Source organism: Pseudomonas sp. Irchel s3f19 (assembly GCF_900187555.1).
GTDB classification, from domain to species: domain Bacteria; phylum Pseudomonadota; class Gammaproteobacteria; order Pseudomonadales; family Pseudomonadaceae; genus Aquipseudomonas; species Aquipseudomonas capeferrum.
Genome location: NZ_FYDW01000003.1, coordinates 342,067 through 568,169 on the forward strand (window position 1 = coordinate 342,067; position 226,103 = coordinate 568,169).

Annotated in this window: 212 protein-coding genes (2 of these 212 only partly in view); 125 read left to right on the forward strand and 87 right to left on the reverse strand. The window is 63.4% G+C overall.

Annotated elements, in window-relative coordinates; genetic code table 11:
• Positions 1-292 carry the 5' portion of a ribosome biogenesis factor YjgA gene (gene yjgA / locus CKW22_RS09460; protein ID WP_033701114.1) on the reverse strand. The gene continues 230 nt to the left of window position 1, outside the view, so the window shows 292 of its 522 coding nt (coding positions 1-292); it begins with the start codon at positions 290-292; the stop codon falls past the left edge of the window.
• A 108-nt stretch (positions 293-400) separates the two neighbouring features.
• Between yjgA and pmbA the strand changes: the two genes are divergently transcribed.
• The 6 genes from pmbA to CKW22_RS09490 all read left to right on the forward strand — a co-directional run bounded on the left by pmbA (position 401) and on the right by CKW22_RS09490 (position 5,656).
• Positions 401-1,747 carry a metalloprotease PmbA gene (pmbA, locus tag CKW22_RS09465; protein WP_033701112.1) on the forward strand — a complete coding sequence of 449 codons (1,347 nt, stop codon included), beginning with the start codon at positions 401-403 and terminating at the stop codon, positions 1,745-1,747.
• A 137-nt stretch (positions 1,748-1,884) separates the two neighbouring features.
• On the forward strand, positions 1,885-2,286 hold the full coding sequence (locus CKW22_RS09470; protein ID WP_033701111.1) for a hypothetical protein: 402 nt from the start codon (positions 1,885-1,887) through the stop codon (positions 2,284-2,286).
• Positions 2,279-3,655: a lyase family protein gene (locus tag CKW22_RS09475; RefSeq protein ID WP_033701110.1), complete on the forward strand. Its 1,377-nt coding sequence runs from the start codon at positions 2,279-2,281 to the stop codon at positions 3,653-3,655. The genes CKW22_RS09470 and CKW22_RS09475 overlap by 8 nt, the downstream gene beginning before the upstream one ends.
• A 21-nt stretch (positions 3,656-3,676) precedes the next feature.
• Positions 3,677-4,138 (forward strand): hypothetical protein, encoded by a 462-nt coding sequence (locus CKW22_RS09480; protein WP_033701108.1) that lies wholly within the window; start codon positions 3,677-3,679, stop codon positions 4,136-4,138.
• Position 4,139: 1 nt separating this feature from the next.
• A complete protein-coding gene (locus tag CKW22_RS09485; protein ID WP_033701107.1) occupies positions 4,140-4,751 on the forward strand; it encodes a superoxide dismutase in 612 nt (203 codons plus the stop codon).
• Between the two features lie 11 nt (positions 4,752-4,762).
• Positions 4,763-5,656 (forward strand): ZIP family metal transporter, encoded by an 894-nt coding sequence (locus CKW22_RS09490; protein WP_047581410.1) that lies wholly within the window; start codon positions 4,763-4,765, stop codon positions 5,654-5,656.
• Positions 5,657-5,661: 5 nt separating this feature from the next.
• On the opposite strand, the gene CKW22_RS09495 is transcribed toward CKW22_RS09490, so the two are convergent.
• The 10 genes from CKW22_RS09495 to CKW22_RS09540 all read right to left on the reverse strand — a co-directional run bounded on the left by CKW22_RS09495 (position 5,662) and on the right by CKW22_RS09540 (position 12,666).
• A complete protein-coding gene (locus tag CKW22_RS09495) occupies positions 5,662-5,934 on the reverse strand; it encodes an HPr family phosphocarrier protein (RefSeq protein ID WP_033701105.1) in 273 nt (90 codons plus the stop codon).
• A gap of 20 nt (positions 5,935-5,954) precedes the next feature.
• Positions 5,955-6,809, reverse strand: coding sequence for an RNase adapter RapZ (rapZ, locus tag CKW22_RS09500; RefSeq protein ID WP_033701103.1), 855 nt, complete (start codon positions 6,807-6,809; stop codon positions 5,955-5,957).
• Positions 6,810-6,811: 2 nt separating this feature from the next.
• Positions 6,812-7,276, reverse strand: coding sequence for a PTS IIA-like nitrogen regulatory protein PtsN (gene ptsN, locus CKW22_RS09505; protein WP_033701102.1), 465 nt, complete (start codon positions 7,274-7,276; stop codon positions 6,812-6,814).
• A 12-nt stretch (positions 7,277-7,288) separates the two neighbouring features.
• Positions 7,289-7,597, reverse strand: a complete 309-nt coding sequence (hpf, locus tag CKW22_RS09510; protein ID WP_033701100.1) for a ribosome hibernation-promoting factor, HPF/YfiA family — start codon at positions 7,595-7,597, stop codon at positions 7,289-7,291.
• Positions 7,598-7,679: 82 nt separating this feature from the next.
• Entirely contained in the window at positions 7,680-9,173 is a 1,494-nt protein-coding gene (locus CKW22_RS09515; protein WP_033701099.1) for an RNA polymerase factor sigma-54, read from the reverse strand.
• Positions 9,174-9,348: 175 nt separating this feature from the next.
• Complete coding sequence (gene lptB / locus CKW22_RS09520; RefSeq protein ID WP_033701098.1) at positions 9,349-10,074, reverse strand: LPS export ABC transporter ATP-binding protein; 726 nt, start codon at positions 10,072-10,074, stop codon at positions 9,349-9,351.
• Positions 10,075-10,599, reverse strand: a complete 525-nt coding sequence (gene lptA, locus CKW22_RS09525; protein ID WP_033701097.1) for a lipopolysaccharide transport periplasmic protein LptA — start codon at positions 10,597-10,599, stop codon at positions 10,075-10,077. It abuts the gene before it with no gap.
• The gene (gene lptC / locus CKW22_RS09530; RefSeq protein WP_033701095.1) at positions 10,586-11,158 is read right to left on the reverse strand and encodes an LPS export ABC transporter periplasmic protein LptC; all 573 of its coding nucleotides are present in this window, start codon (positions 11,156-11,158) and stop codon (positions 10,586-10,588) included. Before lptC ends, lptA begins: the two co-directional genes overlap by 14 nt.
• 8 nt (positions 11,159-11,166) lie before the next feature.
• Positions 11,167-11,691, reverse strand: a complete 525-nt coding sequence (locus tag CKW22_RS09535; protein WP_033701094.1) for an HAD family hydrolase — start codon at positions 11,689-11,691, stop codon at positions 11,167-11,169.
• Positions 11,692-12,666: a KpsF/GutQ family sugar-phosphate isomerase gene (locus CKW22_RS09540; protein WP_033701093.1), complete on the reverse strand. Its 975-nt coding sequence runs from the start codon at positions 12,664-12,666 to the stop codon at positions 11,692-11,694.
• A 248-nt stretch (positions 12,667-12,914) separates the two neighbouring features.
• On the opposite strand from CKW22_RS09540, the gene CKW22_RS09545 reads away from it, so the two are divergent.
• The 10 genes from CKW22_RS09545 to hisC all read left to right on the forward strand — a co-directional run bounded on the left by CKW22_RS09545 (position 12,915) and on the right by hisC (position 20,927).
• Positions 12,915-13,724 (forward strand): ATP-binding cassette domain-containing protein, encoded by an 810-nt coding sequence (locus CKW22_RS09545; protein ID WP_033701092.1) that lies wholly within the window; start codon positions 12,915-12,917, stop codon positions 13,722-13,724.
• Positions 13,724-14,521, forward strand: coding sequence for a lipid asymmetry maintenance ABC transporter permease subunit MlaE (mlaE, locus tag CKW22_RS09550; RefSeq protein ID WP_033701089.1), 798 nt, complete (start codon positions 13,724-13,726; stop codon positions 14,519-14,521). Before CKW22_RS09545 ends, mlaE begins: the two co-directional genes overlap by 1 nt.
• On the forward strand, positions 14,521-15,006 hold the full coding sequence (gene mlaD, locus CKW22_RS09555; RefSeq protein WP_016501327.1) for an outer membrane lipid asymmetry maintenance protein MlaD: 486 nt from the start codon (positions 14,521-14,523) through the stop codon (positions 15,004-15,006). The genes mlaE and mlaD overlap by 1 nt, the downstream gene beginning before the upstream one ends.
• Before the next feature lie 9 nt (positions 15,007-15,015).
• Positions 15,016-15,663 (forward strand): phospholipid-binding protein MlaC, encoded by a 648-nt coding sequence (locus CKW22_RS09560; protein WP_033701088.1) that lies wholly within the window; start codon positions 15,016-15,018, stop codon positions 15,661-15,663.
• The gene (locus CKW22_RS09565) at positions 15,660-15,962 is read left to right on the forward strand and encodes a lipid asymmetry maintenance protein MlaB (protein WP_033701086.1); all 303 of its coding nucleotides are present in this window, start codon (positions 15,660-15,662) and stop codon (positions 15,960-15,962) included. Before CKW22_RS09560 ends, CKW22_RS09565 begins: the two co-directional genes overlap by 4 nt.
• A gap of 119 nt (positions 15,963-16,081) precedes the next feature.
• Positions 16,082-16,321 (forward strand): BolA family protein, encoded by a 240-nt coding sequence (locus CKW22_RS09570; RefSeq protein WP_003255121.1) that lies wholly within the window; start codon positions 16,082-16,084, stop codon positions 16,319-16,321.
• A 23-nt stretch (positions 16,322-16,344) separates the two neighbouring features.
• The gene (gene murA / locus CKW22_RS09575) at positions 16,345-17,610 is read left to right on the forward strand and encodes a UDP-N-acetylglucosamine 1-carboxyvinyltransferase (RefSeq protein ID WP_033701085.1); all 1,266 of its coding nucleotides are present in this window, start codon (positions 16,345-16,347) and stop codon (positions 17,608-17,610) included.
• Between the two features lie 170 nt (positions 17,611-17,780).
• Positions 17,781-18,416, forward strand: a complete 636-nt coding sequence (hisG, locus tag CKW22_RS09580) for an ATP phosphoribosyltransferase (protein WP_033701084.1) — start codon at positions 17,781-17,783, stop codon at positions 18,414-18,416.
• Between the two features lie 136 nt (positions 18,417-18,552).
• A complete protein-coding gene (gene hisD / locus CKW22_RS09585) occupies positions 18,553-19,878 on the forward strand; it encodes a histidinol dehydrogenase (RefSeq protein ID WP_033701083.1) in 1,326 nt (441 codons plus the stop codon).
• A gap of 2 nt (positions 19,879-19,880) precedes the next feature.
• Positions 19,881-20,927, forward strand: a complete 1,047-nt coding sequence (gene hisC, locus CKW22_RS09590) for a histidinol-phosphate transaminase (RefSeq protein WP_095064050.1) — start codon at positions 19,881-19,883, stop codon at positions 20,925-20,927.
• A gap of 87 nt (positions 20,928-21,014) precedes the next feature.
• Here hisC and CKW22_RS09595 read toward each other — a convergent pair whose 3' ends face one another.
• Positions 21,015-22,196, reverse strand: a complete 1,182-nt coding sequence (locus tag CKW22_RS09595) for an alkaline phosphatase family protein (RefSeq protein ID WP_033701081.1) — start codon at positions 22,194-22,196, stop codon at positions 21,015-21,017.
• A gap of 138 nt (positions 22,197-22,334) precedes the next feature.
• On the opposite strand from CKW22_RS09595, the gene CKW22_RS09600 reads away from it, so the two are divergent.
• From CKW22_RS09600 to CKW22_RS09615, 4 genes are all read left to right on the forward strand, one after another.
• Positions 22,335-22,985 (forward strand): FadR/GntR family transcriptional regulator, encoded by a 651-nt coding sequence (locus CKW22_RS09600; protein ID WP_033701080.1) that lies wholly within the window; start codon positions 22,335-22,337, stop codon positions 22,983-22,985.
• Positions 22,986-22,998: 13 nt separating this feature from the next.
• Entirely contained in the window at positions 22,999-24,279 is a 1,281-nt protein-coding gene (locus CKW22_RS09605; protein ID WP_033701078.1) for an MFS transporter, read from the forward strand.
• 168 nt (positions 24,280-24,447) lie between these two features.
• Entirely contained in the window at positions 24,448-24,936 is a 489-nt protein-coding gene (locus CKW22_RS09610) for a nuclear transport factor 2 family protein (RefSeq protein ID WP_095064051.1), read from the forward strand.
• Positions 24,937-24,953: 17 nt separating this feature from the next.
• Positions 24,954-25,235 carry a GIY-YIG nuclease family protein gene (locus tag CKW22_RS09615; RefSeq protein ID WP_095064052.1) on the forward strand — a complete coding sequence of 94 codons (282 nt, stop codon included), beginning with the start codon at positions 24,954-24,956 and terminating at the stop codon, positions 25,233-25,235.
• An 18-nt stretch (positions 25,236-25,253) separates the two neighbouring features.
• Here CKW22_RS09615 and yejK read toward each other — a convergent pair whose 3' ends face one another.
• Positions 25,254-26,261 (reverse strand): nucleoid-associated protein YejK, encoded by a 1,008-nt coding sequence (yejK, locus tag CKW22_RS09620; protein WP_033701074.1) that lies wholly within the window; start codon positions 26,259-26,261, stop codon positions 25,254-25,256.
• 394 nt (positions 26,262-26,655) lie between these two features.
• Between yejK and CKW22_RS09625 the strand changes: the two genes are divergently transcribed.
• On the forward strand, positions 26,656-26,937 hold the full coding sequence (locus CKW22_RS09625; RefSeq protein WP_003255106.1) for an HU family DNA-binding protein: 282 nt from the start codon (positions 26,656-26,658) through the stop codon (positions 26,935-26,937).
• A gap of 52 nt (positions 26,938-26,989) precedes the next feature.
• Here the strand turns inward: CKW22_RS09625 and rlmF are convergent, their stop codons facing one another.
• From rlmF to CKW22_RS09650, 5 genes are all read right to left on the reverse strand, one after another.
• Positions 26,990-27,940: a 23S rRNA (adenine(1618)-N(6))-methyltransferase RlmF gene (gene rlmF, locus CKW22_RS09630; RefSeq protein WP_033701072.1), complete on the reverse strand. Its 951-nt coding sequence runs from the start codon at positions 27,938-27,940 to the stop codon at positions 26,990-26,992.
• Between the two features lie 163 nt (positions 27,941-28,103).
• Entirely contained in the window at positions 28,104-30,950 is a 2,847-nt protein-coding gene (locus CKW22_RS09635; RefSeq protein WP_047581425.1) for a valine--tRNA ligase, read from the reverse strand.
• 146 nt (positions 30,951-31,096) lie between these two features.
• Complete coding sequence (locus CKW22_RS09640) at positions 31,097-31,462, reverse strand: hypothetical protein (RefSeq protein WP_033701069.1); 366 nt, start codon at positions 31,460-31,462, stop codon at positions 31,097-31,099.
• Between the two features lie 5 nt (positions 31,463-31,467).
• Complete coding sequence (locus tag CKW22_RS09645; RefSeq protein WP_047581428.1) at positions 31,468-31,896, reverse strand: DNA polymerase III subunit chi; 429 nt, start codon at positions 31,894-31,896, stop codon at positions 31,468-31,470.
• Between the two features lie 50 nt (positions 31,897-31,946).
• Positions 31,947-33,440, reverse strand: coding sequence for a leucyl aminopeptidase (locus CKW22_RS09650; protein ID WP_047581429.1), 1,494 nt, complete (start codon positions 33,438-33,440; stop codon positions 31,947-31,949).
• 301 nt (positions 33,441-33,741) lie between these two features.
• On the opposite strand from CKW22_RS09650, the gene lptF reads away from it, so the two are divergent.
• Entirely contained in the window at positions 33,742-34,857 is a 1,116-nt protein-coding gene (gene lptF / locus CKW22_RS09660; protein WP_095064053.1) for an LPS export ABC transporter permease LptF, read from the forward strand.
• Positions 34,850-35,911 (forward strand): LPS export ABC transporter permease LptG, encoded by a 1,062-nt coding sequence (lptG, locus tag CKW22_RS09665; RefSeq protein ID WP_033701064.1) that lies wholly within the window; start codon positions 34,850-34,852, stop codon positions 35,909-35,911. Before lptF ends, lptG begins: the two co-directional genes overlap by 8 nt.
• Positions 35,912-35,954: 43 nt before the next feature.
• Here lptG and CKW22_RS09670 read toward each other — a convergent pair whose 3' ends face one another.
• The 12 genes from CKW22_RS09670 to CKW22_RS09725 form a co-directional block, all read right to left on the reverse strand.
• Entirely contained in the window at positions 35,955-36,443 is a 489-nt protein-coding gene (locus tag CKW22_RS09670; RefSeq protein WP_047581435.1) for an RDD family protein, read from the reverse strand.
• A gap of 96 nt (positions 36,444-36,539) precedes the next feature.
• Positions 36,540-36,752, reverse strand: a complete 213-nt coding sequence (locus CKW22_RS09675) for a cold-shock protein (RefSeq protein WP_033701061.1) — start codon at positions 36,750-36,752, stop codon at positions 36,540-36,542.
• 357 nt (positions 36,753-37,109) lie between these two features.
• Entirely contained in the window at positions 37,110-38,231 is a 1,122-nt protein-coding gene (gcvT, locus tag CKW22_RS09680; RefSeq protein ID WP_047581437.1) for a glycine cleavage system aminomethyltransferase GcvT, read from the reverse strand.
• A gap of 27 nt (positions 38,232-38,258) precedes the next feature.
• Positions 38,259-39,635, reverse strand: a complete 1,377-nt coding sequence (locus tag CKW22_RS09685) for an L-serine ammonia-lyase (RefSeq protein ID WP_033701059.1) — start codon at positions 39,633-39,635, stop codon at positions 38,259-38,261.
• Positions 39,636-39,697: 62 nt separating this feature from the next.
• Positions 39,698-42,553: an aminomethyl-transferring glycine dehydrogenase gene (gcvP, locus tag CKW22_RS09690; RefSeq protein ID WP_095064054.1), complete on the reverse strand. Its 2,856-nt coding sequence runs from the start codon at positions 42,551-42,553 to the stop codon at positions 39,698-39,700.
• An 11-nt stretch (positions 42,554-42,564) separates the two neighbouring features.
• Positions 42,565-42,948: a glycine cleavage system protein GcvH gene (gcvH, locus tag CKW22_RS09695; RefSeq protein WP_033701056.1), complete on the reverse strand. Its 384-nt coding sequence runs from the start codon at positions 42,946-42,948 to the stop codon at positions 42,565-42,567.
• A 294-nt stretch (positions 42,949-43,242) separates the two neighbouring features.
• Positions 43,243-44,436 (reverse strand): multidrug effflux MFS transporter, encoded by a 1,194-nt coding sequence (locus CKW22_RS09700; protein WP_033701055.1) that lies wholly within the window; start codon positions 44,434-44,436, stop codon positions 43,243-43,245.
• A 48-nt stretch (positions 44,437-44,484) separates the two neighbouring features.
• Positions 44,485-45,084, reverse strand: a complete 600-nt coding sequence (locus CKW22_RS09705; protein WP_050506133.1) for a thermostable hemolysin — start codon at positions 45,082-45,084, stop codon at positions 44,485-44,487.
• Between the two features lie 10 nt (positions 45,085-45,094).
• Positions 45,095-46,576 carry an AMP-binding protein gene (locus CKW22_RS09710; protein ID WP_095064055.1) on the reverse strand — a complete coding sequence of 494 codons (1,482 nt, stop codon included), beginning with the start codon at positions 46,574-46,576 and terminating at the stop codon, positions 45,095-45,097.
• Complete coding sequence (locus CKW22_RS09715) at positions 46,573-47,505, reverse strand: TauD/TfdA family dioxygenase (protein WP_095064056.1); 933 nt, start codon at positions 47,503-47,505, stop codon at positions 46,573-46,575. Before CKW22_RS09715 ends, CKW22_RS09710 begins: the two co-directional genes overlap by 4 nt.
• A gap of 127 nt (positions 47,506-47,632) precedes the next feature.
• Positions 47,633-48,571, reverse strand: coding sequence for a LysR family transcriptional regulator (locus CKW22_RS09720; RefSeq protein WP_033701053.1), 939 nt, complete (start codon positions 48,569-48,571; stop codon positions 47,633-47,635).
• A 25-nt stretch (positions 48,572-48,596) separates the two neighbouring features.
• Positions 48,597-49,103, reverse strand: coding sequence for a MarR family winged helix-turn-helix transcriptional regulator (locus tag CKW22_RS09725; protein ID WP_033701052.1), 507 nt, complete (start codon positions 49,101-49,103; stop codon positions 48,597-48,599).
• A 122-nt stretch (positions 49,104-49,225) separates the two neighbouring features.
• Here CKW22_RS09725 and CKW22_RS09730 point away from each other — a divergent pair, with 122 nt between their 5' ends.
• Together CKW22_RS09730 and CKW22_RS09735 are read left to right on the forward strand one after the other, a co-directional pair.
• Positions 49,226-50,038 carry an alpha/beta fold hydrolase gene (locus tag CKW22_RS09730; protein ID WP_047581442.1) on the forward strand — a complete coding sequence of 271 codons (813 nt, stop codon included), beginning with the start codon at positions 49,226-49,228 and terminating at the stop codon, positions 50,036-50,038.
• A complete protein-coding gene (locus CKW22_RS09735; RefSeq protein WP_047581444.1) occupies positions 50,031-51,203 on the forward strand; it encodes an MFS transporter in 1,173 nt (390 codons plus the stop codon). Before CKW22_RS09730 ends, CKW22_RS09735 begins: the two co-directional genes overlap by 8 nt.
• Positions 51,204-51,288: 85 nt before the next feature.
• Here the strand turns inward: CKW22_RS09735 and CKW22_RS09740 are convergent, their stop codons facing one another.
• The 6 genes from CKW22_RS09740 to arcD (CKW22_RS09765) form a co-directional block, all read right to left on the reverse strand.
• Entirely contained in the window at positions 51,289-52,797 is a 1,509-nt protein-coding gene (locus CKW22_RS09740; RefSeq protein ID WP_047581584.1) for a sigma-54-dependent transcriptional regulator, read from the reverse strand.
• 99 nt (positions 52,798-52,896) lie between these two features.
• Positions 52,897-53,265 carry a DUF5064 family protein gene (locus CKW22_RS09745; protein WP_033701048.1) on the reverse strand — a complete coding sequence of 123 codons (369 nt, stop codon included), beginning with the start codon at positions 53,263-53,265 and terminating at the stop codon, positions 52,897-52,899.
• A gap of 56 nt (positions 53,266-53,321) precedes the next feature.
• Positions 53,322-54,251 (reverse strand): carbamate kinase, encoded by a 930-nt coding sequence (gene arcC, locus CKW22_RS09750; RefSeq protein ID WP_033701047.1) that lies wholly within the window; start codon positions 54,249-54,251, stop codon positions 53,322-53,324.
• A 90-nt stretch (positions 54,252-54,341) separates the two neighbouring features.
• Positions 54,342-55,352, reverse strand: a complete 1,011-nt coding sequence (locus CKW22_RS09755) for an ornithine carbamoyltransferase (RefSeq protein ID WP_016485079.1) — start codon at positions 55,350-55,352, stop codon at positions 54,342-54,344.
• Between the two features lie 70 nt (positions 55,353-55,422).
• Positions 55,423-56,676, reverse strand: a complete 1,254-nt coding sequence (gene arcA, locus CKW22_RS09760; RefSeq protein WP_033701046.1) for an arginine deiminase — start codon at positions 56,674-56,676, stop codon at positions 55,423-55,425.
• Positions 56,677-56,708: 32 nt separating this feature from the next.
• The gene (gene arcD / locus CKW22_RS09765) at positions 56,709-58,136 is read right to left on the reverse strand and encodes an arginine-ornithine antiporter (RefSeq protein ID WP_033701045.1); all 1,428 of its coding nucleotides are present in this window, start codon (positions 58,134-58,136) and stop codon (positions 56,709-56,711) included.
• Between the two features lie 434 nt (positions 58,137-58,570).
• Here arcD (CKW22_RS09765) and arcD (CKW22_RS09770) point away from each other — a divergent pair, with 434 nt between their 5' ends.
• Positions 58,571-59,998 carry an arginine-ornithine antiporter gene (arcD, locus tag CKW22_RS09770; protein WP_033701042.1) on the forward strand — a complete coding sequence of 476 codons (1,428 nt, stop codon included), beginning with the start codon at positions 58,571-58,573 and terminating at the stop codon, positions 59,996-59,998.
• Here the strand turns inward: arcD (CKW22_RS09770) and CKW22_RS09775 are convergent.
• From CKW22_RS09775 to gap, 6 genes are all read right to left on the reverse strand, one after another.
• Positions 59,978-60,391, reverse strand: a complete 414-nt coding sequence (locus CKW22_RS09775; RefSeq protein WP_033701041.1) for a YbaN family protein — start codon at positions 60,389-60,391, stop codon at positions 59,978-59,980. The genes arcD (CKW22_RS09770) and CKW22_RS09775 overlap by 21 nt on opposite strands.
• Positions 60,392-60,445: 54 nt before the next feature.
• Positions 60,446-61,039, reverse strand: coding sequence for a biliverdin-producing heme oxygenase (locus CKW22_RS09780; RefSeq protein ID WP_033701040.1), 594 nt, complete (start codon positions 61,037-61,039; stop codon positions 60,446-60,448).
• A 150-nt stretch (positions 61,040-61,189) separates the two neighbouring features.
• A complete protein-coding gene (locus tag CKW22_RS09785) occupies positions 61,190-63,778 on the reverse strand; it encodes a TonB-dependent receptor (RefSeq protein ID WP_095064057.1) in 2,589 nt (862 codons plus the stop codon).
• Between the two features lie 150 nt (positions 63,779-63,928).
• A complete protein-coding gene (locus CKW22_RS09790; protein ID WP_033701038.1) occupies positions 63,929-64,891 on the reverse strand; it encodes a FecR domain-containing protein in 963 nt (320 codons plus the stop codon).
• 91 nt (positions 64,892-64,982) lie between these two features.
• Positions 64,983-65,495: an RNA polymerase sigma factor gene (locus tag CKW22_RS09795; protein WP_033701037.1), complete on the reverse strand. Its 513-nt coding sequence runs from the start codon at positions 65,493-65,495 to the stop codon at positions 64,983-64,985.
• Positions 65,496-65,877: 382 nt separating this feature from the next.
• A complete protein-coding gene (gap, locus tag CKW22_RS09800) occupies positions 65,878-66,879 on the reverse strand; it encodes a type I glyceraldehyde-3-phosphate dehydrogenase (RefSeq protein ID WP_095064058.1) in 1,002 nt (333 codons plus the stop codon).
• 263 nt (positions 66,880-67,142) lie between these two features.
• Here gap and edd point away from each other — a divergent pair, with 263 nt between their 5' ends.
• The 11 genes from edd to CKW22_RS09855 all read left to right on the forward strand — a co-directional run bounded on the left by edd (position 67,143) and on the right by CKW22_RS09855 (position 80,204).
• A complete protein-coding gene (gene edd / locus CKW22_RS09805) occupies positions 67,143-68,969 on the forward strand; it encodes a phosphogluconate dehydratase (RefSeq protein ID WP_095064059.1) in 1,827 nt (608 codons plus the stop codon).
• The gene (locus tag CKW22_RS09810) at positions 68,966-69,925 is read left to right on the forward strand and encodes a glucokinase (protein WP_033701032.1); all 960 of its coding nucleotides are present in this window, start codon (positions 68,966-68,968) and stop codon (positions 69,923-69,925) included. The genes edd and CKW22_RS09810 overlap by 4 nt, the downstream gene beginning before the upstream one ends.
• Before the next feature lie 64 nt (positions 69,926-69,989).
• Complete coding sequence (gene gltR, locus CKW22_RS09815; protein ID WP_033701031.1) at positions 69,990-70,715, forward strand: two-component system response regulator GltR; 726 nt, start codon at positions 69,990-69,992, stop codon at positions 70,713-70,715.
• Entirely contained in the window at positions 70,696-72,150 is a 1,455-nt protein-coding gene (locus CKW22_RS09820) for an ATP-binding protein (protein ID WP_033701030.1), read from the forward strand. The genes gltR and CKW22_RS09820 overlap by 20 nt, the downstream gene beginning before the upstream one ends.
• Before the next feature lie 103 nt (positions 72,151-72,253).
• Entirely contained in the window at positions 72,254-73,480 is a 1,227-nt protein-coding gene (locus CKW22_RS09825; RefSeq protein WP_095064060.1) for an AGE family epimerase/isomerase, read from the forward strand.
• A 104-nt stretch (positions 73,481-73,584) separates the two neighbouring features.
• Complete coding sequence (locus CKW22_RS09830; RefSeq protein ID WP_033701028.1) at positions 73,585-74,871, forward strand: ABC transporter substrate-binding protein; 1,287 nt, start codon at positions 73,585-73,587, stop codon at positions 74,869-74,871.
• Positions 74,872-74,942: 71 nt separating this feature from the next.
• Entirely contained in the window at positions 74,943-75,851 is a 909-nt protein-coding gene (locus CKW22_RS09835; RefSeq protein ID WP_033701027.1) for a carbohydrate ABC transporter permease, read from the forward strand.
• Positions 75,844-76,689 carry a carbohydrate ABC transporter permease gene (locus CKW22_RS09840; protein ID WP_033701025.1) on the forward strand — a complete coding sequence of 282 codons (846 nt, stop codon included), beginning with the start codon at positions 75,844-75,846 and terminating at the stop codon, positions 76,687-76,689. Before CKW22_RS09835 ends, CKW22_RS09840 begins: the two co-directional genes overlap by 8 nt.
• A 3-nt stretch (positions 76,690-76,692) precedes the next feature.
• Positions 76,693-77,847, forward strand: a complete 1,155-nt coding sequence (locus tag CKW22_RS09845; RefSeq protein WP_033701023.1) for an ABC transporter ATP-binding protein — start codon at positions 76,693-76,695, stop codon at positions 77,845-77,847.
• 92 nt (positions 77,848-77,939) lie between these two features.
• Positions 77,940-79,232 (forward strand): carbohydrate porin, encoded by a 1,293-nt coding sequence (locus CKW22_RS09850; RefSeq protein ID WP_256577292.1) that lies wholly within the window; start codon positions 77,940-77,942, stop codon positions 79,230-79,232.
• 117 nt (positions 79,233-79,349) lie between these two features.
• Entirely contained in the window at positions 79,350-80,204 is an 855-nt protein-coding gene (locus tag CKW22_RS09855; RefSeq protein WP_047581462.1) for a D-hexose-6-phosphate mutarotase, read from the forward strand.
• Here the strand turns inward: CKW22_RS09855 and hexR are convergent.
• Positions 80,197-81,060, reverse strand: coding sequence for a DNA-binding transcriptional regulator HexR (gene hexR / locus CKW22_RS09860; RefSeq protein WP_172960401.1), 864 nt, complete (start codon positions 81,058-81,060; stop codon positions 80,197-80,199). The two genes, CKW22_RS09855 and hexR, sit on opposite strands and share 8 nt — an antisense overlap.
• Positions 81,061-81,271: 211 nt before the next feature.
• On the opposite strand from hexR, the gene zwf reads away from it, so the two are divergent.
• Genes zwf through CKW22_RS09875 form a run of 3 tightly spaced genes read left to right on the forward strand, consistent with a single transcriptional unit; the run spans position 81,272 to position 84,133 of the window.
• Complete coding sequence (gene zwf / locus CKW22_RS09865; protein WP_033701019.1) at positions 81,272-82,741, forward strand: glucose-6-phosphate dehydrogenase; 1,470 nt, start codon at positions 81,272-81,274, stop codon at positions 82,739-82,741.
• On the forward strand, positions 82,728-83,441 hold the full coding sequence (gene pgl, locus CKW22_RS09870) for a 6-phosphogluconolactonase (protein ID WP_095064062.1): 714 nt from the start codon (positions 82,728-82,730) through the stop codon (positions 83,439-83,441). The genes zwf and pgl overlap by 14 nt, the downstream gene beginning before the upstream one ends.
• 17 nt (positions 83,442-83,458) lie before the next feature.
• Entirely contained in the window at positions 83,459-84,133 is a 675-nt protein-coding gene (locus tag CKW22_RS09875; protein WP_033701015.1) for a bifunctional 4-hydroxy-2-oxoglutarate aldolase/2-dehydro-3-deoxy-phosphogluconate aldolase, read from the forward strand.
• A gap of 253 nt (positions 84,134-84,386) precedes the next feature.
• Here the strand turns inward: CKW22_RS09875 and leuA are convergent, their stop codons facing one another.
• The 4 genes from leuA to CKW22_RS09895 form a co-directional block, all read right to left on the reverse strand.
• Positions 84,387-86,060: a 2-isopropylmalate synthase gene (leuA, locus tag CKW22_RS09880; protein WP_033701014.1), complete on the reverse strand. Its 1,674-nt coding sequence runs from the start codon at positions 86,058-86,060 to the stop codon at positions 84,387-84,389.
• Positions 86,061-86,426: 366 nt separating this feature from the next.
• Positions 86,427-87,254: a M23 family metallopeptidase gene (locus CKW22_RS09885; protein ID WP_033701012.1), complete on the reverse strand. Its 828-nt coding sequence runs from the start codon at positions 87,252-87,254 to the stop codon at positions 86,427-86,429.
• Positions 87,255-87,257: 3 nt separating this feature from the next.
• Positions 87,258-88,637, reverse strand: coding sequence for an exodeoxyribonuclease VII large subunit (gene xseA / locus CKW22_RS09890; protein WP_033701011.1), 1,380 nt, complete (start codon positions 88,635-88,637; stop codon positions 87,258-87,260).
• Between the two features lie 187 nt (positions 88,638-88,824).
• The gene (locus CKW22_RS09895; RefSeq protein WP_047581467.1) at positions 88,825-89,706 is read right to left on the reverse strand and encodes a LysR family transcriptional regulator; all 882 of its coding nucleotides are present in this window, start codon (positions 89,704-89,706) and stop codon (positions 88,825-88,827) included.
• Between the two features lie 97 nt (positions 89,707-89,803).
• On the opposite strand from CKW22_RS09895, the gene CKW22_RS09900 reads away from it, so the two are divergent.
• From CKW22_RS09900 to tadA, 8 genes are all read left to right on the forward strand, one after another.
• Entirely contained in the window at positions 89,804-90,559 is a 756-nt protein-coding gene (locus tag CKW22_RS09900) for a sulfite exporter TauE/SafE family protein (RefSeq protein WP_047581470.1), read from the forward strand.
• A gap of 46 nt (positions 90,560-90,605) precedes the next feature.
• Positions 90,606-91,163: a hypothetical protein gene (locus CKW22_RS09905; protein WP_047581473.1), complete on the forward strand. Its 558-nt coding sequence runs from the start codon at positions 90,606-90,608 to the stop codon at positions 91,161-91,163.
• An 86-nt stretch (positions 91,164-91,249) separates the two neighbouring features.
• Positions 91,250-92,719, forward strand: coding sequence for an IMP dehydrogenase (gene guaB, locus CKW22_RS09910; RefSeq protein WP_027595680.1), 1,470 nt, complete (start codon positions 91,250-91,252; stop codon positions 92,717-92,719).
• A gap of 119 nt (positions 92,720-92,838) precedes the next feature.
• The gene (gene guaA / locus CKW22_RS09915) at positions 92,839-94,416 is read left to right on the forward strand and encodes a glutamine-hydrolyzing GMP synthase (protein ID WP_027595681.1); all 1,578 of its coding nucleotides are present in this window, start codon (positions 92,839-92,841) and stop codon (positions 94,414-94,416) included.
• A gap of 138 nt (positions 94,417-94,554) precedes the next feature.
• A complete protein-coding gene (locus tag CKW22_RS09920) occupies positions 94,555-95,142 on the forward strand; it encodes a TetR/AcrR family transcriptional regulator (RefSeq protein ID WP_095064063.1) in 588 nt (195 codons plus the stop codon).
• An 85-nt stretch (positions 95,143-95,227) separates the two neighbouring features.
• A complete protein-coding gene (locus tag CKW22_RS09925) occupies positions 95,228-96,289 on the forward strand; it encodes an FAD-binding oxidoreductase (protein ID WP_050506131.1) in 1,062 nt (353 codons plus the stop codon).
• Between the two features lie 117 nt (positions 96,290-96,406).
• On the forward strand, positions 96,407-97,789 hold the full coding sequence (locus tag CKW22_RS09930; RefSeq protein ID WP_033701003.1) for a multicopper oxidase family protein: 1,383 nt from the start codon (positions 96,407-96,409) through the stop codon (positions 97,787-97,789).
• On the forward strand, positions 97,789-98,268 hold the full coding sequence (gene tadA / locus CKW22_RS09935; protein WP_033701001.1) for a tRNA adenosine(34) deaminase TadA: 480 nt from the start codon (positions 97,789-97,791) through the stop codon (positions 98,266-98,268). The genes CKW22_RS09930 and tadA overlap by 1 nt, the downstream gene beginning before the upstream one ends.
• Before the next feature lie 139 nt (positions 98,269-98,407).
• Here the strand turns inward: tadA and mltF are convergent, their stop codons facing one another.
• The gene (gene mltF / locus CKW22_RS09940) at positions 98,408-99,865 is read right to left on the reverse strand and encodes a membrane-bound lytic murein transglycosylase MltF (protein WP_033701000.1); all 1,458 of its coding nucleotides are present in this window, start codon (positions 99,863-99,865) and stop codon (positions 98,408-98,410) included.
• A gap of 255 nt (positions 99,866-100,120) precedes the next feature.
• Here mltF and purL point away from each other — a divergent pair, with 255 nt between their 5' ends.
• Both purL and CKW22_RS09950 read left to right on the forward strand, forming a co-directional pair.
• Positions 100,121-104,020 (forward strand): phosphoribosylformylglycinamidine synthase, encoded by a 3,900-nt coding sequence (purL, locus tag CKW22_RS09945; RefSeq protein ID WP_033700999.1) that lies wholly within the window; start codon positions 100,121-100,123, stop codon positions 104,018-104,020.
• A gap of 3 nt (positions 104,021-104,023) precedes the next feature.
• Positions 104,024-104,335 (forward strand): NGG1p interacting factor 3 protein, NIF3, encoded by a 312-nt coding sequence (locus CKW22_RS09950; protein ID WP_033700996.1) that lies wholly within the window; start codon positions 104,024-104,026, stop codon positions 104,333-104,335.
• A gap of 74 nt (positions 104,336-104,409) precedes the next feature.
• Here the strand turns inward: CKW22_RS09950 and CKW22_RS09955 are convergent, their stop codons facing one another.
• From CKW22_RS09955 to tatA, 4 genes are all read right to left on the reverse strand, one after another.
• Complete coding sequence (locus CKW22_RS09955) at positions 104,410-106,467, reverse strand: HET-C-related protein (RefSeq protein ID WP_052040620.1); 2,058 nt, start codon at positions 106,465-106,467, stop codon at positions 104,410-104,412.
• A 99-nt stretch (positions 106,468-106,566) separates the two neighbouring features.
• Positions 106,567-107,310, reverse strand: coding sequence for a twin-arginine translocase subunit TatC (tatC, locus tag CKW22_RS09960; RefSeq protein ID WP_033700995.1), 744 nt, complete (start codon positions 107,308-107,310; stop codon positions 106,567-106,569).
• Positions 107,307-107,597 carry a Sec-independent protein translocase protein TatB gene (tatB, locus tag CKW22_RS09965; RefSeq protein ID WP_033700994.1) on the reverse strand — a complete coding sequence of 97 codons (291 nt, stop codon included), beginning with the start codon at positions 107,595-107,597 and terminating at the stop codon, positions 107,307-107,309. Before tatB ends, tatC begins: the two co-directional genes overlap by 4 nt.
• Complete coding sequence (gene tatA / locus CKW22_RS09970; protein WP_033700993.1) at positions 107,597-107,830, reverse strand: twin-arginine translocase TatA/TatE family subunit; 234 nt, start codon at positions 107,828-107,830, stop codon at positions 107,597-107,599. The genes tatB and tatA overlap by 1 nt, the downstream gene beginning before the upstream one ends.
• Before the next feature lie 146 nt (positions 107,831-107,976).
• On the opposite strand from tatA, the gene gspK reads away from it, so the two are divergent.
• Entirely contained in the window at positions 107,977-108,942 is a 966-nt protein-coding gene (gene gspK, locus CKW22_RS09975) for a type II secretion system minor pseudopilin GspK (RefSeq protein ID WP_095064064.1), read from the forward strand.
• Positions 108,943-109,081: 139 nt separating this feature from the next.
• On the opposite strand, the gene CKW22_RS09980 is transcribed toward gspK, so the two are convergent.
• Positions 109,082-111,157, reverse strand: a complete 2,076-nt coding sequence (locus tag CKW22_RS09980) for a PhoX family phosphatase (protein WP_095064065.1) — start codon at positions 111,155-111,157, stop codon at positions 109,082-109,084.
• Between the two features lie 224 nt (positions 111,158-111,381).
• Between CKW22_RS09980 and CKW22_RS09985 the strand changes: the two genes are divergently transcribed.
• Genes CKW22_RS09985 through CKW22_RS10040 form a run of 12 tightly spaced genes read left to right on the forward strand, consistent with a single transcriptional unit; the run spans position 111,382 to position 121,842 of the window.
• Entirely contained in the window at positions 111,382-113,022 is a 1,641-nt protein-coding gene (locus CKW22_RS09985) for a lipoprotein UxpA (protein ID WP_033700990.1), read from the forward strand.
• Positions 113,019-113,444 (forward strand): pilus assembly protein PilZ, encoded by a 426-nt coding sequence (locus CKW22_RS09990; protein WP_095064066.1) that lies wholly within the window; start codon positions 113,019-113,021, stop codon positions 113,442-113,444. The genes CKW22_RS09985 and CKW22_RS09990 overlap by 4 nt, the downstream gene beginning before the upstream one ends.
• A 21-nt stretch (positions 113,445-113,465) precedes the next feature.
• Positions 113,466-115,223 (forward strand): type II secretion system secretin GspD, encoded by a 1,758-nt coding sequence (gene gspD / locus CKW22_RS09995; RefSeq protein WP_095064067.1) that lies wholly within the window; start codon positions 113,466-113,468, stop codon positions 115,221-115,223.
• Positions 115,223-116,671: a GspE/PulE family protein gene (locus CKW22_RS10000; protein WP_033700986.1), complete on the forward strand. Its 1,449-nt coding sequence runs from the start codon at positions 115,223-115,225 to the stop codon at positions 116,669-116,671. The genes gspD and CKW22_RS10000 overlap by 1 nt, the downstream gene beginning before the upstream one ends.
• A gap of 3 nt (positions 116,672-116,674) precedes the next feature.
• Positions 116,675-117,877: a type II secretion system inner membrane protein GspF gene (gene gspF / locus CKW22_RS10005; RefSeq protein ID WP_033700984.1), complete on the forward strand. Its 1,203-nt coding sequence runs from the start codon at positions 116,675-116,677 to the stop codon at positions 117,875-117,877.
• A gap of 17 nt (positions 117,878-117,894) precedes the next feature.
• Complete coding sequence (gspG, locus tag CKW22_RS10010) at positions 117,895-118,329, forward strand: type II secretion system major pseudopilin GspG (RefSeq protein WP_095064068.1); 435 nt, start codon at positions 117,895-117,897, stop codon at positions 118,327-118,329.
• A 2-nt stretch (positions 118,330-118,331) separates the two neighbouring features.
• Positions 118,332-118,769, forward strand: coding sequence for a type II secretion system minor pseudopilin GspH (gene gspH / locus CKW22_RS10015; protein WP_095064069.1), 438 nt, complete (start codon positions 118,332-118,334; stop codon positions 118,767-118,769).
• On the forward strand, positions 118,766-119,134 hold the full coding sequence (locus tag CKW22_RS10020) for a type II secretion system protein GspI (protein WP_095064070.1): 369 nt from the start codon (positions 118,766-118,768) through the stop codon (positions 119,132-119,134). The genes gspH and CKW22_RS10020 overlap by 4 nt, the downstream gene beginning before the upstream one ends.
• Entirely contained in the window at positions 119,131-119,721 is a 591-nt protein-coding gene (locus CKW22_RS10025) for a type II secretion system protein (RefSeq protein WP_033700980.1), read from the forward strand. The genes CKW22_RS10020 and CKW22_RS10025 overlap by 4 nt, the downstream gene beginning before the upstream one ends.
• Positions 119,718-120,803, forward strand: a complete 1,086-nt coding sequence (locus CKW22_RS10030; protein ID WP_033700977.1) for a GspL/Epsl periplasmic domain-containing protein — start codon at positions 119,718-119,720, stop codon at positions 120,801-120,803. The genes CKW22_RS10025 and CKW22_RS10030 overlap by 4 nt, the downstream gene beginning before the upstream one ends.
• Positions 120,800-121,186: a type II secretion system protein GspM gene (gspM, locus tag CKW22_RS10035; RefSeq protein WP_095064071.1), complete on the forward strand. Its 387-nt coding sequence runs from the start codon at positions 120,800-120,802 to the stop codon at positions 121,184-121,186. Before CKW22_RS10030 ends, gspM begins: the two co-directional genes overlap by 4 nt.
• Positions 121,183-121,842 carry a general secretion pathway protein GspN gene (locus CKW22_RS10040; protein ID WP_033700974.1) on the forward strand — a complete coding sequence of 220 codons (660 nt, stop codon included), beginning with the start codon at positions 121,183-121,185 and terminating at the stop codon, positions 121,840-121,842. The genes gspM and CKW22_RS10040 overlap by 4 nt, the downstream gene beginning before the upstream one ends.
• Positions 121,843-121,964: 122 nt before the next feature.
• On the opposite strand, the gene CKW22_RS10045 is transcribed toward CKW22_RS10040, so the two are convergent.
• From CKW22_RS10045 to CKW22_RS10060, 4 genes are all read right to left on the reverse strand, one after another.
• A complete protein-coding gene (locus CKW22_RS10045) occupies positions 121,965-126,491 on the reverse strand; it encodes a hemagglutinin repeat-containing protein (protein ID WP_095064072.1) in 4,527 nt (1,508 codons plus the stop codon).
• A 27-nt stretch (positions 126,492-126,518) separates the two neighbouring features.
• The gene (locus CKW22_RS10050; protein ID WP_095064073.1) at positions 126,519-128,198 is read right to left on the reverse strand and encodes a ShlB/FhaC/HecB family hemolysin secretion/activation protein; all 1,680 of its coding nucleotides are present in this window, start codon (positions 128,196-128,198) and stop codon (positions 126,519-126,521) included.
• A 161-nt stretch (positions 128,199-128,359) separates the two neighbouring features.
• On the reverse strand, positions 128,360-128,914 hold the full coding sequence (locus CKW22_RS10055; RefSeq protein WP_033700971.1) for a murein L,D-transpeptidase family protein: 555 nt from the start codon (positions 128,912-128,914) through the stop codon (positions 128,360-128,362).
• 21 nt (positions 128,915-128,935) lie between these two features.
• The gene (locus CKW22_RS10060) at positions 128,936-129,487 is read right to left on the reverse strand and encodes an NUDIX hydrolase (RefSeq protein WP_033700970.1); all 552 of its coding nucleotides are present in this window, start codon (positions 129,485-129,487) and stop codon (positions 128,936-128,938) included.
• A gap of 125 nt (positions 129,488-129,612) precedes the next feature.
• On the opposite strand from CKW22_RS10060, the gene CKW22_RS10065 reads away from it, so the two are divergent.
• The 5 genes from CKW22_RS10065 (at position 129,613) to purT (ending at position 132,798) form a co-directional block, all read left to right on the forward strand.
• Positions 129,613-130,212 carry a CoA pyrophosphatase gene (locus CKW22_RS10065; protein ID WP_033700969.1) on the forward strand — a complete coding sequence of 200 codons (600 nt, stop codon included), beginning with the start codon at positions 129,613-129,615 and terminating at the stop codon, positions 130,210-130,212.
• A gap of 57 nt (positions 130,213-130,269) precedes the next feature.
• The gene (locus CKW22_RS10070) at positions 130,270-130,794 is read left to right on the forward strand and encodes a gamma carbonic anhydrase family protein (protein WP_033700968.1); all 525 of its coding nucleotides are present in this window, start codon (positions 130,270-130,272) and stop codon (positions 130,792-130,794) included.
• Positions 130,787-130,993 (forward strand): DUF1289 domain-containing protein, encoded by a 207-nt coding sequence (locus tag CKW22_RS10075; RefSeq protein WP_033700967.1) that lies wholly within the window; start codon positions 130,787-130,789, stop codon positions 130,991-130,993. Before CKW22_RS10070 ends, CKW22_RS10075 begins: the two co-directional genes overlap by 8 nt.
• Before the next feature lie 79 nt (positions 130,994-131,072).
• Positions 131,073-131,540 (forward strand): VUT family protein, encoded by a 468-nt coding sequence (locus tag CKW22_RS10080; RefSeq protein WP_033700966.1) that lies wholly within the window; start codon positions 131,073-131,075, stop codon positions 131,538-131,540.
• 76 nt (positions 131,541-131,616) lie between these two features.
• Complete coding sequence (gene purT / locus CKW22_RS10085; RefSeq protein ID WP_047581517.1) at positions 131,617-132,798, forward strand: formate-dependent phosphoribosylglycinamide formyltransferase; 1,182 nt, start codon at positions 131,617-131,619, stop codon at positions 132,796-132,798.
• 38 nt (positions 132,799-132,836) lie between these two features.
• On the opposite strand, the gene CKW22_RS10090 is transcribed toward purT, so the two are convergent.
• From CKW22_RS10090 to CKW22_RS10100, 3 genes are all read right to left on the reverse strand, one after another.
• Positions 132,837-134,138 carry an MFS transporter gene (locus CKW22_RS10090; protein WP_033700964.1) on the reverse strand — a complete coding sequence of 434 codons (1,302 nt, stop codon included), beginning with the start codon at positions 134,136-134,138 and terminating at the stop codon, positions 132,837-132,839.
• Between the two features lie 278 nt (positions 134,139-134,416).
• Positions 134,417-135,622, reverse strand: a complete 1,206-nt coding sequence (locus tag CKW22_RS10095) for a transporter associated domain-containing protein (protein ID WP_033700963.1) — start codon at positions 135,620-135,622, stop codon at positions 134,417-134,419.
• 9 nt (positions 135,623-135,631) lie between these two features.
• On the reverse strand, positions 135,632-136,441 hold the full coding sequence (locus CKW22_RS10100; protein WP_033700961.1) for an inner membrane protein YpjD: 810 nt from the start codon (positions 136,439-136,441) through the stop codon (positions 135,632-135,634).
• Between the two features lie 262 nt (positions 136,442-136,703).
• Between CKW22_RS10100 and ffh the strand changes: the two genes are divergently transcribed.
• From ffh to CKW22_RS10130, 6 genes are all read left to right on the forward strand, one after another.
• Entirely contained in the window at positions 136,704-138,080 is a 1,377-nt protein-coding gene (gene ffh / locus CKW22_RS10105; RefSeq protein WP_033700960.1) for a signal recognition particle protein, read from the forward strand.
• Between the two features lie 235 nt (positions 138,081-138,315).
• Positions 138,316-138,567: a 30S ribosomal protein S16 gene (rpsP, locus tag CKW22_RS10110; protein WP_016501232.1), complete on the forward strand. Its 252-nt coding sequence runs from the start codon at positions 138,316-138,318 to the stop codon at positions 138,565-138,567.
• A gap of 5 nt (positions 138,568-138,572) precedes the next feature.
• Entirely contained in the window at positions 138,573-139,109 is a 537-nt protein-coding gene (gene rimM / locus CKW22_RS10115) for a ribosome maturation factor RimM (RefSeq protein ID WP_033700959.1), read from the forward strand.
• A gap of 3 nt (positions 139,110-139,112) precedes the next feature.
• Positions 139,113-139,865, forward strand: a complete 753-nt coding sequence (gene trmD, locus CKW22_RS10120; RefSeq protein WP_033700958.1) for a tRNA (guanosine(37)-N1)-methyltransferase TrmD — start codon at positions 139,113-139,115, stop codon at positions 139,863-139,865.
• A gap of 43 nt (positions 139,866-139,908) precedes the next feature.
• Positions 139,909-140,259: a 50S ribosomal protein L19 gene (rplS, locus tag CKW22_RS10125; RefSeq protein ID WP_008094487.1), complete on the forward strand. Its 351-nt coding sequence runs from the start codon at positions 139,909-139,911 to the stop codon at positions 140,257-140,259.
• Between the two features lie 100 nt (positions 140,260-140,359).
• A complete protein-coding gene (locus CKW22_RS10130) occupies positions 140,360-140,767 on the forward strand; it encodes an acyl-CoA thioesterase (RefSeq protein WP_009683444.1) in 408 nt (135 codons plus the stop codon).
• Between the two features lie 3 nt (positions 140,768-140,770).
• Here CKW22_RS10130 and CKW22_RS10135 read toward each other — a convergent pair whose 3' ends face one another.
• Positions 140,771-142,597 carry a sodium:proton antiporter gene (locus CKW22_RS10135; RefSeq protein ID WP_047581520.1) on the reverse strand — a complete coding sequence of 609 codons (1,827 nt, stop codon included), beginning with the start codon at positions 142,595-142,597 and terminating at the stop codon, positions 140,771-140,773.
• A 68-nt stretch (positions 142,598-142,665) separates the two neighbouring features.
• Here CKW22_RS10135 and xerD point away from each other — a divergent pair, with 68 nt between their 5' ends.
• The 6 genes from xerD to CKW22_RS10165 all read left to right on the forward strand — a co-directional run bounded on the left by xerD (position 142,666) and on the right by CKW22_RS10165 (position 148,269).
• Positions 142,666-143,562: a site-specific tyrosine recombinase XerD gene (xerD, locus tag CKW22_RS10140; RefSeq protein ID WP_095064074.1), complete on the forward strand. Its 897-nt coding sequence runs from the start codon at positions 142,666-142,668 to the stop codon at positions 143,560-143,562.
• A 152-nt stretch (positions 143,563-143,714) separates the two neighbouring features.
• The gene (locus CKW22_RS10145; RefSeq protein WP_033700954.1) at positions 143,715-144,476 is read left to right on the forward strand and encodes a thioredoxin fold domain-containing protein; all 762 of its coding nucleotides are present in this window, start codon (positions 143,715-143,717) and stop codon (positions 144,474-144,476) included.
• A gap of 82 nt (positions 144,477-144,558) precedes the next feature.
• Entirely contained in the window at positions 144,559-145,863 is a 1,305-nt protein-coding gene (locus CKW22_RS10150) for a homoserine dehydrogenase (protein WP_033700953.1), read from the forward strand.
• Between the two features lie 58 nt (positions 145,864-145,921).
• On the forward strand, positions 145,922-147,331 hold the full coding sequence (gene thrC, locus CKW22_RS10155; protein WP_033700952.1) for a threonine synthase: 1,410 nt from the start codon (positions 145,922-145,924) through the stop codon (positions 147,329-147,331).
• A gap of 160 nt (positions 147,332-147,491) precedes the next feature.
• Entirely contained in the window at positions 147,492-147,908 is a 417-nt protein-coding gene (locus tag CKW22_RS10160; RefSeq protein WP_033700951.1) for a response regulator, read from the forward strand.
• Positions 147,909-147,987: 79 nt separating this feature from the next.
• Positions 147,988-148,269 carry a DUF3509 domain-containing protein gene (locus tag CKW22_RS10165; protein ID WP_033700949.1) on the forward strand — a complete coding sequence of 94 codons (282 nt, stop codon included), beginning with the start codon at positions 147,988-147,990 and terminating at the stop codon, positions 148,267-148,269.
• Positions 148,270-148,430: 161 nt separating this feature from the next.
• On the opposite strand, the gene CKW22_RS10170 is transcribed toward CKW22_RS10165, so the two are convergent.
• The gene (locus CKW22_RS10170; protein WP_033700948.1) at positions 148,431-149,306 is read right to left on the reverse strand and encodes a TIGR02285 family protein; all 876 of its coding nucleotides are present in this window, start codon (positions 149,304-149,306) and stop codon (positions 148,431-148,433) included.
• A 15-nt stretch (positions 149,307-149,321) separates the two neighbouring features.
• Complete coding sequence (locus tag CKW22_RS10175; protein ID WP_033700947.1) at positions 149,322-150,521, reverse strand: CaiB/BaiF CoA-transferase family protein; 1,200 nt, start codon at positions 150,519-150,521, stop codon at positions 149,322-149,324.
• A gap of 132 nt (positions 150,522-150,653) precedes the next feature.
• Between CKW22_RS10175 and CKW22_RS10180 the strand changes: the two genes are divergently transcribed.
• From CKW22_RS10180 to CKW22_RS10190, 3 genes are all read left to right on the forward strand, one after another.
• Positions 150,654-151,196 carry a YaeQ family protein gene (locus CKW22_RS10180; RefSeq protein ID WP_033700946.1) on the forward strand — a complete coding sequence of 181 codons (543 nt, stop codon included), beginning with the start codon at positions 150,654-150,656 and terminating at the stop codon, positions 151,194-151,196.
• A gap of 12 nt (positions 151,197-151,208) precedes the next feature.
• Positions 151,209-152,918, forward strand: a complete 1,710-nt coding sequence (recJ, locus tag CKW22_RS10185) for a single-stranded-DNA-specific exonuclease RecJ (protein ID WP_033700945.1) — start codon at positions 151,209-151,211, stop codon at positions 152,916-152,918.
• 272 nt (positions 152,919-153,190) lie between these two features.
• The gene (locus CKW22_RS10190) at positions 153,191-154,297 is read left to right on the forward strand and encodes an NADH:flavin oxidoreductase/NADH oxidase (protein ID WP_047581537.1); all 1,107 of its coding nucleotides are present in this window, start codon (positions 153,191-153,193) and stop codon (positions 154,295-154,297) included.
• A 122-nt stretch (positions 154,298-154,419) separates the two neighbouring features.
• Here CKW22_RS10190 and CKW22_RS10195 read toward each other — a convergent pair whose 3' ends face one another.
• The 5 genes from CKW22_RS10195 to ydcS all read right to left on the reverse strand — a co-directional run bounded on the left by CKW22_RS10195 (position 154,420) and on the right by ydcS (position 159,871).
• Positions 154,420-155,844, reverse strand: a complete 1,425-nt coding sequence (locus CKW22_RS10195) for a gamma-aminobutyraldehyde dehydrogenase (RefSeq protein ID WP_047581539.1) — start codon at positions 155,842-155,844, stop codon at positions 154,420-154,422.
• Positions 155,845-155,861: 17 nt separating this feature from the next.
• The gene (locus CKW22_RS10200) at positions 155,862-156,668 is read right to left on the reverse strand and encodes an ABC transporter permease (RefSeq protein ID WP_033700942.1); all 807 of its coding nucleotides are present in this window, start codon (positions 156,666-156,668) and stop codon (positions 155,862-155,864) included.
• A complete protein-coding gene (locus CKW22_RS10205) occupies positions 156,658-157,590 on the reverse strand; it encodes an ABC transporter permease (RefSeq protein WP_095064075.1) in 933 nt (310 codons plus the stop codon). Before CKW22_RS10205 ends, CKW22_RS10200 begins: the two co-directional genes overlap by 11 nt.
• Position 157,591: 1 nt before the next feature.
• Positions 157,592-158,632, reverse strand: coding sequence for an ABC transporter ATP-binding protein (locus CKW22_RS10210; RefSeq protein ID WP_033700938.1), 1,041 nt, complete (start codon positions 158,630-158,632; stop codon positions 157,592-157,594).
• 87 nt (positions 158,633-158,719) lie between these two features.
• A complete protein-coding gene (gene ydcS, locus CKW22_RS10215) occupies positions 158,720-159,871 on the reverse strand; it encodes a putative ABC transporter substrate-binding protein YdcS (RefSeq protein WP_095064076.1) in 1,152 nt (383 codons plus the stop codon).
• 217 nt (positions 159,872-160,088) lie between these two features.
• Between ydcS and CKW22_RS10220 the strand changes: the two genes are divergently transcribed.
• The 15 genes from CKW22_RS10220 to CKW22_RS10290 all read left to right on the forward strand — a co-directional run bounded on the left by CKW22_RS10220 (position 160,089) and on the right by CKW22_RS10290 (position 176,137).
• Positions 160,089-160,787, forward strand: coding sequence for a tellurite resistance TerB family protein (locus CKW22_RS10220; protein WP_095064077.1), 699 nt, complete (start codon positions 160,089-160,091; stop codon positions 160,785-160,787).
• A 128-nt stretch (positions 160,788-160,915) separates the two neighbouring features.
• On the forward strand, positions 160,916-162,538 hold the full coding sequence (locus CKW22_RS10225) for a methyl-accepting chemotaxis protein (RefSeq protein ID WP_033700935.1): 1,623 nt from the start codon (positions 160,916-160,918) through the stop codon (positions 162,536-162,538).
• 5 nt (positions 162,539-162,543) lie between these two features.
• Positions 162,544-163,062 (forward strand): chemotaxis protein CheW, encoded by a 519-nt coding sequence (locus tag CKW22_RS10230; RefSeq protein WP_047581546.1) that lies wholly within the window; start codon positions 162,544-162,546, stop codon positions 163,060-163,062.
• Entirely contained in the window at positions 163,059-164,333 is a 1,275-nt protein-coding gene (locus CKW22_RS10235; protein ID WP_095064078.1) for a CheR family methyltransferase, read from the forward strand. Before CKW22_RS10230 ends, CKW22_RS10235 begins: the two co-directional genes overlap by 4 nt.
• Positions 164,330-164,995 (forward strand): chemotaxis protein CheW, encoded by a 666-nt coding sequence (locus CKW22_RS10240; RefSeq protein WP_095064079.1) that lies wholly within the window; start codon positions 164,330-164,332, stop codon positions 164,993-164,995. Before CKW22_RS10235 ends, CKW22_RS10240 begins: the two co-directional genes overlap by 4 nt.
• Complete coding sequence (locus CKW22_RS10245) at positions 164,992-167,274, forward strand: hybrid sensor histidine kinase/response regulator (RefSeq protein ID WP_047581551.1); 2,283 nt, start codon at positions 164,992-164,994, stop codon at positions 167,272-167,274. The genes CKW22_RS10240 and CKW22_RS10245 overlap by 4 nt, the downstream gene beginning before the upstream one ends.
• On the forward strand, positions 167,271-168,284 hold the full coding sequence (wspF, locus tag CKW22_RS10250) for a Wsp signal transduction system protein-glutamate methylesterase WspF (protein ID WP_047581556.1): 1,014 nt from the start codon (positions 167,271-167,273) through the stop codon (positions 168,282-168,284). Before CKW22_RS10245 ends, wspF begins: the two co-directional genes overlap by 4 nt.
• Before the next feature lie 51 nt (positions 168,285-168,335).
• Positions 168,336-169,340 (forward strand): Wsp signal transduction system regulator diguanylate cyclase WspR, encoded by a 1,005-nt coding sequence (gene wspR, locus CKW22_RS10255; RefSeq protein WP_033700928.1) that lies wholly within the window; start codon positions 168,336-168,338, stop codon positions 169,338-169,340.
• A 170-nt stretch (positions 169,341-169,510) separates the two neighbouring features.
• A protein-coding gene (gene prfB / locus CKW22_RS10260; RefSeq protein WP_143500723.1) for a peptide chain release factor 2 occupies positions 169,511-170,606 on the forward strand; the annotation gives its coding sequence in 2 pieces (ribosomal slippage) (positions 169,511-169,582 and positions 169,584-170,606; 1,095 coding nt in all).
• A 72-nt stretch (positions 170,607-170,678) separates the two neighbouring features.
• A complete protein-coding gene (gene lysS / locus CKW22_RS10265) occupies positions 170,679-172,181 on the forward strand; it encodes a lysine--tRNA ligase (RefSeq protein WP_033700926.1) in 1,503 nt (500 codons plus the stop codon).
• A gap of 143 nt (positions 172,182-172,324) precedes the next feature.
• Complete coding sequence (locus tag CKW22_RS10270; protein ID WP_095064155.1) at positions 172,325-173,029, forward strand: TetR/AcrR family transcriptional regulator; 705 nt, start codon at positions 172,325-172,327, stop codon at positions 173,027-173,029.
• Positions 173,030-173,059: 30 nt separating this feature from the next.
• Positions 173,060-173,608 carry a lipoprotein gene (locus tag CKW22_RS10275; protein ID WP_033700924.1) on the forward strand — a complete coding sequence of 183 codons (549 nt, stop codon included), beginning with the start codon at positions 173,060-173,062 and terminating at the stop codon, positions 173,606-173,608.
• Between the two features lie 33 nt (positions 173,609-173,641).
• Positions 173,642-174,919 (forward strand): flavohemoglobin expression-modulating QEGLA motif protein, encoded by a 1,278-nt coding sequence (locus tag CKW22_RS10280; RefSeq protein ID WP_033700922.1) that lies wholly within the window; start codon positions 173,642-173,644, stop codon positions 174,917-174,919.
• Positions 174,891-175,814 carry an alpha/beta hydrolase gene (locus CKW22_RS10285; RefSeq protein WP_095064080.1) on the forward strand — a complete coding sequence of 308 codons (924 nt, stop codon included), beginning with the start codon at positions 174,891-174,893 and terminating at the stop codon, positions 175,812-175,814. The genes CKW22_RS10280 and CKW22_RS10285 overlap by 29 nt, the downstream gene beginning before the upstream one ends.
• Positions 175,811-176,137: a hypothetical protein gene (locus CKW22_RS10290; protein WP_033700920.1), complete on the forward strand. Its 327-nt coding sequence runs from the start codon at positions 175,811-175,813 to the stop codon at positions 176,135-176,137. The genes CKW22_RS10285 and CKW22_RS10290 overlap by 4 nt, the downstream gene beginning before the upstream one ends.
• Before the next feature lie 94 nt (positions 176,138-176,231).
• On the opposite strand, the gene CKW22_RS10295 is transcribed toward CKW22_RS10290, so the two are convergent.
• The 3 genes from CKW22_RS10295 to CKW22_RS10305 all read right to left on the reverse strand — a co-directional run bounded on the left by CKW22_RS10295 (position 176,232) and on the right by CKW22_RS10305 (position 178,102).
• Positions 176,232-177,020, reverse strand: a complete 789-nt coding sequence (locus CKW22_RS10295) for an OmpA family protein (protein WP_033700919.1) — start codon at positions 177,018-177,020, stop codon at positions 176,232-176,234.
• 50 nt (positions 177,021-177,070) lie between these two features.
• Complete coding sequence (locus CKW22_RS10300; protein ID WP_027595759.1) at positions 177,071-177,484, reverse strand: DUF4398 domain-containing protein; 414 nt, start codon at positions 177,482-177,484, stop codon at positions 177,071-177,073.
• A gap of 273 nt (positions 177,485-177,757) precedes the next feature.
• A complete protein-coding gene (locus tag CKW22_RS10305) occupies positions 177,758-178,102 on the reverse strand; it encodes a pilin assembly protein (RefSeq protein ID WP_033701512.1) in 345 nt (114 codons plus the stop codon).
• Positions 178,103-178,283: 181 nt separating this feature from the next.
• Between CKW22_RS10305 and ppc the strand changes: the two genes are divergently transcribed.
• The 7 genes from ppc to CKW22_RS10340 all read left to right on the forward strand — a co-directional run bounded on the left by ppc (position 178,284) and on the right by CKW22_RS10340 (position 185,436).
• The gene (gene ppc, locus CKW22_RS10310) at positions 178,284-180,911 is read left to right on the forward strand and encodes a phosphoenolpyruvate carboxylase (RefSeq protein WP_095064081.1); all 2,628 of its coding nucleotides are present in this window, start codon (positions 178,284-178,286) and stop codon (positions 180,909-180,911) included.
• 257 nt (positions 180,912-181,168) lie between these two features.
• Complete coding sequence (gene adk, locus CKW22_RS10315; protein WP_033700916.1) at positions 181,169-181,819, forward strand: adenylate kinase; 651 nt, start codon at positions 181,169-181,171, stop codon at positions 181,817-181,819.
• Between the two features lie 86 nt (positions 181,820-181,905).
• Positions 181,906-182,580: a tRNA (adenosine(37)-N6)-threonylcarbamoyltransferase complex dimerization subunit type 1 TsaB gene (tsaB, locus tag CKW22_RS10320; protein ID WP_033700915.1), complete on the forward strand. Its 675-nt coding sequence runs from the start codon at positions 181,906-181,908 to the stop codon at positions 182,578-182,580.
• A 131-nt stretch (positions 182,581-182,711) separates the two neighbouring features.
• Positions 182,712-183,008 (forward strand): hypothetical protein, encoded by a 297-nt coding sequence (locus CKW22_RS10325; RefSeq protein ID WP_033700914.1) that lies wholly within the window; start codon positions 182,712-182,714, stop codon positions 183,006-183,008.
• A 3-nt stretch (positions 183,009-183,011) separates the two neighbouring features.
• Positions 183,012-183,881 (forward strand): DUF72 domain-containing protein, encoded by an 870-nt coding sequence (locus CKW22_RS10330; protein ID WP_033700913.1) that lies wholly within the window; start codon positions 183,012-183,014, stop codon positions 183,879-183,881.
• A gap of 28 nt (positions 183,882-183,909) precedes the next feature.
• Entirely contained in the window at positions 183,910-184,740 is an 831-nt protein-coding gene (locus CKW22_RS10335; protein ID WP_033700911.1) for an oxaloacetate decarboxylase, read from the forward strand.
• A gap of 6 nt (positions 184,741-184,746) precedes the next feature.
• Positions 184,747-185,436 carry an extensin family protein gene (locus CKW22_RS10340; protein WP_033700910.1) on the forward strand — a complete coding sequence of 230 codons (690 nt, stop codon included), beginning with the start codon at positions 184,747-184,749 and terminating at the stop codon, positions 185,434-185,436.
• A gap of 12 nt (positions 185,437-185,448) precedes the next feature.
• Here the strand turns inward: CKW22_RS10340 and CKW22_RS10345 are convergent, their stop codons facing one another.
• Entirely contained in the window at positions 185,449-186,069 is a 621-nt protein-coding gene (locus CKW22_RS10345) for an energy transducer TonB (RefSeq protein ID WP_095064082.1), read from the reverse strand.
• 103 nt (positions 186,070-186,172) lie between these two features.
• On the opposite strand from CKW22_RS10345, the gene CKW22_RS10350 reads away from it, so the two are divergent.
• Positions 186,173-186,949, forward strand: coding sequence for a class I SAM-dependent methyltransferase (locus tag CKW22_RS10350; RefSeq protein ID WP_033700908.1), 777 nt, complete (start codon positions 186,173-186,175; stop codon positions 186,947-186,949).
• A gap of 35 nt (positions 186,950-186,984) precedes the next feature.
• Here the strand turns inward: CKW22_RS10350 and CKW22_RS10355 are convergent, their stop codons facing one another.
• Positions 186,985-187,626, reverse strand: a complete 642-nt coding sequence (locus tag CKW22_RS10355) for a TetR/AcrR family transcriptional regulator (protein WP_095064083.1) — start codon at positions 187,624-187,626, stop codon at positions 186,985-186,987.
• A gap of 483 nt (positions 187,627-188,109) precedes the next feature.
• Here CKW22_RS10355 and CKW22_RS10360 point away from each other — a divergent pair, with 483 nt between their 5' ends.
• The gene (locus CKW22_RS10360) at positions 188,110-189,210 is read left to right on the forward strand and encodes an efflux RND transporter periplasmic adaptor subunit (protein WP_047581590.1); all 1,101 of its coding nucleotides are present in this window, start codon (positions 188,110-188,112) and stop codon (positions 189,208-189,210) included.
• 6 nt (positions 189,211-189,216) lie between these two features.
• On the forward strand, positions 189,217-192,282 hold the full coding sequence (locus CKW22_RS10365) for an efflux RND transporter permease subunit (RefSeq protein WP_095064084.1): 3,066 nt from the start codon (positions 189,217-189,219) through the stop codon (positions 192,280-192,282).
• A gap of 76 nt (positions 192,283-192,358) precedes the next feature.
• Here CKW22_RS10365 and CKW22_RS10370 read toward each other — a convergent pair whose 3' ends face one another.
• The 3 genes from CKW22_RS10370 to plsB form a co-directional block, all read right to left on the reverse strand.
• Positions 192,359-193,048 (reverse strand): DUF4197 domain-containing protein, encoded by a 690-nt coding sequence (locus tag CKW22_RS10370; protein WP_033700903.1) that lies wholly within the window; start codon positions 193,046-193,048, stop codon positions 192,359-192,361.
• A gap of 33 nt (positions 193,049-193,081) precedes the next feature.
• The gene (locus tag CKW22_RS10375; RefSeq protein WP_033700902.1) at positions 193,082-193,480 is read right to left on the reverse strand and encodes a YbaY family lipoprotein; all 399 of its coding nucleotides are present in this window, start codon (positions 193,478-193,480) and stop codon (positions 193,082-193,084) included.
• A gap of 76 nt (positions 193,481-193,556) precedes the next feature.
• A complete protein-coding gene (gene plsB, locus CKW22_RS10380) occupies positions 193,557-196,043 on the reverse strand; it encodes a glycerol-3-phosphate 1-O-acyltransferase PlsB (protein ID WP_033700901.1) in 2,487 nt (828 codons plus the stop codon).
• A 232-nt stretch (positions 196,044-196,275) separates the two neighbouring features.
• On the opposite strand from plsB, the gene CKW22_RS10385 reads away from it, so the two are divergent.
• On the forward strand, positions 196,276-196,485 hold the full coding sequence (locus tag CKW22_RS10385) for a cold-shock protein (protein ID WP_027595776.1): 210 nt from the start codon (positions 196,276-196,278) through the stop codon (positions 196,483-196,485).
• A gap of 90 nt (positions 196,486-196,575) precedes the next feature.
• On the opposite strand, the gene CKW22_RS10390 is transcribed toward CKW22_RS10385, so the two are convergent.
• The 4 genes from CKW22_RS10390 to CKW22_RS10405 form a co-directional block, all read right to left on the reverse strand.
• A complete protein-coding gene (locus tag CKW22_RS10390) occupies positions 196,576-196,953 on the reverse strand; it encodes a hypothetical protein (protein WP_033700900.1) in 378 nt (125 codons plus the stop codon).
• 17 nt (positions 196,954-196,970) lie between these two features.
• The gene (locus CKW22_RS10395; protein ID WP_033700899.1) at positions 196,971-197,783 is read right to left on the reverse strand and encodes a putative RNA methyltransferase; all 813 of its coding nucleotides are present in this window, start codon (positions 197,781-197,783) and stop codon (positions 196,971-196,973) included.
• Positions 197,783-198,934 carry a succinyl-diaminopimelate desuccinylase gene (gene dapE / locus CKW22_RS10400; protein WP_033700897.1) on the reverse strand — a complete coding sequence of 384 codons (1,152 nt, stop codon included), beginning with the start codon at positions 198,932-198,934 and terminating at the stop codon, positions 197,783-197,785. The genes CKW22_RS10395 and dapE overlap by 1 nt, the downstream gene beginning before the upstream one ends.
• Positions 198,935-199,027: 93 nt before the next feature.
• On the reverse strand, positions 199,028-201,619 hold the full coding sequence (locus CKW22_RS10405) for a glycosyltransferase (protein WP_033700895.1): 2,592 nt from the start codon (positions 201,617-201,619) through the stop codon (positions 199,028-199,030).
• A gap of 133 nt (positions 201,620-201,752) precedes the next feature.
• Between CKW22_RS10405 and tcdA the strand changes: the two genes are divergently transcribed.
• Positions 201,753-202,562 carry a tRNA cyclic N6-threonylcarbamoyladenosine(37) synthase TcdA gene (gene tcdA / locus CKW22_RS10410; RefSeq protein ID WP_095064085.1) on the forward strand — a complete coding sequence of 270 codons (810 nt, stop codon included), beginning with the start codon at positions 201,753-201,755 and terminating at the stop codon, positions 202,560-202,562.
• Between the two features lie 120 nt (positions 202,563-202,682).
• Here the strand turns inward: tcdA and CKW22_RS10415 are convergent, their stop codons facing one another.
• From CKW22_RS10415 to CKW22_RS10430, 4 genes are all read right to left on the reverse strand, one after another.
• Entirely contained in the window at positions 202,683-203,093 is a 411-nt protein-coding gene (locus CKW22_RS10415) for a SufE family protein (RefSeq protein ID WP_033700893.1), read from the reverse strand.
• Positions 203,090-204,295, reverse strand: a complete 1,206-nt coding sequence (locus tag CKW22_RS10420; RefSeq protein WP_033700892.1) for a cysteine desulfurase — start codon at positions 204,293-204,295, stop codon at positions 203,090-203,092. The genes CKW22_RS10415 and CKW22_RS10420 overlap by 4 nt, the downstream gene beginning before the upstream one ends.
• Before the next feature lie 78 nt (positions 204,296-204,373).
• Positions 204,374-205,408 (reverse strand): 2,3,4,5-tetrahydropyridine-2,6-dicarboxylate N-succinyltransferase, encoded by a 1,035-nt coding sequence (gene dapD / locus CKW22_RS10425; protein WP_033700891.1) that lies wholly within the window; start codon positions 205,406-205,408, stop codon positions 204,374-204,376.
• A 42-nt stretch (positions 205,409-205,450) separates the two neighbouring features.
• Positions 205,451-205,798 (reverse strand): ArsC family reductase, encoded by a 348-nt coding sequence (locus CKW22_RS10430; RefSeq protein WP_077068598.1) that lies wholly within the window; start codon positions 205,796-205,798, stop codon positions 205,451-205,453.
• Positions 205,799-206,161: 363 nt separating this feature from the next.
• Between CKW22_RS10430 and CKW22_RS10435 the strand changes: the two genes are divergently transcribed.
• On the forward strand, positions 206,162-207,808 hold the full coding sequence (locus tag CKW22_RS10435) for a Na+/H+ antiporter (RefSeq protein ID WP_047581606.1): 1,647 nt from the start codon (positions 206,162-206,164) through the stop codon (positions 207,806-207,808).
• Positions 207,809-207,845: 37 nt separating this feature from the next.
• Here CKW22_RS10435 and dapC read toward each other — a convergent pair whose 3' ends face one another.
• The 3 genes from dapC to map are packed head-to-tail and all read right to left on the reverse strand — an operon-like array spanning position 207,846 to position 212,587.
• A complete protein-coding gene (dapC, locus tag CKW22_RS10440; RefSeq protein WP_033700888.1) occupies positions 207,846-209,042 on the reverse strand; it encodes a succinyldiaminopimelate transaminase in 1,197 nt (398 codons plus the stop codon).
• 22 nt (positions 209,043-209,064) lie between these two features.
• Positions 209,065-211,767: a [protein-PII] uridylyltransferase gene (locus tag CKW22_RS10445; protein WP_033700887.1), complete on the reverse strand. Its 2,703-nt coding sequence runs from the start codon at positions 211,765-211,767 to the stop codon at positions 209,065-209,067.
• Between the two features lie 37 nt (positions 211,768-211,804).
• Positions 211,805-212,587, reverse strand: a complete 783-nt coding sequence (map, locus tag CKW22_RS10450; RefSeq protein WP_033700886.1) for a type I methionyl aminopeptidase — start codon at positions 212,585-212,587, stop codon at positions 211,805-211,807.
• 346 nt (positions 212,588-212,933) lie between these two features.
• Here map and rpsB point away from each other — a divergent pair, with 346 nt between their 5' ends.
• From rpsB to lpxB, 14 genes are all read left to right on the forward strand, one after another.
• Positions 212,934-213,671 (forward strand): 30S ribosomal protein S2, encoded by a 738-nt coding sequence (rpsB, locus tag CKW22_RS10455; RefSeq protein ID WP_027595792.1) that lies wholly within the window; start codon positions 212,934-212,936, stop codon positions 213,669-213,671.
• Between the two features lie 186 nt (positions 213,672-213,857).
• A complete protein-coding gene (gene tsf, locus CKW22_RS10460; RefSeq protein ID WP_033700885.1) occupies positions 213,858-214,721 on the forward strand; it encodes a translation elongation factor Ts in 864 nt (287 codons plus the stop codon).
• Positions 214,722-214,897: 176 nt separating this feature from the next.
• Positions 214,898-215,641, forward strand: a complete 744-nt coding sequence (pyrH, locus tag CKW22_RS10465) for a UMP kinase (protein ID WP_016392310.1) — start codon at positions 214,898-214,900, stop codon at positions 215,639-215,641.
• Positions 215,638-216,195, forward strand: a complete 558-nt coding sequence (gene frr / locus CKW22_RS10470) for a ribosome recycling factor (RefSeq protein WP_033700883.1) — start codon at positions 215,638-215,640, stop codon at positions 216,193-216,195. Before pyrH ends, frr begins: the two co-directional genes overlap by 4 nt.
• Positions 216,196-216,210: 15 nt before the next feature.
• Complete coding sequence (gene uppS / locus CKW22_RS10475; RefSeq protein ID WP_033700882.1) at positions 216,211-216,966, forward strand: polyprenyl diphosphate synthase; 756 nt, start codon at positions 216,211-216,213, stop codon at positions 216,964-216,966.
• The gene (locus CKW22_RS10480; RefSeq protein ID WP_033700881.1) at positions 216,966-217,781 is read left to right on the forward strand and encodes a phosphatidate cytidylyltransferase; all 816 of its coding nucleotides are present in this window, start codon (positions 216,966-216,968) and stop codon (positions 217,779-217,781) included. Before uppS ends, CKW22_RS10480 begins: the two co-directional genes overlap by 1 nt.
• Positions 217,778-218,968, forward strand: a complete 1,191-nt coding sequence (ispC, locus tag CKW22_RS10485; RefSeq protein WP_033700880.1) for a 1-deoxy-D-xylulose-5-phosphate reductoisomerase — start codon at positions 217,778-217,780, stop codon at positions 218,966-218,968. Before CKW22_RS10480 ends, ispC begins: the two co-directional genes overlap by 4 nt.
• Positions 218,969-219,028: 60 nt before the next feature.
• Positions 219,029-220,381, forward strand: a complete 1,353-nt coding sequence (rseP, locus tag CKW22_RS10490; RefSeq protein ID WP_095064086.1) for an RIP metalloprotease RseP — start codon at positions 219,029-219,031, stop codon at positions 220,379-220,381.
• A 74-nt stretch (positions 220,382-220,455) separates the two neighbouring features.
• Complete coding sequence (gene bamA / locus CKW22_RS10495) at positions 220,456-222,804, forward strand: outer membrane protein assembly factor BamA (RefSeq protein ID WP_033700878.1); 2,349 nt, start codon at positions 220,456-220,458, stop codon at positions 222,802-222,804.
• Between the two features lie 44 nt (positions 222,805-222,848).
• Complete coding sequence (locus CKW22_RS10500; protein ID WP_027595800.1) at positions 222,849-223,352, forward strand: OmpH family outer membrane protein; 504 nt, start codon at positions 222,849-222,851, stop codon at positions 223,350-223,352.
• A gap of 1 nt (position 223,353) precedes the next feature.
• Positions 223,354-224,409: a UDP-3-O-(3-hydroxymyristoyl)glucosamine N-acyltransferase gene (gene lpxD / locus CKW22_RS10505; protein WP_033700876.1), complete on the forward strand. Its 1,056-nt coding sequence runs from the start codon at positions 223,354-223,356 to the stop codon at positions 224,407-224,409.
• 113 nt (positions 224,410-224,522) lie between these two features.
• Positions 224,523-224,963, forward strand: a complete 441-nt coding sequence (gene fabZ, locus CKW22_RS10510) for a 3-hydroxyacyl-ACP dehydratase FabZ (RefSeq protein WP_008094893.1) — start codon at positions 224,523-224,525, stop codon at positions 224,961-224,963.
• On the forward strand, positions 224,960-225,736 hold the full coding sequence (lpxA, locus tag CKW22_RS10515) for an acyl-ACP--UDP-N-acetylglucosamine O-acyltransferase (RefSeq protein ID WP_033700874.1): 777 nt from the start codon (positions 224,960-224,962) through the stop codon (positions 225,734-225,736). Before fabZ ends, lpxA begins: the two co-directional genes overlap by 4 nt.
• A gap of 1 nt (position 225,737) precedes the next feature.
• Positions 225,738-226,103 carry the 5' end (the start) of a lipid-A-disaccharide synthase gene (lpxB, locus tag CKW22_RS10520; RefSeq protein WP_095064087.1) on the forward strand. Its footprint extends 762 nt past the window's final position, so 366 of the gene's 1,128 nt are visible here — the first part of the coding sequence; the start codon lies at positions 225,738-225,740; its stop codon lies beyond the right edge, outside the window.

The window sequence follows — 226,103 nt, forward strand, 5'->3', positions numbered from 1 at the left end:
ACTGGCGGGTCGAGCTGTCCATCTGTTCGAGCAAGGCATGGATGGCATCCAGGTCCTGCACACGCATCAGCTTGCCGACAAACGACATGTGGCGTTTGCGGGCACCGTGAGCGGTGTGCTTGCTGGCCTCGGCCAGCGCCTTGCGCAGCTCGTCGGTCAACGGCAGGCGTGCCAGGGTGTCGGCCTTGAGCGTAGTGAGGCGCTCGCCGAGTTCGACCAGTGCATGCAGTTCGCGCTTGATCTGGGTTTTGCTTTTTTCGCCGTCGAAGGCGTCGTCGTTTGAATCAACCATGGTGGCAGTCCGCTAGAAATCGCCGCCATGATAACCAGTCGGGGGCCGCTTGTCCGGCCCGGTCGTAGAATGACCCTCGCCGAACGCAGAATTTGAGTGGAGAGAACCATGAGTGCAGTCCAGAGCGTAGGTCCGAAAGACCTGCCAGCCTTGCAGGAGCAGGTCGAAGCGATCATCGCCGAAGCGCGTCGCCAGGGCGCCAGTGCCTGCGAAGTGGCGGTCTCGCTGGAGCAAGGCCTGTCCACCACGGTGCGTCAGCGCGAGGTCGAAACGGTCGAGTTCAACCGTGACCAGGGCTTTGGCATCACCCTCTATGTCGGCCAGCGCAAAGGCTCCGCCAGTACCTCGGCAAGTGGCCCCGAGGCGATCCGCGAAACCGTAGCCGCCGCGCTGGCGATCGCCAAGCATACGTCCGAAGACGAATGCTCCGGCTTGGCCGACGCCGCCCTGATGGCCCGCGATATCCCGGACCTGGACCTTTACCACGACTGGGACATCGAACCCGAGAAGGCGATCGAGATGGCCCTGGCTTGCGAGGCCGCGGCGTTCGACGCCGATTCACGCATTCTCAATGCCGATGGCACCACGCTCAACACTCACCAAGGGTGCCGAGTGTATGGCAACAGCCACGGCTTCATCGGCAGCTACGCCTCGACCCGACACAGCCTGAGCTGCGTGATGATCGCCGAGGGTGATGGCCAGATGCAGCGTGACTACTGGTATGACGTAAACCGCCAGGGCAATTTGTTGGCCGACCCGCGCAGCATCGGCCAGCGTGCGGCCCAGCGTGCGGCCAGCCGCCTCGGCGCGCGCCCGGTGCCGACGTGCGAAGTGCCGGTGCTGTTCTCGGCAGAGCTCGCCGGCGGCCTGTTTGGCAGCTTCCTGTCGGCCATTTCCGGCGGCAACCTGTACCGCAAGTCGTCGTTCCTTGAAGGCACTATCGGGCAGCGGCTGTTCCCAAGCTGGCTGACCCTCGATGAGCGCCCGCATATTCCCCGGGCCTTGGGCAGTGCTGCGTTCGACGGTGACGGCCTGGCGACCTACGCCAAACCGTTCGTCGACAAGGGTGAGCTGGTGTCGTACCTGCTGGGGACCTATTCCGGGCGCAAGCTCGGCCTGCCCAGCACGGCCAACTCCGGTGGTGTGCACAACCTGTATGTGACCCACGGCGTCGAGGACCAGGCGGCCCTGATCCGCCGGATGGGGCGTGGCTTGTTGGTGACCGAGTTGATGGGGCATGGCCTGAACATGGTCACGGGCGACTATTCGCGTGGGGCTGCAGGCTTTTGGGTCGAGAACGGCGAGATCCAGCATGCGGTCCAGGAAGTGACCATCGCCGGGAACATGAAGGACATGTTCCAGCAAATCGTGGCGATCGGTAGCGATCTTGAGACCCGCAGCAATATTCACACGGGCTCGGTGCTGATCGAACGGATGACCGTTGCCGGCAGCTGAGTGGCCGCCTGATCTACAAAACCCGGCCTGCGCGCCGGGTTTTTTTATACCTGCTTACTTCCTGCTTTGGTCGATGCCCTCTTGAAGTGATTCTATTTATCACTTAATAATGAATATCATTACCCAGTTGCTTGGCGATGGTGTTCATGAAATCCGTCCTCCACGAGTTGCCCTACCTGGAAAACTGGCGCTGGCTCAGCCGGCGCATTCGCTGCGCGCTCGAGCCCGATGAGCCGCGCCTGATCGAGCACTACCTGGCCGAAGGCCGCTACCTGGTGTGCTGCACCGAAACCTTGCCATGGACGGTGGCCCTGACCTCCTTTCGCCTGCTCCTGGATACCGCTTGCGACCGCATGCTGCCCTGGCATTGGCGCTGCCTGTGCCTGGACCAGGCCTGGCGACCCTTGCTCGACCTGCGCAACCTCGACCGCCGCGAACAGAACCAGCGCTGGCAGCCCTACGCCCTGCAATTGGCCAATTGCGTGCTGCTGCCTTCGATTTCTCCCGATGAACTGATGCAAGGATTAGACGATGAGTAATACCCGTATCGAGCGTGACAGCATGGGTGAGCTGCAGGTGCCTGCCGAGGCCCTGTATGGCGCCCAGACCCAGCGCGCGGTCGACAACTTCCCGGTCAGCGGCCAGCGCATGCCGGCCCAGTTCATTCGCGCATTGCTGCTGGCCAAGGCCGCAGCGGCCAAGGCCAACATCGAGCTGGAGCAGGTGAGCGCGGAGCAAGGTCAGGCCATCGTCAAGGCAGTCGAACAACTGCTGGCGGAAGATTTCATCCAGCATTTCCCGGTGGATGTGTTCCAGACCGGTTCCGGCACCAGTTCGAATATGAACGCCAACGAGGTGATCGCCACCCTGGCGACCCGCGTGCTGGGTAATGCGGTCAATGCCAACGACCATGTGAACTGCGGCCAGAGCAGCAACGACATCATCCCGACCACCATCCATGTCAGTGCCGCCCTGGCGCTGCACGAGCAACTGCTGCCAGCGTTGCGTCACCTGGTACAGGTGATCGAGGCCAAATCGCAGCAGGTACACCCATTCGTCAAAACCGGCCGTACCCACCTGATGGACGCCATGCCCGTGCGCATGAGCCAGGTGCTCGACGGCTGGGCAGCACAAATCAAAGGTGCGCAGGCGCACATCGAGGCGACCCTGCCGAGCCTGCAGGCGCTGGCCCAGGGTGGTACGGCGGTGGGGACGGGCATCAACGCCCACCCACAGTTCGCTGCCGGCTTCGCGCGCCAGCTCAGTGCCCTGACCCAGGTCGAGTTCACCCCTGGGCAGAACCTGTTTGCCCTGATCGGCTCGCAGGACACCGCCGTAGCCCTTTCCGGCCAGCTCAAGACTGCTGCGGTGGCGCTGATGAAAATCGCCAACGACCTGCGCTGGATGAACTCCGGCCCGTTGGCCGGCCTTGGCGAGATTGAACTGCAAGGCCTGCAGCCTGGCTCTTCGATCATGCCGGGCAAGGTCAACCCAGTGATCCCGGAAGCCACTGCCATGGTGGCTGCGCAGGTCATCGGCAATGACGCGACCATCGCCATTGCTGGACAGTCGGGCAACTTCGAGCTGAACGTGATGCTGCCGGTGATCGCCCGCAACCTGCTGGAAAGCATCGAACTGATGGCCAACGTCAGCCGCTTGCTGGCCGACAAGGCCATCGCCACGTTCAAGGTCAATGAAGGCAAGCTCAAGGAGGCGCTGGCGCGCAACCCGATCCTGGTCACGGCGCTGAACCCGATCATCGGCTATCTCAAGGCCGCCGAAATCGCCAAGACCGCCTACAAGCAGGGCCGCCCGATCATCGATGTGGCGCTGGAGCATACCGACTTGTCGCGCGACCAACTGGAAGCGCTGCTCGACCCGGAAAAACTCACCGCCGGCGGGATCTGACCCCGGCGCAGGAGACACGCCATGCAGCACTGGAAACGCACCACCGAAATGGCCAACCACCTGTTCGAGCAAGGTGAGTGGGTCGATGCACGGGAACACTACCTGCAAGCCCTGGCGCTGGCCCAGGTGCTGTTCGAGCGCTGGCATGACGTCGACGAAGCGGTGGCGGTGTTCGTCATCGCTCACCACAACCTGGCCGACCTGCACCTGCGCCTGAACCAGCCGCACGAGAGCGCCGACTACCTGTGCTCTGCGCATCAGCGCCTGCTGCAGGCCAGCCAGGAGGCCCGCTTGCCCCAGGCGCTGCGCGATGCCGCGCTGCGCCACAGTGGGCGCACCTACACCGAGTTGCTGAATTTCATCGCCGAGTACGGCCAGTACCCGCGCACCGAGCGCCTGCTCAACCGTCACGCACCCGAGGCCAGCGCGCTGGCCGCGAAGGCAGACGTGACACCCAGACCCCACGCTTACGGAATCCACTGACATGCCACACACCTTGCCTGCGTTGCCCTATGCCTACGATGCGCTGGAACCGCACATCGATGCCCAGACCATGGAGATTCACCACAGCAAGCATCACCAGACCTATATCAACAACCTCAACACCGCTATCGAAGGCACCGAATGGGCCGAGTGGCCGGTGGAGCAGTTGGTCGGCGCGGTCAAGCAGTTGCCAGAGAAGCTGCAGGCTGCGGTGATCAACCAAGGGGGTGGCCACGCCAACCACACGCTGTTCTGGACCGTGATGGCGCCACAGGGTGGCGGCCAGCCGCACGGTCAGGTGGCCAAGGCAATCGAAGCCGAGCTAGGTGGTTTCGACGCCTTCAAGGACGCGTTCACCAAAGCGGCACTGAGCCGCTTCGGTAGTGGTTGGGCCTGGCTCAGCGTCACCCCGGAAAACAAGCTGGTGGTTGAAAGCAGCGGCAACCAGGACAGCCCGCTGATGCACGGTAATACGCCGATCCTGGGGTTGGACGTGTGGGAACACGCTTACTACCTCAAGTACCAGAACCGTCGCCCTGAATACATCGGTGCCTTCTACAACGTCGTCGACTGGGCGGAAGTAGAACGTCGTTATCTCGAAGCCTTGAAGTGAGTCGATCCGGTATGCGTTCACAGGTGTTGTCCGTCAGCAGCGTGCGTCTGTTTCGCCTGGCGATAGGAACCTTGCTGTTGCTGGTCGGCACTGCGCTGTTGATGGCGCAGGGCATTGCCTGGCTGGGCCTGGAACCGCGCATGTTGCGCGCCCTCGAGGGGGGCGCACTGTGCGCGTTGGGGACGGCGCTGGGCGCGGTACCGGTGTTGGTGATACGTAATATGCCGGTGGCCCTGGCCGACACACTGCTGGGCTTCGGCGCCGGCGTGATGCTGGCGGCCACCGCGTTTTCCCTGATCATTCCGGGGCTGGAAGCGGCTCAAGGTATCGGCTTCAGCCCCTGGGGCGCGGGCGGCCTGATCAGCTTTGGCTTGATGTTCGGCGCCTTGTGCTTGTTTCTGGTCGACCTCAAGGTTTCCGGCGCCTCGCCGGAAGCCTTGGTCGGCACGGATAACCAGCCAGTGATCGCCGCGCGAATCTGGCTGTTCGTGATTGCCATCATTGCCCACAACATTCCTGAAGGCATGGCCATCGGCGTGTCGGCGGGTGGCGGTATGGCGGATGCCGACAGCCTGGCCATGGGCATCGCCTTGCAGGATGTGCCTGAGGGCCTGGTGATAGCGCTGGTGCTGGCGGGGGCGGGCATGCCGCGGTTCAAGGCGTTTCTGATCGGAGCCGCTTCAGGCCTGGTCGAACCCGTGGCTGCGGTGATCTGTGCCTGGCTGGTCAACGTAGCCGAACTGCTGCTGCCGTTGGGGTTGGCGTGTGCGGCGGGAGCGATGCTGTTGGTGGTGACCCAGGAAATCATCCCTGAGTCGCGCAGCAATGGGCATCACCGCTTGGCCAGCCTGGGGCTGTGTATCGGTTTCTGCCTGATGATGGTGATGGACACCGCGATGTCCTGAGCGGTTTACTCGCCTTCGTCGAAGTAGTTGTTGATCAGCTCGATCAAAGCTTCCAGCGCTTCGTTGTCCTGTTCGCCTTCGGTCAGCAGGTGCACCTGGGTGCCTTTGCCTGCCGCGAGCATCATCACTGCCATGATGCTTTTGCCGTCCACCAGCTTGTCGGGCGCGCGGCCCACGCGCACCTGGCAGGGGAAGCGCCCGGCCACGCCGACGAACTTGGCTGCCGCCCGGGCATGCAGGCCCAGCTTGTTGATGATGGTGATTTCGCAGGCGGGCATCGTGGGGTGGATCCTGTGGGCTAGAGGTCGCGGTGGCGGACCTGGACGTTTTTCAGTGATTGCTGCAGCAACTCGCCGAGGCGTTCGGTCAGGTACACCGAGCGGTGATGGCCGCCGGTGCAGCCGATGGCGATGGTGACGTAGGCGCGGTTGCTGGCGGCGAAGCGGGGCAGCCATTTGAGCAGGTAGCTGGAAATGTCGTTGAACATCTCTTCGACATCCGGCTGGGCGGCGAGGTAGTCGATCACCGGCTGATCGAGGCCGGAGTGCTCACGCAGCTCGGGCTTCCAATAGGGGTTGGGCAGGCAGCGCACATCGAACACCAGGTCGGCATCGACCGGCATGCCGCGCTTGAAGCCGAACGATTCGACCAGAAACGCAGTGCCAGGCTCTGGCTGGTTGAGCAGGCGCAGCTTGATCGAGTCGCGCAGTTGGTAAAGGTTTAGGCTGGTAGTGTCGATTTTCAGGTCAGCCAGATCGGAGATCGGCCCCAGCATGTCGCTCTCGACCCGTATTGCCTCTGCCAGGGAACGGTTGGCATTGGTCAGTGGGTGGCGCCGGCGCGTCTCGGAGAAGCGTTTGAGCAGCGTATCTTCGTCGGCGTCCAGGTACAGCACGTCGCATTGGATGTGCCGCGCTCGGGCCTCTTCGAGCAGTTCGGGGAAACGCGACAGGTGGCTGGGCAGGTTGCGCGCGTCAATCGACACAGCGACCTTGGGTTGCAGCAACTCGGTATTGATCAACGCGTTTTCCGCCAGCTGCGGTAGCAGGCCGGCGGGCAGGTTGTCGATGCAATAGAAACCGTTGTCTTCCAGCACATCGAGGGCGGTGCTCTTGCCGGAGCCGGACCGGCCGCTAACGATGATCAGACGCATGTTCAGGGCTCGCTCTGGACGTCCAGGACAACCTGGTACAGGGCCTCGTTACTGCTGGCTGCACGCAGACGATCACGAACCTCTTTGCGATCGAGCATGCTGGCAATCTGGCGCAGCAGTTCCAGGTGCGCATCGGTGGCAGCTTCGGGCACCAGCAGGACGAACAGCAGGTCCACGGGTGCGCCATCGATGGCGTCGTAGTCGATCGGTGCCTCCAGGTGCAGCAAGGCGCTGACGGGGGCGGTGCATCCTTCGAGCCGGCAGTGGGGGATGGCGATGCCGTTGCCGAACCCGGTCGAGCCGAGTTTTTCACGGGCGACCAGTTTTTCGAAGACGTCTTGCATCTCCAGTTCTGGCACTTGGTCGGCGATGACAGTGGCGACCTTTTCGAGGGCGCGCTTCTTACTGCCGCCCGGCACGTTCACGAGGGAACGGCCGGGGGTCAGGATGGTTTCAAGTCGGATCATGGATGAGGGGGATCAGCGGGCAGCCGTGCCTTGCAGCAGGCTTTGCTGTTTTTCCTTGTGTTTTTTCAGTTGGCGGTCGAGCTTGTCGGCCAAGGCGTCGATCGCTGCATACATGTCTTCGTGTTCCGCGTTGGCGACCACTTCACCGCCAGGAATCTGCAGGGTCGCTTCGACCTTCTGCTGCAGCTTCTCGACCTTCATGATGACCTGCACGTTGGTAATCTTGTCGAAGTGACCCTCCAGGCGCTTGAGTTTCTGCTCGATATAGTCGCGCAGCGGCGGGGTGACTTCTACATGGTGTCCACTGATGTTGACTTGCATACAGCTTCTCCTTTGTTGCCCGTGCATCATAAAGAGGCAGGTCTTGCACCTGCCCCGCAAATGCTGTGGCACATACCAGGGGCTACATCAGTCGCTTGCGCTCGCTCGACGGTGCGATGCCGAGAGACTCGCGGTACTTGGCGACGGTGCGACGGGCTACCTGGATGCCTTGTGCCTCCAGTAAACCAGCGATCTTGCTGTCACTCAATGGCTTTTTCTGATTTTCCGCCGCAACCAGTTTCTTGATGATCGCGCGGATCGCCGTGGACGAGCATTCTCCGCCTTCGGCGGTGCTCACATGGCTTGAGAAAAAGTATTTCAGTTCGTAGATACCGCGGGGCGTGTGCATGTATTTCTGCGTGGTGACCCGCGAAATGGTCGACTCGTGCATGCCCACCGCTTCGGCAATGTCATGCAGCACCAAGGGCTTCATCGCTTCGTCGCCATGGTCGAGAAAACCGCGCTGATGCTCGACGATCTGCGTGGCGACCTTCATCAGCGTTTCGTTGCGGCTCTGCAGGCTCTTGATGAACCAGCGCGCTTCCTGCAGCTGGTTGCGCATGAAGGTGTTGTCGGCGCTGGTGTCGGCGCGTCTGACAAAGCCTGCGTACTGCGGGTTGACGCGCAGCCGCGGGATCGCCTCCTGGTTCAGCTCGACCAGCCAGCGCTCACTGTCCTTGCGCACGATGACGTCGGGCACGACGTACTCGGGCTCGCTCGATTCGATCTGTGAACCGGGGCGCGGGTTGAGGCTTTGCACCAGTTCGATGACCTGGCGCAGTTCGTCTTCCTTGATCTTCATGCGCCGCATCAGCTGGCTGTAGTCGCGGCCACCCAGCAGGTCGATGAAGTCGGTGACCAGGCGCTTGGCCTCGGCCATCCAGGGGGTGCTGGCCGGCAGCTGACGCAGTTGCAACAGCAGGCATTCGCCGAGGTTGCGTGCACCGACGCCGGCAGGCTCGAACTGCTGGATGCGGTGCAAGACCGCTTCGACCTCGTCCAGCTCGATATCCAGTTCAGGGTCGAAACCGGCGCAGATCTCCTCCAGGGTGTCTTCCAGGTAGCCCTGGCCATTGATGCTGTCGATCAGAGTGACGGCGATCAGGCGATCGGTATCGGACATCGGCGCCAGGTTCAGCTGCCACAGCAGGTGGCTTTGCAGGCTCTCGCCGGCCGATGTGCGGGTGGTGAAGTCCCACTCGTCGTCATCGTTGCTTGGCAGGCTGCTGGCGCTGGTCTGGTAGATGTCTTCCCAGGCGGTGTCGACCGGCAGCTCGTTGGGGATGCGCTCGCTCCACTCACCGTCTTCCAGGTTTTCGGCACTGGCGGTGCTTTCCTGGAAGCTGTTGTCCTGGGCTTCGGCGGCCGGTTTGCTCTCGGCGTTATCGGCCATCGGGTCGCTATTGTCGAAGTCCTCGCCGTCTTCCTGACGTTCGAGCATCGGGTTCGACTCCAGCGCTTCCTGGATTTCCTGTTGGAGGTCCAGGGTGGACAGCTGGAGGAGGCGGATGGCCTGTTGCAACTGAGGAGTCATCGTCAGTTGCTGGCCCATTTTTAGGACGAGCGATGGTTTCATGGCAGGGGCTTAATACCTTGTTCGCCGGCGCGCATGCGCCATCCACTACACGAGGGCGCCGGAGCGCCAAATTCAAGCAAGTTTTATGCCTTAAATTGTAGCGTTTGCCTAGAGCACCGTAACAACTTAAACCCCGTCAAGGGTTATTTGCCGGTGCTCCAGGTGCGTCCCGGGGTCAGAGTCGGAACTCGTGACCCAGGTAAACCTCTTTGACCAGGTCGTTGGCCAGGATGGTCTCGGCATCGCCTTCGGCGATCAGTCGGCCATCATTGACGATATAAGCGGTTTCGCAGATATCCAAGGTCTCGCGCACGTTGTGGTCGGTGATCAGTACACCGATGCCCTTGGCCTTGAGATGGTGGATGATCTGCTTGATGTCGCCGACCGAAATCGGGTCGACACCCGCGAAGGGTTCGTCCAGCAGGATGAACTTCGGTGCGGTTGCCAAGGCCCGGGCGATCTCGACGCGGCGGCGTTCGCCACCCGAGAGGCTCATGCCGAGGTTGTCGCGGATGTGGCTGATATGGAACTCCTGCAGCAGGCTTTCCAGCTCCTTGCGGCGGCCGTCGCGGTCGAGTTCCTTGCGGGTCTCGAGGATCGCCATGATGTTGTCGGCCACCGACAGCTTGCGGAAGATCGAAGCTTCCTGCGGCAGGTAGCCGATACCGGCGCGGGCGCGACCGTGCATGGGCTGGTGGCTGACATCGAGGTTGTCGATCAGCACGCGCCCTTGCTCAGCCTGGACCAGGCCGACGATCATGTAGAAGCAGGTGGTCTTGCCGGCGCCGTTGGGGCCGAGCAGGCCGACGATCTGGCCACTGTCGATCGACAGGCTGACATCGCGCACGACCTGCCGACCCTTGTAGCTCTTGGCCAGGTGCTGGGCTTTAAGGGTTGCCATTTACTCGGCCTTCTTCTTGGGCTGGATCACCATGTCGATACGCTGACGCGGTGTAGTCACGTTGCCACCGCGACCGGCGGTCGCCACCTGGGTCTGGGTGTTGTAGACGATTTTCTCGCCTTCGGTGGTGTTGCCTTCGTTTTCGACCTTGGCGCGGTCGGTGAGGATCACCAGGTCCTTCTGCGACTGGTACTGGATAGTCACACCCCAGCCCTTCATCTTGTCCGGCTTGGCGGCGCTCTGTTGCTGCTCGAAGTAGGCCAGGTTGCCTACCGAGGTCACCACGTCGATATCGCCGGTGGCGGAGCGGGTGATGGTCACGGTGTTGCCAGTGATTTTCATCGAGCCCTGGGTGATGATCACATCGCCGGTGTAGGTGGCCACACCCTGCTTGTCGTCCAGATGGGCATTGTCGGCCTGGATACGGATCGGCTGATCACGGTCGTTCGGCAGTGCGAAGGCGCTCGCGCTTCCCAGTGCTGCGCTCAGGCTGAGCAAAAGGGGGAGGGTTTTAACGAGCCTCATACTGTCCTCTTACGTTAGAGAGCAGGTCCATCCTGCCTTCTTTCAAATACGCTTTCATTCCTTTGCCCGTAGTTGTGCCACCGGCGCCGTCGATTCTAACGGCTTGCTCGGTCTGCGCATATTGCTTCTGCGGGAACACGGTCATGCGTGAGCTGGTAATGATGGTCTCACGCTGCTTTTCGTCGGTGCGGGCAACGCGTACCTGGTCGATCAGCTCGACCTCGGTACCGTCCGGGTTGACCTCGGCGCGGGCGCTCTGCACGTGCCATGGGTACTCGGTGCCGCGGTACATATGCAGGTCGGGCGTGGTCAGCAGGGTGATTTCGCTGGCCTTGAGGTGCTCGACCTTGTCGGCGGTCATTTCATACTGCAGTTTGCCGTCGGGCAAGAATTGCAGGCTGTGGGCGTTGGTCGCGTAGTAGTCGATAGCGCTATCGTCGACCTGGCTCACCGGCTTGTCGAGGAAGCTTTCCGGGCTGACGTTCCAGTAGCCGATCGCCACCAGCAGGGCGGCGATGACCCCGAGCAGCGCAAAGTTGCGGACTTTCTTGCTGAACATGGGCAGCCTTACAGGTAGTTGGCGTTGGCAGCGTCCAGGGTGCCCTGGGCCTGCATGATCAGTTCGCAGAATTCACGGGCGGCCCCTTCGCCGCCGCGCGCCTGGGTCACGCCCTGGGCGTGCTGGCGAACGAACGGCGCGGCGTTGGCTACCGCCATGCCCAGGCCCACGCGGCGAATCACCGGCAAGTCTGGCAGGTCGTCGCCCAGATAGGCGACCTGATCATAGCTTAGGCCCAGTTCGGCGAGCAGGCCGTCAAGAACCACCAATTTGTCCTCGCGGCCCTGGAAAAGGTGAGGAATACCGAGGTTCTTCGCGCGGCGCTCGACCACCGGGGTCTTGCGCCCGCTGATGATTGCGGTGGTTACGCCCGAGGCCATGAGCATCTTGATGCCCTGGCCATCGAGGGTGTTGAAGGTCTTGAATTCGCTGCCATCTTCGAGGAAATAAAGGCGACCGTCGGTGAGCACGCCGTCGACGTCGAACACCGCCAGCTTGATGGCCTTGCCCCGTTGCATGAGGTTCTGGTTCATTTACATCACTCCGGCGCGCAGCAGATCGTGCATGTTGAGGGCACCGGTCGGCCGGTCGTCGCGGTCCACGACCACCAGGGCGCCGATCTTGTGGTCTTCCATGATCTTCAGGGCTTCGGCAGCGAGCATCTCGGCGCGGGCAGTCTTGCCGTGCACGGTCATCACGTCGTCGATCAGCGTGGTGTGCACGTCGATATTGCGATCGAGGCTGCGGCGCAGGTCGCCGTCGGTGAACACCCCGGCCAGGGTGCCATTGGCTTCGACGATCACGGTCATGCCCAGGCCTTTGCGGGACATTTCAAGGAGTGCGTCCTTGAGCAGGGTGCCGCGTGCCACCTGGGGCAGTTCGTCGCCGGTGTGCATGACATTCTCGACCTTGAGCAGCAGGCGACGGCCCAGCGCGCCACCGGGGTGCGAGAAGGCGAAGTCCTCGGCAGTGAAGCCGCGGGCTTCGAGCAGGGCGATCGCCAGGGCATCGCCCAGTACCAGCGATGCCGTGGTGGAGGAGGTCGGCGCCAGGTTCAGCGGGCAGGCCTCCTGGGCAACACGGGCGTCGAGGTTGACCTCGGCGGCCTGGGCCAGGGGCGAATCAGGGTTGCCGGTGAGGCTGATCAGCTTGATGCCCAGGCGCTTGATCAAGGGCAGCAGTGTGACGATTTCGGCGGTGCTGCCGGAGTTCGACAGGGCCAGGATGACATCGTCGCGAGTGATCATGCCCATGTCGCCATGGCTGGCTTCGGCCGGATGCACGAAAAACGCAGGCGTGCCAGTGCTGGCCAGGGTGGCGGCGATCTTGTTGCCGATGTGCCCGGACTTGCCCATGCCGACCACGACGACCCGGCCCGTGCTTGCCAGGATCAGTTCGCAGGCCTTGACGAAATTGTCGTCGATGCGCGCCAACAGGGCCTCTACGGCCTCGAGTTCCAGGCGCAAGGTGCGTTGGGCGGATTGGATCAGCTCGCTGGATTGGCTCATGTCGAAAAAGCAATGCCTGATGAAAAGGCGGCGATTATAGCCGCAATGAAAGAAACCCTCACCCTTTCGATTGCTGTGACGAATGTCATCAAAGCCTGTCTCAGGGCTGAACGACTCGCTCCCCGGCCTTGGGGCGGCGCTGTCAGCGGTGCTATAGTTCGCCGCTATTCGGCCTGCCACGGGCGCGTGTGCCTTCAAGAAGAGGGCCGGCGTCCATTAGGACGAGGCTGCACTAGCAAGGAGTCTAGATGAGTGTGGATAGCGCCTACGCGGTCGAGTTGAAGGGGGTATCCTTCAAGCGCGGTTCGCGCAGCATTTTCAGCAATGTCGACATCCGCATCCCGCGCGGCAAGGTCACCGGCATCATGGGGCCATCGGGTTGCGGCAAGACCACGTTGCTACGCCTGATGGGCGCGCAGTTGCGCCCGTCCGGTGGTGAGGTGTGGGTAGCGGGGCAGAATCTGCCGACGCTGTCGCGCAGCGACCTGTTCGACGCGCGCAAGCAGATGGGCGTGCTGTTTCAGAGTGGCGCGCTGTTCACTGACCTCGATGTGTTCGAGAACGTCGCCTTCCCGCTGCGCGTGCATACCCAGCTGTCGGAAGAAATGATCCGTGACATCGTGCTGATGAAGCTGCAGGCCGTGGGCCTGCGCGGAGCCATCGACCTGATGCCCGACGAGCTGTCCGGTGGCATGAAGCGCCGGGTGGCGTTGGCCCGTGCGATTGCCCTGGACCCGCAGATCCTCATGTATGACGAGCCGTTCGTCGGCCAGGACCCGATCGCCATGGGCGTATTGGTGCGCCTGATCCGCCTGCTCAACGATGCACTGGGCATCACCAGCATTGTCGTTTCCCACGACCTGGCCGAAACCGCCAGCATTGCCGACTATATCTACGTGGTCGGTGATGGTCAGGTGCTGGGGCAGGGCACGCCCGACGAACTGATGGGCTCGGACAACCCGCGTATTCGCCAGTTCATGAAGGGCGATCCGGACGGTCCGGTACCCTTCCACTTTCCCGCGCCTGATTACCGCGCCGACCTGCTGGGGGCGCGTTGATGCGCAGAAAATCCTTACTCGAACGTGTTCGCCTGTTCGGTCGCTCGGCGATCGACGTGGTGGCGGTGCTCGGGCGTTCCTGCCTGTTCCTGTTTCACGCGCTGGTCGGGCGTGGCGGCATTGGCGGTGGTTTCCAGCTGCTGACCAAGCAGCTGTATTCGGTGGGCGTGCTGTCGCTGGCGATCGTTGCCGTGTCCGGTGTGTTCATCGGCATGGTGCTGGCGCTGCAGGGTTACAGCATCCTGACCAAGTACGGTTCGGAGCAGGCGGTCGGGCAGATGGTTGCCTTGACCCTGCTGCGTGAGCTCGGGCCGGTGGTGACCGCCTTGCTGTTCGCTGGCCGTGCGGGCTCCGCGCTGACCGCCGAGATCGGCAACATGAAGTCCACCGAGCAGTTGTCTAGCCTCGAGATGATTGGCGTCGACCCGCTCAAGTACATCATCGCGCCGCGATTGTGGGCCGGTTTCATCTCGCTGCCGCTGTTGGCGCTGATCTTCAGCGTGGTCGGCATCTGGGGTGGTTCGTGGGTCGCAGTCGACTGGCTGGGCGTGTACGAGGGCTCGTTCTGGGCCAACATGCAGAACAGTGTTTCCTTTACCGACGACGTGTTGAACGGCTTGATCAAGAGCCTGGTGTTCGCCTTCGTCACCACCTGGATTGCCGTGTTCCAGGGGTACGACTGTGAGCCCACCTCAGAAGGGATCAGCCGCGCCACCACCAAGACCGTGGTCTATGCCTCGTTGGCAGTCCTGGGTCTGGACTTTATTCTGACCGCCTTGATGTTTGGAGATTTCTGATGCAAAACCGCACCCTGGAAATCGGTGTCGGCCTGTTCCTCCTGGCCGGGATCCTGGCGCTGCTGCTGCTGGCCCTGCGTGTCAGCGGGCTGTCGGCCAGCCCGAGCAGTGATACCTACAAAGTTTATGCGTACTTCGACAATATCGCCGGTTTGACGGTCAGAGCTAAAGTGACCATGGCCGGTGTGACGATCGGCAAGGTCACCGCCATCGATCTGGACCGTGATTCCTACACCGGTCGGGTGACGCTGCAGCTGGACAAGACCGTCGACAACCTGCCGACCGACTCCACTGCCTCGATCCTGACCGCCGGGTTGCTGGGCGAGAAGTACATCGGCATCAGCGTGGGCGGCGAAGATCAGGTGCTCAAGGATGGCGCGACCATCCACGACACCCAGTCGGCCCTGGTGCTGGAAGATCTGATTGGCAAGTTCCTGCTCAACTCCGTTGGCAAGGAACCGAAAGAAGCGCAACCGGCTAATTAAGGAGTTTCCATGATTTCGATCCTGCGACGTGGCCTGCTGGTCCTGCTGGCGGCCTTCCCCCTGCTGACCCTGGCGGCACAGACGCCCCACGAGGTGGTTCAAGGCACGACCAACGAACTGCTGGGTGACCTCAAGGCCAACAAGGAGCAGTACAAGTCCAACCCCAGCGCCTTCTACGATGCGCTCAACCGCATCCTCGGCCCGGTGGTGGACGCTGACGGTATTTCGCGCAGCATCATGACCGTCAAGTACTCGCGCAAGGCCACGCCTGAGCAGATGCAGCGCTTCCAGGAAAACTTCAAGCGCAGCCTGATGCAGTTCTATGGCAACGCCCTGCTGGAATACAACAACCAGGGCATCGTCGTCGATCCTGCCAAGGTCGATGACGGCAAGCGTGCCAGCGTCGGCATGAAGGTGACGGGCAACAACGGTGCCGTGTATCCGGTGCAGTACACCCTGGAGAACATCGCCGGCGAGTGGAAGGTGCGTAACGTCATCGTCAACGGCATCAACATCGGCAAGCTGTTCCGTGACCAGTTCTCCGACGCCATGCAGCGCAACGGCAACGACCTGGATAAAACCATCGACGGCTGGGCAGGCGAAGTGGCCAAGGCCAAGCAGGAAGCCGATCAATCGTCCGATAAGGTCGTGAAATGAGTGAAACCGGCGTAAGCATGGCCGAGCCGGGCGTACTGCGCCTGGCAGGCGTGCTGGACTATCGCAGTGGCCCGGCCTTGCGCAAGCAAGGCAAGGCGCTGGTCGAGGCTTCCAAAGAGCCGCGCCTGATCCTCGATTGCTCGGCGGTGGACAAGTCGTCGAGCGTCGGCCTGTCGCTGCTGCTGGCGTTCATCCGCGATGGCCAGGCCACTGGCAAGGTCTGCGAAGTGCGTGGAATGCCCGAAGACATGCGGGAGATTGCCGAGGTCTACGACCTCGATGAAGTGCTGGCCAGCTGATGGCCTGACACGGATGGATGGCCCCTCGGTCAGCGCAAACCTTCAGTGGGCTTCGCAGGCGAGGGGCTTTTTTGTATGATGGCCGACCCGTGCGCATCGGGCGCCGATTGAGGTTGAGCATGCAGGCCGTAGAAGTTAAAAGCTTCCTTGAAGAAAAATTGCCGGGATCCCGGGTCGAAGTTGAAGGCGAAGGCTGCAACTTCCAGTTGAACGTGATCAGCGACGAGTTGGCTGGCCTGAGCCCGGTCAAGCGTCAACAGGCGATCTATGCTCACCTTAATCCCTGGATCGCCAATGGCAGCATCCATGCGGTAACCATGAAATTTTTCAGCAGCGCAGCCTGGGCTGAGCGCACCTGAGCCAACTTGGCGGCGAGACTCCAATGGACAAACTGATTATTACTGGCGGTGCTCGCCTTGACGGCGAGATCCGCATTTCGGGCGCGAAGAACGCGGCCCTGCCGATTCTGGCGGCGACCCTGCTGGCTGACGGCCCGGTCACCGTGGGCAACCTGCCGCACCTGCACGACATCACCACTATGATCGAGCTGTTCGGGCGCATGGGCATCGAGCCTGTGATCGACGAGAAGCTGTCGGTGGAAATCGACCCGCGTACCATCAAGACGCTGGTCGCGCCGTACGAGCTGGTCAAGACCATGCGCGCCTCGATCCTGGTGCTGGGCCCTATGGTCGCGCGCTTCGGCGAGGCCGAAGTGGCTCTGCCTGGCGGTTGCGCCATCGGCTCGCGCCCTGTCGACCTGCACATCCGTGGCCTGGAAGCCATGGGTGCGAAGATCGAAGTCGAAGCCGGCTACATCAAGGCCAAGGCCCCTGAAGGTGGCTTGCGCGGTGCGCACTTCTTCTTCGATACCGTCAGTGTGACCGGTACCGAGAACATCATGATGGCCGCAGCCCTGGCCAAGGGTCGCAGCGTACTGCAAAACGCCGCGCGCGAGCCTGAAGTGGTCGACCTGGCCAACTTCATCAACGCCATGGGCGGCAAGATTCAGGGCGCCGGCACCGACACCATCACCATCGATGGCGTCGAGCGCCTTCACTCGGCCACCTACCGGGTCATGCCAGACCGTATCGAGACCGGTACCTACCTGGTCGCCGCTGCCGTCACCGGTGGCCGCGTCAAGGTCAAGGACACCGACCCGACCATCCTTGAAGCAGTACTGGAAAAACTCAAGGAAGCGGGCGCCGACATCAACACCGGCGAAGACTGGATCGAGCTGGACATGCACGGCAAGCGGCCCAAGGCTGTGAACCTGCGTACCGCGCCTTACCCGGCGTTCCCGACCGACATGCAGGCGCAGTTCATCTCGCTCAACGCCATCGCCGAAGGCACTGGCGCGGTGATCGAGACGATCTTCGAAAACCGCTTCATGCACGTCTACGAAATGCACCGCATGGGCGCGCAGATCCAGGTCGAAGGCAACACGGCCATCGTCACGGGCGTCAAGGCGCTCAAAGGTGCACCGGTAATGGCCACCGACCTCCGTGCTTCGGCCAGCTTGGTGCTGTCGGCACTGGTTGCCGATGGCGATACCCTGATCGATCGCATCTACCACATCGACCGTGGTTACGAGTGCATCGAAGAAAAACTGCAGATGCTGGGCGCGAAGATCCGTCGCGTACCGGGTTAAGAGTCTGCAGGGGCAGGGTGTGGGAGCGGGCTTGCCCCGCGAAGCAGCCACCGCGGTTATGGCACCGGCTTTGCCGGTGTTCGCGGGGCGAGCCCGCTCCCACACACGAATTGTATGCGACCGGGCTTGACGCCCGGTCGGCAGTAGCCGCTTAAGGACCGACGTTTCCCATGTTGACCATCGCGCTATCCAAAGGCCGAATTCTCGACGATACCCTGCCATTGCTGGCCGAGGCCGGTATCGTGCCGACCGAGAACCCGGACAAGAGCCGTAAACTGATCATCCCCACTACGCAGGACGACGTGCGCCTGCTGATCGTGCGTGCCACCGACGTGCCGACCTATGTCGAGCATGGTGCCGCCGACTTGGGTGTGGCTGGCAAGGACGTGCTGATGGAGTACGGCGGCCAGGGCCTGTACGAGCCGCTGGACCTGCAGATCGCCTGCTGCAAGTTGATGACCGCTGGCGTGGTTGGTGCACCCGAGCCCAAGGGCCGCCTGCGCGTAGCCACCAAGTTCGTCAACGTTGCCAAGCGTTACTACGCCGAGCAAGGCCGTCAGGTCGATATCATCAAGCTGTATGGCTCGATGGAGCTGGCCCCGCTGATCAACCTCGCCGACAAGATCATCGACGTGGTCGACACCGGCAACACCCTGCGCGCCAATGGCCTGGAGCCACAGGAAATGATCGCCACGATCAGTTCGCGCCTGGTGGTCAACAAAGCCTCCATGAAGATGCAGCATGCCCGGATCCAGAGCCTGATCGACACCCTGCGCAAAGCTGTCGAATCGCGACACCGCGGCTAAGACTCTCTACCTCCTGCGCGCGACCTCCGCTGTCGCGCCCGTCTATCCGCGTCATAGCCACTTTTCTCAGGTGCCCGCGCGGATGGACTGGTAGCCTAGGGCGCCTGAGCATTCGCTAATAATCGAGGCCCTCGCCATGACCGTGTCCACTGCAATTGCCCGTCTCAACGCCGCTGATCCGGATTTCGCCCGACATCTGGATCATCTGCTGAGCTGGGAAAGTGTGTCTGATGACGCGGTCAACCAGCGCGTGCTCGACATCATCAAGGCCGTGCGCGAGCGTGGCGATGCGGCGCTGGTGGAGTTCACCCAGCGTTTCGATGGTGTTCAGGCCACCCGCATCGAAGACCTGATCCTGGGCCGTGAGCGCCTTGAGCTGGCGCTGACCCGCATCACCCCGGCGCAGCGTGAGGCCCTGGAAAAGGCCGCCAACCGTGTGCGTATCTACCACGAGCGGCAGAAGCAGGACTCGTGGCAGTACACCGAAGCCGACGGCACCGTGCTGGGCCAGAAGGTCACGCCGCTGGACCGCGCCGGCCTGTATGTGCCCGGCGGCAAGGCGTCGTACCCGTCCTCGGTGCTGATGAACGCCATCCCGGCCAAGGTCGCAGGTGTGACCGAAGTGGTGATGGTGGTACCGACCCCGCGTGGCGAGGTCAATGAACTGGTCCTGGCAGCAGCCTGCATTGCCGGTGTCGACCGCGTGTTCACCGTCGGCGGTGCCCAGGCCGTCGCCGCCCTGGCGTATGGCACCGAGAGCGTGCCGCAGGTGGACAAGATCGTCGGCCCCGGCAACATTTATGTGGCGACTGCCAAGCGCCACGTGTTCGGCCAGGTCGGTATCGACATGATCGCCGGCCCTTCGGAAATTCTCGTGGTGTGTGACGGCCAGACCGACCCGGACTGGATCGCCATGGACCTGTTCTCCCAGGCCGAGCACGATGAAGACGCCCAGGCCATCCTGGTCAGCCCGGATGCCGAGTTCCTCGACCGCGTCGCCGCCAGCATCGACAAGCTGCTGCCGACCATGGAGCGCGCCGAGATCATCGAGAAGTCGGTCAATGGCCGCGGCGCGCTGATCCAGGTGCGTGACATGCAGCAGGCCATCGAAGTGGCCAACCGGATCGCCCCCGAGCACCTGGAGCTGTCGGTCGCAGACCCGCAAGCCTGGCTGCCGCAGATCCGCCACGCCGGCGCGATCTTCATGGGCCGCCACACCAGCGAAGCGCTGGGTGACTACTGCGCAGGCCCCAACCATGTGCTGCCGACGTCCGGCACTGCGCGCTTTTCTTCGCCACTGGGGGTGTATGACTTCCAGAAACGTTCGTCGATCATCTTCTGCTCCGAGCAGGGCGCGTCCGAGCTGGGCCACACCGCCTCGGTCCTGGCCCGTGGCGAGTCGCTGACGGCCCACGCCCGCAGCGCCGAATACCGTATCCTGACCCAAGCCAAGGGGAACTGAGCATGAGTCGATTCTGGAGCCCCTTCGTCAAGGACCTGGTGCCTTACGTGCCGGGCGAGCAACCCAAGCTGGCCCGCCTGGTCAAGCTCAACACCAATGAAAACCCTTATGGCCCGTCGCCCAAGGCGCTGGAAGCCATGCGTGGCGAGCTGAACGACAACCTGCGCCTGTACCCGGACCCGAACGGTGACCGGCTCAAGCAGGCGGTGGCCGAGTACTACGAGGTAACCCCTGGCCAGGTGTTCGTCGGCAACGGTTCGGACGAAGTGCTGGCGCACATCTTCCACGGTCTGTTCCAGCACGACGCGCCGCTGTTGTTCCCGGACATCAGCTACAGCTTCTACCCGGTCTACTGCGGCCTGTATGGCATCGCCTTCGAGCAGGTGGCGCTGGACGAGCAGTTCCAGATCCGTGTCGAGGACTACAACAAGCCTAACGCTGGCATTATCTTCCCCAACCCGAACGCGCCCACCGGCTGCCTGATGCCATTGCAGGCGGTCGAGCAACTGCTGCAAGCCAACCGTGATTCGGTAGTGGTGGTGGATGAAGCCTACATCGACTTTGGTGGCGAGACGGCCATCAGCCTGGTGGACCGCTATGACAACCTGCTGGTCACCCAGACCCTGTCCAAGTCGCGCTCGCTGGCGGGTTTGCGCGTTGGCCTGGCGGTCGGCCACCCGGACCTGATCGAGGCGCTGGAGCGGATCAAGAACAGCTTCAACTCCTACCCGCTGGACCGTGCCGCGATCGTCGGTGCGGCCGTGGCGTTCGAAGACCGTGCCTACTTCGAAGAAACCTGCCGCAAGGTGATCGACAGCCGGGAAGTGCTGGTCGAGCAACTGACTGCCAAGGGCTTCGAGGTGCTGCCGTCGGCGGCCAACTTCATCTTCGCCCGTCACCCGCAACAGGATGCGGCCGAATTGGCGGCGCGCCTGCGTGAGCAGGGGGTGATCGTGCGGCACTTCAAGCAGGCGCGGATTGCCCAGTTCCTGCGCATTACCATCGGTACCCCGGAAATGAACCAGGCATTGCTCGATGCGCTGAACTGATCAGGCAGGCTCAAGCAGCCGTCCGCTTTGATCGAACCCCGCCTGGCACTGGCTGCCAGGCGGGGTTTTTCATTCAGGGCGCAACGTTCAGTAGGCCACTTCCTCGATGTTGTAGGGTTGGCCGGCAGGCCTGTTGCGCACCGCCACCGGGGTGGCATCAAGTACCAGCACGTAGTCGTTGACGGTATCCATGCCGTCCGGGTCGGTCCATTGCCCGGCCGCGGCCGGTACTTGTGCAACCACATGCCCGTTCTTGAGGATGGTCAGGTAGCCCTTGGCGCTGCTGTGCCAGCGTAGACGCGCATTGGCTTCATCGGCCCTGGCCTTGCGCGCACCTGCCTTACCCAGCAGGGGGGGGCCGTCCAGTAGCCACTGGGCTTGCAGCGCCTGGCCCATGTGGCGCAGGACGGTGGGCGCCACCGAGGTCTGCGCGGCAAGGCAATAAAGGTTGTTTGGCCCGGGGTTTTCTTCTGGGAGGATGGGCTCGGTCAGCTCTTCGTTCATCGGTTTGTTGCTGGCGATGAAGGTGGTCTTTTCCTGCTCGGTGACGCCACCATGGCCCTTGCCCCGATAGTCGCGGCCATGGTCGGTACTGACAATCACCAGCCAGTCTTCTTGCGGGTGATTGAGGCGCCGTTCGTCGACCTTGTCCAGCAGTCTCCCCAGCCGGTTATCGGCATTGCGCAGTGCCTGTTGGTAGCGCTCGCCGAAGCCTGCAGCGTGGCCGGCTTCATCAGGTTCGCCCAGCTCAATGAAGGTGAAGTCGGCAGGCGTGCTGCCGAGAATCTGCAGTGCTCGCAGGGTGACCTGTTCATCGGACAAGCCGCTTTCGCGCACATCGTTGCCATGGGCATCTTCGAGCAAAAATGCGGTGTTGATGGGCGACCTGTGCACCACACTGGCGAGGTAGGCCGTCGGCAGTGCCTCACGCAGCCGCTTGAACAAGCTGGGAAATGCCGGGTCGACCCGCAGCGACTCGGCATTGGAGTCAACGCCATGCTTGTTGCTCCAGACCCCAGTGAGCAAGGTGACCCAGCCTGGGCCGCTGAGGGTGGGCTGCTCGCTGGCCTTGCCGGTGATGCCGCCGGTATAGGTGTACGCGTAATACAGACGTTGCTTCAGGTGGGTGGCATCGCCCAATGCCTCGTACTGTTCGAATTGCACACCTTGGATGCCGACGATCAGGGTTTTCGGTTCAGGCCCTTTTTGCGCGGGGCCGCAACCTGCCAGCAAGGCCAACGTCAGCAGAAGCAAGGCTGATGGTCGCATGGAGAGGCATCCTTGGAAGGTACAGCGAGCGTTGCAATAAAGTGCGCTGCTCACAACTGGCAGAAATACCAGGTGGTTTGCCGTCCAGAGCGCCATCCATTAAGCTTCGGTAATTCATCGGATGATTGGTTGAATGTGATGAGCGTAGCGTTGACCAAGCGTTCCCTGGTCGAACTCGCCGTGGAGCGCATGCGTGAGCGCATCCTTCAGGGCGACTGGCAGGTAGGGCAGCGACTGCCGACCGAGCCTGAGCTGGCCCAGGCGCTGGGCATCAGCCGCAACACCGTGCGTGAGGCCATGCGTGTGCTGGCGTTCAGTGGCCTGGTTGAGATCAGGCAGGGCGATGGCAGTTATCTGCGTGCTGTGCAGGACCCGCTGTTGGCTGTGCAGGCGATGTCGCGTTGCACGCCTGAACAGGCGCGGGAAACCCGCCATATCCTCGAGACCGAGGCCATCGGCCTGGCGGCGTTGCGCCGCACCGACGCAGACCTGAAGGCGCTGCGTGAAGCCCTTGAAGGCAGTGCCGGGCACTTTCACGGCGACATCGATGCCTACGTGACCTGCGACCTGGTGTTCCACCAGCGCCTGGTCGATGCCGCCCACAACCCTGCATTGAGTGAGTTGTACCGGTATTTCTCCGGTGTGGTAGCGGCAGCGCTGCAACACAACATGACCACCGTCCCACGCTGCCAGTCCACGTTCGATCTGCACGGGGAAATCCTCGATGCCATCGAACAACGTGATGCGGAGCGGGCCAAGCGCCTGAGCCGCACCCTCATCGAATCCTGACCCAGAGAAGGCCATGGCTGAATCCATCACCCGTAGCACCCCCACCGGCGAGCGGGAACTCGACGAACTGTTGATCGACGCCGAAGCCGATGACGAGCAGGTTCAGCAGCAGCCTGTGCTGCTGCGCAGGCCCTGGCTGTTGCTGCTGGGCCTGGTGCTGGTGGCGCTGAACCTGCGCCCGGCGTTGTCGAGCATGGCCCCGGTACTCGGCCTGGTTTCCGAGGGCTTGGGCCTGAGCGCGTCGCAGGCGGGCCTGCTGACCACCTTGCCGGTGCTGTGTCTGGGCTTGTTTGCGCCGCTGGCGCCGGTCCTGGCGCGGCGTTTTGGCAGTGAGCGGGTGATTTTCGGCATTCTCCTCACCTTGGCCTTGGGCATTGTGGTGCGCAGCGCGTTTGGGACGGCCGGGGTATTCTTGGGCAGCCTCATGGCCGGCGCCAGTATTGGCATCATCGGCGTGCTGTTGCCGGGCATCGTCAAGCGCGATTTTCCGCAGCACGCCGGGACGTTGACCGGCGTGTACACCATGGCCCTGTGCCTGGGCGCAGCCATGGCAGCCGGCGCCACGGTGCCCCTGGCTCAACGCTACGAGGGCAGTTGGGCGCTGGGGCTAGGCTTCTGGGCGGTGCCGGCACTGCTGGCCATGCTCGTCTGGATACCGCAGGCGCGCCAGGGGCACGGCCTGCACAAGGTTGCTTATCGGGTGCGTGGCCTTTGGCGCGACCCCTTGGCCTGGCAGGTGACCTTGTACATGGGCCTTCAGTCATCGCTGGCCTATATCGTCTTCGGCTGGTTGCCGTCGATTCTGATTGGCCGCGGCCTGACCCCGACCGAGGCGGGGCTGGTGTTGTCGGGGTCGGTGATCGTGCAATTGGTCAGCTCGCTCAGTGCGCCTTGGCTGGCAACACGCGGCAAGGATCAGCGCCTGGCTATCGTGATCGTCATGCTGGTTACCTTGGCCGGCCTGTTCGGTTGCCTGTATGCGCCGATTTCAGGGCTGTGGGGCTGGGCTGTACTGCTGGGCCTGGGGCAGGGCGGCACCTTTGCCCTGGCGCTGACGTTGATCGTGCTGCGTTCGAAGGATGCGCATGTGGCGGCGAACCTGTCGAGCATGGCACAGGGGGTAGGGTACACCCTGGCGTCGATGGGGCCGTTTGCAGTGGGCCTGGTGCACGATATGACCGGTGGCTGGGCGGCAGTGGGGTGGATTTTTGCCGTGCTGGGCATAGGTGCTATTGGTTTCGGGCTTGGCGCAGGGCGCGCGTTGCATGTGCAGGTGACCAGCGAAAAAGTCTGATGCTGATTCTGTCCATGCTGGCCCTTTCGCGGGGCAAGCCCGCTCCCACAATTGAAGTTTGTGAAGTACTTGTGGGAGCGGGCTTGCCCCGCGAAAGGGCCAGCACTGGCGCAAGCGCAGCGGGCAGATTATCTTGCATCCTTCTATTCCCAGGACGGACCTGCCCTCATGAGCGATGCCAACCGCGAGCTGATCACCCGCTTCTACCAGGCCTTCCAGCGCCTGGACGCCGAGGCTATGGTGGCCTGCTACAGCGACGACATCGTGTTCAGCGACCCGGTCTTTGGCACCCTGCGCGGTCAGGATGCCTGCGATATGTGGCGGATGCTGACCACGCGCGCCAAGGGCTTCACCCTGAAGTTCGACAACGTTCGCGCGGATGCGCACAGTGGTAGCGCGCACTGGGTCGCGAGCTACCTGTTCAGCCAGACCGGCCGTACCGTGGTCAACGATATCCAGGCGCGGTTTGTCATCCGTGACGGGTTGATCTGTCAGCATGACGACAGTTTCGACCTCTGGCGCTGGTCGCGTCAGGCACTGGGCTCGCCAGGTGTGCTGCTCGGCTGGACGCCGCTGTTGCAGAACAAGGTACGCCAGCAGGCGTTCAAGGGGCTGCGGGCTTACCAGCACCAGCAGGGCAACGTACCCACTCCGTGACGCAAAGAGCAGCTGTCGTGAGCGAAGAAGTACCGAATCAGGCCGTCAAACCCTGGTATGTCTACCTGGTGCGTGCGGCCAATGGGTCGCTGTACTGCGGGATCAGTGACGACCCGCAGCGGCGCTTTCTGGCGCATCAGAAGGGGCAGGGCGCGCGTTACTTCAAGACCAGCCCGGCGCAGGCGCTGGTGTATGTCGAGCAGTGGCCGGACAAAGGCGAAGCGTTGCGCCAGGAGCGCCTGGTGAAGCGGCTGCGCAAGTCGGCCAAGGAGGCGCTGGTGGCGTCTTATCAGGTTTAGAGTGCGCCCCCGGCGATATCAGTCCTTACGCCGCTTCAACTGGTCCACCAACTGCGTCGGCAGCCCCTTGATGATCAAGGTGCCCGCCACTTCGTCATACTCCACCTTGTCCCCCAGCAAATGCGCCTCGAAGCTGATCGACAGGCCTTCGGCACGCCCGGTGAAGCGGCGGAACTGGTTAAGGGTGCGTTTATCCGCAGGGATTTCCGGCGACAGGCCGTAGTCCTTGTTGCGAATGTGATCGTAGAACGCCTTGGGGCGGTCCTCATCGATCAGGCTGGACAGCTCGTCCAGGGCAACCGGCTCGCCCAGCTTGGTCTGGCTGGTGGCGTAGTCGACCAGGGTCTGGGTCTTCTCGCGGGCCGACGCTTCGGGCAGGTCCTCGCTCTCGACAAAGTCGCTGAAGGCCTTGAGCAGGGTGCGGGTTTCGCCGGGGCCGTCGACGCCTTCCTGGCAGCCGATGAAGTCACGGAAGTAGTCGGAGACTTTCTTGCCGTTCTTGCCCTTGATGAACGAGATGTACTGCTTGGAGTTCTGGTTGTTCTTCCACTCGGACAGGTTGATGCGCGCTGCCAGGTGCAACTGGCCGAGGTCCAGGTGGCGCGATGGCGTCACGTCGAGTTCGGCGTTCACTGCCACGCCTTCGCTGTGATGCAGCAGGGCGATGGCCAGGTAGTCGGTCATGCCTTGCTGGTAATGGGCAAACAGAATGTGCCCGCCGGTGGAGAGGTTGGACTCTTCCATCAGCTTTTGCAGGTGTTCGACGGCTACACGGCTGAACGCGGCGAAGTCTTTTTCCGCATCCAGGTACTGCTTCAGCCAGCCACTGAGTGGGTAGGCGCCCGACTCACTGTGGAAGAAGCCCCACGCTTTGCCTTGCTTGGCGTTGTAACTGTCGTTGAGGTCGGCCAGCAGGTTTTCGATGGCATCGGAGGCGCCAAGCTCGGTGTCGCGTGCATGCAGCACGGCGGGGCTGCCATCGGGCTTCTTGTCGATCAGGTGAACGATGCAATGACGAATTGGCATGAAGTCCTCGGCGAGTCTGGGGCGGTGCACGGCCGCGCTGCAAAAGTCGTGCAGTTTACCCCAGAGACAAGGCGATGCAGTGGCCGGATGTTGGCAGAAATGCCGGTTGTTCGTTTTTTGTTCAGTTTTTTGCGTTTTAAGCCAAAACCCCTGAAAAACCTGCATTAAATCGATGTGCGCAGCGGATATTTATCTATTCCTGTGGTAGCTTTGCGCGGTCTTGCGCCCCTCGTGTGGCGCATTGCTGGCAGCACGCTAGCGTCGTGTCGAACCAAACGCCGATTTACGTATCTACATACCCGAATTGGCGCGGCCCTCCAGAATTCAGGGGCTGGCCCGATCACGTCGTAGCTCGCTGCATAACTACTGAATTTGATAGGGAAGGAACATCACCATGGCATTGACCAAAGACCAACTGATTGCCGACATCGCCGAGTCGATCGCCGCGCCAAAAGCCACCGCCAAGAACGCACTGGAGCAACTGGGCCAGATCGTTGCTGACCAACTGGAAAACGGCGCTGAAATCACCCTGCCAGGCATCGGCAAGCTGAAAGTCTCCGAGCGTCCTGCCCGTACCGGCCGCAACCCTTCGACTGGCGCTGCCATCGAAATCGCTGCCAAGAAAGTCGTCAAGTTCGTCCCAGCCAAAGTGCTGACCGATGCCATCAACAAGTAATTGTTGAAGCGTTGACCAAACCGCGTCCGGCTTGCCCGAACGCGGTTTTTTTTCATCCTTGCGTTTTGCGTCGCGCGTGCCAGGCCTGGCGAGCGTTGTCGTCCTGGAAGCTCCAGGCGACCATGCGGCTCTGCTTTTGCCCTTGGCCCATTTCGACAATGCGCACAGCCTTGGCGCCGGCCTTTTTCAGCGCCGCTTCGATGCCTGGCAGGTTGCTGGCCTTGGACACCAGGCTGGTGAACCACAGCACGCTTGCGCCGTACTGCGCGCTTTCCCCGACCAATTGGGTCACGAAGCGGATCTCGCCGCCCTCGCACCACAGTTCGTTGTTCTGGCCACCGAAATTGAGCACGGGCAGTTTGCGCTTGGGGTCCTGCTTGCCCAGGTTCTTCCACTTGCGCTGGCTGCCGCGGGTGGCCTCCTCGCGTGAAGCATGGAAGGGCGGGTTGCACAGGGTCAGGTCGAAGCGCTCGTCGTCCTGCAGCAAGCCGCTGAGGATGTGCGTGCGGTTGGCCTGTTGGCGCAAGCTGATGGCTTTGTTCAGGCCGTTGGCCTGGACGATGGCCTTGGCCGAAGCCAATGCCACGGGGTCGATGTCCGAGCCCAGGAAGCGCCAGCGGTAGTCGCTGTGGCCGATCAGCGGGTAGATGCAGTTGGCCCCCACGCCGATATCCAGTACGCGTATCTGGGCGCCTTTGGGGATCTCGCCGGCGTTGTCATCGCCCAGCAGGTCGGCGAGCACGTGGATGTAGTCGGCGCGCCCGGGGATGGGGGGGCACAGGTAGTCGGCGGGGATGTCCCAGTGCTGGATGCCGTATTGGGCCTTGAGCAGAGCGCGGTTGAACACCCGTACCGCTTCGGGGTTGGCAAAGTCGATGCTGGGCTTGCCGTGCGGGTTGGTGATGGTGAAGCGGGCCAGGTCGGGGTGGGCCTTGATCAGGCTGGGGAAGTCGTAGCGACCCTGGTGGCGGTTGCGCGGGTGCAGGGTGGGTTTTTCGGTCATGGTCGGATCCGGTGTTGCAGGCCGTGGGGCTGCTTTACAGCCCTTTCGCGACACAAGGCCGCTCCTACAGGATAGCGGCGCCCTTCAAACCGGCGCCGTCCCTGTAGGAGCGGCCTTGTGTCGCGAAAGGGCCGCAAAGCGGCCCCAGCGGTCTATCAGATTGTTACAGCGCAGCAATACGCGCATGCTGCTCGGTGAAGTTGGCCAGGGCCTGTTCGGACTCGGCCAGCTTGGCGCGTTCCTTTTCGATCACCGCAGGCGGTGCCTTGTCGACGAACGCCGCGTTGGACAGCTTGCCGCCGACGCGCTGGACTTCACCCTGCAGACGCTGGATCTCCTTGTTCAGGCGAGCCAGTTCGGCGTCCTTGTCGATCAGGCCGGCCATGGGCACCAGCACCTGCAGATCGCCCACCAGCGCGGTGGCCGACAGTGGCGCTTCGTCGGCATCGCCGAGCACGGTGAACGACTCGACCTTGGCCAGTTTCTTCAGCAGGGCTTCGTTTTCCTGCAGGCGACGCTGGTCATCGGCATTGGCGTTCTTCAGGAACAGTGGCAGCGGCTTGCCCGGGCCGATGTTCATTTCGGCGCGGATGTTGCGCAGGCCGACCATCAGTTCCTTGAGCCACTCGATGTCGCCTTCGGCGGCAGCATCGATGCGGCTTTCGTTGGCCACCGGCCACGGCTGCAGCATGATGGTCTTGCCCTTGACGCCGGCCAGCGGCGCGATGCGCTGCCAGATTTCTTCGGTGATGAACGGCATGAACGGGTGTGCCAGGCGCAGTGCCACTTCCAGCACACGCACCAGGGTGCGACGGGTGCCGCGGGCGCGCTCGACGGGGGCGTTCTCGTCCCACAGCACCGGCTTGGACAGCTCCAGGTACCAGTCGCAGTACTGGTTCCAGATGAATTCGTACAGGGCCTGGCTGGCCAGGTCGAAGCGGAACTGCTCGAGCTGGCGGGTCACTTCGGCTTCGGTACGCTGCAACTGCGAGATGATCCAGCGGTCGGCCAGCGAAAGCTCGCAGGCTTCGCCGTTCTGGCCGCAGTCCTCGCCCTTGTCCAGCACGTAGCGGGCGGCGTTCCAGATCTTGTTGCAGAAGTTGCGGTAGCCTTCGACGCGGCCCATGTCGAACTTGATGTCACGGCCGGTGGAGGCCAGCGAGCAGAAGGTGAAGCGCAGGGCATCGGTACCGTAGCTGGCGATGCCTTCAGGGAACTCGGCCTTGGTCTGCTTGGCGATCTTCTCGGCAAGCTTGGGCTGCATCATGCCGCTGGTGCGTTTTTCCAGCAGGGCGTCGAGGGTGATGCCGTCGACGATGTCCAGCGGGTCAAGGACGTTGCCCTTGGACTTGGACATCTTCTGGCCCTGGCCGTCCCGCACCAGGCCGTGTACGTACACGGTCTTGAACGGAACCTGCGGGGTGCCGTCCTCGTTCTTGATCAGGTGCATGGTCAGCATGATCATGCGCGCAACCCAGAAGAAGATGATGTCGAAGCCGGTCACCAGCACATCGGTGGAGTGGAACTTCTTGAGGAACTCGGTCTGTTCCGGCCAGCCCAGCGTGGAGAAGGTCCACAGGCCCGAGCTGAACCAGGTGTCCAGCACGTCATCGTCCTGACGCAGGGCAACGTCGGCGCCCAGGTTGTGCTTGGCACGTACTTCAGCCTCGTCGCGGCCGACATAGACCTGGCCGGCCTCGTCGTACCAGGCAGGGATGCGGTGGCCCCACCACAGCTGGCGGCTGATGCACCAGTCCTGGATGTCGCGCATCCAGGAGAAGTACATGTTTTCGTACTGTTTGGGCACGAACTGGATGCGGCCATCTTCCACGGCAGCGATGGCAGGCTCTGCCAGCGGCTTGGTGGAGACGTACCACTGGTCGGTCAGCCACGGTTCGATGACGGTGCCCGAACGGTCGCCTTTCGGCACTTTCAGGGCGTGGTCGTCGATGCTGACCAGCAGGCCCTGGGCGTCCAGGTCGGCGACGATCTGCTTGCGCGCGACAAAGCGGTCGAGGGTGGCGTACTGGGCGGGCAGGGTGGTGTCGACCTGCTCGTTGACGCTGCCGTCGAGGTTGAAGGCCTGGGCACTGGCCAGGACCATCGCATTCTTGTCGAAGATGTTCAGCAGCGGCAGGTTGTGGCGCTTGCCGACTTCGTAGTCGTTGAAGTCGTGAGCCGGGGTGATTTTCACACAGCCGGTGCCGAATTCAGGGTCGCAATAATCGTCGGCGATGATCGGGATGCGGCGGCCGACCAGCGGCAGCTCGACGAACTTGCCGATCAGGGCCTGGTAGCGTTCGTCGGTCGGGTTGACCGCGACAGCCGCATCACCCAGCAGGGTTTCCGGACGCGTGGTGGCAACCACCAGGTAGTCCTTGCCCTCGGCGGTCTTGGCGCCGTCGGCCAGCGGGTAGCGCAGGTTCCACAGGTGGCCCTTCTCGTCGTGGTTTTCCACTTCGAGGTCGGAGATTGCCGTGTGCAGCTTGGTGTCCCAGTTGACCAGGCGCTTGCCGCGGTAGATCAGGCCGTCTTCGTGCAGGCGCACGAAGGCTTCCTTGACCGCTTCGGACAGGCCATCGTCCATGGTGAAGCGTTCACGGCTCCAATCGACCGACGAGCCCAGGCGGCGGATCTGACGGCTGATGTTGCCGCCGGACTGATCCTTCCACTCCCAGACTTTTTCCAGGAACTGTTCGCGGCCCAGGTCATGACGGCTCTGGCCTTTGGCTTCGAGCTGACGCTCGACCAGCATCTGCGTGGCGATACCGGCGTGGTCGGTACCCGGCTGCCACAGGGTGTCGCGACCCTGCATGCGGCGGAAGCGGATCAGGGCGTCCATGATCGCGTTGTTGAACCCATGGCCCATGTGCAGGCTGCCGGTGACGTTCGGCGGTGGGATCATGATGGTGTAGGACTCGCCTGCACCTTGTGGAGCGAAATAGTTCTCGGACTCCCAGGTGTTGTACCAGGAAGTTTCGATGGCGTGCGGCTGGTAGGTCTTATCCATGCGCGGCGGGACCCTGTGCATTTATTCGGGAAAGCCGGGAAGTATAACCAAGGTGGGGGCCGCAGGCGACACGCGGCTGTCATCTGCAGGCGGGCGGTGGTTACTTCGCGGGTAAAACCGCGAAGAGGGGCCTGCGCGGGGCCGGTTTACTCGGAGCGCTTGATCAATCGTTCGATGCGCGCATCCAGCCGACGCTTGATCTCGTTCTCGATGTGCGGGGTGAAGTCATTGATCACGTCTTGCATGATCGCCTGCGCTGCCGCGCGCAACTCGCTTTCCAGGTGCAACAGGGTGTCCTGGCGGCGGGTTTGCGAATCTTCCTCAGGTTCAGCGACGGCAGGCGCGACGGCAGGTGCGGCATTGCCGCCAGGCTCGTCTAGCAACAACGGGATCTGTTCCACCGTCTCGGTCAGCAGCGGCGGTTGCAGGTCAGCGTCGCCCAGCAGTTGGCGGATCGACTCGAGGTCATCGAGCAGGTGGGCGGAGTCGGGCAAAGGGGAGGGCTTGTCCATCGTCGTCAAAGTCGCTGTAAGCGGTGGTCTTGCAGAGCATAGCCCTGTTCACGGTAGAAACGGAACCGCTCACGGGCCGATTGGCGGATGCTCGGTTCCTCGACGACGATTTCGGCAACCCGTTCGAACTGCCCTACGAACGCGGGTACGCCAGCACCCAGGTTGATCAGCAGGTCGCGGTGTTGCCCGGCATCCTCGCCAAGCCCTAAGGCCACGGTGGCATCAGCGTGCAGCTCCGCCAGGTCGTGGGGCACGAAAGCCTCGCCTTTGAAGTGCCATAGACGTTGGTCCAGTTCGCTGCGCTGCTCGGCGTCCTGGCAATGCAAGTAGACCCGGTGGCCGAGGCGCCAGGCTTTGTCGCACAACTTGCAGGCGAAATCGAGCCGCGCCGACAAGGAATCGGTGGGCAGGATGTAGAAATCGACTTTGCTCATGGTGGGGTCTGCCGGCCGGTGGCGCGCATGGCGCCACCGGTCTCACGGCATCAGGCGCCAGCGCGATCGAGCAGATACTGGGTCAGCAGCGGGACCGGGCGGCCAGTGGCGCCCTTGTCCTTGCCACCGCTGATCCAGGCGGTGCCCGCGATGTCCATGTGCGCCCAGTTGTAGGCCTTGGCGAAGCGCGACAGGAAGCAGCCCGCCGTGATGGTGCCGGCCTTCGGCCCACCGATGTTGCCCATGTCGGCGAACGGGCTGTCCAGTTGCTCCTGGTACTCGTCGAACAGCGGCAACTGCCAGGCGCGGTCGTCGGCGCGCTTGCCGGCATCGAGCAACTGGCCGACCAGGTCGTCGTTGTTGCCCATCAGGCCCGAGGTGTGGCTGCCCAGGGCAACGATGCAAGCACCGGTCAGGGTGGCGATGTCGATCACCGCCTGGGGCTTGAAGCGTTCGGCGTAGGTCAGGGTATCGCACAGCACCAGACGGCCTTCGGCATCGGTGTTGAGGATTTCGACGGTCTGGCCGCTCATGGTGGTGACGATGTCACCTGGGCGGGTAGCACCGCCGCTCGGCATGTTTTCGGCGCAGGCCAGCAGGCACACCAGGTTGATCGGCAGTTGCAGTTCGAGTACCGCACGCAGGGTGCCGAACACACTGGCGGCGCCGCACATGTCGTACTTCATTTCGTCCATGCCGGCGCCTGGCTTGAGGCTGATGCCGCCGGTGTCGAAGGTGATGCCCTTGCCCACCAGCACGAACGGCTTGTCAGCCTTCTTGGCGCCCTGGTAGTTGAGCACGATCAGGCGTGGCGGCTGGTCGCTGCCCTGGCCCACGGCGTAGAACGCGCCCATGCCCAGGTCCTTGATCTTCTTCTCGTCGAGCACTTCGACCTTGAGGCCTTTGTGTGCCTTGCCCAGTTCCTTGGCCTGCTCGGCGAGGAAGCTTGGGTGGCACAAGTTGGGCGGCAGGTTGCCCAGGTCGCGGGTGAAGGCCATGCCGGTGGCGATGGCAGTGGCGTGCTTGACGGCGCGCTCGACCTCGGCCAGGCCCGCCTTGTCGGCTAGCAGGGTGACCTTTTTCAGGGCACGTGGCTCGGCCTTCTGGCTTTTGAAACGGTCGAACACGTACTCGCCGTCGAGCAGGGTCTCGGCCAGCAGGCGGTATTTGCCGTAGTGGGCGTCGCGGTTGCTGACGGCGACATCGTCCAGGGCAAGTACGGCGTCACCACCGTTCAGGCCTTTGAGCACGCCGGCGACACTGCCGACCAGCTTGCGCCAGGCGCGATCGCCCAGGGCTTCGTCCTTGCCGCTGCCAACCAGCAGCACACGCTCGGCCTTCAGGCCCGGCAGGCTCTGCAGCAGCAGGGTCTGGCCCGGCTTGCCGGCCAGGTCGCCACGCTTGAGCACGGCGCTGATGGCACCTTCGCAGGCTTGGTCGACGGCCTTGGCAACAGCGCCGAGCTTGCGGCCTTCACCAACTGGTACGACCAGAGTGGCGGTTTTTACCGATGCAGCAGCTACGCTTTTTACAACCAGTTCCATGTCAGGGTCCCCGAATGATCGATACAGTTGGCGCTTTGTGTTCCAGCGCTCTGGGCGGGCCAGGCCGCGTGGTCGCGTACCCGTGGAAAAGCTGCCAGTTTGAGCCTGCGGCAAGGCTGCTGACAACCCTGTTTTGCGGCTTCATGCGCGGCCAAGTGACAGGGGCGGTCAATCACAGGATAATGCGCGCACTTTACATGGAGGTTCGCCTATGGCGAACCGGCATTGGTCTTGGCTGTACTAAGTCATTGTTTGGCGCCATTGTTTGGCAGTCCGCCCTGACAACCCAGGAGTGTCTGGTTTGATCGTCTTTCGTTATCTCTCCCGCGAGGTCCTGGTGACCTTGAGCGCCGTCAGCGCAGTGCTGCTGGTGATCATCATGAGCGGGCGCTTCATCAAGTACCTGGCCCAGGCCGCCCAGGGCGTGCTCGACCCGAGCGTGCTGTTCCTGATCATGGGCTTCCGCCTGCCGGGCTTCTTGCAGCTGATCCTGCCGTTGGGGCTGTTTCTCGGCATCCTCCTGGCGTATGGCCGCTTGTACCTGGAAAGCGAGATGACCGTGCTTTCGGCCACGGGCATGAGCCAGCAGCGCCTGCTTGGCATGACCATGGCGCCGGCTGCCCTGGTCGCCTTGCTGGTCGCCTGGCTGAGCCTGAGCCTGGCGCCGCTGGGCGTTGCCCAGGTGCAGCAGATCATCAGCCAGCAGGATGCCCTGACCGAGTTCGATACCCTGGTGCCGGGGCGCTTCCAGACCCTGCGCGATGGCTCGCGGGTGACCTACACCGAAGAGCTGTCGGACGATCGCGTCAACCTGGCCGGGGTGTTCATCTCCGAAAAGCGCTTCAACCAGGACAAGACCAAGGACCGGGCGCCGTCCGTGCTGGTTTCCGAAAAAGGCCACCAGGAAATCCAGGCCGACGGCAACCGCTACCTGATTCTCGAAAACGGCTACCGCTACGACGGCAACCCGGGCCAGGCCGATTACCGTGCGATCAAGTACGACACCTACGGTGTACTGCTGCCCAAGCCTGAAGTCAGCGAAGAAGTGACCGAGCGTGAGGCCATCCCCACCTCGCAGCTGATCGGCCAGAAGGGCTTGCGCGAACGTGCCGAGCTGCAATGGCGGCTGTCGTTGCCGATTCTGGTCTTCGTCGTGACCCTGCTGGCGGTGCCGCTGTCGCGGGTCAACCCGCGCCAGGGCCGCTTCCTCAAATTGCTGCCGGCGATTCTTCTGTACATGGCCTACCTGACAATGCTGATTTCCGTACGCGGCGCCCTCGAGAAGGGCAAACTGCCGATCGCCCTGGGCATGTGGTGGGTGCACGGGCTGTTCCTGCTGATCGGCCTTGGGCTGATGTACTGGGAGCCGCTGCGCCTGAAGCGCGCCGCACGTCGTGCGGAGGTGGCCCATGGGTAAGCTGGATCGTTACATCGGCCAAAGCGTGCTGATGGCCATTCTGGCCGTGCTGGGGATCATCCTCGGCCTGGCCTCGCTGTTCGCCTTCATCGATGAGATGAGCGACCTGAGCGACACCTACACGGTCATGGAAGCGGGCAACTTCGTGCTGCTGACCGCACCCCGGCGCTTGTATGAAATGCTGCCGATGGCGGCGCTGATCGGTTGCCTGATCGGCCTGGGCAGCCTGGCCAGCAGCAGCGAACTGACCATCATGCGTGCGGCGGGGGTTTCCATCGGCCGCATCGTCTGGGCGGTGATGAAGCCGATGCTGGTGCTGATGCTGGTGGGTGTGCTGATTGGCGAGTACGTGGCGCCGGTTACCGAAAACAAGGCCCAGGCAGACCGTTCGCTGGCTCAGGGCGGTGGTGAAGCGCAGAGCTCCAAGCGGGGTATGTGGCACCGCCAGGGCGAGGAGTTCGTGCACATCAACGCCGTGCAGCCCAATGGCCTGTTGCTGGGCGTGACCCGCTACCGCTTCGACGACGAGCGCAAGATCGTCACTTCCAGCTTTGCCCGTCGGGCGCAGTACAACGACGACCACTGGCTGCTAAGCGATGTGCGCACCACGTATTTCCGTGGCGACCACACCGAAGTGGTGACGACGCCGCAAGAGCGCTGGGACGTTTCGGTCACGCCGCAACTGCTCAATACCGTGATCCTGGCCCCGGAGTCGCTGTCGATCACCGGGCTTTGGGATTACATCCACTACCTGTCGGACCAGGGCTTGAACAACGCCCGCTACTGGCTGGCGTTCTGGACCAAGGTGCTGCAGCCTGCGGTAACCGCAGCGCTGGTGTTGATGGCTATTTCCTTCATCTTCGGCCCGCTGCGTTCTGTAACCTTGGGCCAGCGGGTGTTCACCGGCGTGCTGGTGGGCTTCGTGTTCCGCATCGCCCAGGACTTGCTTGGCCCTTCAAGCCAGGTGTTCGGCTTCCCGCCGCTGCTGGCAGTGGTGATACCGGCCGCGGTGTGTGCACTGGCAGGGGTGTGGTTACTACGCCGAGCAGGTTGATGACCTGAACGATGCACACAAGCCGACCTCAGGGTCGGCTTTTTCATTTCTTCTGCTTGGGTACCCGCACCAGCTGGGTCTCGGAATAGATGTCATGCCAGCCGCGTTTGCGCTTGTCGATCAACGCCCAGAAAAACCCCAGGCCCAGGCACAGCCACGAAGCGATCGAGACCACGAAGCGCAACAGCGCCTGCCACAGGCTGATGGCACTGCCATCGGCGTTCTGCACGCGCACGCCCCATACCTGCATGCCCAGTGTCTGCCCGCCATGGGTCCAGAACTTGGCAAAGAAACCGAATAGCGCGAACAGCAGGATCGTCGACAACAGCGGGTCGCCATCCAGCGCACCAGCGTCGGTCAGCGCACGCATGCGGGCCTCACCGATGATTGCCATCTGGATCATCTTGTACGCGCCCGCCGTCACGATCACCAGGGCAGTGCACAGCAGGAAGTCATAGAACATCGCCGCCAGGCGGCGGCCTAGCCCGGCAGGTGGAAAGTTACCCTGAGGCATGAGGGGGGGCTTGGACATTGCGCAGCAGCTCCAGATGGCAAAGGCTCATTCTAGGGAACTGCAGGCAAAAAAAAGCCCCTGCGCGTCAACGCAAGGGCTCTTTTTTATGGATTATCAGGCTTCTGGCTGGACTTCGTCAGCCTGCATGCCTTTTTGGCCCTGAACGGCTACGAAGGTAACCTTCTGGCCTTCTTTCAGGCTTTTGAAGCCGTTGCCCTGAATGGCACGGAAGTGCACGAACAGATCCGGACCGCTCTCTGGGGTGATGAAACCGTAACCTTTCTCGTCATTGAACCACTTGACGGTACCGTTCTGACGCTGTGCCATTTTCTTATTTCCTATGAATCTATTAATTTGATAACAGTGACTTTCATGTCGAATTGGCATGAAAGCTTACTGGGCTGGGTTGCTGGAAAGTAAGAGACGTCGAACGGGTTGTAGCAGATCGCGGCTACTGGCCCAGGTCACGAACTGTTGCGACCCATGCAAACACAGTGCAGTGACTCTACGCCAACTCCCGAGAAAAAAACAAGCCCTTGCTCGTCTGCAAAAACGGGCTTTCGCCGATAGCCGAACGATTTGTCGGAAACGGCATGGCGCCTGGGCTGGCGCCATGTTCATTCGTTATTGAACAGGTTCGAAATCGAATATGACAAACCTGTTCAAACACTTCACGTCTTGCTTTCAGCCGCGGTAGTAACGTTGTGCCACGAAAGGCATTTTGCTGACTTTCAAGGCCACCTTCTTGCCGCGTACAAGTGCAAACAGTGGTGTGTCTAGTGCGGTATGTTCGCTGTCGATATAGCCCATTGCGACAGGGGCGCCGAGTGTTGGGCCAAAGCCACCGCTGCATACTTCGCCCACTGGCTGGTCGGCTGCATCGACGATCGGTGCACCTTCACGTACCGGCGTGCGTTCCTGCGGCAGCAGGCCGACGCGCTTGCGTGCTACGCCCTGTTGCTGTTGCGCGAAGATCGCCTCGGCACCCGGGAAACCACCGGCGCGGGCACCGTCGGCGCGGCGCACTTTCGAGATGGCCCACAGCAGGCTGGCCTCGATCGGCGTGGTTGCGGTGTTCATGTCGTGGCCGTACAGGCACAGGCCGGCTTCCAGGCGCAGCGAGTCACGCGCCCCCAGGCCGATCGGTTGCACCTCTGGCTCGGCCAGCAGGCGTCTGGCCAGCGCATCGGCGGCATTGGCCGGCACCGAGATCTCGTAACCGTCCTCACCGGTATAGCCCGAGCGGCTGACGTAGCAGGCTTCACCCAGCAAGGTCACCGGGCGGAACTGCATGAAAGTCATGCCGGCCACTTCCGGGGCCAGGCGCTCCAGCACCTTGACCGCAGCCGGCCCTTGCAGGGCCAGCAGGGCGCGGGCCTCGAACAGCGGCTCAATCTCGCAGCGGCTGCCGATGTGTTTTTGCAGGTGGGCCAGGTCCTGGTCCTTGCAGGCGGCGTTGACCACCAGGAACAGCACGTCGTCACCGAGGTTGGCGACCATCAGGTCGTCGAGGATGCCGCCTTGCTCGTTGGTGAACATGGCATAGCGCTGCGTGCCCACTGGCAGGTCGACGATATCCACCGGCACCAGGCTTTCCAGTGCCTGGGCCGCATCGCTGCCACGCAGGATGATCTGGCCCATGTGCGAGACGTCGAACAGGCCGGCCTGCTCACGGGTGTGCAGGTGCTCTTTGAGCACGCCCAGCGGGTACTGCACCGGCATGTCATAGCCGGCAAACGGCACCATGCGCGCACCCAGCTCCAGGTGCAGGGCGTGCAGCGGGGTCTTGAGCAGTGTTTCGGACATCGGTGACTCCTTGGTGTTGTTATCGGGTCAACATTCGATGATGTTGACGGCCAGACCGCCGCGGGCGGTCTCCTTGTATTTGCTTTTCATGTCGGCGCCGGTCTGGCGCATGGTGCGGATAACCTTGTCGAGCGACACGAAGTGCTGCCCGTCGCCGCGCAAGGCCATGCGCACGGCGTTGATCGCCTTCACCGAGCCCATCGCGTTGCGCTCGATGCAGGGCACCTGGACCAGCCCGCCGATTGGGTCGCAGGTCAGGCCCAGGTTGTGTTCCATGCCGATCTCGGCGGCGTTCTCCACCTGTTGCACGGTACCGCCCATGACTTCGCACAGGGCCCCGGCAGCCATCGAGCAGGCCACGCCGACCTCGCCCTGGCAGCCGACTTCGGCACCCGAGATGGAGGCGTTTTCCTTGTAGAGGATGCCGATTGCCGCCGCCGTGAGCAGAAAGCGCACCACGCCGTCTTCGCTGGCGCCTGGGACGAAGCGCATGTAGTAGTGCAGTACCGCCGGGACGATGCCCGCTGCACCGTTGGTCGGCGCAGTGACCACGCGCCCGCCGTAGGCATTTTCCTCGTTGACCGCCAGGGCATAGAGGTTCACCCAGTCCAGCACCGACAGGGCATCGCGCAGGCTGGCTTCCGGGTGTTGGCTGAGCTGGCGGTACAACGCCGGGGCCCGGCGCTTGACCTTGAGCCCGCCTGGCAGAATGCCCTCATGCCGGTAACCGGCCTCGACGCAATCCTGCATCACCTGCCAGATCCGCAGCAGGCCGGCGCGGGTTTCGGCCTCGGGGCGCCAGGCCGCCTCATTGGCCAGCATCACCTGGCTCACCGACAGATGGTGTGCAGTGCAGTGCCCGAGCAATTGCTTGGCGGTTGTGAACGGGTAGGTGAGTACCGTGCTGTCCTCGACGATGCGGTCGTGCCCCGCAGCCTCTTCGTCGACCACGAAACCGCCGCCCACCGAGTAGTACTCGCGGCTGCGAATTTGCAAACCGGCACTGTCCAAGGCGCGGAAGATCATGCCGTTGGGGTGATAGGCCAGTGGCTTGCGGATCATCGCCAGGTGCTGTTTTTCGATGAAGTCGATTTCGTGCTCGCCGAGCAGGCGCAGGCGGCCGCTGTCACGGATCGCCTGCAGGCGGGCGGGGATGGATTCGGTGTCGACGGTATCGGGGTGCTCGCCTTCCAGGCCAAGCAATACCGCCTTGTCGCTGCCGTGGCCCTTGCCGGTGGCGCCGAGTGAGCCATACAGCTCGGCCTTGACGCTGACCGTGTCGGCCAGCAGGCCGTCGCGGCGCAGGCCTTCGGCGAAGCGTGCAGCGGCGCGCATGGGGCCGACCGTGTGGGAGCTGGAGGGGCCGATGCCGATCTTGAACAGGTCGAAGACGCTCAGTGACATGGTGGTGCCTCCTTTTGAACTTTTTGGGGCCGCGCGGCGGCCCCAAAGTTCTACAGACCGCCTCAGGCGTCCTGATAGCTCTCGATCGACGGGCAGGCGCAGACCAGGTTACGGTCGCCGAACACGTTGTCGACCCGGCCGACCGGTGGCCAGTACTTGCTTTGCACCAGGCTCGGCAGCGGGTACACAGCCTGCTCGCGGCTGTAGCCATGGGCCCAATCGCCAACCAGTTCCGCTGCGGTGTGCGGGGCGTTTTTCAGCGGGTTGTCGTCCTTGTCCAGGCTGCCGTTTTCCACGGCGCGAATTTCTTCGCGGATCTGGATCATCGCGTCGCAGAAGCGGTCCAGCTCTTCCTTGGCCTCGCTTTCGGTCGGCTCGATCATCAGCGTGCCGGCCACCGGGAAGGACATGGTCGGGGCGTGGAAGCCAAAGTCGATCAGGCGCTTGGCCACGTCGTCGACGCTGATGCCGCTGGTGTCCTTGAGCGGGCGCAGGTCGAGGATGCACTCGTGGGCGACCAGGCCATTACCACCGGTGTACAGAACAGGATAGTGCTCTTCCAGGCGGCGGGCGATGTAATTGGCGTTGAGGATCGCCATTTGCGAGGCGCGCTTGAGGCCGGCACCGCCCATCATGCGGATGTACATCCAGGTGATCGGCAGGATGCTGGCGCTGCCGAACGGCGCGGCGCACACCGCGCCCTGCGGGTTCTCCAGCTGCGCATGGCCCGGCAGGAAGGGCGCCAGGTGCGACTTGACGCCGATCGGGCCGACGCCCGGGCCGCCACCGCCGTGGGGGATGCAGAAGGTCTTGTGCAGGTTCAGGTGCGAAACGTCGCCACCGAACTTGCCCGGGGCGCACAGGCCGACCATGGCGTTCATGTTGGCGCCGTCGATGTAAACCTGGCCGCCGTTGTCGTGGATGATCGCGCAGATTTCGCCAATCGCTTCCTCGAACACGCCGTGGGTCGACGGGTAGGTGATCATGATAGCGGCCAGGCGCTCGCGGTGTTCGATGGCCTTGGCCCGCAGGTCCTCGACATCGACGTTGCCACGGGCATCACAGGCGGTGACCACCACACGCATGCCCGCCATGTTGGCGGTCGCCGGGTTGGTGCCGTGGGCCGAGGACGGGATCAGGCAGATGTCGCGATGGGCTTCGCCGCGGCTGCGGTGGTAGGCGCGGATGGCCAGCAGGCCAGCGTACTCGCCCTGGGAGCCGGCGTTGGGTTGCAGCGACACCGCGTCGTAGCCGGTGGCGGCGCACAGCATGGCTTCCAGCTCGGTGGTCATCTGCAGGTAACCCTGGCTCTGTTCGGCCGGGGCGAACGGGTGCAGGTTGCCGAACTCGGCCCAGGTGACCGGGATCATTTCACTGGCAGCGTTGAGCTTCATGGTGCACGAGCCCAGCGGGATCATGCTGCGGTCCAGCGCCAGGTCCTTGTCGGCCAGGCGGCGCAGGTAACGCATCAGCTCGGTTTCGCTGTGGTAGCGGTTGAACACCGGGTGTTCGAGGATCGCCGACTGGCGCAGCAGGCCGGCAGGCAGCAGCGAGCCGGTGCTGGCGGCGAGGGTGGCGAAATCGGGTTGCGGCTGGTCGCCGGCCAGCAGTTGCCACAGCGCTTCAACGTCCGCCTGGGCGGTGGTTTCGTCGAGCGACAGGCCGACATGGCCCGCATCGACCTGGCGCAGGTTGATGCGCTGGGTACGGGCCTTCGCGTGCAGGCTGGCGGTGGCTTCGCCGGTTGCCAGGGTCAGGGTATCGAACGCGCTCTGGCCGACGACCTGGATGCCCATGGCCTTGAGGCCGGCGGCGAGGATGGCGGTCAGTGCGTGGGTGCGTTGGGCGATGCGCTTGAGGCCGTCGGGGCCGTGGTACACGGCGAACATGCTGGCGATGTTGGCCAGCAGCACCTGGGCGGTGCAGATGTTGCTGGTGGCCTTTTCGCGGCGGATGTGCTGCTCGCGGGTTTGCATGGCCAGGCGCAGGGCGGTCTTGCCGAAGCGGTCGATCGACACGCCTACCAGGCGGCCCGGCATGTCGCGCTTGAAGGCATCACGGGTGGCGAAGTAGGCCGCGTGCGGGCCACCGAAGCCCAGGGGCACGCCGAAGCGCTGGGCGCTGCCGATGGCCACGTCGGCCTCGAACTCGCCCGGCGGGGTCAGCAGGGTCAGGGCCAGCAGGTCGGCCGCCACGGCCACCAGGGCGTTGGCCGCGTGCAGGCGCTGGACCAGTTCGCGGTAGTCGAACACTTCACCGTTGCTGGCCGGGTACTGCAGCAGTGCGCCGAAGAAGGCGCTGACATCGGTCAGCTCGCGTTCGTCGCCGACCACCACGTCGATGCCCAGCGGCTCGGCACGGGTGCGCAGCACGTCAAGGGTTTGCGGGTGGCAGTGCACCGACGCAAAGAAGGCATGGCTGCCCTTGTTCTTCGACAGGCGTTTGCAGAAGGTCATGGCCTCGGCAGCGGCGGTGGCTTCGTCGAGCAGCGAGGCGTTGGCGATCGGCAGGCCGGTCAGGTCGCTGATCAGGGTCTGGAAGTTCAGCAGCGCTTCCAGGCGGCCTTGGGAAATCTCGGGCTGGTAAGGGGTGTAGGCGGTGTACCAGGCGGGGTTTTCCAGCAGGTTGCGCAGGATCGGTGCCGGGGTGTGGGTGTTGTAGTAACCCTGGCCGATGTAGCTCTTGAACAGCTGGTTGGTGCCGGCGATGGCTTTCAGCGCCGCGAGGGCGTCGGCTTCGCTCTGGCCATCTTCAGCGCCGAGCACGCTGGTGCCCTTGATGCTGTCGGGGATGACCGCAGCGGTCATGGCGTCCAGCGAGTCGAAGCCCAGGCTGGCGAGCATGGCCTGTTCGTCAGCGGCGCGTGGGCCGATGTGGCGGGCGATGAATTCGTTGGCGGTGCCGAGGTTGATGGTCATGGTGTGGTTCCTCAGGCGTCGTCGTTGGCTTTGATCAGGCGGTCGTAGGCGTCCTGGTCGAGCAGGGCGGTCACTTCGCTCATGTCGGCCGGGATGAAGCGGAAGAACCAGCCTTCGCCCATCGGGTCTTCGTTGACCAGCTCAGGGCTGTCCTCGAGCCCTTGGTTGACGGCGACTACTTCACCGGTCAGTGGCATGTACACGCCGCTGGCGGCCTTGACCGATTCGACGGTGGAGGCTTCGGTAGCTTTTTCGTAATGCTGCAGCTCCGGCAGTTGCACGAAAACCACATCGCCGAGGGCGTTCTGGGCGAAGGCGGTGATGCCCACGGTGACGCTGCCGTCGGCTTCAACGCGCAGCCATTCGTGATCTTCGGTGAAACGCAACTCGCTCATGGGAAATCCTCGAAAGCAGGGCGGTAGGCGTGGTTAGCCACGCACTTGTTGGATTTCCTGTAGCAAAAATGTGGCCAATAAAATAAAACGCTTATAAATCAATGGCTTGATAAATATTCTAAAGCCTGTTGAAAATAGGGATGGAATGAAATCGATACAGAACATCCACGGCCCAAATCGCTAGTCGTGGCAAACCCTTGCAGATACACAACGGAGTAGGGGTGTATTGATTTCAATACGATGTATTGAAATCAATACGGTTACATCATCCAAGCCTGTCGGGCTACACCTGGCTCAGGCTGGCGACGCTTGACGCTGTTGCAGGCGCACCGTCAGCATCCCCGACAGCGAGATCAGCCAGAGCACCGCGAACACGCCCGCGATCGCCAGGTTCGACGCCAAGGGCAGCGCACTGACGATACCCGAAGCCAGCGACCCGAATACCAGCATCAGGCAGCCCTGCAGGCTGGCCGCCACCCCTGCGCGGTCGGGGAAGAGGGACATGGAGCGGGCCATGGCGTTGGAGAAGATAAAGCCCTGGCCGAACGCGACAAGCATGATGCCACCCAGGATGCTGACCAGGTTCAACCCAGCAGGCATGGCGGCGATGCTCAACACGCCGAGCAGGAACAGCAGCATGCCCGTCCACATCAACGTGGCCGCCTGGACCCTGCGGATCAACGCGCGATTGACCAGCGTCCCAACCAGATAGCAACTGCCCACCGCCAGTGCCGTAGTGCCGAAGTATTGTGCGTCGTGGCCCAGCCGCTCCTGGACGATATGCGGGCCGATCACGTTCCACAGCAAAAACGCCGAGAAACTCGCGCCCAGTACAATTACCGACGAGCGAAAGCGCCCGTCAGCCAGGATGCACCGGTAGCCAACCAGGGTTTGCATGGCACTGCGACGGGCAGTGGCGGGCAGCGATTCCTTGAGCCCGGCCAAAACGAACGCCATCACGATCACGGCATAGACCGCATACAGGACGAAATTGTAGCGCCAGCCCAGGTAGACCTCGATCATGCCGCCCACATACGGTGCGATGACGGGCCCGAGGCCGAACGCCAGGCTCAGATAGATAATGGCCACATAGAAGCGCGGGCCCTTGACGATATCGACCAGCAAGGCACGGGCAACCACTTGGCATGCACCAATCGCAAAACCTTGCAGTGCGCGCGCCACCAAGAGCATTTCGATGGAGGTCGAGAAGGTGGCCAGCAGGCTGCCGCTGAGGAACAGCGCCAGGCCCAGGATTACCGCCGGCCGGCGCCCGCGCGCATCGGTCATGATGCCGAAAAACAGCTGGCCAATGGCGTAGAACAGCAAGGTGATGGTGATGGTGTTCTGCATGAGCGACGGGCTGGCGCCCAGCTCATGGCCGATTGACGGCATGCTGGGCGCATACAGGTCGATGGCGATCCCCCCGACGCTATTGATCAGGGGAGCAAGGAACACGATGAAATTCTCGTAACGCTTGCTTGTGTTCATGGTTACCTCCAGTGCTCCGGGCACGGCCATGCCCGGAGCCAGATGTGGTCAGGCGGATGCCTGGCAGGTGAAATGCGGCTGGCTCAGCGCCAGGGCGGGGGCATTGCCCCAGGTACTCGGCGCAGACAGGCGCGAAGCCACCACCCGTGGTCCGTGGTCGTAGTAGTTGCCCCAATTGACGCCAGGGTCCCTGAGCCTGTTGCGGTCGGCACCGCCCAGGTCCTCGAGGGTGTCTACGAGGGGGATCAGCAACTGCCGCACCTGCTCGGTGGCGGTCAGCACCACCAAGCCGAAATTTCGCAGGGCCAGTGTCTTGATCACGTTGTTGAGCAGGTACTTCCCGGCCCCGCTACCGCTATGAAACGAGGCGAACGCGCCAACTTCGGCAATGCGTGCCCGATCGATGTGGTAGCGCTCATCCAGGCTCTGGTCCAGGTAGTACTCGCTGAACAGCTTGCCGGAATCGCCGTAGCTGATCCCCGCACAGGCATAACCTGGGGCCCCACCGTTGGCGCCGGTCAGGCAGACGAACAGATCGGGCTGTGGCTCTGGCGTCGCGCCATAGTGCTTGAGGTAGTGGGCACGTACCGCTTCCTGCAGGCATCGGTAGCCAGGTCGGCCTTTGTAGAAATTACGCACGATGTACATGGTGGCTTCCTCAGGCGTACATCTGGTCGATGAACCGGGCTTCGATCTCGGCCCTGCGTGGCCGCCCCGTGACCGTGTAGAACTGATCACGGAAGGTGGCGATGTCAGCGATGACGCGAATCTGCCTGACCCTGGCAAAGTCGGCGAGCCGGTGCTCCAGGCGCGCCATTTCCTGGCGGACCGAGTCTGCGCAGGCGCTGCTCAAGACGATGGCGCAGGGCTCGTCCTTGCCTTCACCCATGACGATCATGTCGTCTACCAGGGCGCTCTCCTTGTAGACGTTCTCGACCCACTCGGGCGAGATGTTGCGTGCGGTAGACAGGATGATCACGTGCTTCTTGCGGCCGGTGATGTACAGAAAGCCGTCGCGAAATTCGGCGATATCGCCGGTATGCAGATAACCGTCGGACAGGTCGCAGGCTGTATCGTCGGCGTTGTAGTAACCGGCACAGAGGGTCGGCGTGCGGACCAGCAGTTCACCGTCGACCAGCTTGGGTTCGATACCATCGAGCAAGGTGCCTGCCGACCCGATACGCCGTTGCGCCGGTGAGTTGAGCGAAATGATCGAAGAGTTCTCGCTCAGGCCATAGGCTTCGAACACCTGTACGCCGTGCGCCTCCAGGGCTTCCAGGACCGTCACCGGAATTTTCGCGCCGCCGGTGATGATGTGCGGGCGTTGTGGCCCGAACAGTTCCTCGACCGAGCAGTGCTCGAGCAGCAGGTTGGCCTCTTCCAGTAGCTTGGGCGGCAGGTACAGGAAGTTCGGCTGGTTGGGCGCAATCAGCTGCAGGTACTGCCGTGCGTTGCCGCTGGCTGCGCCGTATTCGGTCATGCCTTCGGGCATGAGGGTCAACGTGCCGCCCGAAAGAATCGGGATGAACACCCCCAGCACCTGCTCGATCAGCAAACTCATGGGGACGATCGAGAAGTAGTGCAGCGGCTGTTGTGGCAGACGCTTCATCACGTTATCGACCAGCAGCCCGACTGCCTCGTCGCGGATCATCACCCCTTTGGGTTTGGAGGTGGTGCCCGACGTGTGGATGATCGAAACAATCCCGTCCGGGATGAGCTCGTCCTCCTGGCGCCACTCGTCACCGATGGTGTCGTGCATGAGTTGCGCGGGGATGAAGCACGCCTTGTCCGGCAGAATAGCGTGCAGGCGGCCGGCGGTTTGCTCATCGCTGACGAACACTGCCGCCGCTTTGCCCAGTAGGCTGCCGATCTGGTCGTCGGAAAATTCGATGGGCACCGGCAGCAACACACCGCCTACTTTTTGGATCGCCAACAAGGTGTACACCCACTCGTAGCAAGAGCGCATGGCGATGCCAAACACTTTGCGTTCGCAGCGGCCAACCCGCCCTTCCAGTGCACTGGCCAGTCGCATCACGTCACGGCGTAACTCGTGCAAGGTGTAGGCGCGACCGTTCATTTCCTTGATCACTACGCGGTCTGGGGTGGCGGCCAGGTAGTCCTGCATTTTTTGGCTGATCATTGGCCGATACCTCCAATGCGATAGCTTTGCGCGCCGAATATGCGCCGAGAGGGGTCATCCAGGCGCCGGCGCCCGTGCATCACGCGCGTGTTGTCGATTACCACCAGGTCGCCCTTCTGCCAGAAGTGGCTATACGTATTGCGGGCGGTCACTTCTTTGACCTCGTCCCATATATCCAGGGCGATATCCTCGCCATCGGCCCAGGTGATAAGCGGCGGTTCATAGTTGACGCTGGGGCCGAGCATTGAATTGCAAAACGCTTGCTTGCCGCTGAAGCAACTGGTTTCAACCGCCGAGATAATCAGTTCGGACGCAATCAGGTTCTGATCGATGCGGCGATAGGTTTGGCCACTGACCTGTTGATTGACTTGGTGCAAGTGCTCGTCGGTGATGTCATCGATGGGCAGTTGCAGTTCAATGCTCAGAAAACGTTTTACATTGTTCCAGGGGATGCGCCGGCTGTAACGAATCTCGCGGTTCTCAAAACACTTTCGGGTTTTCGCAGACAAGTCGAACAGTACGCGTTGGCCGTCGCACAAGGTCGTTTCAGAGCCCACTGCTGCAGGCTCCAGGCAGTAGAACCACTGCAGGTCGGGGTTGAATGGCAAGTTACCGTTCTCACGGTGCAGCCCCATTTCATTCACACCGGCCTCGATTTCTGCCGTGTTGGCCGTAGCGGCTTTGCGGGCAGGGTCGAATGTCACGCGAGCGGAATGCGCGCTGACGAAATCGTTGAAGTCCGGCAGTGTATCGGCAAAGTCGCGGTAGATAATGGCGCCACTGTGGGCGAGGTCTTCATAGAGTGTCGCACTGTTGATCGAATCGCCTACCCGCAGGGCGCGGTCGACGGCATAGATACATTCGAAACCGTAGCACGGTGTCGGTTGTCGATAGAACGGAAACACCGTGGATTGTACGTGCGCCAGCATGACTTATTCCTCCTTGAACTGTGGGTCAGGTAGAACATCGCTACCCGATAACCTCACAGTAAGTGAAAAGAACAAGCTGCTGGTTTTAAGAAATTTAAACGCCCTGGGAAAATTTAATAAAGCGGGGTCATCGTTCCGTCAACAGCGTTTGCGCCACCGCTTCGACCAGTGCGCGCAGGCTGGAAATATCCTTGCTGTCGCTGCGATCGCGCGACCAGATCATGTCGAGGGTGAAACTGGGGAAGCCCAGCGGCGGTGTGCAGACCTTCAGCCCAGGTGCGATGCGCAGGTGCGGCAACAGGCGTGCGGGCAGTGCCACCGTGGCTGGCACGGCGGCCACAATATTCACGCAGGCCTGATAACCATTGGCGCGCACCAGCACGTTGCGTGATCGGCCAACCTTGTCCAGCCAGCTGTCGACCATGTTCTTTTCCGATATCCACGGTGTCGGGAACACATGGGGCGAAGCACAGAACTCGTCCAGGCTCATGGCCTCTTCACTGGCCAGCATGCCTTGGCTGGTCACGCACACGAAATCATCACTGAGCACCGGTTGCCATTGCAGCTCGGGGTGCATCTGGTGATAGCCCGGGCCGAAGCCGATGGCAATGTCGATGTCGCCTGAAATCAGCCGGTCCACCGGCAGGTCACGGCTTAAGCGATCGAGGTGCAGCGAGGTATTGCCGTGTGTACGTGACAGTACCGCCAGCGCCTGCGGCAAGAAGGAAAGTTCGAAATACTCGGGCGCGCAGATGCGCCAGATCTTGCGCTGTGCTTGTGGCGAGGCGCTGCTGTCGTCCTCGGCGCAGCGGTTTACGGACTCGACCACCACGCGAAGGTACGGCGCAATCTTTTCCGCTTTGGTGGTGGGTTTCAACACCCCTTGCGAAGACGAGAACAGGGTGTCGTCGAAGCACCCGCGCAGGCGCTTCAGGCAATAACTGACGGTGGGCTGGCTGATATTCATCAATTCGGCAGTCCGCTTGGCGCTGCGCAGTTCGAGCAGGTTGATGAACACCACGATGTCCTGCAGATCCAATTGCTTCAGGTAATTGCTGTGAAGCATGAAAATTCCTCCTGAATTTTCCAGTTCATTGCCTGGGCGCACCCTCACCTGGCAGATGAGCGAGCATTTGCTTCAACAACTGCGCGAATAGTTCACGCTGCTCGGCGCTCAGGGGGGCCAGTACCAGCTCCTGGATCTCAGTATGGGTAAGGACTGCCTTATCAATCAATGCCTTGCCCTGTGCTGTGAGGGCCACTTGGGAGCTGCGCTTGTCTTGATTGTCGGCAATGCGCTCGACCATCCCGGCGCTTTCCAGTCTCGTCAAGCGGTTGGTCATCGCGCCGGACGTTATCAGCAACGAGCGATACAGCTCGGTTGGCGTCAGGCGGTAGGGGGCCCCTGCACGGCGCAAGGTTGCCAGGACGTCGAATTCGCCCTCTTTGAAGCCATACTGCGCCAGGGCTTCTGCACGCATGCGCTCCAGGTGCTTGCTGATACGCGCCATTCGGCCAAAGATTTCCATGGAGGAAACATCCACGGAAGGCATCGCCTGCGCCCACTGCGCGACGACGAAATCGACATGATCGTTCATTGCTGCACTCATCGTTGAACCTGGAAATGTTTAACCAACGCACCTTCTGAACCCCCGCGCCTTTTAACAATCTTAACGTTAAGTTATCTTGGCGCGATGAAGCTCAAGGATCAGGAGGCAGCATGGCTTTTTTCATACATGGACAGCACCGTCACTATTATCATGACACCGGCTCTGGCAGCCCTGTGCTCCTGCTGCATGGCTTTGCCAACAGCGGCAGGGCGTGGATGCCGCAGCTCAGCGCGCTGCTTGGCCTCGGGCACCGTGTCATCGTACCCGACCTGCTAGGGCACGGTGCATCCAGTGATGCCCCCGAAGGCATCACCGCCCATGCCCAAGCTTTGGAAATACTGGCGCTGCTGGACCACCTCGGGCTCGACAGCGTCCAGCTGATCGGCTTGTCCCTGGGGGGCATGGTGGCCCTTGAGATGGCCTGTCATGCCCCGCACGCAGTAGAGAAACTGATCGTTGCCGGCACGTTCGCCAGCATGAACACTGCACATCGCAAGGGACTGCTCAGCGAGTGGGCGGCCGCCTTGGGCAAGCAGGATGGTTGCCTTAAACACTTCAAGTCGAGCTGGCCCGCATTGGTCGGTGCGGACTTCGCCGCCTCGCCCCGTGGTCAGCGGCTTTACCAGGCGTGGCACGCCCAGGCCGCGCAGTTACGGGCGCACAACCAGATCCGCTGGTGCGAGGGCATGAAGCAGTACGACCTGACTGGCGATTTGCAACGCATTCAGGCCGCCACACTGGTACTCGCCGCAGAATTTGACCCGATCAGCCCGAGCGCCGAAGCCGAAGCCATCTGCAACAATATCGGTCACGCTCGCCTGGCCACCCTCGCGGGCGAGGGGCACGTATTCAACATACCGCTCGCACAGGCATTCAACCAGGCAACCGGTGCGTTCCTGCAGGAGCCCCTCCATCATGACTGATACCCCCAACAAAGCCTGCGTCGGGTTGCTGGCGATACTGATCGGCTTGAACCTGCGCCCGGTCATGGCTGCCATCGGCCCGCTGCTGCAATTGCTGCAGCACGACCTGGGGCTGAGCAACACCCAAGCCGGCCTGCTGACGACCTTGCCGGTGATGATGATGGGCGTGTTCGCGTTGTCCGGCCCCTGGCTGCTGCGTCTGGTCGGTGAGACCAAGGGCGTGGCTGCAGGCATTGTGCTGATTGCGCTGAGCTGCGCTGCACGCGCCTACGTCAGCACTGCCGAAGCGCTCATCGCCACAGCGGCACTGGGTGGTATCGGCATTGCGATCATTCAGGCGCTGATGCCGGCGTTCCTCAAGGGCAGCCATCCGCAAAGTGCTGGCATGCTGATGGGCTTGTTCACCACCGGTATCATGGCGGGCGCCGCGTTGGCCGCCGCCACGGCAGCACCTGGCGCCGGCCTGTTCGGCTGGCAACTGTCGTTGGGCTACGCTGCCGTCCCGGCATTGGTTGCCCTGATCGTCTGGCTGCTGCTAGCGCGTGGTACCCCTGGCAGACAGGTGTCGGCCACATTGCCCTACCGTAGCGCGCGGGCCTGGTTGCTGTTGCTGTTCTTCGGCATTGGCACAGGTGCCTACACCTTGGTGCTGGCCTGGTTGCCGCCGTTCTACATCGAGTTGGGGTGGACAGCAGCCGAGGCGGGTTACCTGCTGGGGGCATTGACTGTCACCGAAGTGCTCGCCGGCTTGCTCGTGTCATCCTTGATCCAGCGCTTTGCGGATCGCAGATACCTCTTGGTGTGGGTCATTTTGCTATTGATAGCAGGGTTGGCCTGCCTGATGGTCGCGCCGGTAGCGTTGGCGGCCTTGGCCACAGTGTGTCTGGGCCTGGGCATTGGGGCGCTTTTCCCACTCTCGTTGATCGTTGCCATGGACCACGCGGATTCACCGGCCAAGGCTGGCGCGCTGTTGGCGTTCGTGCAAGGTGGTGGGTACCTGATTGCCGCCAGCATGCCACTGCTCGCCGGTATCGTGCGTGACCAGCTCAGCTCATTGCACTGGGCTTGGGCGGTGATGATGATCGGCGCCTTCGTGCTGCTGGGGTTGAGCACACTGTTGCGTCCGCCGTTGCGGCACAAAGAAGCCATGGTTCGTCAGGCTTGAATCGGCAAGGCTGACGCGCCTATTCCGGTTACCGAGCGTGCGTGCCAGTTCGGCCGCACGCATGCCGCTGATTTTTCAACAAATCTTATGATTTTCCCGATATGCCGTACTTGCGCAGCCGCTGTGCAATGGCGGTGTGTGAAGTTTGCAGCCTGCCGGCCAACTGCCGTGTCGACGGATAGCTGGCATACAAACGCTGCAACAGCTCCCGTTCGAAGTCCGCCACGGCCTGCTCCAGGCTCGCCACTTCGCCATCCTGGCCACGGGCCACCGAGGTGCCGGCGATGTCCAGGTCGCCAATGTCCACCAGGTTGCTCTCGCAAATGGCCGCCGCGCGGAAAATCACGTTCTGCAATTGCCGCACGTTGCCTGGCCAAGGGTTGGCCAGCAGCGCCGAATGGGTGGCCGGGGTCAGGCGGCAAGCTGGGCGCTGAATCTGTGTGCAGGCCTGCTGCATGAAGAAATGCGCCAGCATCAGGATGTCCTGGCCACGGTCACGCAAGGGCGGCACTTGCAGGTTGAGCACGTTGAGGCGGTAGAACAAATCTTCACGGAAGGTGCCTTCGGCCACCATGTGCTCCAGGTCGCGGTGGGTAGCGCTGATGATGCGCACATCCACCTTCACCTCACGGTCACCACCCACGCGGCGGAAGCTGCCGTCGCTGAGAAAACGCAGCAATTTGGCCTGCAGGTACGGCGACATTTCGCCGATTTCGTCGAGAAACACCGTGCCTTGGTTGGCCAGCTCCATCAACCCGGGTTTACCACCCCGTTGCGCGCCGGTAAAGGCGCCTGGGGCATAGCCGAACAGCTCGCTTTCGGCCAGGCTCTCGGGCAGCGCGGCGCAGTTCAGGGCCAGGAACGGCGCAGTGTGGCGGCTGCTGATGGCATGGCAGGCACGGGCCACCAGCTCTTTGCCGGTGCCGGTCTCGCCGTGTACCAGCAAGGGCGCATCCAGGGCGGCCACACGCAATGCGCGGGCCTTGAGGGTACGGATGGCCGGTGATTCGCCGAGCAGCGCGTCGAACCCTTCAGCATGGTCATGGTGCAACGCCGAAAGGCGTTCCCCCATGCGCGTAGGTGGGTACAGGGTCAGCAGGCCGCCGGCGTTGGTGATGGGCGTGGCGTCGAGCAACAGGCTCTGGCCGTTGAGCTGCATTTCGCGCATCGGCAGGTGGAAATTGTTGTCCTGCAGGGCCTGCAGCAGGCCGTTGTCGCCGAACAGTTCGCCCACCGAGCGCCCGGCCGATTCGCGCCCGCACAGGGCAATCAGCGCCGGGTTGGCCAGCAACACCAGGCCTGCGCTGTCCACGGCCAGTACCGGGTCGCTCATCGCCGCGAGCAGAGCATCGAGCTGCAGGTGGCGGCGTTGGCCCGGGAGGATGTCGACCACATCCACCGACTGCACGCCTTGCACGTCGAACAAAGCGTCGTGCAGCTCTTCGAGCACGGCGGGGCTGAGGGTTGGGGCGTCGATGTAGACGTTCGGCGGGACCATCTCCACGGCGTCCAGGTTGAGGTGGCGGGCACCGAGCAGGGCGAGGACTTCCTGGGTGATGCCGACGCGGTCGATGAAGCTGACGTGGATGCGCATGGGGAGGCGGTTGGTCATGGCCGGGGAGGGCCGTAGTATGCCTTGATAGGTGGGCTTGGCCCAACACTGCCGGGGCTGCACAGCAGCCCCAGTTCATTGTTACTCCAGATGTTCAGGCTTGATCGGGTCGCCCGACTTCACTTCGAGTTTTTCGCGAATATCGCTGAACATGAAGTCATAGATCTTGTGCGGTGACCCCAGGTTCTCGAATTTCTTCGGCGGGGCCAGGTAGGACTGGGCCTTGCGGGTCAACAGCATGAGGAAACTGGGCAGCACTTGGTCCTTGGCCAGGAAGAACTTTTCGTCCACCGTCTTGCCTTCGATGCTGCCATGCATGTGGAACTGAATGCCTCTGCCTTCCTTGGGATCCGACGCTGCCTCGTATTCGATGTTCAGGTCATAGCTGTGGTCATTGGTGTTCAGCGCGCTGCGCTCGATGTGTACATGACCAGGGTGGTACTGGGCCATGGCAAGCTCCTTTGGAAGGTCGAAAATGGCGGACGCCAGGCGCCCGCCCACTGCATTCAACGGTAGCTGATCCCAGGCGTGGCGGTGGAAACCCGGGTGCCCGCGGTGCCTTTGACGATGTCCTCGATGTTTTCCAGCGAGCTGATCACCGCCACTTTGCCGGTGTTACGGGCAAAGTCACTGGCCGCTTGCACCTTTGGCCCCATGGAGCCGGCGGCGAAGCCCAGGCGTTCGAGTTCGTCGGGGTGGGCCTGGGCAATGGCTTTTTGCGTGGGCTTGCCCCAGTCAATGTAGGCCGCATCGACGTCGGTGGCGATGATCAGAAGGTCGGCTTCCAATTGCTCGGCCAGCAGGGCAGAGCACAGGTCCTTGTCGATGACCGCTTCGATGCCTTTGAGCTTGCGGTTTTCATCGTACATGGTGGGGATGCCACCGCCGCCGGCGCAAATCACGATGCTGCTCTTTTCCAGCAGCCACTTGATCGGGCGGATCTCGAAGATGCGCTTGGGTTTGGGGCTGGCCACCACGCGGCGGTACTTGTCGCCGTCGGGCTTGACCACCCAGCCTTTTTCCTTGGCCAGGCGCTCGGCTTCTTCCTTGCTGTAGACCGGGCCGATGAACTTGGTCGGGTCTTTGAAAGCGGGGTCGTTGGCGTCCACTTCAACCTGGGTGAGCAGCGTGGCGAACGGTACTTCGAACGCCAGCAGGTTGCCCAGCTCCTGTTCGATCATGTAGCCGATCATGCCTTCTGTCTCGGCACCGAGCACGTCCAGCGGGTAGGCTTCGTCGGGTTTGTAAGACAGCGCCTGCAGCGACAGCAGGCCTACCTGCGGGCCGTTGCCGTGGGCGATGACCAGCTCGTTGCCGGGGTGGATCTTGGCGATCTGCTCGGTAGCGGTGCGGATATTGGCGCGCTGGTTGTCAGCGGTCATGGGCTCGCCGCGACGCAGCAGGGCGTTGCCGCCCAATGCAACAACGATACGCATGGGGAATGTCCTTTATCGGGAATTTTGACGGTCGACGCAGCCCCGATGGGGCACGGGCAAGCCCGCGCGCCATCGGGGCCGGTGTGGCCTTTACAGGTCAGCCAGGGTCGACACCAGGATCGCCTTGATCGTGTGCATACGGTTTTCCGCTTGCTCGAAGGCGATGCAGGCCGGTGACTCGAACACGTCATCGGTCACTTCGATACCGTTGGCCAGGTCCGGGTACTGTTCGGCAATCTGCTTGCCGACCTTGGTGTCGGAGTTGTGGAAGGCCGGCAGGCAGTGCATGAACTTGGTGCGCGGGTTGCCGGTAGACTTCATCAGCTCGGCATTCACCTGGTAAGGCTTGAGCTGCTTGATGCGTTCGCCCCAGGCTTCGATGGGCTCGCCCATCGATACCCACACGTCGGTGTGCACGAAGTCCACGCCCTTGACCGCAGCTTTCGGGTCTTCGGTCAGGGTGATGCGGGCGCCGCTTTCTTCAGCGTACTTTTTGCAGCGTTCGACCAGGTCGTCATGCGGCCACAGCGCCTTTGGCGCGGCAATGCGCACGTCCATGCCAAGCTTGGCACCGATCAGCAGCAGCGAGTTGCCCATGTTGTTGCGGGCATCGCCCAGGTAGGCGTAGCTGATGTCGTGAAGTGGCTTGTCGCTGTGCTCACGCATGGTCAGCACGTCGGCGATCATCTGGGTCGGGTGGTATTCGTCGGTCAACCCGTTGAACACCGGCACGCCGGCGAACTTCGCCAGTTCTTCGACGATTTCCTGCTTGAAGCCACGGTACTCGATGGCATCGTACATGCGCCCGAGCACGCGGGCGGTGTCCTTCATGCTTTCCTTGTGGCCGATCTGCGAGGAGTTGGGGTCGATGTAGGTGACGTTGGCGCCCTGGTCATAGGCCGCGACTTCGAAGGCGCAGCGGGTGCGGGTCGAGGTCTTCTCGAAGATCAGGGCAATGTTGTTGCCCTTCAGGTGCTGCTGTTCGGTACCGGTGTACTTGGCGCGCTTGAGGTCGCGGGACAGGTCCAGCAGGTAGCGCAGCTCGCGCGTGGTGTGATGTTCGAGGCTGAGCAGGTTGCGGTTGTGAATATTGAACGCCATGACGGTTTCTCCTTGAATTCGGTGAGGTGCCCGGCCGCAGTCTTGTGGAGGCGGCCGGGAGTGATGGTCGTTAGTAGTCGAGCGGGTCGCGCACGATCGGGCAGGTCATGCAATGGCCGCCGCCACGGCCCCGGCCAAGTTCGCCGGCGCTGATGGTGATGACCTCGATACCGGCCTTGCGCAGCAGGGTGTTGGTATAGGTGTTGCGGTCGTAGCCGATGACCACGCCGGGCTCTACCGCCACCACGTTGTTGCCGTCATCCCACTGCTCGCGTTCGGCGGCGAAGCTGTTGCCACCGGTTTCGACCACGCGCAGCTTGACGCCCAGTTGTTCGCCGACCACGTCGAGGAACGACTTGTTCTCGCGGCGCACGTCCATGCCATAAGGCTTGCTTTCGTCGGGGCGGATGATGAACGGCACGATCTCTTTCACCACTTCCGGGAAGACCGTGACCAGGTCGCGGTCGCAGAAGCTGAACACGGTGTCCAGGTGCATCGCGGCGCGCGATTTCGGCAGGCCGGCGACGATGACTTTTTCCACCGCGCCTTTGGCGAACAGGTTCTGCGCCAATTGGCCGATGGCCTGGCGCGAGGTGCGCTCGCCCATACCGATCAGCACGATGCCCTTGCCGATCGGCATCACGTCACCGCCTTCGAGGGTGGCGTTGCCGTGCTGTTTGTCCGGGTCGCCGTACCAGACCTGGAAGTCGGCACCGGTGAACTCCTTGTGGAACTTGTAGATGGCGGTGGTCAGCAGGGTTTCCTGGCGTCGCGCCGGCCAGTACATCGGGTTGAGCGTAACGCCGCCGTAGATCCAGCAGGTGGTGTCACGGGTGAACTGGGTGTTGGGCAGCGGTGGCAGGATGAAGCTGGAGTGGCCCAGGTAGTCGTTGTACATCTTGACCACATCGGCGCCTTCGCTCTGCGGCAGGTCCTGGCCTGCCACGCCGCCGATCAGGAACTCGGCCAGATGGCGTGGCTCAAGGCCTTCGAGCCAGCTGCGCACTTCGTTGGTCAGGCCTACGCCGACAGTGTCAGGGGTGATTTTGCGGTCGAGGATCCACTTCAGGGCCTCTTTGTCTTGCACGATGTCGGTCAGCAGGTTGTGCATTTCCAGTACATCGACGCCGCGCTCGCGCATCTTGGTGACGAAGTCGAAATGGTCGCGCTTGGCCTGGTCGACCCAGATTACATCGTCGAAGAGCAGTTCATCGCAGTTGCTCGGGGTCAGGCGCTTGTGTGCCAGGCCTGGGGAGCAGACCATCACTTTGCGCAGTTTGCCGGCTTCGGAGTGGACACCGTACTTCTGTTTTTCAGCGGACATTGTTCATTCCTCCATGTGTGCGAAGACGTGGGTCAAAGGGTCAGGAAGCCGTCGTACAGGCCATAGGCAGCCACCAGGGCGCCGACGACCACGGCCGCGAAGATCAGTTTTTCCACGTTGGTGAAGACAGGTTGGCCAACCTCGCGCTTGGCCTTGGCGAACAGGATGGCCCCCGGGGCATACAGCAGGGCCGAGAGCAGCAGGTATTTCACGCCGCCGGCGTACAGCAGCCAGATGGCGTACAGCAGAGCGATGGCGCCGATGAACAGGTCCTTCTTGCGTTCGGCCAAGGCTTGCTCGTAGGTTTCATTGCGCAGTGCCAACAGGAATGCATACGCCGCCGACCATAGGTAAGGCACCAGGATCATCGAGGTGGCGAGGTAGATCAGCGACAGGTAGGTACTGCTGGAGAACAGCGTGATGACCAGGAAGATCTGCACCATGGCGTTGGTCAGCCACAGGGCGTTGGCTGGCACCTGATTGGCGTTTTCGCGGCGCAGGAACTCCGGCATGGTGTGGTCTTTGGCGGCGGCGAACATGATTTCGGCGCACAGCAGCACCCACGACAGCAGGGCCCCGAGCAGCGAGATGATCAAGCCGACGCTGATCAGCACCGCACCCCAGTGGCCGACCACATGTTCAAGCACGGCGGCCATCGACGGGTTCTGCAGTTTGGCCAGTTCCGGTTGGGTCATGATGCCCAGCGACAGCACGTTGACCAGCACCAGGAACAGCAGCACGGTGACGAAGCCGATGACGGTGGCCTTGCCCACGTCAGCGCGTTTTTCCGCCCGTGACGAGAAGATGCTCGCGCCCTCGATGCCGATGAACACCCAGACGGTGACCAGCATCATGTTGCGCACCTGGTTCATCACGCTGCCCAGCTCCGGTGTGCCCAGGCCCCAGATGTCGGCGGTGAATACGTCGAGTTTGAAGGCGAACAGGCAGATCAGGGTGAACAGCACCAGCGGCACGATCTTGGCCACGGTGGTTACCAGGTTGATGAACGCCGCTTCCTTGATGCCGCGCAGCACCAGGAAGTGCACGGCCCAGAGCAGGATCGAAGCGCCGATGATCGCGGCGGGCGTGTTGCCCTCACCGAAGATCGGGAAGAAGTAACCGAGGGTGCTGAACAGCAGCACGAAGTAACCGACGTTGCCCAACCAGGCACTGATCCAGTAACCCCAGGCTGAAGAGAAGCCCATGTAGTCACCAAAACCGGCCTTGGCGTAGGCGTAAACCCCGCCGTCCAGGTCAGGTTTGCGGTTGGCCAGGGTCTGGAACACGAACGCCAGGGTCAGCATGCCGACCGCGGTGATGGCCCAACCGATAAGCACCGCGCCAACCCCCGCGCTGGCCGCCATGTTTTGGGGCAGCGAGAAGATCCCGCCACCGATCATTGAACCCACTACAAGTGCAACTAGCGCACCGAGTTTTAATTTTCCGGATGAATCAGACATTTAACAACTCCTGCCAGGAGAAAGTTGACGACAGAATAAATCCGACGCCGGGGCCATTCGCTGACGTGGGTCAGTTCATGGTCATGTGAAGTAGGAAAAATCCTTCACATGGCTCCTGGAGAGTGCCGACAGCTTTGCCGCAGGCCTTGTGGGCTGGCACCTCCATGTCCTACTAGAGCAAACGCTCTGTTCGGCCTGCGCTGCTTGAAGCTAGTCGTTTTTGAGGCTTTCGCAAATTTTTCACAAGAATTTCGAGTTTTAACAGCGCCTTCCCTAGTTGCTGGGCAGCTGCTAATTTTTACAGAGGGTCGGCATAGACAAAGCAGTTATGAGTGCTATAGCTTTTATGGCGTTAACCCATATAAGCCACCGCGCTTAATATGGCCGGCATGGCTGTTTCAAACGAATGACAGCGGGTGAAAAAAGGGAGGCACATGAGCGAACCGGGACAGAAGCTGCGCCTGGGCGCGCTGATCGCACTGGTGGTGGGTTCGATGATCGGTGGTGGGATCTTCTCGCTGCCGCAGAACATGGCGGCGCGTGCCGATGTCGGCGCGGTACTGATCGGTTGGGGCATCACGGCGGTTGGCATGCTGGCCCTGGCGTTCGTGTTCCAGACCCTGGCCAACCGCAAGCCTGAACTGGACTCGGGCGTGTATGCCTACGCCAAGGCGGGCTTTGGCGACTACATGGGCTTCTCTTCGGCCTGGGGCTACTGGATCAGCGCCTGGCTCGGCAACGTCGGCTATTTCGTGCTGCTGTTCAGTACGCTGGGGTTCTATTTTCCGGTGTTTGGCGAGGGCAACACGCCTATCGCCATCGGCTGCGCCTCGCTGCTGCTGTGGGCTGTGCACTTTCTGGTGTTGCGCGGCATCAAGGAAGCGGCGTTCATCAACCAGGTGACCACCGTGGCCAAGGTGGTGCCGTTGCTGATTTTCATCGTCATCGCGGCGTTTGCCTTTCGCGCCGACATCTTCACCCGTGATATCTGGGGCTTGAGCAACCCGCAGTTCGGCAATGTGCTGGACCAGGTGCGCAACATGATGCTGGTCACCGTGTTCGTGTTCATCGGCATCGAAGGCGCCAGCGTGTATTCCGGGCGTGCACAGCGCCGGTCGGATGTGGGCAAGGCCACGGTGATCGGCTTTCTGGGCGTGCTGGCGCTGCTGGTGCTGGTTAACGTGCTGTCGCTGGGGGTGATGACCCAACCGGAGCTGGCCGGGCTGCAGAACCCGTCATTGGCATCGGTGCTCGAACACATCGTTGGCCCGTGGGGCGCATTGTTGATCAGTATCGGCCTGGCCGTTTCACTGCTCGGCGCCTTGCTTTCATGGGCATTGCTGTGCGCCGAGATCCTGTACGCCACCGCGCGTGACAAGACCATGCCGCGCTTTCTGGCCAAGGAAAACGCCAACCATGTGCCGGCCAATGCCCTGTGGCTGACCAACTGCATGATCCAGGGCTTCTTGCTGATCACCCTGGTTTCGGCCGGGACCTACACCAGCCTCATCTACCTGGCTTCGTCGATGATTCTGGTGCCTTACCTGTGGTCGGCGGCGTATGCGGTGTTGCTGGCGCTGCGTGGAGACTCCTACGCCGGGCAAGCGGGCCTGCGGCGCAAGGACCTGCTGGTGGCGATGGTTGCCCTGCTGTATGCGGTGTGGTTGCTGTACGCCGGTGGGCTCAAGTACCTGCTGCTGTCGGCGCTGCTGTATGCCCCCGGTGTGATTCTGTTCGCCAGGGCCAAGCACGAGCAGGGGCAGACCCTGTTCACCACGTGGGAGAAGCTGATTTTCGCTGCGGTGCTGGCGGGCGCTGCGCTGGCGGCGTATGCCCTGTATTCAGGGTTGCTGAGCTTGTGACCCGGCTACGCAAGCTTGTTCTGGGCGCGACCAGATCCACAGGTTGCCCAGGGTCATGCCGCCGATCGCCAGAAACACCGGCCAGTGGTGATCGAGGAAGGTCAGCATCAGGCCTGCGCACAGCAGCATGCTGATGGTGGCGCTGACCTTGGCCCGGCGCTGGATCACCTTGCCATTGCGCCAGTTGAACAGAATCGGCCCGAACAACCGGTGATTCTCCAGCCAGGCAGAAAGGCGCGGTGAACTGCGGGTGGCTGCCCAGGCGGCCAGCAGGATGAACTCGGTGGTCGGCAGGCCGGGAATGACGATCGCGACCAGGCCAACCCCCAGGCTTACGTAAGCCAGGATTCCATACAGCAGGCGAGCGAGTTTCGAGCGGGCAGGTTGGGTCATGGTCTCACTGCGAAAAACGGTTCGGCCACCGGTGGGGTGGCCGGGTACAGCGTGTCAAACCAGCGCGGCATCCGCCGCATAGGCGTGCTTGAGCAGCTCGGTGAAGCGCTCGAAGGCTGCGACAGCGCCCCGTTCGGCGGCGGCCTCTTCTTCGGCCGACAGCGCCAGGCCATCGAGGATGCGGGTGAACTGTTTCCAGCCTTCGGCACGGCCGCCGGCCGGTTCGCCCAAGTGGCGGGCACCGAAGCTGTCGGACAGCTCAAGGGCCACGGCACGCTTGATCAGAAACGCAGCGCCCAGTTTGGAGCCTTCGGAGACGAAGATCCAGCCCATGGCCTCGCCCAGGCTCGGATTTTGTACCGCGCCAGGGACTGCGCCGGGCACTTCGGTGTCGAGGTCGGCGAGGTCCAGGCGGGCCTGTTCGGCGCGGCAACGCTCGGCCAGGTCGGGGACGATGGCGATCAGTTGCGGGTCGTTGTACAAGGCCTTGAGTTCGGACTGGAACAGGTACTGGGCAACCACGAAGCGGGCGAAGTTTTCACGGCTGTCGAAGGGGGCGTGGGCCTTGACCAGGGCATCCAGCTCGGTGTGCGGGGCGTGGGTGATCTGGTTGAGGCGCTGGGAGCGCAGGGCTGGGCGTTCGGTCATGGGGGCAGTCCTTGGAAAAAGGGGCGTCTAGATACAAGACGAAATAGCGGGGGCGGGACAGTAAAAAAACTGGGTTTTTTTGGTGGTGGCCTTGAGGGTTGCGGCGCTCGATCTTGTAGACGCTGCAACGCTCAAGGCCTACCCAAGGGATCAGATATCCCACACCACATTGATGCCAAAGTTGCGCCCCGGCATGGTCAGGCGGTCCATGTTGGCTGGCTGGGTTACCGCAGCCTCACCCTGGCCGTCGTAGCTGCGTACCGAGTCCCACTGCCAGTACTTCTTGTCGGTGAGGTTGTACAGGCCGGCGTTGATGGTGACGTCGTCGGTCACCTTGTAGAAACCGGTCAGGTCCAGCACGCCATAGCCCGGGGTGCGGAACTTGGCGCTGGCGCCATCGGGTGCGTAGAAGTGGGTGTCGTCCACGCGGGTCTTGCGCTTGACCAGCGTCCAGCTCAGCAGGCCACCGTAGTTTTGCTGCTCGTAACCCAGGCCGAACACACCCTTGAGCGGGTTGACGGTGTTCAACGGCTGGCCGGTGTCATCGTTGCGACCGTAGGCGTAGGCAATCGAGCCCTGGGTGTACAGGCCTTGCGGCGCGCCGAAGTGATCCAGGTTCAGGCGGCCCTTGACCTCGGCGCCTTTGATGGTGGCGTGCTTGATGTTGTTGGCCTGGAAGGTTTGCTCCAGGTTGGCGCTTTGCACGGCATCTTCATCGATGAAGTCGCGGTACTTGTTGTAGAACACCGCCACATCGAAGTTACCCGCGTCGAAGTTGCCACGCAGGCCGGTTTCGTAGCTTTTGCTCTTTTCAGGTTCGAGACCCGGGTTGCCCTCTACGCGGTAGCCTTGCTCCAGGTTCTGGAAGCGGCCATACATGGACTTGGCCGTGGGCGTGCGGAACCCTTCGGCATACTGGCCGTACCAGGTGTAGTTGTCGTTGAACGCGTAGGTCAGGCCAAACTTGGGCGAGACGCGGTGCCACTTCTTGTCCGAGTCGTCCTGCGAGGTGGGTGCCGTGCCGGTGGACTCCAGGCCACGCAAGAAGGCATCGGTAAACTTGGGCTCCATGTGCGTGTAGTCATAGCGTGCGCCTGGCATGAAGGTCCAGTTGTTCCAGCGGATCTCGTCCTGGACGAACAGGCTGTAGGTGTTGATGGTCGGGTCCGGGAAGTCGCTGACCAGCACCTGGCCGTCGCGAGCGCTGTCCTGCCCGATGGCGGTGCAAGTGCCGCCAACGTTCAGGCAAGTGCCCGAACCGCTACGGGAGCCGGTGACCTTTTCATGCTTGAGCGTGGTGCCGTAGGTCAGCAAATGATCGGTTGCACCGATGCTGAAGGCTTTGTCCAGCTGGGCATCAAAGACCCATTGGCGATCCTTGTAGGTGGTCTGACGTTCACGAAGTACCTGCCGACCCGAGGCGACATACAGCTCATCGGTGGTTTGATCGGTTTTGGCAATCTGGTAGTTGAGGCTCCATTTGATATGGTCGGCGACCAAGCTATCGAGACCGAACTCATGGTTGATGCCGAAGCGTTCGCGGGTCACCGTATCGTTGCCCTGGCGCATACGATAGGAATTCATGGCACCAAAGCCTGGAATGAACGGCCCACCCACCGCACTGAGGATATTCTGGTCGCGGTCGTCCTTGTAGCGCTCGTAGGTGAACCCCAGGCGCGCATCGTCAGCGTAGTTCCAGCCCAGTTTGGCCAGCACGTTGGTGGTGCGCACGTCCTGCGGGTTGGCCTCGGTGCGGGCCAGGCCGTCACCGCTGTGGCCACCGTAGGACTCGGTCTCGTGGCCATTACGCTGGCTCAGGTGCAGCAAGCCGTCGAAGTTGCCCTGGCGGCCGGCGACGGTGGCGGAGGTCAGCCAGCTTTCGTCGGCCGAGCTGTAACCGGTCTTGAGGCGCGCACCCACGTCCTCGCCGGGCTTGATGATGTCGTCCGGGTCGAGGGTGAAATAGCTGACCGCGCCGCCGATGGCATTGCTGCCATATAGCACCGACGCGGGGCCGCGCAGTATTTCCACGCGCTTGACGATCTCGGGGTCGACGTAGTTGCGCTGGGTCTGGGCGTAAGGGCCGTAGAAGAAGCTGTCGGGGATCGACACACCGTCGATCTGGGTGAGGATCCGCTCGCCGTCGATGCCGCGGATGTTGTAGCCGTTCAGGCCGCTGCGCTGGCCGGTACCGGCCACCGAAACACCTGGCTCGTAGCGCACCAGGTCCTGGATGTTGTTGACGTTCTGCCGGTCCAGTTGCTCGCGGGTCTGCACGCTGACGGTGCTCGGCACCTGGCTGACGTCCTGGGCGCTGCGGGTGGCGCTGACGGTCACCTGCTGCAGGGCGATGACATTGCCCGTGGTCTGGCGCTCGAGCACCACGTTGCCGTTACCGATCTTGCGATAGCCAAGGCCGGTGCCCTTGAGCAGGCGCTTGAGCGCGGCCTCCGGTGGCAGCGAGCCCTGCACCCCTTGCGAGGCGACGCCATCGGCCAGTTCGGCACTGAAGCCGACCTGCCAGCCGGTGACCTGGCTGAAGGCGTTGATGGCCGAAACCAGTGGCTGCTGGCCGATGCTGAAGCGATAGTCACCCATGCGCGGGCTGCTGGCCTGGGCAGGTTCGGCGGCCAGGGCCGGCAGGCTGCAGGCGCCGCAGGCGAGCAGGGCCAGGCTCAGCAGGGACAATTGCCCTGTGCGGCGGGAAAGTGTGGACGGGCGAGTTGGACCTGTGGACATCGAAAGCGCTCCCAGACGCGCGAACTGTTATAGGTGATGACCGTTCTTGTTATCAAACAAGAATCAGTTGCATTGGCTATAACGAGACGGGCGGGGTAGCGCGATCGCGTAAAAATAATTTATCGCAGTCGCAGCACCTGCAGTGGCAACTCAGTTGAGAATCACCACAGCGGGGTATTCGTGCAACTGGGCAGAGGTGATGTGGGCCAGGGCGCGCAGGGTTTCCAGCGGTTGGTCGAGGCGATAGTTGCCCGTGACCGCGACGTCTTCCAGGCCGGCATTGCGGTTGATGATCCAGCCCGGGTAGTAGCGCCTGACCTCGGCCAGCACCTGGCTCAACGGGCAGTTCTCGAACACCAGGCGGCCGTCGATCCAGGCCAGGTCCTTTTGCATGTCCGCGCGCTGGCGCTGGCCAAAGCCCTGGGGGCCGACGCTGATGCTGTCGCCGGCGCTGAGGCGGATGCGCTGGTCGCTGGCGGCCTGCAAGTCGACATCACCGCGCTGCACCCGCACCTGGGCTTCGCCGTCGAGGTAACGCACGGCGAAGTCGGTGTCACGCACCTGGGCCCGTAGCGGGCCGGCCTGGACTTCGAGCGGCCCTTGCGCGCCCTCGGGCACCTGGAAGTAGGCCTCGCCCTGCAGCAGGCGCGCGACCTGGCGCCCTTCTCGCAGGTCACTGGCGAACGCCGAGTTGGTGTTGAGCAACACTTTGGCGCCGTCGTCCAGTTGCAGGCGCTGCCGTTCGCCCACCACGGTCAGGTGATCGGCCTGCAGGCGCATGGGCAGGTTGCCGAGGGTGAACAGGCCGATCAACAACACCGCGGCGGTGGCCAAGGGCTTCCAGTGGCTGCGCAGGCGCCCGCGCAGGGATCGACGTTGGCCCTGATGCAGCTGCGCGGCCGCCTGGTGCAATGGCGTGCCATTCCACAGCGCTTCTGCTTCAACATAGGCTTCGGCGTTTTCCGGTGCGGCGCTGAGCCAGGCTTCGAAGGCCTGGGCGTCGTGCGCATCGGCGCATTGCAGGCGTACCAGCCAGTCCAGTGCCTCGTCCATGGCACGGGCACGGGCGTTGGGCCCGGCAGGTGTCGGGCGAGGGACAGGGCGGTCGGTCACGGTGAATCCTTGCAAGGGTTGTTCACGAATCATCAAGGCTAAGGTCGGGTGTGGCAAGTGCTTTGCGTTGCCCGGCTGGCCGACGGTCGCATCACTTGAGGCGGTCGGCGACGCCCATGCAGATGGCCATGATCAGTTTCAACTCCTTCTGCACCGTGCTGGCCGAGACGTTCAGTTGCTCGGCAATTTCCAGGTAGGTGGCGCCATGTAGGCGGCTGAGGATGAAGATGCGCTGCTGGCGCTCGCTCAGTTGATTGAGGCTGACGCTCAGGTGCTTGAGCAACTGCTCGGCGTGGGCGGCGTCCTCGCTGCTGCTGGCGGGCGCAGCGACACTGTGCAGCACCTCGTCGGGCACGTCGTCGACCAGCATGCGGGACTGCACCCGGCGTGCGCGCAAATGGTCGAGGGCCAGGTTGCGCGCGGTCTGGAACACGAACGGTTCGATATGTTCGATGGGCCGTTCGCTCAGCGCACGGGAAACCCGCAGGTAGGTTTCCTGCAGCAGGTCCTCGGCCGTGCTGGGGTTGCCCACCATGCGTTGCAGGGTACGCAGCAGGCTGAGGCGCTGGACGAGGAAAACGGAGTTGAACCGGGACTGACTCACAGGGGGACCTGGCCGACGAAAGGTTAATGATAATGCTTATCATCCGTGCCGTTGGTCAAGTGTGGAAATGTTAGAAAAAGGTAAAGATTGTGAGTGGAGTGTGTATGGCGGTGGACATCCTGTGCTTTTGAGATCGAGCGCCGCCCGCGCGGCGCTTCGCGGGGCAAGCCCGCTCCCACATTTGTTTCGGGCCAGTCATGCCTGTGTAATCGGCGCGCGTCCCCCTTGGTGCACGACGCGATATCGAAGGGGACAAACAAGGGACCGCGCGCGAATGGATCAGGATTGATTGGCCCGAAACAAATGTGGGAGCGGGCTTGCCCCGCGAAGCGCCGCGCGGGCGGCGCTCGATCTCACAGGCGCTGCAAATCCCGTGGCATGCTCAACGGGCCTGGCACAACGCCAGGCAGTTATCCAGCATGCGGTTGCTGAACCCCCATTCGTTGTCATACCAGGCCAGCACCTTCAGCATGCGCCCGTTGGCCCGGGTATGGTTGGCATCGAAGATCGCCGACAGCGGGTTGTGGTTGAAATCGCACGAAACCAATGGCAAGGCGTTGTAGCCCAATACCTTGGAGTGCCGGCTGGCCTCCTGGAACAGCTGGTTGACCTCGTCGGCGCTGGCGTCACGCTTGAGGTTGACGGTGAGGTCCACCAGCGACACGTTGATCACCGGCACCCTTACCGCCATGCCGGTCAGCTTGCCGGCCAGTTCCGGCAGCACCAGGCCCACGGCTTCGGCGGCGCCGGTCTTGCTCGGGATCATCGACTGGGTGGCCGAGCGCGCACGGTAGGGGTCGCTGTGGTAGACGTCGGTCAGCACCTGGTCGTTGGTGTAGGCATGGATGGTGGTCATCAGGCCTTGTTCGATGCCGAACTCGCGGTGCAGTACCTGGGCGATCGGCGCCAGGCAGTTGGTGGTACAGGAGGCATTGGAAATGATCTGGTGCGACGCGCGCAGCACGTCATGGTTGACCCCGTACACCACGGTGGCGTCAGCCCCCTTGGCCGGTGCCGAGACGATCACTTTGCCAGCCCCCGCAGCCAGGTGCGCGGCAGCCTTGGCCCGGTCGGTGAACAGCCCGGTGCATTCGAATACCACGTCGATCGCTTCGGCCTTCCAGGGCAGCTCGGCCGGGTTGCGGATGGCACTGACCGCGATACGGTCACCATTGACCGTGAGGCTTTCATGATCGGCTTCTACGCTGGCGTCGAAGGTGCCGTGCACGCTGTCGTACTTGAGCAGGTGGGCGTTCATGGCGCTGTCACCCAGGTCGTTGATGGCGACGACCTGCAGGTCCTGGCGGTAGCCTTGGGTATACAGTGCGCGAAGGACATTGCGCCCTATGCGGCCGAATCCATTGATGGCGATGCGAAGGGTCATGGCGTTACCTCTGGCGGTCCGAGTGAGGCCTGTGGCACAAAGGGGCTTCACTGAAACGGTTTTGTTGTTGGAATTACAAGATTATTCACTATCAGATAGAAAACAAGCCTTTTTAGTGGCAGTATTTTGTTTAAACATACAACGAGTGGTCGGGCAGGCCTCTCAGCGATGCCTCAAAGGCCCTGTTCTAGAGCCTAGGTCGCAATCGTTTGGAGGGGAAATGCCCGGTAAGCCGCCCATACAGTTAGCCTGGAGTCCAGTACATGCACCCGCGCATCCTTGAGGTCACCCAACGGCTGGTCGAACGCAGCCGTGCCACCCGTGAACGCTACCTGCAGCTGATTCGCGGCGCGGCCGGTGACGGACCCATGCGTGCCAGCCTGCAGTGCGCCAACTTCGCCCACGGCGTGGCCGGTTGCGGCGCCCAAGACAAGCAGAGCCTGCGGCTGATGAATGCGGCCAACGTCGCCATCGTCTCGGCCTACAACGACATGCTCTCGGCGCACCAGCCGTACCAGCACTTCCCAGAGCAGATCAAACAGGCCCTGCGTGAAGTCGGCTCGGTCGGCCAGTTCGCCGGCGGCGTGCCGGCCATGTGCGATGGCGTGACCCAGGGCGAGCCGGGCATGGAGCTGGCCATCGCCAGCCGTGAAGTGATCGCCATGTCCACCGCCGTGGCCCTGTCGCACAACATGTTCGACGCCGCGCTGATGCTCGGCATCTGCGACAAGATCGTCCCCGGCCTGATGATGGGCGCGCTGCGTTTCGGGCACTTGCCGACCATTTTCGTGCCAGGTGGCCCGATGCTCTCGGGCATCTCCAACAAGCAGAAGGCCGACGTGCGCCAGCGCTATGCCGAGGGCAAGGCCAGCCGCGAGGAGCTGCTGGAGTCGGAGATGAACTCCTACCACAGCCCCGGCACCTGCACCTTCTACGGCACCGCCAACACCAACCAGCTGGTGATGGAAGTGATGGGGTTGCACCTGCCAGGCGCCTCGTTCGTGAACCCCTATACGCCGTTGCGCGATGCGCTCACTGCCGAGGCCGCGCAGCAGGTCACGCGCCTGACCAAGGCCAGCGGCAGCTTCATGCCACTGGGCGAGGTCGTCGACGAGAAGTCGCTGGTCAACTCGATCGTCGCCCTGCATGCCACCGGCGGCTCGACCAACCACACCCTGCACATGCCGGCGATCGCCCAGGCGGCGGGCATTCAGCTCACCTGGCAGGACATGGCCGACCTGTCCGAGGTGGTGCCGACGCTGTCCCATGTCTACCCCAATGGCAAAGCCGACATCAACCACTTCCAGGCCGCTGGCGGCATGGCCTTCCTGATCCGCGAGCTGCTCGATGCAGGGTTGCTGCACGAAGACGTCAACACTGTTGCGGGCCACGGCTTGCGCCGCTACACCCAGGAGCCGTTCCTCGACAACGGCAAGCTGGTCTGGCGCGAAGGCCCGCTGCACAGCCTGGACGAGACCATCCTGCGCCCGGTGGCGCGGCCATTCTCGGCCGAAGGCGGCCTGCGGGTGATGGAAGGCAACCTTGGGCGTGGGGTGATGAAGGTTTCCGCAGTCGCCCGCGAGCATCAGGTGGTTGAAGCCCCGGCGCGGGTATTCCACGACCAGCAGTCGCTGGCCGACGCCTTCAAGGCCGGCGAGCTGGAGCGCGATTTCGTAGCCGTGGTGCGCTTCCAGGGGCCGCGTTGCAACGGCATGCCGGAGCTGCACAAGCTGACGCCGTTCCTCGGTGTGCTGCAAGACCGCGGCTACAAGGTTGCGCTGGTCACCGATGGGCGCATGTCGGGCGCGTCGGGCAAGATCCCGGCTGCCATCCACGTTTGCCCCGAAGCCTTTGACGGTGGGCCGCTGGCACGGGTACGCGATGGTGATATCGTGCGGGTCGATGGTGTCGAAGGCACGCTGCAGCTCAGGGTTTCGGCCCAGGAACTGGCCAGCCGCGACCTGCCGCCAGCACCTCAGGGCAACGACCTGGGCTGCGGGCGCGAGCTGTTCGGCTTCATGCGCATGGCGTTCAGCTCGGCCGAGCAAGGCGCCAGCGCCTTTACCTCGGCCCTGGAGAACCTCAAATGAAGGACCTGCTGGTTGGCGACATCGGTGGCACCAATGCCCGCTTTGCGTTGTGGCGTGACAACCAGCTGTACCAGGTGCAGGTTTTCGCCACCGCTGACTACACAAGCCCCGAGCAGGCGATTGAAGCCTACCTGCACGATCAGGGCATTGTCCGTGGCGGCCTTTCGGCGGTGTGCCTGGCCGTCGCCGGGCCGGTCGATGGCGATGAATTTCGCTTCACCAACAACCATTGGCGGCTCAGCCGGCGTGCGTTCTGCAAGACGCTGCAGGTCGAGCAGCTGTTGCTGATCAACGATTTCACGGCCATGGCCTTGGGCATGACGCGCCTGCAAGCGGGCGAATTCCGCGAAGTCTGCCCTGGCCAGGCGGACCCGCTGCGGCCTGCTTTGGTGATCGGGCCGGGTACCGGCCTTGGTGTCGGCAGCCTGCTGCGCCTGGGTGAACAGCATTGGCAGGCATTGCCGGGTGAGGGTGGGCATGTCGACCTGCCGGTGGGCAATGCCCGTGAGGCGGCGATCCACCAGCAGATTCATGGCCAGATTGGCCATGTCAGTGCCGAGACGGTGCTCAGTGGCGGTGGCCTGGTGCGCTTGTATCAAGCCATCTGCGCGCTGGACGGCGACATACCGCGACACAAGACTCCAGCCGATATTACCGATGCCGCCCTGGGTGGCGAACCGCGGGCGTTGGCGGTGGTCGAGCAGTTCTGCCGCTTCCTGGGGCGGGTGGTGGGCAACAATGTTCTGACCCTGGGCGCCCGGGGTGGGGTTTACATTGTCGGCGGTGTGATCCCGCGGTTTGCCGAGCTGTTTTTGCGTAGCGGGTTTGCCGCGAGCTTTGCCGACAAGGGCTGCATGAGCGGGTATTTTGCCGGGGTGCCAGTGTGGCTGGTGACGGCGGAGTTTTCCGGGTTGCTGGGGGCGGGGGTGGCTTTGCAGCAGGTGCTGGATCAATAGAGCGAAGCAGCCCAATATCGAAACAGCAGGCGAAAGACCTGTGACAACAAGAGGGCGGGACACCTTGAGCACTGCCGGTAAATCCATCCTGATGGTCGACGACGATCAGGAAATCCGTGAGCTGTTGCAAACCTACCTGAGCCGTTCCGGCTTCCAGGTTCACGCCGAGGCCGACGGGCAGGGCTTTCGTCAGGCCCTGGAAAGCACCGCCTGCGACCTGGTCATCCTCGATGTGATGCTGCCCGATGAAGACGGCTTCAGCCTGTGCCGCTGGGTGCGCCAGCACCCGCGCCAGGCGCGGGTGCCCATCATCATGCTCACCGCCAGCTCCGACGAAGCCGACCGGGTCATCGGCCTGGAACTGGGCGCCGACGACTACCTGGGTAAACCCTTCAGCCCGCGTGAGCTGCAGGCACGGATCAAGGCCTTGTTGCGCCGTGCCGAGTTCGGCCAGGCGGCGCCGAACAGTGCCGTGCTGGCCTTCGACGACTGGCGCCTGGACACGGTCAGCCACCGCCTGTTCCACCGCGATGGCGAAGAGGTGATCTTGTCTGGCGCCGACTTCGCTTTGCTCAAGCTTTTTCTCGATCACCCCCAGCAGATCCTCGACCGTGACACCATCGGCAATGCCACCCGTGGCCGTGAGCCGATGCCGCTGGACCGTATCGTCGACATGGCGGTCAGCCGCCTACGCCAGCGCTTGCGCGACACCGACAAGCCGCCGCGGCTGATCCGCACTGTGCGTGGCAGTGGTTACCTGCTGGCTGCCCATGTCTGCTGTGCTTGCTGAGCGGCGTTGGCGCCTGCTGCCACGCTCGCTGCTGGGGCGCATGCTGCTGCTGACCTTGCTGGTGGTACTGCTGGCGCAGGGCTTGTCCAGCGTCATCTGGGTCGCCCAGCTACGTGCCAGCCAGTTGCAAGGCTTGCGCGCCAGTGCCGGCAGCCTGGCCCATTCGATGAGTGCCAGCGTCAGTTATTTCCGTTCTTTGCCAGTGGCCTATCGGCCGATGGTGCTGGACCAGTTGCGCAGCATGGGCGGTACGCGTTTTTTCGTGTCGCTCAACGACAAGCCGCTGGACATGCCGGTATTGCCCATAACACCGCGCAAGCAGGCGGTCATCGATGTGTTCCAGCAGGTGCTGCACGAGCGGCTGGGCGCGCAGATGGAGATTTCCGTGGAGTTCGTCGCCCCCGATGACCTGCGCATCTTCAACAGCGGCCTTAAGCTCGATGAGCTGCCGCGCTCCTGGGCCCATTATTCGCTGACCCTGGAGCCACTCAACCCCCCGGTGCTGGTCACGCAGATTCGCCTGGGCGAAGGCGAGTGGCTGTACATCGCCTCGCTGCTGCCCGAGCCGTATACCAGCCTCGAAGCCGAACGCCTGCCGCGTCAGCAAATCGGCTTCATCGTTATGACGACGGCCTTGCTGCTGCTGTTCATCGGCCTGCTGGTGCACTGGCAAAGCTGGCCGCTCAAGCGCTTGGCGCGCGCCGCGCGGGACCTGTCGCTGGGTGCCGATGTGGCGCCAGTGCCCGAGGGCGGTGGTAGCGAGGTGGTCGAGGTGGGGCGGGCGTTCAACAGCATGCGTGAGCGCATCAGCCGCTACCTGACCGAGCGCAGCCAGTTGTTCAGCGCCATTTCCCACGACCTGCGCACGCCGATCACCCGCCTGCGGCTGCGTGTCGAACTGCTGGAAGATGAGCGCCTGCAAACCAAGTTCAGCCAAGACCTGGATGAACTGGAGTTGTTGGTCAAAGGCGCCTTGCAGTGCGTAAAAGACACCGACATTCACGAGAACATCGAGCCGGTCGACCTCAACCAGATACTGGAGATTCTCGCCGAGCCCTACCTGGGCGATGGCCGCATCACCGTCGAAGGCCAGGCGCTGGCGCCGTACCCGGGCAAGCCGCTGGCCTTGCGCCGCTGCATCGGCAACCTGATCGACAATGCCATCAAGTATGGCGAGCGGGCACGCCTGCGCATCATCGACAGCAACGAGGGCTTTGTCCTGCAGGTGGATGACCAGGGGCCGGGGGTGCCGCAGCAACAGCAGGAGCAGGTGTTCGTGCCGCACTTCAGGCTGGCCGGGCAGCAGCAGGGGTACGGGTTGGGGTTGGGGATTGCGCGCAACATCGCCCATAGCCATGGCGGGGAGGTCAGCCTGCTGAACTTGCGCGAGGGCGGGTTGCGCGTGACCCTTCATCTACCCCGCAGCCTGGACTGATGGCCATGTCACTGACCGGTGACACAACGGCAGGCCTTCGTGACATTCCAGCCAGGACGGCTGGCTAGACTCTGCACACCTCTGGCATGGAAGACGTGGCTGCATGGACTCTATCGATTCGCTGGAACATACCGCCTGGCTCACCCACGAAGGGTGGCGGCTGCTGGCGTTCGCGATGGCCTCGCAAGTGCCTGAAGGCTTCGCCAATCTCGACGCCCGTGGCCAGTTGCCGCCTTCGGCCCTTGCCGAAACCCTGACAACTGCGCGCATGACCCACAGCTTCGCCCTGGCGCACCTCCAGGGTGTACCAGGCTGCCTGGCATTGGTGGAGCATGGCGTACAGGCCTTGCGCGGGCCGCTGCATGACGCCACGCACGGCGGTTGGTTCGATCGCCCGCAAGGGCAGGGTGGCAACGGCAAGGCGGCCTACCTGCATGCCTTCGTCGCGCTGGCCGCAAGCTCGGCAGTGGTAGCCGGTGCCAGCGGTGCGCAGGGTGTGCTGGAGGAGGCGATCCGGGTCATCGAGGAACGCTTCTGGAGCGAGGAAGAGGGGGCGTTGTGCGAGTCCTTTGCCAGCGACTGGCAGCAGCCGGAAGCCTACCGTGGTGCCAACAGCAACATGCACGCCACCGAGGCCTTTCTCGCCCTGGCGGATGTGACCGGCGATGCGCTCTGGCTGCAGCGCGCCCTGCGCATCGTCGAGCGCATCATTCAAGGCCATGCGGCTGCCAGCGACTACCGCGTGGTCGAACATTTCGATGCGCACTGGCAACCGCTGCCTGAATACAATCGGGCCAACCCCACCGATCACTTCCGGCCTTATGGCACGACGCCTGGCCACGCGTTCGAATGGTCACGCCTGCTTCTGCACCTGGAGGCCGCACGGCACTTGGCCGGGTTGTCTACGCCGGCGTGGCTGCTGGCCAGTGCGCGAGCGCTGTTCGCCAACGCCTGCCGGCATGCCTGGAACGTCGATGGCGCCGAGGGCATCGTCTACACCCTGGGCTGGGACAACCAGCCCAGGGTGCGCGAGCGCCTGCACTGGGTGCATGCCGAAGCGTGCGCCAGTGCGGCAGCCTTGCTGCGGCGCACCGGTGAGCAGCAGTACGCGGATTGGTATGGCTGTTTCTGGGCATTCATCGACAGCCGCTTCATCGACCGCGTCGGTGGAAGCTGGCACCACGAACTCGACCCTGGCAACCAACCTGCAGCGGCTATCTGGGCAGGCAAGCCAGACCTCTATCACGCCTATCAGGCTGTGCTGTTGCCCACCTTGCCGTTGGCGCCGAGCCTGGCGAGCGCACTGGCGCGCAATGTAACCAAACGATGACATTCACGCATCGCTTCGTTACCTGGCGCAGCGACCGCTCTGATTAGACTCCATGCAATGCAAGCGATCGACTTGCCCGGCATAACAACAAGAAAGGTATTCCGATGAATTCGACTCTCCGCCTCGCTGCCGCGATCTCCCTCGCCTCGTTGTTCCCGCTCAGTGCCCTCGCCGCCGACGCCAAAGGCAGTGTCGAAGTGGTGCACTGGTGGACCTCGGGGGGTGAAAAAGCGGCTGTCGATGTGCTCAAGGCCCAGGTCGAGAAGGATGGCTTCACCTGGAAGGATGGTGCAGTCGCCGGCGGTGGCGGCGCCACCGCCATGACCGTGCTCAAGAGCCGCGCCGTGGCCGGCAACCCGCCCGGCGTTGCCCAGATCAAGGGCCCCGACATTCAGGAGTGGGCCGCCACCGGCCTGCTCGACACGGATGTGCTCAAGGATGTCGCCAAAGAAGAGAAGTGGGACTCGCTGCTCGACAAGAAAGTCGCCGACACCGTGAAGTACGACGGTGACTACGTGGCCGTACCGGTGAACATCCACCGCATCAACTGGCTATGGATCAACCCCGACGTCTTCAAGAAAGCCGGCATCGACAAGGCGCCGACCACCCTCGACGAATTCTACGCCGCCGCCGACAAGCTCAAGGCCGCCGGCTTCATTGCGCTCGCCCATGGTGGCCAGCCCTGGCAGGACAGCACGGTGTTCGAAAGCGTGGTGCTGTCGGTAATGGGCGCGGACGGCTACAAGAAAGCCCTGGTCGACCTCGACGAAGCGACGCTGACCGGGCCGCAAATGGTCAAGTCGCTGACCGAGCTGAAGAAGGTCGCCACCTACATGGACCCTGACGGCAAGGGCCAGGACTGGAACCTGGAAGCGGCCAAGGTCATCAATGGCAAGGCCGGCATGCAGATCATGGGCGACTGGGCCAAGAGCGAGTGGACCCTGGCGCACAAGACCGCCGGCAAGGATTACCAGTGCGTCGCGTTCCCCGGTACCGACAATGCGTTCCTGTACAACATCGATTCGCTGGTGGTGTTCAAGCAGAAGGACGCAGGCACGGCTGCCGGCCAGCAGGACATCGCCCGCAACGTGTTGGGCGAGGACTTCCAGAAGGTCTTCAGTACCAACAAAGGGTCGATCCCGGTGCGTAACGACATGCTTGCCGATATGGGCAAGTATGGCTTCGACGCCTGCGCGCAGACGTCTGCCAAGGACTTCCTGGCCGACGCCAAAAGCGGTGGCCTGCAACCAAGCATGGCGCACAACATGGCCACCACGCTGGCGGTGCAGGGCGCCTTCTTCGATGTGGTGACCAACTACATCAACGACCCCAAGGCCGACCCGGCCGATGCGGCGAAGAAGCTGGCGGCGGCGATCAAGTCGGCCCGGTAACCGATCCCAAAGGTGTAAACCAGGCCCGCCCCCATGGGGGGCGGAGCTCTCAATCGTTTGGGAAGCAGATCATGACCACAACTACCGCCCAACTGCGGGCCTCACCCCTGGACGCTCTGCAGCGCTGGCTACCCAAGCTGGTGCTGGCGCCGAGCATGTTCATCGTCCTGGTGGGCTTCTATGGCTACATCCTGTGGACCTTCGTGCTGTCCTTCACCACCTCGACCTTTCTGCCAACCTACAAATGGGCGGGCCTGGCGCAATACGCCCGGTTGTTCGACAACGACCGCTGGTGGGTGGCCAGCAAGAACCTGTTGGTGTTCGGGGGGCTGTTCATTGGCATCAGCCTGGCCATCGGTGTACTGCTGGCGGTGTTGCTCGACCAGCGCATCCGCCGCGAGGGCTTCATCCGCACGATCTATCTCTACCCCATGGCGCTGTCGATGATTGTCACCGGCACCGCCTGGAAGTGGCTGCTCAACCCCGGCATGGGCCTGGACAAACTGCTGCGCGACTGGGGCTGGGAAGGTTTTCGCCTGGACTGGCTGATCGACCCCGACCGGGTGGTGTACTGCCTGGTGATCGCCGCCGTGTGGCAAGCCTCGGGCTTCATCATGGCAATGTTCCTCGCCGGCCTGCGCGGCGTCGACCAGTCGATCATCCGCGCCGCACAGATGGACGGCGCCAGCCTGCCGCGCATCTACTGGACCGTGGTATTGCCAAGCCTGCGACCGGTGTTCTTCAGCGCCGTGATGATCCTCTCGCACATCGCCATCAAGAGCTTCGACCTGGTGGCCGCGATGACCGCCGGTGGCCCAGGGTACTCGTCCGACCTGCCGGCGATGTTCATGTACTCGTTCACCTTCAGCCGCGGCCAGATGGGCATGGGCTCGGCCAGCGCCATCCTCATGCTCGGGGCGATCCTGGCGATCCTCGTGCCTTACCTGTATTCGGAGCTGCGGAGCAAACGCCATGCATAGCCCTGCCGAAAAACCGGCGTTGAGCATCAGCCGCATCGCCATCCACGCTGTACTGCTGATTGCCGTGCTGCTGTACCTGGTGCCGCTGGTAGTCATGCTGCTGACCAGCTTCAAGACCCCCGAAGACATCAGCAGCGGCAACCTGTTGAGCTGGCCGACTGTGGTCAGTGGCGTCGGCTGGGTCAAGGCGTGGGGCACGGTCAACGGGTACTTCTGGAACTCGATCATGATCACCGTGCCCGCCGTGCTGATCTCCACGGCCATCGGTGCGCTCAACGGCTATGTGCTGTCGATGTGGCGCTTCCGGGGCTCGCAACTGTTCTTCGGCCTGCTGCTGTTTGGCTGCTTCCTGCCGTTCCAGACGGTGCTGCTGCCGGCCTCGTTCACCCTTGGCAAACTGGGCCTGGCCAGCACCACCAGCGGCCTGGTGCTAGTGCATGTGGTCTACGGCCTGGCCTTTACCACGCTGTTCTTTCGCAACTTCTACGTGAGCATCCCCGATGCGCTGGTCAAGGCTGCGCGCCTGGACGGTGCCGGGTTCTTCACCATCTTCCGTTGCATCATCCTGCCGATGTCGACACCGATCATCATGGTCTGCCTGATCTGGCAATTCACCCAGATCTGGAACGACTTCCTGTTCGGTGTGGTGTTCGCCAGTGGTGACTCGCAACCGATCACCGTGGCCCTGAACAACCTGGTCAACACCAGCACCGGGGCCAAGGAATACAACGTCGATATGGCGGCGGCAATGATCGCCGGCCTGCCAACCCTGCTGGTCTACGTGGTGGCAGGCAAGTATTTCGTCCGCGGCCTCACGGCCGGCGCCGTCAAGGGGTAAGTCATGGCAACGCTTGAACTTCGCAATGTGAACAAGACCTACGGCAGCGGCTTGCCGGACACCCTCAAGGACATCCAGCTGTCGATCAAGGACGGCGAGTTCCTGATCCTGGTCGGCCCCTCGGGCTGTGGCAAGTCGACCTTGATGAACTGCATCGCCGGCCTTGAGCAGATCACCGGCGGCGCCATCCTGATCGACGAGCAGGACGTCAGCGGCATGAGCCCCAAGGACCGTGACATCGCCATGGTGTTCCAGTCCTACGCGCTGTACCCGACCATGAGCGTGCGTGAGAACATCGAGTTCGGCCTGAAGATCCGCAAGATGCCCCAGGCCGCCATCGACGAGGAGGTGGCGCGGGTGGCCAAGCTGCTGCAGATCGAGCACCTGCTTTCACGCAAGCCTGCCCAGCTCTCCGGCGGCCAGCAGCAGCGCGTGGCCATGGGCCGGGCGCTGGCGCGGCGGCCGAAGATCTACTTGTTCGACGAACCGTTGTCCAACCTCGACGCCAAGCTGCGGGTCGAGATGCGCACCGAAATGAAACTGATGCACCAGCGCCTGAAGACCACCACGGTGTACGTCACCCATGACCAGATCGAGGCCATGACCCTGGGCGACAAAGTGGCGGTGATGAAGGACGGCATCATCCAGCAGTTCGGTACCCCGCAGCAGATCTACAACGACCCGGCCAACCAGTTCGTCGCCAGTTTCATCGGTTCGCCACCGATGAACTTCATTCCGGTGCGCCTGGCTCGGCAGGACGGGCGCCTATTGGCCCTGCTCGACAGCGGCCAGGCGCGTTGCGAGCTGCCGTTGGGTGTGGCCGGCGCTGAACTGGACGGGCGCGAGATCATCCTCGGCATCCGCCCCGAGCAGATTGCCCTGGGCACGGGGGAGGGCAATGGCCTGCCCGGCATCCGCGCCGACGTGCAGGTTACCGAGCCCACCGGGCCGGACCTGCTGGTGTTCGTCACCCTCAACCAGACCAAGGTCTGCTGCCGCCTGGCGCCGGATGTGGCGTGCAAGGTCGGCGACAGCCTGAACCTGCAGTTCGACCCGGCACGGGTACTGCTGTTTGACGCCGCCAGCGGTGAACGCCTGAGCCTGGACACCGCCAACGCTTCAGTGAAGGACAACGTGACTCACTTCAAGAGCCGTTGAATCGTCTACACCATCAATAAGAAAAAAGAGGACGCAAAGGGATGGAACAGCGCAATCGCATCAGGACCTTGGGCTCACTGGCCTTGCTTGCCATGGTTGGCAGCAGCGGGGCGCAGGCCGCCGAGGCCTTCTCCAGCGAGTCGAAATGGATGACCGGCGACTGGGGCGGTACTCGCACCGAGCTGCTGGAAAAAGGCTATGACTTCACCCTCGACTACGTGGGCGAGGTGGCGGGCAACCTCAACGGCGGCTACAACGACGACAAGACCGCACGCTACAGCGACCAATTTGCCCTGGGGGCGCACCTGGACCTGGAAAAGATCTTTGGCTGGCATGACACCGAGTTCAAGCTGGCGATCACCGAGCGCAGCGGCCGCAACCTGTCCAACGACCGCATCAGCGACCCGCGTGCCGGCCAGTTCAGTTCGGTACAGGAAGTGTGGGGCCGCGGCCAGACCTGGCGGCTGACCCAGATGTGGATCAAGCAGAAGTACTTTGAAGGTGCCCTGGATGTGAAATTCGGCCGCTTCGGGGAGGGCGAAGACTTCAACAGCTTCCCCTGCGACTTCCAGAACCTGGCCTTCTGCGGCTCGCAGGTGGGCAACTGGGTGGGCGGCATCTGGTACAACTGGCCGGTCAGCCAATGGGCGCTGCGGGTCAAGTACAACATCACGCCTGAGTTCTTCGTGCAGGTCGGCGCGTTCGAGCAGAACCCCTCGAACCTGGAAACCGGCAACGGCTTCAAGCTCAGCGGCAGCGGCACCAAGGGCGCGATCCTGCCGGTGGAGGCGGTCTGGTCACCCCAGGTCAACGGCCTGCCGGGCGAGTACCGCCTCGGCTACTACTACAGCACGGCGGATGCCGAAGACATCTACGAAGACGTCAATGGCAACCCGCAAGGCATCAGCGGCGCGGGCTTCAAGTCGCACTCCAGCAAACATGGCTGGTGGGTGGTTGCGCAGCAGCAGGTCACTGCCCAGGGCGGTGATGCCAGCCGTGGTCTCAGCCTGTTTGCCAACTTCACCGTGCACGACAAGGCCACCAACGTGGTCGACAACTACCAGCAGGTCGGGCTGGTGTACAAAGGCGCCTTCGATGCCCGGCCCAAGGACGATATCGGGTTTGGGATCGCCCGCATTCACGTCAACGACGATGTGAAGAAGCGTGCTGAGCAGCTCAATGCCCAGAGCGGCATCAATGATTACGACAACCCGGGCTTCGTGCCGCTACAGCGCACCGAGTACAACGCCGAGCTGTATTACGGCTTCCACGTCACCAACTGGCTGACCGTGCGCCCCAACCTGCAATACATCAAGAGCCCGGGCGGGGTGGATGAAGTAGACAACGCGCTGGTCGCTGGTTTGAAGATTCAGTCGTCATTCTGAGCACATTTGTTGTAAATTTACGCCAATCCAATTTCGGCTCCCGGCATCCACTGGCTTGCAGTGGTTGTCGGGGATAGGCCGAGACAGCGCTATCTCAAACAACAAGAGCTTGGAACCATGCCCGAACATCCGCTACATCGCTTCTTTTCCGCACAGCGGCCAAGGCCGACATTCGAGTGGGAGCGTTACCAGCAGCGCGATGTCCTGATCATCGACCACCCCCTCTGCCAGGCTGTGTTCAGCCGGCAGGGCGCGCAGCTGCTGCACTTTCAACCCGCTGGCGAAAAGCCCTGGTTGTGGTGCGCCGAGCAGTGGCCGCAGGTGGGGGCGATTCGGGGGGGTGTGCCGGTGTGCTGGCCGTGGTACGGCCGCCACCCCAGCGAGGACCTGTGGCCGGCCCATGGCTGGGCACGGCTGCTGGACTGGAAGCTGGTGGACAGCCGCGAGGACGAGGAGGGCGTGACATTGAAGTGGCGCCTGGACCTCTGCGACTGGCAGGTCGACCTGCATGCACGGCTTGGCAGCCGCATGGAACTGCGCCTGAGTACCGAGCACCAGGACAGCGAACCGTGCCAGTTGAGCCATGCGCTGCTGGCTTACTGGCGTATCAGTGACGTGTCCGAGATAGCGCTGTCTGGGCTTGAGGATATCGAAGGCTACGACCGCCTGAGCCGGCAGGCCTGCCGCGAGGAAGGTGCGCTGAAGCTCAAGGGCGGCTGCCAGAAGGTCTACCCAGGCACCCCGCGGGTGCAACTACAGGACCCGGCCTGGCAGCGCGAACTGTGCATCGACACCGGTGACAGCGATGACACCGTGGTCTGGCACCCGGGCAACCGCCCGCTGATGGGCGTGACGGGTCGCGAATGCCAGGGCTTCGTCTGTGTCGAAGCCGCCAGTGGCAGTGGCGAGGGCCTAAGCCTGGCCCCGGGGCAACGCGCGCACTTGCGTTTGCAAGCGCATCGGCTCAGTTGAGTTCGTCGTCCTCGATCGGGTAACGGCTGGCGTTGAGGCTTTCCTTGATCTTGCGCAGGTGCGGCTGGAAGTCCACGCCGCGGCGCAGGGTCATGCCGGTGGCCAGCACGTCGAGCACGGTCAGCTGGATGATTCGCGAGGTCATCGGCATGTAGATGTCGGTGTCTTCCGGCAGTGGAATGTGCAGGCTCAGGCTGCAGGCCTGGGCCAGCGGCGAGCCGGCAGCGGTCAGGCCCAGTACCGAGGCGCCGTTTTCACGGGCCACGCGCGCCACCTCGACCAGTTCGCGGGTGCGCCCGGTGTAGGAGATGATCACGAACAGGTCGCCGGTGTGGGCCACCGAGGCCAGCATGCGTTGCATCAGCACGTCGGCGTGGGCCGACACCGCCAGGTTGAAGCGGAAGAACTTGTGCTGGGCATCCAGGGCCACCGGCGCCGAGGCGCCAAGGCCGAAGAAGTGGATCTGCCGGGCCTGGATCATCATGTCCACGGCGCGGCTGACCTGCTGCGGGTCGAGTTGCTGGCAGGCGCTGTCGAGCGAGGCGATGGCGCTGCCGAAAATCTTCTGGGTGTAGGCGGCAGGGTCGTCGTCGGCCTCGACGGCGCGGCTCACATAGGCAGCGCCACTGGCCAGGCTCTGCGCCAGCTGCAGCTTGAGCTCGGGGTAGCCGCTGACGCCGAACGACCGGCAGAAGCGGTTGACGGTCGGTTCGCTGACCTTGGCCGCCTGGGCCAGTGCAGCAATGCTGAAACGGGTGGCTTGTTGCGGATTGAGCAGGATGACTTCGGCGACTTTGCGTTCGGCCTTGTTCAGCTCGTCGAGGCGTCCCTGGATCTGTTCCAGGAGGTTTCGCACGCGGTCCATGGGTGTGTCCTTGGGTCGGGAAGACAGCCGGCTGACGGAGCAGCGGGCCTTTTGCACGGTCGTCTATCGTACTGTCGGTGCGTGTGCCGCACCACTTGTCTGTAGTATTCGTCGGTAATGTTGTTAGTTTTACTACATTACCCCTTGAAAACCGTATGTGAAAGCGGTATTCCTAGACCAACTTTAGGAAAGAACCAACATCATGGCTGCGATCAGTGTCGAACCTTGCACCTTTGCCCTGTTTGGCGCCCTGGGCGACCTGGCATTGCGCAAGCTGTTTCCAGCGCTCTATCAGCTCGACCGTGCCAACCTGCTGCACCCGGACACCCGCCTGCTGGCGCTGGCACGCGAGAGCGGCAGTGCGCAGGAGCACCTGCACACCATCGAAGCGCACCTGCGTCGGCACGTCGCCGATGCCGACATCGAACCAGCCGCGCTGGGGCGCTTCCTGGGCCGGCTGAGCTACCAGCATCTGGACTTCCTCCAGCCTGAGGGCTACCAGGCGCTGGCCGAGCAGTTGCCAGGCGAGTTGCCCTTGATTGCCTACTTCGCAACGGCGGCGGCAGTCTACGGCGCCATCTGCGAAAACCTCGACAGGGCCGGCCTGGCAGCGCGCACCCGTGTGGTGCTGGAAAAGCCGATCGGGCATGACCTGGAGTCGTCGCGCCGGGTCAACGATGCCGTGGCGCGGTTCTTCCCCGAGAGCCGGGTCTATCGCATCGACCACTACCTGGGCAAGGAGACGGTGCAGAACCTGATCGCGCTGCGCTTTGCCAACAGCCTGTTCGAAACCCAGTGGAACCAGAATTCCATCTCCCATGTGGAGATCACCGTGGCCGAAAAAGTCGGCATCGAAGGCCGCTGGGGCTATTTCGACAAGGCCGGCCAGCTGCGCGACATGATCCAGAACCACTTGCTGCAGCTGCTGTGCCTGATTGCCATGGACCCGCCCAGCGAGCTTTCGGCCGACAGTATTCGTGACGAGAAGGTAAAGGTACTCAAGGCCCTGGCGCCGATCACTGGCGATGGCTTGAGCACCCGTGTGGTGCGCGGCCAGTACATCGCCGGTTACAGCGACGGCAAGCCGGTGCCCGGCTACCTGGAAGAAGACAACGCCAACGCCCAGAGCGACACCGAGACCTTCGTTGCCCTGCGTGCCGATATCCGCAACTGGCGCTGGTCGGGCGTGCCGTTCTACCTGCGTACCGGCAAGCGCATGCCGCAGAAGCTGTCGCAGATCGTCATCCACTTCAAGGAAACGCCGCACTACATCTTCGCCCCGGAACAACGTTTGCAGGTCGGTAACAAGCTGATCATCCGTCTGCAACCGGACGAAGGCATTTCTTTACGGGTGATGACCAAGGAGCAAGGCCTGGACAAGGGCATGCAACTGCGCAGTGGCCCGCTGCAGCTGAATTTTTCCGACGCCTGGCGCAGCGCGCGGATTCCGGATGCCTACGAACGCCTGTTGCTCGAGGTGATGCGCGGCAACCAGAACCTGTTCGTGCGCAAGGATGAAATCGAATATGCCTGGAAATGGTGCGACCAGTTGATCGCTGGCTGGCAAAGCGCAGGTGATGCGCCCAAGCCGTACGCGGCGGGGTCCTGGGGGCCGATGAGCTCGATCGCACTGATCACACGAGACGGGAGGGCGTGGTATGGCGATATCTGAACTGCAATTGCCGGCGGCGGTGAAGGCGCATGAACTGGCTGATGGCAAGACCCTGGCGGCAACGCTGGCCCGCGATGTGGCCGAGCGGTTGCGGGCGGCGATTGCCGCCAAAGGCCAGGCTTGCGTGGTGTTGTCCGGCGGGCGCAGCCCGGTGCCGTTTCTCGAGCGCTTGGCCGCCGAGGCGCTGGACTGGTCGAAAGTGACCGTGAGCCTGGCGGATGAGCGCTGGGTGCCGGTGGAGCATGCCGACAGCAACGCCGGCCTGCTGGCCCGTCACCTGCTCAAGGGCGCGGCGGCCAAGGCCCGCTTCATTGGCCTGTACCAGCAGGCCGAGAACCTGGAACTCGCGGCGGCCAACGCCGATCAGGCACTGGCAGACCTGCCGGCCATCGACGTGCTGGTGCTGGGCATGGGCGACGATGGCCATACCGCCTCGCTGTTCCCCAACAGCCCCAACCTGGACGACGGACTGGCCGCCAGCAGCCCGCACCGCTGCCTGCCGATGCTGGCGCCCAGTGTGCCGCACCAGCGCTTGTCGATGACCCGTACGTTGCTGACCAGCGCTGGCTTCATCGCGCTGGCCGTGCAAGGCCCGAACAAACTCGCTACCCTGCGCGCCGCGCTGGCGGGCAATGACCTTACCGAAATGCCGATACGCGCCTTTCTCCACGACCCCCTGGACATCTACTGGTGCCCATGAGCCAAGGATCCACAGTCATGACCACCCTTGAACGCCCACAGACTCTGCTCTCGATGGCCGACAAAGCCGCCCGGATCGACGCGATCTGCGACAAGGCGCGCATCCTGCCGGTGATCACCATCGCCCGTGAGCAAGACATCCTGCCGCTGGCCGACGCGCTGGCCGCAGGTGGCATTCGTACCCTTGAGGTGACCCTGCGCTCCCAGCACGGCCTGAAGGCCATCCAGGTGCTGCGCGAACAGCGGCCAGAGCTGTGCATTGGTGCGGGTACGGTACTTGACCGCAGCATGTTCGCGGCGGTCGAAGCGGCTGGTGCGCAGTTCGTGGTCACCCCAGGCATCACCCAGGACATTCTCCAGGCGGGTGTCGACAGCGACATCCCGCTGCTGCCGGGTATCAGTACGCCGTCCGAAATCATGATGGGCTACGCCCTGGGTTACCGTCGGTTCAAATTGTTCCCGGCGGAAATAAGCGGTGGCGTGGCAGCGATCAAGGCGTTTGGCGGCCCGTTCGGCGACATCCGCTTCTGCCCGACTGGCGGGGTGAACCCGGCCAATGTGCGCAACTACATGGCGTTGCCCAATGTGATGTGTGTGGGGGGGACCTGGATGCTCGACAGCAGCTGGATCAAGAATGGCGACTGGGCGCGGATCGAAGCGTGCAGTGCCGAGGCGATTGCGCTGCTGGACTGAAACTGAATTTGTTGTGGGCTTTACGGCTTATGGGGCGCTTGGTCGGCGCCCCTTTTTTTTTGCCTGCAGGTTTGGTGTTGCCGGTGCTGGTCTCTTCGCGGGGCAAGCCCGCTCCCACAGATAATTCACAGCCCAACAGGTAATTCCCAGTGCCACAGGTTCTGTGGGAGCGGGCTTGCCCCGCGAAAGGGCCAGTTCGGGCAATAAAAAAGCCCGCATCAAGGATGCAGGCTCTTGGCCATCAAACCGCAGCTTACGCCGCCTTGGCCTCTTGCTGGCTCAGCGAGCGGTTCAGCGCACTGAACAGCGCCTTGAAGCTGGCGGTGGTGATGTTCTCGTCGATGCCCACACCATGCACCGGGCGGCCACCGGCCACGCGCAGCTCGATGTAGGCCGCCGCCTTGGCGTTGGTACCGGCACCGATGGCGTGCTCGTTGTAGTCCATGATCTCCACGGCAATCGGCAGGCCGGCCACCAGGGCTTCCAGGGCGCCATTGCCCTTGCCGCGCCAGTGCAGGGTGGTTTCGCCTTCACCAGCGACTTCCACTTCCACGGCGCTGTGGCCGTTTTCTTCCTGCAGGCGGTGGCTGACCAGTGCATACGGGGCGTTGGCCTGGAGGTACTCTTTCTGCAGCAGGCTGTAGATCTGCTTGGCAGTCATTTCCAGGCCCAGGCGGTCGGTTTCACCCTGGACCACCTGGCTGAACTCGATCTGCATGCGGCGTGGCAGGCTGATGCCGTATTCCTGTTCGAGCAGGTAGGTGATGCCGCCTTTGCCCGACTGGCTGTTGACGCGGATCACCGCCTCGTAGCTGCGGCCGATGTCGGCCGGGTCGATCGGCAGGTACGGCACTTCCCACAGCTCGCCTTCCTGTTGCTTGGCGAAGCCTTTGCGGATGGCGTCCTGGTGCGAGCCGGAGAACGCAGTGTGAACCAAGTCGCCGACATACGGATGACGCGGGTGCACCGGCAATTGGTTGCACTCTTCAACTACCTTGCGCACGCCGTCGATGTCGGAGAAGTCCAGTTGTGGGTCGATGCCTTGGGTATAGAGGTTCAGTGCCAAGGTCACCAGGTCGACGTTGCCGGTACGCTCGCCGTTGCCGAACAGGCAGCCTTCGGCGCGGTCGGCGCCGGCCATCAGGCCCAGCTCGGTGGCGGCGATGCCGGTGCCACGGTCGTTGTGGCAGTGCAGGCTGATGATCACGCTGTCACGGCGGCTGATGTTGCGGCAGAACCACTCGATCTGGTCGGCGTAGATGTTCGGCGTGGCGACTTCCACGGTGGCTGGCAGGTTGAGGATGAGCTTGTGCTCAGGCGTTGGGTTCCACACTTCAATGACCGCGTCGCAGACTTCCTTGGCGAACTCCAGCTCGGTGGCGCTGAAGGTCTCGGGCGAGTACTGGAAAGTCCACTGGGTGTCCGGCTGCTGGGCAGCGTACTTGACGAACAGTTTGGCCGCGTTCACTGCGATGTCCTTCACGCCTTGCTTGTCTTGGTTGAAGACGATGCGGCGGAACGACGGGCTGGTCGCGTTGTACAGGTGGACGATGGCCTTCTTGGCCCCACGCAGCGATTCGAAGGTACGGGCGATCAGGTCTTCACGGGCCTGGGTCAGCACCTGGATGGTGGTGTCGTCCGGGATGTGGCCATCTTCGATCAGGGTACGCACGAAGTCGAAGTCGGTCTGCGAAGCGGACGGGAACGAGGCTTCGATCTCCTTCACGCCAACCTGCACCAAGGTCTTCCAGAAACGCAGCTTCTTCTCCGCATCCATCGGCTCGATCAGCGACTGGTTGCCATCACGCAGGTCGGAGCTGCACCAGATCGGCGCTGCGGTGATGGTTTTCGATGGCCAGGTGCGATCAGGCAGGTCGATGGTCGGGAAGGCGCGGTATTTCTTCGAAGGGTCTTTGAGCATGGTCATGGAAGCAATCCTTTTGTATGCGGCCGAGATCGGGCCTGCCGAGCAATAACGAGATGAAGAGGCGAGGCGACGCGATTCAACCTGGTAGTCGTGCGCTGACCAGGCAGAGGCTGCGATGTTGTCGGAGCAGAATGAGGGTGCTGGAGGTTTTCATGCTTCAACCCTAAGCCAGCGGGGTGAGGGATGGCAAGTGTTCGCGAAAAATTGAGAGGAATGCTTAAAAAAAGCTGGATGGCGAGATTTTGTAGCGCTTATTGCGGAGAGGCTTTCGGGTTTTTGCGCTGTAGGTTTTGATGGCGCAAGACACGGGAAGTGGGGTGTCAGTGCCGGCTTCTCGCGGGTAACCCCGCGAAGAAGCCCGCCCTATCAGGGCTGGAATGCACCAATGAAGATGGCCGGGTCCACCCGCGCATCATTCAGGCTGACATTCCAGTGCATGTGCGGCCCGGTAGCCCGCCCGGTCGAGCCAACCCGGCCAACCACCTCACCGCGGCGCAGCGCCTGCCCCACGGCCACATCGATTTTCGACATGTGGCAGAACATGCTGATGAAGCCCTGGCCATGGTCGACGAACACGGTACGGCCGTTGAAGAAATAATCACCCACCAAGATCACTTTGCCATTGGCCGGGGTCTTGATGGGCGTACCGGCGGGCACGGCGAAGTCCAGGCCGGCATGCGGGTTGCGCTCTTCGCCATTGAAGAAGCGGCGCACGCCGAACTTGCTCGACAGCGGGCCGTTGACCGGCTTGTCGAGAATCAGGTTGCTCGGCAGGGCCGGGCTGAAGCTGCGGTAGGCCTTGATCTGTTCGGCCAGTTCGCCCTCGATGCGCTTAAGGTCCGCCGGGTTCGGGTTGACCTGCCGCGTGTTCTTCAGGGTGATGCGCTGCTCGGGGTACTTCTTGCTCCCGACCGTGAAGGGCAGGCTGCGGCCGCCCTGGCTCAGCACGGCGGTGCCGGGCTTCTGGGTCAGCGGAATGCCGACGATCGCCAGCCAGTTGTCCTGTTCCTTGACCACCAGCACCGGCTTGCCGTCAAAGCGTGCATTCGGCGCCGTGCTGGCAGGCCCCAGGTCGACCACTGCCACGCCGCCGGGCACCGGCTTGTTCAAGGTACGGGTGATGTAGCTGGCCTGAGCGCCGCAGGCCAGCAACAGCAGGGAAAGGGCGAGCAGGGGCGCGAACAGGCGGGGCATGGGTCAGTCCAGTAGTGAGAGGGTAACGGGCGTCAGGTGGTTGTCTTCGACCCGCACCTGCAGTTCGCCTTCATTCAGGCGAGCGGTCAGGCGCTGGCCGTTGTGGGTCTGCTCGGCGCTGCGGATGGCCTGGCCGCGCTCATCGAGCAGGATGCTGTAGCCGCGGGCGAGGGTGGCCAGCGGGCTGACCACTTGCAGCGTCTGCAGTTGGGCCTGGAAGCGCTGGCGACGGTCCTTGAGCACCTCGCGCATGGCCCGGGGCAGGCGTTCGGCAAGGCTGTCCAGGCGCTGGTTCAGCAGCTTCAGGGTGCGCCCCGGGTGCTGCGCTGCCAGGCGGGTATCAAGGCGCCCCAGGCGCTCGCGGCGCTGGTTGAGGTTGCCGAGGAAAGCGCGACGCAGGCGCATGTCCAGATCGTCCAGGCGCTGGGCCTGCTGGCGCAGGCGCTCGCCTGGGTGGCGCAGGCGCCGGGCCAGCGACTCCACGCGCAGGCGGTCGTGGCTCAGGCGGTTCTGCATGCGCAGCAGCAGGCGCCGTTGCAGGCTGTCGAGGCGGTGCTGCAAGCCACTGTTGTCGGGGGCCAGCAGTTCGGCGGCGGCGGACGGGGTGGGCGCGCGGACGTCGGCGACGAAATCGCAGATCGACACGTCGGTCTCATGGCCGACGGCACTGACGATAGGCGTGACACAGGCGGCCACGGCGCGGGCCACGGCTTCTTCGTTGAAGCTCCACAGGTCTTCCAGCGAGCCGCCGCCGCGTGCCAGGATCAGCGCATCGAAACCAAGGCTGTCGGCCAGTTGCACGGCGCGCACGATCTGCGCGATGGATTCGCGGCCCTGCACGGCGGTGGGTATCAGGTTCAGCTCGACTTGCGGGGCGCGGCGGCCGAATACGCTGATGATGTCGCGGATCACCGCGCCCGTGGGCGAGGTGATGATGCCGATGCGTTGCGGATGCGCCGGCAGCGGTTTCTTGCGTTCGGCGCTGAACAGGCCCTCGGCGCCGAGTTTCTCTTTCAGTGCTTCGAACGCCAGGCGCAGCGCACCGTCACCGGCCGCTTCGACGGTGTCGAGGATCAGTTGGTAATCGCCACGCCCTTCGAACAGCGAGACTTTGCCGCGCACCCGCACCGCCAGGCCGTCACGCAGGGCCTGGCGGACCCGCGTGGCGTTCTGGCGGAACAGCGCGCAGCGCACCTGGGCGCCGCTGTCCTTGAGGGTGAAGTACATGTGGCCGGAGGCCGGGCGGGCGAGGTTGGAAATCTCGCCTTCCACCCAGACGCTGCGGAACACGTCTTCCAGCAGCACCCGGGCGCGGCCGTTGAGCTGGCTGACGGTGAGGACCTCGCGGTCCAGGCCGAGTCGTTCGAAGGGGTCTCTGATCATGGCGGGCATCATAAAGGACATCGGGGGCGGTTGTCTGTGTTGGGGCTGGGGGGTGAGAGGATTGGGGGACGTGGGGCTGCCAGGTGCAGGGCGATGGATTTTCGGCGCCCATGAGATCGAGCGCCGCCCGCGCGGCGCTCGATCTCATGGGCGCAGAATAACCACCGTCATGCACTACGGGCCCCCATCAAACCCCCAACATCGCCGCCAGAAACTGCCGCACCATCACCCCCGCATCGCGCCTGCAGGCCAATGCCACGGTACTCTCACAAGGCTCCCCCAACCCCACGAACCTGACCGATGCCGGCGCAATATCACGCATGCATTCAGGCAATAGCGCCACCCCGAACCCCGCCTGAATCAGCTGTAATTGCGTGGTCTTGCGTGAAACCACCTGGGCCGCCTGCGGGAAGAACCCAGCCTCCATGCACAACGACGCCGACAGGTAGCTCAAACCGCCACGATCACGGTGCGGGATGGAAATGAACCGCTCCCCACGCAACTGCTCCAGTCGCACGACCGCCTCTTCAGCCAAGGAGTGCCCCGCCGCAACGGCCAGCAACAACGGCTCGCTGAACAGCTCATGCAGCACCACCCCCTCATGCTGGCGCAGCACCGGCAGCCGCAGCAGGCCGATATCCAGCCGCCCAGCGGCAATATCCTCCAGCTGCGCCTCCGACGACTGCTGCGCGATTTCCAGCGAGATCCCTGGGTGGCCCTGCAAGTAACAGCCCAGGCGAACCAGCAGCGGCCCGGTCAGCGGCACGGTACTGGAATGGTTCAGGCGCAAGCTGCCTTGCAAGCCATCCCCCACGTCACGGGTGATGCGCTCAGCGTGCGCCAGGTCGGCCAGCAAGCGGCGGGCACGCTGCAAAAAGGCGTCCCCGGCAAGCGTCAGCCGTGGCCGCCGGGCGGTACGTTCGAACAACGGCGTTCCCAGGTGCTGCTCCAGCTCCTTGATCTGCCGGCTCAGCGCCGATTGGGCGATATACAGCCGCTCGGCGGCAACGCTGAAGCTACCGCTTTCAGCGATCTCCACGAAGTAACGCAACTGGCGGATCGACGTCATGTCATGCCTTTTCGAGATAGGTAATGGCGCAAAGGCATATTAGTCGGCATGGCTCATGGCTGGCTAACCTTTGCATGACTTTTCAGGAACACACGCCATGCTCACCCAATTGTCATTCTCCGGCCTCGATTGGCTGCCCATCCTGCTCGGTGTCGGCCTGGCTTACATCGTCTTCGGCATTGCCGGTTTCGGCACCGCGCTGGTGGCCGGCCCGGTGCTGATCCACTTCATGCCGCTGTCGCGCGTCATTCCGCTGTTGGTGCTGCTGGACTTCGTGGCGGCCTTTGGCAACCTGCTGCCGTCGCGCCGGGATGTGGTGCGTGGCGAACTGCTGCGTCTACTGCCCTTCATGGCGATAGGCTGCACGCTGGGCGTGGTGTTTCTGCTGCGGCTCAAGGCTGACGTGTTGCTGTTGCTGATGGGGTTGTTCGTCAGCGCCTATGCGGTCTATGGCTTGGCGGTGAGGGTGCGCCCGGCGAACCTTTCAGGCTTCTGGGCGGTGCCCATGGGCACGGTGGGGGGCTTGTTCGGTGCGTTGTTCGGCAGTGGCGGGTTTCTCTATGCCCTCTATCTGAGCGCGCGCCTGGAGGCGAAAGAGCAGGTGCGCGCTACCCAGAGCGCGTTGATCAGTTGCAGCACCGTGGTGCGCCTGTCGCTGTTTCTGATCGCCGGGGTTTACGCCGACAGCAGCCTGCTGTTGCTCGCTGCCTACCTGTTGCCGGTGATGTTCGTCGGCCTGTGGGTCGGGCGCCGGCTGACCCTGAAGCTGTCCCGCGAGGCTTTTGTGCGCCTGGTCACCTGGCTGGTGCTGGCCAGCGGCCTGGCCATGATCGGTCGCTACCTGAGCCTGTGAGCGGTAGAATTGCTGCATTACCGCAGTTCGCAGGCTTGCCTCTTTAATGAACACCCAGAGCATCATCGTCCCCAAGCTTTCCACCGTCCCGGCTCACGAGGCCCGCGCCCGGGCGATCGTGCGCTGGCTGGTGCGCGAGAAAGTCATCGAGGAACAACTCACCACCTGCGGTCGCACCGGCAACCGCATGGGCCATGCCCTGGCCGACGGTGCGCGCAAGGTGGCCCTGCACCCGGAAAAACTGCCGTTCGGCGAACAAGCCAACGGCCTGGAGATCATGCTCAAGCGCTGCATCTATACCCCGACCAACGGTTTTCTCGAAGAAGCCGGCTGCCCGGAGTGCCGGCGCGAGGTCGGCGAGCCGCTGTTCGAGAGCCTGGAAGAGTGGATGCCAGGGGTCAGTGACAACTTCACCTGCCCGCTGTGCGGCTTCGAAGACGACATCAACGGCTTTCTTTACCTGCAGCCATGTGCCTTTTCCAACCTGGGGTTCATCTTCAACAACTGGGGCGAGGCCGGGTTCACCCAGGCCTTTCTCGACAGCTTCGCCGACTGGCTGGACCAGCCAGTGGCCGTGGTGCAGGTAAAACTGCCACAAGGCTGACCGAAGGCCCTTATTTTGCATTGAGCGGCGCGCCGTGGATGAGTATAATGGCGCGCTTCCATTTTTCCCGCCCGGGAGCCCCCGCGATGCTGCGTATCAGCCAAGAAGCCCTGACCTTCGACGATATCCTCCTTGTACCTGGCTATTCCGAGGTACTGCCCAATGAAGTCAGTCTCAAGACCCGTTTGACTCGTGGCATCGAGCTGAACATTCCGCTGGTTTCCGCTGCCATGGATACCGTGACCGAAGCGCGTCTGGCCATTGCCATGGCTCAGGAAGGCGGCATCGGCATCATCCACAAGAACATGACCATCGAACAGCAGGCCGGCGAAGTCCGCAAGGTCAAGAAGTTCGAGGCTGGCGTGGTCAAGGACCCGATCACCATCGAAGCAGACGCCACCGTGCGCGACCTGTTCGACCTGACCCGCCTGAACAACATTTCGGGTGTTCCGGTGCTGGAAAACGGCGACCTGGTCGGCATCGTCACTTCCCGTGACGTGCGCTTCGAAACCCGTCTGGATGCCAAGGTCCGCGATGTGATGACGCCGAAAGAGCGTCTGGTCACCGTGCGCGAAGGCGCCAACAAGAACGAAGTCCGCGAGCTGCTGCACAAGCACCGCCTTGAAAAAGTCCTGATCGTCGACGACAAGTTCAGCCTCAAGGGCATGATGACCGTCAAGGACATCGAAAAAGCCAAGGCCTACCCGCTGGCCAGCAAGGACGACCAAGGTCGCCTGCGCGTCGGCGCCGCGGTCGGTACCGGCAAGGACACCGGCGAGCGCGTAGCCGCCCTGGTTGCCGCCGGCGTTGACGTGGTGGTGGTCGACACCGCCCACGGTCACTCCAAAGGCGTGATCGACCGCGTGCGTTGGGTCAAGGAAACCTACCCGCAGGTTCAGGTGATCGGCGGCAACATCGCCACCGGTGCCGCGGCCAAAGCCCTGGCTGAAGCTGGCGCTGACGCCGTCAAGGTCGGCATCGGCCCAGGTTCGATCTGCACCACCCGCATCGTCGCCGGTGTCGGCGTACCGCAGATCAGCGCCATCGCCAACGTCGCTGCCGCACTGGAAGGCACTGGCGTGCCGCTGATCGCCGACGGTGGCATCCGCTTCTCCGGTGACCTGTCCAAGGCCATCGTTGCCGGTGCTTCCTGCGTGATGATGGGTTCGATGTTCGCCGGTACCGAAGAGGCCCCGGGTGAAGTCGAACTGTTCCAGGGCCGTTCCTACAAGGCTTACCGCGGCATGGGCTCGCTGGGTGCCATGGCACAGGCGCAGGGCTCATCCGACCGTTACTTCCAGGACTCCTCGGCCGGTGCCGAGAAGCTGGTACCGGAAGGTATCGAAGGCCGTGTGCCGTACAAGGGCGCCCTGGCTGCGATCATCCACCAACTGATGGGCGGCCTGCGTTCGTCCATGGGCTATACCGGCAGCGCGACCATCGAAGAGATGCGTACCAAGCCGGAGTTCGTGCGCATCACCGGTGCCGGCATGGCCGAGTCCCACGTGCATGACGTGCAGATCACCAAAGAAGCCCCTAACTACCGGGTCGGCTGAGGCCTCCAGCGGTAAGTAGCAAGCTTCAAGCGGTAGTTGCGTTGCAGCAGCTACCGCGTTTTCCCCGATCAACTTGCAGCTCGCAGCTAGACGCTTGCAGTTGCACCAGAGATTGAGTCATGGCCCTCGACATTCACGCTCACCGCATCCTGATCCTCGATTTCGGTTCCCAGTACACCCAGCTGATCGCCCGCCGTGTGCGCGAAATCGGCGTGTACTGCGAACTGCATCCGTTCGACATGGACGATGAAGCGATCCGCGAATTCAACCCGCGCGGCATCATCCTCGCCGGCGGCCCCGAGTCGGTACACGAAGCCAACAGCCCGCGCGCGCCGCAGGCCGTGTTCGACCTGAACGTACCGCTGCTGGGCATCTGCTACGGCATGCAGACCATGGCCGAGCAACTGGGCGGCAAGGTTACCGGGTCGGACCTGCGCGAATTCGGTTACGCCCGCGTTGACGTGGTCGGCAAGAGCCGTCTGCTCGACGGCATCGAAGACCACGTGGACGCTGACGGCGTACTGGGCCTGGACGTCTGGATGAGCCACGGTGACAAGGTCACCCAGATGCCAGGCGACTTCCACGTGCTGGCCAGCACCCCGAGCTGCCCGATCGCCGGCATGTTCGACGACGCGCGCGGCTACTACGGCGTGCAGTTCCACCCGGAAGTGACCCACACCAAGCAAGGTGGTCGCATCCTCTCGCGCTTCGTCCAGGACATCTGCGGTTGCGAAGCCCTGTGGACCCCGTCCAACATCGTCGAAGACGCCATCGCCCAAGTGCGTGAGCAAGTCGGTTCGGCCAACGTCCTGCTGGGCCTGTCTGGCGGCGTCGACTCGTCCGTGGTTGCCGCGCTGCTGCACCGCGCCATCGGCGACCAGCTGACCTGCGTGTTCGTCGACAACGGCCTGCTGCGCCTGCACGAAGGTGACCAGGTGATGGCCATGTTCAAGGAGAACATGGGCGTCAAGGTGATCCGTGCCGACGCCGAGGCGCAGTTCCTGGGCAACCTGGAAGGCGAAGCGGACCCGGAGAAGAAGCGCAAGATCATCGGCCGCACCTTCATCGACATCTTCGATGCCGAAGCCAGCAAACTGGACAACATCCAGTTCCTGGCCCAGGGCACCATCTACCCGGACGTGATCGAGTCGGCTGGCGCCAAAAGCGGCAAGGCCCACGTGATCAAGTCGCACCACAACGTCGGTGGCCTGCCTGAGGAAATGAACCTCAAGCTGGTCGAGCCGCTGCGCGAGTTGTTCAAGGACGAAGTGCGCAAGATCGGCCTGGAGCTGGGCCTGCCGTACGACATGGTCTACCGCCACCCGTTCCCAGGCCCGGGCCTGGGCGTTCGCATCCTGGGTGAAGTGAAGAAGGAATACGCCGACATCCTGCGTCGCGCCGACCACATCTTCATCGAAGAACTGCGCAAGGCTGACTGGTACCACAAGACCAGCCAGGCCTTCGTGGTGTTCCAGCCGGTCAAGTCGGTGGGTGTCGTGGGTGACGGCCGTCGCTACGCCTGGGTCGTGGCCCTGCGTGCCGTCGAAACCGTGGACTTCATGACCGCGCGTTGGGCACACCTGCCGTACGAGCTGCTGGAAACCGTCAGCGGCCGTATCATCAACGAAATCGAAGGCATTTCGCGCGTCACATACGACGTCTCGAGCAAGCCGCCTGCCACCATCGAGTGGGAGTGATCGGGCGTCCGGCTGTGGCCGGAACCTGTTAGCCAAAAAGCCCGCATTGCTGCGGGCTTTTTCGTTATTGACGGGCAGGTTGTCAGCGCCTGGCGCGTTGGCGAAAATACATGCAGTTTGTATGTAAAGGAGAGAGTGATGGTCCGTCGCACGCGCGCCGAAATGGAAGAAACCCGAGCCACGTTGTTGTCCACTGCGCGCCAGGTGTTCAGCGAGCATGGCTATGTGGGTACCTCGATGGATGAGCTGACCGCCAGGGCGGGCCTGACGCGGGGTGCGCTCTATCACCACTTCGGCGACAAGAAGGGCCTGTTGGCGGCAGTGGTGGAGCAGATCGATGGTGAGGTCGACGCGCGACTGAACAGCATCTCCGAGAATGCCGGCGATGCCTGGGAGGGCTTGCGACAGCGTTGCCGTGCCTACCTCGAAATGGCACTGGAACCCGATATCCAGCGCATTGTGCTGCGTGATGCCCGGGCAGTGCTGGGGGGCGCCTCGCAGGAATCGCATCTGCACTGCCTGGCAACGATGCAACGGCTGGTTCAGAACCTGATCGAGCAAGGCGTGCTGGCTCCGGCCGAGCCGCGGGCGCTGGCCTCACTGATTTATGGCGGCCTGGCCGAAGCCGCGTGCTGGATTGCCCAAAGCGAGGAGGGCGACGCACGCCTGACGCAAAGCCTTGCCGCACTTGAGCTGTTGCTGCGCGGGTTGCTGGCCAGGCCCTGAGCGGCTCTGGGTACGATTGTTCACAGACGCTCAGGCTGTAATTGCGCACACTGCGCTTCTTCGGCTTTGCGCAAGGACAATCGCAATGGCAGGCAACATTCCTCATGTAGTGGTGGTGGGCGGCGGTATCCTCGGCGCGTCCGTCGCCTGGCACCTGGCGCGGCGTGGTGCTGCGGTCACTGTGCTCGAGCGCGAGCGGGGCGTTGCGCGGGGTGTCACCGGGCACTCCTATGGTTGGGTGGGCACGGGCAGCCGCCTGCCGTCTGCAGACCCGGCATGCTTTGCCCTGGAACAGCGTGCGCTGGCACAGTTCCCCCGCCTGACGCAGGCACTCGGCCCACTGCCGGTGGCGGCGCAAGGTGGCTTGATATGGCTCGACAGCGAGGAGCAGACCCTTGCCATGCTCGCCGAGCAGCAGGCGGCCGGGGTTTCGATGGCCGCAGTGGGGCGTGAGCGCATCCGCCAGCTTGAGCCTGGCCTGGTGCAGCCACCCGGCATGGCTATCTGGGCTCCGGACGATTTCGCGGTCGAACCTGATGTGCTGGCCCAGCACTTGTTGACGGCAGCGCAGGCTGAAGGCGCTCGGGTACTTGAGGCGCGCGAGGTACTGGCGCTGCAAGTGCAGGGTGCGCGCATTACCGGTGTACGTACCGGTCTGGGCATCGTGCATGCGGATGTCGTCGTGCTGGCCAATGCCATGGGGGCTCAGCGCCTGGCCCGTCAACTGGGGCAGGAACTGCCTATCCATGAAGCCCCCGCGGTGTTGCTGCGCTTCGGTGCCGCGCAGGTGCCGCTGCGCCATCTGCTTTATGGGCAGGGGCTGGAAGTGCGGCCAGGGCTGGGCGGCGGTTTGCTGTCGGCAGACGATTTCCCTGGTGAAGAGGGTATGGCCGAACTGGGTCGCGAAAGCCTGCAGGCGGTTGCCAGCCTGTTCCAGCCGGAGTGCGAACTGTCGCTGCAATCGATACGGGCGGTGTACCGGCCCAAAACCGACAGCGGCCTGCCACTGCGTACGTTCCTTGACGGGTGCGAAGGGCTGTACGTCATGGTCGCTCACCCGGGCGTGATACTGGCGCCAGCACTGGGCTACGAGGCTTGTGAAGACATTCTCAAGGGGCAGGTCCATGGCGATGCATATGCCTGCTGAACACCCGCTGCGACAAGACTTCACTTAATATTTCGCAAATGCAGGTGTATCGTATTCGCCCTTCATTGCCAGCCCTGCTGGCAGCTGGCTTGCGCAATAAACGAGGTACCCGCACCGATGTCCTTCACCCGTCGACAAATGCTCAAGGGCCTCACCGGCCTGGTTGTGGTAGGCCTGGGCGCCGGAGGCGCGGCGCGGTACTGGCTGGGCAAGGTCGAGGACGAGAATGCCGGGCACGACTACGAACTGATCGCCGCGCCCCTGGAAGTGGAGCTGGTGCCGGGCTTCAAGACCGAGGCCTGGGCCTTTGGCCCGTCGGCGCCGGGCACCGAATTGCGGGTACGCCAGGGTACCTGGCTGCGGGTGCGTTTCATCAACCACCTGCCGGTCGAAACCACCATCCACTGGCACGGCATCCGCCTGCCGCTGGAAATGGACGGCGTGCCCTATGTGTCGCAACTGCCGGTCAAGCCTGGCGAGTACTTCGACTACAAGTTCCGCGTGCCGGATGCCGGCAGCTACTGGTACCACCCGCACGTCAGCAGCTCCGAAGAGCTTGGCCGCGGGCTGGTCGGGCCGCTGATCGTCGAGGAGCGCGAGCCTACCGGGTTTCTGCACGAGCGCACCCTGAGCCTGAAAAACTGGCACGTGGACGAGCAAGGCGCCTGGCTGCCGTTCAGCATCCCCCGCGAGGCCGCGCGCAACGGCACTGCCGGGCGGCTGATCACCATCAACGGCCAGCCCGATTCGGTGACCGAGTTGCCCGCCGGCCAAGTGGTGCGCTTGCGCCTGCTCAACCTGGACAACACCTGGACCTACCGCCTGAACCTCAAGGGCAACTGCGAGGCCAGGATCTACGCGCTCGACGGCAACCCGGTCACCCCGCGGCCACTGGACGACGATTACTGGCTGGGGCCAGGCATGCGTATCTGCCTGGCGATTCGCATTCCTGAGGCGGGTGAGGAAATCTCCCTGCGCGACGGTTTCGTGCGCCTGGGCACCTTGCGTTCGGTGGCCAGCAACGACGCCCCCAGCGACTGGCCGCCAGCCTTGCCGCCGAACCCGGTGGCCGAGCCGGACCTGGAGAATGCCGAAAAGCTCAACTTCAATTTCGAATGGGTCGGCAAGGTCTCGGTCAACACCGAGAACGGCAGGCCGCCGAGCCTGTGGCAGATCAACGGCCAGGCCTGGGACATCACCGACAAGACCTGCGCCGACCGGCCAATCGCGACGCTGCAGAAGGGCAAGAGCTACATCTTCGAGCTGAAGAACATGACCCAGTACCAGCACCCGATCCACCTGCACGGCATGAGCTTCAAGGTGATCGCTTCCAACCGCCGTGAGATCGTCGAACCGTGGTTCACCGATACCTACCTGCTGGGCAAGAACGAGCGCGCCCAGGTCGCGCTGGTGGCGGATAACCCAGGCACCTGGATGTTCCACTGCCACGTCATCGACCACATGGAAACCGGCCTGATGGCCGCGATCACGGTGGTCTGATGCGCCCGCAAATCATCGATCGCAGCCGCGATCAGGAATTCATGCGCCTGGCCCTGACACTGGCCGCCGAAGGGGCGGCGATGGGTGAGGTGCCGGTGGGGGCGGTGCTGGTGCAGCATGGCCAGGTGATCGGGCAGGGCTTCAACCGGCCGATCGTCGACAGTGACCCCAGCGCCCATGCCGAAATGGTCGCCATTCGGGCAGCCGCCAAGTCAGCGAGCAATTATCGGCTGCCGGGCAGCACGCTGTATGTGACCTTGGAGCCCTGCAGCATGTGCGCGGGGTTGATCGTGCATTCGCGGGTAGCGCGGGTGGTGTACGGGGCGCTGGAGCCCAAGGCGGGGATCGTGCAGAGCCAGGGGCAGTTCTTTGGCCAGGGCTTCCTCAATCATCGGGTGATGGTAGAGGGTGGGGTGCTGGCCGAGGAGTGCGGGGCGATCTTGAGCGAGTTTTTCAAGGCTCGGCGGGCCTTGCGCTAGTCAGTGCGGGCCTCTTCGCGGGGCAAGCCCGCTCCCACAGATTCCCACATTTCTCAAGGACTGTGGGGTGCCTGTGGGAGCGGGCTTGCCCCGCTAAGAGGCCGGTGCAGGAGATCGACAGTGGCCAGGCCGGCAACGGTCACATCGGCGGCGACTGCTCCGCCGGCTTGTCCTTGTTGACCCCGGGCACATGCAAGTTGCCTTCGGCCATCTGGCCCTCGAGCTGCGGCTGGGTCACCCAGGTGAGGATGTCGTAGTAGCGGCGGATGTTGGCCACGAAGTGCACCGGCTCGCCGCCACGGGCATAACCGTACTTGGTCTTGCTGTACCACTGCTTCTGCGCCAGACGCGGCAGCATCTTCTTCACATCCAGCCACTTGTTCGGGTTGAGCTTCTCACGCTTGGCCAGGGTGCGGGCGTCTTCCAGGTGGCCGCTGCCGACGTTGTAGGCGGCCAGCGCGAACCAGGTGCGGTCGGGTTCCTGAATGCTGTCGTCGAGCTGCTGCTTGATCAGCATGAAGTACTTGGCACCGCCCTGGATGCTCTGCTTCGGGTCCAGGCGGTTGGATACGCCCATGGCCTGCGCCGTGCGCTGGGTGAGCATCATCAGGCCGCGCACGCCGGTCTTGGACGTGACTTCCGGCTGCCACATGGATTCCTGGTAGCCGATGGCCGCCAGCAGGCGCCAGTCGACCTGCTCGACCTTGGCGTAGCTCTTGAAGTGCTTCTCGTACTTGGGCAGGCGCTGCTGCAGGTGCTGGGCGAAGGTGTAGGCGCCGACATAGCCGAGTACATCGACATGGCCGTAGTAGCGGTCTTTGAGGCGCTGCAGGGTGCCGTTCTTCTGGGCCTTGTCGAGGAACTCGTTGACCTCGTTGAGCAGGCTGTTGTCTTCACCGGCCGCCACGGCCCAGCGCTGATCGCGGGTATCGCCCAGGTCGAAGGCGACCCGTACGTTGGGGAAATACACCTGGTTCATCGCCAGTTCGTTGGAGTCGACCAGGGTCAGGTCGATCTGGCCTTCATCGACCATGCGCAGCAGGTCGACCACCTCGACGGCGTCGGATTCTTCGTATTCCAGGCCTGGGTACTGTTTTTTCAGCTCGGCCAGCTGGTCGGCATGGCTGCTGCCTTTGAGCACCATGATCTTCTTGCCGACCAGGCCCTTGGCCTCTGTGGGGCGGGAGCGGCCGTTGCGATAGATGACCTGTGGAGTGACTTCCAGGTAGGGATGAGAGAATTTTGCCTGGGCCTTGCGCCGCTCGCTGCTGACCAGGCCGGCGGCGGCCAGCACCGGGCCGGAGGGCTTGCCCAGTTCGTCGAACACTTGATCAAGGTTGTCGGCGGTCTCGATCTGCAGCTTTACGCCGAGATCGTCGGCGAAATGCTTGACCAGCTCGTATTCGAAGCCGGTTTCGCCGTTGCGGTCCTGGAAATAGGTGGCCGGGCTGTTGCGGGTGATGACGCGCAGCACGCCATCCTCCTTCACGCGCTCTAGGGTGCTGGGTTTTTCAACACAGGCACCGAGCATCAGAAAGAGTCCGGTTGCGAGAAGCCATTTGGCGCAACGCTGGCGCAGAGCAGTATGGGCGAACATAGCTTGCAGTATACGCAAAGGACGAGGGCCGCCATATCTCGACAACGGTTAGCTTGTCTGGTAACGCGTTGTGTGCTTCGGCGGGCTTGGCTGAGGATTGTGGCGCCAAACCCTCAGCAAACACGTGATTTTTTTTGACCCCGAAGTCCGGTTCCGCCGCCCGGCAGCATTGCCCTCTGGCGGGTGCCGAAAGCCGCGGAATTAGGCTAGAATGCACGGCCTCTAAGCACACCCCTTCCTGAGGCTGTCCCGACGATGTTGATCCTGCGCGGCGCTCCTGCCCTTTCTGCCTTTCGCCACGGTAAATTACTCGAGCAACTGAGCCAGAAAGTCCCCGCTGTTACTGGTTTGTATGCCGAATTCGCCCACTTCGCCGATGTCGATGGCGAGCTGACCGCCGACCAGCAGCAGGTGCTGGGCCGTCTGCTCAAGTACGGCCCGAGCGTGCCGGTACAGGAGCCGACCGGCCGCCTGTTCCTGGTCGTGCCGCGCCTGGGCACCATTTCGCCCTGGGCCAGCAAGGCCAGCGACATCGCCCACAACTGCGGCCTGCAGTCGATCCAGCGCCTCGAGCGCGGCATCGCCTACTACGTAGCCGGCAACCTGAGCGAGGCCGACGCACAGGCCGTCGCCGCCGAGCTGCACGACCGCATGACCCAGCGCGTGCTGGCCCAGCTGGAGCAGGCTTCCGACCTGTTCAGCCACGCCCAGCCCAAGCCGATGACCTCGGTCGATATCCTCGCCGGTGGCCGCGATGCGCTGGCCAAGGCCAACGTCGACTTGGGCCTGGCCCTGGCCGAAGACGAGATCGACTACCTGGTCAACGCCTTCCAGGGGCTCAAGCGCAACCCGAACGACATCGAACTGATGATGTTCGCCCAGGCCAACTCCGAGCACTGCCGCCACAAGATCTTCAACGCCAGTTGGGACATCGACGGCCAGGCGCAGGAAAAAAGCCTGTTTGGCATGATCAAGAACACCTACCAGATGCACAGCGAAGGCGTGCTGTCTGCGTACAAGGACAACGCCTCGGTGATCGTCGGCAACGTTGCCGGCCGTTTCTTCCCGAACCCTGAAACCCGCCAGTACGGCGCGGTGCAGGAGCCGGTGCACATCCTGATGAAGGTCGAGACGCACAACCACCCGACCGCCATCGCGCCGTTCTCCGGTGCCTCCACCGGCTCCGGCGGCGAAATCCGCGACGAAGGCGCCACCGGCCGTGGCGCCAAGCCCAAGGCTGGCCTGACCGGCTTCACCGTGTCCAACCTGCGCATCCCGGGCTTCGAGCAGCCATGGGAGCAGGCGTACGGCAAGCCTGAGCGCATCGTCGACGCCCTCGACATCATGGTCGAAGGCCCACTGGGTGGCGCTGCGTTCAACAACGAATTCGGTCGCCCGGCCCTGACCGGTTACTTCCGTACCTTCGAGCAGGCGATCAACACCCCCCACGGCGAAGAAGTGCGCGGCTACCACAAGCCGATCATGCTCGCCGGCGGCATGGGCAACATCCGTGAAGAGCACGTGCAGAAGGCCGAGATCACCGTCGGCGCCAAGCTGATCGTGCTCGGCGGCCCGGCCATGCTGATTGGTCTGGGTGGCGGTGCGGCTTCGTCGGTCGCCACCGGCGCCAGCTCCGCCGACCTGGACTTCGCCTCGGTACAGCGCGAAAACCCGGAAATGGAGCGCCGTTGCCAAGAGGTCATCGACCGCTGCTGGCAGCTGGGTGACAAGAACCCGATCGCCTTCATCCACGACGTCGGCGCGGGTGGTATTTCCAACGCCTTCCCTGAGCTGGTCAACGACGGTGGCCGTGGTGGCCGCTTCGAACTGCGCAACGTGCCCAACGACGAGCCGGGCATGGCCCCGCACGAAATCTGGAGCAACGAATCGCAGGAGCGTTACGTGCTGGCCGTGAGCGCCGTCGACTTCGACCGCTTCCAGGCCATCTGTGAGCGCGAGCGTTGCCCGTTCGCCGTGGTCGGCGAGGCGACTGAAGAGCCGCACCTGACCGTGACCGACAGCCACTTCGCCAACACCCCGGTAGACATGCCGCTGGACGTGTTGCTGGGCAAGCCGCCGCGCATGCACCGCTCGGTCACCCGCGAAGCCGAGCTTGGCGATGAGTTCGACCCAAGCACCCTGTCGCTGGCCGATTCCGTCGAGCGCGTGCTGCACCACCCAGCGGTGGCCAGCAAGAGCTTCCTGATCACCATCGGCGACCGCACCATCACTGGCCTGGTAGCCCGTGACCAGATGGTTGGCCCATGGCAGGTGCCGGTGGCCGACTGCGCCGTTACCGCGACCAGCTTCGACGTCTACACCGGTGAAGCCATGGCCATGGGTGAGCGCACCCCGCTGGCCCTGCTTGACGCCCCGGCGTCCGGCCGCATGGCCATCGGCGAAACCCTGACCAACCTGGCGGCCTCGCAGATCGAAAAACTGTCCGACATCAAACTGTCGGCCAACTGGATGTCCGCCGCCGGCCACCCCGGTGAAGATGCCCGTCTGTACGACACGGTCAAGGCCGTGGGCATGGAGCTGTGCCCTGAGCTGGGTATCACCATCCCGGTCGGTAAAGACTCGATGTCGATGAAGACCAAGTGGAGCGAAGACGGTGTCGAGAAGAGCGTGACCTCGCCGATGTCGCTGATCATCACTGGCTTCGCCCCGGTCACCGACATCCGTAAAACCCTGACCCCGCAACTGCGCATGGACAAGGGCGAAACCGACCTGGTCCTGATCGACCTGGGCCGCGGCCAGAACCGCATGGGCGCCTCGATCCTGGCGCAGACCCACGGCAAGTTGGCCAGTGCCGCACCGGACGTCGACGATGCCGAAGACCTCAAGGCCTTCTTCGCCGTGATCCAGGGCCTCAACGCCGATGGCCACCTGTTGGCCTACCACGACCGTTCCGACGGTGGCCTGATGACCACCGTGCTGGAAATGGCCTTCGCCGGCCATTGCGGCCTCGACCTGGAGCTGGACACGCTGACCAGCAAGCCGGAAAAAGCCGCCGCCATCCTCTTCAACGAAGAGCTGGGTGCGGTAATCCAGGTTCGCCAGGATGCCACGCCAGACGTACTGGCTCAGTTCAGCGCCGCTGGCCTGGGTGAAGACTGCGTTGCGGTGATCGGCCAGCCGATCAACAACAGCGAAGTCGTCGTGCGTCTGAACGGCGAGGCGCTGTTCAAGGGTGACCGTCGCCTGCTGCAACGCCAGTGGGCCGAGACCAGCTACCAGGTTCAGCGCCTGCGTGACAACGCCGAATGCGCCGACCAGGAATTCGACGCGCTGCTCGAAGAAGACAACCCGGGCCTGTCGGTCAAGCTGGGCTTTGACGTCAACGATGACATCGCTGCGCCGTACATCAAGAAGGGCGTGCGCCCGCAAGTGGCGATCCTGCGTGAGCAGGGCGTCAACGGCCAGGTCGAGATGGCTGCCGCTTTCGACCGCGCCGGCTTCGCCGCCATCGACGTGCACATGAGCGACATCCTGGCTGGCCGTGTCGACTTCGAAGCCTTCAAGGGCTTGGTTGCCTGCGGTGGTTTCTCGTACGGCGACGTGCTGGGTGCCGGTGAAGGCTGGGCCAAGTCGGCGCTGTTCAACGCCCGTGCCCGCGATGCCTTCCAGGCCTTCTTCGAGCGTACCGACAGCTTCGCCCTGGGCGTGTGCAACGGTTGCCAGATGATGTCCAACCTGCACGAGCTGATCCCTGGCACCGAGTTCTGGCCGCACTTCGTGCGTAACCGCTCGGAGCAGTTCGAAGCCCGTGTGGCCATGGTCGAGGTGCAGAAGTCCAACTCGATCTTCTTGCAGGGCATGGCCGGTTCGCGCATGCCGATCGCCATCGCCCACGGCGAAGGCCATGCCGAGTTCGCCAACGAAGCGGCGCTGCTGGAAGCCGACGTGTCCGGTTGCGTGGCCCTGCGCTACGTCGACAACCACGGCAAGGTCACCGAAACCTACCCGGCTAACCCGAACGGTTCGCCGCGTGGCATCACCGGCCTGACCAGCCGCGACGGCCGCGTGACCATCATGATGCCGCACCCGGAGCGTATGTTCCGCGCCGTGCAGAACTCCTGGCGCCCGGATGAGTGGCAGGAAGATGCCGCGCTGATGCGTATGTTCCGCAACGCGCGGGTGTGGGTGAACTAAGGCGTGTACAAGCTCGCCTTCTTCGTCCCGGCCAGCCATGTCGAGGTGGTCAAGGCCGCTGTGTTTGCCGCTGGCGGCGGCCGCATCGGTGACTATGACCACTGCGCCTGGCAAACCCTGGGCCAAGGCCAGTTTCGCCCGTTGGATGGCAGCCAGCCATTTCTCGGGCAAGCCGGGCAGGTCGAGGTGGTGGAAGAGTGGAAGGTGGAGCTGGTGGTAGCCGACGACCTGATTACCCAGGTCGTCGCCGCGCTCAAGCAAAGTCACCCTTATCAGACGCCTGCCTACGAAGTCTGGCCATTGGCTGCCTTCTGAGCAGTCACGTGGCAGGATGTGCTGCAATGAAAAGGCCCGGCAGGCAACTGCCGGGCCTTTTCATTGGGATTGCGTTAGAGGGGGAACGCAATACTGAGCGTTTCGTAGTAATGCTGCAGGGCATAGTTGTCGTCGTTACCGAGCTTTTTCAAGCGATCGAGTGACGCTTGCATTTCTTGCTGGCGACGCTGTATCAGGCGGGTAGGGTTACAGGCTTCTTCGATTTTTTCGGGGTTGGCGGCGGCCCAGTCTCTGGCCATTTTCTCGTACCAGGTATTGTCACCCGGGTGGCTGAAGTAGCTGCTGGCCAGATAGGCGGGTTGGCGCTGGGCATTACCCTCCCATGCCTCTTTCATCGCTCTTGCTACCCGCTCGACGGCATCTTGCGCCAGCAACGCTGCCAGCTCGTGAAGGGGGTGGGTAGCGTGGTCCTTGGCCAGCTGCGAGTGCGAAACGATGGCCTCACTGTCGGTATTCGGGTCGCTGTTGAAGGCGGTCTGCAGGGGGCCGATGCTGTCGCCTGCCCATGTCGCCAGCTTCTGCATGAGCCAGTTCTTTGCAAAGTTGACCGAATTCAGTGGCAGGTCCCGGGCCCACCGGACACCTTGTACTAGGCGCAACAGCGGGTTGCGCGCGGCGATGTCACGTTGGCGCAGGGTCAATTCATAGGCCTCTTTCATCTCGGGATAATCGCTACCCTCAAGCAAGATCGACAACGCTTGTTCATTGTCGCTGCGCTCCCCCGCCTCGATCGGCCTGAAGGCAAGGGAATTGGTCGGGAAGAGGATCCTGGCCAACGGCTCGGCCACACTGCCGATGACGTCCAAGCCGCTGAACCGACCGGTTACCACGGGGCACGGGTGTTTTGCCCCGATAAGGTCGGTGGACCACGCGGCAACATCGGCATGGCCAATCTTGCGCAAGCACAGTTCGACGTAGTTGGAGTGGGCGAACAAGTCTTCGAGCACATGCAGTGCTTCACCGAGGTTGCGCATGCCGGTGGCTGTCTTCCCTTCGGCTTTTGCAGCGTCGAGCTTTTTGCTCATATAGCGCAGTGAAGTCTTGAAATACATCATTACCGAATACTTGGGGTGCGGCACATTGAGCGGATTATCGCGCCGCACCAGTGCTTCGAACTCGGGGTCAATGGTGCGAGGGTCGATCGGCGCTTCGTCGAGGTTAATGGGGTTGTCGATGTGCTCCGAGGGCCGGTACACCCCAAGCAAGGCAGGCGTGACGGTATAGGCCTCGCGGCCTTGCGGGGTGTTCTGCAAGGCGTGGAATTTTTTCAACGCGAGAAAATCCACCAGCTTGGTCAGTGTCTGTCGGGTGAACATGGCCGGGAATTTCGCTTCTGCACCCGGCGCGCGGACGATCTTGGGGTCGATCAGTTGTGAATGATCACGCAGCCAGTTGCCAAAGTAGATTGCCTGGCACTGCTCAGCAGTAAAGCCCACGCGGGTCAGGGCCACCTTTTCGATGGTCTCGTGCGCATGCGTTGCGTCGCCATGGTCTTCTATTTCGGCAGCGAAGCGCTTGTGTCGGGTGCCCCTTTCCGGTTCGTCGGGTGCTGCTTCAAGGGCCGGCAAGGTCAACTGGATCGGGCCGTCGTAGGCGGCGCTGGTGTAATGGGCAAAACTCACGCCGTCGCCGGGGATCTGGTCGAAGTACGTCAGCATGGCGGCGTAGTGAGTCGCCAACCCTTCGGGCGCCTCCAGCAGCACGGCAGCGGTGTCAGCTTGAGTGCTATCGGCCAGGTCATTGCGCAACAGATTATCGATGTGCAAGGCGAATGCTTCGATCAGCGCGATCAGCAGGGTGGGTGTTGTTTCCGGTTGCGCGAGGGCTTTTTCGATCGCCCCCGTGTCCACATCGATCACCCGGCGCTGGTAGTCGTAGACCGCCACCGACTCGCCCTGGTCGACCATGTTAAACGCTGGGTTGGTCACGGTGTCGTCGGCCAGCGCAGCCCTCAATGCTTCCAGGCGTGCAACGGGGATGTTCGCGTCGAATACCGGTAACAGTACCTGGGAGAACAGCAACTCATTCGAAGCGCGGGCAAATCTTTTCAATTGCTCCAGCGCGTAAGTGCTCTGGAAGCTCGGCGTGAAGTGGGTGTCGTTTGTGCTCATGGCCATTCTCGTTGTTGTCGGAAATGGCCATGGTGCATCGCTGTTATTCAGGCGAGCAGCGGGAAGTGACTCCGGGGCCGCGGGGCATCAGCGCCTCGCTCAGGGGTGGGCAGCGGGCTTGTGCAATGCCCCGCACGCCAACAACCCCACCTCGAACAGCACCCACATCGGCACCGCCAGCATCGTCTGCGAAAACACGTCCGGCGGCGTCAGAATCATCCCCACCACAAAACAGCCGACAATCACGTAGGGCCTGCTGCGCCTGAGCGTTGCCACATCCGCCAGCCCCACCCAGACCACGATGAAGGTTGCCACCGGGATCTCGAAGGCCAGCCCGAACGCCAGGAACAGCGCCATGATGAAGTCCAGGTACTGGCTGATGTCGGTCATCATCGCCACGCCATCGGGCGTCACGCTGGCGAAAAAGCCGAACATCATCGGGAACACCAGAAAGAACGCAAACGCCATGCCGGCATAGAACAGCAAAATGCTCGACACCAGCAGCGGCAGGGCAATGCGCCGTTCGCGGCGGTACAGGCCCGGCGCCAGAAACCCCCACGCCTGGTGCAGCAACAGCGGCATGGCGACGAACAGCGCGCACATTGCGGCTAGCTTGAAAGGGGTCAGAAAGGGTGAGGTGACACTGGTCGCGATCATGCTGGCGCCCTCCGGCAGGAAGCGACGCAGCGGTTCGGAGATCAGCGTGTAGAGGGGCTGGGCGAAGGGGAACAGCGCGGCGAACACCAGCGCGACCACTGCCAGGCAGCGCACCAGGCGCTTGCGCAGCTCGCGCAGGTGTTCGGTCAGCGGCATCGCTGCCGCAGGGTCCACGGCGAGGCTCATGAGGCATTCTCCCTGGGCACAGGGACGGTTGCCGGGTCATTGGCCGGTTGTGCGGCAAGGCTGATGCCCTGGCGCATTTCCTGTTCAAGGCGCTGCAGGGGCTCGCTGTCGAAGTTGGGCAACTCGATCTCCCGTTCCATCTGTGCGCGCAGGCCCTGCATGGCCCTGCGTGCCTGGCCCAGGCCGCGCCCGAGCGTACGTGCCGCAACCGGCAGCCGCTCGGGCCCGAGCACCAGCAGTGCGACGATGCCAACCAGCAGCAACTCGCTGAAGCCTACCTCGAACATCAGGCCTGACGGTCCGTTTGCGACTGCGCCGTAGCCTGGCCGGCCAGCGGTGCCTGCTGCTGCACCTGAGCCGGGCCGGATGGGTTGGCTTCGTTGTCACCGCCCATGGACTTGCGAAACCCTTGTATGGCCTCGCCAACATCGCTGCCCAAGCCCTTGAGGCGCTTGGTACCAAACAGCAGGAATACGATCATCAGTACGATCACCAGTTGCCAGATGCCAATGCCACCCATTGCGACCACTCCTGTAAGGCCATGAAAAGGAAGGGTAATCCTGCCTCGCGTAGATGACGCGAACATGACGGAAGGGCGATTGCCATCTACCTGCAACAACTGGCGTGTTGACTGGCGCTTTTACGGGCCATGAGAGGCGCACGCGGATGGGCGGCAGACGACAGCAGGGCGCGGCCCTGCTGATGGTAATGGTGGTGTTGGCGATGCTCGCGGCAGGTATGGCCTGGCTGGTGGAGGATGGCCGGCGCCAGGTCGATGAAGTGCGCCTGTTGCACCAGCGGGTGCAGGTGCGGGCGATGGAACAGGCCGGCCTGGCCTATGCCGAGCAGGCGCTGCGCGACCCGGCCTGGCGGCTTAGCCCGTTGTTCTGGCAGGCGTTGCGTGGGCAGCCGCTGAACTACGACTTTGGCGCAGGCCAGGCGCAATTACGGGTACGCGACCAGCACGCCTGCTTCAACGTCAACGCTTTGCTCGGTGCCGACGGTGAACGTGCCGAGCGCCAGTTGCGCCGCCTGCTGGGCGATGACATGGCGGCCGAGCGCCTGGTCGACGGCCTGGCCGACTGGCTCGACAGTGACAGCGATGCGCGTTTGCAGGGGGCCGAGAGTGCCCAGTACCTGCGCCAGCAACCCCCACGCCTGGCGGCCAATCAAGCGATGCTCGACACCAGCGAGCTGAACCTGCTGCTGGAGCCGGACGCCACGCGCCAGCGCCGCTACCCGATGCTGTGCGCCCTGCCGCAGACCACGGGCTGGCGCTTGAACGCCAATGCCCTGGGGTTGGAGCATCTGCCGTTGCTCGATGCCCTGTATGAGGGGCGGTATCCGCGTTCGCTGCTCAGCCGCATCGTCAGTGGCCGGCCGGCGTCAGGCTATGTGGATGCGGCGGCGCTGCGCCAGGCGTTGGGGGCGGTGGATGACGAGACGTTCGAACGGTTGAGCGAAGGGTTGCTGCTCAACAGTGGGCACTTTGTGTTGCAGCTGTCGTTCGAGGAAGAGGGGCGGGTGATGCGCAGCGCGTTTCAGGTCGAGGCGCTGGGGGTGGTGCAGTGGCACGCACGCGTGCCGGCGCAGCAGGTGCGGGTGCGTAGCCGGGAGCCGATGCTCTGGTGAACCTTGGCGGCCTCTTCGCGGGCAAGCCCGCTCCTACAGGTACCCCACTGGTTTCAAGAGCAGTGGGGTACTTGTAGGAGCGGGCTTGCCCGCGAAAGGGCCGGTACAGCCGGCACAAGGCTGACTGACCAGCTCCCGGTCAGACGGTGCCGATCTCCCCGCCATCATCACGCTGAATCACCACCGTCGAAGCCCGCGGCCTTACCGTAGCGCCTGCCGGGGTAGCATCGGTAGCCTTGTCGGTATACGGCCAGTTCTCCGGATGCTGGATGTTCACAAACATCGATTTGTTGTCCGGGCTGAAGGCAATCCCCGTCACCTCGCAGCCGTTCGGCCCAACGAAGAAACGCCGCAGGTCCACCTGGTTCTGCGCGTTGACTGGCACCTGTTTGCCCGTGGCATCCACCAGGTCCGTCGGGATCACCGCCAGCAACTGGTCGTTGGTGTAATCGGTCAGGGTGCTCTCACCGTTGTCGGTCTCGAACCACAACACGCCACGGCTATCGAAACTCATGCCATCGGGGCTGGCGAACTGGTTCAGCTCGGTCAGCCCGGAGCGGTTGATGTCGGCGGTGCCGGCAGCGTTGGCGCCAAACACGAAAATGTCCCAGGTGAAGCTCAGCTGATCGTCGCTGTCGTGCCAGCGGATGATGTGGCCGTGACGGTTCGGGCCACGCGGGTTGGCGGCGTCGACTTTTTCCGGGGTGCGCGCGCTGTTGTTGGTCAGGGTCAGGTAGACATCGCCATTGAGCGGGTTGACTGTGGTCCATTCCGGGCGGTCCATCGGGGTCGCGCCCACGGCATCGCCCGCACCGCGAGTGTTGAGGATGATACCCGGCAGGTCACCGTACAGCGCGCCAAGGGTGCTGCCGCCGGTGGTGGCAGTGGCCACGTCGAGCAGCAGCCACACGCCTGTGCCGTCGGCATTGAAGCGGGCCACGTAGAGCTTGCCCTGGTCCATGTACTTGGCCCCGGTGGCCAGGCGGTCGGCTGGGCTTGCGTCGGCGGCGTCCCACACGGCGGTGGAGACGAACTTGTACAGGTACTCGTTGTTCGAGTCGTCGCCCATGTACCACACCAGCGGCTTGCCGGCCACCGGCAGGCCCGGGCAGCAGCCTTCGTGACGGAAGCGCCCCAGCGCCGTCCGCTTAGTCGCCAGGGTGGCGCTGTTGTACGGGTCGATTTCGACGATGTAGCCGTAGGTGCTGGCTTCGTTGCGGTAGTCGTCGGTGGCGCTGGCGCCTTTGACGGTGACGTCGAAACGGGTGAACTCGTCGGCCACTTCGGTGCTGTCACCGGCAGCGCTTTCCCATTTGTACTGGCCGCTGGAGGTGCCCACGCCGATGCGGCGCTGGTCTTCGGGGCGGGTGCCCTTGTTGACGAAGATGCCCGGCCAGTTCTCTTCACAGGTCAGGTAGGTGCCCCATGGGGTGTAGCCGTTGCCGCAGTTGTTGTTGGTGCCGCGGCAGTGGGTGCCGGCGCTGGAGTACTTGGTCTTGACGTGGTCGGTGCCGCGCAGCGGGCCAGTGATTTCCATGCGCGAGGCGGTGGTGAAGCGGCGGTTCAGCGGGTCGTTGTCGACCACCTGCCAGCGCCCGCTGACCTTCTGCAGGCGCACCACGCCAGCGCCGTGGGCGTTGATCTCTTTGCGGATCTCTTCGGCCGGGCGCTTGCCGTTGGCATCGAGGGTGGGGCCAGCCGGGTGCAAGGCGGCAGCATCGATGTACTCGAAGTTGATCGCCAGCAGGCCGTCTTCGGAACTGCCATTGATCGGGAAGAAGTGCATGCCGTCGTGGTGCATGCCCATGGCATTGGCCTGGTCGGCCGAGGTGTTGCTGCCATCGGACTTCCACGGGCTGGCATTGCTGTTCAGCGGAGTGCCCCAGGGCGCCAGCACGTAGGCGCTGTAGCCTGCGGCGACGACACAGGCATCGGTGCGCGAACCTGGGATGGACTGGAAGCCCAGTGCCAATTTCGGGACTTCCGGTTCGGTAACAGGTGGCTCCGTCACCGGTGGCTCGGTGACAGGATCATCGTGATCGGAACCACCACCGTCGAAGCAGCCTGTCAGGCCGGTACCGGCGATCATGGCGATGGCGGCGCCCAGGCTGCCACGCATGATGCTGCGGCGGCTGAGGTAGGCGTCCATGACGTTGGCCATCGGCATATTGCCGCTGTGGTTCCGGTCCAGGTTGTCGCCGGTATCTCGACTCATCAGGGTGTCCTTATGTTTGGCTGAGTTGAAGGAAACCGCGACTTTAGAGCGCAAGTGTGATGATTCCTTGGCAGAAATGTTAACGACTGCTTAAAACTGTCGGTTCTTAGATATGTGTCCGACAGATCAATTTGGAATTGCTGTCGGATTTCTGCCATCAAACTGTCATGCGAACGCCGCAACATCCGGGCCCAACGTGAACGTGGATAAGGATGGCGGGTTCGATGGCAAGCAGTGTTAACAGGCGCGAAGTGATCAGTTGGATGGGTGTCGGTGCCTTGGCACCGTTGCTCGGCGCCTGTTCCGCCTTGCCGGGGCCGCGCGGTGGCAATGCCCGCCTGGACTTGCTCTATGTCGCCGACACCCTCGATGCCCGCCAACCCGGCCGGGCTGTGGTCCCGGCGACGCGCCTGGGGCCGGTCAGCCACCTCGGGCGTGCGCCGTGGATGACCGGTGCCAGCGCCAGCATCGCGTTTCCGCAGCTGGCGCCACTGCTCGATGCCGGCCGGGCCGACGAGGCCAACCTGGGTGGCTATGCCGTACTCGGCGCATTGCTGGAGCAACTGCGTGGCGAGGCCGGTGCAGGCAACAGCCTGACCCTGGAGAACGGCCAAGGCTGGAATGGCAGCGGCCTGGCCTACCTGACCCAGGGTGAAAGTGGCGTGCAAGGCAGCCAACTGCTGGGCAGCGAAGCGCGGGTCAGCAGTGACGAGCGCGTGCTCTGGCCACAACGCAGCGCAGCACTCTACCGCCAGGCGTCTGCCACTACGCTTGGCGCCGGGCTCGCTGACGAACAACGCCAGGCCCTTGGGCTCGAACCCCTGCAGCTGTTCGAACGGGGCGGCGCGCGCATTGCCGTGGTCGGTGTCACCGACCCTTACGCGCAAGACCAGAAAGCCTCCCTCAAACAGTGGTATCAGGCCTTGCTGCCGGTTTTCCAACAGGCCCGGCGCGAGGCCGACCTGGTGGTGGCCCTGGCCGATGTCGGTACCGGGCCGGGGCTGTGGCTGGCTGAACGGCTGCCGGCCATCGACCTGTTGCTGTGCGCGCGTGGCCAGGACCTGTGGCCAACACCGGTGCAGGCCACCCAGGCCAGCGGTCGCCGCGTGCCGGTGCTGTTCGCCGGCTGCCGGGGCAGCGGTGCGTTTCGCTTGCGCTGCCAGCAGGTGGCGGGGCAATGGCAGTTCGAGGGGCGCTTCTTCCCGACGTTCGAACAGACGCTTTCACCGGCAGCGCAGGTGCGTGCCGGGCAATTGCAGGCGCAGTTGAACCAACAGCGCGCCGGCCACGCGGCGTGGCTCGATCAACCGCTGGCCCGCGCGCCCCAGGCGCTGTGGCGGCGCGACACCCGTGGCGGCAGCTGGGACCGCCTGCTGCATCAGGCTTTGGCCGATGACGGCAGCCTGCCGGTGTTGCTGCCGGGCCTGCGTTACGACTGCCCGTTGGCGGCAGGTACAGCGATTACCCGTGAGCACCTGATCAGCCTGACCGGCGGTTACCCGGCCCCGGTGGTCGAGGCTCCGGCCCGGCAGGTCGAGCAAGTTCTGGAAAATGCCGCGGAACAGCTGTTTGGCGACCCGTTGCTGCTGGACAACAGCCAGGACCTGCCGCGCTGGCAGGGCCAGGCCTGGCAAGTCAGCTACAGCCCCCAGGGCAAACGCATCAGCGGCCTGCAGCCGAGCGAGGGGTTGTGCCGCACGTTTGGCCTGCAGTTCGCGTCGCAGGCCGGCGAGCCGCTCTGGCAGCGGGTAGAGGCCTGGCTGGCACGGCAGGCGCCTGACTGGCAACTGACAGCGCTGCAATGGCCCGAAGTGCGCTATGTGCAGGGCCACCCAGGCTGGCACCCCCGGCAGATGGCTTCGTGAGCTTCGCTTCGCGGCTGATCACTGGTGGCTGCCTGACCCTGGCCGGCTGGCTCGCTGCACAGTGCGTGTTGCAACTGGGCCGCCAGCCACAACCGGCCAGCCGCTCGCCGGCCACCGAGACGCAACTGCCGGGGTTGATGGTCGGCCACTGGCAGGCACCCGTCGACGACGGCGCGATCGTCATCACCCGTTTGCCCTTGCACTACCTCGGTGGCCTCAAGGCCCAGCCGTTGTCGGCCAGCGTGGTGGTGCTGCGCTACGAACAACAGGTGCGCACCCTGGCCCGCGGCCAGCGCCTGGCACCGGGGATCGTGCTGCAGGACATCGACAGCGATGGCCTGATTTTCAATAACCAGGGGCGGCGTGAACGCCTGCCCTGGCCGCCACGCCCCGCCGTGACCGGCCTCAAGCGGCAAGGATGAACGATGCCTGTTAAATACTGCATGGCGGCTGCACTGAGCCTGGCCTTGTCCGTGGGCCTGCCGGTTGCGAGCGCCGAGGAGCCGGTGTTCGATGACGACGGCACGCCGATGTACGAGGTGAACTTCGTCGACACCGAGCTGGGTGAATTCATCGACAGCGTGTCGCGCATCACCGGTACCACGTTCATCGTCGACCCGCGGGTCAAGGGCAAGGTCACCGTGCGCACCGTCGACCTGCACGACGCCGATGCCATCTATGACATCTTCCTCGCCCAACTGCGCGCCCAGGGCTACGCCACCGTCGACCTGCCCAATGGCAGCGTGAAGATCGTCCCCGACCAGGCGGCGCGCCTGGAACCGGTGCCGGTGGAGCCTGCCGGGCAGCAGGGCGAAGGCAGCGACAGCGTGGCTACCCGGGTATTCAATGTGCGCAACGCCGCTACCGAGCAGGTGCTTGGCATACTCAAGCCATTGATCGACCCACGGGTTGGGGTGATCACCCCGTACCCGGCGGCGCACCAGTTGGTCGTCACCGACTGGCGCAGCAACCTCGAACGCATCGCCAGCCTGCTGCGTCAGCTCGACCGCCCCAGCGAGACGGCGGGCAGCAGCAGTACCCAAGTCATCTACCTGCGGCACGCCACGGCCAGTGAAGTGGTCAAGGTGCTGCGCGGGCTCAGCCAGGAAGGCATGGCGCCGGCAGAAGGCGTGGCCGAGGGCGAAGCCAAGGACCGGCCGGTGATGGCCGCCCCCGGTGGCTCGGGCATTCGCCTGGAATACGAAGAGGGCACCAACGCTGTAGTCATGGTCGGCCCCGACAGCGAGCTGGCCGCCTACCGTGCCATCGTCGAGCAGCTGGATATCCGCCGTGCCCAGGTGGTGGTCGAGGCGATCATCGCCGAGGTGTCCGACAGCAGTGCCCAGGAGCTGGGTGTGCAGTGGCTGTTCGCCGACGAGAAGTTCGGTGCCGGTATCGTCAACTTCGGCAGCAACGGGGTGAACATCGCCAACATCGCCGGTGCTGCCACCGGCGAAGACACCGAGGCACTGGGCAAGCTGTTGTCTGCCACCGCCGGGGCCACTGCCGGCATCGGCCACTTCGGCGGCGGTTTCAACTTCGCCATGCTGGTCAATGCGCTCAAGGGCAAGAGCGGCTTCAACTTGCTGTCCACGCCAACCTTGCTGACCCTGGACAACGCCGAGGCGTCGATCCTGGTTGGCCAGGAAGTGCCCTTCGTCACCGGCTCGGTGACGCAGAACAACGCCAACCCTTACCAGACCATCGAGCGCAAGGAGGTCGGGGTCAAGCTGCGGATCAAACCGCAGATCAACATCGACAACAGCGTGCGCCTGGACATCGTCCAGGAGGTCTCGTCGATTGCTGACTCCAGCGCTGCCAGTGATGTGATCACCAACAAGCGTGAGATCAAGACCAAGGTCATGGTCGAAGACAACGGCCTGGTGATTCTGGGCGGCCTGATCAGCGACGAGCTGAGTACCAGCAACCAGCGCGTACCGCTGCTGGGTGACATCCCCTACCTGGGCCGCCTGTTCCGCTCCGACGCCAGCAAGAACACCAAACAGAACCTGATGGTCTTCATTCGCCCGCGCATCCTGCGCGATGGGCCGAGCCTGGCCGGGCTCAGCGAAGGCAAGTACCGCACCCTGCAGCAGACCACCCCGCTGCAGCTGCCGGACCTTGCCGGTGCTGAAGGCGCCACGCCGCTGCTGCAGGTGTTCCCCGCCAGCCGGGCGCGCCTGGACGGCGGTAACTGGTGATGCTGCCCTATCGGCTGGCACGCCAGGCAGGCCTGGCCATGACCCCCGCGCAAGGCGGCTGGCAATTGTGGCTGCGCCGCGACGCCGACAGCGAGGTGTTGCAGGAGCTGCTGCGGGTGCATGGCCAGCCCAGTGCGCTGGCCTACCTGGAGCCCGCAGCATTCGACGAACAACTGGCACAGCTGTATCAGGGCGGCGATGCGGCCACCGCAGCGCTGATCGAAGGTATCGGCGACCAGGTCGACCTGGACAGCCTGATGAGCGAGATGCCGCGTATCGAGGACTTGCTCGAAAGCGATGACGAGGCGCCGGTGATCCGCCTGATAAACGGGCTGTTCGGCCAGGCCTTGCGCCTGCGTGCCTCGGATATCCATATCGAGACCTTCGAACAGAGCCTGGTGGTGCGCCTGCGGGTCGACGGCCACCTGCGCGAGGTGCTGCGCCCGCCGCGGGCGCTGTCGGCGATGCTGGTGTCACGCATCAAGGTCATGGCGCGGCTGGACATCGCCGAGAAACGCCAACCCCAGGATGGCCGCATCACCTTGCGGGCGGCAGGGCGCGAGGTCGATGTGCGGGTCTCGACGCTGCCGGGCATTCACGGTGAACGGGTGGTGATGCGTGTGCTCGACAAGCAGGCCAGCCTGCTGGCGCTGGACAACCTGGGCATGCCGGCCGCCGTGCTGCACGGCCTGCGCAGTTGCCTGGCGCGGCCCAATGGCATCGTGCTGTCCACCGGCCCCACCGGTTCGGGCAAGACCACCACGCTGTACGCCAGCCTCAACAGCCTCAACGATGGCAGCCGCAACATCCTCACCGTCGAAGACCCGGTGGAGTACGCCATCGCCGGCATCGGCCAGACGGCCATCAACCCACGCGCCGGGCTGACCTTTGCCAGTGGCCTGCGCGCCATCCTGCGCCAGGACCCGGATGTGATCATGCTCGGCGAAATCCGTGACCAGGAAACCGCGCAGATTGCCGTGCAAGCCAGCCTCACCGGCCACCTGGTGCTCTCGACCCTGCACACCAACAGTGCGGTGGGGGCGGTGACCCGCCTGCGTGACATGGGCATCGAACCCTTTCTGATCGCGTCGTGCCTGCGCGGTGTGCTGGCGCAGCGCCTGGTGCGGCGGCTGTGCCAGTGTGCGGTGGCGCAGCCGCTGCAAACCGCCGAACGTGACTTGTGGCCCGAGCTGTGTGCGCTGGGCAGCAGTTACCACGCCGTCGGTTGCGAGCAGTGCCAGGGCAGTGGCTATGTCGGGCGCCTGGGCCTGTACGAGTTCATCGAGCTGGACGCCGGCCTGATCGCGCTGCTGTACGACGGCGCCAGTGAGCAAGCCATGCAGGATTACCTGGCCGACCGTCGGCGCAGCCTGGTAGCCATGGCCAGCGATTGCCTGGCGCGTGGCGAGACCAGCCTGGCCGAAGTGCTGCGCGTGGTGCAGGGCTGAGCCATGCCGACCTATCGTTATCAAGCCGTCGACCTGGCCGGCAAGACCCACAAGGCCAGCCTGCAGGCCGACAGCGAGCGCCATGCGCGCCAGCTGTTGCGTGACCAGGGCCTGTTCGCCCGCCAGTTGCAGCGCCACGAGGCAGGCGTGCGCCAACCCCGCCACCAGCGCCTGAGCCGTGCGCAACTGTGCGAACTGACCCGCCAGCTGGCGACCTTGACGGGCGCGGGCATCCCCTTGGTCGACGCCCTGGCCACCCTCGAGCGGCAATTGCGCCAGCCTGCCTTGCACAGCGTGCTGGTGGCCTTGCGCGGTTCGCTCGCTGAAGGCCTGGGGCTGGCGCGCAGCCTGGCCCGCCAGGGGGCGCCGTTCAGCGGCCTGTACTGTGCGCTGGTCGAGGCCGGTGAGCGCTCCGGGCGCCTGGCCCAGGTGCTCACGCGCCTGGCCGATCACCTGGAGCAGGTGCAACGCCAGCAGCACAAGGCGCGTACTGCATTGATCTACCCCTGTGTGCTGATGGGGGTGTCGCTTGCCGTGGTGATCGGCCTGATGACCTTCGTGGTGCCCAAGCTCACCGAGCAGTTTGCCCACGCGGGGCAGAGCCTGCCGTTGATAACCGCCTTGCTGATCGGCTTGAGCCAGGGGCTGGTGCACGCCGGGCCCTGGTTGTTGGGCCTGGCGATGCTGCTGACGCTGCTCGGTGGCTGGCTGCTGCGCAAGCCGCACTGGTGCCTGCGCCGTGATGAGTTGCTGTTGCGCCTGCCGCGTGTGGGCGGCCTGTTGCAGGTGCTGGAAAGCGCGCGGCTGGCACGTAGCCTGGCGATTCTCAGCAGCAGCGGCGTGGCCCTGCTCGAAGCCCTGCAGGTGGCCACCGAGACAGTTTCCAACCGGCGCATCCGCCTGGCCATGGAGCAGGTGCGCCAGCAGGTGCAGGGCGGCACCAGCCTGCACCGCGCGCTGGATGCCTGCCAACAGTTTCCGCCGTTGCTGGTGAACATGGTCGGCAGCGGCGAGGCCAGCGGCACCCTGGCCGACATGCTGGAACGGGTGGCAGACGACCAGGAGCGCGGCTTCGCCCGCCAGGTGGACACCGCCATGGCGCTTTTCGAACCGCTGATGATTCTGGTGATGGGCGCCGTGGTGCTGTTCATCGTGCTGGCGGTGCTGCTGCCGATCATGCAACTCAACCAGGGCCTGCAATTGTGAACACAAGGAGTACTTCCATGCAGCATCGTCGTAACCATCAGCGTGGCTTCACCCTCATGGAGATCATGGTGGTGATCTTCATCATCGGCCTGTTGATCGCCGTGGTCGCACCCAGTGTGCTGGGCAACCAGGACAAGGCCATGCGGCAGAAGGTCATGGCAGACCTGGCCACACTCGAACAGGCGCTGGACATGTACCGGCTGGATAACCTGCGTTTTCCCAGTAACGAGCAAGGCTTGGCTGCGCTGGTGAAAAAGCCCGAGCAGGCGCCGCTGCCGCGTGCCTGGCGCAGCGATGGCTATGTGCGCCGCCTGCCGCAAGACCCATGGGGGACGCCGTACCAGTACCGCATGCCTGGCGAGCATGGGCGCGTTGATGTCTATTCGCTGGGTGCCGATGGTGTGCCTGGCGGCGAAGGGCAGGATGCCGACCTGGGTAACTGGGCGCTGTAAGGGTGCGCCGTGAACAAGGCTTCAGCCTGATCGAGTTGCTGGTGGTGCTGGCCATCGCCGGGTTGATGTCCAGCCTGGCCGTGGCCTGGCTCGACAGCGGCAAGACGAATGTCGACCAAGCCCTGCAACGCCTGGCGGCCGAAACCCGGACCCAGGCGGCCCTGGCCCGCCATGCCGGGCAGTTGCGCGGGTTGCGCTGGACTGGCCAGCGGCCGGAGTTTGTCCGCCGCGAGGGCGACGCCTGGGTGGTCGAGACCGTCGCGCTCGGCGACTGGCCCAAGGGCCTGCGCCCGGACTGGTCCGCCAGCGCGCAGCCGCATCTTCTGTTCACGCCGCAAGGCTGGGCTCAGCCGGGCTCGGTGCGCTGGCACTGGGCCAAAGGCAGCCAGCAATGGGCCTGGCGCAGCGATGGCAAGCTACAGCTGGCGCCACTGCCATGAAGCGCCAGCAGCGCGGTTTCACTCTGCTGGAAGTGACCGTGGCCCTGGCGATTGCCGCCGTGCTGGCGGTGATCACCAGCCAGGTCCTGCGCCAGCGCCTGGCGGTGCAGGACAACCTGCAGCAGCACCGCCTTGGCCTGCTGTGCGCGCGCGAGCTGCAAGCCCGTTTCGTCGTCGAACAGTACTGGCCGACCAGCAACCAGGTGGGCGGCCAACTGAGCCAGGGCGGCCAGCTGTGCCATTGGCAGATGCAATTGCGCCGCACCGGCGTGCGTGACCTGCGCCGGGGCGAACTGCAGGTGTTCGGCGACCGCGACCAGCGGCTGCCGCTTGGCCAATTCAGTGTTTTTCTGGAGCGCCCATGAAGCGGCATCAGGCAGGCCTTACCCTGATCGAACTGATGGTCGCGCTGGCCCTGACCGCGCTGCTCGGCATCATGCTGGCGGCATTGGTCAACGGCTGGCTGAAGGTGCGTGAGCGGTTGCAGGTGAGCAGCCAGCAAACCTCGGTGCTGGATTTTTGCCTGGCGCTGGAGCGGCGCCTCGACAGCCCGGTGCTGCGCCGGGTGTACGAACAGCGTCTGCCCTTGGCCAGCCGCTGGTTCGATTGGCAACCCGCGAACGGCCAACTGCTGTGGGTGGCTGCCACCGGCCTGCCTGAAGTTGAAGGCGGGTCGCGCCTACAGCGCCAGCGCTTGCGCTTCGAGGCGCGCGAGCAGCGTGTGTTGCTGGAGAGTTCGGCCGACCTGTATGCCGCGACTGCTGCGCGCTGGGTGTTGCGCGAGCAACTTGAAGGGGTGAGCAAGGTGAACGTTTTGTATCACCAGGGCGGCCGCTGGCAACCCTGGCCTTCCGATCAACCGGCGCACCCCGGCCGTGGTGTGCGCCTGGAGCTGCAGCGTGATGGAGCACCGTATGTCTGCACTTTCGTTATTCCCTGGGGGCGTTCATGAAGGTTGATTGGCGTCGACGTTCGCCGGCCCGGCCTTGGCTGTTGTTGCGCCCAGGCAGCCCTTGGGACTGGCTGTTGGTCGAGGGCGGTATCGCGCAGCGCCAGGGGCAGGGCGAGCCCCCGGCGAACCTGCAGGCGCGGGTGGCGTTGATCGTGCCTGCCGAGCACTGCAGCCACTTCCAGTTGCCCGCACCGCCGGGGCTCAGGCGTGAAGAATGGCCATTGTTGCTTGAAGACCGCTTGCTGCAGAGCGCGGATGAGGTGGTGTGTGGATGTTTGGGCCGTGAAGCCGGGCAGGTGCGGCTACTGACCGTGGCACGTCAGCATCTGGAGGGCTGGCGCGGGCAGTGTGTGAAATGGGGGGTGTCGGTCGAGTGTTGCTGGGCTGAATTTCAGTTGCTGCCTGCTCCTGAACCGGGTGTGGCCTGGTGCTGGCAGAAGCCGGGCGGGTTCAGCTTGATGAAGGGGCTGAGCGAAGGCGCGGGCGAACGCTGGTTGGCCTGGCCTGATGTGCTGGGCGATGTGCGGGTCGAACCCTGGCCGCAACTGCGCAGGGTGCCGCTCGAGGGGCGCTGGCCCGACGAGTTGGCGCCGCTCGACAGCCTGCCAGGCCTGTTCGAGCAGCGACGACCTCGCACCTTTGTTGGCCCCTCGCGAGCGCAGCGTCAGCTGCTTGCCGCCTGCCTGCTGCTGGCCTGCACCTGGGGCGGCCTGTGGTTGGCCCAGCAATGGCGCCAGGTGCAGCTCTGGCAAGCCCAGGTGCTTGCCGTGACCGGCGAGCAGGCAGGGCCGCGGCAGGCGGCGCAGGCGCTCAAGCGCCTGCGCGAAGCCGAACTGCAACAGCAATTGCGTGTGCGTCAGTTGGCAGACTTGCAGGGGCGCTTGCAGGCCTGGTTGCAAGCGCATCCCGGCTGGCGCCTGCAAGCAGTGCGCTTCGACGGCCAGCGCTGGCATGTGCGCGTGGAGGGGGAGGGGGCCGCACCGCCCTGGGGCGAGATGGCCAGTGCTGTTGGGGCACAGGTGCAAGTGAACGGGGATGCATCGTCGACCCGTGTGGTTTTCGACCTGGAGGTGGCGACATGAACCGGGACTGGGTACAGCGCCATCGCCTGGCACTGGCCGGGGGGCTGATTGCGCTGCTGTCGAGCGTGCTGGTTGTACGCGAAGGACTGGCGCAATGGCACGCGCTTGGCCAATGGCGGGGGTTGGCGCAGACGGCGGCAGGTTTGCAGGGGGGCGCGCCGCTGAGCTTGGAGCGTCTGCACCAGTCGGCGCAAGCGCGGCGCATCGAGTTGCAGGAGGTGGTCGCACAGGGTGAGACCTGGCACATGCAGGGGCAGGTGGCCGATGAGCAGGCCCTGCTGGGCTGGGTCGTTTCGCTGCAGAGCGAGGGCGCGCAACCGTTGCAGTGGGGGTTGGAGCAAGCCCCCAACGGCCTGCGTTTTGACCTGGTGCTGCGGCCATGAGCCGGGGCGGCGTGGCGTGGCTGCTGTGGGTGTTTGTCCTGACCTTGCTGGTAGAGCTGCCGGCCAGTTGGCTGGTGCGTGGGTTCGGCCTGCCGGCAACGGGAGTGAGCGGCAGCTTGTGGCAGGGGCAGGCGACACAGCTTGGGCCGTTCGGGCCATTGCAGTGGGCCGTGCAGCCTTGGCGTTTGCAGGGCCAAGGGGCATTGGGCTTTCAGGGGCAGGCCTGGCAGGTGCGGGTTGAAGGCTGGCCTTGGCGTTGGCGCCTTGACGTTCAGCCCACAGCGGCGCAGGTGACTGTGCCTGCGGCCTATCGCCTGGTTGGGCAATGGCAGGGTACGCTGCGGGTGCATGGTGCGGGGCGGCGATGCCAGGCTGCCGAGGGGCGTATCAGTGTCACGGACCTGGCGCTGAGTGAGCCCTGGTCGTTGGGCTTAGGGCAGGGATGGCTCGAGGTGCAGTGCCGAGGTGGTTGGCATGTGCTGGGGCAGTTGGCGCAGCAGGGGCAGCATCAGTTGCAGGTGGATGCGGACCTGCTGGGGCGACAGGCCCAGGTCACCCTCGCGCTGCAGCCCGATGCCGCCCTGACGCCGCTGCTGCGCGGTGCGCAATGGCTGGGGCCAGAGGCGACAGCGGGGCAGCGGCTGATCAGGTGGTAATCACTTGAGTGAGGTTGCGGCCATTGATAGATCGCTAACTTATTGATTTGTAAGGTTGATCTGTGGGAACGGCCAAGTCACCACGTCATGGGTGGGTTCATGAAAGCGTCGACGGGCAACGGTTACTGCGCCTTGCCTTGCACGCTCGATACCCACTGCTCGCTGCGGTTGTGCCCGCTGGTGCGCAATAGCCCCAGGTCAAGCGCATTCTCCCCGTCTGCAGCGCCCTTGCCCTTGGTGAATTCGGCCACCGCAGTGCCCAGGTCCACCGGCGAGTTGGACGCATCGATCGACACATCGCGGCGGTAGTCGCTGCCATTCAGGGTTTCACGGGTAACGGCATTGGCGTTCAGCTCGACAGCGCCTTTGCCCGATTGCAGCCTGGCGCCCACCAGGCGGGCATCGCCACCGACCTTGAGGTCAAGCCCTTCACTGCCCTTGAGCGTGGCCTGCCTGGTCACGGTGTCGCGCTGTTGGTGTGAGACCTCCAGGCGCAAAGTCGGGGAAAAACCAGGATCGGCTTTGCTCAAGGCAGCGCCGGCTTTTTTGCCGATTTTGTCACTCAGCGGCCCAGCCAGCGCGTTGGCGGCGTTGGTGTAGCCCTGCGGGTTCTTCTCCTGGCTCAGGCGCAGGTCGCCTTTCACGCTCAAGCTGTCGACGCGGTCCTTGCGGCTGGCAACACGCAGGTCGCCGCCAACATCACCGGTAATGCGCCCGGCTTCCAGGCTGGCACCTTCGATGCGCGTGTCGCCACGGCTTTGCCACTGGATTTTTTCGGCGCGCAGTTGGCTGGCGTTCCACGTGTGGTTGTCACGCTTGTCCAGCGCTACCTGGGCGCGGCCATGCAGGCCGAGGGTATCGGTAGCGCCCTTGGCCATGTTGAAGCCGGCCCCGGCCGTGATGTCGAGGTTGTCGCGTTGCTCGCGGTCGCTCGAAGCTTCGATCAGCATGCCGCCGCCTGCGGCGTTGAGCTCGATTTGTTCGGCCGAGGCTTGCAGGCCCTCAAGGTGCAAGGCAATGTCCTCCCGGGCACGGCTGCTGAGGGTGAGCTTGCTCGCGCTTTCGAAGCTGGCATTGACGGCCTGGCTGGCGTCTTCGTTCTGCTTGCCATGGTTGAAGTGACCGCCGACAGCGCCACCCTTGGTCGCGCCAATCTTGACTGCCAGTTCCAGGCCGCCACCCAGGCTGCCGCCCTTGGCCTGCTGGGTATTGCTGGCCGCAGTGACCTGCAAACGGCCACCACTTTCCAGCAAGGTATCGCCGACCTTGGCTTCACGGCTGCCGATACGCGTGCCTTCCAATACAAGGTCTGCCTCACTGCTCAGATGCACAGCGCCCTTGGCATCGATCTGCGCCACCTGCGCCTTGGTCTGCGCGCTGTTCTGCTGGTTGTGATCCAGGTAGCCACGGGTGTCGACGCCGGTGCTGCCGGGGCGGTTGCCGACCTTGGCCCAGGCATTACCGTCAAGCTGCTTTGAGGCCTGGCTGTTACGGTCAGTGGCCTGCGGTAACGACAGCGTGCCGCCGCTACGCATCACCACATCGCCGTCGCCACCTTCGATGCGCGTGCCCTCGTACTTGCCATCGCTGCCCAACTGCACCTGGATACCCTGTTGGCCATAGAGGCTGCCGGGCACGGCGGTACTGGCCAGGTCGTGTTTATCCAGCGAGCCGCCTTTACCGGCAATGCGTACATTGAGATCGTTACCGGTGCTGGTGTCTACGCGGGCATCGCCGCCATAGGCCAGGCGCTGCACGGTATCGGCCTGGGTGTTTTCGGCGGCGCTCAGGTGGTGCTGCGTGGCATCGATCAAGAGCTTGCCGGCGTTGGCCTTCCACGCGGTGCCCTGGTCATCGATGATATCGGCCTTGACCTCGACTGCAGCCCCCGACAGCTCACTCACCTGGGCAAAGCCGCGGCGTTGGTTTTCCAGGCGCTTGAGGTGGTCTATGGTCATGTCGGCACCGGCGCTTGGCGCCACCATCGCGTCTTCAGGCGAGCCCTGCTGGAAGCGCGCCGCCTCTTCGCCCAGCACCAGCCGTTCGATGGGGCGGGTCAGGTCACGGTATTCGACGCTGGCGCCCAGGCTGCCTGCCCCGTTATTGGTGACGCTTTCACGCGCTAGGGTATTTTGCACGGCACGGTTCTCGATGTGCTTGGCGGTTACGTTCAGTTGCTGGCCGGCTTCGAGGCGCGCGGCTTCGGTAAGCAAACGCTCGGCGTCCAGCTTCACGTCCCCACTGGCCTGCAACTCGCTGCGTTGGACGGTGCTGTCGCGTTCGAGCTGGCTTTGGGTGTTGTGATGGCCTGCGAAAGCGCTGCCCAGTCGATCGATACCCCCTGTCACGTTCAAGCTGCCTCCACTCTGGCTGTCGTTGCTGACGGACTCGCGTTCATTGCGGGTTGCGCCAAGGCTGACCTGTTTGGCGGCCACAGTGAGGTCGCCCGCGCTTGCCACGACCTTGGAGCCATTGACCTGCAGGTGGGCATCGCTTTGCAGATCGACCGAAGCGCCTTTCAGTTCGCTGGCGACCTGCGTTGTTTCCTGCACCTTGCCCGTCGTGTTGGCGACCTGGTAGCCCACGCTGGCTTCGTACTGGCGTGATTGCGGTTTGCCGTCCTGTGCCTCCTGGGTCTGCCGGGCGCCGGCACTGAAGCCGCGTTGCTGTTGATCGGTTTGTGTTTCGCTGCGCGACTGCGCGCTGTCGATCGTCAGGTCGCCCTTGGCCTGCACCTGCAGGTGCTTGCCGGCTTCGATTTTTGCCCCGTGGATGCGCAGTTCCTCGGCGCTGGCCAGGCGCAGGTTGCTGCTGGACGAAACGTCGCTGAGCAGTACCTGGTCCTTGCGTGTGGTGTCCTTGCGATCGCTGCCGATCAGGCCGAACAGTTTGCTGTTGCTCTGATGGTCAGTCGACGTGCTGCTGCCGTGGTCGGCCTCGATCGCCAGCAGGCCCTTTTCGCTGTACAGCACCGAATCTTCCTTGCCGTGCACCTTGCTACCTTTGATGGTGACCTGGTCAGCCGTCATGTTCAGCTTGCCGTCTGCCGTCACACTGCTGCCAACCACCGTCTGCCCTTGCGTGTCATTACCCTTGCGATCACCGAAGAAAGTCCCGGAGACCAGGTCGCCGCGGTAGTTGCGCTGTGTGCCGCTGTTCTGCAATGCAGTGGTGCCGATCTCGACTTGCCGCGCCTTGATCTGCATGTCGCTGTTGCTGTGCAGCGTGCTGCCTTGAACCGTGAGGGTATCGGCCGCAGTGAGGGCCATGCGCTCGGCATTCAACGTGCTGCCCTGGGCTGTTTCCCGGGTTTGCTCGGTGTCGCGGTCACCGCGCCACAAGTCTTTGCGGTGACGTACCTGTTCTTTGATGTGCTGGCTGTCGATGCCTGCCACGATGTCCAGTTTGCCGGCACTGTCGACGTTCAATTCGCCGCCCGCCTTCACGTCGGCGGCTACCAGGCGCATGTCAGCGCCCGATTGCAGCGTTACGCTGTCTTGGCCGTGCAACTGCGTGCCGTGCTGCTGGTTTTGGGTGGTGGTGCGCTCGCGGTTGTAGGTTTCGCGGGTGACGAAGAGAAACTTCTTCTTCCAGTTTTCGCGGTCGTGTTCGGTGTTTGCCAGGCTGTCGGCATCCAGGGTGAGTTTCTGGCCGGCCTTGACCACCACCTGTTGCGCCTGCCCTTCGACAGCCCGCAGGGTCAGGTCATGCGCGGCGCTGAGATTCAATGCGCCCCGTTCGCTGTGCAGTTCGCTGGGGTTGTCCGCCTTGCCGCTGACGTGCAGGTCGCCGGCCGAATGGATGTCGATACCGTCGCCGGCATGCACCTTTGCCGGCCCCATGCGCACCCCAGCGCCTTCAGCGGTGCTCAGCACACGGATACGCCCGGCACGCATGGCACCGAACAGCGTGGCATCGACACTGCCCTGTTCGCCGGGCAGGTGTTCGACCACCTGCCCGCTGGTGTGATCGATGCGGTTGCGGCCAACCGTGACGTTCAATTCATTGGCAGCCATGAGCAAGCCTTTGCTGTCTATTCGCGGCGCGATCAGGTCAAGGGCACCGGTGCTGTTGCTCTGGCCGTCGTCGAGTACCTGCAGGGAGCCACTGGCGTTGAGGGTGTCGAGGTATTTGAGTTGCTGGTCCTCGAATTCCGGGGTGCCGACCACGAAGCCTGCGCGGGTGGTGTTGATGAAGCTGCCGCCGTTGAGGGTGATGCCATTGGGGTTGGCCAGGATGTAGTCGGCCGGGCGGCCGAAGATTTCCTGCGGCCCCTCGATCAGCGAAGCGTTGCGGCTGATCACCTCATTGAGGATGGTCGAGGCGGCCTGGCCCTGGAACTGCGGGTTGGCCGCAAGGGCGCCGGCCAGTTGCGACTGGCCCGCCTGCGTGGCGTTGTTCAGCACTACGCCGGGGTTGCCGACGTTGTAATCGAGGAACTGGTTGTGCGACAGGCCGCCAGCGTTGGGTGCAACGATGTCGATGACCGGGACGCCATGGCCGTTGTTGATGAGTGGGGTGCCTGCAGGGCCGCTGGCAGCTTCCAGGCCGCCCGAGGCTTGCGCGGTGCTGGAGCCGAGCAGGGCGAGAAAAATGGCCCAACGCAAGGTATTGGGGTGGGTAGACGTCAGCTGCGAGAGTGTTTGCATGTTCTCGTTCTCTTTGTTGTGGGTGAATCAGATGTTCAGGTGCCACTCCAGTACCCAGAAGCCCGGCTCCAGAAGCGTGCGGGGCCGGTCGCTGGTGTACAGGGCGCGTTGATAATCGAGGCGCAGGCGACTGTCGGGCAGGCTCACTTCGATGCCGGCCGCAGCACCGGCCAGGCGCAGGACGGGGCTGTCGCTGGCGAGCTGGGTCCAGCCAAGGTCGAGGCCGACGTAGGGGCGCACTTGCAACGGTGCCGCCCAGGCGGGGCTCAGCGGGCGGCTCAAGGTGTTGCGCCAGGCCGCGCCAGTGGCGCCGGCGTAGGTGTGCAGGCGGAAGCCGCGTACCGCCGAGTCGTCGGTGGCCAGCAGTTGTTCGACGGCGGGCAGTGGGTCGGGGCTGTACTGCAGCCCGAGTTCGCTTTGCCAGCGCCAGGGCTGAGGCGCTGCGCCTTGGCGAAGGTGCAGGAGGGTGGCGCGGTATTTGACGAAATCGCTGCGCAGCCCGTTGCTGCGCATGGCCGGGTTGTCCTTGGACAGCCCCTCAAGGCCGTGGGCGACCCCCACATACCCGTTCCACAGCCCATTCTCGAGCCAGAGCCACTGCAGGCCGGCCTCGACGCTGGTGAGGGTAGGGCTCTGCAAGTCGACGACAACGCCGCCGGTGCGGTTGACCATCTGCTTGCGGTCCACCCGGGCACTGGCGCTGAGCATGCCCTGTTGATTGCGCCACAGCACACGCTCGGCGCTCACGCCCTGGAAGCGGCTGCGGCCACTGCTGGTCTGTTGCCCGTGCGGGATGGGGGCGTTGTAACGCAGTTGGCTGGCGTTGAAGGCGAATGTCCACGGACCGTAGGGGATGCTGTAGTACAGCGTGATGCCCGTGCTGGTGCCCGGCGCATCGAAGACGGTGCTGGCCAGCCACAGGCGCAGGTCGTCGTTTAGGCCCAGCGGGCTGTCCAGGCCGACCCCGAGGTTCAGGCGATGGCGGCCGGTCAGTTCACTGCCGCGGTTGTCCAGGCGGCCGTCCAGATGCCAGCGCGAGGCGACTTTGTGGGGCTGAACGCGCACGCGGGTGCCACCTTGCAGTTCGCCGGGGAGCAAGTCGGCACTCAAGTCGTAGGCACGCAGGCGGTTCAGCTGGTCGAGCCCTTGCTCCAGGTCCGGGAGGTACAGCGGCTGCCCCAGTACGCCAGGAAAAGCACCGCGCAAGGAAAGGGGCAGGTCGGCGCCCAGCTCGATCGACTCGACAAAACCTTCGCTGATGACGATATCCAGCGGGGCGTCATCTTCGGGGGGCTGGCGCAAGTAGGGGCGGCTGGTCGGGTAGCCGGCTTGGACATAGCGCTGGGTAATGGCCTTGAGCACGCGGTTGATATCGGCGATGCCCATGCAAGGTTGCATCAGCGGCACCACGGTCGCCTCCAGTGCTGTCCCCGACACGTGTCGATGGCCGGCCAGGCGCACGCCGCTCACCGCCCAGCAGTGGCTGTCGGCAGTCTGTGCACTCTGGCTGCGCTGATTACCTTGCGCAGCAGGCTCCCGTTGCCAGCGCTCAAGGCGTTGTTGCTGTTCCAGTTGCCGCAGCGTTTGCTGCTGATCGCGCAACTGTTGGCTGGCCAGGTCGTCGGCCAATGCCTGGGCGCAGGTCATCACCCCGGTCAGGCAGCAGACCAGCAGCCTGCAGGCAATGATGAGAATTCGGTACGGCATTCAAGCACCCCGCAGAGGACGTACGGATGTCGTATTCGTCTGCGTGGATGCTAAGAATTAAGTGATTGGCTTGGATGCAGTACCCTGCCTAAGCGGCTGTCAGGCGGGTTCTCGTTTAGGGTGCGAAAGCTCCTACAGGATAAGTCGGCATGCAGGACGTGTCAGGGACGAATCTCGATCAATGTACCGTCCTTGACCAGCTCCCAGACTTCCTGCATGTCGTGGTTGCGCATGGCGATGCAACCTTCGGTCCAGTCCAGTGTGTGGAAGTACCACTCGGGGTAGTCATCATTGACCGGTGTGCCGTGGATCATGATCATGCTGCCGGCACTCACGCCTTCGCGGGTGGCGCGTGCGGCATCTTTGATGTTGGGGTAGGAGATGTGCATGGCCAGGTTGAAGCGGTCGCTCTGCTTGCGCCAGTCCAGCCAATAGAGGCCCTCGGGAGTCTTGCGGTCACCTTCGCGTTCCTTCGCGCCCTTGGGCTGCTTGCCCAGGGAAATGCGGTAGGTCTTGAGCGGTTCGCCGCGGCTGATCAGTTGCAGGCGGCGCTCGGACTTGATCACCAGCACCTTGTCGATCAGCGGTTGCATGGCCTGCTGCGAGGGTGACGATGTTTGCGCTGCCGGCAGGGGCTTGCGCACGATGGTCTCGGTGAAGGCCGCCTGGGACACCGAGGTAACGCAAAGGCAGAAAAGGGCGAGCAACCAGCGCATGAAACGGTATCCCTGATGACGTTAGGTGGTAGACGTGACATTCATCGGTGGCAGGTACTCATGGCCTATGGGGTAGTGCTGCCCGATGCGGTCGCGATAGTAGCATTCTAGTGTGCGTGTGACGGTGCGGAAAGCCAGCGCGTCCCACGGTATCTCATGTTCCTCGAACAGCCGCACTTCCAGGCTCTCGATACCCACATCGAAGCGTAGGTCGGCCAGTTCGGCGCGGAAAAACACATGCACCTGGTTGATGTGCGGCAGGTCGAACAACTGGTACAGGTTCATGGGCCCGACCTGGGCGCAGGCTTCCTCGACGGTTTCACGACGGGCGGCCTGGTCGAGGGTCTCGCCGTTCTCCATGAACCCGGCCGGTAAGGTCCAGTAGCCACGGCGTGGCTCGATGGCGCGCCGGCACAGCAGCACCTGGCTACCCCAAGTGGGCAGGACCCCCGCCACGATGTTGGGGTTCTGGTAGTGAATGGTCTGGCAATACTCGCAGACATACCGCAGGCGGCTATCGCCCTCGGGTATCCGCTGAATGACCGGCTGGCCGCACGCGCTGCAGAATTTCATGCTTATCTTCCCTTATGACAGGGCTATCTTGGCGTGGCAGCCGGGCGGCCGCAAGCGCACAGGGCTTGGGTGCTTCTCGGCTTTGGTGCATCATGCAAGACAGGCCTTGGATACGAGAGTGCGCAATGCTGGACGAGCTACTTCGCCGAATGAGCAACCATGAACCCGCATCACTGGAAACCGACCGACGGTTTCCCGAAGCGGCGGTACTCTTGCCCATTACCCGCAGCGAAGCGCCCGAACTGGTCTTGACCCTGCGCGCCAAGGGCTTGTCGACCCACGGTGGCGAAGTCGCCTTCCCGGGTGGCCGGCGCGACCCTGAAGACCCGGACCTGGTGTTTACCGCCCTGCGCGAAGCCGAAGAAGAAATCGGCCTGCCCCCTGGGCTGGTGGAAGTGATTGGTCCGCTCAGCCCGCTGATCTCGCTGCACGGCCTGAAAGTGACGCCATTCGTCGGGCTTATTCCCGATTTCGTCGAGTATCGCGCCAACGATGCCGAGATCGCGGCAGTATTCACCGTACCGCTGGAATTCTTCCGCCAGGACCCGCGAGACCATACCCACCGTATCGATTACCAGGGCCGCAGTTGGTATGTGCCCAGTTACCGCTACGGTGAATACAAAATCTGGGGGTTGTCGGCGATCATGATCGTCGAGCTGGTCAACCTGCTGTATGACGCCGGCATCAGCCTGCATCAACCCCCGGAGCGTTACATCGAGATCTGAGCGGGGCCCACCCCGCCGTCTGCTACAAACCGCCGCCGTTTATCCTGAGGAGCGAGCATGAAATATCGCCTGGGCGACCTGCGGGTCGACAGCCACCCCACCAGCTGGATCGCGCCCAACGCCACCGTGATCGGCAATGTGCGCCTGCAGGCCCGTGCCAGCGTGTGGTTTGGCGCTGTATTGCGCGGTGACAACGAGCTGATCGACATCGGCGAGGACAGCAATGTCCAGGACGGCACCGTGATGCATACCGACATGGGTTCGCCGCTGACCCTGGGCAAGGGCGTGACGGTTGGCCATAACGCCATGCTGCATGGCTGCACGGTCGGCGATTACAGCTTGGTCGGCATCAATGCGGTGATCCTCAACGGAGCCCGCATCGGCAAGCACTGCATCATCGGCGCCAATGCGCTCATCCCCGAGGGCAAGGAGATCCCTGACGGTTCGCTGGTGATGGGCTCGCCGGGCAAGGTGGTGCGTGAACTGAGCGAGCAGCAGATGCGCATGATCGAGGCCGGTGCCGCGCACTATGTGCACAATGCCCAACGCTATGCGCGCGAGCTGGTAGCTGACGATGAGTGAGGTCATTGCCGTCGAGCGCCCGGTCGCTTCGCCTTGCGTCAGCATCTGCGCGCTGGACGAGCAGGATATCTGCACCGGCTGCCAGCGTACGGTGGCCGAAATCGGCCGCTGGGGGCGGATGGACAACACCGAGCGTCGCGCCGTACTGAAGCTGTGCCATGAGCGGGCGGTGGCCGCTGGGTTGATCATGGGGCAATGATTCGGCGCTGGCTGCCTCGCAGGTTTACCCGCGAAGCAGCCAGCGGTAATCTGTACGGCTTGCCCACAGATTACCCGCCATGTTCTATCTCATCGCCTATATCAGCAGCGTAGTGCTGATCAACTACGCCTTCTCCAGCGCCCCGCACCTGGACATCATCTGGTCCGCCTGGGGTGGCCTGGTGTTCATCCTGCGCGACATGGTGCAGACCCGCTTCGGGCATGGCGCCCTGGTCGCCATGCTGGTGGCCCTGGTGCTGTCCTACATCACCTCGGAGCCTGCCATCGCCCTGGCCAGCGCCACGGCGTTTTTCGTTTCCGAGCTGATCGACTGGCTGGTGTTCAGCATCACCCGTCGGCCCCTGCGTGACCGCCTGTGGCTGAGCTCGGCGTTGAGCATTCCGGTCGATACCTTCATTTTCTTCGGCATGATCGGCGCGCTGACCCCTGCCGTGATCGGCACGGCCATGGCCTCGAAGTTCGCCGGTGTCACCGCCGTGTGGCTGGCCATGGCATTTCGCGCCCGGCGGGCTGCCGCGGTCGGTTGATGGTGTAGAATACGGGTCCTTTTTCAGCGGGCGGCGCTTAGCCTGGCGCAGCCCCGGACGCCTTCGAGGACCTGAAATGACCCGTATCGGAACCCCATTGTCGCCCACCGCGACCCGTGTACTGCTCTGCGGCTGCGGTGAGCTGGGCAAGGAAGTGGTGATCGAGCTGCAGCGCCTGGGCGTCGAAGTGATCGCCGTGGACCGCTACGCCAACGCGCCGGCCATGCAGGTGGCGCACCGCAGCCATGTGGTCAACATGCTCGATGGCGTCGCCCTGCGCGCGGTGATCGAGGCCGAGAAACCGCACTACATCGTCCCCGAGATCGAAGCCATCGCCACCGCGACCCTGGTCGAACTGGAGAGCGAAGGTTTCACCGTGGTGCCCACCGCCCGTGCCACCCAGCTGACCATGAACCGCGAAGGCATCCGGCGCCTGGCTGCCGAAGAGCTGGACCTGCCGACCTCGCCGTACCACTTTGCCGATACCTACGAAGACTACGCCAAGGCCGTGGCCGATGTCGGCTACCCGTGCGTGGTCAAACCGGTGATGAGCTCATCGGGCAAGGGCCAGAGCCTGCTGCGCAGCGATGCCGACCTGCAGCAGTCCTGGGACTACGCCCAGGAAGGCGGGCGTGCCGGCAAGGGCCGGGTGATCATCGAGGGCTTCATCGACTTCGATTACGAAATTACCCTGCTGACCGTGCGTCATGTCGGCGGCACCACCTTCCTTGAGCCTGTCGGCCATCGTCAGGAGAAAGGTGACTATCAGGAATCGTGGCAGCCCCAAGCCATGAGCCCGAAGGCCCTTGCCGAGTCGCAGCGAGTGGCCAAGGCGGTCACCGATGCACTGGGCGGGCGTGGCCTGTTCGGCGTGGAGCTGTTCGTCAAAGGTGACCAGGTGTGGTTCAGCGAAGTGTCGCCGCGCCCGCACGACACTGGCCTGGTGACCTTGATCTCCCAGGACCTGTCGCAGTTCGCCTTGCACGCCCGCGCCATTCTCGGCCTGCCGATCCCGGTGGTGCGCCAGTTCGGGCCGTCGGCGTCGGCGGTGATTCTGCCGCAGGGGCAATCGCAGCAGACCAGCTTCGCCAACCTTGGTGCTGCGCTGAGCGAGCCGGATACGGCCATTCGCCTGTTCGGCAAGCCGGAAATCAACGGCCAGCGCCGCATGGGCGTGTGCCTGGCGCGTGACGAATCGATCGAAGCGGCGCGGGCCAAGGCGACCCGTGCTTCGCAGGCGGTCAAGGTCGAGTTCTGATCTGACATGGCTGGGGGCGCAAAGCGCCCCCAGCGTCTTCACAGTTCGGTATGCCGGGTCTCTTTAAGGCACAGCACAGCAATCAGACTGATCACCGCCGCCACCGAAACATACCCGCCCACCCAGCTCAAGCCGCCCATGCTCACCAGTTTCTGGGCAAAGAACGGCGCCGCCGAAGCCCCCACGATGCCACCCAGGTTATACGCCGCCGACGCGCCGGTGTAACGCACGTGGGTCGGGAACAGCTCGGGCAGCAATGCCCCCATTGGCGCGAAGGTCACCCCCATCAGGAACAGCTCGATGGCCAGGAACAGCGCCACACCTGTGGTCGAGCCCGAGGTCAGCAGCGGTTCCATGGTAAAGCCCGAAGCCACCGCCAGCAGGCCACCGACGACCAATACCGGCTTGCGCCCGTAGCGGTCGCTGAGCCAGGCCGACAGCGGCGTGGCCAGGGCCATGAAGACTACCGCAAAGCACAGCAGGCCAAGGAACGTCTCGCGGCTGTAGCCCAGTGTGGTCACGCCATAGCTGAGCGAGAACACCGTCGAGATGTAGAACAGCGCGTAGCACACCACCATCGCCGCAGCACCCAGCAGGGTTGGCACCCAGTGCTTGGCGAACAAGTCGACCACCGGCATCTTCACGCGCTCATGCTGGGCAATGGCTTTGGCGAACACCGGGCTCTCTTCGAGCTTGAGGCGCACATACAGGCCCACCAGTACCAGGGCGGCGCTGAGCAGGAACGGAATGCGCCAGCCCCATTCACGGAATTGCTCGTCACTGAGCACCAGGGCCAGAGTCAGGAACAAGCCGTTGGCAGCCAAAAAGCCGATTGAAGGGCCCAGCTGCGGGAACATGCCGAACCAGGCACGCTTGCCCGGTGGTGCGTTTTCGGTCGCCAGCAGCGCCGCGCCGCCCCATTCGCCACCCAGGCCCAGGCCTTGGCCGAAGCGCAGTAGGCAAAGCAGGATCGGCGCCCACACGCCAATGCTGTCATAGCCGGGCAGCACGCCGATGGCGGTGGTGGAGACGCCCATCAACAGCAGCGACGCCACCAGGGTCGATTTGCGGCCGATACGGTCGCCAAAGTGGCCGAACAATGCCGAGCCCAGCGGGCGTGCGAGGAAGGCGATGCCGAAGGTAAGAAAGGCCGCGAGCATCTGCGCGGTGCCCGACCCGGAGGGGAAGAACACCGGGCCGATCACCAGCGCGGCGGCAGTGGCGTAAACGTAGAAGTCGTAGAACTCGATGGCAGTGCCAATGAAGCTGGCGGTGGCCACCCGCGCGGGCGAGTTGACCGGCGCGGCAGGCGCTTGGGCATAGGTGCTGCTGGTGGTCATTAAGTAGGTCCCTAACAGTCTGGTCGTGCGCCACGGGCTTGATCCGCGAGGGTGCGTGCTGCCTCAATGGGCAGGCACCGTTGCACGGACGCCGAAGCGTATTGTTCTTTTGCTCGCTCGACTGACGATAGCCCAGGGGGGGTAGGGGCGGGAGCGGGTACTGTTCGGGGTATTGAAACAGGGCCGCAGGGCGTGTCAGTGGAGCGGACTGGCCGTGGGCCGCCGGGTGCGGGTAGCAGGCGGGACGGCGGGGCTGGGTAAGCGTGACCCGAGTATAGCTAGCGGGTCACGGTCCACACCAGTACCTTGCTGGCGCAATTGTCCTCTGTTTCGAGGATTTCCAGGCGATATCGGCCGATCTTCAGGCAAACCGCACTTTCCGGGATGCTTTCCAGCGCTTCGGTGACCAACCCGTTGAGGGTTTTCGGCCCGCCATCGCAAGGCAGGTGCCAGCCCAGGGTGCGGTTGATCTCGCGCAGCGAGGCGGTGCCTTCGATGACGAAGGTGCCGTCGGCCTGGGGGTGTACATGCGGGTTGTCCAGCCCCTGTTCGTCTTCGAATTCGCCAACGATTTCTTCGAGGATGTCTTCCAGGGTGACGATGCCCAGCACTTCGCCGTATTCGTCCACCACGACGCCCAGGCGGCGTTGCTGCTTGTGAAAGTTCAGCAACTGCATCTGCAGGGGGGTGCTTTCCGGGACGAAGTAGGGTTCGTAGCAGGCGCCGTGCAGCTTCTCCAGGGTTAGCTCTGCCCTGGGCAGCAGGTGGCTGATCAGCTTGGTATTGAGGATCGCTTCAACCTGGTTGATATCGTTGTGATAGACCGGCAGCCGGGTGTGCCGGCTGACGATCAACTGCTCGATGATGCGTTCGATCGGCTCGTCCAGATTGATACCATCGACTTCGTTGCGCGGCACCAGGATGTCGTTGACGGTGACTTTGTCCAGCGACTGCAAACCATCGAGCAGCCCGTGGCGCACTGGCTCGTGCGCTTCGTCTTCGTCGAAGTCGTCATCTTGCTGTGGGTGCAGGGCCACCGCCGTAGGCTGCGCACGGAACGGGCGCAGGATCAGCTTGGCGCAACCATCGAGCAGGCAGGCCAGTGGCTGGAGGATAGCCAAAGGCACCTTCAGCAGGCTGGCACCCAGGCTGACGAACGCCTGTGGGTTACGCCGCGCCAGGCGCCGCGGCAGGAACTCGGCAAACACCAGCAGGGCCAGGGTGGCGCCCAGGCCGGCCAGCCAGAAACCGTGTTCGCCGCTGTAGCGCTGGCCGATCAGGCAGGCCAGGCCCAGTACCAGCAGCTTGCCCAGGCTGGCGCACAGCACCAGCGCCTGAGCGGGCAGGGGGGCTTGCCCGTCGTCGCCATTGCGCAGCGAGCCATTGAGTTGCAGGCGTGCGGCATCCACGGCGCTGAACAGCGCCGACCACAGCAGCGCCAGTGCCAGGGTGCCGAATAGCGGGGCGTACGGCAGGGTGTCCATGGGCGGCCGTCAGATATGCAAGATGAATTCGCGGACCAGCTTGCTGCCGAAATAGGCCAGCATCAGCAGGCAGAAACCGGCCAGCGTCCAGCGGATCGCTTTGTGGCCACGCCAACCCAGGCGGGTGCGGCCCCACAGCAGAACACTGAACACCACCCAGGCGACGCAGGCCAGCAAGGTCTTGTGCACCAGGTGCTGGGCGAACAGGTTGTCGAGGAACAGCCAGCCGGAAATCAGCGACAGCGAGAGCAGACACCAGCCGGCCCAGAGGAAGCCGAACAGCAGGCTTTCCATGGTTTGCAGCGGCGGGAAGTTGCGGATCAGCCCGGACGGGTGCTTGTTTTTCAACTGGCGGTCCTGCAGCAACAGCAGCAGCGACTGGAATACGGCAATGGTGAACAGGCCGTAGGCCAGGATCGACAGCAGGATATGCGCGAGGATGCCGGGCTCTTCGTTGATCAGCGGCACGGTGCCCGGTGGCGCGAACTGGGCCAATAGCGCCGTGACCGCACCCAGCGGGAACAGCAGCACCAGCAGGTTTTCCACCGGGATGCGCAGGCACGCCAGCAGGGTCAGGGTGATGACCGCCACGGCGATCAGGCTGGCGGCGCTGAAGAAGTCGAGGCTCAGGCCCAGCGGGGTGATCAGCTGGAAGAACAGGGCGCCGCTCTGGGCGATCACCGCAAGGGCACCGAGCAAGCCCAGCAGCCGTTTGTCGGACTTGCGGCCCTGGGCCAGGTGCGAACCCTGGTAGAGGGTCGCAGCTATATAAAGGCCGGCGGCGATCAGGTTGGGGATGAGGCTGGGTGAGGAGAACATAAGTCCTGGTTGGCGAGCCTTAAAGAGACGGAGTTTGGCATAGTGAGCTGCAAGCTGGAAGCCGTAAGCTACAAGCAAGGGCTGATGTGCAGGCTGGGCGCTTTTCCTTGTGGCTTGCAGCTTTGAGCTTGCCGCTCGGAAGCCAAGGTGTGCGCCGCCGTTGCACTTCGCTATAATCGCCGCCTTGCTGTGCCCTGGGGGTGTGCATTTCCCCCTCGGCGTCTGACAAACCTCGGCTTTTACTGGGCCAGAAAGGATCACCATGTTCGAAAACCTGACCGACCGCCTGTCACAGACGCTGCGCCATGTCACCGGCAAGGCCAAGCTGACTGAAGACAACATCAAGGACACGCTGCGCGAAGTACGCATGGCGTTGCTCGAGGCCGACGTTGCCTTGCCGGTGGTCAAGGATTTCGTCAACAGCGTCAAGGAGCGTGCGGTCGGTACCGAAGTGTCGCGCAGCCTGACCCCGGGCCAGGCCTTCGTGAAGATTGTCCAGGCCGAGCTGGAAAGCCTGATGGGCGCGGCCAACGAAGACCTCGCGCTGAACGCCGCACCACCGGCCGTGGTGCTGATGGCTGGCTTGCAGGGTGCGGGTAAGACCACCACCGCCGGCAAGCTCGCGCGCTTCCTCAAGGAGCGCAAGAAGAAGAGCGTGATGGTGGTGTCGGCCGACGTCTACCGCCCGGCGGCGATCAAGCAGCTGGAAACCCTGGCCAACGACATCGGCGTGACCTTCTTCCCGTCCGACATCAGCCAGAAGCCTGTCGCCATCGCTGAAGCGGCGATTCGCGAAGCCAAGCTCAAGTTCATCGACGTGGTCATCGTCGACACCGCCGGCCGTCTGCACATCGACGCCGACATGATGGACGAGATCAAGGCGCTGCATGCCGCGGTCAAGCCGGTCGAGACCTTGTTCGTGGTCGACGCCATGACCGGCCAGGACGCCGCCAACACCGCCAAGGCCTTTGGTGAAGCCCTGCCGCTGACCGGCGTGGTGCTGACCAAGGTCGACGGTGATGCCCGTGGCGGTGCCGCACTGTCGGTGCGGGCCATTACCGGCAAGCCGATCAAGTTCATCGGTATGGGTGAGAAGACCGAGGCCCTCGAGCCGTTCCACCCCGACCGCGTCGCGTCGCGCATCCTCGGCATGGGCGATGTACTCAGCCTGATCGAGCAGGCCGAGCAGACCATCGACAAGGCCAAGGCTGACAAGCTGGCCAAGAAGCTGAAGAAGGGCAAGGGCTTCGACCTCGAAGACTTCCGCGACCAGCTGCAGCAGATGAAAAACATGGGCGGCCTGGGCGGCCTGATGGACAAGCTGCCGAGCATTGGCGGGGTCAACCTGTCACAGATGGGCAACGCCCAGGGCGCGGCCGAGAAGCAGTTCAAGCAGATGGAAGCGATCATCAACTCCATGACCCCGGCCGAGCGCCGTGACCCTGAACTGCTCAGCGGTTCGCGCAAGCGCCGCATCGCCATCGGCTCCGGCACCCAGGTGCAGGACGTCGGCCGGCTGATCAAGCAGCACAAGCAGATGCAGAAGATGATGAAGAAATTCTCTGCCAAGGGCGGCATGGCCAAGATGATGCGCGGCTTGGGCGGCATGATGCCTGGTGGCGGCATGCCCAAGCTGTAAAACCGATTCAGGCCAGTGGCGGCAAGCCCGCCGCTGGCCGGAACCCGCTTCGGCGGGAACACTGTCGCCTCATGAGCAGGCGGCTAAATAGCAGATCAGCAGGCTGGCCTTTTTATTTGAAGTAAAAAGGCATTTGCAAATGTCCGGATATTCCTTGAGAATGTGCGGCCTTTCGGGCACCCGTGTGCCCGCTGTGCATCATGATTTGCAGCACCGACTACAGGAACGATGTTCAATGCTTACCATTCGTCTTGCCCGTGGCGGCTCCAAAAAGCGCCCGTTTTACCAACTGACCGTAACCGACTCGCGTAACCCGCGTGACGGCTCCCACATCGAACAGGTTGGCTTCTTCAACCCGATCGCTCGTGGTCAGGAAGTTCGTCTGTCCGTTAAACAAGACCGCGTTGCTCACTGGCTGAGCATCGGCGCACAGCCGTCTGAGCGTGTTGCTCAGCTGCTGAAGGAAGCTGCCAAGGCTGCTGCCTGAACTGTATGAACGCGACGCCAGAAAAGGCTGACGACCTCATCGTCGTTGGCAAGATTTTTTCGGTTCACGGCGTTCGCGGCGAGGTGAAGGTGTATTCCTTTACCGATCCGATTGAAAACCTGTTGGATTACCGTAACTGGACGCTTCGGCGCGAAGGGTCGGTCAAGCAGGTAGAGCTGGTCAGTGGCCGTTCCAATAAAAAGGAGCTGGTCGCCAAGCTCAAAGGGCTCGACGATCGTGACGAAGCGCGTCTTCTGAGCGGTTACGAGATTTGCATCTCGCGCAGCCTTTTGCCCAACCTGACGGACGACGAGTACTACTGGTACCAGTTGGTCGGTCTGAAAGTCATCAACCAGGACGAACAGCTGTTCGGCACGGTTGATCACCTGTTGGAGACCGGCGCGAACGATGTAGTGGTGGTCAAGCCTTGCGCAGGCAGCCTGGATGACCGTGAGCGCTTGTTGCCCTATACGGCGCAATGTGTGCTGGCAGTCGACCTTGAGGCCGGTGTGATGCGGGTCGAATGGGACGCGGATTTCTAACTGATGGGTAACCTTCGCGTAGAAGTCATCACGTTGTTCCCCGAGATGTTCTCGGCCATTACGGAGTACGGCATTACCAGCCGCGCGGTGAAGCAGGGCTTGTTGCAAGTCACTTGCTGGAATCCGCGGGACTACACCAGTGATCGCCACCACACGGTGGATGATCGGCCTTTTGGCGGTGGTCCGGGGATGGTGATGAAGATCAAGCCTCTGGAAGATGCACTGGCCAGTGCCAGGCAAGCGACCGGAGCAGCGGCAAAGGTGATCTACCTTTCGCCACAAGGCCGCAAGCTGGATCAGCAAGCGGTCAAAGGCTTGGCCGAACAGGAATCTCTGATCCTGATCGCCGGCCGTTATGAAGGCATTGACGAGCGTTTTATTGATGCTCATGTCGATGAAGAGTGGTCGATTGGTGACTATGTGCTTTCCGGTGGTGAGCTACCGGCCATGGTACTGATCGATGCGGTTACGCGGCTGCTGCCCGGAGCTTTAGGGCATGTAGGCTCGGCGGAGGAAGATTCCTTCACCGATGGCTTGCTGGATTGCCCGCACTACACCCGACCTGAGGTGTATGCGGATCAGCGTGTACCCGACGTGTTGCTAAGTGGCAACCATGCACATATCCGGCGATGGCGGATGAAGCAGTCCCTTGGTAGGACCTTCGAACGACGCGCCGATCTTCTGGAAAGTCGCTCACTTTCTGGAGAAGAGAAAAAGCTGCTCGAGGAATACCTCCGCGAGCGGAACGATAGTTAACGTATCGATGGTGGATCACGTTTGTCCACCTTAGGAGCACAGCATGACTAACAAAATCATCCAGCAGCTCGAAGCAGAGCAGATGAGCAAGGAAATCCCGACCTTCGCACCAGGCGACACCATTGTCGTCCAGGTTAAAGTGAAGGAAGGTGAGCGTTCCCGTCTGCAGGCGTTCGAAGGCGTTGTTATCGCCAAGCGTAACCGTGGTCTGAACAGCGCCTTCACCGTGCGCAAGATCTCGAGCGGCGTTGGTGTTGAGCGTACCTTCCAGACCTACAGCCCGCAAATCGACAGCCTGGCCGTGAAACGTCGTGGTGACGTGCGTAAAGCCAAGCTGTACTACCTGCGCGACCTGTCCGGCAAAGCCGCTCGCATCAAGGAAAAACTGTCCTGAGTACAGTTTGCCCGGTGGCCATGGCCGCCTAGCGAGAAAAAAAGCAGCCTTCGGGCTGCTTTTTTGCGTTTTGAAACTTAAGAAAGCGATGTGACCAGACATGACTACCCGAGACCAGGAAATCCAGCGCCGCACCGAGCTTTCGGTAACCCGCGTGACCAAGGCGGTATTCCCCAACACTACCAACCATCACAACACCCTGTTTGGCGGCACCGCGCTGGCCTGGATGGACGAAGTGTCGTTCATCGCCGCCACACGCTTCTGCCGCTTGCCATTGGTGACGGTTTCGACCGACCGCATCGACTTCAAGCACCCAATCCCGGCGGGTTCGATCGTCGAGCTGGTGGGCACGGTGATCAAGGTGGGCAACACCAGCTTGCAGGTGCAAGTGGATGTGTTCGTCGAGAACATGTACCTGGATGGCCGCGAACGGGCGATCCATGGTGTGTTCAGCTTTGTCGCCATCGACGAAGACAAGCGGCCGGTGCCGGTGCTGCCCCAGGCCTGACGCTCAACCTGGCGTGGTTGCAGCGTCGGCGACCGGCAGCGGCTCGACCAGGGCGACCAAGGTCCAGCCCGACTGCGGCGTGAGTGGGTTGTCCGGGCTCGCTACATGCACCCAGCCATTGGCGTCACGGGCGAACAGCAGGTGCGCGCGGTCGCCATGCAGTGCCTGATAATTTTCCCAGTCGAAGCCTTCGGTCAGGTGGGTGCTGTACAGCTCGGCGCCGCGGTGCAAGTGATTCGCCAGTTGCTGGTAGGTCATCGCGCTTGAACCGAGCAGGTGGCCGCGATGCTCCTCGCTGGCCCGGTGCTTGTCACTGCGCTGTTTCTCCAGGCCGCTGGCGAGTACGAACAGGCGGCTGTGGCCGAAGTCATGGCGAAAGCGGGCGCAGGCCAGGGCGTTGATCTCGCCGGCCGGCGACAGCCCCAACAGGTGGCCGAGGCCGACCAGGTCCAAGTGTGCATCGGCATGCTGCGAGGCGGGGTTGCCAAAGTAGGTCGGCAAGCCGTCCATGCGCGCGGCGCGGATGTTTTCCCAGCTCGAATCGGTCAGCAGTACACGGCAACCCAATTGCTGCAGGGCTTTGCCGAGGGTGCGCGCAGGCCCGTTGGCGCCGACGATGAGAAAGCCGCTGGGGGCAGGCTCGGCGACCTTGAGCAGGCGCGCCAGCGGCCTTGCCGTGGCGCTCTGCAGCACCACGGTGCCGATGATCACGGCGAAGGTCAGTGGCACCAGCAACAGCGCATCCTGATGGCCGGCCTCGTGCAGGCGGATCGCGAAGATCGCCGATACCGCGGCGGCGACGATGCCGCGCGGGGCGATCCAGGCCAGCAAGGCCCGCTCGCGCCAGTTCAGCGAGGAGCCCAGCGTCGACACGAAGACGTTCAGCGGCCGTGCCAGCAACTGGATCACCAGCAGCAGCGCCAGCACCGCCGGGCCCAGCCCGAGCAAGGCGTGCAGGTCGAGGCGCGCGGCCAGCAAGATGAACAGGCCGGAGATCAGCAGCACGCTGAGGTTCTCCTTGAAGTGCAGGATCTGCCGCACATCCACCCCGCGCATGTTGGCCAGCCACATGCCCATCAGCGTCACCGCCAGCAGCCCTGATTCGTGCACGATCTGGTTGGCGGCGATGAAGATTCCCAGCACCGCTGCCAGCGACGCCAGGTTGTGCAGGTACTCCGGCAGCCACTGTTCGCGCATGACCTGGCCCAGCAACCAGCCGCCGGCAGCGCCCAGTGCAGTGCCGCAGAAGATCACCCCGGCAAAGGTACCCAGGCTCTGGATCAGGCCATTGCCATCGGCACTGGCAATGATGAAGCTGTACACCACCACGGCCAGCAGCGCGCCAATCGGGTCGATGACGATGCCTTCCCAGCGCAGGATATTGGCGATTGTCGCCTTTGGCCGCACTACCCGCAGCATGGGCACGATCACTGTCGGCCCGGTGACCAGGGTCAAGGTGCCGAACAGAATCGCCAACGGCCAGTCGAACCCCAGCAGCCAGTGGGTCGCCAGCGCGATCACCAGCCAGGTCGACAGCGCGCCAACGGTGACCAGGCGGTGCACCACGCTGCCGATATCGCGCCACTGCGACACGTGCAGGGTGAGGCTGCCCTCGAACAGGATCAGCGCCACGGCCAGGGACACCAGCGGCATCAGCAACGGGCCGAACAACGCCTGCGGGTCGAGCCAGCCGAGCAGCGGGCCGACAGTGATGCCGGTCAGCAGCAGAAAGAGGATGGCCGGCAGTTTCAGGCGCCAGGCGAGCCACTGGCAGGCCAGGGCGGCGGCACCGATGCCACCGATGCTGAGAAGGATCTGCTGTTCGTTCATGCGGGCTCCCTATGCTGGCGCTGTTATGAAAGACTAAGCGTCATTTCGTCGTTTGCCACCGAGTTTTCATGCCCGCCCTAGACCACCCCCTGATTGACCAGTTTCTTGATGCCCTGTGGCTGGAAAAAGGCCTGTCGGACAACACCCGGGTCTCCTATCGCAGTGACCTGGCGCTGTTCAACGGCTGGCTCCAGGACCACACCGTGGCCTTGCCCGACGCCGGTCGCGAGCTGATCCTCGATCACCTGGCCTGGCGCCTCGACCAAGGCTACAAACCGCGTTCCACCGCACGCTTTCTCTCTGGCCTGCGTGGCTTCTTTCGCTACCTGCTGCGCGAAAAGCTGGTGGCGATCGACCCCACCTTGCAGGTGGAGATGCCGCACTTGGGCCGGCCTTTGCCGAAATCCTTGTCCGAAGCCGACGTAGAAGCACTGCTGCAAGCGCCGGACCTCGGCGAAGCCATCGGCCAGCGCGACCGCGCCATGCTCGAAGTCCTGTATGCCTGCGGCCTGCGGGTTACCGAACTGGTCAGCCTGACCCTCGACCAGGTCAACCTGCGCCAAGGCGTATTGCGGGTAATGGGCAAGGGCAGCAAGGAGCGGCTGGTACCAATGGGTGAAGAGGCAGTGGTGTGGCTGGAGCGCTACCTGCGCGATGGCCGCAGCGAGCTGTTGAACGGCCGTCCCAGTGATGTGCTGTTCCCCAGCCTGCGCGGCGAGCAGATGACCCGCCAGACCTTCTGGCACCGAATCAAGCACCACGCTCGGGTTGCCGGTATCGACAAGGCGTTGTCACCCCACACCTTGCGCCATGCCTTCGCGACCCATCTGCTCAACCACGGTGCCGACCTGCGCGTGGTGCAGATGCTGCTGGGCCATAGCGACCTGTCGACCACGCAGATCTACACCCACGTGGCCAAGGCCCGTTTGCAGCAGCTGCACGCCCAGCATCACCCGCGTGGATGAATGATTTTCATGTTCCGCCGGCCGGTATCCGCAGACCCCTTCAACGGTGGTGTGATGTGGTAGGCTTGAGCGGTTTGCACCAAGGGCCGCACGGTCACCGCGTTTTTTTGCAGGTGACGCCCTCCGGCCCCTGTCCGCCTTCAGGAGTTCCCATGCGTTTGACCCAGATTTTCGCCGCCGCCGCGTTGGCGCTGGCCAGTACCTTTGCCGTTGCCGCGGCAACCGACAGCAATGCCGGTGCCGAGCAGGCCATCCGCAAGTCATTGCAGAACCTCGAACTGGAAGTGCCCGTAGAAAGCGTTGCCAGCAGCCCGCTCAACGGCCTGTATGAAGTCAAGCTGCAGGGCGGCCGTGTGCTGTACGCCAGCGCTGACGGCCAGTTCGTCATGCAGGGCTACCTGTACCAGATCCAGGACGGCAAGCCGGTCAACCTGACCGAGAAGACCGAGCGTCAAGGTGTCGCCAAGCTCATCAATGGCATTCCAGCCGCCGAGATGGTGGTTTATCCTGCCAAAGGCGAGACCAAGTCGCACATCACCGTGTTCACCGATACCACCTGCCCGTATTGCCACAAGCTGCACGCCGAAGTGCCGGAGCTGAACCGTCGCGGTATCGAAGTGCGCTATGTCGCCTTCCCGCGTCAGGGCCTCGGTTCGCCGGGTGACGAGCAGTTGCAGGCAGTCTGGTGTTCCAGCGACCGCCGCGCGGCGCTGGACAAGATGGTCGATGGCAAGGAAATCAAGGCGGCCAAGTGCGCCAACCCGGTCAGCAAGCAGTTCCAGCTGGGCCAGTCGATCGGCGTCAACGGCACGCCGGCGATCGTCCTTGAAAGCGGCCAGGTGATCCCGGGTTACCAGCCGGCGCCGCAAGTGGCCAAGTTGGCCCTGGCCGGCCAGCAGCAAGCAGCCAAGTAATTTATTCAGTACGCCGTCGTCATGGGGTGACGGCATGTTTCACGGTCGGCGCAGGTGCCGGCCGTTCAATGGGGAGTTCACAGTGAAACCGGTCAAAGTAGGCATCTGTGGGTTGGGGACCGTCGGTGGCGGAACCTTCAATGTACTTCAGCGCAACGCCGAGGAGATTGCCCGCCGTGCCGGGCGCGGTATTGAAGTGGCCCAGATCGCCATGCGCTCGCCGAACCCGAACTGCCAGATTACCGGTACCCCCATTACCGCTGATGTGTTCGACGTTGCGAGCAACCCGGAGATCGACATTGTCATCGAGCTGATCGGTGGCTATACCATCGCCCGTGACCTGGTACTCAAGGCCATCGAAAACGGCAAGCACGTGGTCACCGCCAACAAGGCGCTGATCGCCGTGCACGGCAACGAAATCTTCGCCAAGGCCCGCGAGAAGGGCGTGATCGTCGCCTTCGAAGCGGCGGTTGCCGGCGGCATCCCGGTGATCAAGGCCATCCGTGAAGGCTTGTCGGCCAACCATATCAACTGGCTGGCCGGCATCATCAACGGCACTGGCAACTTCATCCTCACCGAAATGCGCGAGAAGGGCCGTGCCTTCCCGGACGTACTGGCTGAAGCCCAGGCCCTGGGCTATGCCGAAGCCGACCCGACCTTCGACGTCGAAGGCATCGATGCTGCGCACAAGCTGACCATCCTGGCCTCCATTGCCTTTGGTATCCCGCTGCAGTTCGACAAGGCCTACACCGAGGGCATCACCCAGCTGACCACCGCTGACGTGAACTACGCCGAGGCCCTGGGCTATCGCATCAAGCACTTGGGTGTGGCACGCCGCACGGCCGAAGGTATCGAGCTGCGCGTGCACCCGACGCTGATCCCGAGCGACCGCCTGATCGCCAACGTCAATGGCGTGATGAACGCAGTCATGGTCAACGGCGACGCCGCTGGCTCGACCCTGTACTACGGCGCCGGTGCCGGTATGGAGCCGACCGCTTCGTCGGTGGTGGCCGACCTGGTCGACGTGGTCCGCGCCATGACCTCCGACCCGGAAAACCGCGTGCCGCACCTGGCCTTCCAGCCCGATTCGTTGTCGTCGCACCCGATCCTGCCGATCGAGGCCTGCGAAAGTGCCTACTACCTGCGCATCCAGGCCAAGGATCACCCCGGTGTTTTGGCCCAGGTGGCCAGCATCCTGTCGGAGCGTGGCATCAACATCGAATCGATCATGCAGAAGGAAGCCGAAGAGCAGGATGGCCTGGTGCCGATGATCCTGCTGACCCACCGCGTGGTCGAGCAAGGCATCAACGACGCCATCGTCGCTCTGGAAGCCCTGCAGGATGTGGTTGGCAAGGTCGTGCGCATCCGCGTCGAACAGCTTAATTAACGAAGAGTGCCGACGGGCCGCGCCAGCGGCCCCGGCCCCAGTCTCGAAGGTTTGCACCATGCGCTATATCAGCACCCGCGGCCAGGCACCGGCCCTGAACTTTGAAGATGTGCTGCTGGCTGGCCTTGCCAGCGACGGCGGCCTGTACGTCCCTGAAAACCTGCCACGCTTCACCCAGGAAGAGATCGCCTCCTGGGCTGGCCTGCCTTACCACGAACTGGCCTTCCGTGTGATGCGCCCGTTCGTTGCCGGCAGCATCGCCGATGCCGACTTCAAGAAGATCCTCGAAGAAACCTACGGCGCGTTCGCTCACGCGGCCGTGGCGCCGCTGCGCCAGTTGAATTCGAACGAGTGGGTCATGGAGCTGTTCCACGGCCCGACCCTGGCCTTCAAGGACTTTGCCCTGCAGTTGCTCGGCCGCCTGCTCGACCACGTGCTGGTCAAGCGCGGCGAGCGCGTGGTGATCGTTGGCGCCACCAGCGGTGATACCGGTTCTGCCGCCATCGAAGGTTGCCGCCGTTGCGACAACGTCGACATCTTCATCCTGCACCCGCACCAGCGTGTGTCGGAAGTACAGCGTCGGCAGATGACCACGATCTTCGGCGACAACATCCACAACATCGCCATCGAAGGCAACTTCGACGACTGCCAGGAGATGGTAAAGGCCAGCTTCGCCGACCAGTCGTTCCTCAAGGGCACACGCCTGGTGGCAGTCAACTCGATCAACTGGGCGCGGATCATGGCCCAGATCGTCTACTACTTCCACGCAGCCCTGCAGTTGGGCGGGCCAGCCCGCTCGGTGGCGTTCTCGGTGCCTACCGGTAACTTCGGCGACATCTTCGCCGGCTACCTGGCGCGCAACATGGGCCTGCCGATCAGCCAGCTGGTGGTGGCCACCAACCGTAACGACATCCTGCACCGCTTCATGAGCGGCAATCAGTACGTCAAGGAAACCCTGCACGCAACCTTGTCGCCGTCGATGGACATCATGGTGTCGTCCAACTTCGAGCGCCTGCTGTTCGACCTGCATGGCCGCAATGGCGCTGCCATTGCCGAGCTGATGGCGAACTTCAAGCAGGGTGGCGGCTTCAGCGTCGACGAAGACCGCTGGACCGAGGCGCGCAAGCTGTTCGACTCGCTGGCCGTCAGTGACGAGCAAACCTGCGAGACCATCGCCGAGGTGTTCGCCAGCACCGGTGAAGTGCTCGACCCGCATACCGCGATCGGCGTCAAGGCCGCCCGTGAGTGCCGCCGCAGCCTGGACACGCCAATGGTGGTGCTGGGTACTGCGCACCCGGTCAAGTTCCCGGAAGCGGTAGAGAAGGCCGGTGTGGGCAAGGCGCTGGAGTTGCCTGCGCACCTGGTCGACCTGTTCAGCCGCGAAGAGCGCTGCACGGTGCTGGCCAATGACCTGAAGGCCGTTCAGGGCTTTGTCAGCCAGCACGGTAACCGCGGCAAGCCGCTTTAACGCCAGGACCGCCACATAACCCATCGCCGGCAAGCCGGCGATGGGTTGCGCAGCAGCTTCGCTCTGTCGCTGCTTCCTTGCGCTGTTTCAGACTTTTCCTATTTAAACCGCTCGACGTCTTGCCTAGATTTGCGAGTCCTTCCTTCTTCAGGAGCGGCTCATGTCCAGGCCTTACGTGCTGATTCACCAGGCACGCCCTTCCCATCAGATTCTTCTGCATCAGGCCTTCAACGCCCAAGGCATATTCGACGTGCGCATCATCGAGGACGCGGGCGACCTGCGCGCCTGCCTGTCCGCTGGCCGCTGCCCTGACTTGCTGATCCTCGACCACGCGATGCCCACAAAGGCAGGGCATGCCGTACTGAAACGGCTCACCGGCATGCCTGCGTTGCGCGCCTTGATGTTCGTGGGTCAGGCAGCACCCGACCAGCACAATCTTGCCCTGGAGGCCAAGCAACGGGGGCTTTGGGTCATTGCCGAGCTGCCCTGGCCGCTGTCCATGACGCACCTGCAGCGTGCGCTTCAGTGCCTGGGCAGGCGTACTCAAACTGTCACGTCTGCGCCGCATGCTCACTGAAACAGCGCCAGCGTCTCGAACTTTACGCTGCGCTTGTTGGTCAGTTTCTCTATAGCCCACCACGCAGCGAGTGATCCGGATGGAAAGAATCTGCAGACTGCTCAACGAAGCCCTGACCCCTTATCAAACCCACCTGGGCATCGCCGATGCCAATGGCAATCGTCAATTGACCGTGTTTGACAGCCTTGCAGGCATCACCCTGCAGCGCACGGTAAGTCTGCGCCAGTTGCAGGAGCAGCGCCTGCTGATTGACGTGGTGGATGGTCTGCACCGTGATCTGCAGATTGCCGAAGGGCGATTGCAGCCTTGTGTCATTGCTGCGTTGCAACAGCGTCAGCAACCTCAGGGAACCTTTGCCTGACCCGGCTTTCAGACACAGTAAGGGCAGCCAGCCAGCGCTTTGCTCCGGTGTTGGCAGGCTGTTCCGGGAAGTCTCCAAGGACTTTCGATTGGCCCCGGGCGTCCTCCCCAGCGTCCGGGGTTTCTTTTTTTTGCGTGATTCACGCCGGCATGGGCAAAGGCCTATTCGCCTTTGAAAAACTGCTTGCTCTGCTCCAGATAGTCTTCCTGCAACTGCGGGTCCAGCCACCGTGCATACAGCCCCGGCAACGTGTCCCGACGCAGCGTGGGCAGCAGTTGGTCGATGTGCGCAATGGCCTCGCGCCCCAGTGGCGAGTTCGAGCAACCCACATGCAGAAACTGGTAAGGGTTCACGCCTTGCACAGGGTGGAAGTGGTAATCCGCCAGTAACCCGCCTTGCTGCTGGATCAGGTAACGCACCTCTGGCCAGTACCCCATCACCATGTGCAGGCGGCCCAGTCGCTGCATTTGCAGTTGGTTGGCGGTGGCATCGTTGCCGTAGTGGCGGCTGAGCGACGCCTCTGGCAGCTGACGCAGAACCTCATCGATCTGCGTGCCATAGCTGCGCTCGGCGACGATACCGAGCTTCAACGAGGTCTGGTTCAACAGCCCGTGCAAATCGACTTCGTGGCCTGTGAGAAACGGCGCAAGCAGTGCCTCGTCTTCCTTGCGGACCACCAGCCCGCCGCTCATTACACCCAGTAACGGCATGGAAAAATGCACGTATCCGGCACGTTCCTGCGTCCACAGCAGGGTCGGGTCGCAGGTGAAGCTGCTGGCGTCCTGAAGCATCTGGATACCCCGCGCGCGGTTGACCCGGACGATGCTGTGATCGTATTCGGGCATCTGCGCGATCAACTGCGGCAGCAGGCGATCAACCACCCCCTGGCCTTTCTCCGGGCCTTCGAAAATGGTGAACGGCGGCAGGTCTCGAACCAGCCACCAGATACGCTCCTTGGCCGCGGCGGGCAGTATGGCCAGTGCGGGCAGTAGCCCGCACAGCAGGAGCAGGGGGCGCAACCAGCGGGCAACTCGCATCGGCGGCGGCAGAGGTCAGACCGCGCCTGCTGCGCGCAGGCCGGCGATGGCGGCTGCGTCGTAGCCCAGGGCAGCGAGCAGTGCTTCGGTGTGTTCGCCCAGCGCCGGCCCGACCCATTCGGTGGAGCCGGGCGTTTCCGAAAGCTTGGGCACGATGCCTGGCATCTTGAAGGGTTTGCCGTCTGGCAGGCGTGCCTGCAGAAACATCTCCCGTGCCAGGTATTGCGGGTCATTGAACATGTCTTCGGCCGAATAGATGCGGCTGGCTGGCACTTCGGCGGTAGTGAGCACCTGCATGAGCTGGTCCAGCGGCTGGCTGTTGGCCCAGCGGTCGATTACCCCGTACAGCTCGTCCCGGCGCAGGTCGCGGCCATCGTTGGTGGCCAGCGTGGGGTCATCGGCCAGGTCGGCGCGGCCGATGGCCTGCATGAAGCGCTTGAAGATCGCATCGCCGTTGGCGCCGATCTGCACATGCTTGCCATCGGCACTGGTATGGATGGAGGAGGGGGTGATGCCCGGCATGATATTGCCGGTGCGCTCACGGATGAAACCAAAGACGTCGAATTCCGGGACCATGCTTTCCATCATGGCGAAGATCGCCTCGTACAGCGCCACGTCCACTACCTGGCCCTGGCCGCCGTTGACTTCCTGGTGACGCAAGGCCATCAACGCGCCGATCACTCCCCACAAGGCGGCAATCGAGTCACCGATGGAAATACCCGTGCGCACCGGCGGGCGGTCATCGAAGCCGGTGATGTAGCGCAGGCCGCCCATGGACTCGCCCACGGCGCCAAAGCCCGGCTGGTCTTTCATCGGCCCGGTCTGGCCGAAACCGGACAGGCGCACCATGACCAGGCGCGGGTTGAGCGCGTGCAGCACGTCCCAGCCCAGGCCGAGTTTTTCCAGCACGCCGGGGCGGAAGTTTTCGATCAGGATGTCGGCGTCGGCCAACAGGCGTTTGAGGATCTCGAGGCCTTCCGGGTGCTTGAGGTTGAGGGTCAGCGACTGTTTGTTGCGCGCCTGCACGAACCACCACAGCGACGTGCCTTCGTACATCTTGCGCCATTTGCGCAGCGGATCGCCGCCATCGGGGGACTCGACCTTGATCACCTCGGCGCCGAACTCGGCACAGATACGCGAGGCGAACGGGCCAGCGATCAGGGTCCCGAGTTCGATGACTTTCAGGCCGGCGAGGGGTTTGCTGGGCGTAGGCATGGGGCATCCGTGGCAACTGGGCAGAGCCGTGGTTTTATCATAGCTCCGAAGCCGCAGATACTGCCGCGGCGCAACGAAGGGCAGGATCGGTTAGACTGTGTCACTTTTCTTTGCGCAAGAAGCCCGTCGACCATGGCCCAGCCGTCCACCACCTACAAATTCGAACTGAATCTGACCGACCTCGATCGCAGCGTGTACGAAAGCGTCAAGCAGACCATTGCTCGTCACCCGTCGGAAACCGAAGAGCGTATGGCGGTGCGTCTGCTGGCTTATGCGCTCTGGTACAACGAGCAGCTGTCGTTTGGTCGCGGCCTGTCGGATGTCGATGAGCCGGCATTGTGGGAAAAGAGCCTGGACGATCGCGTTTTGCACTGGATCGAAGTCGGCCAGCCGGACGCGGACCGCCTGACCTGGTGTTCCCGCCGCACCGAGCGCACCAGCCTGCTGGCCTACGGTAGCCTGCGAGTGTGGGAGACCAAAGTGGTGCCTGCGGTCAAGAACCTGAAGAACCTGAACATTGCCGCTGTGCCGCAAGAGGTGCTGGAGACCCTGGCCACCGACATGCCGCGCAGTATCAAGTGGGACGTAATGATCAGCGAAGGCACAGTGTTCGTCACCGATGACCGTGGCCAGCACGAAGTGCAGCTGCAGTGGCTGCTTGGCGAGCGCGGCTGAGCCGAAGCCCTTATGCGTATCGAACCTCGCCCCCTGCCGTCGACCCTGCCATTTCTGGGTAACCTGCCACCCTTGCTGACTCGCCTGTATGCCGCCCGCGGCGTGCAGAGCGAGGCCGAGCTGGACAAGAGCCTGGCGCGGCTGCTGCCGTACCAGCAGCTCAAAGGCATCGAGGCGGGGGTAGACCTGCTGGTCGAAGCGCTCGACCAGCGCCAGCGCATCCTCATCGTTGGCGACTTCGATGCCGACGGCGCCACCGCCAGTACCGTGGGTGTGCTGGGCCTGCGCTTGTTGGGCGCGGCCCACGTCGACTACCTGGTGCCCAACCGCTTCGAATTCGGCTATGGCCTGACCCCGGAGATCGTTGAGGTCGCGCTGCAGCGCCAACCGCAATTGCTGATCACTGTCGACAACGGTATCTCCAGTGTCGACGGCGTGGCGGCAGCCAAGGCAGCGGGGCTCAAGGTGCTGGTCACCGATCACCACTTGCCGGGCGAGCAGTTGCCCGACGCCGATGCGATCATCAACCCGAACCAGCCGGGCTGCGACTTCCCGAGCAAGTCGTTGGCCGGGGTCGGGGTAATCTTCTATGTGCTCATGGCCTTGCGCGCACGCCTGCGCAGCCTGGGGCGCTACCAGAACCAAGCACAGCCGAACATCGGCGAGCTGCTCGACCTGGTGGCGCTGGGCAGTGTCGCCGACGTGGTGCCGCTGGACGCCAACAACCGCATTCTGGTGCACCAGGGCCTCGAGCGCATTCGTGCCGGCCGCGCACGGCCGGGGCTCAAGGCGATTCTGGAAGTGGCCCGCCGTGACCACCGGCGCATCACTTCGACTGACCTGGGGTTCATCCTTGGCCCGCGTTTGAACGCGGCCGGGCGCCTGGACGACATGAGCCTGGGCATCGAGTGCCTGCTGTGCGAAGACGCGGCCTTGGCCCAGGACATGGCCCAGCAGCTGGACGACCTCAACCAGGACCGCAAGTCCATCGAGCAAGGCATGCAGCGTGAGGCGCTGGCCCAACTGAAGGATTTGCCGGTCGAGTCCATGCCGTATGGCCTGTGCCTGTTCGATGCCGACTGGCACCAGGGCGTGATCGGGATTCTCGCTTCGCGCCTGAAGGAGCGCTATCACCGGCCGACCATCGCCTTTGCCGATGCTGGCGACGGCATGCTCAAGGGTTCGGCGCGCTCGGTACCCGGTTTTCATATTCGCGATGCGCTGGATGCGGTCGCGGCGCGTCATCCGCAACTGATCAGCAAGTTCGGCGGCCATGCCATGGCGGCGGGGTTGTCGCTGCCTGAGGGCAACTTCCCGGCCTTTGCTGAGGCGTTCGACGAAGAAGTGCGGCGCCAGCTGTGCGAAGAGGACCTGACTGGCCGGTTACTGTCAGATGGCAGCCTGGCGGTGGAGGAATTCCACCTCGACCTGGCCAAGGCTTTGCGCCATGCCGGGCCCTGGGGGCAGCACTTCCCGGAGCCGCTGTTCCATGGTGTGTTCCAGCTGGTCGAGCAGCGTGTGGTGGGTGAGCGGCACCTGAAGGTGGTGCTCAAGAGCGAGTGCGGTTCGGTGCGGCTGGATGGCATTGCCTTCGGCGTCGACCGCGAGGTGTGGCCGAACCCGACGGTGCGCTGGGTGGAGCTGGCGTACAAGCTGGATGTGAACGAGTTTCGTGGCAATGAAAGTGTGCAACTGATGATTGCCCACATGGAGCCGCGTTGACGGCAAGGTGCTTGCCTTGATTGTTGTGGGGTAGCGGAAATCGAGCGCCGCCCGCGCGGCGCTCGATCTCATAGGCGCTGCAAAGCTGTCGCCCTGCACCTTGCCGCCTCACATACCCTCCAAAGCCATGCCTCAGTCACCTCACAGCAAATTCCACGGAACCTCCCCCCCACCCAATCTGGTCTAGTCTGAACATAGACCGGACCCGGGCCACGGACGTGTAATTGAGTGCCCGGGCCGGATCACCATTGGAGTCCTTGGGAGGTGCCCTCATGAGCTTGCTGCTCGAGCCTTACACCCTGCGTCAGCTGACGCTGCCCAACCGCATCGCGGTCTCGCCGATGTGCCAGTATTCCGCCGTCGATGGCCTGGCCAACGACTGGCATCTTGTCCACCTGGGCAGCCGCGCCGTCGGTGGCGCCGGCCTGATCATTGCCGAAGCTACAGCGGTTACCCCTGACGGACGTATCACCGCCGAAGACCTCGGCCTGTGGAATGACGAGCAGATTGCCCCGCTGCAGCGCATCACCCGCTTCATCACCGCCCAGGGCGCCGTGCCAGGCCTGCAACTGGCCCACGCCGGGCGCAAGGCCAGCACCCACCGGCCCTGGTTGGGCAAGCATGGCAGCGTAAAGGTCGAAGAGGGCGGCTGGCAGCCGGTCGGGCCGTCGAAGATCGCCTTCGACCCTGAACATGCTGTGCCTCACGAGCTGTCGACAGGGGAGATCGCCGGCATCGTGCAGGCGTTCGCCGACGCCGCCCGGCGCGCCCTGACAGCGGGGTTCAAGGTGGTCGAGGTGCATGCGGCGCATGGCTACCTGCTGCATCAGTTTCTCTCGCCGCTGAGCAACCAGCGGCGTGACGACTATGGCAGTTGCTTTGAAAACCGTATCCGCCTGACCCTCGAAGTCACCCAGGCGGTGAGGGACGTCTGGCCTGCCGAGCTGCCCGTGTTCGTGCGGGTATCAGCGACCGACTGGGTCGAAGACGGCTGGAACCCGGACGAAACCGTAGAGCTGGCCCGTCGTCTGCGGGCGCTGGGGGTGGACCTGATCGATGTCTCCTCCGGCGGCACGTCGGTCAACGCCGAGATCCCCACGGGGCCTGGCTACCAGACCCGCTTTGCCGAGCGTGTGCGCAAGGAGTCGGAGATTGCCACTGGCACGGTGGGCATGATCACCGAACCGGCGCAGGCCGAGCACATCCTGCGCACCGGGCAGGCCGATGTCATCTTCCTGGCGCGCGAATTGTTGCGTGACCCCTATTGGCCGCTGCATGCCGATGATGACCTGGGGGGCAACAAGGCCACCTGGCCGGCGCAGTATCAACGGGCTACCAGCCGGGCCAACCCGATCCATGAGTCGGATTTACGGGACTGATAATGACCCCCGTGGGAGCGGGCTTGCACCGCGAACACGGGCGAAGCCCGTGCCATCCTTCGCGGTGCTTGCTTCGCGGAGCAAGCCCTCTCCCACAGGCTCCTGCTAACGCCGCAGTGGTCTCAATGCTTGATCATCACATGCCGTACGCAGGTGTAGTCCTCCAGCCCATACACCGACATATCCTTCCCATAACCCGAATGCTTCTGCCCGCCATGGGGCATTTCGCTGACCAGCATGAAATGGGTATTCACCCACGTGCAGCCATACTGCAGCCGCGCCGCCAGGCGATGAGCGCGGCCGGTGTCGCCGGTCCACACCGATGATGCCAGGCCATAGTTGGAGTCATTGGCCCATTCCAGCGCTTGGGCCTCGTCGGTAAAGCGGGTCACCGACACCACTGGGCCGAACACTTCGTTGCGCACGATCTCGTCATCCTGCAGGGCATCGGCCAGTACGGTCGGCTCGAAAAAGAAGCCGTCGCCGTCAATCGCCTTGCCGCCGGTCACCAGGCGGATATGTGGCTGGGCAATGGCACGCTGCACCAGCCCGGCAACCTTGTCGCGGTGTTGCGCGCTGATCAGTGGCCCCAGCTCGGTGTCCTCGGCATCCTGCAAACCGTGCTTGAGGCTTGCGACGGCGTCGCCCAGGCGCTGCACGAACTGCTCGTAGATACCGTCCTGCACATACAGGCGGCATGCTGCAGTGCAGTCCTGGCCGGCGTTGTAGAAGCCGAACGTGCGGATACCGTCGATGGCGGCGTCGATGTCGGCATCGTCGAACACCAGCACCGGCGCTTTGCCGCCCAGCTCCATGTGCATGCGCTTCACGCTGTCGGCCGTGGCGCTGATGATGTGCGCGCCGGTAGGGATCGAGCCGGTCAGTGACACCATGCGCACTTTCGGGTGGGTAACCAGTGGCGTGCCGACTGTCTGGCCGCGGCCGAAGAGAATGTTGAGCACGCCGGGCGGCAGCAGGCCCTGGGCCAGTTCGCCCAGGCGCAGCGCGGTCAGCGGCGTCAGTTCGGACGGTTTGATCACCACCGTGTTACCGGCGGCCAGTGCCGGTGCGACCTTCCAGGCCAGCATCATCAGCGGGTAGTTCCACGGCGCGATCGAGGCGACCACGCCCAGCGGGTCGCGGCGGATCATCGATGTGTGCCCCGGCAGGTATTCACCGGCCGCCGAGCCGCCCAGGCAGCGCGCTGCGCCGGCAAAAAAACGGAAGACATCGGCGATCGCCGGTATTTCGTCATTCAGTGCCGCGCTGAAAGGCTTGCCGCAATTCTGCGATTCGAGCCGGGCCAGTTCTTCGCCATGCTGCTCGATGGTGTCAGCCAGCGCCAGCAGGGCCAGGGAACGGTCTTTGGGGCTGGCCTGGGACCAGCTGTCGAAGGCCAGGTCGGCGGCACGCACGGCGCTGTCGACCTGGGCCTCGGTGGCCTCGTTGATCTGCGCCAGGGCGCTGCCCAGGGCGGGGTTGAGCACGGTCCAGGCCGGCCCGTCGCCAGCTACCAGGCGACCGTTGATCAGCATGTGCGTTTGCATGATGGACTTCTCCAGGGTCATTTGCCGCTGCCCGCCACGCTTTCGCCGCCGCGGGTCAGGTAATAGGCGCCAAGTATCGGCAGCATGGTCACCAGCATCACCAGCATGGCGACCACGTTGGTCACCGGCACGTCGCGTGGGCGGCTGAGCTGGTTGAGCAACCAGATCGGCAGCGTGCGTTCGTGCCCGGCGGTGAAGGTGGTAACGATGATTTCGTCGAACGACAACGCGAAGGCCAGCATGCCGCCTGCCAGCAGCGCCGAGCCGAGGTTGGGCAGGATGATGTAGCGGAAGGTTTGCCAGCCGTCTGCGCCAAGGTCCATCGAGGCCTCGATCAAGCTTTGCGAGGTCCGCCGCAGGCGGGCGATGACGTTGTTGTAGACGATCACTACACAGAAGGTGGCGTGGCCGACCACGATGGTGAACAGGCCAGGCTCGATGCCCAGACGCTTGAACGCCGAGAGCAGGGCGATACCGGTGATGATGCCAGGCAGGGCAATCGGCAGGATCAGCATCAGCGAAATACCTTCCTTGCCAAAAAAACTGCGCCGGTACAGCGCTGCCGAGGCCAGGGTGCCGAGCACCAGGGCGATCAACGTGGCCAGGCAGGCGACCTGCAGCGACAGCTTGATGGCTTCGAGCACGTCGGGGCGGGCGAAGGCCACGGTGAACCACTTCAGGGTGAACCCCTTGGGTGGGAAGCTGAACGCTGCGTCTTCGGTGTTGAAGGCGTAGAGGACGATGATCAGGATCGGGAAGTGCAGGAACAGCAACCCGCCCCAGGCCGCCAGGCGCAGACCCATTGATGCATGTTCAGAGTGCATCGAATGCCCCCAGGCGCTTGACGATGGAGAGGTACAGCGCAATCAGCACGATGGGCACCAGGGTGAACGCGGCGGCCATCGGCATGTTGCCGATCGCCCCTTGCTGGGCGTAGACCATGCTGCCGATGAAGTAGCCGGGCGGGCCGACCAGCTGCGGCACGATGAAGTCGCCCAGGGTCAGTGAGAAGGTGAAGATCGAGCCTGCGGCAATACCGGGGATCGACAGCGGCAGGGTCACCTGCCAGAAGGTTTGCCCGGGCCTTGCCCCCAGGTCTGCCGAGGCCTGCAGCAACGACGGCGGCAGGCGCTCCAGCGAGGCCTGGATCGGCAGGATCATGAACGGCAGCCAGATGTACACGAACACCATGAAACGCCCCAGGTGTGATGTCGACAGGGTGCTGCCGCCAATGCCCGGCACCGTCAACAGCGCCTGCAGCAGGCCATCCAGGTGCAGCAACTGGACGAACCACTGGGCCACGCCGCCCTTGGCCAGCAGCAGGGTCCAGGCATAGGTCTTGACGATGTAGCTGGCCCACATCGGCATCATCACAGCGATGTAGAAGAATGCCTTGGTTTTGCCGCTGGTGTAGCGCGCCATGTAATAGGCAATGGGGAAGGCCAGTACCGCGCTGGCCAGCGACACCGCCACGGCCATGCCCAGGGTGCGCAGGATGATGTCGAAGTTCGACGGGTTGAACAGCGCAGCGAAGTTGCCCAGGGTCAGGTCCGGGGTCACCGCCATGGTGAAGTCGTCGAAGGTATAGAAGCCTTGCCACAGCAGGTTCAGCAACGAGCCCAGGTAGATCGCCCCGAACCAGGTCAACGGCGGGATCAGCAGCAGCGTCAGGTAGAGGTTGGGCCGCCGGTACAGCAGGTTGGCAAAGCGGCGCAACGGGCCTGGGTTGGCAAGGCGCGCGTTCATCTCAGCGGCCCTCGTCGAGCACGGTTTCCAGCAGTGCCGTCATCGCTTCACGGGGCCAGCGCGCCTGCACCCGCTGGCCGGCCTGCCAGGTTTGCGCGTGGGCCTGCCAGCGGTCGTTGGCCTGGCTCACCGTCAACAGCTGGCCGCTGTCCAACTGCAGTTCGAAGCGGGTGGCGCTGCCCTGGTACTGCACATCGTGCAGCAGGCCGCTGACCTGCACCTCATGGCTGTCGGCGGCCTGTTCACCCAGGCGGATATGCTCGGGGCGGATGGAAAACGGCGCAGGGCTGCCGTTGAGCTGCTCGGCCAGCTCGCCACGCACCACATTCGAGGTGCCGACGAATTCGGCGACGAAGGTAGTAGCCGGCTGCATGTACAGGTTGCGCGGGGTGTCGACCTGTTCGATGCGGCCGCGGTTGAACACCGCCACGCGGTCGGACATCGACAGGGCTTCGGTCTGGTCGTGGGTGACGAAGATGAAGGTGATGCCCAGCTGGCGCTGCAGCTTTTTCAGTTCGCCCTGCATCTGTTCGCGCAGCTTCAAGTCCAGCGCCCCCAGCGGTTCGTCGAGCAGCAGCACCCGTGGGCGGTTGACCAGGGCGCGGGCGAGGGCGACGCGCTGGCGCTGGCCGCCGGACAGCTGCGCCGGTTTGCGCGCACCGTAACCGGCCAGCGCCACCATCGCCAGGGCCTCGTCGGCGCGGGCATGCCGTTCGGCCTTGGCCACGCCTTTGACCTTGAGGCCATAGGCGATGTTGTCGCGCACGTTCATGTGCGGGAACAGCGCATAGTCCTGGAACACAGTATTGACGTCGCGTTGGTAGGGCGGCACCCCGGCGGCTTCCACGCCATGGATGCGAATCGAACCGTTGTCGGGTTGCTCGAAGCCTGCGATCAGGCGCAGGCAGGTGGTCTTGCCCGACCCGGAGGGGCCGAGCATGGAGAAGAACTCGCCATCCATGATGTCGATGCTGACCTGATCGACGGCCTTGACCTCGCCGAAGGTGCGGGAAACCTGGGTGAACTGGACTGCTAGGGGCATGGCCGGTACTCAGTTGTTGCTGTGTTGCCTGTACCGGATCTTTCGCGGGGCTGCAGCGCGAATAGGCCGGTACAGGCTCAATCGACCTCAGCGCCCGCCCATGATCGCGATGTAGTCCTGCGTCCAGCGGCTATAAGGCACGAACTTGCCGCCCTGCGCCTGCGGCGTCTTCCAGAAGGCGATCTTGTCGAAGTTGTCGAAACCATTGGTCTTGCAGCCTTCGGCGCCCAGCAGTTCGCTGCCGGTGCAGGCCGCCGGCACCGCTGGCAATGAGCCGAACCAGGCGGCCACATCACCCTGCACCTTCGGTTGCAATGACCAGTCCATCCACTTGTAGGCGCAGTTGGGGTGTTTGGCCTCGCTGTGCAACATGGTGGTGTCGGCCCAGCCCGTGGCGCCCTCCTTGGGTATGGTAGAGGCCACCGGCTGGTTCTCTGCTTTCAGGCCGTTGACCATGTAGCCCCAGGAGCTGGAGGCGGCCACGCCTTCGTTCTTCACATCGCTCATCTGCACCGTGGCGTCATGCCAGTAGCGGTGGATCAGCGGCTGTTGCTGGCGCAACAGTTCGAGCACGGCCTTGTACTGGGTCTCGTTCAGTTGGTAGGGGTCCTGGATACCCAGTTCCGGCTTGGCCGACTTCAGGTACAGCGCCGCATCGGCGATGTAGATCGGCCCGTCGTAGGCTTGCACACGGCCTTTGTTCGGCTTGCCATCGGGCAGGTCCTGTGGCTCGAAAACCACCCCCCAGCTGGTTGGCGCCTGCTTGAACACCTGCGTGCTGTACAGCAGCACATTCGGCCCCCACTGGTATGGGGTGCCGTAGGCTTGCTTGTCGACCACGTACCAGCCACCGTTTTGCAGGCGCGGGTCGATGTTCTTCCAGTTGGGGATCAGCGCAGTGTTGATCGGTTGCACCCGCTTGCCGGCGATCAGCCGCAGCGACGCATCGCCCGAGGCCGTGACCAGGTCGTAGCCGCCCTTGGTCATCAGGCTGACCATTTCATCAGAGGTGGCGGCCGTCTTGACGCTGACCTTGCAGCCGGTTTCCTTTTCAAAGCCGGTGACCCAATCGTAGGCCTTGTCGCTTTCACCGCGCTCGATGTAACCGGGCCAGGCGACGATATCCAGGCGCCCCTCGCCGGCCCCCAGCGCCTTGAGCGGTTCGGCGGCCTGCAGGCTGGCGCTGGCCAGCAACGCGCCGGTCAGGGCGACGAGCAATGCGGTGTTGTGCGCTGACATGGTGTTCCCTCTTATTGGAGATCTTGGTCGGGGCAGTCATCAAGCAAGCCGTGAAACGCTTGTTATAAGCGTAGTGCGATTGTGCGAGGTATTGGCGATATCGAGTCTAGTTGGCTTTTTGCTGGCCAATGCAACATCCGGAAGCAAATCCCCCCGTGGCGATCGCTCGGGCAAGGCTTAATCTGGCTGTCCTTTTGCAACGTCTGGAGGCACTTCAATGAACACCCGCGGACTGCTCGATCAACTGCTCAAGTCTGGCCAGCAACTGCTCGACGGCCAGGCCGGCAAAGCGGGCTCAGGCAAGCCAGGCGCGGGCGCCGGCGGCCTCGGCAGCCTGTTGTCCGGTGTCGGCGGCGGCGCTTTGGGGGCAGGGGCGCTGGGCCTGTTGCTGGGTAACAAGAAGGCCCGCAAATACGGCGGCAAGGCCCTGACGTACGGTGGCCTCGCTGCACTCGGGGTGTTGGCCTACAAGGCCTATGGCAACTGGCAGGCGCGCCAGCAGGGGGCAGGTCAAGCGCCCGAGCCGCAGACCCTCGACCGCCTGCCGCCGGCTCAGGCCGAGCAGCACAGCCAGGCGGTGCTGCGGGCGCTGGTGGCAGCGGCCAAGTCCGATGGCCATATCGACGAGCGCGAGCAGGCCTTGATCGAAGGCGAATTCACCCGCCTGGACACGGACGGTGAACTGCAGCAATGGCTGCACGCCGAGCTGAACAAACCGCTGGACCCGGCCGAGGTGGCGCGTGCCGCGCAAACGCCGGAAATGGCCGCCGAGATGTACCTGGCCAGCGTCATGATGGTCGACCAGGAGCATTTCATGGAACGTGCCTACCTGGACGAACTGGCCCGCCAGTTGCGCCTGGACCCAGCCTTGCGCCAGGAACTGGAGAACCAGGTACGGCTTGGCGCAGGCCAATAGCACACGGCTTGGCTTGTCCATCAGGCAAGGATGCCTGAATACCCCGCATTTCAGCCGCAAAAGCGTAGGATGCCTGGGCTATACTTCGGCGATTTTCCCCGCTCGTTGTGAATTCCTGAGGGCTGAATGTGAAGAACTGGACGTTGCGCCAACGGATCCTGGCAAGTTTCGCCGTGATCATCGCCATCATGCTGCTGATGATCGTCGCCGCCTACTCGCGGTTGGTGGCGATCGAAAGTGCCGAGCAGGCAGTGGGCACCGACAGCATCCCCGGGGTCTACTACAGCTCGATGATTCGCAGTGCCTGGGTCGACAGCTACGTCACCAGCCAGCAGCTGGTGGGTTTGTCCAACCATCGCGAAATCACGTCGGCGGACCTGGAGCTGTTCAAGAGCTTCGAGGATCGCCTCAAGCAACATATGGCCAGCTACCAGGAGACCATTCAGGACCGCGACGACCAGATGCGTTTCGATAGCTTCGTGCAGCTGGAAGAAAACTACATCAAGATCGTCGGCCAGGTGCTGGACACCTACCGCCAGCGCAATTATGTCGAAGCCGAACGGCTGATCAACGAGGTGCTCACCCCGACCTGGGTCGATGGCCGCCAGCACCTGAACGATGTGATCGAGAACAACCGGGCCTCGGCCGAAGCCGCTACCCACGACATCGTCAGCGCCGTAAGCACGGCCAAGGGCAGCATGATGATTTCGCTGCTGCTGGCAATCGTTGCCGCCGGCATCTGCGGGCTGCTGCTGATGCGCGCCATCAGTGCGCCCATGCAGCGCATCGTCCACGCCCTCGACCGGCTGCGCTCGGGTGACCTGAGCATGCGCCTGAGCCTGGACCGCAAGGACGAGTTCGGCGCGATCGAAAGCGGTTTCAACGAAATGGCCGAGGCGCTGGCCAACCTGGTGTCCCAGGCCCAGCGTTCATCGGTGCAGGTGACCACCTCGGTGACCGAGATCGCCGCCACCTCCAAGCAGCAGCAGGCCACCGCGACCGAGACCGCCGCGACCACTACTGAAATCGGCGCCACCTCGCGGGAAATCGCCGCCACCTCGCGTGACCTGGTACGCACCATGACCGAGGTCACCTCTGCCGCCGATCAGGCTTCGAGCCTGGCCGGCTCCGGCCAGCAAGGCTTGGCCCGCATGGAAGAGACCATGCACCAGGTGATGGGCGCCGCCGACCTGGTCAATGCCAAGCTCGGCATCCTCAATGAGAAGGCCAGCAATATCACCCAGATGGTGGTGACCATCGTCAAGGTGGCCGACCAGACCAACCTGTTGTCGCTCAATGCCGCCATCGAGGCTGAAAAAGCCGGCGAGTACGGTCGTGGCTTCGCCGTGGTGGCCACTGAAGTGCGCCGCCTGGCCGACCAGACTGCCGTGGCCACCTACGACATCGAGCAGATGGTGCGCGAGATCCAGTCGGCTGTCTCGGCCGGGGTGATGGGCATGGACAAGTTTTCCGAAGAAGTGCGCCGCGGCATGTTCGAGGTCCAGCAGGTGGGCGAGCAGCTCAGCCAGATCATCCATCAGGTGCAGGCCCTGGCGCCGCGTGTGTTGATGGTCAACGAAGGCATGCAGGCCCAGGCCACCGGCGCCGAGCAGATCAACCAGGCACTGGCCCAGCTCAGCGATGCCAGTACCCAGACGGTCGAGTCGCTGCGCCAGGCCAGTTTTGCCATTGACGAGCTCAGCCAGGTGGCCGCAGGCCTGCGCGGCGGCGTGTCGCGCTTCAAAGTCTGACGGCGATGAACGACTTGCAACCCCACGCTGCTCGGGCGAGCGACGCCAAGGGCACGTTGTACCTGCTGTTTCGTATCGCTGATCAGCGCTTTGCCCTGGACGTGCACGAGGTGGTCGAGGTGCTGCCGCGTCGGCCGCTGAAGCCGATCGCCCAGGCGCCGGCGTGGGTCGCAGGTATTCTCGCGCACCGCGGCGCGCTGGTGCCGGTGGTCGACCTGTCGGCGCTGAGCTTTGGCCAGGCAGCAGCGCAACGTACCAGCACGCGTCTGGTGCTGGTGCGTTACCGGGGCAACCTGCAACTCGGGCTGATCCTTGAGCAGGCGACCGAAACCTTGCGCTGCCGCCGCGAAGAATTCCAGCCGTATGGCCTGGACAATGCCGACGCCCCCTACCTGGGCCCGGTGCGCCAGGACCACCTGGGCCTGTTGCAACTCATCGAAGTCGATGACCTGCTGACGGACGCCGTGCGCGAGCTGGTGTTTGCCGATCACAGCGGTGCACCAGGGCAAGGAGTGCCGACATGACTGAACAGCGTTTCTTCCGCTACCTGCGCGAACGTATCGGCCTGGATGTGGAGTCGGTGGGGGCGTCCATGGTCGAGCGCGCCTTGCGCCAGCGCTGCGTTGCCGTGAACGCGGCAGACCTGGACCATTACTGGCTGCGCCTGCAGCAATCGGCGGACGAGCAACAGGCATTGATCGAGGCGGTCATCGTCCCCGAGACCTGGTTCTTCCGATACCCCGAATCGTTCACGGCCCTGGTCGGGCTTGCCCATAGACGCCTGGCCCAGCTGGCCGGCGCACGCCCGGTGCGGCTGCTCAGTCTGCCGTGCTCGACCGGCGAAGAACCCTATTCACTGGCCATGGCGCTGCTGGATGGCGGCATGAGCCCTGGCTCGTTCATGATCGACGGCATCGATATCAGCCCCATTTCGGTGGCCAAGGGCGAACAGGCGGTTTACGGGCGCAATGCCTTTCGCGGCAGCGACCTGGGTTTTCGCGAGCGCTTTTTCGATGCGCTCGATGACGGCCACCGCTTGCAAGGCCGGGTGCGCCAGCAGGTCAGCCTGCAGGTAGGCAATGTGCTGGATCCGGCACTGGCCAGCCGCGATGGCCTGTACGATTTCGTGTTCTGCCGCAACCTGTTGATCTATTTCGACGTGCCCACGCAGCAGCGCGTGTTCGAGGTGCTCAAGCGCCTGACTCACGCGCAGGGCGTGCTGTTCATCGGGCCTGCCGAAGGCAGCTTGCTGGCGCGGCTGGGGATGCGCCCGTTGGGCATTGCGCAGTCGTTCGCCTACGTGCGCCAGGAGGGCGACAGTGCGCCGGTCGCCACGCCGAGCGCGCCACCCGCCAGGCGCACGCTGCCGCCTTTGGCCATGCCCGTGTACCCGCCGCCGACCTCGTCACTGACGCGGCCGTTGCGGCCCCTTGTGGCCGCTGCCAAGGCGCCACTGCCGCACGACAGCAAGGGCGAGAGCGAGGCCGAACTGCTGGCCAGCATTGCCCGGCATGCCAACGCCGGTGCCAGTGCGCAGGCGCGCGCCGCTTGCCAGCGTTACTTGAGCCAGTTCGCGCCGACCGCGCAGGTTTACTACTGGCTGGGGTTGCTCAGCGATACCGAAGGCGATGCCGGCCAAGCGCTTACCCATTATCGCAAGGCCCTGTACCTCGAACCGCAGCACCCCGAGGCCCTGGTACACCTGGCGGCGTTGCTCGCGGCCCAAGGCGACCTGGCCGGCGCGCAGCGTTTGCAGGCGCGTGCCGCACGGGTCGGTCGGGAGTCTGAACGATGAGGGGGGAATCCGCGATGCAACTGCTTGCCCAGGCCGACGAGCGCATCGACGACTGCTGGAACCGCATCGGCGTGCACGGTGACAAACAGTGCCCGCTGCTGGAGCAGCACATCCATTGCCGCAACTGCGACGTCTATGCCGCTGCCGCCACGCGCCTGCTCGACCGTTACGCCCTGCTGCAGGATGACCAGGCCGTTGCGGCGCAAGCCGCCGAGCAATCTGTCGGCCACTCCCTGCTGTTGTTCAGGCTCGGCGAAGAATGGCTGGCCCTGGCGACCGCCTGCCTGGCAGAGATCGCGCCCTTGCAGGCGGTGCACTCGCTACCGCACCAGCGGTCGCGGGTATTGCAAGGCGTCGCCAACGTGCGGGGCGCGTTGGTGCCGTGCCTTTCGCTGGCTGACCTGCTGGGGGTGCAACCGACTGCCGGGCAACAGCGCAGCGGCCGCGAGATGCCGCGCATGCTGATCCTGGCCGCCGAAGGTGGGCCGGTGGTGATGGCAGTCGAAGAGATCGACGGCATTCATCGGCTTGACCCGGCGTTGCTGGACAGCGGCCAGGACACCACGCGCTTCACCGCAGCGGTGCTGCAGTGGCGTGGCCGCAGCGTGCGCGTGCTGGACGAACAACAATTACTGTCTGCCGTGCAGCGGAGCCTGTCATGACCCCAGAGCAAATGCGCGACGCATCGTTGCTCGAGCTGTTCAGCCTGGAGGCCGAGGCGCAGACCCAGGTACTCAGCGCCGGCCTGATGGCCCTGGAGCGCAACCCCACCCAGGCCGACCAGCTGGAAGCCTGCATGCGCGCGGCCCACTCCCTGAAGGGGGCCGCGCGCATTGTCGGGGTAGACGCTGGCGTCAGCGTTGCCCATGTAATGGAAGATTGCCTGGTGGCTGCCCAGGAAGGCCGCTTGCGGCTGGGTGCCGAGCATATCGATGCGCTGCTGCAGGGTACCGACCTGTTGATGCGCATCGCCACGCCAGGCGACACCGCCGCGCAAGCGACGCTGCCGGTGTTTCTCGCACAGATGGCCAGCTTGCTGGACCCAGGCGCCGCGCCAGCGCATATGCCAGCGGCCCTGCCGGCAGTGTCTGTACGAGCAACGCCCATCGAGCCCTTGGCGGAGCCCATGGAGGCGGAATTCGAGCTTGAACCCGTGCCACGGCGCAAGGCTGGCAAACGCGCTGGCGAAGGCGCAGAGCGGGTGCTGCGGGTCACCGCCGACCGCCTCAACAGCTTGCTCGACCTGTCCAGCAAGTCGCTGGTGGAAACCCAGCGGCTCAAGCCTTACCTGGCCACCTTGCAGCGCCTCAAGCGCATGCATGGCCAAGGCATGCAGGCCCTCGATGGCTTGCGCATGCAACTGGAAGACAGTGGCCAGAGCAGCGAAGTGCTCGAAGCCCTGGCCCAGACCCAGCGCCTGTTGGCCGAAACCCAGCAGATTTTGCAGCAGCAGGCCGCCGACCTTGACGAATTCGGCTGGCAGGCCAGCCAGCGCGCACAATTGCTCTATGACACCGCCCTGGCCTGCCGGATGCGGCCTTTCGCTGACGTACTGGCCGGGCAGAGCCGCATGGTCCGTGACCTTGGGCGCTCCCTGGGCAAGCCGGTGCGCCTGGTCATCGAAGGCGAAAAGACCCAGGTCGACCGCGATGTGCTGGAAAAACTCGAAGCACCGCTGACCCACCTGCTGCGCAATGCGGTCGACCACGGCATCGAACTGCCCGAGCGGCGCCTGCTGGCAGGCAAGGCGCAGGAGGGCGTGATTCGCCTGCGCGCCTCGCACCAGGCCGGCATGCTCAGCCTAGAGCTGATCGACGATGGCGCCGGTATCGACCTTGAGCGCCTGCGCAGCGCTATCGTCGAGCGTGCCATGTCGCCGGCCGACACGGTGGCCCGGATGAGCGAGGCGGAGCTGATGACGTTCCTGTTCCTGCCCGGTTTCAGCCTGCGCGACACCGTGACCGAGGTGTCGGGGCGCGGGGTTGGCCTGGATGCCGTGCAGCACATGATCCGCGAGCTGCGCGGCTCGATCGAGTTGACGCAATTGGCGGGGCAGGGCTGCCGCTTCCACCTGCAGGTGCCGCTGACCCTGTCGGTGGTGCGCAGCCTGGTGGTGGAGGTGGGCGGCGAAGCGTATGCCTTCCCGCTGGCGCATATCGAACGCACCTTGGAGGTGACCGCCGAACAGATCGTGCAGATCGAAGGGCGCCAGCACTTCTGGCACGAAGGGCGACACATCGGCCTGGTGGCGGCAAGCCAGTTGCTCAACCGCCCGGCAGGGCAGGACGATGAGCGCAGCCTGCGGGTGGTGGTGATCCGCGAGCGCGAGCAACTCTACGGGGTTGCCGTAGAACGCTTGATCGGCGAGCGGGTGCTGGTGGTGATGCCCCTCGACCCGCGCCTGGGCAAGGTCCAGGACATCTCCTCCGGTGCCTTGCTCGACGACGGCTCGGTGGTGTTGATCATCGACGTCGAAGACTTGCTGCGCTCGGTGGAAAAACTGCTCAGTACCGGCAGCCTGGAGCGCATCGAGCGCGGCAGCAGTGGCGCCCGTGGCGCAGCGCGCAAGCGCATTCTGGTGGTCGACGACTCGCTCACCGTGCGCGAGCTGCAGCGCAAGCTGCTGGGCAACCGCGGTTACGACGTGGCGGTGGCGGTAGATGGCATGGACGGCTGGAACGCGTTGCGCGGCGACGACTTCGACTTGTTGATCACCGATATCGACATGCCGCGCATGGATGGCATCGAGCTGGTCACCCTGGTGCGCCGGGACCAGCGCTTGCAATCGCTGCCGGTGATGGTGGTGTCGTACAAGGACCGTGAGGAAGACCGACGGCGTGGCCTGGATGCTGGCGCCGACTACTATTTGGCAAAGGCCAGTTTCCACGACGATGCGTTGCTGGATGCTGTGGTGGAGTTGATCGGAGGTGCTCAGGGGTGAAGATCGCCATCGTCAATGACATGCCCATGGCGGTCGAGGTGTTACGCCGGGCGCTGGCCTTCGAGCCTGCGCACCAGGTGATCTGGGTGGCGGGCAACGGCGCCGAGGCGGTGCAGCGCTGCGCCGAGCAGTTGCCTGACCTGATCCTCATGGACCTGATCATGCCGGTGATGGATGGGGTGGAGGCGACGCGGCGGATCATGGGCGAAACCCCCTGTGCCATCGTGATCGTCACGGTCGACCGCAAACAGAACGTGCACCGGGTATTCGAGGCCATGGGCCATGGCGCCCTGGATGTGGTCGATACCCCGGCCCTGGGGGCGGGCGATGCCCGAGAGGCGGCGGCGCCGTTGCTGCGCAAGATCCTCAACATCAGTTGGCTGATCGGCCAGCAGCGCAGCCCGGCCGCGCGCCCGGTTGCCACGCCCTTGCGCGAAGCATCACAGCGCCGGGGGCTGGTAGCCATTGGCTCGTCGGCGGGCGGCCCGGCTGCCCTGGAGGTGCTGCTCAAGGGCTTGCCCCCTGCATTTCCGGCGGCCATCGTGCTGGTCCAGCATGTCGACCAGGTGTTTGCCGCCGGCATGGCCGAATGGCTCAGCAGCGCAGCAGGCCTGCCGGTGCGCCTGGCCTGCGAGGGCGAGCCGCCGCAACCGGGGCAGGTGTTGCTGGCGGGCACCAACCACCATATCCGCCTGCTGAAAAACGGCCAGCTGGCCTACACTGCCGAACCGGTCAACGAAATCTACCGGCCCTCGATCGATGTGTTCTTCGAAAGTGTGGCGCGCTACTGGAGCGGCGATGCCGTAGGTGTGCTACTCACGGGCATGGGCCGCGATGGTGCCCAGGGCCTGAAGCTGATGCGCCAGCAAGGTTTCCTGACCATCGCCCAGGACCAGGCCAGCAGTGCCGTGTACGGCATGCCCAAGGCCGCCGCAGCGATCGACGCGGCGGTGGAAATCCGCCCGCTGGAGCGAATAGCCGGGCGCTTGATGGAATTCTTTGCAAAATGACGATATGTATTGAATCACGCCGCCTGGCCGGCAGTGATCAGGTGAATAGGGATGAATGATCTACCGATCGAAGGTTTCGCGACCGCCAACGAAAATTCGGCGATGGTCCTGTTGGTCGACGATCAGGCGATGATCGGCGAAGCGGTGCGTCGTGGCCTGGCCCACGAAGACAACATCGACTTCCACTTCTGCGCCGACCCGCACCAGGCCGTGGCACAGGCCATGCGCATCAAGCCGACGGTCATCCTGCAGGACCTGATCATGCCGGGCCTGGATGGGCTGACCCTGGTGCGCGAGTACCGCAACAACCCGGTTACCCAGGATATCCCGATCATCGTGCTGTCGACCAAGGAAGACCCGCTGGTCAAGAGCGCGGCGTTTGCTGCGGGGGCCAACGACTACCTGGTCAAGTTGCCAGACAACATCGAGCTGGTGGCGCGTATTCGCTACCACTCACGCTCCTACCTGACTTTGCTCCAGCGTGACGAAGCCTACCGCGCCCTGCGTGTGAGCCAGCAACAGTTGCTCGATTCCAACCTGATGCTGCAGCGGCTGATGAATTCCGATGGCCTGACCGGGCTTTCCAACCGGCGCCATTTCGACGAGTACCTGGAGCTGGAATGGCGCCGGGCCATGCGCGAGCAGCAGCAGCTGTCGTTGCTGATGATCGACGTCGACTACTTCAAGGCCTACAACGATAACTTCGGCCACCTGGCCGGTGACGAGGCGTTGCGCCAGGTGGCCGAAGCGATTCGCGGCTCGTGTTCGCGGCCGACCGATCTGCCGGCGCGCTATGGGGGCGAGGAGTTTGCCCTGGTGCTGCCCAATACATCCCCGGGTGGCGCGCGGCTGATTGCCGAGAAATTGCGCCAGACCGTGGTGGGGTTGGGTATTGCCCATACGGCGCCAGCGGCTGATGCGCGGTTGACCGTGAGCATTGGCCTGGCGACGCAGACGCCGGCGGTTGGCGGGCATTGCCGGCAGCTGATTTCGGCGGCGGACAAGGGCTTGTACCAGGCCAAGAACAGCGGGCGTAATCAGGTGGGGATTGCCTGATGGCGAGATCGAGCGCCGCCCGCGCGGCGCTCGATCTCCCAGGCGCCGAAAGCCTATAGCCCAACACATCGTAAATCCCCCAAACCTACCGCCCGGCGGGTCTGCCGCCCCGCGTCTGACTCAGTTATACTCGCAGGCTTTTCACCGAATTCGCACGAGAGCCTCCCCCCATGGAAATCCAACCGATCCTGAACACCATCAAGGACCTCACCGAGCGTTCCCAGTCCATTCGGGGGTATCTTTGACTACGATCACAAGCATGACCGCCTGATCGAAGTCAACCGCGAGCTGGAAGACCCCAGCGTCTGGAACAAGCCCGAGTACGCCCAGGAACTGGGCCGTGAGCTTGCGTCGCTGAAAACCATCGTCGGTACACTGGATGAACTCGCCGGTGGCCTGAGCGATTGCCGCGACCTGCTGGACATGGCCGTCGAAGAGAACGACGAAGGCGCCGTCGACGACGTGGTCGCCGAGCTGCAGCGCCTGGAAGAATCCCTCGCTCAGCTGGAATTCCGCCGCATGTTCAGCGGCGAGATGGACATGAACAACGCTTACCTGGACATCCAGGCCGGTTCCGGCGGCACCGAAGCCCAGGACTGGGCCAACATCCTGCTGCGCATGTACCTGCGCTGGGCGGACAAGCGCGGCTTCGATGCCACCATCATGGAACTGTCCGAAGGTGAAGTCGCCGGCATCAAGGGCGCTACCGTGCACATCAAGGGCGAATACGCCTTCGGCTGGCTGCGTACCGAAATAGGCGTACACCGCCTGGTGCGCAAGAGCCCGTTCGACTCCGGCGCTCGTCGCCACACCTCGTTCTCGGCCGTGTTCGTATCGCCTGAAATCGACGACAAGGTCGAGATCGAGATCAACCCGTCCGACCTGCGCATCGACACCTACCGCTCCTCCGGTGCCGGTGGTCAGCACGTCAACACCACCGACTCGGCGGTGCGTATCACCCACGTGCCGACCAACACCGTGGTCAGCTGCCAGAACGAACGCTCCCAGCACGCCAACAAAGACACCGCCATGAAAATGCTGCGGGCCAAGTTGTACGAGCTGGAAATGCAGAAGCGCAGCGCCGCTTCCCAAGCCCTGGAAGACAGCAAGTCGGACATCGGTTGGGGCCACCAGATCCGCTCGTACGTGCTCGACGCGTCGCGGATCAAGGACCTGCGCACCAACGTTGAGCGCAGCGACTGCAACAAGGTGCTCGACGGCGACATCGATGAATACCTCGAAGCCAGCCTGAAACAGGGCCTGTAAGCTTCACTCCTGCTGAGAAGACCCTCGCCTGCGGGCGAGGGCAATGAATTCCCTGATGGAAGATGTGACCACATGAGCGACCTCAATAGCGCACCGCAAGACCTGCAACAGGAAGAAAACGCCCTGATCGCCCTGCGCAAGGAAAAACTTGCCGCAGAGCGCGCCAAGGGCAATGCCTTCCCCAATGACTTCCGTCGCGACAGCTACTGCAACGACCTGCAGAAGCAGTACGCCGACAAGACCAAGGAAGAACTGGAAGCTGCAGCGATTCCGGTCAAGGTTGCCGGGCGCATCATGCTCAACCGTGGCTCGTTCATGGTCATCCAGGACATGACCGGCCGTATCCAGGTCTACGTCAACCGCAAGACCCTGCCAGAAGAAACCCTGGCCGCCGTCAAGACCTGGGACCTGGGCGACATCATCAGCGCCGAAGGCACCCTGGCCCGTTCCGGCAAGGGCGACCTGTACGTCGAGATGACCAACGTGCGCCTGCTGACCAAGTCGCTGCGCCCGCTGCCCGACAAGCACCACGGCCTGACCGACACCGAACAGCGCTACCGTCAGCGTTACGTCGACCTGATGGTCAACGAAGAAACCCGCCACACCTTCCGCGTTCGCTCGCAGGTGATCTCGCACATTCGCAAGTTCCTGATCGAGCGCGACTTCCTCGAAGTCGAAACGCCGATGCTGCAGACCATCCCCGGCGGCGCCGCGGCCAAGCCGTTCGAAACCCACCACAACGCCCTGGACATGGCCATGTTCCTGCGCATCGCGCCGGAGCTGTACCTCAAGCGCCTGGTGGTCGGTGGTTTCGAGAAAGTCTTCGAGATCAATCGCAACTTCCGTAACGAAGGCGTTTCAACCCGGCATAACCCCGAGTTCACCATGCTCGAGTTCTACCAGGCCTACGCCGACTACAACGACAACATGGACCTCACCGAGGAACTGTTCCGCGAGCTGGCGCAGCTGGTGCTGGGCAGCACCGACGTACCGTACGGCGACAAGGTGTTCCACTTTGGCGAGCCGTTCGTGCGCCTGTCGGTGTTCGACTCGATCCTCAAGTACAACCCCGAGCTGACCGCCGCCGACCTGCAGGACGTCGACAAGGCCCGTGACATCGCCAAGAAAGCCGGTGCCAAGGTGCTCGGCCATGAAGGCCTGGGCAAGTTGCAGGTGATGATTTTCGAAGAGCTGGTCGAGCACAAACTGGAGCAGCCGCACTTCATTACCGAATACCCGTTCGAAGTCTCGCCGCTGGCCCGTCGCAACGACGACAACCCGGCCGTGACCGACCGCTTCGAGCTGTTCATCGGTGGCCGCGAGATCGCCAACGCCTACTCCGAGCTCAACGATGCCGAAGACCAGGCCGAGCGCTTCCTGGCCCAGGTGGCCGAGAAAGATGCCGGTGACGACGAAGCCATGCACTACGATGCCGACTTCGTCCGTGCCCTGGAGTACGGCATGCCGCCGACCGCCGGTGAAGGCATCGGCATCGACCGCCTGGTGATGCTGCTGACCAACTCGCCGTCGATTCGCGATGTGATCCTGTTCCCACATATGCGTCCGCAGGCCTGAGTGATCTGAGAAAGCCGCCTCTAGGGGCGGCTTTTTCGTGCCTGAAGCTTTATGTTGTCAGTGCGCGCTTTTTCGCGGGTAAACCTGCGCAAGGGCCGTCGCAGCCAGCACACCGTTCGTGAGGTAACCCCGTGTCCCCCGTAATCGCCCCGCAAGGCGCCGCCGGCATCGCCACCGCCGTCGCCGAAAGCGTGCAATACCAAGGCCGCAAGACTGCCCGCCAAGGCAGCGAGCAGCGCCGCCAACTGATCCTCGACGCCGCCATGCGCATCGTCGTGCGCGATGGTGTACGTGGTGTGCGCCACCGCGCGGTGGCCGCCGAGGCGGGTGTGCCATTGTCGGCCACCACCTATTACTTCAAGGACATCGAGGACCTGCTCACCGATACCTTCGCCCAGTACGTCGAGCGCAGCGCCGCCTACATGGCCAAGCTCTGGGCCAACACTGAGGTAGTGCTGCGCCAGATGCTGGCCCAGGGTGATGGCAGCCCGCAGGCGAGGGCGCGGCTGGCCGACGAAGTGGCGCGCATGACCGCTGACTATGTGTCCCGCCAGTTGCTCAATCGCCGCGACTTCCTCATGGCTGAGCAGGCGTTCCGCCAGGAGGCGCTGCTGTGCCCACGTCTGGCCGAACTGGTGTGCGCCCACGAGCAGATCCTTCTGCACGGTACCCGACAGTTGCTGCAGGTGGTCGGGTCGCGGCAACCGGAACAGGACGCCCAGATGTTGACGGCGATTATCGAGCAGATGGAATATCAGGGCCTGCTCAAGGATGCGAATGCGCAAGCCGATGGGCAGATGCTCGCTATGCTTACCCGTTACCTGCACCTGGTGTTGGCATCGGCCTGAGCACAGACCTGAATTTTCAAGGAGAACCTGATGAAAGCCTGGCGTGTGGTGTTGTTGACTCTGTCATTCCTGCTGCTAGGCGGTTGTCTGGTGACCTTTCACGAGCCGTTGCCGAGCAACCAGGCCGCGCCCAAGGCTCTGCTCGGCAAATGGAGCAGCAAGGACGCCTGGGGCGAGCCGCTGAAACTTGCGATCAGCCGCAGTGGCGGCGATGCCTACAAGGCCGTGGCCACGGCCAAGGGCAAGGCCCCCGAAGCGTATGTGTTCACCGTGTCGCGCCACGGCAATCGCTGGTACCTCTCGGCCGGCGTGCCCAAGCGCCTGGGCGGTAATTTCCTGATTGGCGGTTTCGAAGTCATCGATGGCAAGGAACTGGTGGTGTACAACCTCGATGTCGAGCAGGTGCAGCAGGCTGTCGAGAAGAAAGAACTGACTGGGCGCAGCACCGAGGTGCCGGAAGACAATGGTGAGGGCGTGCTGATCGACAGCCCATCGGCGCGGGTGCTGGCCTATCTGGACGACCCGGCCAACTCCGACCTGTTCGTCGAGGTGGCGCGCTTCCAGCGCAGCGGCAAGTAGTTGCCTGTAGTGCCCTCTAGCAAGGAGTCCTCAGTGGACGAGTACCAACAGACCATCCGTGCACTGTCCGACCGCATCGTCGCGGCGCAGACCCCCATTCGTGTGCTCGATGCAGTGAAGTGGGACGACAACATCCGCCACGGCTTCCTCAAGGCCAAGGGCAAAGAGCCACCTGCCGTAGACCGCGCCTATTACCAGTCGCGCCCGTTGTCGTTCGACTCCAGTGCGGTCAAGGCCGAATTCCAGAGCATCGAGCGCGACATCACCCGCCGGCTGGGCCAGTTCAACCCGGTCGGGCAGATCATGCGGCGCATGTGCAAGGAGTACCGCATGGTGGTGCGCATGCTCGAGGCGCGTGGCACCGAAGACTTCGGGCTGATCTCGCAGGAGCTCTACGGCGCCGCCTCCGACGCCTTCCATGCTGGTGACCCGACCCTGGCCGACCTGGGCCTGATGCTTTCGGACTACCTGAACAATATCGATGGCCGTGGTGACCTCAAGGACGAGCCGAAGAACCTGACCGCCAAGGAGGCCGTGGACATCCTCCAGCGCCGCCTGAACAAGGTGTTCGGCGAGGCCGAAGAAACTATCCGTGTGTTCGAGTCCGACGGCATCGTCGCCGACGCAGCGGCAGGGGCCGACTACATCAAGGTGCGCGCCGACGCCATGTTCAACAGCCGCGACGTGCGTGCGCTGGAGGTGCATGAGGGACTGGTGCATGTCGGCACCACGCTCAACGGCCTCAACCAGCCGATCTGCACCTTCCTGGCCAAAGGGCCACCCTCGTCGACGGTGACCCAGGAAGGGCTGGCGATTCTCATGGAGGTGATTGCCTTCGCCTCTTACCCCAGCCGCCTGCGCAAGCTCACCAACCGCACGCGCGCCATCCACATGGTCGAGGAAGGCGCCGATTTCCTTCAGGTATTCGAGTTTTTCCGCGCCCAGGGCTTTGAAATGGCGCAGAGCTACAGCAACGCCAGCCGGGTGTTCCGCGGCTCGGTGCCCAATGGGCTGCCATTCACCAAGGACTTGTCCTACCTCAAGGGCTTCATCATGGTTTACAACTACATTCAGTTGGCCGTGAAGAAGGGCAAGCTCGAGCAGATCCCGCTGCTGTTCTGTGGCAAGACCACCCTGGAAGACATGCGCACCCTGCGCCAACTGGTCGAGGAAGGGCTGGTGGAACCGCCCAAGTACTTGCCCGAACAGTTCCGTGACCTCAACGCGCTGTCGGCCTGGATGTGCTTCTCCAACTTCCTCAACCACCTGAGCCTGGATCGCATTGAAGCCGACTACGCGAACATTCTCTGAGCGCTGCCGCCTGCTGGTACTCGGTGTGCTCCTGCTGGGCCTGAGCGGGTGCAGCAGCCTGCTGTTCTACCCCGAGCCGGGCCAACCGTTCACGCCGGAACGGGCCAAGCTGGAATACCGTGACGTTACTCTGACCACCGCCGACGGTTTGCGCCTGCATGGCTGGTGGCTGCCGGCCAAGGCCGGTGTCGAGGTCAAGGGCACGGTGTTGCACCTGCATGGCAACGGCGGCAACCTGGCCGGCCATCTGGGGGGCAGCTACTGGTTGCCGGAGCAGGGTTACCAGGTACTGATGGTCGACTACCGGGGTTATGGGCTGTCTCAGGGCAAACCGGGTTTGCCGGAGGTCTACCAGGACATTGCGGCGGCCATGGGCTGGCTGGACCAGGCGCCCGAGGTCAAGGGCAAGCCACTGGTGCTGCTGGGGCAGAGCCTGGGCGGCGCCATGGCCATCCACTACCTGGCGGCCCACCCCGAGCAGCGCCAGCGCTTCAGCGCACTGGTGTTCGATGGCGTGCCGGCCAGCTACCGTGCGGTCGGGCGGTTTGCCCTGAGTACGTCGTGGATGACCTGGCCGTTGCAGGTGCCGCTGTCGTGGCTGGTGCCCGACGGTGACAGTGCGATCCGTTCGGTCGAGCGCCTGGACGGCCCGCCGAAGCTGTTCTTCCACAGTATCGACGACCACCTGGTGCCGATGGATAACGGCATCCGCCTGTACCAGCACGCGCCACCGCCGCGGGTACTGCAACTGACCCGTGGTGGCCATGTGCAGACCTTCGCCGACCCGGTGTGGCGCCAGGTGATGCTGCGCTTTCTGGACGACCCGAGTCATTTCAACGGCCTGCGGCGGCTTGCCGAAGTGCCCAATTACCCTGACGAGAAGAACAAGCAATGAGTGAAGAACGCAACGCCATCCCGCTGATCCTGACCGGCGTCGGCAGCATCATCGTGACGGTGGGGGCCCTCTGGTACTACGGTTACCTGCATTTCGCCAAGCCTGAAGACGCCCTGTTGCTGCAGGATTTCACCATGCTCAAGACCCTGCCAGGCGAGGATTACAAAGTCTCGCTCGACCCGGCGCCACAGGTGGCCCAGTGCGTGGACGGTGTGCTGGTGCTGTTCGATACCCAACAGAAAGGCCTGACCGGCGTGCTGGTCGACGACCGCAAGCGTGCGGTGCGTTGCATGGGCGAGGACACACCGCAGCAGGTGCAGTGAGCTGCAATCTGCGTTGCTGCACCTGACCTTTCGCGGGCAGACCAATGAAAAACCCCGCCATCAAGGCGGGGTTTTTTCTTTCAACTAGCCAGCCTTACTGCGCCTGGCTCACCGAGCGCGGTGCCACCGGCTGGTTGTCGTTGGAGATGGTCACCTCTACCCGACGGTTCTGTGCACGGCCCGAGTTGCTGCCGTTGTCAGCCACCGGGTACTCCTTGCCGTAGCCCTGAGCGACGATGCGTGCTGGGTCTACGCCTGCACGTACCAGCGCCATGCGCACGGCAGCGGCGCGGCGCTCGGAGAGGGTCTGGTTGTAGTTGGCCGAACCGACGCTGTCGGTGTAGCCCTCTACGATCACCTTGCGCTCCGGGTTTTCCTGAAGGAACTGGGCCAGTTTGGTCACGTTGGGGTAGGCGTTGCTCTTGAGCACGGCCTTGTTGAAGTCGAACAGCACGTCGCCGAAGGTGACCAGCGTACCGCGGTCGGTCTGCTTGGCATTGAGGCTGTCCTGCAGCTTGGCGATCTGCGCATCGCGGGCATCCAGTTTGGCCTGGGCGCGTTGGGCGGAGGCGTTTTTCAGTTCGCCTTCGGCGGTGCGCAGGGCGATGGTCTGCTTGGCGACCTCGACCCGCTGGTTGGTCAGATAGGCGAGTTGGTCGACCTTTTTCTGGTCCTCGCGATCCATGTAGGCCTTGTCGGCCTTGTTCAGCCAGTCCTGGGCATCCTTGGTTTCCAGCGCCGCGACCTTGCTCGACTGCGGGTCGCTCTGCAGCGCGGAGAAGTTGGTGCGGGCCGATTCAAGGTTGGCGTTCGGGTCGTGCGAGCAGGCAGCAAGACCGACGCTCAGGGCCAGCAGGGCGGGAATCATGACGTGTTTGCGCATAGTGTTCATCCTTTGATCGAGTGCGAAGGCTAAGGGAAGTCGGGCAGGGCTCACTGAGCGCTGCGCAGGCCTTCCTCACGTACGTCCTGAACGCCCTGGCGGGCATCCTGCACGGCCTTCTGGGCCTTGGCCGCCTGAGCCTTGCGTTCGGCGAGGCGGGCGTCCCATTCGGCTTGTTCGGCCAGACGCTTGGCGTCGTCGTACTTCTTGTCATGCATGGCGATTTCAGCCTGCTTGAACTTGTCCTGGGCCGCTTTCATTTCAACGGCGGCGAACTCGGTACCGCCGGCACTGACGGCAGAGTTCACGGCGGACTGGGTAACGGCATACTGCTCGGTGGGCGGGTTGCCCGCACAGCCGGCCAGGACCAGGCTACTGCCCAGGGCCAGCGCGGCCAGCTTGAACCCGCGCACATGAGTGGATGAGGGTTTGAAAGTGCGGGTCTTCATGGTGGTCAGCTCCATTGGATCACTCCTGATAACGACGATGTCCGTAGCAGTCCATCGCTTATTCCCTGACAGTTGCCGTGTACTTCAGCTGAACGGTGCACGAGGGCAGTGTGCAGGGTTTTAGCGTGATGGCTATTTGCTCGGACTCGGGCGTTTTTCGAATAGTTCAGAAAAAAGTGCCGTTGACGGATAACTTTTTCTGACTGATTGGTCAGTGAGGTTTGCCTGGAACTTTCAGCGCCATGGGCGGTATTCCGGGCCTTGCAGGCCCGGAACAGGGGGGGGTGGTTATGTTTCGCTGTCGTCAGCAGTGCTGCTGAGTTCATGCAGGTGACGGCGAGACAACGACAGGAAACGCGGGGTAGGGCCGATGTCTTCGAACAGTGGGTCACCTTCTTCATCGGTGGCGATAACCTGGCGCCCCTGTACATAAGGGAAGCTGGCTTCCAGTTCCTCAAGGGCTGCCGCCACCAGTTCGCCGAGCAGTTCTTCGGCGGTACGTTTGGGGTACATGTCGATCAGCGCGGCCAGGCGCGCCTCCGACTCCAGGTCCAGATGCAGTACATGGCCGGTACGGCTCAGGGTACCTGCGGCATTCTGTTCCCAGTGCTGGGCGAGTTCACGGATTTTCATGATGACCTCTGTCAACGCCTCGAAAGGCTGCATTGCATCGGAGTGCTCTGCTTGCACTTTAGTTTGCTTTGCCGATCGCGGCTTGGCTGGGGCGCTTGCCATCGACGCTTGGCTGTGGGCACTCTTGGCCCAGTGCTGTTTCCTGAACGAGTGCGCCAAGGCTGCGCCACAGAGAGGGCCAATGACCGATATCGATGTGCGTTTGCGTGAAGATGTCCATGTGTTGGGGGAGTTGCTCGGCGAAACCATTCGTCAGCAGCACGGGGATGCGTTTTTGCAGAAGATCGAAGCCATTCGTCACAGCGCCAAGGCCGACCGCCGGGTGGCTGGCGAGCAATTGAGCTCGACCCTGGCGGACCTGGCCGATGAAGACTTGCTGCCAGTGGCCCGGGCGTTCAACCAGTTTCTCAACCTGGCCAACATGGCCGAGCAGTACCAGTTGATCCGCCGTCGCGATGCCGACCAGCCAGAGCCGTTCGAAGCACGGGTGCTGCCCGAGCTGCTGGCACGCCTGAAGCAGGCCGGGCATGGCAACGACGCCTTGGCCCGGCAGTTGGCCAAGCTGGATATCCAGCTGGTGCTGACGGCCCACCCCACCGAGGTCGCGCGGCGCACCTTGATCCAGAAGTACGATGCCATCGCCGCTCAGTTGGCAGCCCAGGACCATCGCGACCTGACCCCTGGTGAGCGCCAGCAGGTGCGCGAGCGCCTGCGCCGGCTGATCGCCGAAGCCTGGCACACCGAAGAGATCCGCCGTACCCGGCCCACCCCGGTGGACGAGGCCAAGTGGGGCTTCGCGGTGATCGAGCATTCCTTGTGGCAGGCCATCCCCAACCACCTGCGCAAGGTCGACAAGGCGCTGCACGATGCCACCGGCCTGCGCCTGCCGCTGGAGGCCGCACCGATCCGCTTTGCCTCCTGGATGGGCGGCGACCGCGACGGCAACCCCAATGTCACGGCCGCAGTCACCCGCGAAGTGCTGTTGCTGGCGCGCTGGATGGCGGCCGACCTGTTCCTGCGCGATATCGACGCCTTGGCTGCAGAATTGTCCATGCAACACGCCAGCAGCGCGCTGCGTGAGCGGGTCGGCGACAGCGCCGAACCTTACCGCGCCGTGCTCAAGCAATTGCGTGAGCGCCTGCGGGCGACCCGCGCCTGGGCGCATGCCGCCTTGACCAGCAGCCCGCCCGCCGGTGCCGAAGTGCTGGTGGACAACCGCGACCTGATCGCGCCGCTGGAGCTGTGCTATCAATCGCTGCATGAATGCGGCATGGGCGTGATCGCCGAAGGGCCGCTGCTCGACTGCCTGCGCCGTGCCGTGACCTTTGGCCTGTACCTGGGTCGCCTGGACGTGCGCCAGGACGCTGCCCGGCACCGCGATGCCCTGACCGAGATCACCGATTACCTGGGTTTGGGGCGCTACGCCGACTGGGATGAAGAGCAACGTATCGCGTTCCTCCTGGCCGAACTGAAAAACCGCCGGCCGCTGCTGCCGGCGCACTTCCAGCCCCAGGCGGAAACCGCCGAGGTGCTGGCCACCTGCCGGGAAATTGCGGCGGCGCCGGCCGCCTCGTTGGGCTCCTATGTCATCTCCATGGCCGGTGCCGCGTCGGATGTGCTGGCGGTGCAACTGCTGCTCAAGGAAGCCGGGCTGACCCGCCCGATGCGCGTGGTACCGCTGTTCGAGACCTTGGCCGACTTGGACAACGCCGGCCCGGTGATGCAGCGCCTGCTCGGCCTGCCGGGCTATCGCGCCGGCCTGCGCGGCCCGCAGGAAGTGATGATCGGCTATTCCGACTCCGCCAAGGACGCCGGCACCACGGCAGCCGCCTGGGCACAGTACCGGGCCCAGGAAAACCTGGTGCGCATCTGCCGCGAGCATCAAGTCGAGTTGTTGTTGTTCCACGGCCGTGGCGGCACCGTTGGCCGTGGCGGCGGCCCGGCGCACGCGGCGATCCTGTCGCAGCCACCGGGCTCGGTGGCTGGGCGGTTCCGCACCACCGAGCAGGGCGAGATGATCCGCTTCAAGTTCGGTTTGCCCGGCATCGCCGAACAAAACCTCAACCTGTACCTGGCGGCCGTGCTGGAAGCCACCTTGTTACCGCCACCCCCGCCGCAGCCTGCCTGGCGTGAGGTGATGGACCAACTGGCTGCTGACGGGGTGCAGGCGTATCGCAGCGTGGTGCGCGACAACCCCGATTTTGTCGAGTATTTCCGCCAGTCGACGCCGGAGCAGGAGTTGGGGCGCCTGCCTTTGGGCAGCCGCCCGGCCAAGCGCCGCGCCGGCGGCATCGAGAGCCTGCGAGCCATCCCGTGGATCTTCGGCTGGACCCAGACGCGCCTGATGCTGCCAGCCTGGCTGGGCTGGGAAACCGCTTTGAACAATGCCTTGCAACGCGGCCAGGGCGAACTGTTGGCGCAGATGCGCGAACAATGGCCGTTCTTCCGCACCCGGATCGACATGCTGGAGATGGTGCTGGCCAAGGCCGATGCACAAATCGCAGAGGCCTACGACGAACGTCTGGTGCAACCGGAGTTGCTTCCTTTAGGTGTGCGCCTGCGCGACCTATTGTCGCAGTCCTGCCAGGTGGTACTGGGCTTGACCGGGCAGCCGGTGCTACTGGCGCACAGCCCCGAGACCCTGGAATTCATCAGCCTGCGCAACACTTACCTGGACCCGCTGCACCGTCTTCAGGCCGAGCTGCTGGCGCGCTCGCGCAGGCGCGAAGCCGCTCTGGACAGCCCGCTGGAGCAGGCCTTGCTGGTCACCGTGGCGGGCATTGCCGCGGGCCTGCGCAATACCGGCTGAGGCCGCCTCTGGTTTGCCAGGCGCAGGTGTAAGGAGGGAGGCCATCAGGAATGGGGAGGGCGGTTGCGCTGAGCGCAACCGCTTGCCGGGCAGGTCGCAAGTGGCGCATTCCTGCAACTTTGGGACGCTTGTCTGGCTGCCGGGCGCTGTGTATCTTGAGCAGCCTTCTGACCGATTTATGGTCATACCCGATTTTCCGGACTTGGCCCTGGTTGCCGAATCCATTGAATTTCATAAAAAAATTTGAGGAGCACGAGATGCGCGTAATTCTGCTGGGAGCTCCCGGGGCCGGTAAAGGTACTCAGGCAAAGTTCATCACCGAAAAGTTCGGTATTCCACAGATCTCCACCGGTGACATGCTGCGTGCCGCCGTCAAGGCCGGTACCCCGCTGGGCCTGGAACTGAAGAAAGTCATGGATGCCGGCCAACTGGTCTCCGACGATCTGATCATCAGCCTGGTAAAGGAGCGCATCGCCCAGCCGGATTGCGCCAACGGCTGCCTGTTCGACGGCTTCCCACGGACCATTCCGCAGGCTGAAGCCATGGTCGCCGCCGGTGTCGACATCGACGCCGTGGTCGAAATCGCCGTTGACGATGAAGAAATCGTTGGCCGTATGGCCGGTCGCCGTGTGCACCTGGCCTCGGGCCGCACCTACCACATTCAGTACAACCCGCCGAAAGTGGCAGGCAAGGACGACGTGACCGGCGAAGACCTGATCCAGCGCGACGACGACAAGGAAGAAACCGTGCGTCATCGCCTGTCGGTCTACCACACCCAGACCAAGCCGCTGGTCGAGTTCTACCAGAAGCTGTCGGCTGCAAATGCTGGCAAGCCGAAGTACAGCCACATCGAAGGTGTCGGTTCGGTCGACGCCATCACCGCCAAGGTACTGGCAGCCCTGAGCTGATCCATCGCCTTGCATCACAACGGCCCGCTTGCGGGCCGTTGTCGTTTATACTGGCGCTCTTTTCCCTGCACCTGGAAACCCGTTCGATGACCACCCTGCTGGCCCTGGATACCGCCACCGAAGCCTGTTCCGTCGCCTTGTTGCATGACGGCAAGGTAACCAGCCATTACGAGGTGATCCCACGTCAGCACGCGCAGAAGTTGCTGCCGATGATCAAACAGCTGCTGGCTGACTCGGGGGTGGCCTTGAATGCGCTGGATGCCATCGCGTTCGGCCGTGGCCCGGGGGCCTTCACCGGCGTGCGGATCGCCATCGGTGTGGTCCAGGGCCTGGCGTTCGCCCTCGAGCGCCCGGTACTGCCGGTGTCCAACCTGGCCGCGCTGGCGCAAGGTGCGTTGCGCGAGCAGGGTGCGCAGCACGTGGCGGCCGCCATCGATGCGCGCATGGACGAGGTGTACTGGGGCTGCTACCAGGCCAGCGCCGGCGAAATGCGCCTGGTCGGCCAGGAAGCGGTACTGCCGCCCGAGCGCGTGGCGCTGCCCGACGCCAGCACCGCCGAGTGGTTCGGTGCCGGTACCGGTTGGGGCTATGCCGAGCGCCTGGCTGTGCACGTCGCCGCCAGCAATGCGGCGGCGTTGCCCAATGCCCTGGATATCCTCAGCCTGGCCAGCTTTGCCTGGGCGCGCGGCGAGGCGATCGGCGCCGAGCAGGCGCAACCTGTGTACTTGCGCGATAATGTAGCGACACCCAAGAAGCGCTGAGTGTTGTTCGTCGGTTATCGCCGATGACGCTAAAACCTTTCTCGCGAACTGTGGTCCAGTTATCACTCAAGCATTAGCGACGTAACTCTGATGCTGCTAAATTGCCATCATCGGTTCTGAGTGTTCACGCCATGCGTATCGACGGTTTCTCATCGCAGTCCTACCCGATCAAGCGCACACCGCGCAAAGCGTCGGTGCGCGATGAGGCCATCGAAGATGCCGACGTCATCGACAGCGGCGAGCAGGGTGAGCTGGCCCAGGAGGCGGCCATTCGCCGTCGCAGCGGTGGCCTGCCAGCCCGTCAGCAAGACATGATCTTCCCTCGCGCCCGTGACCGGCGTACCGCCACTGCGTTGGCGAGCTACCTGAGCACGGCCGGTTTTACCGATTGGGACATGGAAGTACTGGGGCTCGACCTGTACATTTGAGGGATGATTCCTTCTCTTCTGCCTTATTTTCTGGGTTGTCCGTCATGGAGCGAAAACGCCTGGCGCGACTACCTGTACCCCGCCGATGCCCGAGCCGCTGAGTACCTTGGCCTGTACAGCCAGGTGTTCAACGCTGTCGAAGGCAATACCACCTTCTACGCCAGCCCCGCACCCGCCACCGTGGCACGCTGGGCGCAGACGATGCCGGCGCACTTTCGTTTCACCGCCAAATTCCCTCGCGAGGTCAGCCATGGGGGAGACCTGCGCGATCAGCTGGACGCGGCCGCTGCCTTCACCCGTTTGATGGCACCGCTGGGTGAACGGGTATCGCCTTACTGGCTGCAGTTGCCTGCGTTATTCGGGCCTTCGCGCCTGGCAGAGTTGAGCCATTTTCTGGATCAAGTGGGTGTACCGTTGGCCGTCGAAGTGCGCAACGAGGCTTTTTTTGCGCGCGGTGAAGAGGAGCGGCAGCTCAACCGGCTGTTGCTCGAGCGTGGTGTCGAGCGCATCTGCCTCGACCCGCGGGCGTTGTTCAGTTGCACCTCGCGCGAGCCCGCCGTGCTGCATGCCCAGGCCAAGAAACCCAAGGTGCCGCCACGCCCGGCCGCCTTCAGCCAGCATCCGCAGGTACGTTTCATTGGCCATCCGCAGCTTGAAGCCAACGAAGCCTTCCTGACGCCCTGGGTGGCCAAGGTGGCCAGTTGGGTCGAGGAAGGTCGTAGCCCCTACATCTTCCTGCACACCTCGGATAACCGCCTGGCTGCGGCGTTGGCCCAGCGTTTTCATCAACGTCTGATGCAGCGCCTGCCTGGCCTTGCACCTTTGCCGGAATTGCCACGCGCCCCTGAGGTCGAACAACTGGGACTACTCTGACCACTCCTGACTGCCTGAGGTTGAGACCATGGATGTGCAAACCCTGCGAGCCGAAGCCTTCAAGGCACTGCACGAACGCGACAGTGCCTTCGTCATCCCCAACCCGTGGGATGCCGGCTCCGCCAAGCTGCTCGCCAGCCTGGGCTTCGAGGCGCTGGCCACGACCAGCGCGGGCCTGGCGTTCAGCCTGGGCCGACCGGATGCCGAAGGTGCCTTGAGCCTGGACGAAACCCTGGATAACGCCGGGTCCATTGTCGATGCCACGGCCTTGCCGGTAGCCGCCGACCTGGAGAACGGCTTCGGCGACCTGCCCGAAGACTGCGCACAGACCATCCTGCGGGCCGCCGAGGCGGGTCTTGTAGGGGGTTCCATCGAAGACGCCAGCGGGCGCAGTGAAGCCCCTATCTATGACCATGGCCTGGCTGTGGAACGCGTCCGCGCGGCGGTTCAGGCAGCGCGTAGCCTGCCGTTTCCGTTCACCCTGTGCGCCCGGGCAGAAAACCTGCTGCATGGGCGCCTGGACCTGGATGACACCATCCTGCGCCTGCAAGCATATGCCGAGGCCGGGGCCGATGTGCTCTACGCGCCAGGGCTGCGCACCGTCGAAGAAATTCGCGCGGTGGTGCAGGCGGTGGCGCCCAAGCCGGTCAATGTGCTGATGGGGCTGGCGGGCGTGACCCTGAGCGTCAACCAGTTGCAAGACCTTGGGGTGCGCCGCATCAGTGTCGGCTCGTCGCTGGCCCGTGCGGCGCTGGGGGCTTTCCACCGGGCCGCGTTGGAGATTCGTGACGAGGGCACGTTCGGCTACGGTGAACAGGCGCTGCCCTTTGCCCAGCTCAACGACCTGTTCCGCCGCTGAATCGCCATGCGTGCCTTGCTGGCACTGTTGCTGGGCCTGTCACTGCTGGCAGGCTTGGCCTGGCATTTTGGCTGGCGCCTGCCGGCTGCCTGGAACCCCTGGGCGCCGCTGGACGTGCGCCAGCCGCCGAACCTGCTCACCACCTTCAAGCTGTCGCGCCTGCGCGATGACCCCGCGCTATGCCGTCAGGCACTGGAAACCAGCGATCTGCGGTACCGGGCGCAAGCCGACAGCCCGGCCTCGGCCAATTGCCCGCTGCGCAACGTATGGCGCATCGAGGGCGGTCAGGCGCGGCTCAGCAGCAGCTTCCTGGCCAGTTGCCCGTTGGCGGTGGCTTACGCGCTGTTCGAGCAGCATGGGCTGCAACCGGTGGCGCAGAGGGTATTGGGGCAGCGGGTGACGCAGGTCGACCACCTGGGCAGTTTTGCCTGCCGCAATGTCTATCACCGCAAACAAGGCCGGCTCAGTCAGCACGCCACCGCCAATGCCCTGGACATCAGTGGTTTTCGCTTGCAGGACGGGCAGCGCATCGTACTGGCTCGGGACTGGCAAGCGGGGGGGCAGAAAGCTGATTTCCTACGTCAGGTGCAGCAGGTGGCCTGTGAACGCTTCAGTACCGTGCTGGGGCCAGACTACAACGCCGCGCACCACAATCACTTCCACCTCGATATGGGCCGCTGGCAGATCTGCCGCTGAGCTTGCGCAACCTCAGGCGTGAACGCGAACGTTGTTCAGCACCACCGGGCGCGCCCAGTGGATGTCGAACGCCAGGTCATTCTGCTGCTTGGCCAGCGTGGTTTCGTCGAAGGGTTCGGGGGCCGGGTCCAGCAGGTTCGTCTCGAACTCGGCGATAGGCAGGAACAGCGGGCGCGGGGAGGGGCCTGGGCCGGGCTCGGCAAGCGGGTGACCCTGGCTCATGACCACCGGGCGCAACCAGCTGTTGCTCAGGTCGAGTTCACGCTGCTGTTCGATCAGCTCGATGGCGCTGAACGGCTCGGCGGCGGGCTCCAGCAGGTTGGCTTCCAGTTCGGCCTTGGGCAGGAACAGTGGCTCGGGCGGTGCGATTTCGGTGTCGTGCACCGGCAGCGCACGCTGGGCATCGATCAGCGCCAGCGCCCTGGCACCGCCGACCGGCTCGCCGCTGTGCTGATCGTACTGGACGAACGACTGGCTGACGCTGTCCGCTTCCTCTGCCTGTTGCTCGGCCATGGCGCGGGCAAAGAAATCCTGCCACAGGTGGCTGACGCCCCCGAGTGTCTGGGTATTCTGGTGACCGTAGTGGCCGACAGGCGACAGGTAGGTCAAACCGATGGGAAGAGTATCTGTCATGGCAGTCGCGCGCGTTGTGCTCTGGCAGAATAGCGGGATATTGCCTGTATCGGCCGTGGTTGCCGATTCATAAGGGCGTGGTTTGATTTTTTAGGTGTGGACGATGGAAGAGCAAGGCACGGGTATCAGGGTCGAAGCGATGTCGGCAGAGTATGCGCAACAGGCTACGGCGTGGGCCGAGCGCCTGGGCCTGCCGCTGCAGGACGATGCCGCGGGTTTCGCCGTGCAGGTGGGCGCTGAAGGCTTGCAGATCCAGCAACTGGGCCCGCAGGCGCCTGGGCCGGTGCGGGTGGACTTCGTCGAAGGCCAGGCCGCGCATCGGCGCCAGTTTGGCGGTGGCAACGGCCAAATGATCGCCAAGGCAGTGGGCATCGCCCAGGGTGTACGACCGCAGGTGCTCGATGCCACGGCAGGGCTGGGCAAGGATGCATTTGTGCTGGCCAGCCTGGGGTGCCAGATGACCCTGATCGAACGCCAGCCGCTGATTGCCGCATTGTTGGAAGATGGCCTGGCGCGGGCGCGGGCGGATGACGAGGTGGGCCCGATCGTTGGGCGCATGTGCCTGCTGACCGGCAACGCCATCGAGCGCATGCGTGCCTGGGAAGGGGAGCCGCCGCAGGTGATCTACCTCGACCCGATGTTCCCGCACCGGGACAAAAGCGCGCTGGTGAAGAAGGAGATGCGCGTATTCCGGCCACTGGTCGGTGATGACCTGGATGCCCCGGCCTTGCTAGAAGCCGCTTTGGCGCTTGCCAGCCACCGGGTGGTGGTGAAACGGCCACGCAAGGCGCCTATCATCGACGGGCCGAAGCCAAGCCACAGCCTGGAGGGCAAGTCGAGCCGGTATGACATTTACCCGAAGAAGGCCCTGAAGGCCTGACCGGAATGCATGCCGATTCGTGTGTTGTCGGCCAATCAGGGGTGGAAGGCGCGTATGAACACCCCCACCACCTCCCGCACATGCGCCTCGGCTTCATCCCCTTCCAGCGGCCCGGCGCAGCCGAGCAGCAACCGATAATCCGGTGCGCCCTTGACCAGGCAGAAGAAGTGCTCCGCCGCGCGCAACGGGTTGTCGATGCGCAGTAACCCGCGCTCATTCGCCCCGCGCAGCAGCGCTTCCATTCCCGCCAGCACGCGCTTGGGCCCAGCTTCGTAGAAGTACTCGCCAAAGCTTGGGTCCAGGCTGCCTTGGGCCATGATCAGGCGGCTGAGCTTAACTGCTTCGTCACTGCTGATCAGCGCCTGGAAGTTACGGGCAATGGTCAGCAGCACCTCGTCCACCGGTGCCCCCTCGGGGTACTCGAACAGCAGGTCCGGTAGCTGGATCTGGCAGGTGGCCATGACCGCCGAGCAGAACAGCGTCTGCTTGTCGGTGAAGTGGCTGTACACCGTGAGTTTTGAAACACCTGCCGCCGCAGCGACCGCATCCATGCTGGTGTTGGCATAGCCAAGGCTGAGGAACAATGTCTTGGCCGCTTCGAGGATCGCCTCGCGTTTGGCCAGGTCCTTGGGCCGGCCTGGTCCGATGGGTGCGTCGTTGGGCATTGGAGTCTGCATCTTGTTGAAGAGTCGCCCATCTTAGCGGGTCGGACGCCTTTCGGTGAAAGTGTCCGTGCAATACGTGCTGTCTGTCACTGGACAGTTGTGTTGGGGCGGGAGGTGTTTGGCGGGGGATTTATAGCGCTTTTGAGATCGAGCGCCGCCCGCGCGGCGCTTCGCGGGGCAAGCCCGCTCCCACATCTGTTTTCGGGCCAGTCATACCTGTGACATAGGCGCGCGGCCCTTGGCGGTCGCCTCAATATCGCGTCGTACAAACAAGGGGTCGCGCCAATGCCACAGGCCTCACTGGCCCGAAAACAGATGTGGGAGCGGGCTTGCCCCGCGAAGCGCCGCGCGGGCGGCGCTCGATCTCACAGGCGCCAGAGGCCTCAAGCCCCACCCTGCAAAAACCACCACAGACACCCTTCCCGGCGCCGATTCCCTGATTTAATATACCCGCCAGTATAAATATTCGATGTGCTCTTCGCGAAAGGATTCATCATGTTGCGCCATGCCTTGTCCATCGCTCTGCCCACTGCCGTCGCCCTGCTCCTTGCGGCGTGCGGCCAGGAAGCCGCGCCACCTGCCGCGCCGCGCCCGGCACTGGTGATTCAGCCACAGCCGGCCGAAGCGGCTGCCGACAGCTACCCCGGCGAAGTGCGCGCGCGCTTCGAACCGGAGCTGGCCTTCCGCATTGCCGGCAAAGTCAGCAAACGCCTGGTCGAAGAGGGCCAGCGGGTCAAGGCCGAGCAGCCGCTGGCCGAGCTGGACCCACAGGATGTGCGCCTGCAACTGGAAGCCAATCGTGCCCAGATGGCCGCCGCCGAAGCCAACCTGTCGCTGGTGCGCGCCGAGCGTGATCGCTACCAGAAGCTGCTGGACCGGCAAATGGTCAGCCACTCGCAATACGACAATGCCGAAAACCTGTACCGCGCCGGCATGGCCCGCCTGAAACAAGCCAAGGCCGAGTTCGATGTGGCCGGCAACCAGGCCGAGTACGCAGTGCTGCGTGCGCCGCAGGCCGGTGTCATCGCCAAGCGCCAGGTCGAAGTCGGCCAGGTGGTCGCGGCCGGGCAGACCGTGTTCACCTTGGCCGCAGACGGCGAGCGTGAGGTGGTCATCGGCCTGCCGGAGCAGCAATTTTCCCGTTTTGCCGTGGGCCAAGGCGTCAGCGTGGAGCTGTGGTCGCACCCAGGCGAACGCTTCGACGGGCGTATCCGTGAACTCTCGCCGGCAGCCGACCCACGTTCGCGAACCTTCGCCGCACGCATCGCCTTCACCTCGGCCAAGGCGCCCGCCGAGCTGGGCCAGAGCGCACGTGTTTTCATCGCCCATGAAGGGCTGATCCCACTGTCAGTGCCGTTGTCGGCGGTCACTGCAGAAAACGGCCAGGCCTATGTCTGGCGGGTCGGCCAGGACCGCCGCCTGGAACGCACGGTAGTGCGCCTGGGGCCGTATGGCTCTGACAGTGTACCGGTGCTCGAAGGCTTGAAACCGGGCGACTGGGTGGTCGCCGCCGGGGGCCATGTGTTGCGCGAGGGGCAGGAGGTGCGCCCCGTGGATCGTACCAACCGTGTAGTGAACCTGACGGCCAAGGAGTAAGTCCCGATGGGTTTCAACCTTTCCGCCTGGGCGCTGCGCAATCGCCAGATCGTACTGTTCCTGATGATCCTGCTGGCTGCCATTGGCGCCATGTCCTACACCAAGCTGGGCCAGAGCGAGGACCCGCCGTTCACCTTCAAGGCCATGGTCGTGCGCACCGTGTGGCCCGGCGCCACCGCCGAGGAAGTGTCGCGCCAGGTCACCGAGCGCATCGAGAAGAAGCTGATGGAGACCGGCGAGTACGAGAAGATCGTCTCGTTCTCCCGCCCGGGCGAGTCGCAGGTGACCTTCATGGCCCGCGACTCGCTGCATTCCAAGGATATCCCCGAGCTGTGGTACCAGATCCGCAAGAAAGTCGCGGACATCCGCCACACCTTGCCGCCGGAAATCCAGGGCCCGTTCTTCAATGACGAATTCGGCACTACGTTCGGCAATATCTATGCGCTGACCGGCACGGGCTTCGACTATGCGGTGCTCAAGGACTACGCCGACCGCATCCAGATCCAGCTGCAGCGGGTCAAGGATGTGGGCAAGGTCGAGCTGGTCGGGCTGCAGGACGAGAAAGTCTGGATCGAGCTGTCCAACCTCAAGCTGGCGACCCTCGGCGTGCCACTGGAAGCCGTCCAGCAGGCCCTCCAGGAGCAGAACGCGGTCAGCACGGCGGGCTTCTTCGAGACGCCCAGCGAGCGCCTGCAACTGCGGGTCAGCGGCCGCTTCGACAGTGTCGAGCAGATTCGTCAGTTCCCGATTCGGGTGGGCGATCGCACCTTCCGCATTGGTGACGTAGCCGAGGTGCACCGTGGGTTCAACGACCCGCCCGCGCCGCGCATGCGCTTCATGGGTGAAGACGCCATCGGCCTGGCCGTCTCGATGAAGGACGGCGGCGACATCCTGGTGCTGGGCAAAGCCCTGGAGGGCGAGTTCGAGCGCCTGGCGCGCAACCTACCGGCCGGTATGGAGCTGCGCAAGGTCTCTGACCAGCCGGCTGCAGTCAAGGCCGGCGTCGGTGAGTTCGTCCAGGTACTGGTCGAGGCGCTGGTCATCGTCCTGCTGGTGAGCTTCTTCTCTTTGGGCTTGCGCACCGGGCTGGTGGTGGCATTGGCCATTCCGTTGGTACTGGCCATGACCTTTGCCGCCATGCACTACTTCGGCATCGGCTTGCACAAGATTTCGCTCGGTGCGCTGGTGTTGGCGCTGGGCTTGCTGGTGGACGACGCGATCATTGCCGTGGAGATGATGGCGATCAAGATGGAGCAGGGCTACGACCGGTTCAAGGCGGCCAGCTATGCCTGGACGAGCACGGCCTTCCCCATGCTGACCGGTACCTTGATTACCGCTGCCGGCTTCTTGCCGATTGCCACGGCGGCGTCGAGCACGGGCGAGTACACCCGTTCGATCTTCCAGGTCGTGACCATCGCGCTGCTGACCTCCTGGGTTGCGGCGGTGGTGTTTGTCCCTTACCTGGGCGAACGCCTGCTGCCGGACCTGGCCAAGCTGCATGCTGCCCGTCATGGCAGCGATGGGCATGCGCCGGACCCTTACGCCACGCCGTTCTATCAGCGCGTACGGCGTGTGGTCGAGTGGTGCGTGCGGCGTCGCAAGACAGTCATTCTGCTGACCCTCGCAGCGTTCGTCGGCAGCATCCTGCTGTTCCGCTTCGTGCCGCAGCAGTTCTTCCCAGCTTCCGGGCGCCCAGAGCTGATGGTCGACCTGAAGCTGGCCGAAGGCGCGTCGTTGTCCAATACCGCCGAGCGGGTCAAACAACTGGAGGTGCTGCTCAAGCAGCAGGAGGGCATCGACAACTATGTGGCCTATGTGGGTACCGGGTCGCCGCGCTTTTACCTGCCGCTGGACCAGCAGTTGCCGGCCGCCAGCTTTGCCCAGTTCGTCGTGCTGGCCAAATCGATGGAAGAGCGCGAACGGCTGCGCAGTTGGCTGATCGATACCGTCGACCAGCAGTTCCCCGACTTGCGCGCCCGCGTCACGCGCCTGGAAAACGGCCCACCCGTGGGTTACCCGGTGCAGTTCCGGGTGACCGGCGAGCATATCGAGAAGGTGCGCGCCCTGGCCCGCGAAGTGGCCGACAAGGTGCGCGAGAACCCGCACGTGGTAAACGTGCACCTGGACTGGGAGGAGCCAAGCAAGGCGGTGTTCCTGGCCATCGATCAGGACCGCGCCCGCGCCCTTGGCGTGAGCACCGCGCACCTGTCGAGCTTCTTGCGCAGCTCGCTGACCGGCACCACGGTCAGCCAGTACCGCGAGGACAACGAACTGATCGAGATCCTGCTGCGCGGCACGCAGAAAGAGCGTGGCGACCTGGCTAACCTGGGCAGCCTGGCGCTGCCCACCGACAACGGCCAGAGCGTGGCGCTGTCGCAGGTAGCGACCCTGGAGTACGGCTTCGAAGAAGGCATCATCTGGCACCGCAACCGCCTGCCAACGGTGACCGTGCGTGCCGACATCTACGATAAGGAGCAGCCGGCGACCCTGGTGCGACAGATCGAGCCGACGTTAAGCGACGTCAAGGCCAAACTGCCGGATGGCTACCTGCTTGAGGTGGGCGGTACTGTGGAAGATTCCGAGCGCGGTCAGAAATCGGTGAATGCCGGTATGCCGCTGTTCATCGTGGTGGTGTTGAGCCTGTTGATGATCCAGTTGCGCAGTTTCTCGCGCACGGTGATGGTGTTCCTTACCGCGCCCCTTGGGCTGATTGGCGTGACCTTGTTCCTGCTGGTGTTCCGCCAGCCGTTCGGCTTCGTGGCCATGCTCGGCACCATTGCCCTGGCCGGGATGATCATGCGCAACTCGGTGATCCTGGTGGATCAGATCGAACAGGACATCGCCTCGGGGATGGAGCGTTGGCAGGCGATCATCGAGGCTACGGTACGGCGCTTCCGGCCGATCGTGCTGACGGCACTGGCGGCGGTGCTGGCGATGATCCCGTTGTCGCGTAGCGTGTTCTATGGGCCGATGGCGGTGGCGATCATGGGCGGGTTGATCGTTGCGACGGCGTTGACGTTGCTGTTCTTGCCGGCGTTGTATGCGGCGTGGTTCAGGGTCCGGAAGGGCTGAGGCCGCTGGGAGGGCTTTGCCCTCCTTTCGCGACACAAGGCCGCTCCTGCGCAGGAGCGGCCTTGTCGTCTTGGCATCACAGTGCGCCAAATACCTTTTTGGCCAGGCTGGTAGCGGCCTCGGCCGGGTTCTGGCGAATGCTCTGCTCCTGCTTGGCGATCATTTCAAACAGGCCATCCAGGGCCTTTTCGGTCACGTAGCTCTCGACATTGGCGCTCTTGGCACTGCCCAGCCCCAGGGCTGAAGCTTGACCGGCAAAGTTGTTGTATTGCTGAACCACACCAACCTTGTCGGTCGCTGCCTTGACGATCGGCAGGAACTTGGCGCGGATCTGCTCGCGGCTGCTCTTGTTCAGGTACTGGGTGGCAGAGTCGTCGCCACCGCTGAGGATGCCCTTGGCATCGGTCACGCTCATGTTCTTCACCGCATCCACCAGGATTGCCTGGGCTTGCGGTACCGCCGCCTCTGCGGCCTTGTTCATGCTGTCTTCCAGGGCTGTAACCTGGTCACCCTTGCCGAACATCTTCATGGCCTTGGCGGCCTTGCCGAGGTTGCCCGGCAACTCGATGCGCACGTCCGGGTTGTTGCTGAAGCCGCCGGGGGCACTCAGCTGCTTGACGGCAATCTGCGCGCCCTGGGTCAGGGCGTCTTTCAGGCCACCGCTGGCGTCCTTCTGGGTCAGGTCGCCAAGCGACAGCGCCAGCGCGCTGGCCGACAGCAACAGGCCGGCGCACAGGGCGGTGAAACGCAGGGAGGAGCGAATCATGAAGCTTTCCTTTTGAACAGAAATAGGCGGGTATCAGCGCACGGGGTCGACTTTGACCCGTACTGGCTGCACGTCGCTGCCATCCAGCGTGACGCCGTGATGCTCGGTGTTGATGAACAGCAGCTTGCCGTCCAGTTCGATACGGGCACTCACCGCATAGCGGTGGCCAGGCTTGACCTGGGCCGGGTCGTAGGTGAGATGGAACGGCAGTGGCACGTTGCCTTTGACCGGGCCGGCCTGGCGCGCCAGGGTGACGGCAGGGGCGTCCATCAGCGACACATCCTGCAGCTCCACGCTGAGGGTGGCGGTGGGCGGCAGGGCGATGCGCTGCAGGTAGAAGACTTCACCCTCAAGGCTCGCCTGGGGCGACGGGGTGTGGCTGGAGCAGGCTGCGAGCAGGGATGCACAACACAGCATTACGAGCTTTTTCATGGAATCTCCGTTGTCCGTGGCGTTGGCTTGTGGCCAACGCCAAGGACTTTAACGGATTTGCGCGGTAGATGAAGCCTTAGAGGGCCGAAGTTTCCAGGGCATCGTCGCGATGCAAGGCTACCTGGCGGATCGACAGCCGCAGCTCTGCCGACAGCACACGCTTGGCGACCCCTTCGGCCAGCTCGGCGAGCTTGTCGTGATAGCCCAGCTTGCCTTGCGCGTCCGCTTGCAGCACCCCTTGCTCGATCAACGTCTGGATGAAGTGGCGGAACAGGCTCTTGTCGAAGAACTCCGGGGCATTCAGGCCATGCAGGATCGACAGGCGCTGGGCCATCATCACGCAGAGGTCTTCCAGTGCTTCGGCGCTCAGGCTGTGTTGGCCGCTGTTGAGCAGCAGCGAGGTAGCCATGTAGAAGCGCTGCAGGGTCTGGGTGATGTTGCGGGCCAGCAAGGTCAGCAACACGAACGGGCGCGAGCTGGGGGCCGGGCGCAGGTATACATCGTTTTCCTGGCGCAGCAGCCCTTGCGCGACCAGCGCCGCCAGCCATTGGTCGATCACCTCGTCCAGTTGCTCGGGTGCCCAGCGCAGGAACAGCTCGGCCTGCAGGTATGGGTACAGCGCTTTGACATACTGGCCAAGCAGTTCACGGCTCATCCGCGAGCTGCTGAGGAAGAAGCTCGCCAGCAGCGCCGGCAGGGCGAAGATATGCAGGACGTTGTTGCGGTAATAGGTCATCAGCACCGCATCGGCTTCATCCAGGTACAGGATGCGGCCCAAGGCGTCCTTCTGCTCAGCCAGCAGCTTCATGCCCTTCACGTGTTCGATCAGCGCCATGCCGTCGCCTTCGGGCAAGGTGGTGTGGGGCGAATACGGTACTTGGCGCAACAGCGCCAGGTACAGGTCGAGCACGCGGCACAGGGCGCGTTCGTCGAGGGCGTGACGGCTGGTGGACAGAAGCGCCAGGGCCACCAGGTTGACCGGGTTGATCGCCGCAGCCCCATTGAGGTGGCGGGCTACGGTTTCACCCAGGCGTGTGGTGGTTTCATTCAACCAGGCTGGGCGGAACTGCGGGCCATGCTCTTGCTCGCGCCAGCCGGGTTGCTGTGCATCGAGAAAGCCGGCCAAACGGATCGGCTCGCCAAAGTTGACATAGACCTGGCCAAAACGCTGCTTGAGCGCGCTGAAGACCTTGAAGATGTCGAAGATCGATTCCTTCTTCTTGCTGGCGCCGCGCAACTCGCCCAGGTAGGTGCGGCCTTCGAGCACGCGCTCGTAGCCGATGTACACCGGCACGAAGACGATCGGCGTGCGCGAAGAGCGCAGGAAGCTGCGCAGGGTGATCGCCAGCATGCCGGTGCGCGGCTGCAGCATGCGCCCGGTGCGCGAACGGCCGCCTTCGACGAAGTACTCCACCGGGAAGCCCTTGCTGAACAGCGTGTGCAGGTACTCGTTGAACACAGCGGTATAAAGCGGGTTGCCCTTGAAGGTACGGCGCATGAAAAAGGCCCCGCCACGGCGCAGCAGGCTACCGACCACCGGCATGTTGAGGTTGATGCCGGCCGCCACGTGCGGTGGGGTGAGGCCGTTTTTGAACAGCAGGTAGGACAGCAGCAGGTAGTCGATGTGGCTGCGGTGGCAGGGCACGTAGACGACTTCGTGGCCAGGGGCGATGCCCTGCACCTGCTCGATGTGGTTGACCTTGATGCCGTCGTAGATCTTGTTCCAGAACCAGCTCAGTACCACTTCAAGGAAGCGGATCGCGGTGTAGGTGTAGTCCGAGGCGATCTCGTTGCCATAGCGCAGTGCCTGGGCTTCGGCCTTGGCCAGCGGGATGCCCTCACGCTCGGCCTCATCGCTGATGGCCTGGCGCACCTGCGGGGCATGGACCAGGCCTTTGACCAGGTTGCGTCGGTGCGAGATGTCCGGGCCGATGACTGCCGTCTTGAGGTTGCGAAAGTGCACGCGCATCAGGCGCTGGGCCATGCGCACGGTGCGTTCATGGCCTTTGTTGTGCTGGACCAGTTCGCGCAGGTGGATCGGGGCAGAGAACTGCACGCGGGTCTTGCGCCCCAGTATAAGCACGGTCAGCAGCCGGCGCAGGCGCCCGGTGACCGCCCAGCTGTCGGCGAACAGCAGCTTCCATGGGCTGGACTCACTGGCGGGGGTTTGGCCCCAGAACACGCTCACCGGGATGATCTGCGCGTCTTCCTCGGCATGCTGGCTTACCGCTGCGACCAGGCGTTCGAGGGTGGGCGGGGCGCCGCTCTTGTCCTGGCGGCCCAGCCAGTCGGGGTCGGGTGTCAGGTAGAAGAACGCCGCCGGCTCCTGCAACGTGCCCACGGCCACCGGTAGCACCGGGCGTGGCAGCCCCGCTTTGGTGCATTCGCGGTCGAGTACCGCCAGGTCAGTCAGTGAGGGCGAAGGCAGGGCATAGAACACCGGGCGGCTGCGGTCGAGCTTGAGCGTCAGCGACGACTGGTTGATGGTCTCGGAGCGCACCCACAGGTACAACAGGCGACGCAGGGCGCCGAAGATCAGGCGGCGCAGGGGGGAACGGGTCATGGGGTGTGTGCCCTGGGTATGATTTTCAGGTGAGTATCCAGCCATTTAGTCTGCCGTATGTGCGTAAGTTCAGCAAAAATCGGCAAAAAGTGGAGGTGTCATCAATTTTTTTTAATCTGTGTCATATACTCGGCCTGCCACTTGCAGGATATTTCGGCAAGCGGCGTCGGCACGTGGTGATGACTGCGTGCCTACAAGGCGATCTTCACAATAAAAATCCGGAGTAGTTCAGATGTCGTCTCGTGAGACTGGGAATGTAAAGTGGTTCAACGATGCCAAGGGCTATGGCTTCATTCAGCGCGAAGGTGGTGCGGATGTGTTCGTCCACTATCGGGCGATCCGCGGTGAGGGGCATCGTACCCTGGTCGAAGGGCAGCAGGTCGAGTACGCCTGCGTGCAGGGCCAGAAAGGCCTGCAAGCCGAGGACGTAGTAGGGCTCTGAGCCTCAAGCTGTAAGCCTCAAGCTGCAAGTGACCGTGTACTTGCAGCCTGATGCGATCCGTCTTGGCGCTTGCAACTTAAAGCTTGCAGCTCAAGAAGTGCGCCAGGTGATTTCCTCTTCACCGTCGGCGCTGATGCGGACCCAGCGATCGGCATCTTCTTCACCGTCTTCCTCGACCCAGCCACCCGGTGCGCAGCGGACTTCGACGCCGAGTGCGGCGTGCGCCGCGCGGGCGCAGGCGATGTCATCAGCCCACGGGGTCTGGTCGCTTTCCAGGTAGAGGCTGTTCCATTTCCCCACAGCCTTGGGTAACCAGGTGACTGGAATGTTACCGGCCTTGCACTTGAAGGTCTGGCCTTTCTGCTGCCACTCGCTGCACGGGCCCACGGCCTGGGCCAGCCAGTCGGCAATCTGCTTGTGGTCGACGTCGGCGTCCTTCAGGTAAATCTCGATATCAGGTTGGCGCATAAGGGCTCCGGGTGTGCTCAGTCTTGGCGCACGAAATAGTCATAACGCATGGAAACCGTGACCTCGAACGGCTCGGGCTGGTCGATCACCTGTGCCCGTTTTTCGGCGCTGGCGCGCCAGCCGTGCGGGGTCATGGCCAGCAGGTCGGCGCGTGCCTTGGGCGCCGCGAGGCTCAGGCGGAACTCGAGGGTTTCGCTGTGCGCGTGAGCCATGCCCTCCGGCACCAGGGCCAGGTGCTTGTCATCGGCATACGGACGCACTTCATCGTAGAGCACTTCGCGCAGCTCCATCAGGTGGCCGCTGGTCGGGCCGACCCGCATCAAGCCGCCACCGGGGCTGAGCAGGCGTTTGGCTTCGGCCCAGTCCAGCGGGCTGAACACGCTGGCGATGAACTGGCAGCTGGCATCTGCCAGGGGCACGCGGGCCATGCTGGCGACCATCCAGGTAACCGCTGGATCACGCCGGCAGGCGCGCTTGACCGCCTCGCGCGAGATGTCCAGGGCATAGCCGTCGGCATCGGGCAGGGCGTTGGCGAGCTGCGCGGTGTAATAGCCTTCACCGCAACCGATGTCCAGCCAGGCACCGGGCTGGCGCTCGGCGGCCAGCTCGGCCAGGCGGTGGGCCACCGGGGCATAGTGGCCGGCGTCGAGGAAGTCGCGACGGGCTTCGACCATGGCCTGGTTGTCACCGGGGTCACGGCTGTTCTTGTGCTGCACCGGCAGCAGGTTCAGGTAACCCTGGCGCGCACGGTCGAAGCGGTGGCCCGCAGGGCACACCACGCCGTTGTCGAGCGGTGTCAGGGCTGCCTGGCAGAGGGGGCAGGCGAGCATCAGGCGAGCAACCGGACCAGGGTCTGGTAGTAGATCTCGGTCAGCAAGTCGAGGTCGCTGGCCAGGATCCGCTCATCGACCTGGTGAATGGTGGCGTTGACCGGGCCGAGTTCGACCACCTGGGTGCCCATGGTGGCGATGAAACGGCCGTCCGAGGTGCCGCCACTGGTGGAGGGGTGGGTATCGCGGTCGGTGACGGCCTTGATGCTGGCCGACACTGCATCGAGCAACTCGCCCGGTTCGGTGAGGAACGGCAGGCCAGACAGCGCCCACTCGACGCTCCACTCAAGCTGATGCTTGTCGAGGATCGCCGCTACCCGCTGTTGCAGGCCTTCGACGGTCGACTCGGTGGAGAAGCGGAAGTTGAACAGCGCGGTCAGTTCGCCGGGTACCACGTTGGTGGCGCCAGTGCCGGAGTTGAGGTTGGAGATCTGGAAGCTGGTCGGCGGGAAGAAGGCGTTGCCTTCGTCCCAGTGTTCGGCCGCCAGTTCTGCCAGGGCGGGGGCGGCGAGGTGAATCGGGTTGCGCGCCAGGTGCGGGTAGGCCACATGGCCTTGCTTGCCACGTACGGTCAGCTTCGCGCCCAGCGAGCCGCGGCGGCCGTTCTTGACCACGTCGCCGAGCAGGTTGGTGCTCGAAGGCTCGCCGACGATGCACCAGTCCAGGCGCTCGTTGCGCGCTTTCAGGCGCTCGACCACGGCCTTGGTGCCGTGGTGGGCCGGGCCTTCTTCGTCGCTGGTGATCAGGAAGGCGACCTTGCCGCGGTGGCCCGGGTAGTCACGCACGAAACGCTCGCTGGCCACCACCATCGACGCCAGGCTGCCTTTCATGTCGGCGGCGCCACGGCCGCAGAGCATGCCGTCGGCGTCGATCAGCGCTTCGAACGGCTCATGCTGCCACTGCTGCACCGGGCCGGTCGGCACCACGTCGGTGTGGCCAGCGAAGCACAACACCGGACCTTCCTGGTTGCCATGAGTGGCCCAGAAGTTGTCGACGTCCTCGATGCGCATGGGTTCGAGGGTGAAGCCCACGGCGCCCAGGCGATTCATCATTTGTGCCTGGCAGTCGGCATCGACGGGGGTGACCGAGGGGCGACGGATCAGGTCGCAGGCCAGTTGAAGGGTAGGCGAGAGCTCGGCAGGGGCCGTCATGGGGAACTCCGGGGCAAGGCAAGGCGGAAAAACGAGGGGCGTTATCTTATATCAAACAAGCGGGCCGATGGGGCGCAAAGCGCCCCCGGATTTTCAGGCCTGCTGTGGCTGTGCAACCTTGTCCGCAGGCTTTGGCAGCGAAGACAGCAACGCCATCACCAACGCCGCCAGATACGGCAACGACTGGACCAGCAACATCGCCACCCAGAAGCGCATGTCCGAGCTTGGCAGCCCTTGCACCAGGAATATGCCCAGTGCCGCGCCCCAAAGCAGCAACATGATGAACAGCTCTTCACGTGCTTCGGAGAGGGCCACCAGCACCCCGTGGCTGTCGGCGTTCTTCGGCGTGCGGAAGAACGGCATGCTGCTGGTGAAGAACCCGTACAACACCGCCTTGGCGATGGTGTGCGACAACGCCAGCCCCGCCAGTGCCGCGGCGAAGGCATCCTTGAGGTTGACCCCGACCGCCCGGCGGTACAGGAAGATGATCTTGCCGACCTTGAAGAAGAACAGCGCCAGGGGCGGGATGGCGAAAATCATCAGCGGCGGGTCGACCCGGTGCGGGACGATGATCATCGCCGCCGACCACAGCAATGCGCCGACGGTGAAGAAGATGTTCATGCCGTCGGCCACCCACGGCAGCCAGCCGGCCAGGAAGTGGTAGCGCTGGCCACGAGTCAGCTCGCTGCCCTTGCCGCGCAGCAGGGCGCCGGCGTGGTGCTTGATGATCTGGATGGCGCCATAGGCCCAGCGGAAGCGCTGCTTCTTGAAGTCGATGAAGGTGTCGGGCATCAGGCCCTTGCCGTAGCTGTTGTGGGCGTAGGCGGCCGACAGGCCTTTCTCGAATACCCGCAGGCCCAGTTCGGCATCCTCGCAGATGCACCATTCGGCCCAGCCGAGTTCTTCCAGGACTGTGCGGCGGGTCATGGTCATGGTGCCGTGCTGGATGATCGCGTCACGGTCGTTGCGGGTCACCATGCCGATGTGGAAAAAGCCCTTGTATTCGCTGTAGCACAGCTTCTTGAAGGCACTTTCGTGCTGGTCGCGGTAGTCCTGCGGCGACTGCACCACGGCGATCTTCGGGTCGGCGAAATGCGGCACCATGTGCTTGAGCCAGTTGCGGTCGACGCAGTAGTCCGAGTCGATCACCGCGATCACTTCGGCGTCCTTGGCGGTGTGCGGGAGCAGGTAGTTGAGTGCGCCGCCCTTGAAACCGGCCAACGGCGCGACGTGGAAGAACTTGAAGCGCTCGCCGAGCTTCTCGCAGTGCGCCTTGAGCGGCTCCCACACGGCCGGGTCCTTGGTGTTGTTGTCGATCACCAGCACTTCATAGTCGGGGTAATCCAGCGCGGCCAGGGCGTCGAGGGTCTGCTTGACCATCTCGGGCGGCTCGTTGTAGCACGGTACATGCACCGATACCTTGGGCCGGTAGGCGCTGTCGGCCTGCACCGGCAGGAACTCGCGCCGTCGCTTGTGAATCCATACCGCTTCCGCCAGTTCGTGGGCCTCGGTCATCAGCACGATGAACACGCCCAATGCCCCCAGCGCCAGCAGCACGCCGACGGTCAGGCTGAACCAGGTGCTGTATTGCTGGCTGTAGTCGTAGGCGATCCACACCAGCACCGACCCACACAGGAAGGTGATGAAAGTCAGGAAGGTGCGGCCACGCTGGCGCAAGGCCGAACCATCGATCAGCAGCACGGCCAGGGCAATCATCGCCAGTACCACCGACGCCACGGCCAGGGCCCGCCACTGCGGGATGGCGACCACGGGGCCATCGAAGTTGAACTTCTGCTGGCGTTCGGCGTTGAACACGCCCCAGTAGGCGCCAACCGAACCTTCGTCGCTGGCCTTCCAAGGCTGGTCGTAGGCCTCGATGACAAAGTAGTTGTAGCCGCGGCGGTTGAGGGTGTTGACCAAGGTGCGCAGGTAGATGGCCTGGTCGGCCTGGGTGGCATCGGCACCGCCGCGCATACGGCCGTTGCTCGGCCAGCCGACTTCCGACAGCAGCAGTGGCTTGCGTGGGAACTGCTGCTTGAGCTCGCGGGCGCGGTCGAGCACGAATTCCACCGAGTCTTTCATCGGCACAAATTCCCAGTAAGGCAGGATGTGCGCGGCGATCAGGTCGACGTGCTTGGCCAGCTCCGGGTTTTCCTTCCAGATATGCCATTGCTCACTGGTGGTGACCGGCACCTTGACCGCCGCGCGTACCCGGTCCAGGTACTGGATCAAGGCTTGCGGGGTGACTTCTTCGCGGAACAGCGCCTCGTTGCCCACCACTACCCGCACCACACTGCGCGAGGTGTTGGCCAGTTCGATGGCGCTGGCGATTTCGCGCTCGTTGCGCTCAAGGTCCGGGCTGATCCAGATGCCCAAGGTCACCCGCAGGCCGAATTCTTCGGCCAGGCGCGGGATATCGGCTTGGGTGCCCTCTACGGTGTAGATGCGGATGCTGTCGGTCAGCTTGCTCATCTGCTCCAGGTCCTGGCGCATCTCGTCGTCGTTGGGGTATTGGCCCTTTTGCGGGCTTTCGCCCAGACGGAACGGCGAATACGAGAAGCCGGAGATCTGTTCCGGCCAGGCAGGCGCTGACACCGGGCGGTTGATCAGCGCCCAGAACCCGGTAAATAGCGCAGCGATGGCCAGGACCACGACCAGGTTGAGGCCGAATTTGCGTGATGACATTGTCGTCCAAGTCTGTCGAATTGAGTGAATATTAAAGCAGGATTGGTAGGCACTTTCCTAACGATGGAGGCTACGGGTGCCATTGGCATATAATGCGCGCCGTTTTTTGGGGTATGAGCTTCGGGGTAGCAAGATGAGCACAGAAGATCCACGCTTTGCCGGCGTTGCCCGGTTGTACGGCGACGATGGCCTGCAACGGCTGAAGTTGGCCCATGTGGCGGTCGTCGGTATCGGCGGGGTCGGCTCCTGGGCGGCCGAGGCATTGGCCCGCAGTGGCGTGGGCGAAATTACCCTGTTCGACCTCGACGATGTCTGCGTGAGCAATACCAACCGCCAGGCCCATGCCCTGGAAGGGCAGGTGGGCAGGCCCAAGGTCGAAGTCATGGCCGAGCGCCTGCGGGCGATCAACCCGGCGTGTACGGTGCATGCGGTAGCTGACTTCGTGACCCGCGAAACCATGGCCGAGTACATCACCGAAGGGCTCGACTGTGTCATCGACTGTATCGACAGTGTCATGGCCAAGGCCGCACTGATCGCCTGGTGCAAGCGCCGCAAGATCGCCATCGTCACCACCGGTGGCGCAGGTGGGCAGATCGACCCGACGCAGATCCAGGTCGGTGACCTCAACAAGACCTTCAACGACCCGCTGGCCTCGCGGGTACGCTCGACCTTGCGCCGCGACTACAACTTCTCGCGCAATGTCAGCCGCAACTACGGTGTGCCGTGTGTGTTTTCCAGCGAGCAGCTGCGCTACCCCAAGGGGGATGGCAGCGTTTGCCTGCAGAAGAGCTTCGTCGGTGAAGGCGTGCGCCTGGACTGCTCGGGCGGGTTTGGCGCGGTGATGATGGTGACTGCGACCTTTGCCATGGTGGCGGCGAGCAAGGCCGTGGAAAAGCTGGTGGCAGGTGCCCGGCGGCCTTCGGAGCGGGTCAAGCCCGAGTAAGGCGCACGATCTGTGCAGCATTTTTCGCGGGGCAAGCCCACTCCCACAGTAGCCCGTTAACTCATTGATGAGCGGGTTCTTGTGGGAGCGGGCTTGCCCCGCGAAGCATCCAACGCCGATTCAACTGACAGAAACCAGCTCGGCCATGCGCTGCAACACCGCATGCAGCCCATTGCTGCGCGAGGGTGACAGCTGCCGTTCTAGCCCTAGCTGGTGGAACCAGGCCCGCAGATCCAGTTCAGCCAGCTCGCTGCTGGCCAAGCCCTGCACCCGCACCAGCAGCAACGCCAGCAGCCCGCGCAACAACCGTGCATCGCTGCTGGCCTTGAACTGCCACTGGCCGTCGTGCTGCTCAGCCACCAGCCATACCAGGCTTTCACAGCCATGCACGCGGTTGCGCTCGCATTTGTCCGCATCGCTCAGCGGCTCAAGCCGATCACCCCACTGCATCAGCAGCCGTGCACGTTGTTCCCAGCCACGGGCCTGTTCAAACTGTTCCAGTGCTTCGCGGGCAGGTGTCGGCACATTCATCGCAACAACTCCAGCCCTTGATCCAGCGCCTCGAAGAAGCGCTGCAGGTCATCGCTGTCGTTATACAGCCCCAGCGACACTCGAATCGCCCCCTCCAGCCCCAGCCCCTTGAGCAGCGGCATAGCGCAATGATGACCGGCACGTACGGCGATGCCTTGTTCGGTCAGCAGGTGGGCGATGTCTGCGTTATGCACCCCCTCGATGACGAAGCTGGCCAACGCCGCCTGCGGTGCACCGAGCACCCGGATGCCATCGCGGTCGGCCAGGCCACGCAGCAAGTGCTGGTGCAAGCTGGACTCATGCCGTTCGACCGCATGGGCATCGAGGCTGGCCAGGTAATCGAGTGTCGCACCCAGGCCGATAACACCTGCGATGGGCGGGGTTCCGGCTTCAAACCCCAGTGGCGCGGGGCGGAAGCTGGCGCTCTGGTACTCGGCCAGTTGCACCATTTCACCGCCAAATTGCCAGTGACGTAGCAACGCCAGCGCCTGGCTGCGGCCGTAGAGCACGCCGACACCTTCCGGGCCGTACAGCTTGTGGCTGGAAAACACGTAGTAATCGCAGGCCAACTGCTGCACATCATGACGGCCGTGCACCACGCCTTGGGCGCCATCGACCACGGTCAGCGCGCCTTGCGCCCGGGCGTGGGCCAGCAAGGCTGGCAGCGGTTGCCAGGTGCCGAGCACGTTGGACAGCTGGCTGACCGCCAGTACCCGCGTGCGTGGCCCGATCAGTTGCAGTGCCTGGTCGAGGTCGATACGTCCCTGCACGTCCAGCGGCAGAATCACCAGGCGCAGGTTGCGTCGCCGGGCCAGCTGTTGCCAGGGTAGCAGGTTGGCATGGTGCTCCAGGGCGCTGACGGCGATTTCGTCGCCGGCTTCGAAGCGGTGTTCCAGGCCGTAGGCCAGCAGGTTCAAGGCCGAGGTGGCGCCGTGGGTGAAGATGATCTGCTGCGAGTCGGCGGCATTGAGCCAGGCGGCAACCTTGTCGCGGCTGGTTTCGAACGCCTGGGTCGCCAGTGCGCCGGGCAAGTGCTGGGCACGGTGCACGTTGGCCGCGCCATGGCCGTAGTAATAGCTCAGGGCATCGAGCAGGGCTTGCGGTTTCTGGCTGGTGGCGGCGCTGTCCAGGTAGGTCTGGTGCTGCCGTTGCAGGGCGTCGATGGCGGGGAAATCGGCACGCCAGGGGGAGGGCTGGAACATGTTCGCGGGGCCTGGAATGAAAAACGGGTCTGGCATTACGCCAGACCCGATCTTATCACTTCAAACCGTGGAAGGTTCTCAGTTATGGGCGTGCAGCGCCTCGTTCAGCTCGATGGCCGACTTGTGGGTCTTGCACTCCACAGCGCCGTTCAGCGAGTTGCGGCGGAACAGCAGGTCGGTCTGGCCGGCCAGGTCGCGGGCCTTGACCACTTTGACCAGCTCGTTGTGCTCGTCCAGCAGGTTCACCTTGGTGCCGGCAGTGATGTACAGGCCGGCTTCGACGGTGTTGCGGTCGCCCAGCGGGATGCCGATACCGGCGTTGGCGCCGATCAGGCAGCCTTCGCCAACTTTGATGACGATGTTGCCGCCGCCGGACAGGGTGCCCATGGTCGAGCAGCCGCCGCCCAGGTCCGAACCCTTGCCGACGAACACGCCTGCCGACACGCGGCCTTCGATCATGCCCGGGCCTTCGGTGCCGGCGTTAAAGTTGACGAAGCCTTCGTGCATGATGGTGGTGCCTTCGCCGATGTAGGCGCCCAGGCGCACACGGGCGGTGTCGGCGATGCGCACGCCGGCCGGGACCACGTAGTCGGTCATTTTCGGGAACTTGTCTACCGAGAACACTTCCAGCAGCTCGCCCTTCAGGCGCGCTTCCAGTTGCAGTTGGGCCAGCTCGGCCAGGTCGACGGCGCCCAGGTTGGTCCAGGCAACGTTCGGCAGCAGCGGGAAGATGCCGGCCAGGCTCACGCCGTGCGGCTTGACCAGGCGGTGCGACAGCAGGTGCAGCTTGAGGTAGGCCTCTGGGGTCGAGGTCAGCGCTGCGTCTTCGGCCAGCAAGGTGGCGACCAGCGGCTTGTGGCTTTCGGCCAGGCGGGTCAGCAGGGCCGCCTGGGTGGCATCGACACCTTTCACGGCTTCGGCCAGTTGCGCTGCTTGCCCGTTGCTGAACGCAATGGCCTGGTTACCGCCTTCGTAGCCCAGGATCGGGGCAACGGCGGCGATCAGGTCGGCGCTTGGGTTGACCAGAGGTTGGGCGTAGAAGACTTCCAGCCAGGTACCCTGGCGGTTCTGGGAGCCGACACCGAAGGCCAGGCTGAACAGAGTATTGGACATGTGATTACCTCGTGCGAAATAGGGTATTGAGCGGTGATGGGCTCAGGCCAGTGCGGCGGCGTACAGGTCCGGCTTGAAGCCGACCAATGTGCGCGTGCCAAGGTCGAGTACCGGACGCTTGATCATCGACGGCTGGGCCAGCATCAGTTCGACGGCCTTGGCTTGGTCGATGTCGGCCTTGCTGGCGTCGTCGAGCTTGCGGAAGGTGGTGCCGGCACGGTTGAGGATGACTTCCCAGCCGTGTTCGTCGCACCAGCGGTTCAGGCTGTCACGGTCGATGCCTTGGGTCTTGTAGTCGTGGAATTCGTAGCCGATGGCTTTGTCTTCGAGCCAGGTGCGCGCCTTTTTCATGGTGTCGCAGGCTTTGATGCCGTAGAGCGTGTAGGTCATTGTGTACATTGAGGCCACAGGCTGCCCCAATCTCTCCATTTTCGAATGTCAGTCGCGGGATTATGCGTGAACGATGTGGTGAGCGCCACGGGGTGTGGGCGAATGGGGGGTATAGGGTAAGGTTCGGGTTTTTTGGCGCCTCTGAGATCGAGCGCCGCCCGCGCGGCGCTCGATCTCAGAGGCGCCAGAGCTCTGCCGCCATGCCCCCATCGCGCAAACACACGCAGCATTGTGTTACATATTCATGTGCCACTTGCGACTATGGTGCAGCGGTCCAGAATCCCCACTCGCCGCTAACATATTGTTTCAATGGCGATGTTTCACCCCGCTGTAGTTATTGATTCATAAAGGAAGCTTTCACCGATGCAGTCAGCCTATACCGTCCTCATCCTGCTGACGCTGGTAAGCGTGTCAAAACTGGTCGGCCGAATCATTCCGCTGCCGCTGCCCTTGGTGCAGATCGCCGCCGGTGCCTTGTTAGCCTGGCCGACCCTGGGCCTGCACGTGGCCCTTGACCCTGAACTGTTCCTTTTCCTGTTCCTGCCACCGCTGCTGTTTGCCGACGGCTGGCGCATTCCCAAGCGCGAGCTGTGGCGCATTCGTGGCCCAGTGGTGGCGCTGGCCGTGGGCCTGGTGCTGTTCACCGTGGTGGGCGCTGGTTACTTCATTCACTGGCTGCTGCCCAGCATCCCGCTGGCAGTCGCCTTCGCCCTGGCGGCCGTGCTGTCGCCGACCGATGCCGTGGCGGTCTCGGCCATCGCCCAGGACCGCTTGCCGACACCGCTGATGCACATGCTGCAGGGCGAAGCGTTGATGAACGATGCCTCGGGCCTGGTGACGTTCAAGTTTGCCCTGGCCGCAGCGATTACCGGGGTGTTCTCGTTGGCCGATGCCAGCTTCAGTTTCGTCCTGGTTGCCCTCGGCGGCCTGGCGGTCGGCGTTGCGCTGAGCTGGCTGATCGGCCGGCTGCGCATCTGGATGATCGCGCGGGGCTGGGACGACCCGGCTACGCACGTGGTGTTCATGCTGCTGCTGCCCTTTGCCGCTTACGTACTGGCCGAGCGCCTGGGTGTGTCCGGCATCCTCTCGGCGGTAGCTGCCGGCATGATGCAGAGCTGGCTCGACCTGCTGCCACGCCAGACCAGCACCCGCCTGCTCAACCGCAGCGTGTGGTCGTTGCTGGAGTTTGCCTTTAATGGCTTGATCTTCCTGCTGCTCGGCTTGCAGTTGCCGGACATCATCAAGGCCGTGGTGAGCCACGAGCCCACCGTGTGGCCGACCCTGGCCTGGCGCTGCCTGGATGTGCTGGCGATCTTTGCCGCGTTGATCCTGCTGCGGTTCATCTGGGTGCAGAGCATCTGGCGGGCCATCGGGGTGGTGCGCCGTTGGCGCGGCAAGCCGGCGTTGGTGCTGATGCCAACGGCGCGTTCCTGCTGGTTGCTGACCCTTGGTGGCGTACGCGGTGCGGTCACCTTGGCCGGTGTGATGTCGGTGCCGCTGCTGATGGGGGCGGGCAAGGCCTTCCCCGAGCGTGACCTGCTGATTTTCATTGCGGCCGGGGTGATCCTGTTGTCGCTGATCAGTGCCTGTATCGCCTTGCCGATCCTGCTGCGCGGTGTGACTAAAAGCCCCGACGAGCGCCTGCATCAGGAAGTACTGGAAGCCTGGCGACGTACCGCGGAGGCTGCGATTCATGCGCTGGAGGCGGAGGAGGTAATCGACGCCAATGCACCGCAGGATGCGGCCCAGGCGACCTTGGCAACCGAGCTCAAGGCGCGGCTGATGGCGGAGTACCGCGACGAGCTGAACAGTTACAACGACACGGCCGAGGCGCGGGCCCTGGCTGAGCAGATGGACTTGCTTGAGCGGCGTTTGCGCTTGCGTGCGCTGCGGGCGCAGCGTCTGGAATTGTACAACCTGCATCGCCAGCACCTGGTGGGCGATGAGGTGGTGCGGCAGGTGCTGGGGGAGTTGGATATGAGCGAGGCGAACCTGGGGGCCATCAGGTAGGTAGCGAAAGGGGCGCCAAGCGCCCCCTTCAGCTCAATCAGCGATTCTGCAGGAACGCGCGAATTCGCTCAGCCGCCTCGATGCATTCGGCCAACGGCGCAACCAGCGCCATGCGCACCCGGCCAGCGCCTGGGTTGACGCCATCCACTTCACGCGACAGGTACGACCCGGGTACCACGGTCACATGCTCGGCTTCGAACAGGTCGCGGGTGAACGCAGCATCGCAGCCCGGTACCTTGGCCCACAGGTAGAAGCTGCCATCGGGCCGCTGCACATCCATCACCGGCTGCAGGATATCCAGCACGGCTGCGTACTTGGCCCGGTACTGGTCACGGTTGTCGCGCACATGCGCCTCATCCTGCCAGGCCGCGATGCTGGCCAGCTGGGTTTGCACGGGCATGGCGCAGCCGTGGTAGGTGCGGTACAGCAGGAAGGGTTTGATGATTTCGGCATCACCTGCCACGAAGCCCGAGCGCAGGCCAGGCAGGTTGGAACGCTTGGACAGGCTGTGGAACACCACGCAACGCTTGAAGTCGCTGCGACCAAGCTCGGCGCAGGCGCTGAGCAGGCCCGGGGGGGGCGCGTCTTCGTCGAAGTACAGCTCGCTGTAGCACTCGTCGGCGGCAATCACGAAATCGTGCTCGTCGGCCAAAGCGATCAGTTTCTTCAGGGTGTCCATCGGCACCAGCGCGCCAGTGGGGTTGCCCGGCGAGCACAGGAACAGGATCTGGCAACGCTGCCAGACATCCGCTGGCACGGCATCGAAGTCCGGGTTGAAACCGTTGTTTTCAAGGCACGGCAGGTAATGCGGGGTGGCACCTGCCAGCAGGGCCGCGCCTTCGTAGATCTGGTAGAACGGGTTCGGGCTGACCACCAGGCCATCATCGGCGCGGTTGACCACGGCCTGGGTGAAGGCGAACAGCGCTTCACGGGTGCCGTTGACCGGCAGGATGTGGCGGTCGGCATCCAGCCAGCCGGCCGGCACGCCGAAACGACGTTCGCACCACTGGCCGATGGCCTGGCGCAAGGCTGGCAGGCCAAGGGTGCTGGGGTACACCGCCAGCTTGTCGAGGTTGTCGGTCATGGCCTGGGCGACGAACGCCGGCGAGGCGTGCTTGGGCTCGCCGATCGACAGGGCGATGGCGCGTTTGTCCGCCGCAGGCTTTACGCTGCCCAGCAGGGCACGGAGTTTCTCGAACGGGTAGGGCTGAAGCTGGGTCAGGGCATGGTTCATCGGCGCAAGGTCTCGTCAATCGTTAAAAGGTCACGCGGGTAGGGCTGGCATCGCTCGCCTGGCCGGCCTGCAGCTGCTGCACGATGGCCTCCTGCAGGCGGCTGCACAGCTGCGGGTCGGACAGCGGCTGGTTGTCGGCGTCGGTGATGAAGAACACGTCTTCCACGCGCTCGCCAAGGGTGGCGATCTTGGCGTTCTGCAGCGACAGATCAAACTCCAGGAAGATGCGCCCGATCCTGGCCAGCAGGCCCGGGCGGTCGGGGGCGGTGATCTCGAGGATGGTCACCGGCCGCTGGGCATCGTTGAGGATGGTGACCTGCGGCGGGAAGTTGAAGTGCTTGAGCTGGCGCGGCACCCGGCGCTGAATGATCGTCGGATAGTCCTCGGGGTTGCGTAGCGCTTCGGTCAGGCCGTCGCGAATCTGTTTGACCCGCTGCGGGTTGTCGCCGATCGAGCCACCGTCGTTGTCGAGCACGATATAGGTGTCGAGGGTGAACTGGCTGCTCGAGGTGATGATCCGCGCGTCATGGATGTTCAGGTTGAGCTGCGACATGGCCGCCACGGTCACGGCGAAGAAGTCGTGTTGGTCGGGGGCATAGATGAAGATCTGCGTGCCGCCCTCGAACTCGCGCGAGGTGGTTTCCTTGATCAGCACCAGTGGCCCACCGTCAGCGGGCTGCTGGAGGATGGCGTCACTGTGCCAGGCCACGTCGGCGGCGGTGTGCTTGAGGAAGTAGTCGTCACCCAGCTGCGACCAGAGTTGCTCCACGTCGTCCGGGTCGGTGCCCTCGCGGATCAGGATGTCCAGTGCCGCGCTCTGGGTCTGGCGAATCTGCTCTTCACGGTCCAGCGGGTTTTCCAACCCACGGCGCAGCGCGCGCTTGGTTTCGGTGTAGAGCTGGCGCAGCAGGCTGGCACGCCAGGAGTTCCACAGGCTCGGGTTGGTGGCGTTGATGTCGGCCACGGTCAGCACGTAGAGGTAGTCCAGGCGGGTTTCGTCACCCACGTGCAAGGCGAAATCGTTGATCACCTGCGGGTCGGACAGGTCCTTGCGCTGGGCGGTGGTGGACATCACCAGGTGGTTCAGCACCAGCCAGACGATCAGGCGGCTGTCCCAGGCGGGCAACTGGTGGCGCTCGCAGAACGCTTGCGCGTCCACCGCGCCCAGCTCCGAATGGTCACCCTGGCGGCCCTTGCCGATGTCGTGGTAAAGCCCGGCCAGGTAGATAAGCTCGGGTTTGGGCAGGCGGCCCATGAGCTTGCTGGCCAGCGGGAATTTTTCGGAAACCGGCGTGTACTGCAGTTTGCGCAGGTGCTTGATAAGGTTGAGCGTGTGCGCATCGACCGTATAAATGTGGAACAGGTCATGCTGCATCTGCCCGACGATCAGGCCGAACTCCGGCAGGTAGCGGCCAAGAATGCCGTAGCGGTTCATCCGCCGCAGGTTGCGGTGGATGCCGATCTCGCACTTGAACAGCTCGATGAACAGGCTGGTGTTGCGGATATCGTGGCGGAACGTTTCGTCGATCAGGTGGCGGTGTTCGCGCAGCAGGCGCACGGTGTCGGCACGTACCCCTTTGATCTCCGGGTGCTGGGCCATCAGCACGAAAATTTCCAGCATGGCGAACGGCGTGCGCTTGAACACGTTCGGCTTGGTCGCTTCTATATAGCCGTCGTGCAGGCGGAAGCGCGCATTCAGCGGCTGAGTAGTGCCACTGTCCTCGTCGGCGAGGATGACTTCCTCGAAGTGCTGGATGATCAGGTCGCACAACTGGCTGATGCTCATCACCACCCGGTAGTACTGCTGCATGAACTGTTCGATCGCGCGCTTGGGGTTTTCGTCGCTGTAGCCCAGCAGCGCGGCGATGCTGCGCTGGTGATCGAACAGCAAGCGGTCTTCGGCGCGCCCGGCCAGCATGTGCAGGGCGTAGCGCACCTTCCACAGGAAGTCCTGGGAGGAGGCCAGCAGTTCGTTCTCGCTTTCCAGCAAGAAGCCTTCGCCTGCCAGTGCGTGCAGGTTCAGGGTGCCGTATTGGCGGCGGGCCACCCACAGCACGGTCTGGATGTCGCGCAGGCCACCGGGTGAACCCTTGACGTTGGGCTCAAGGTTGTACTCGGTGTCGTTGTACTTGTGGTGGCGGGCCTTGAGCTCGGCACGCTTGGCCAGGAAGAACTCCTTGCTCGGCCACATGTGCTCGGTGCTGGTGACTTCGAGCATGCGCTGGCGCAAGGCTTCGGGGCCGGCAATCGTGCGGCTTTCCATCATGTTGGTGATGACCGTGAGGTCCGCACGCGCCTGTTCGGCACATTCGTCGACGGTGCGCACGCTCTGGCCCACTTCCAGGCCGATGTCCCACAGCAGGGTAAGGAAGCGCTCGATGGCCTCGCGGTACTGCTCGTGCTCGGCGGCGCCCAACAGGATCAGCAGGTCGATGTCCGAGTGCGGGTGCAGTTCACCGCGCCCGTAGCCGCCCACTGCGACCAGGGCGATACCGTGCTGGTCGCCCCAGTCGAACTGGTTCCAGGCCTGCTGCAGGATGTTGTCGACGAGCCAGGCGCGGTCCTCGATCAGCCGGCGGATCTCGCGGCCATCGCGAAAACGCTTGTCGAGCACCTCGCCAGCCTGGCGGATGGCTTTCTTGAAGGCGGTGATAGGGCTCGCCTTGAGGGCCAGTTCCGCCTGGAACTGGCCGCGGTCGAACAGCTCGGGATCCACCTGGGGCATTGCGTCGCGTTCCTGTCGTGGGGTGCCTGGCGCGGACTCAGGCCGAGGTGCGCGCGATGGTGTCGTCCTTGCGCAGGGTAAAGATCTCGTAGCCGGTAGCGGTCACCACCAGGGTGTGCTCCCACTGGGCCGAGAGCTTGCGGTCCTTGGTGATGGCGGTCCAGCCGTCGCCCAGCACCTTGGTGTCGGCCTTGCCCTGGTTGATCATCGGCTCGATGGTGAAGGTCATGCCTTCTTTGAGTTCCATGCCGGTGCCGGCGCGGCCGTAGTGAAGAATTTGCGGTTCTTCGTGGAACACCTTGCCGATGCCATGGCCGCAGAATTCGCGCACCACCGAGAAGCCGTTCTTTTCAGCGTGCTTCTGGATCACTTCGCCGATGTCGCCCAGGCGGCAACCAGGCTTGACCAGTTCGATGGCCTTGTACATGCATTCCTGGGTGACCTGGGACAGGCGCTCGGCCCACACGGGTACCTTGCCGACGTGGAACATGCGGCTGGTGTCGCCGTGATAGCCGTCCTTGATCACGGTGACGTCGATGTTCAGCGTGTCACCGTCCTTTAGTGGCTTGTCGTTGGGGATGCCGTGGCAGACCACATGGTTGATCGAGGTGCAGATCGACTTGGGGTAGCCCTTGTAGTTGAGCGGCGCCGGGATGGCCTGCTGGACGTTGACGATGTAGTCGTGGCACAGGCGGTCCAGTTCTTCGGTGGTGACACCGGGTTTGACGTGCGCTTCGATCATTTCCAGCACGTCGGCGGCCAGGCGGCCGGCGATGCGCATCTTCTCGATGTCTTCTGCGGTCTTGATGGTGACGGTCATTACAGGCTCTCTACGGCGCCGTGCACGGCGCGAACAAACGGGAAAGGCCGGATTCTAGCAGAGCAGGGCGGCAATCGGTCGGGATAAAGGCGGCCAAGCTGCTGTCTATAGAGGGCATTCTGGCCTGAAAGCCTGGGTGCTGCAAAAGCCGCTGACGGACGCAACAGTATTCGGGTTCCGTTCGCTCGCGGTCTGTGGTATAAAATGCGCCGCTTTCGGGGTAGACCCCGTTAGCCTTAAACCCACACACGTGTCGACACGATGACCTGGGTGCCCCGAATTGCAGAATTTGCGGGTTGGTCATTGGGATGCGTGGAGGCCCAACCCGACTTACCAAGGAACTATCATGTCCCAAGTCAACATGCGCGATATGCTGAAGGCCGGTGTGCACTTCGGTCACCAGACCCGTTACTGGAACCCGAAAATGGGCAAGTACATTTTCGGCGCGCGTAACAAGATCCACATCATCAACCTGGAAAAAACCCTGCCGATGTTCAACGAGGCTCTGGCCTTCGTAGAGCGCCTGGCCCAGGGCAAGAACAAGATCATGTTCGTCGGCACCAAGCGTTCCGCCGGCAAGATCGTCGCCGAGCAAGCTGCTCGTGCCGGTTCGCCATACGTTGACCACCGCTGGTTGGGCGGCATGCTGACCAACTACAAAACCATCCGTGCTTCGATCAAGCGTCTGCGCGACCTGGAAACTCAGGCCGAAGATGGCACCTTTGCCAAGCTGACCAAGAAAGAAGCCCTGATGCGTTCGCGCGATCTGGAAAAGCTGGACCGCAGCCTGGGTGGTATCAAGGACATGGGCGGCCTGCCTGATGCCCTGTTCGTGATCGACGTTGACCACGAGCGCATTGCTATCACCGAAGCCAACAAGCTGGGCATCCCGGTCATCGGCGTTGTCGATACCAACAGCAGCCCGGAAGGTGTTGACTACATCATCCCAGGTAACGATGACGCCATTCGCGCTATCGAGCTGTACATGACTTCGATGGCTGACGCCATCATCCGCGGCCGCAACAACGTTGCTGGCGGCACCGAAGTCTACGCTGAAGAAGCGGCTGCACCTGCTGCTGAGTAATTGACGCCTGGCGTCTACTTGGCACGCAAAAAGGGGGCTCTGCCCCCTTTTTGCCACCTTGAAATCCTGCTGTCAGCAACGGCCCCGCACTATGGGCCTGCTGAGACGAAAACAGCGGATTTGCAGAATTGAACGCCCGTGACGAGCGGGTGGAATGGTTGAAAAACTTTCCAAGAGGATTTTGAAATGGCAGAGATTACTGCGGCGCTGGTCAAAGAACTGCGCGAGCGTACCGGCGAAGGCATGATGGATTGCAAGAAGGCGCTGACCAAGGCCGGCGGCGACATCGAAAAAGCCATTGACGACATGCGTGCCTCCGGCGCCATCAAGGCTGCCAAAAAGGCTGGCAACGTTGCTGCTGAAGGCGCTATCGCCATCAAGGCCGACGAAAAGTCCGCCGTTCTGCTGGAAGTGAACTCGCAGACCGACTTCCTGGCCCTGCAAGACGACTTCAAGAACTTCGTTGCTGAAAGTGTCGAGCAAGCCTTCGCCGAGAAGCTGACCGATGCCGCTCCGCTGATCGCTTCCCGTGAAGCGGCTCGCGAAGCCCTGGTTGCCAAGGTTGGCGAGAACGTCAACATCCGTCGCCTGGTGCGCGTTGAAGGTGACGTTGTCGGTACCTACCTGCACGGCAACAAGATCGGTGTTGCTGTTGTGCTGAAGGGCGGCGACGTTCAACTGGCCAAAGAAATCGCCATGCACGTGGCTGCCAGCAACCCAGAGTTCCTGCTGCCATCGGAAGTCTCGGCTGAGGCTATCGAGCGTGAGAAGGCGGTCTTCCTGCAACTGAACGAAGACAAGATCAAAGGCAAGCCTGAGAACATCGTCGAGAACATGATCAAAGGCCGTATTTCCAAGTTCCTGGCCGAAGCCAGCCTGGTTGAACAGGCCTTCGTCATGAACCCGGAAATCAAAGTCGGCGAACTGGCCAAGAAAGCCGGCGCTGAAATCGTTTCCTTCACCTACTTCAAAGTAGGCGAAGGCATCGAGAAGCCGGTCGACAACTTCGCTGAAGAAGTTGCTGCTCAGCTGGCTGCTGCCAAGCAGTAAGACAGACCCGTCTGTCGCCCCAAAGAGGCTGCCCGCTCACGCGCGCAGCCTCTTTGTCAAAGCGGGAGTGGTTTTCAGAACCGTTCCTCGCTGACGCAGTCGCTGCGTCACGTTAGAGTTACACGCAGGCTCAAACAGCCCGCAGAATTTTACAAACGCCGCAGGAGAGATTCGCAATGGCTCAGCAGGGCAGTGGTTATCAGGCTCGCTATAAACGCATTCTACTCAAACTTAGCGGCGAGGCCCTGATGGGCTCGGAAGAGTTCGGGATCGACCCCAAGGTCCTGGATCGCATGGCGCTGGAGGTCGGCCAGCTGGTCGGCATCGGTGTTCAGGTAGGTCTGGTAATCGGCGGTGGCAACCTGTTCCGTGGTGCGGCGCTCAGTGCAGCCGGCATGGACCGCGTCACCGGTGACCACATGGGCATGCTGGCGACCGTGATGAACGCCCTGGCCATGCGCGACGCGCTGGAGCGGGCAAACATTACCGCCATCGTCATGTCGGCCATTTCCATGGTTGGCGTAACCGATCACTATGATCGCCGCAAAGCCATGCGCCACCTCAATGCCAAAGAGGTCGTGATCTTCGCTGCCGGTACCGGCAACCCGTTCTTTACCACCGACTCCGCCGCTTGCCTGCGCGCCATCGAAATCGATGCCGACGTGGTATTGAAGGCAACCAAGGTCGATGGTGTATACACTGCAGATCCATTCAAGGACCCGCATGCCGAGAAGTTCGATCATCTGACCTACGATGAAGTGCTGGATCGCAAGCTGGGTGTGATGGATCTGACGGCAATCTGTCTGTGCCGCGACCACAAGATGCCGTTGCGCGTCTTCAACATGAACAAACCCGGCGCCTTGCTGAACATCGTGCATGGCGGCGCGGAAGGAACTCTGATCGAGGAAGTTCAAAAATGATCAACGCTATCAAGAAAGACGCCCAGGACCGCATGGGCAAGTCCATCGAGGCGCTGGGTCGCCACCTGGCAGCTATCCGCACCGGTCGCGCCCACCCAAGCATCCTGGACAGCGTCAAGGTGACTGCCTGGGGTAGCGACATGCCGCTGAACCAGGTGGCTGCGATTTCCGTCGAAGACGCCCGCACCCTGAAAATTGTCGCCCACGACAAGAACCTCAGCGCAGCCATTGAAAAAGCCATCCTGACTTCCGACCTGGGCCTGAACCCGTCCAGCGCCGGTACCACCATCCGCGTACCGATGCCGGCCCTGACCGAGGAAACCCGCAAGGGTTACACCAAACAGGCCAGCGGCGTTGCCGAAGATGCCAAGGTTGCCGTGCGTAACGTGCGCCGCGATGCCCTCGCCGACCTGAAGAAGCTGACCAAGGACAAGGAAATCAGCGAAGACGAAGAACGTCGCGCTGCTGACGAGATCCAGAAGCTCACCGACAAGTTCGTCGCTGACATCGACGCGGCGTTCAAAGCCAAGGAAAAGGACCTGTTGGCCGTTTAAGGCCGAGGTTTTTTAATGGAAAAGACCAAGCCAGCGGCGCCGTCCTCGGTGCCGCGACACGTCGCGATCATCATGGATGGCAACAACCGTTGGGCGAAGAAGCGCCTGTTGCCCGGTGTTGCCGGGCACAAGGCTGGCGTCGATGCCGTTCGCGCGGTCATCGAAGTCTGTGCCGAATCGGGGGTCGAGGTCCTGACCCTGTTCGCCTTCTCCAGCGAGAACTGGCAACGCCCCGCCGAAGAAGTCGGAGCGCTGATGGAGCTGTTCTTCTCGGCCTTGCGCCGTGAGGCTCGCCGCCTCAACGAGAACAACATCTGCTTGCGCATCATCGGCGATCGCTCACGCTTCCATCCCGAGCTGCAGGCTGCCATGCGTGAGGCCGAAGCGCTGACCGCCGGCAACAACCGCTTCATACTGCAGATCGCGGCCAACTACGGTGGCCAGTGGGACATCGCCCAGGCTGCCCAGCGCCTGGCGCGGGAAGTACAGGCCGGCCATCTGCGCCCGGACGACATTACGCCGGGTCTGCTGCAAACCTGCCTGTCCACGGGCGAGTTGCCGCTGCCCGACTTGTGTATCCGTACCGGTGGCGAGCGGCGCATCAGCAATTTCCTGCTGTGGCAGCTGGCCTATGCCGAGCTGTATTTCTCCGACCTGTACTGGCCGGACTTCAAACACGAGGCCATGCGCAATGCCCTGGCCGATTTCGCTTCGCGCCAGCGCCGCTTCGGTAAGACCAGCGAGCAGGTCGAGGCTGGAGCTCGTGCTTAATGCTTAAACAACGCATCATTACCGCGCTGATCCTGTTGCCGGTCGCGCTGGGTGGCTTCTTCCTGCTCAATGGTGGGGATTTCGCCCTGTTCATCGGCTTCGTGGTCACCCTCGGGGCCTGGGAGTGGGCGCGCCTGGCCGGTTTGATGGCCCAGCCGCTGCGCATTGCCTATGCCGCCGTCGTCGGCGGTGCGCTGATGCTGCTGCACCTGATGCCTGACCTGGCGCCCTGGGTGCTCGGTGCGTCGGTGATCTGGTGGGCACTGGCTACCTGGCTGGTGCTGACCTACCCGCGCAGCAGCGAACTGTGGGCCAGTGCGGCCTGTCGCCTGCTGATCGGCCTGCTGGTATTGCTACCGGCGTGGCAGGGCCTGGTGCTGCTCAAGCACTGGCCGCTGGGCAACTGGCTGATCCTGTCGGTGATGGTGCTGGTATGGGCCGCCGACATCGGTGCCTATTTCTCTGGGCGAGCCTTCGGCAAGCGCAAACTGGCGCCGCAGGTCAGCCCGGGCAAAAGTTGGGAAGGCGTCTATGGCGGCCTGGTCGTCAGCCTGGTCATCACCCTGGCAGTCGGTATCAGCCGCGACTGGGGCATCGGCCAGATTTTGCTGGGCCTGCTGGGCGCGGCGCTGGTGGTCATGGCCTCGGTGATCGGTGACCTGACCGAAAGCATGTTCAAGCGCCGTTCCGGCATCAAGGACAGCAGTAACCTGCTGCCCGGCCATGGTGGCGTACTTGACCGCATCGACAGCCTGACCGCAGCCATCCCGCTGTTTGCGGTGCTGCTGTGGGCTGCCGAATGGGGTGTGATGTGAGTGCGGTGCAACGCATCACCGTGCTTGGCGCCACAGGCTCCATTGGCCTGAGCACGCTGGATGTGATCGCGCGTCATCCCGAGCGTTACTCGGTTTTCGCATTGAGCGGTTACTCGCGCATCGATGAGCTGCTGGCGTTGTGCGTGCGCCATCGTCCCGAGTTTGCGGTGGTGCCAAGTGCCGAGGGGGCTGCACGTTTACGTGACGGCCTGGCGGCAGCGGGTTGTGCCACGCAGGTGCTGGAAGGCGAGGCGGGGCTGTGCCAGGTGGCCGCGGCTGCGGAAGTGGATGCGGTCATGGCGGCCATCGTAGGCGCGGCCGGGCTGCGACCGACCTTGGCGGCCGTCGAGGCGGGCAAGAAGGTGCTGCTGGCCAACAAGGAGGCGCTGGTGATGTCTGGCGCGCTGTTCATGGAGGCGGTGCGGCGCAGTGGTGCCGTGCTGTTGCCGATCGACAGCGAGCACAATGCGATCTTCCAGTGCCTGCCGGGTGACTATGCCCGTGGCCTGAGCCAGGTGGGTGTGCGCCGCATCCTGCTCACCGCGTCGGGCGGCCCGTTCCGCGAAACACCGCATGCGGCGCTCGCCGATGTCACCCCGGAACAGGCCTGCGCCCATCCCAACTGGTCCATGGGGCGCAAGATTTCCGTGGATTCGGCCAGTATGATGAACAAGGGCCTGGAGTTGATCGAGGCGTGCTGGTTGTTCGATGCCTCGCCCGCCAAGGTCGAGGTGGTGGTGCACCCGCAGAGCGTGATCCACTCGCTGGTGGATTACGTGGACGGTTCGGTCCTCGCCCAGTTGGGTAACCCCGACATGCGCACGCCTATCGCCAACGCGCTGGCCTGGCCAGAGCGTATTGATTCCGGGGTTGCCCCGCTGGACTTGTTCGCCATCGCGCGTCTGGATTTCCAGGCCCCTGACGAACAGCGCTTCCCTTGCTTGCGCCTGGCGCGGCAGGCTGCCGAGGCCGGCAACAGCGCGCCCGCAGTGCTCAACGCGGCCAATGAAGTGGCGGTCGAGGCATTTCTGCAGCGGCGTATCCGCTTCCCGGAGATCGCGGGTATGATCGAACAGGTGCTCGATCAGGAGCCCGTAGTGCCACTGGCATCGTTGGACGCGGTATTTGCCGCCGACCAGCGTGCCCGGGAGTTGTCCCGCGAGTGGTTGAGGCGTCACGGTCACTGATGCAGGCCTGCCAGGGCTTGTGCGAAACGTCGTTCTGCTGAACGTCATCTGGAGAAAGATATGACTGCGCTCTACATGATTGTCGGCACCCTGGTGGCGTTGGGTGTTCTGGTCACGTTTCACGAATTCGGCCACTTCTGGGTGGCCCGACGCTGCGGCGTCAAGGTGCTGCGTTTTTCGGTAGGCTTCGGCACGCCGCTGCTGCGCTGGCATGATCGGCAGGGTACCGAGTTCGTGGTGGCAGCGATCCCGCTGGGTGGCTACGTCAAGATGCTCGACGAGCGCGAAGGCGATGTACCGCCTGCGCTGGCCGACCAGTCGTTCAATCGCAAATCCGTGCGTCAGCGCATTGCCATCGTCGCAGCAGGGCCGATTGCCAATTTCCTCTTGGCCATCGTGTTCTTCTGGCTGCTGGCCATGCTCGGCACCCAGCAGATCCGCCCGGTCATCGGTGGGGTCGAGGTAGGCAGCCTGGCAGCCTCGGCAGGCCTGGCCGCTGGTCAGGAAATCGTATCCATCGATGGCAAACCGACCAGCGGTTGGTCAGCGGTCAACCTGCAACTGGTGCGCCGCCTGGGCGAGAGCGGCACCCTGCAGGTGGGCGTGCGCGATGAAGGCGCCAGCGCCGAGCGTCAACTGCAGATCAAGCTGGACCACTGGCTGAAAGGCGCTGACGAACCGGACCCTATCCAGTCCCTGGGCTTGCGCCCCTGGCGCCCGGTGATCGTGCCGGTGCTGGCCGAAATCGAATCGAAAGGGCCGGCCGCAGCGGCGGGCTTGAAGACGGGCGACAAGTTGCTGGCCATCGACGGTGTGGTCGTCACCGAATGGCAGCAGGTGGTCGATGCCGTGCGCGCCCGCCCGCATGCCAAGGTGGTGGTACGTGTGGAGCGCGACGGCGCTGCCCTGGATGTGCCGGTAACCCTGGCGCAGCGGGGCGAGGGTAAGGCCTCGGGCGGCTACCTGGGGGCAGGGGTAAAAGGTGGCGAATGGCCTGCCAACATGCTTCGCGAAGTCAGCTATGGCCCGCTGGAAGCGGTGGGCGAGGGCTTGTCGCGCACCTGGAACATGAGTGTCCTGACCCTCGAGTCGCTGAAGAAAATGCTGTTCGGAGAGCTCTCGGTAAAAAACTTGAGCGGACCGATAACCATTGCTAAAGTGGCGGGCGCTTCAGCCCAGTCCGGCGTGGGGGATTTCCTGAATTTCCTGGCCTACCTGAGCATAAGCCTGGGGGTTCTTAACCTGCTGCCCATTCCAGTACTGGATGGGGGGCATTTGCTGTTTTACCTGGTTGAGTGGGCGCGCGGTCGTCCGCTGTCGGACCGGGTACAAGGTTGGGGGGTCCAGATCGGTATCAGTTTGGTCATAGGGGTGATGTTGCTCGCCCTGATCAACGATCTGGGTCGACTTTAAAAGCTTCGCTCAATTGCGAACCCGCCGTCTATTCGCGGCGGGTTGTTTATTGCCAGTTGGAATAAAAGGACTTCATGAAACGTCTGCTGCTAACTGCGGTCCTCTCCGCACTGATGATCGCTGAAGTTCACGCCGAGTCCTTCACCATCTCCGATATTCGTGTCAACGGCCTGCAGCGGGTATCCGCCGGCAGCGTCTTCGGTGCCTTGCCCCTTAACGTGGGCGACCAGGCCGACGATCGGCGCCTCGTGGACTCGACCCGTTCCCTGTTCAAGACCGGTTTCTTCCAGGACATCCAGCTGAACCGCGATGGCAATGTCCTGATCATCAACGTGGTCGAGCGCCCGTCGGTGTCGAGCATCGAGATCGAAGGCAACAAGGCGATCAGCACCGAAGACCTGATGAAGGGCCTGAAGCAGTCGGGCCTGGCCGAAGGTGAAATCTTCCAGCGCGCCACCCTCGAAGGTGTGCGTAACGAGCTGCAGCGCCAGTACGTGGCCCAGGGCCGCTACTCGGCCGAGGTCGACGCCGAAGTCGTGCCGCAGCCGCGCAACCGCGTCGCGCTGAAAATCAAGATCAACGAGGGCACCGTCGCCGCCATTCAGCACATCAACGTGGTGGGCAACAACGTCTTCGACGACGAAGAGCTGTCGCAGCTGTTCGAGCTGAAAACCACCAACTGGCTGTCGTTCTTCAAGAACGACGACAAGTACGCCCGTGAAAAACTGTCCGGTGACCTGGAGCGTCTGCGTTCCTACTACCTGGACCGCGGCTACATCAACATGGATATCGCCTCTACCCAGGTGTCCATCACGCCAGACAAGAAGCACGTCTACATCACCGTCAACATCAACGAAGGCGAGAAGTACACCGTCCGTGACGTGAAGCTCTCCGGTGACCTCAAGGTCCCTGAAGACCAGGTCAAGTCGCTGCTGCTGGTGCAGCCGGGCCAGGTATTCTCGCGCAAGGTGATGACCACCACGTCCGAGCTGATCACCCGTCGCCTGGGTAACGAAGGCTATACCTTCGCCAACGTCAACGGCGTGCCGCAGCCCAACGATGAAGACCACACCGTCGATATCATGTTCGTGGTCGACCCGGGCAAGCGTGCCTACGTCAACCGCATCAACTATCGCGGCAACACCAAGACCGAAGACGAAGTGCTACGTCGCGAGATGCGCCAGATGGAAGGCGGCTGGGCTTCGACCTACCTGATCGACCAGTCCAAGACCCGTCTTGAGCGTCTGGGCTTCTTCAAGGAAGTCAACGTCGAAACGCCACCGGTGCCTGGCACCGATGACCAGGTCGACGTCAACTACAGCGTCGAAGAACAAGCCTCCGGCTCGATCACCGCCAGCGTCGGTTTTGCCCAGAGCGCCGGCCTGATCCTTGGCGGCTCGATCAGCCAGAGCAACTTCCTGGGTACCGGTAACAAGGTGTCCGTCGGCCTGACCCGTTCCGAGTACCAGACCCGATACAACTTCGGCTTCGTCGACCCCTACTTCACTGCCGACGGCGTCAGCCTGGGCTACAACGCCTTCTACCGCAGCACCGACTACGACGACCTCGATGTCGACGTTGCCAGCTATGCGGTCGACAGCCTTGGCGCCGGCGTCAGCCTGGGTTACCCGATCAGCGAGACCTCGCGCCTGACCTACGGCCTGAGCGTGCAGCAGGACAAGATCAAGACCGGCAAATACACCGTTGACGAGATCTTCAATTTCCTCGAAGAAGAGGGCGATAGCTTCCTCAACTTCAAAGCGTCGATCGGCTGGTCCGAGTCGACCTTGAACAAAGGCGTGTTGGCTACCCGTGGTCACTCCCAAAGTTTGACCCTGGAATCCACCATCCCGGGCAGCGACCTGTCGTTCTACAAGCTCGACTACCGTGGCCAGTTGTTCAAGCCGATCAATAACGACTACACCCTGCGCCTGCACACTGAACTGGGCTATGGTGATGGTTTCGGTGGCACTTCCGGCCTGCCGTTCTACGAGAACTACTACGCGGGTGGCTTCAACTCCGTCCGTGGCTTCAAGGACAGCAGCCTGGGCCCCCGCAGCACGCCGAGTAAGGGTACCAACCCGGGCACTATCGAAGACCCGGATCAGGATCCGCTGCCGTTCGGTGGCAACGTGCTGGTCCAGGGTGGTGTAGAACTGCTGTTCCCGCTGCCGTTCGTCAAAGACCAGCGTTCGCTGCGCACTTCCGTGTTCTGGGACGTGGGTAACGTGTTCGACACCAATTGCGGTTCCAAGCCTGATTGCGCCAAGGTCGGTTTCTCGGACATGGCCAGCTCCGTGGGCCTGGGTGTGACCTGGATTACTGCGCTGGGCCCGTTGAGCTTCAGCCTGGCGATGCCGATCAAGAAACCGGACGACGCCGATACCCAGGTGTTCCAATTCTCTCTGGGCCAGACCTTCTAAGGTCGGCCCTTGCATAACGACAACGGTTTATCCAGGAGTGCATCGTGCGTAAGTTGACTCAACTGGCCATCTTGGCCGCGGCGCTGGTCGCCACCCCGGCTTTCGCCGAAATGAAGGTTGCCGTCCTGAACTATCAGATGGCCCTGCTTGAATCGGATGCCGCCAAGAAGTACGCGGTCGATGCCGAGAAAAAATTCGGCCCGCAACTGACCAAGCTCAAGAGCCTGGAAAGCAGCGCCAAGGGCATCCAGGACCGCCTGATCAAAGGCGGCGACAAGATGCAGCAGCAGGAGCGTGAGCGCCTGGAGCTCGAGTTCAAGCAAAAGGCCCGCGACTTCCAGTTCCAGTCCAAGGAACTGAACGAAGCCAAGGCCGTTGCTGATCGCGATATGCTCAAGCAGCTCAAGCCCAAGCTGGACGGCGCTGTCGAGGAAGTGATCAAGAAGGGCGGTTTCGACCTGGTCCTCGAGCGTGGCGCGGTCATCGATGTCAAACCTCAGTACGACATCACCCGCCAAGTCATCGAGCGCATGAACCAAGCCCGTTGATATGACCTTGACCATGACGCTTGGCCAGCTGGCCGAAGCCCTCGGGGCCACCCTCAAGGGGCCCGAGGCGCTGCAGATTACCGGGCTGGCCACCTTGCAGGAGGCCGGGCCCGGTCAATTGAGCTTCCTCGCCAACCCGCAGTACCGCAAATTCCTGGATAACAGCCAGGCGGCAGCGGTACTGCTAAAGGCTGCGGATGCTGAAGGCTTTGCCGGCAACGCACTGATCGTCGCTGATCCGTACCTGGCCTATGCACGCATTTCCCATCTGTTCGATCCCAAGCCCAAGGCTGTGGCGGGAGTTCATCCCAGCGCCGTGGTAGCAGAAGATGCGCAGGTGGATGCCAGTGCCAGCATCGGCCCGTTCGCGGTCGTCGAGAGCGGTGCGCGGATTGCGGCCAATGTCAGCATCGGTGCTCATTGCGTGGTCGGTGCCCGCTGCGTCATCGGCGAGGGTGGTTGGCTGGCGCCACGGGTCACCCTGTACCATGACGTGACCATCGGCAAGCGTGTCGTCATCCAGTCGGGTGCGGTGATCGGTGGCGAAGGCTTCGGCTTCGCCAACGAGAAGGGCGTGTGGCGCAAGATTGCCCAGATTGGCGGCGTGACCATCGGCGATGATGTGGAAATCGGCGTCAATACGGCCATTGACCGTGGTGCGCTGTCTGACACGCGCATTGCCGACGGGGTCAAACTCGACAACCAGATCCAGATCGCCCATAACGTCCAGATCGGCGAGCACACGGCCATGGCTGCCTGTGTTGGCATTTCCGGCAGCACGCGCATCGGTAAGCACTGCACCATTGCGGGCGGTGTCGGCATGGTGGGCCATATTGACGTCTGTGATAACGTTTTCGTGTCTGGCATGACCATGGTGACCCGATCGATCACCGAACCGGGTGCCTATTCTTCCGGCACTGCCATGCAGCCATTGGCTGACTGGCGCAAGAGCGCCGCGCGTATCCGCCACCTGGACGACATGGCCAAGCGTCTCCAGCAGGTGGAAAAGCGCATCGATACCGTGACCTCAGGTGGCCAGCCGGCATCAGAAGGCTGATACCATTCCCTGAGCAAGAGTGAACAGACGCTAGCTGGCTCCTCTTTGGACTGCAAAAGGAGCGCGTGGTCAGCACCTGCGCTCCCTATTCTTATTACAGGCTTCCCCCCGAAATGATGGACATCAACGAGATTCGCGAATACCTGCCTCACCGTTACCCGTTCCTGCTGGTGGACCGCGTGACGGATCTGGACTTCGAGGCCCAGAGCATTCGTGCCTACAAGAATGTCAGCATCAACGAGCCGTTCTTCAATGGCCATTTCCCGGCCCACCCGATCATGCCGGGCGTTCTGATCATCGAGGCCATGGCCCAGGCGGCCGGTATTCTCGGTTTCAAGATGCTTGATGCCAAGCCGGCTGATGGCACCCTGTACTACTTTGTCGGTTCCGACAAACTGCGTTTCCGTCAGCCGGTATTGCCGGGTGACCAGCTTGTGCTGGAAGCCAAGTTCCTCAGCCGCAAGAGCATGATCTGGAAATTCGAATGCCGCGCCCTGGTCGACGGCAAGCCTGTATGCTCGGCACAGATCACCTGCGCGGAACGCTCCCTATGAATTCGATTGATCCACGGGCCATCATCGACCCATCGGCCAAGCTGGCCGATGGTGTCGAGGTGGGCCCGTGGTCGATCGTAGGCCCCGATGTCGAAATCGGGGAGGGCACCATCATTGGCCCGCATGTGGTGCTCAAAGGGCCGACCCGTATCGGCAAGCACAACCGTATCTACCAGTTTTCCTCGATCGGCGAAGACACCCCTGACCTCAAGTACAAGGGTGAGCCGACCCGTCTGGTGATTGGCGATCACAATGTGATCCGCGAGGGCGTGACCATTCACCGCGGTACCGTTCAGGACCGTGCCGAAACCACCCTGGGCGATCACAACCTGATCATGGCCTATGCGCACATCGGTCACGACAGTGTCATCGGTAATCATTGCATTCTGGTGAACAACACCGCGTTGGCCGGGCATGTGCACGTCGGCGACTGGGCGATTCTGTCCGGGTACACCCTGGTGCACCAGTACTGCCATATCGGTGCTCATGCGTTTTCTGGCATGGGTACGGCGATCGGCAAGGATGTGCCGGCCTTCGTCACGGTGTTCGGCAGCCCGGCCGAAGCCCGAAGCATGAACTTCGAAGGCATGCGCCGCCGGGGTTTCAGCGACGAGGTCATTCATACCCTGCGGCGTTGCTACAAGATTGTCTATCGCCAGGGCCTGACCGTCGAAGATGCAATCAAGGCGCTGGACGAGCCGGCAGCCCAGCACCCCGAGGTCGAGCTGTTCCGTCAGTCGATCCTGAATTCCGCACGCGGCATCACGCGCTGACATGGCCCAGCTTTGCGTAGCCCTGGTCGCGGGTGAGGCCAGCGGCGATATTCTCGGTTCCGGCTTGATGCGCGCCCTCAAGGCCCGCCATCCCGACGTACGGTTCATCGGCGTTGGCGGCCCCTTGATGGAAGCCGAAGGCCTGCAGTCCTACTTCCCCATGGAACGCCTGGCCGTGATGGGCCTGGTCGAAGTGCTGGGGCGCCTGCGCGAGCTGCTCAAGCGCCGTAAACTGCTGATCCAGACGCTGATCGCCGAAAAGCCCGATGTGTTTATCGGTATCGACGCCCCGGATTTCACCCTCAATATCGAATTGAAATTGCGTCAGGCCGGCATCAAGACCGTGCACTACGTCAGCCCTTCCGTG

What these genes read in the sequence shown, in the direction of transcription:
- CKW22_RS09745 (WP_033701048.1), bottom strand. Translation starts at nt 53,265, where the DNA reads ATGGCCCAGTACCACCCTGGTCATGTACACATCGAGCGCAGCGCGCTG.
- tadA (WP_033701001.1), top strand. Translation starts at nt 97,789, where the DNA reads ATGCGCCCGCAAATCATCGATCGCAGCCGCGATCAGGAATTCATGCGC.
- gspG (WP_095064068.1), top strand. Translation starts at nt 117,895, where the DNA reads ATGCAGCATCGTCGTAACCATCAGCGTGGCTTCACCCTCATGGAGATC.
- tcdA (WP_095064085.1), top strand. Translation starts at nt 201,753, where the DNA reads ATGAGCACAGAAGATCCACGCTTTGCCGGCGTTGCCCGGTTGTACGGC.
- CKW22_RS09670 (WP_047581435.1), bottom strand. Translation starts at nt 36,443, where the DNA reads ATGTCCAAGCCCCCCCTCATGCCTCAGGGTAACTTTCCACCTGCCGGG.
- CKW22_RS09855 (WP_047581462.1), top strand. Translation starts at nt 79,350, where the DNA reads ATGCCCGAACATCCGCTACATCGCTTCTTTTCCGCACAGCGGCCAAGG.
- CKW22_RS09755 (WP_016485079.1), bottom strand. Translation starts at nt 55,352, where the DNA reads ATGGCGTTCAATATTCACAACCGCAACCTGCTCAGCCTCGAACATCAC.
- CKW22_RS10340 (WP_033700910.1), top strand. Translation starts at nt 184,747, where the DNA reads ATGCGTGCCTTGCTGGCACTGTTGCTGGGCCTGTCACTGCTGGCAGGC.
- CKW22_RS10135 (WP_047581520.1), bottom strand. Translation starts at nt 142,597, where the DNA reads ATGAACGAACAGCAGATCCTTCTCAGCATCGGTGGCATCGGTGCCGCC.
- CKW22_RS09830 (WP_033701028.1), top strand. Translation starts at nt 73,585, where the DNA reads ATGAATTCGACTCTCCGCCTCGCTGCCGCGATCTCCCTCGCCTCGTTG.
- CKW22_RS10365 (WP_095064084.1), top strand. Translation starts at nt 189,217, where the DNA reads ATGGGTTTCAACCTTTCCGCCTGGGCGCTGCGCAATCGCCAGATCGTA.
- CKW22_RS10305 (WP_033701512.1), bottom strand. Translation starts at nt 178,102, where the DNA reads ATGAAAATCCGTGAACTCGCCCAGCACTGGGAACAGAATGCCGCAGGT.
- CKW22_RS09825 (WP_095064060.1), top strand. Translation starts at nt 72,254, where the DNA reads ATGGACTCTATCGATTCGCTGGAACATACCGCCTGGCTCACCCACGAA.
- CKW22_RS10295 (WP_033700919.1), bottom strand. Translation starts at nt 177,020, where the DNA reads ATGCGCAAACACGTCATGATTCCCGCCCTGCTGGCCCTGAGCGTCGGT.
- CKW22_RS10090 (WP_033700964.1), bottom strand. Translation starts at nt 134,138, where the DNA reads ATGACCACCAGCAGCACCTATGCCCAAGCGCCTGCCGCGCCGGTCAAC.
- guaA (WP_027595681.1), top strand. Translation starts at nt 92,839, where the DNA reads ATGGCCCTCGACATTCACGCTCACCGCATCCTGATCCTCGATTTCGGT.
- lysS (WP_033700926.1), top strand. Translation starts at nt 170,679, where the DNA reads ATGAGCGACCTCAATAGCGCACCGCAAGACCTGCAACAGGAAGAAAAC.
- CKW22_RS09920 (WP_095064063.1), top strand. Translation starts at nt 94,555, where the DNA reads ATGGTCCGTCGCACGCGCGCCGAAATGGAAGAAACCCGAGCCACGTTG.
- CKW22_RS09705 (WP_050506133.1), bottom strand. Translation starts at nt 45,084, where the DNA reads ATGTACATCGTGCGTAATTTCTACAAAGGCCGACCTGGCTACCGATGC.
- lptG (WP_033701064.1), top strand. Translation starts at nt 34,850, where the DNA reads ATGGGTAAGCTGGATCGTTACATCGGCCAAAGCGTGCTGATGGCCATT.
- rimM (WP_033700959.1), top strand. Translation starts at nt 138,573, where the DNA reads ATGAACGCGACGCCAGAAAAGGCTGACGACCTCATCGTCGTTGGCAAG.
- pmbA (WP_033701112.1), top strand. Translation starts at nt 401, where the DNA reads ATGAGTGCAGTCCAGAGCGTAGGTCCGAAAGACCTGCCAGCCTTGCAG.
- CKW22_RS10330 (WP_033700913.1), top strand. Translation starts at nt 183,012, where the DNA reads ATGATTCCTTCTCTTCTGCCTTATTTTCTGGGTTGTCCGTCATGGAGC.
- CKW22_RS09625 (WP_003255106.1), top strand. Translation starts at nt 26,656, where the DNA reads ATGGCATTGACCAAAGACCAACTGATTGCCGACATCGCCGAGTCGATC.
- CKW22_RS10025 (WP_033700980.1), top strand. Translation starts at nt 119,131, where the DNA reads ATGAAGCGGCATCAGGCAGGCCTTACCCTGATCGAACTGATGGTCGCG.
- CKW22_RS10415 (WP_033700893.1), bottom strand. Translation starts at nt 203,093, where the DNA reads ATGAATGTGCCGACACCTGCCCGCGAAGCACTGGAACAGTTTGAACAG.
- CKW22_RS10430 (WP_077068598.1), bottom strand. Translation starts at nt 205,798, where the DNA reads ATGACCTACACGCTCTACGGCATCAAAGCCTGCGACACCATGAAAAAG.
- CKW22_RS10300 (WP_027595759.1), bottom strand. Translation starts at nt 177,484, where the DNA reads ATGGAGCTGACCACCATGAAGACCCGCACTTTCAAACCCTCATCCACT.
- CKW22_RS10160 (WP_033700951.1), top strand. Translation starts at nt 147,492, where the DNA reads ATGTCCAGGCCTTACGTGCTGATTCACCAGGCACGCCCTTCCCATCAG.
- CKW22_RS10205 (WP_095064075.1), bottom strand. Translation starts at nt 157,590, where the DNA reads ATGAACGCGCGCCTTGCCAACCCAGGCCCGTTGCGCCGCTTTGCCAAC.
- tatA (WP_033700993.1), bottom strand. Translation starts at nt 107,830, where the DNA reads ATGGGTGGCATTGGCATCTGGCAACTGGTGATCGTACTGATGATCGTA.
- CKW22_RS09610 (WP_095064051.1), top strand. Translation starts at nt 24,448, where the DNA reads ATGAGCGATGCCAACCGCGAGCTGATCACCCGCTTCTACCAGGCCTTC.
- CKW22_RS09930 (WP_033701003.1), top strand. Translation starts at nt 96,407, where the DNA reads ATGTCCTTCACCCGTCGACAAATGCTCAAGGGCCTCACCGGCCTGGTT.
- CKW22_RS10445 (WP_033700887.1), bottom strand. Translation starts at nt 211,767, where the DNA reads ATGCCCCAGGTGGATCCCGAGCTGTTCGACCGCGGCCAGTTCCAGGCG.
- rseP (WP_095064086.1), top strand. Translation starts at nt 219,029, where the DNA reads ATGACTGCGCTCTACATGATTGTCGGCACCCTGGTGGCGTTGGGTGTT.
- CKW22_RS09820 (WP_033701030.1), top strand. Translation starts at nt 70,696, where the DNA reads ATGTCTGCTGTGCTTGCTGAGCGGCGTTGGCGCCTGCTGCCACGCTCG.
- uppS (WP_033700882.1), top strand. Translation starts at nt 216,211, where the DNA reads ATGGAAAAGACCAAGCCAGCGGCGCCGTCCTCGGTGCCGCGACACGTC.
- CKW22_RS10055 (WP_033700971.1), bottom strand. Translation starts at nt 128,914, where the DNA reads ATGCGCTGGTTGCTCGCCCTTTTCTGCCTTTGCGTTACCTCGGTGTCC.
- wspR (WP_033700928.1), top strand. Translation starts at nt 168,336, where the DNA reads ATGAATGATCTACCGATCGAAGGTTTCGCGACCGCCAACGAAAATTCG.
- ppc (WP_095064081.1), top strand. Translation starts at nt 178,284, where the DNA reads ATGACCGATATCGATGTGCGTTTGCGTGAAGATGTCCATGTGTTGGGG.
- CKW22_RS09775 (WP_033701041.1), bottom strand. Translation starts at nt 60,391, where the DNA reads ATGACCCAACCTGCCCGCTCGAAACTCGCTCGCCTGCTGTATGGAATC.
- CKW22_RS10350 (WP_033700908.1), top strand. Translation starts at nt 186,173, where the DNA reads ATGGAAGAGCAAGGCACGGGTATCAGGGTCGAAGCGATGTCGGCAGAG.
- CKW22_RS10130 (WP_009683444.1), top strand. Translation starts at nt 140,360, where the DNA reads ATGACTACCCGAGACCAGGAAATCCAGCGCCGCACCGAGCTTTCGGTA.
- CKW22_RS09905 (WP_047581473.1), top strand. Translation starts at nt 90,606, where the DNA reads ATGAACACCCAGAGCATCATCGTCCCCAAGCTTTCCACCGTCCCGGCT.
- CKW22_RS09515 (WP_033701099.1), bottom strand. Translation starts at nt 9,173, where the DNA reads ATGAAACCATCGCTCGTCCTAAAAATGGGCCAGCAACTGACGATGACT.
- CKW22_RS09535 (WP_033701094.1), bottom strand. Translation starts at nt 11,691, where the DNA reads ATGAACCAGAACCTCATGCAACGGGGCAAGGCCATCAAGCTGGCGGTG.
- CKW22_RS10435 (WP_047581606.1), top strand. Translation starts at nt 206,162, where the DNA reads ATGCAGTCAGCCTATACCGTCCTCATCCTGCTGACGCTGGTAAGCGTG.
- CKW22_RS10040 (WP_033700974.1), top strand. Translation starts at nt 121,183, where the DNA reads ATGAGCCGGGGCGGCGTGGCGTGGCTGCTGTGGGTGTTTGTCCTGACC.
- arcD (WP_033701045.1), bottom strand. Translation starts at nt 58,136, where the DNA reads ATGTCTGATTCATCCGGAAAATTAAAACTCGGTGCGCTAGTTGCACTT.
- hisD (WP_033701083.1), top strand. Translation starts at nt 18,553, where the DNA reads ATGACCGTGTCCACTGCAATTGCCCGTCTCAACGCCGCTGATCCGGAT.
- CKW22_RS09470 (WP_033701111.1), top strand. Translation starts at nt 1,885, where the DNA reads ATGGTGTTCATGAAATCCGTCCTCCACGAGTTGCCCTACCTGGAAAAC.
- rpsP (WP_016501232.1), top strand. Translation starts at nt 138,316, where the DNA reads ATGCTTACCATTCGTCTTGCCCGTGGCGGCTCCAAAAAGCGCCCGTTT.
- CKW22_RS10030 (WP_033700977.1), top strand. Translation starts at nt 119,718, where the DNA reads ATGAAGGTTGATTGGCGTCGACGTTCGCCGGCCCGGCCTTGGCTGTTG.
- CKW22_RS10370 (WP_033700903.1), bottom strand. Translation starts at nt 193,048, where the DNA reads ATGATTCGCTCCTCCCTGCGTTTCACCGCCCTGTGCGCCGGCCTGTTG.
- CKW22_RS09700 (WP_033701055.1), bottom strand. Translation starts at nt 44,436, where the DNA reads ATGAACACAAGCAAGCGTTACGAGAATTTCATCGTGTTCCTTGCTCCC.
- hisC (WP_095064050.1), top strand. Translation starts at nt 19,881, where the DNA reads ATGAGTCGATTCTGGAGCCCCTTCGTCAAGGACCTGGTGCCTTACGTG.
- map (WP_033700886.1), bottom strand. Translation starts at nt 212,587, where the DNA reads ATGACCGTCACCATCAAGACCGCAGAAGACATCGAGAAGATGCGCATC.
- CKW22_RS09875 (WP_033701015.1), top strand. Translation starts at nt 83,459, where the DNA reads ATGACCACCCTTGAACGCCCACAGACTCTGCTCTCGATGGCCGACAAA.
- CKW22_RS10480 (WP_033700881.1), top strand. Translation starts at nt 216,966, where the DNA reads ATGCTTAAACAACGCATCATTACCGCGCTGATCCTGTTGCCGGTCGCG.
- CKW22_RS09740 (WP_047581584.1), bottom strand. Translation starts at nt 52,797, where the DNA reads ATGCGCATCCACGTCAGCTTCATCGACCGCGTCGGCATCACCCAGGAA.
- CKW22_RS09885 (WP_033701012.1), bottom strand. Translation starts at nt 87,254, where the DNA reads ATGCCCCGCCTGTTCGCGCCCCTGCTCGCCCTTTCCCTGCTGTTGCTG.
- gcvP (WP_095064054.1), bottom strand. Translation starts at nt 42,553, where the DNA reads ATGACCATCAACCTCGGCACCGCCAACGAATTCATCGCCCGCCACATC.
- CKW22_RS10290 (WP_033700920.1), top strand. Translation starts at nt 175,811, where the DNA reads ATGAGTGAAGAACGCAACGCCATCCCGCTGATCCTGACCGGCGTCGGC.
- adk (WP_033700916.1), top strand. Translation starts at nt 181,169, where the DNA reads ATGCGCGTAATTCTGCTGGGAGCTCCCGGGGCCGGTAAAGGTACTCAG.
- CKW22_RS09730 (WP_047581442.1), top strand. Translation starts at nt 49,226, where the DNA reads ATGGCTTTTTTCATACATGGACAGCACCGTCACTATTATCATGACACC.
- CKW22_RS09640 (WP_033701069.1), bottom strand. Translation starts at nt 31,462, where the DNA reads ATGGACAAGCCCTCCCCTTTGCCCGACTCCGCCCACCTGCTCGATGAC.
- hisG (WP_033701084.1), top strand. Translation starts at nt 17,781, where the DNA reads ATGTTGACCATCGCGCTATCCAAAGGCCGAATTCTCGACGATACCCTG.
- CKW22_RS10405 (WP_033700895.1), bottom strand. Translation starts at nt 201,619, where the DNA reads ATGTCATCACGCAAATTCGGCCTCAACCTGGTCGTGGTCCTGGCCATC.
- plsB (WP_033700901.1), bottom strand. Translation starts at nt 196,043, where the DNA reads ATGACCCGTTCCCCCCTGCGCCGCCTGATCTTCGGCGCCCTGCGTCGC.
- gcvT (WP_047581437.1), bottom strand. Translation starts at nt 38,231, where the DNA reads ATGTCCGAAACACTGCTCAAGACCCCGCTGCACGCCCTGCACCTGGAG.
- CKW22_RS10180 (WP_033700946.1), top strand. Translation starts at nt 150,654, where the DNA reads ATGGCCCAGCCGTCCACCACCTACAAATTCGAACTGAATCTGACCGAC.
- CKW22_RS09840 (WP_033701025.1), top strand. Translation starts at nt 75,844, where the DNA reads ATGCATAGCCCTGCCGAAAAACCGGCGTTGAGCATCAGCCGCATCGCC.
- CKW22_RS10345 (WP_095064082.1), bottom strand. Translation starts at nt 186,069, where the DNA reads ATGACAGATACTCTTCCCATCGGTTTGACCTACCTGTCGCCTGTCGGC.
- CKW22_RS09845 (WP_033701023.1), top strand. Translation starts at nt 76,693, where the DNA reads ATGGCAACGCTTGAACTTCGCAATGTGAACAAGACCTACGGCAGCGGC.
- trmD (WP_033700958.1), top strand. Translation starts at nt 139,113, where the DNA reads ATGGGTAACCTTCGCGTAGAAGTCATCACGTTGTTCCCCGAGATGTTC.
- CKW22_RS10175 (WP_033700947.1), bottom strand. Translation starts at nt 150,521, where the DNA reads ATGCCTACGCCCAGCAAACCCCTCGCCGGCCTGAAAGTCATCGAACTC.
- mltF (WP_033701000.1), bottom strand. Translation starts at nt 99,865, where the DNA reads ATGTTCGCCCATACTGCTCTGCGCCAGCGTTGCGCCAAATGGCTTCTC.
- tatC (WP_033700995.1), bottom strand. Translation starts at nt 107,310, where the DNA reads ATGAGCCTCGCCGTGGACCCTGCGGCAGCGATGCCGCTGACCGAACAC.
- CKW22_RS10355 (WP_095064083.1), bottom strand. Translation starts at nt 187,626, where the DNA reads ATGCAGACTCCAATGCCCAACGACGCACCCATCGGACCAGGCCGGCCC.
- CKW22_RS09785 (WP_095064057.1), bottom strand. Translation starts at nt 63,778, where the DNA reads ATGTCCACAGGTCCAACTCGCCCGTCCACACTTTCCCGCCGCACAGGG.
- tatB (WP_033700994.1), bottom strand. Translation starts at nt 107,597, where the DNA reads ATGTTCGAGGTAGGCTTCAGCGAGTTGCTGCTGGTTGGCATCGTCGCA.
- CKW22_RS09925 (WP_050506131.1), top strand. Translation starts at nt 95,228, where the DNA reads ATGGCAGGCAACATTCCTCATGTAGTGGTGGTGGGCGGCGGTATCCTC.
- gspM (WP_095064071.1), top strand. Translation starts at nt 120,800, where the DNA reads ATGAACCGGGACTGGGTACAGCGCCATCGCCTGGCACTGGCCGGGGGG.
- CKW22_RS10065 (WP_033700969.1), top strand. Translation starts at nt 129,613, where the DNA reads ATGCTGGACGAGCTACTTCGCCGAATGAGCAACCATGAACCCGCATCA.
- CKW22_RS09480 (WP_033701108.1), top strand. Translation starts at nt 3,677, where the DNA reads ATGCAGCACTGGAAACGCACCACCGAAATGGCCAACCACCTGTTCGAG.
- CKW22_RS09685 (WP_033701059.1), bottom strand. Translation starts at nt 39,635, where the DNA reads ATGTCACTGAGCGTCTTCGACCTGTTCAAGATCGGCATCGGCCCCTCC.
- recJ (WP_033700945.1), top strand. Translation starts at nt 151,209, where the DNA reads ATGCGTATCGAACCTCGCCCCCTGCCGTCGACCCTGCCATTTCTGGGT.
- xerD (WP_095064074.1), top strand. Translation starts at nt 142,666, where the DNA reads ATGCCCGCCCTAGACCACCCCCTGATTGACCAGTTTCTTGATGCCCTG.
- CKW22_RS09605 (WP_033701078.1), top strand. Translation starts at nt 22,999, where the DNA reads ATGGCTGAATCCATCACCCGTAGCACCCCCACCGGCGAGCGGGAACTC.
- CKW22_RS09810 (WP_033701032.1), top strand. Translation starts at nt 68,966, where the DNA reads ATGAAGGACCTGCTGGTTGGCGACATCGGTGGCACCAATGCCCGCTTT.
- ptsN (WP_033701102.1), bottom strand. Translation starts at nt 7,276, where the DNA reads ATGATCCGACTTGAAACCATCCTGACCCCCGGCCGTTCCCTCGTGAAC.
- dapC (WP_033700888.1), bottom strand. Translation starts at nt 209,042, where the DNA reads ATGAACCATGCCCTGACCCAGCTTCAGCCCTACCCGTTCGAGAAACTC.
- CKW22_RS10335 (WP_033700911.1), top strand. Translation starts at nt 183,910, where the DNA reads ATGGATGTGCAAACCCTGCGAGCCGAAGCCTTCAAGGCACTGCACGAA.
- CKW22_RS09495 (WP_033701105.1), bottom strand. Translation starts at nt 5,934, where the DNA reads ATGCCCGCCTGCGAAATCACCATCATCAACAAGCTGGGCCTGCATGCC.
- CKW22_RS09600 (WP_033701080.1), top strand. Translation starts at nt 22,335, where the DNA reads ATGAGCGTAGCGTTGACCAAGCGTTCCCTGGTCGAACTCGCCGTGGAG.
- CKW22_RS10235 (WP_095064078.1), top strand. Translation starts at nt 163,059, where the DNA reads ATGACTGAACAGCGTTTCTTCCGCTACCTGCGCGAACGTATCGGCCTG.
- CKW22_RS09980 (WP_095064065.1), bottom strand. Translation starts at nt 111,157, where the DNA reads ATGAGTCGAGATACCGGCGACAACCTGGACCGGAACCACAGCGGCAAT.
- CKW22_RS09545 (WP_033701092.1), top strand. Translation starts at nt 12,915, where the DNA reads ATGAGTGTGGATAGCGCCTACGCGGTCGAGTTGAAGGGGGTATCCTTC.
- CKW22_RS10395 (WP_033700899.1), bottom strand. Translation starts at nt 197,783, where the DNA reads ATGCTCGCCTGCCCCCTCTGCCAGGCAGCCCTGACACCGCTCGACAAC.
- gspF (WP_033700984.1), top strand. Translation starts at nt 116,675, where the DNA reads ATGCCGACCTATCGTTATCAAGCCGTCGACCTGGCCGGCAAGACCCAC.
- arcA (WP_033701046.1), bottom strand. Translation starts at nt 56,676, where the DNA reads ATGTCCGCTGAAAAACAGAAGTACGGTGTCCACTCCGAAGCCGGCAAA.
- gap (WP_095064058.1), bottom strand. Translation starts at nt 66,879, where the DNA reads ATGACCCTTCGCATCGCCATCAATGGATTCGGCCGCATAGGGCGCAAT.
- CKW22_RS09560 (WP_033701088.1), top strand. Translation starts at nt 15,016, where the DNA reads ATGATTTCGATCCTGCGACGTGGCCTGCTGGTCCTGCTGGCGGCCTTC.
- CKW22_RS10385 (WP_027595776.1), top strand. Translation starts at nt 196,276, where the DNA reads ATGTCGTCTCGTGAGACTGGGAATGTAAAGTGGTTCAACGATGCCAAG.
- gcvH (WP_033701056.1), bottom strand. Translation starts at nt 42,948, where the DNA reads ATGAGCGAGTTGCGTTTCACCGAAGATCACGAATGGCTGCGCGTTGAA.
- ydcS (WP_095064076.1), bottom strand. Translation starts at nt 159,871, where the DNA reads ATGTCAGCGCACAACACCGCATTGCTCGTCGCCCTGACCGGCGCGTTG.
- CKW22_RS10050 (WP_095064073.1), bottom strand. Translation starts at nt 128,198, where the DNA reads ATGCCGTACCGAATTCTCATCATTGCCTGCAGGCTGCTGGTCTGCTGC.
- bamA (WP_033700878.1), top strand. Translation starts at nt 220,456, where the DNA reads ATGAAACGTCTGCTGCTAACTGCGGTCCTCTCCGCACTGATGATCGCT.
- CKW22_RS09735 (WP_047581444.1), top strand. Translation starts at nt 50,031, where the DNA reads ATGACTGATACCCCCAACAAAGCCTGCGTCGGGTTGCTGGCGATACTG.
- fabZ (WP_008094893.1), top strand. Translation starts at nt 224,523, where the DNA reads ATGATGGACATCAACGAGATTCGCGAATACCTGCCTCACCGTTACCCG.
- CKW22_RS09850 (WP_256577292.1), top strand. Translation starts at nt 77,940, where the DNA reads ATGGTTGGCAGCAGCGGGGCGCAGGCCGCCGAGGCCTTCTCCAGCGAG.
- gspD (WP_095064067.1), top strand. Translation starts at nt 113,466, where the DNA reads ATGGCGGCTGCACTGAGCCTGGCCTTGTCCGTGGGCCTGCCGGTTGCG.
- pyrH (WP_016392310.1), top strand. Translation starts at nt 214,898, where the DNA reads ATGGCTCAGCAGGGCAGTGGTTATCAGGCTCGCTATAAACGCATTCTA.
- edd (WP_095064059.1), top strand. Translation starts at nt 67,143, where the DNA reads ATGCACCCGCGCATCCTTGAGGTCACCCAACGGCTGGTCGAACGCAGC.
- CKW22_RS09900 (WP_047581470.1), top strand. Translation starts at nt 89,804, where the DNA reads ATGCTCACCCAATTGTCATTCTCCGGCCTCGATTGGCTGCCCATCCTG.
- CKW22_RS09720 (WP_033701053.1), bottom strand. Translation starts at nt 48,571, where the DNA reads ATGCTTCACAGCAATTACCTGAAGCAATTGGATCTGCAGGACATCGTG.
- dapD (WP_033700891.1), bottom strand. Translation starts at nt 205,408, where the DNA reads ATGTCCAATACTCTGTTCAGCCTGGCCTTCGGTGTCGGCTCCCAGAAC.
- leuA (WP_033701014.1), bottom strand. Translation starts at nt 86,060, where the DNA reads ATGACCATGCTCAAAGACCCTTCGAAGAAATACCGCGCCTTCCCGACC.
- CKW22_RS10210 (WP_033700938.1), bottom strand. Translation starts at nt 158,632, where the DNA reads ATGCCCCTAGCAGTCCAGTTCACCCAGGTTTCCCGCACCTTCGGCGAG.
- ffh (WP_033700960.1), top strand. Translation starts at nt 136,704, where the DNA reads ATGTTCGAAAACCTGACCGACCGCCTGTCACAGACGCTGCGCCATGTC.
- CKW22_RS10080 (WP_033700966.1), top strand. Translation starts at nt 131,073, where the DNA reads ATGTTCTATCTCATCGCCTATATCAGCAGCGTAGTGCTGATCAACTAC.
- CKW22_RS10095 (WP_033700963.1), bottom strand. Translation starts at nt 135,622, where the DNA reads ATGGACACCCTGCCGTACGCCCCGCTATTCGGCACCCTGGCACTGGCG.
- purL (WP_033700999.1), top strand. Translation starts at nt 100,121, where the DNA reads ATGTTGATCCTGCGCGGCGCTCCTGCCCTTTCTGCCTTTCGCCACGGT.
- CKW22_RS10100 (WP_033700961.1), bottom strand. Translation starts at nt 136,441, where the DNA reads ATGTTCTCCTCACCCAGCCTCATCCCCAACCTGATCGCCGCCGGCCTT.
- CKW22_RS10075 (WP_033700967.1), top strand. Translation starts at nt 130,787, where the DNA reads ATGAGTGAGGTCATTGCCGTCGAGCGCCCGGTCGCTTCGCCTTGCGTC.
- lptC (WP_033701095.1), bottom strand. Translation starts at nt 11,158, where the DNA reads ATGTTCAGCAAGAAAGTCCGCAACTTTGCGCTGCTCGGGGTCATCGCC.
- murA (WP_033701085.1), top strand. Translation starts at nt 16,345, where the DNA reads ATGGACAAACTGATTATTACTGGCGGTGCTCGCCTTGACGGCGAGATC.
- rapZ (WP_033701103.1), bottom strand. Translation starts at nt 6,809, where the DNA reads ATGCGTCTGATCATCGTTAGCGGCCGGTCCGGCTCCGGCAAGAGCACC.
- CKW22_RS10245 (WP_047581551.1), top strand. Translation starts at nt 164,992, where the DNA reads ATGACCCCAGAGCAAATGCGCGACGCATCGTTGCTCGAGCTGTTCAGC.
- CKW22_RS10070 (WP_033700968.1), top strand. Translation starts at nt 130,270, where the DNA reads ATGAAATATCGCCTGGGCGACCTGCGGGTCGACAGCCACCCCACCAGC.
- CKW22_RS10230 (WP_047581546.1), top strand. Translation starts at nt 162,544, where the DNA reads ATGAACGACTTGCAACCCCACGCTGCTCGGGCGAGCGACGCCAAGGGC.
- yejK (WP_033701074.1), bottom strand. Translation starts at nt 26,261, where the DNA reads ATGCCAATTCGTCATTGCATCGTTCACCTGATCGACAAGAAGCCCGAT.
- CKW22_RS09595 (WP_033701081.1), bottom strand. Translation starts at nt 22,196, where the DNA reads ATGCGACCATCAGCCTTGCTTCTGCTGACGTTGGCCTTGCTGGCAGGT.
- CKW22_RS09780 (WP_033701040.1), bottom strand. Translation starts at nt 61,039, where the DNA reads ATGACCGAACGCCCAGCCCTGCGCTCCCAGCGCCTCAACCAGATCACC.
- pgl (WP_095064062.1), top strand. Translation starts at nt 82,728, where the DNA reads ATGGCGATATCTGAACTGCAATTGCCGGCGGCGGTGAAGGCGCATGAA.
- tsaB (WP_033700915.1), top strand. Translation starts at nt 181,906, where the DNA reads ATGACCACCCTGCTGGCCCTGGATACCGCCACCGAAGCCTGTTCCGTC.
- CKW22_RS10190 (WP_047581537.1), top strand. Translation starts at nt 153,191, where the DNA reads ATGAGCTTGCTGCTCGAGCCTTACACCCTGCGTCAGCTGACGCTGCCC.
- CKW22_RS10360 (WP_047581590.1), top strand. Translation starts at nt 188,110, where the DNA reads ATGTTGCGCCATGCCTTGTCCATCGCTCTGCCCACTGCCGTCGCCCTG.
- CKW22_RS09955 (WP_052040620.1), bottom strand. Translation starts at nt 106,467, where the DNA reads ATGAGCACAAACGACACCCACTTCACGCCGAGCTTCCAGAGCACTTAC.
- CKW22_RS09635 (WP_047581425.1), bottom strand. Translation starts at nt 30,950, where the DNA reads ATGGATAAGACCTACCAGCCGCACGCCATCGAAACTTCCTGGTACAAC.
- CKW22_RS10240 (WP_095064079.1), top strand. Translation starts at nt 164,330, where the DNA reads ATGAGGGGGGAATCCGCGATGCAACTGCTTGCCCAGGCCGACGAGCGC.
- CKW22_RS10390 (WP_033700900.1), bottom strand. Translation starts at nt 196,953, where the DNA reads ATGCGCCAACCTGATATCGAGATTTACCTGAAGGACGCCGACGTCGAC.
- CKW22_RS09475 (WP_033701110.1), top strand. Translation starts at nt 2,279, where the DNA reads ATGAGTAATACCCGTATCGAGCGTGACAGCATGGGTGAGCTGCAGGTG.
- CKW22_RS10000 (WP_033700986.1), top strand. Translation starts at nt 115,223, where the DNA reads ATGCTGCCCTATCGGCTGGCACGCCAGGCAGGCCTGGCCATGACCCCC.
- CKW22_RS09490 (WP_047581410.1), top strand. Translation starts at nt 4,763, where the DNA reads ATGCGTTCACAGGTGTTGTCCGTCAGCAGCGTGCGTCTGTTTCGCCTG.
- CKW22_RS10325 (WP_033700914.1), top strand. Translation starts at nt 182,712, where the DNA reads ATGCGTATCGACGGTTTCTCATCGCAGTCCTACCCGATCAAGCGCACA.
- CKW22_RS10200 (WP_033700942.1), bottom strand. Translation starts at nt 156,668, where the DNA reads ATGCACTCTGAACATGCATCAATGGGTCTGCGCCTGGCGGCCTGGGGC.
- zwf (WP_033701019.1), top strand. Translation starts at nt 81,272, where the DNA reads ATGGCTGCGATCAGTGTCGAACCTTGCACCTTTGCCCTGTTTGGCGCC.
- CKW22_RS09485 (WP_033701107.1), top strand. Translation starts at nt 4,140, where the DNA reads ATGCCACACACCTTGCCTGCGTTGCCCTATGCCTACGATGCGCTGGAA.
- guaB (WP_027595680.1), top strand. Translation starts at nt 91,250, where the DNA reads ATGCTGCGTATCAGCCAAGAAGCCCTGACCTTCGACGATATCCTCCTT.
- CKW22_RS10375 (WP_033700902.1), bottom strand. Translation starts at nt 193,480, where the DNA reads ATGAAAAAGCTCGTAATGCTGTGTTGTGCATCCCTGCTCGCAGCCTGC.
- CKW22_RS09540 (WP_033701093.1), bottom strand. Translation starts at nt 12,666, where the DNA reads ATGAGCCAATCCAGCGAGCTGATCCAATCCGCCCAACGCACCTTGCGC.
- lptA (WP_033701097.1), bottom strand. Translation starts at nt 10,599, where the DNA reads ATGAGGCTCGTTAAAACCCTCCCCCTTTTGCTCAGCCTGAGCGCAGCA.
- lpxD (WP_033700876.1), top strand. Translation starts at nt 223,354, where the DNA reads ATGACCTTGACCATGACGCTTGGCCAGCTGGCCGAAGCCCTCGGGGCC.
- CKW22_RS09725 (WP_033701052.1), bottom strand. Translation starts at nt 49,103, where the DNA reads ATGAACGATCATGTCGATTTCGTCGTCGCGCAGTGGGCGCAGGCGATG.
- CKW22_RS10420 (WP_033700892.1), bottom strand. Translation starts at nt 204,295, where the DNA reads ATGTTCCAGCCCTCCCCCTGGCGTGCCGATTTCCCCGCCATCGACGCC.
- CKW22_RS09675 (WP_033701061.1), bottom strand. Translation starts at nt 36,752, where the DNA reads ATGGCACAGCGTCAGAACGGTACCGTCAAGTGGTTCAATGACGAGAAA.
- CKW22_RS09570 (WP_003255121.1), top strand. Translation starts at nt 16,082, where the DNA reads ATGCAGGCCGTAGAAGTTAAAAGCTTCCTTGAAGAAAAATTGCCGGGA.
- rpsB (WP_027595792.1), top strand. Translation starts at nt 212,934, where the DNA reads ATGTCCCAAGTCAACATGCGCGATATGCTGAAGGCCGGTGTGCACTTC.
- CKW22_RS09895 (WP_047581467.1), bottom strand. Translation starts at nt 89,706, where the DNA reads ATGACGTCGATCCGCCAGTTGCGTTACTTCGTGGAGATCGCTGAAAGC.
- thrC (WP_033700952.1), top strand. Translation starts at nt 145,922, where the DNA reads ATGCGCTATATCAGCACCCGCGGCCAGGCACCGGCCCTGAACTTTGAA.
- mlaD (WP_016501327.1), top strand. Translation starts at nt 14,521, where the DNA reads ATGCAAAACCGCACCCTGGAAATCGGTGTCGGCCTGTTCCTCCTGGCC.
- frr (WP_033700883.1), top strand. Translation starts at nt 215,638, where the DNA reads ATGATCAACGCTATCAAGAAAGACGCCCAGGACCGCATGGGCAAGTCC.
- tsf (WP_033700885.1), top strand. Translation starts at nt 213,858, where the DNA reads ATGGCAGAGATTACTGCGGCGCTGGTCAAAGAACTGCGCGAGCGTACC.
- CKW22_RS09645 (WP_047581428.1), bottom strand. Translation starts at nt 31,896, where the DNA reads ATGAGCAAAGTCGATTTCTACATCCTGCCCACCGATTCCTTGTCGGCG.
- CKW22_RS09835 (WP_033701027.1), top strand. Translation starts at nt 74,943, where the DNA reads ATGACCACAACTACCGCCCAACTGCGGGCCTCACCCCTGGACGCTCTG.
- CKW22_RS09715 (WP_095064056.1), bottom strand. Translation starts at nt 47,505, where the DNA reads ATGCTGGCGCACGTACAATCCACGGTGTTTCCGTTCTATCGACAACCG.
- CKW22_RS09710 (WP_095064055.1), bottom strand. Translation starts at nt 46,576, where the DNA reads ATGATCAGCCAAAAAATGCAGGACTACCTGGCCGCCACCCCAGACCGC.
- CKW22_RS10020 (WP_095064070.1), top strand. Translation starts at nt 118,766, where the DNA reads ATGAAGCGCCAGCAGCGCGGTTTCACTCTGCTGGAAGTGACCGTGGCC.
- arcD (WP_033701042.1), top strand. Translation starts at nt 58,571, where the DNA reads ATGAGCGAACCGGGACAGAAGCTGCGCCTGGGCGCGCTGATCGCACTG.
- rlmF (WP_033701072.1), bottom strand. Translation starts at nt 27,940, where the DNA reads ATGACCGAAAAACCCACCCTGCACCCGCGCAACCGCCACCAGGGTCGC.
- CKW22_RS10195 (WP_047581539.1), bottom strand. Translation starts at nt 155,844, where the DNA reads ATGCAAACGCACATGCTGATCAACGGTCGCCTGGTAGCTGGCGACGGG.
- CKW22_RS10145 (WP_033700954.1), top strand. Translation starts at nt 143,715, where the DNA reads ATGCGTTTGACCCAGATTTTCGCCGCCGCCGCGTTGGCGCTGGCCAGT.
- CKW22_RS09985 (WP_033700990.1), top strand. Translation starts at nt 111,382, where the DNA reads ATGGCAAGCAGTGTTAACAGGCGCGAAGTGATCAGTTGGATGGGTGTC.
- CKW22_RS09650 (WP_047581429.1), bottom strand. Translation starts at nt 33,440, where the DNA reads ATGGAACTGGTTGTAAAAAGCGTAGCTGCTGCATCGGTAAAAACCGCC.
- CKW22_RS10170 (WP_033700948.1), bottom strand. Translation starts at nt 149,306, where the DNA reads ATGCGAGTTGCCCGCTGGTTGCGCCCCCTGCTCCTGCTGTGCGGGCTA.
- CKW22_RS10045 (WP_095064072.1), bottom strand. Translation starts at nt 126,491, where the DNA reads ATGCAAACACTCTCGCAGCTGACGTCTACCCACCCCAATACCTTGCGT.
- CKW22_RS10275 (WP_033700924.1), top strand. Translation starts at nt 173,060, where the DNA reads ATGAAAGCCTGGCGTGTGGTGTTGTTGACTCTGTCATTCCTGCTGCTA.
- CKW22_RS10060 (WP_033700970.1), bottom strand. Translation starts at nt 129,487, where the DNA reads ATGAAATTCTGCAGCGCGTGCGGCCAGCCGGTCATTCAGCGGATACCC.
- arcC (WP_033701047.1), bottom strand. Translation starts at nt 54,251, where the DNA reads ATGCGTATCGTTGTTGCATTGGGCGGCAACGCCCTGCTGCGTCGCGGC.
- rplS (WP_008094487.1), top strand. Translation starts at nt 139,909, where the DNA reads ATGACTAACAAAATCATCCAGCAGCTCGAAGCAGAGCAGATGAGCAAG.
- purT (WP_047581517.1), top strand. Translation starts at nt 131,617, where the DNA reads ATGACCCGTATCGGAACCCCATTGTCGCCCACCGCGACCCGTGTACTG.
- hpf (WP_033701100.1), bottom strand. Translation starts at nt 7,597, where the DNA reads ATGCAAGTCAACATCAGTGGACACCATGTAGAAGTCACCCCGCCGCTG.
- dapE (WP_033700897.1), bottom strand. Translation starts at nt 198,934, where the DNA reads ATGACGGCCCCTGCCGAGCTCTCGCCTACCCTTCAACTGGCCTGCGAC.
- gspK (WP_095064064.1), top strand. Translation starts at nt 107,977, where the DNA reads ATGGGCGGCAGACGACAGCAGGGCGCGGCCCTGCTGATGGTAATGGTG.
- lptB (WP_033701098.1), bottom strand. Translation starts at nt 10,074, where the DNA reads ATGGCAACCCTTAAAGCCCAGCACCTGGCCAAGAGCTACAAGGGTCGG.
- lpxA (WP_033700874.1), top strand. Translation starts at nt 224,960, where the DNA reads ATGAATTCGATTGATCCACGGGCCATCATCGACCCATCGGCCAAGCTG.
- CKW22_RS09565 (WP_033701086.1), top strand. Translation starts at nt 15,660, where the DNA reads ATGAGTGAAACCGGCGTAAGCATGGCCGAGCCGGGCGTACTGCGCCTG.
- mlaE (WP_033701089.1), top strand. Translation starts at nt 13,724, where the DNA reads ATGCGCAGAAAATCCTTACTCGAACGTGTTCGCCTGTTCGGTCGCTCG.
- CKW22_RS10165 (WP_033700949.1), top strand. Translation starts at nt 147,988, where the DNA reads ATGGAAAGAATCTGCAGACTGCTCAACGAAGCCCTGACCCCTTATCAA.
- xseA (WP_033701011.1), bottom strand. Translation starts at nt 88,637, where the DNA reads ATGATCAGAGACCCCTTCGAACGACTCGGCCTGGACCGCGAGGTCCTC.
- CKW22_RS10220 (WP_095064077.1), top strand. Translation starts at nt 160,089, where the DNA reads ATGAACACCCGCGGACTGCTCGATCAACTGCTCAAGTCTGGCCAGCAA.